Annotated in this window: 241 protein-coding genes, 1 tRNA gene and 1 pseudogene (1 of these 243 running past the window's edge); 131 read left to right on the top strand and 112 right to left on the bottom strand. The window is 61.9% G+C overall.

What is annotated here, in order from left to right; genetic code table 11:
• The 6 genes from V8J82_RS01205 to V8J82_RS01180 all read left to right on the top strand — a co-directional run.
• On the top strand, positions 1-56 hold the 3' portion of the coding sequence (locus V8J82_RS01205) for a GNAT family N-acetyltransferase (RefSeq protein WP_339971275.1). The gene continues 457 nt to the left of window position 1, outside the view; only the last 56 of its 513 coding nucleotides appear in the window; its start codon lies off the left edge, out of view; its stop codon occupies positions 54-56.
• A gap of 156 nt (positions 57-212) precedes the next feature.
• Positions 213-758, top strand: a complete 546-nt coding sequence (locus V8J82_RS01200) for a hypothetical protein (RefSeq protein WP_339971273.1) — start codon at positions 213-215, stop codon at positions 756-758.
• Between the two features lie 92 nt (positions 759-850).
• Positions 851-1,255 (top strand): hypothetical protein, encoded by a 405-nt coding sequence (locus V8J82_RS01195; protein ID WP_339971271.1) that lies wholly within the window; start codon positions 851-853, stop codon positions 1,253-1,255.
• Between the two features lie 216 nt (positions 1,256-1,471).
• The gene (locus V8J82_RS01190; RefSeq protein ID WP_339971269.1) at positions 1,472-2,953 is read left to right on the top strand and encodes a hypothetical protein; all 1,482 of its coding nucleotides are present in this window, start codon (positions 1,472-1,474) and stop codon (positions 2,951-2,953) included.
• A 181-nt stretch (positions 2,954-3,134) separates the two neighbouring features.
• Positions 3,135-3,593: a hypothetical protein gene (locus V8J82_RS01185; RefSeq protein WP_339971267.1), complete on the top strand. Its 459-nt coding sequence runs from the start codon at positions 3,135-3,137 to the stop codon at positions 3,591-3,593.
• A 165-nt stretch (positions 3,594-3,758) separates the two neighbouring features.
• Complete coding sequence (locus V8J82_RS01180; RefSeq protein ID WP_339971265.1) at positions 3,759-4,385, top strand: LysE family translocator; 627 nt, start codon at positions 3,759-3,761, stop codon at positions 4,383-4,385.
• Here V8J82_RS01180 and V8J82_RS01175 read toward each other — a convergent pair.
• The 4 genes from V8J82_RS01175 to rpsF form a co-directional block, all read right to left on the bottom strand.
• Complete coding sequence (locus V8J82_RS01175; RefSeq protein WP_339971263.1) at positions 4,382-5,578, bottom strand: PQQ-dependent sugar dehydrogenase; 1,197 nt, start codon at positions 5,576-5,578, stop codon at positions 4,382-4,384. The genes V8J82_RS01180 and V8J82_RS01175 overlap by 4 nt on opposite strands.
• Before the next feature lie 240 nt (positions 5,579-5,818).
• Positions 5,819-6,451, bottom strand: coding sequence for a 50S ribosomal protein L9 (rplI, locus tag V8J82_RS01170; RefSeq protein ID WP_339971261.1), 633 nt, complete (start codon positions 6,449-6,451; stop codon positions 5,819-5,821).
• A gap of 12 nt (positions 6,452-6,463) precedes the next feature.
• The gene (rpsR, locus tag V8J82_RS01165; RefSeq protein ID WP_339971259.1) at positions 6,464-6,691 is read right to left on the bottom strand and encodes a 30S ribosomal protein S18; all 228 of its coding nucleotides are present in this window, start codon (positions 6,689-6,691) and stop codon (positions 6,464-6,466) included.
• A 26-nt stretch (positions 6,692-6,717) separates the two neighbouring features.
• Positions 6,718-7,071, bottom strand: coding sequence for a 30S ribosomal protein S6 (gene rpsF, locus V8J82_RS01160; protein WP_339971257.1), 354 nt, complete (start codon positions 7,069-7,071; stop codon positions 6,718-6,720).
• A gap of 334 nt (positions 7,072-7,405) precedes the next feature.
• Here rpsF and V8J82_RS01155 point away from each other — a divergent pair, with 334 nt between their 5' ends.
• The 6 genes from V8J82_RS01155 (at position 7,406) to V8J82_RS01130 (ending at position 11,410) form a co-directional block, all read left to right on the top strand.
• A complete protein-coding gene (locus V8J82_RS01155) occupies positions 7,406-7,621 on the top strand; it encodes a hypothetical protein (RefSeq protein ID WP_339971255.1) in 216 nt (71 codons plus the stop codon).
• Between the two features lie 226 nt (positions 7,622-7,847).
• A complete protein-coding gene (locus V8J82_RS01150) occupies positions 7,848-8,801 on the top strand; it encodes a Flp family type IVb pilin (protein ID WP_339971253.1) in 954 nt (317 codons plus the stop codon).
• 155 nt (positions 8,802-8,956) lie between these two features.
• Positions 8,957-9,898 carry an ACP S-malonyltransferase gene (gene fabD / locus V8J82_RS01145; protein ID WP_339971250.1) on the top strand — a complete coding sequence of 314 codons (942 nt, stop codon included), beginning with the start codon at positions 8,957-8,959 and terminating at the stop codon, positions 9,896-9,898.
• A gap of 4 nt (positions 9,899-9,902) precedes the next feature.
• Positions 9,903-10,208 carry a hypothetical protein gene (locus tag V8J82_RS01140; protein ID WP_339971248.1) on the top strand — a complete coding sequence of 102 codons (306 nt, stop codon included), beginning with the start codon at positions 9,903-9,905 and terminating at the stop codon, positions 10,206-10,208.
• Positions 10,209-10,946: a 3-oxoacyl-[acyl-carrier-protein] reductase gene (gene fabG, locus V8J82_RS01135; protein WP_339971246.1), complete on the top strand. Its 738-nt coding sequence runs from the start codon at positions 10,209-10,211 to the stop codon at positions 10,944-10,946.
• Positions 10,947-11,176: 230 nt separating this feature from the next.
• The gene (locus V8J82_RS01130; RefSeq protein ID WP_339971244.1) at positions 11,177-11,410 is read left to right on the top strand and encodes an acyl carrier protein; all 234 of its coding nucleotides are present in this window, start codon (positions 11,177-11,179) and stop codon (positions 11,408-11,410) included.
• Between the two features lie 92 nt (positions 11,411-11,502).
• Here the strand turns inward: V8J82_RS01130 and V8J82_RS01125 are convergent, their stop codons facing one another.
• On the bottom strand, positions 11,503-12,456 hold the full coding sequence (locus V8J82_RS01125) for a hypothetical protein (RefSeq protein ID WP_339971242.1): 954 nt from the start codon (positions 12,454-12,456) through the stop codon (positions 11,503-11,505).
• Positions 12,457-12,627: 171 nt separating this feature from the next.
• Between V8J82_RS01125 and fabF the strand changes: the two genes are divergently transcribed.
• The 23 genes from fabF to V8J82_RS01010 all read left to right on the top strand — a co-directional run bounded on the left by fabF (position 12,628) and on the right by V8J82_RS01010 (position 34,329).
• Positions 12,628-13,884, top strand: a complete 1,257-nt coding sequence (fabF, locus tag V8J82_RS01120; RefSeq protein WP_339971240.1) for a beta-ketoacyl-ACP synthase II — start codon at positions 12,628-12,630, stop codon at positions 13,882-13,884.
• Positions 13,885-13,890: 6 nt separating this feature from the next.
• The gene (gene mltG, locus V8J82_RS01115) at positions 13,891-15,051 is read left to right on the top strand and encodes an endolytic transglycosylase MltG (RefSeq protein WP_339974484.1); all 1,161 of its coding nucleotides are present in this window, start codon (positions 13,891-13,893) and stop codon (positions 15,049-15,051) included.
• Positions 15,052-15,455: 404 nt separating this feature from the next.
• The gene (locus V8J82_RS01110) at positions 15,456-15,782 is read left to right on the top strand and encodes a hypothetical protein (protein WP_339971238.1); all 327 of its coding nucleotides are present in this window, start codon (positions 15,456-15,458) and stop codon (positions 15,780-15,782) included.
• Entirely contained in the window at positions 15,697-17,100 is a 1,404-nt protein-coding gene (locus V8J82_RS01105) for a DNA-packaging protein (RefSeq protein ID WP_339974482.1), read from the top strand. The genes V8J82_RS01110 and V8J82_RS01105 overlap by 86 nt, the downstream gene beginning before the upstream one ends.
• Before the next feature lie 87 nt (positions 17,101-17,187).
• On the top strand, positions 17,188-18,351 hold the full coding sequence (locus tag V8J82_RS01100) for a phage portal protein (protein WP_339971236.1): 1,164 nt from the start codon (positions 17,188-17,190) through the stop codon (positions 18,349-18,351).
• Positions 18,348-18,596: a GTA head formation protein, RCAP_rcc01685 family gene (locus V8J82_RS01095; protein ID WP_339971234.1), complete on the top strand. Its 249-nt coding sequence runs from the start codon at positions 18,348-18,350 to the stop codon at positions 18,594-18,596. Before V8J82_RS01100 ends, V8J82_RS01095 begins: the two co-directional genes overlap by 4 nt.
• Before the next feature lie 9 nt (positions 18,597-18,605).
• Entirely contained in the window at positions 18,606-19,157 is a 552-nt protein-coding gene (locus tag V8J82_RS01090; RefSeq protein WP_339971232.1) for an HK97 family phage prohead protease, read from the top strand.
• 53 nt (positions 19,158-19,210) lie between these two features.
• Complete coding sequence (locus V8J82_RS01085; protein ID WP_339971229.1) at positions 19,211-20,392, top strand: phage major capsid protein; 1,182 nt, start codon at positions 19,211-19,213, stop codon at positions 20,390-20,392.
• Positions 20,393-20,553: 161 nt separating this feature from the next.
• Complete coding sequence (locus V8J82_RS01080; protein ID WP_339971227.1) at positions 20,554-21,144, top strand: head-tail connector protein; 591 nt, start codon at positions 20,554-20,556, stop codon at positions 21,142-21,144.
• On the top strand, positions 21,141-21,467 hold the full coding sequence (locus V8J82_RS01075) for a phage head closure protein (RefSeq protein WP_339971224.1): 327 nt from the start codon (positions 21,141-21,143) through the stop codon (positions 21,465-21,467). The genes V8J82_RS01080 and V8J82_RS01075 overlap by 4 nt, the downstream gene beginning before the upstream one ends.
• A complete protein-coding gene (locus tag V8J82_RS01070; protein ID WP_339971222.1) occupies positions 21,464-21,874 on the top strand; it encodes a DUF3168 domain-containing protein in 411 nt (136 codons plus the stop codon). The genes V8J82_RS01075 and V8J82_RS01070 overlap by 4 nt, the downstream gene beginning before the upstream one ends.
• Positions 21,875-21,915: 41 nt before the next feature.
• Positions 21,916-22,329 (top strand): phage major tail protein, TP901-1 family, encoded by a 414-nt coding sequence (locus V8J82_RS01065; RefSeq protein WP_339971220.1) that lies wholly within the window; start codon positions 21,916-21,918, stop codon positions 22,327-22,329.
• 3 nt (positions 22,330-22,332) lie between these two features.
• Positions 22,333-22,647 carry a gene transfer agent family protein gene (locus V8J82_RS01060; RefSeq protein WP_339971218.1) on the top strand — a complete coding sequence of 105 codons (315 nt, stop codon included), beginning with the start codon at positions 22,333-22,335 and terminating at the stop codon, positions 22,645-22,647.
• On the top strand, positions 22,644-22,859 hold the full coding sequence (locus tag V8J82_RS01055; RefSeq protein WP_339971215.1) for a rcc01693 family protein: 216 nt from the start codon (positions 22,644-22,646) through the stop codon (positions 22,857-22,859). The genes V8J82_RS01060 and V8J82_RS01055 overlap by 4 nt, the downstream gene beginning before the upstream one ends.
• Positions 22,852-23,520: an RcGTA-type gene transfer agent tail tape measure protein gene (locus V8J82_RS01050; RefSeq protein WP_339971213.1), complete on the top strand. Its 669-nt coding sequence runs from the start codon at positions 22,852-22,854 to the stop codon at positions 23,518-23,520. Before V8J82_RS01055 ends, V8J82_RS01050 begins: the two co-directional genes overlap by 8 nt.
• Before the next feature lie 12 nt (positions 23,521-23,532).
• Positions 23,533-24,165, top strand: coding sequence for a phage distal tail protein, Rcc01695 family (locus V8J82_RS01045; protein WP_339971211.1), 633 nt, complete (start codon positions 23,533-23,535; stop codon positions 24,163-24,165).
• A complete protein-coding gene (locus V8J82_RS01040; protein WP_339971209.1) occupies positions 24,162-25,040 on the top strand; it encodes a phage/gene transfer agent baseplate hub protein in 879 nt (292 codons plus the stop codon). Before V8J82_RS01045 ends, V8J82_RS01040 begins: the two co-directional genes overlap by 4 nt.
• Positions 25,037-25,468 (top strand): NlpC/P60 family protein, encoded by a 432-nt coding sequence (locus V8J82_RS01035; protein ID WP_339971207.1) that lies wholly within the window; start codon positions 25,037-25,039, stop codon positions 25,466-25,468. Before V8J82_RS01040 ends, V8J82_RS01035 begins: the two co-directional genes overlap by 4 nt.
• A 3-nt stretch (positions 25,469-25,471) precedes the next feature.
• On the top strand, positions 25,472-29,932 hold the full coding sequence (locus V8J82_RS01030) for a baseplate multidomain protein megatron (RefSeq protein WP_339971205.1): 4,461 nt from the start codon (positions 25,472-25,474) through the stop codon (positions 29,930-29,932).
• Positions 29,925-30,632, top strand: coding sequence for a DUF2793 domain-containing protein (locus V8J82_RS01025; protein ID WP_339971203.1), 708 nt, complete (start codon positions 29,925-29,927; stop codon positions 30,630-30,632). Before V8J82_RS01030 ends, V8J82_RS01025 begins: the two co-directional genes overlap by 8 nt.
• A gap of 108 nt (positions 30,633-30,740) precedes the next feature.
• Positions 30,741-31,559 carry a serine O-acetyltransferase gene (gene cysE / locus V8J82_RS01020; protein ID WP_339971201.1) on the top strand — a complete coding sequence of 273 codons (819 nt, stop codon included), beginning with the start codon at positions 30,741-30,743 and terminating at the stop codon, positions 31,557-31,559.
• Positions 31,560-31,775: 216 nt separating this feature from the next.
• The gene (locus V8J82_RS01015) at positions 31,776-32,993 is read left to right on the top strand and encodes a hypothetical protein (RefSeq protein ID WP_339971199.1); all 1,218 of its coding nucleotides are present in this window, start codon (positions 31,776-31,778) and stop codon (positions 32,991-32,993) included.
• Positions 32,994-33,204: 211 nt separating this feature from the next.
• On the top strand, positions 33,205-34,329 hold the full coding sequence (locus tag V8J82_RS01010; protein WP_339971197.1) for a hypothetical protein: 1,125 nt from the start codon (positions 33,205-33,207) through the stop codon (positions 34,327-34,329).
• A gap of 64 nt (positions 34,330-34,393) precedes the next feature.
• Here the strand turns inward: V8J82_RS01010 and V8J82_RS01005 are convergent, their stop codons facing one another.
• From V8J82_RS01005 to irrA, 3 genes are all read right to left on the bottom strand, one after another.
• The gene (locus V8J82_RS01005) at positions 34,394-35,071 is read right to left on the bottom strand and encodes a PRC-barrel domain-containing protein (RefSeq protein WP_339971194.1); all 678 of its coding nucleotides are present in this window, start codon (positions 35,069-35,071) and stop codon (positions 34,394-34,396) included.
• A 46-nt stretch (positions 35,072-35,117) separates the two neighbouring features.
• Entirely contained in the window at positions 35,118-36,938 is a 1,821-nt protein-coding gene (gene typA, locus V8J82_RS01000) for a translational GTPase TypA (protein ID WP_339971192.1), read from the bottom strand.
• A 368-nt stretch (positions 36,939-37,306) separates the two neighbouring features.
• The gene (gene irrA, locus V8J82_RS00995; RefSeq protein WP_339971190.1) at positions 37,307-37,726 is read right to left on the bottom strand and encodes an iron response transcriptional regulator IrrA; all 420 of its coding nucleotides are present in this window, start codon (positions 37,724-37,726) and stop codon (positions 37,307-37,309) included.
• A 177-nt stretch (positions 37,727-37,903) separates the two neighbouring features.
• Here irrA and fabA point away from each other — a divergent pair, with 177 nt between their 5' ends.
• The gene (gene fabA, locus V8J82_RS00990) at positions 37,904-38,413 is read left to right on the top strand and encodes a bifunctional 3-hydroxydecanoyl-ACP dehydratase/trans-2-decenoyl-ACP isomerase (RefSeq protein WP_339971188.1); all 510 of its coding nucleotides are present in this window, start codon (positions 37,904-37,906) and stop codon (positions 38,411-38,413) included.
• Between the two features lie 95 nt (positions 38,414-38,508).
• Here fabA and V8J82_RS23660 read toward each other — a convergent pair whose 3' ends face one another.
• Complete coding sequence (locus V8J82_RS23660) at positions 38,509-39,045, bottom strand: RES family NAD+ phosphorylase (protein WP_439650025.1); 537 nt, start codon at positions 39,043-39,045, stop codon at positions 38,509-38,511.
• A 169-nt stretch (positions 39,046-39,214) separates the two neighbouring features.
• Here V8J82_RS23660 and V8J82_RS00985 point away from each other — a divergent pair, with 169 nt between their 5' ends.
• The 6 genes from V8J82_RS00985 (at position 39,215) to V8J82_RS00960 (ending at position 44,744) form a co-directional block, all read left to right on the top strand.
• Entirely contained in the window at positions 39,215-39,913 is a 699-nt protein-coding gene (locus tag V8J82_RS00985; protein ID WP_339971186.1) for a M50 family metallopeptidase, read from the top strand.
• Between the two features lie 135 nt (positions 39,914-40,048).
• On the top strand, positions 40,049-41,278 hold the full coding sequence (locus V8J82_RS00980) for a beta-ketoacyl-ACP synthase II (protein ID WP_339971183.1): 1,230 nt from the start codon (positions 40,049-40,051) through the stop codon (positions 41,276-41,278).
• Positions 41,279-41,287: 9 nt separating this feature from the next.
• Positions 41,288-42,076: an enoyl-ACP reductase FabI gene (locus tag V8J82_RS00975; protein WP_339971181.1), complete on the top strand. Its 789-nt coding sequence runs from the start codon at positions 41,288-41,290 to the stop codon at positions 42,074-42,076.
• A gap of 174 nt (positions 42,077-42,250) precedes the next feature.
• Complete coding sequence (locus V8J82_RS00970; protein ID WP_339971179.1) at positions 42,251-42,940, top strand: haloacid dehalogenase type II; 690 nt, start codon at positions 42,251-42,253, stop codon at positions 42,938-42,940.
• Positions 42,940-43,773: an alpha/beta fold hydrolase gene (locus V8J82_RS00965; RefSeq protein ID WP_339971176.1), complete on the top strand. Its 834-nt coding sequence runs from the start codon at positions 42,940-42,942 to the stop codon at positions 43,771-43,773. Before V8J82_RS00970 ends, V8J82_RS00965 begins: the two co-directional genes overlap by 1 nt.
• On the top strand, positions 43,770-44,744 hold the full coding sequence (locus tag V8J82_RS00960; RefSeq protein ID WP_339971174.1) for a threonine ammonia-lyase: 975 nt from the start codon (positions 43,770-43,772) through the stop codon (positions 44,742-44,744). The genes V8J82_RS00965 and V8J82_RS00960 overlap by 4 nt, the downstream gene beginning before the upstream one ends.
• Here the strand turns inward: V8J82_RS00960 and V8J82_RS00955 are convergent.
• The 3 genes from V8J82_RS00955 to pcaD form a co-directional block, all read right to left on the bottom strand.
• Positions 44,741-45,973: a TCR/Tet family MFS transporter gene (locus tag V8J82_RS00955; RefSeq protein ID WP_339971172.1), complete on the bottom strand. Its 1,233-nt coding sequence runs from the start codon at positions 45,971-45,973 to the stop codon at positions 44,741-44,743. The two genes, V8J82_RS00960 and V8J82_RS00955, sit on opposite strands and share 4 nt — an antisense overlap.
• A 117-nt stretch (positions 45,974-46,090) precedes the next feature.
• Positions 46,091-47,410 (bottom strand): lyase family protein, encoded by a 1,320-nt coding sequence (locus tag V8J82_RS00950; RefSeq protein WP_339971170.1) that lies wholly within the window; start codon positions 47,408-47,410, stop codon positions 46,091-46,093.
• Positions 47,407-48,198: a 3-oxoadipate enol-lactonase gene (pcaD, locus tag V8J82_RS00945; RefSeq protein WP_339971168.1), complete on the bottom strand. Its 792-nt coding sequence runs from the start codon at positions 48,196-48,198 to the stop codon at positions 47,407-47,409. Before pcaD ends, V8J82_RS00950 begins: the two co-directional genes overlap by 4 nt.
• Positions 48,199-48,342: 144 nt before the next feature.
• Here pcaD and V8J82_RS00940 point away from each other — a divergent pair, with 144 nt between their 5' ends.
• Together V8J82_RS00940 and V8J82_RS00935 are read left to right on the top strand one after the other, a co-directional pair.
• The gene (locus tag V8J82_RS00940; RefSeq protein ID WP_339971166.1) at positions 48,343-49,428 is read left to right on the top strand and encodes a Zn-dependent alcohol dehydrogenase; all 1,086 of its coding nucleotides are present in this window, start codon (positions 48,343-48,345) and stop codon (positions 49,426-49,428) included.
• Between the two features lie 107 nt (positions 49,429-49,535).
• Positions 49,536-50,756 carry a mandelate racemase/muconate lactonizing enzyme family protein gene (locus V8J82_RS00935; protein ID WP_339971164.1) on the top strand — a complete coding sequence of 407 codons (1,221 nt, stop codon included), beginning with the start codon at positions 49,536-49,538 and terminating at the stop codon, positions 50,754-50,756.
• A gap of 87 nt (positions 50,757-50,843) precedes the next feature.
• Here V8J82_RS00935 and V8J82_RS00930 read toward each other — a convergent pair whose 3' ends face one another.
• The 3 genes from V8J82_RS00930 to V8J82_RS00920 all read right to left on the bottom strand — a co-directional run bounded on the left by V8J82_RS00930 (position 50,844) and on the right by V8J82_RS00920 (position 53,453).
• Positions 50,844-51,611 (bottom strand): FadR/GntR family transcriptional regulator, encoded by a 768-nt coding sequence (locus V8J82_RS00930; protein WP_339971162.1) that lies wholly within the window; start codon positions 51,609-51,611, stop codon positions 50,844-50,846.
• A 203-nt stretch (positions 51,612-51,814) separates the two neighbouring features.
• Positions 51,815-52,483 (bottom strand): YiaD family glycine zipper/OmpA-like lipoprotein, encoded by a 669-nt coding sequence (locus V8J82_RS00925; protein WP_339971160.1) that lies wholly within the window; start codon positions 52,481-52,483, stop codon positions 51,815-51,817.
• A gap of 115 nt (positions 52,484-52,598) precedes the next feature.
• Entirely contained in the window at positions 52,599-53,453 is an 855-nt protein-coding gene (locus V8J82_RS00920) for a methylated-DNA--[protein]-cysteine S-methyltransferase (protein ID WP_339971158.1), read from the bottom strand.
• A gap of 114 nt (positions 53,454-53,567) precedes the next feature.
• Here V8J82_RS00920 and nth point away from each other — a divergent pair, with 114 nt between their 5' ends.
• The 4 genes from nth to V8J82_RS00900 all read left to right on the top strand — a co-directional run bounded on the left by nth (position 53,568) and on the right by V8J82_RS00900 (position 56,984).
• Positions 53,568-54,230 (top strand): endonuclease III, encoded by a 663-nt coding sequence (gene nth, locus V8J82_RS00915; protein ID WP_339971156.1) that lies wholly within the window; start codon positions 53,568-53,570, stop codon positions 54,228-54,230.
• A complete protein-coding gene (locus V8J82_RS00910) occupies positions 54,227-54,631 on the top strand; it encodes a RidA family protein (protein ID WP_339971154.1) in 405 nt (134 codons plus the stop codon). The genes nth and V8J82_RS00910 overlap by 4 nt, the downstream gene beginning before the upstream one ends.
• A gap of 4 nt (positions 54,632-54,635) precedes the next feature.
• Positions 54,636-55,631 (top strand): adenosine kinase, encoded by a 996-nt coding sequence (locus V8J82_RS00905; RefSeq protein WP_339971153.1) that lies wholly within the window; start codon positions 54,636-54,638, stop codon positions 55,629-55,631.
• A 123-nt stretch (positions 55,632-55,754) separates the two neighbouring features.
• Positions 55,755-56,984 (top strand): S8 family peptidase, encoded by a 1,230-nt coding sequence (locus tag V8J82_RS00900; RefSeq protein WP_339971151.1) that lies wholly within the window; start codon positions 55,755-55,757, stop codon positions 56,982-56,984.
• Between the two features lie 159 nt (positions 56,985-57,143).
• On the opposite strand, the gene V8J82_RS00895 is transcribed toward V8J82_RS00900, so the two are convergent.
• Positions 57,144-57,977 carry a phosphate ABC transporter ATP-binding protein gene (locus V8J82_RS00895; protein WP_339971149.1) on the bottom strand — a complete coding sequence of 278 codons (834 nt, stop codon included), beginning with the start codon at positions 57,975-57,977 and terminating at the stop codon, positions 57,144-57,146.
• Positions 57,978-58,186: 209 nt separating this feature from the next.
• Between V8J82_RS00895 and V8J82_RS00890 the strand changes: the two genes are divergently transcribed.
• Complete coding sequence (locus tag V8J82_RS00890) at positions 58,187-58,912, top strand: cyclic nucleotide-binding domain-containing protein (protein WP_339971148.1); 726 nt, start codon at positions 58,187-58,189, stop codon at positions 58,910-58,912.
• An 8-nt stretch (positions 58,913-58,920) separates the two neighbouring features.
• On the opposite strand, the gene V8J82_RS00885 is transcribed toward V8J82_RS00890, so the two are convergent.
• The gene (locus V8J82_RS00885; RefSeq protein WP_339971146.1) at positions 58,921-59,604 is read right to left on the bottom strand and encodes a Crp/Fnr family transcriptional regulator; all 684 of its coding nucleotides are present in this window, start codon (positions 59,602-59,604) and stop codon (positions 58,921-58,923) included.
• Positions 59,605-59,776: 172 nt separating this feature from the next.
• Here V8J82_RS00885 and V8J82_RS00880 point away from each other — a divergent pair, with 172 nt between their 5' ends.
• Positions 59,777-61,972, top strand: a complete 2,196-nt coding sequence (locus V8J82_RS00880) for a CHASE2 domain-containing protein (protein WP_339971144.1) — start codon at positions 59,777-59,779, stop codon at positions 61,970-61,972.
• Between the two features lie 10 nt (positions 61,973-61,982).
• Here the strand turns inward: V8J82_RS00880 and V8J82_RS00875 are convergent, their stop codons facing one another.
• From V8J82_RS00875 to V8J82_RS00865, 3 genes are all read right to left on the bottom strand, one after another.
• Entirely contained in the window at positions 61,983-62,825 is an 843-nt protein-coding gene (locus V8J82_RS00875) for a FecR family protein (protein ID WP_339971142.1), read from the bottom strand.
• A gap of 2 nt (positions 62,826-62,827) precedes the next feature.
• Complete coding sequence (locus V8J82_RS00870; protein WP_339971140.1) at positions 62,828-64,051, bottom strand: tetratricopeptide repeat protein; 1,224 nt, start codon at positions 64,049-64,051, stop codon at positions 62,828-62,830.
• A gap of 134 nt (positions 64,052-64,185) precedes the next feature.
• Complete coding sequence (locus tag V8J82_RS00865) at positions 64,186-65,004, bottom strand: sulfotransferase family protein (protein ID WP_339971138.1); 819 nt, start codon at positions 65,002-65,004, stop codon at positions 64,186-64,188.
• Between the two features lie 137 nt (positions 65,005-65,141).
• Here V8J82_RS00865 and V8J82_RS00860 point away from each other — a divergent pair, with 137 nt between their 5' ends.
• From V8J82_RS00860 to V8J82_RS00845, 4 genes are all read left to right on the top strand, one after another.
• The gene (locus V8J82_RS00860) at positions 65,142-66,719 is read left to right on the top strand and encodes a DUF5928 domain-containing protein (RefSeq protein ID WP_339971136.1); all 1,578 of its coding nucleotides are present in this window, start codon (positions 65,142-65,144) and stop codon (positions 66,717-66,719) included.
• Positions 66,720-66,730: 11 nt separating this feature from the next.
• The gene (locus tag V8J82_RS00855; protein WP_339971134.1) at positions 66,731-67,120 is read left to right on the top strand and encodes an HIT domain-containing protein; all 390 of its coding nucleotides are present in this window, start codon (positions 66,731-66,733) and stop codon (positions 67,118-67,120) included.
• Between the two features lie 211 nt (positions 67,121-67,331).
• Positions 67,332-67,523 carry a zinc-finger domain-containing protein gene (locus V8J82_RS00850; RefSeq protein WP_339971132.1) on the top strand — a complete coding sequence of 64 codons (192 nt, stop codon included), beginning with the start codon at positions 67,332-67,334 and terminating at the stop codon, positions 67,521-67,523.
• Positions 67,520-68,176 carry a TIGR02117 family protein gene (locus V8J82_RS00845; protein ID WP_339971130.1) on the top strand — a complete coding sequence of 219 codons (657 nt, stop codon included), beginning with the start codon at positions 67,520-67,522 and terminating at the stop codon, positions 68,174-68,176. The genes V8J82_RS00850 and V8J82_RS00845 overlap by 4 nt, the downstream gene beginning before the upstream one ends.
• Here V8J82_RS00845 and V8J82_RS00840 read toward each other — a convergent pair.
• The gene (locus V8J82_RS00840; protein WP_339971128.1) at positions 68,173-68,565 is read right to left on the bottom strand and encodes a hypothetical protein; all 393 of its coding nucleotides are present in this window, start codon (positions 68,563-68,565) and stop codon (positions 68,173-68,175) included. The genes V8J82_RS00845 and V8J82_RS00840 overlap by 4 nt on opposite strands.
• Before the next feature lie 237 nt (positions 68,566-68,802).
• On the opposite strand from V8J82_RS00840, the gene polA reads away from it, so the two are divergent.
• Genes polA through V8J82_RS00820 form a run of 4 tightly spaced genes read left to right on the top strand, consistent with a single transcriptional unit; the run spans position 68,803 to position 73,107 of the window.
• A complete protein-coding gene (gene polA / locus V8J82_RS00835) occupies positions 68,803-71,586 on the top strand; it encodes a DNA polymerase I (RefSeq protein WP_339971126.1) in 2,784 nt (927 codons plus the stop codon).
• Positions 71,586-72,209 (top strand): LysE family translocator, encoded by a 624-nt coding sequence (locus V8J82_RS00830; protein WP_339971124.1) that lies wholly within the window; start codon positions 71,586-71,588, stop codon positions 72,207-72,209. Before polA ends, V8J82_RS00830 begins: the two co-directional genes overlap by 1 nt.
• Positions 72,206-72,571 carry an MmcQ/YjbR family DNA-binding protein gene (locus V8J82_RS00825; RefSeq protein WP_339971121.1) on the top strand — a complete coding sequence of 122 codons (366 nt, stop codon included), beginning with the start codon at positions 72,206-72,208 and terminating at the stop codon, positions 72,569-72,571. The genes V8J82_RS00830 and V8J82_RS00825 overlap by 4 nt, the downstream gene beginning before the upstream one ends.
• Complete coding sequence (locus tag V8J82_RS00820; protein WP_339971119.1) at positions 72,568-73,107, top strand: pseudouridine synthase; 540 nt, start codon at positions 72,568-72,570, stop codon at positions 73,105-73,107. The genes V8J82_RS00825 and V8J82_RS00820 overlap by 4 nt, the downstream gene beginning before the upstream one ends.
• A gap of 9 nt (positions 73,108-73,116) precedes the next feature.
• Here V8J82_RS00820 and V8J82_RS00815 read toward each other — a convergent pair whose 3' ends face one another.
• The 11 genes from V8J82_RS00815 to V8J82_RS00765 form a co-directional block, all read right to left on the bottom strand.
• The gene (locus V8J82_RS00815) at positions 73,117-73,410 is read right to left on the bottom strand and encodes a CBU_0592 family membrane protein (protein WP_339971116.1); all 294 of its coding nucleotides are present in this window, start codon (positions 73,408-73,410) and stop codon (positions 73,117-73,119) included.
• A gap of 150 nt (positions 73,411-73,560) precedes the next feature.
• Positions 73,561-74,883, bottom strand: coding sequence for a pyruvate dehydrogenase complex dihydrolipoamide acetyltransferase (locus tag V8J82_RS00810; protein ID WP_339971114.1), 1,323 nt, complete (start codon positions 74,881-74,883; stop codon positions 73,561-73,563).
• A 12-nt stretch (positions 74,884-74,895) separates the two neighbouring features.
• Positions 74,896-76,278 (bottom strand): pyruvate dehydrogenase complex E1 component subunit beta, encoded by a 1,383-nt coding sequence (locus tag V8J82_RS00805; RefSeq protein WP_339971112.1) that lies wholly within the window; start codon positions 76,276-76,278, stop codon positions 74,896-74,898.
• A 21-nt stretch (positions 76,279-76,299) separates the two neighbouring features.
• Positions 76,300-76,668 carry a hypothetical protein gene (locus V8J82_RS00800; RefSeq protein WP_339971110.1) on the bottom strand — a complete coding sequence of 123 codons (369 nt, stop codon included), beginning with the start codon at positions 76,666-76,668 and terminating at the stop codon, positions 76,300-76,302.
• On the bottom strand, positions 76,668-77,696 hold the full coding sequence (gene pdhA / locus V8J82_RS00795) for a pyruvate dehydrogenase (acetyl-transferring) E1 component subunit alpha (protein ID WP_339971108.1): 1,029 nt from the start codon (positions 77,694-77,696) through the stop codon (positions 76,668-76,670). The genes V8J82_RS00800 and pdhA overlap by 1 nt, the downstream gene beginning before the upstream one ends.
• Before the next feature lie 307 nt (positions 77,697-78,003).
• The gene (locus V8J82_RS00790) at positions 78,004-78,249 is read right to left on the bottom strand and encodes an FtsB family cell division protein (RefSeq protein WP_339974480.1); all 246 of its coding nucleotides are present in this window, start codon (positions 78,247-78,249) and stop codon (positions 78,004-78,006) included.
• Between the two features lie 190 nt (positions 78,250-78,439).
• Complete coding sequence (locus V8J82_RS00785; RefSeq protein ID WP_339971105.1) at positions 78,440-79,330, bottom strand: fructose bisphosphate aldolase; 891 nt, start codon at positions 79,328-79,330, stop codon at positions 78,440-78,442.
• 144 nt (positions 79,331-79,474) lie between these two features.
• Positions 79,475-80,656, bottom strand: a complete 1,182-nt coding sequence (locus V8J82_RS00780; RefSeq protein ID WP_339971103.1) for a phosphoglycerate kinase — start codon at positions 80,654-80,656, stop codon at positions 79,475-79,477.
• 140 nt (positions 80,657-80,796) lie between these two features.
• Positions 80,797-81,798, bottom strand: a complete 1,002-nt coding sequence (gene gap, locus V8J82_RS00775; RefSeq protein WP_339971101.1) for a type I glyceraldehyde-3-phosphate dehydrogenase — start codon at positions 81,796-81,798, stop codon at positions 80,797-80,799.
• Between the two features lie 122 nt (positions 81,799-81,920).
• Positions 81,921-82,064, bottom strand: coding sequence for a hypothetical protein (locus tag V8J82_RS00770; protein ID WP_339971099.1), 144 nt, complete (start codon positions 82,062-82,064; stop codon positions 81,921-81,923).
• Positions 82,065-82,106: 42 nt separating this feature from the next.
• The gene (locus V8J82_RS00765) at positions 82,107-82,592 is read right to left on the bottom strand and encodes a cupin domain-containing protein (RefSeq protein ID WP_339971097.1); all 486 of its coding nucleotides are present in this window, start codon (positions 82,590-82,592) and stop codon (positions 82,107-82,109) included.
• Positions 82,593-82,697: 105 nt separating this feature from the next.
• Between V8J82_RS00765 and V8J82_RS00760 the strand changes: the two genes are divergently transcribed.
• Both V8J82_RS00760 and V8J82_RS00755 read left to right on the top strand, forming a co-directional pair.
• A complete protein-coding gene (locus V8J82_RS00760) occupies positions 82,698-83,477 on the top strand; it encodes a HalD/BesD family halogenase (RefSeq protein WP_339971094.1) in 780 nt (259 codons plus the stop codon).
• A gap of 13 nt (positions 83,478-83,490) precedes the next feature.
• A complete protein-coding gene (locus V8J82_RS00755) occupies positions 83,491-83,877 on the top strand; it encodes a GFA family protein (protein ID WP_339971091.1) in 387 nt (128 codons plus the stop codon).
• Between the two features lie 3 nt (positions 83,878-83,880).
• Here V8J82_RS00755 and gap (V8J82_RS00750) read toward each other — a convergent pair whose 3' ends face one another.
• Entirely contained in the window at positions 83,881-84,885 is a 1,005-nt protein-coding gene (gene gap, locus V8J82_RS00750) for a type I glyceraldehyde-3-phosphate dehydrogenase (protein WP_339971089.1), read from the bottom strand.
• 213 nt (positions 84,886-85,098) lie between these two features.
• Between gap (V8J82_RS00750) and V8J82_RS00745 the strand changes: the two genes are divergently transcribed.
• A complete protein-coding gene (locus V8J82_RS00745) occupies positions 85,099-86,073 on the top strand; it encodes a DUF808 domain-containing protein (protein WP_339971087.1) in 975 nt (324 codons plus the stop codon).
• A 372-nt stretch (positions 86,074-86,445) separates the two neighbouring features.
• On the opposite strand, the gene tkt is transcribed toward V8J82_RS00745, so the two are convergent.
• Positions 86,446-88,461 carry a transketolase gene (gene tkt, locus V8J82_RS00740; RefSeq protein WP_339971084.1) on the bottom strand — a complete coding sequence of 672 codons (2,016 nt, stop codon included), beginning with the start codon at positions 88,459-88,461 and terminating at the stop codon, positions 86,446-86,448.
• A gap of 305 nt (positions 88,462-88,766) precedes the next feature.
• Between tkt and V8J82_RS00735 the strand changes: the two genes are divergently transcribed.
• Together V8J82_RS00735 and V8J82_RS00730 are read left to right on the top strand one after the other, a co-directional pair.
• A complete protein-coding gene (locus V8J82_RS00735) occupies positions 88,767-89,555 on the top strand; it encodes a hypothetical protein (RefSeq protein ID WP_339971082.1) in 789 nt (262 codons plus the stop codon).
• Positions 89,548-89,964, top strand: a complete 417-nt coding sequence (locus tag V8J82_RS00730; RefSeq protein ID WP_339971080.1) for a cell division protein ZapA — start codon at positions 89,548-89,550, stop codon at positions 89,962-89,964. The genes V8J82_RS00735 and V8J82_RS00730 overlap by 8 nt, the downstream gene beginning before the upstream one ends.
• On the opposite strand, the gene V8J82_RS00725 is transcribed toward V8J82_RS00730, so the two are convergent.
• Entirely contained in the window at positions 89,961-90,629 is a 669-nt protein-coding gene (locus V8J82_RS00725; RefSeq protein WP_339971078.1) for an SDR family NAD(P)-dependent oxidoreductase, read from the bottom strand. The two genes, V8J82_RS00730 and V8J82_RS00725, sit on opposite strands and share 4 nt — an antisense overlap.
• A gap of 141 nt (positions 90,630-90,770) precedes the next feature.
• On the opposite strand from V8J82_RS00725, the gene V8J82_RS00720 reads away from it, so the two are divergent.
• Positions 90,771-91,358, top strand: coding sequence for a biotin transporter BioY (locus V8J82_RS00720; protein WP_339971075.1), 588 nt, complete (start codon positions 90,771-90,773; stop codon positions 91,356-91,358).
• Positions 91,359-91,487: 129 nt separating this feature from the next.
• On the opposite strand, the gene V8J82_RS00715 is transcribed toward V8J82_RS00720, so the two are convergent.
• The 3 genes from V8J82_RS00715 to purF all read right to left on the bottom strand — a co-directional run bounded on the left by V8J82_RS00715 (position 91,488) and on the right by purF (position 94,141).
• Positions 91,488-91,913: a DUF1284 domain-containing protein gene (locus tag V8J82_RS00715; RefSeq protein WP_339971073.1), complete on the bottom strand. Its 426-nt coding sequence runs from the start codon at positions 91,911-91,913 to the stop codon at positions 91,488-91,490.
• Positions 91,910-92,521, bottom strand: coding sequence for a DUF2199 domain-containing protein (locus V8J82_RS00710; protein WP_339971071.1), 612 nt, complete (start codon positions 92,519-92,521; stop codon positions 91,910-91,912). The genes V8J82_RS00715 and V8J82_RS00710 overlap by 4 nt, the downstream gene beginning before the upstream one ends.
• 141 nt (positions 92,522-92,662) lie before the next feature.
• Complete coding sequence (gene purF / locus V8J82_RS00705; protein WP_339971069.1) at positions 92,663-94,141, bottom strand: amidophosphoribosyltransferase; 1,479 nt, start codon at positions 94,139-94,141, stop codon at positions 92,663-92,665.
• A 166-nt stretch (positions 94,142-94,307) separates the two neighbouring features.
• Between purF and V8J82_RS00700 the strand changes: the two genes are divergently transcribed.
• On the top strand, positions 94,308-94,763 hold the full coding sequence (locus V8J82_RS00700; RefSeq protein WP_339971067.1) for a hypothetical protein: 456 nt from the start codon (positions 94,308-94,310) through the stop codon (positions 94,761-94,763).
• Positions 94,764-94,779: 16 nt separating this feature from the next.
• Here the strand turns inward: V8J82_RS00700 and V8J82_RS00695 are convergent, their stop codons facing one another.
• The 11 genes from V8J82_RS00695 to pyrC form a co-directional block, all read right to left on the bottom strand.
• Positions 94,780-95,337, bottom strand: a complete 558-nt coding sequence (locus V8J82_RS00695) for a CvpA family protein (protein ID WP_339971064.1) — start codon at positions 95,335-95,337, stop codon at positions 94,780-94,782.
• Positions 95,338-95,367: 30 nt separating this feature from the next.
• Positions 95,368-96,735 carry a DNA repair protein RadA gene (radA, locus tag V8J82_RS00690; RefSeq protein WP_339971062.1) on the bottom strand — a complete coding sequence of 456 codons (1,368 nt, stop codon included), beginning with the start codon at positions 96,733-96,735 and terminating at the stop codon, positions 95,368-95,370.
• Between the two features lie 311 nt (positions 96,736-97,046).
• On the bottom strand, positions 97,047-97,499 hold the full coding sequence (locus tag V8J82_RS00685; protein WP_339971060.1) for a paraquat-inducible protein A: 453 nt from the start codon (positions 97,497-97,499) through the stop codon (positions 97,047-97,049).
• A gap of 35 nt (positions 97,500-97,534) precedes the next feature.
• Entirely contained in the window at positions 97,535-97,912 is a 378-nt protein-coding gene (locus tag V8J82_RS00680; RefSeq protein ID WP_339971058.1) for a hypothetical protein, read from the bottom strand.
• Positions 97,909-98,154: a hypothetical protein gene (locus V8J82_RS00675; protein WP_339971056.1), complete on the bottom strand. Its 246-nt coding sequence runs from the start codon at positions 98,152-98,154 to the stop codon at positions 97,909-97,911. Before V8J82_RS00675 ends, V8J82_RS00680 begins: the two co-directional genes overlap by 4 nt.
• Before the next feature lie 48 nt (positions 98,155-98,202).
• Positions 98,203-98,946: an ABC transporter ATP-binding protein gene (locus tag V8J82_RS00670; protein ID WP_339971054.1), complete on the bottom strand. Its 744-nt coding sequence runs from the start codon at positions 98,944-98,946 to the stop codon at positions 98,203-98,205.
• Between the two features lie 114 nt (positions 98,947-99,060).
• A complete protein-coding gene (locus tag V8J82_RS00665) occupies positions 99,061-99,843 on the bottom strand; it encodes an MlaE family ABC transporter permease (protein ID WP_339971052.1) in 783 nt (260 codons plus the stop codon).
• Entirely contained in the window at positions 99,840-100,865 is a 1,026-nt protein-coding gene (gene alr, locus V8J82_RS00660; RefSeq protein ID WP_339971050.1) for an alanine racemase, read from the bottom strand. Before alr ends, V8J82_RS00665 begins: the two co-directional genes overlap by 4 nt.
• Positions 100,866-100,948: 83 nt before the next feature.
• Positions 100,949-102,466 (bottom strand): replicative DNA helicase, encoded by a 1,518-nt coding sequence (locus tag V8J82_RS00655; protein ID WP_339971048.1) that lies wholly within the window; start codon positions 102,464-102,466, stop codon positions 100,949-100,951.
• A gap of 284 nt (positions 102,467-102,750) precedes the next feature.
• Complete coding sequence (locus V8J82_RS00650; RefSeq protein ID WP_339971046.1) at positions 102,751-103,431, bottom strand: orotate phosphoribosyltransferase; 681 nt, start codon at positions 103,429-103,431, stop codon at positions 102,751-102,753.
• A gap of 43 nt (positions 103,432-103,474) precedes the next feature.
• Positions 103,475-104,518, bottom strand: a complete 1,044-nt coding sequence (gene pyrC, locus V8J82_RS00645; protein WP_339971044.1) for a dihydroorotase — start codon at positions 104,516-104,518, stop codon at positions 103,475-103,477.
• Positions 104,519-104,664: 146 nt separating this feature from the next.
• Between pyrC and V8J82_RS00640 the strand changes: the two genes are divergently transcribed.
• The 14 genes from V8J82_RS00640 (at position 104,665) to ureG (ending at position 113,836) form a co-directional block, all read left to right on the top strand.
• Positions 104,665-105,471: an urease accessory protein UreD gene (locus V8J82_RS00640; RefSeq protein ID WP_339971042.1), complete on the top strand. Its 807-nt coding sequence runs from the start codon at positions 104,665-104,667 to the stop codon at positions 105,469-105,471.
• 9 nt (positions 105,472-105,480) lie between these two features.
• Entirely contained in the window at positions 105,481-105,783 is a 303-nt protein-coding gene (locus V8J82_RS00635) for an urease subunit gamma (protein WP_339971040.1), read from the top strand.
• A 15-nt stretch (positions 105,784-105,798) separates the two neighbouring features.
• Positions 105,799-106,062 (top strand): hypothetical protein, encoded by a 264-nt coding sequence (locus tag V8J82_RS00630; protein WP_339971038.1) that lies wholly within the window; start codon positions 105,799-105,801, stop codon positions 106,060-106,062.
• The gene (locus tag V8J82_RS00625) at positions 106,059-106,364 is read left to right on the top strand and encodes an urease subunit beta (RefSeq protein ID WP_339971036.1); all 306 of its coding nucleotides are present in this window, start codon (positions 106,059-106,061) and stop codon (positions 106,362-106,364) included. Before V8J82_RS00630 ends, V8J82_RS00625 begins: the two co-directional genes overlap by 4 nt.
• A 3-nt stretch (positions 106,365-106,367) precedes the next feature.
• Positions 106,368-106,676 (top strand): antifreeze protein, encoded by a 309-nt coding sequence (locus V8J82_RS00620; protein WP_339971034.1) that lies wholly within the window; start codon positions 106,368-106,370, stop codon positions 106,674-106,676.
• Entirely contained in the window at positions 106,673-107,032 is a 360-nt protein-coding gene (locus tag V8J82_RS00615) for a lysozyme inhibitor LprI family protein (RefSeq protein WP_339971032.1), read from the top strand. The genes V8J82_RS00620 and V8J82_RS00615 overlap by 4 nt, the downstream gene beginning before the upstream one ends.
• A 20-nt stretch (positions 107,033-107,052) precedes the next feature.
• Positions 107,053-107,868 carry a cyclase family protein gene (locus V8J82_RS00610; protein ID WP_339971030.1) on the top strand — a complete coding sequence of 272 codons (816 nt, stop codon included), beginning with the start codon at positions 107,053-107,055 and terminating at the stop codon, positions 107,866-107,868.
• Positions 107,869-108,468: 600 nt separating this feature from the next.
• Entirely contained in the window at positions 108,469-110,178 is a 1,710-nt protein-coding gene (ureC, locus tag V8J82_RS00605; RefSeq protein WP_339971028.1) for an urease subunit alpha, read from the top strand.
• Positions 110,127-110,747 carry a hypothetical protein gene (locus tag V8J82_RS00600; RefSeq protein ID WP_339971026.1) on the top strand — a complete coding sequence of 207 codons (621 nt, stop codon included), beginning with the start codon at positions 110,127-110,129 and terminating at the stop codon, positions 110,745-110,747. Before ureC ends, V8J82_RS00600 begins: the two co-directional genes overlap by 52 nt.
• A 122-nt stretch (positions 110,748-110,869) precedes the next feature.
• Positions 110,870-111,490 (top strand): hypothetical protein, encoded by a 621-nt coding sequence (locus tag V8J82_RS00595; protein ID WP_339971024.1) that lies wholly within the window; start codon positions 110,870-110,872, stop codon positions 111,488-111,490.
• A 124-nt stretch (positions 111,491-111,614) separates the two neighbouring features.
• Entirely contained in the window at positions 111,615-111,830 is a 216-nt protein-coding gene (locus tag V8J82_RS00590) for a hypothetical protein (protein ID WP_339971022.1), read from the top strand.
• A gap of 147 nt (positions 111,831-111,977) precedes the next feature.
• Positions 111,978-112,427 (top strand): urease accessory protein UreE, encoded by a 450-nt coding sequence (locus V8J82_RS00585; RefSeq protein WP_339971020.1) that lies wholly within the window; start codon positions 111,978-111,980, stop codon positions 112,425-112,427.
• The gene (locus V8J82_RS00580; RefSeq protein WP_339971018.1) at positions 112,424-113,095 is read left to right on the top strand and encodes an urease accessory protein UreF; all 672 of its coding nucleotides are present in this window, start codon (positions 112,424-112,426) and stop codon (positions 113,093-113,095) included. The genes V8J82_RS00585 and V8J82_RS00580 overlap by 4 nt, the downstream gene beginning before the upstream one ends.
• Before the next feature lie 120 nt (positions 113,096-113,215).
• Positions 113,216-113,836, top strand: coding sequence for an urease accessory protein UreG (gene ureG, locus V8J82_RS00575; protein ID WP_339971016.1), 621 nt, complete (start codon positions 113,216-113,218; stop codon positions 113,834-113,836).
• Here ureG and V8J82_RS00570 read toward each other — a convergent pair.
• Positions 113,802-114,521, bottom strand: a complete 720-nt coding sequence (locus V8J82_RS00570) for a hypothetical protein (protein ID WP_339971014.1) — start codon at positions 114,519-114,521, stop codon at positions 113,802-113,804. The genes ureG and V8J82_RS00570 overlap by 35 nt on opposite strands.
• A gap of 271 nt (positions 114,522-114,792) precedes the next feature.
• On the opposite strand from V8J82_RS00570, the gene V8J82_RS00565 reads away from it, so the two are divergent.
• From V8J82_RS00565 to V8J82_RS00515, 11 genes are all read left to right on the top strand, one after another.
• Positions 114,793-115,686 (top strand): AAA family ATPase, encoded by an 894-nt coding sequence (locus V8J82_RS00565; protein ID WP_339971008.1) that lies wholly within the window; start codon positions 114,793-114,795, stop codon positions 115,684-115,686.
• On the top strand, positions 115,683-116,243 hold the full coding sequence (locus tag V8J82_RS00560; protein ID WP_339971006.1) for a P-loop nucleotide/nucleoside kinase family protein: 561 nt from the start codon (positions 115,683-115,685) through the stop codon (positions 116,241-116,243). Before V8J82_RS00565 ends, V8J82_RS00560 begins: the two co-directional genes overlap by 4 nt.
• A gap of 101 nt (positions 116,244-116,344) precedes the next feature.
• Complete coding sequence (locus tag V8J82_RS00555; RefSeq protein ID WP_339971004.1) at positions 116,345-116,887, top strand: peptidase S1; 543 nt, start codon at positions 116,345-116,347, stop codon at positions 116,885-116,887.
• A gap of 62 nt (positions 116,888-116,949) precedes the next feature.
• Complete coding sequence (locus tag V8J82_RS00550; RefSeq protein ID WP_339971003.1) at positions 116,950-118,215, top strand: vWA domain-containing protein; 1,266 nt, start codon at positions 116,950-116,952, stop codon at positions 118,213-118,215.
• Between the two features lie 93 nt (positions 118,216-118,308).
• Positions 118,309-120,261, top strand: a complete 1,953-nt coding sequence (locus V8J82_RS00545) for an OmpA family protein (RefSeq protein WP_339971002.1) — start codon at positions 118,309-118,311, stop codon at positions 120,259-120,261.
• Positions 120,262-120,376: 115 nt separating this feature from the next.
• Positions 120,377-121,336, top strand: a complete 960-nt coding sequence (locus tag V8J82_RS00540) for an XdhC family protein (protein WP_339971001.1) — start codon at positions 120,377-120,379, stop codon at positions 121,334-121,336.
• Positions 121,333-122,313 carry a molybdopterin-binding protein gene (locus tag V8J82_RS00535; RefSeq protein ID WP_339970999.1) on the top strand — a complete coding sequence of 327 codons (981 nt, stop codon included), beginning with the start codon at positions 121,333-121,335 and terminating at the stop codon, positions 122,311-122,313. Before V8J82_RS00540 ends, V8J82_RS00535 begins: the two co-directional genes overlap by 4 nt.
• Before the next feature lie 167 nt (positions 122,314-122,480).
• Positions 122,481-122,966, top strand: coding sequence for a (2Fe-2S)-binding protein (locus tag V8J82_RS00530; RefSeq protein ID WP_339970997.1), 486 nt, complete (start codon positions 122,481-122,483; stop codon positions 122,964-122,966).
• Between the two features lie 135 nt (positions 122,967-123,101).
• Complete coding sequence (locus V8J82_RS00525; RefSeq protein ID WP_339970995.1) at positions 123,102-125,468, top strand: xanthine dehydrogenase family protein molybdopterin-binding subunit; 2,367 nt, start codon at positions 123,102-123,104, stop codon at positions 125,466-125,468.
• A gap of 93 nt (positions 125,469-125,561) precedes the next feature.
• Positions 125,562-126,353 (top strand): FAD binding domain-containing protein, encoded by a 792-nt coding sequence (locus tag V8J82_RS00520; RefSeq protein WP_339970993.1) that lies wholly within the window; start codon positions 125,562-125,564, stop codon positions 126,351-126,353.
• Positions 126,354-126,418: 65 nt separating this feature from the next.
• A complete protein-coding gene (locus V8J82_RS00515; protein WP_339970991.1) occupies positions 126,419-126,967 on the top strand; it encodes a sugar O-acetyltransferase in 549 nt (182 codons plus the stop codon).
• On the opposite strand, the gene V8J82_RS00510 is transcribed toward V8J82_RS00515, so the two are convergent.
• Both V8J82_RS00510 and infC read right to left on the bottom strand, forming a co-directional pair.
• Entirely contained in the window at positions 126,964-127,230 is a 267-nt protein-coding gene (locus V8J82_RS00510) for a hypothetical protein (RefSeq protein WP_339970989.1), read from the bottom strand. The genes V8J82_RS00515 and V8J82_RS00510 overlap by 4 nt on opposite strands.
• 375 nt (positions 127,231-127,605) lie before the next feature.
• Positions 127,606-128,148 (bottom strand): translation initiation factor IF-3, encoded by a 543-nt coding sequence (gene infC, locus V8J82_RS00505; RefSeq protein WP_439650040.1) that lies wholly within the window; start codon positions 128,146-128,148, stop codon positions 127,606-127,608.
• Positions 128,149-128,313: 165 nt separating this feature from the next.
• Here infC and V8J82_RS00500 point away from each other — a divergent pair, with 165 nt between their 5' ends.
• Positions 128,314-129,210: a translation initiation factor 3 gene (locus V8J82_RS00500; RefSeq protein ID WP_339970988.1), complete on the top strand. Its 897-nt coding sequence runs from the start codon at positions 128,314-128,316 to the stop codon at positions 129,208-129,210.
• Between the two features lie 126 nt (positions 129,211-129,336).
• Here the strand turns inward: V8J82_RS00500 and V8J82_RS00495 are convergent, their stop codons facing one another.
• The 6 genes from V8J82_RS00495 to cysG form a co-directional block, all read right to left on the bottom strand.
• The gene (locus V8J82_RS00495) at positions 129,337-130,194 is read right to left on the bottom strand and encodes a ferredoxin--NADP reductase (RefSeq protein ID WP_339970986.1); all 858 of its coding nucleotides are present in this window, start codon (positions 130,192-130,194) and stop codon (positions 129,337-129,339) included.
• Positions 130,195-130,336: 142 nt separating this feature from the next.
• Complete coding sequence (locus V8J82_RS00490; protein WP_339970984.1) at positions 130,337-130,753, bottom strand: DUF934 domain-containing protein; 417 nt, start codon at positions 130,751-130,753, stop codon at positions 130,337-130,339.
• A gap of 12 nt (positions 130,754-130,765) precedes the next feature.
• On the bottom strand, positions 130,766-131,491 hold the full coding sequence (locus V8J82_RS00485; RefSeq protein ID WP_339970982.1) for a phosphoadenylyl-sulfate reductase: 726 nt from the start codon (positions 131,489-131,491) through the stop codon (positions 130,766-130,768).
• Positions 131,481-133,142, bottom strand: a complete 1,662-nt coding sequence (locus tag V8J82_RS00480) for a nitrite/sulfite reductase (RefSeq protein ID WP_339970981.1) — start codon at positions 133,140-133,142, stop codon at positions 131,481-131,483. Before V8J82_RS00480 ends, V8J82_RS00485 begins: the two co-directional genes overlap by 11 nt.
• Before the next feature lie 86 nt (positions 133,143-133,228).
• Positions 133,229-133,537 (bottom strand): DUF2849 domain-containing protein, encoded by a 309-nt coding sequence (locus tag V8J82_RS00475; protein WP_339970980.1) that lies wholly within the window; start codon positions 133,535-133,537, stop codon positions 133,229-133,231.
• A complete protein-coding gene (cysG, locus tag V8J82_RS00470) occupies positions 133,537-134,958 on the bottom strand; it encodes a siroheme synthase CysG (RefSeq protein WP_339970978.1) in 1,422 nt (473 codons plus the stop codon). The genes V8J82_RS00475 and cysG overlap by 1 nt, the downstream gene beginning before the upstream one ends.
• Before the next feature lie 142 nt (positions 134,959-135,100).
• Here cysG and V8J82_RS00465 point away from each other — a divergent pair, with 142 nt between their 5' ends.
• Positions 135,101-135,574 (top strand): Lrp/AsnC family transcriptional regulator, encoded by a 474-nt coding sequence (locus tag V8J82_RS00465; RefSeq protein WP_339970976.1) that lies wholly within the window; start codon positions 135,101-135,103, stop codon positions 135,572-135,574.
• An 18-nt stretch (positions 135,575-135,592) separates the two neighbouring features.
• Here the strand turns inward: V8J82_RS00465 and V8J82_RS00460 are convergent, their stop codons facing one another.
• Positions 135,593-136,825, bottom strand: coding sequence for a bifunctional alpha/beta hydrolase/OsmC family protein (locus V8J82_RS00460; protein ID WP_339970975.1), 1,233 nt, complete (start codon positions 136,823-136,825; stop codon positions 135,593-135,595).
• Positions 136,826-137,003: 178 nt separating this feature from the next.
• On the opposite strand from V8J82_RS00460, the gene V8J82_RS00455 reads away from it, so the two are divergent.
• Positions 137,004-137,846 (top strand): endonuclease/exonuclease/phosphatase family protein, encoded by an 843-nt coding sequence (locus V8J82_RS00455; RefSeq protein WP_339970974.1) that lies wholly within the window; start codon positions 137,004-137,006, stop codon positions 137,844-137,846.
• Positions 137,847-137,912: 66 nt separating this feature from the next.
• Positions 137,913-138,701: a heme-dependent oxidative N-demethylase family protein gene (locus tag V8J82_RS00450; RefSeq protein ID WP_339970973.1), complete on the top strand. Its 789-nt coding sequence runs from the start codon at positions 137,913-137,915 to the stop codon at positions 138,699-138,701.
• Between the two features lie 103 nt (positions 138,702-138,804).
• Here the strand turns inward: V8J82_RS00450 and V8J82_RS00445 are convergent, their stop codons facing one another.
• From V8J82_RS00445 to V8J82_RS00410, 8 genes are all read right to left on the bottom strand, one after another.
• Positions 138,805-139,878 (bottom strand): 2'-deoxycytidine 5'-triphosphate deaminase, encoded by a 1,074-nt coding sequence (locus tag V8J82_RS00445; protein ID WP_339970972.1) that lies wholly within the window; start codon positions 139,876-139,878, stop codon positions 138,805-138,807.
• 106 nt (positions 139,879-139,984) lie between these two features.
• Positions 139,985-140,061, bottom strand: a tRNA-Pro gene (locus V8J82_RS00440).
• 46 nt (positions 140,062-140,107) lie between these two features.
• Positions 140,108-140,950 (bottom strand): MerR family transcriptional regulator, encoded by an 843-nt coding sequence (locus V8J82_RS00435; RefSeq protein ID WP_339970971.1) that lies wholly within the window; start codon positions 140,948-140,950, stop codon positions 140,108-140,110.
• Between the two features lie 114 nt (positions 140,951-141,064).
• The gene (gene ihfA, locus V8J82_RS00430) at positions 141,065-141,367 is read right to left on the bottom strand and encodes an integration host factor subunit alpha (RefSeq protein ID WP_339970970.1); all 303 of its coding nucleotides are present in this window, start codon (positions 141,365-141,367) and stop codon (positions 141,065-141,067) included.
• Positions 141,368-141,481: 114 nt separating this feature from the next.
• Positions 141,482-142,462 (bottom strand): beta-ketoacyl-ACP synthase III, encoded by a 981-nt coding sequence (locus V8J82_RS00425; protein ID WP_339970969.1) that lies wholly within the window; start codon positions 142,460-142,462, stop codon positions 141,482-141,484.
• Complete coding sequence (plsX, locus tag V8J82_RS00420; protein ID WP_339970968.1) at positions 142,459-143,556, bottom strand: phosphate acyltransferase PlsX; 1,098 nt, start codon at positions 143,554-143,556, stop codon at positions 142,459-142,461. Before plsX ends, V8J82_RS00425 begins: the two co-directional genes overlap by 4 nt.
• A gap of 32 nt (positions 143,557-143,588) precedes the next feature.
• Complete coding sequence (gene rpmF / locus V8J82_RS00415) at positions 143,589-143,795, bottom strand: 50S ribosomal protein L32 (protein WP_339970967.1); 207 nt, start codon at positions 143,793-143,795, stop codon at positions 143,589-143,591.
• A gap of 243 nt (positions 143,796-144,038) precedes the next feature.
• Positions 144,039-144,620, bottom strand: coding sequence for a YceD family protein (locus V8J82_RS00410; RefSeq protein ID WP_339970966.1), 582 nt, complete (start codon positions 144,618-144,620; stop codon positions 144,039-144,041).
• 124 nt (positions 144,621-144,744) lie between these two features.
• Between V8J82_RS00410 and V8J82_RS00405 the strand changes: the two genes are divergently transcribed.
• The 3 genes from V8J82_RS00405 (at position 144,745) to V8J82_RS00395 (ending at position 146,852) form a co-directional block, all read left to right on the top strand.
• Entirely contained in the window at positions 144,745-145,179 is a 435-nt protein-coding gene (locus V8J82_RS00405) for an outer membrane protein assembly factor BamE (protein WP_339970963.1), read from the top strand.
• Positions 145,180-145,292: 113 nt separating this feature from the next.
• Entirely contained in the window at positions 145,293-146,024 is a 732-nt protein-coding gene (locus tag V8J82_RS00400; RefSeq protein WP_339970962.1) for a GNAT family N-acetyltransferase, read from the top strand.
• Between the two features lie 96 nt (positions 146,025-146,120).
• A complete protein-coding gene (locus V8J82_RS00395) occupies positions 146,121-146,852 on the top strand; it encodes a hypothetical protein (protein WP_339970960.1) in 732 nt (243 codons plus the stop codon).
• A gap of 113 nt (positions 146,853-146,965) precedes the next feature.
• Here V8J82_RS00395 and V8J82_RS00390 read toward each other — a convergent pair whose 3' ends face one another.
• Positions 146,966-147,790, bottom strand: a complete 825-nt coding sequence (locus V8J82_RS00390) for a GNAT family N-acetyltransferase (RefSeq protein WP_339970959.1) — start codon at positions 147,788-147,790, stop codon at positions 146,966-146,968.
• A gap of 188 nt (positions 147,791-147,978) precedes the next feature.
• The gene (tyrS, locus tag V8J82_RS00385) at positions 147,979-149,238 is read right to left on the bottom strand and encodes a tyrosine--tRNA ligase (protein ID WP_339970957.1); all 1,260 of its coding nucleotides are present in this window, start codon (positions 149,236-149,238) and stop codon (positions 147,979-147,981) included.
• A 43-nt stretch (positions 149,239-149,281) separates the two neighbouring features.
• On the opposite strand from tyrS, the gene V8J82_RS00380 reads away from it, so the two are divergent.
• Positions 149,282-150,400 carry an anhydro-N-acetylmuramic acid kinase gene (locus V8J82_RS00380; RefSeq protein WP_339970955.1) on the top strand — a complete coding sequence of 373 codons (1,119 nt, stop codon included), beginning with the start codon at positions 149,282-149,284 and terminating at the stop codon, positions 150,398-150,400.
• Between the two features lie 367 nt (positions 150,401-150,767).
• On the opposite strand, the gene V8J82_RS00375 is transcribed toward V8J82_RS00380, so the two are convergent.
• The 6 genes from V8J82_RS00375 to V8J82_RS00350 all read right to left on the bottom strand — a co-directional run bounded on the left by V8J82_RS00375 (position 150,768) and on the right by V8J82_RS00350 (position 157,711).
• Complete coding sequence (locus V8J82_RS00375; RefSeq protein ID WP_339970952.1) at positions 150,768-151,187, bottom strand: cupin domain-containing protein; 420 nt, start codon at positions 151,185-151,187, stop codon at positions 150,768-150,770.
• A gap of 240 nt (positions 151,188-151,427) precedes the next feature.
• Positions 151,428-153,152, bottom strand: coding sequence for a flotillin family protein (locus tag V8J82_RS00370; RefSeq protein WP_339970950.1), 1,725 nt, complete (start codon positions 153,150-153,152; stop codon positions 151,428-151,430).
• Between the two features lie 41 nt (positions 153,153-153,193).
• On the bottom strand, positions 153,194-153,919 hold the full coding sequence (locus tag V8J82_RS00365) for an OB-fold-containig protein (protein WP_339970948.1): 726 nt from the start codon (positions 153,917-153,919) through the stop codon (positions 153,194-153,196).
• A 122-nt stretch (positions 153,920-154,041) separates the two neighbouring features.
• Positions 154,042-155,373, bottom strand: coding sequence for a sensor histidine kinase (locus V8J82_RS00360; protein ID WP_339970946.1), 1,332 nt, complete (start codon positions 155,371-155,373; stop codon positions 154,042-154,044).
• 94 nt (positions 155,374-155,467) lie between these two features.
• Entirely contained in the window at positions 155,468-156,745 is a 1,278-nt protein-coding gene (gene eno / locus V8J82_RS00355) for a phosphopyruvate hydratase (protein WP_339970944.1), read from the bottom strand.
• Positions 156,746-156,850: 105 nt separating this feature from the next.
• Positions 156,851-157,711 carry a DMT family transporter gene (locus V8J82_RS00350; RefSeq protein WP_339970942.1) on the bottom strand — a complete coding sequence of 287 codons (861 nt, stop codon included), beginning with the start codon at positions 157,709-157,711 and terminating at the stop codon, positions 156,851-156,853.
• A 97-nt stretch (positions 157,712-157,808) separates the two neighbouring features.
• On the opposite strand from V8J82_RS00350, the gene V8J82_RS00345 reads away from it, so the two are divergent.
• Positions 157,809-159,062, top strand: a complete 1,254-nt coding sequence (locus V8J82_RS00345; RefSeq protein WP_339970940.1) for a PAS domain-containing protein — start codon at positions 157,809-157,811, stop codon at positions 159,060-159,062.
• A 2-nt stretch (positions 159,063-159,064) separates the two neighbouring features.
• On the opposite strand, the gene V8J82_RS00340 is transcribed toward V8J82_RS00345, so the two are convergent.
• The 5 genes from V8J82_RS00340 to V8J82_RS00320 form a co-directional block, all read right to left on the bottom strand.
• Complete coding sequence (locus V8J82_RS00340) at positions 159,065-159,475, bottom strand: Fur family transcriptional regulator (RefSeq protein WP_339970937.1); 411 nt, start codon at positions 159,473-159,475, stop codon at positions 159,065-159,067.
• Positions 159,476-159,562: 87 nt separating this feature from the next.
• Positions 159,563-160,405 carry a DUF533 domain-containing protein gene (locus tag V8J82_RS00335; RefSeq protein WP_339970935.1) on the bottom strand — a complete coding sequence of 281 codons (843 nt, stop codon included), beginning with the start codon at positions 160,403-160,405 and terminating at the stop codon, positions 159,563-159,565.
• Between the two features lie 96 nt (positions 160,406-160,501).
• Positions 160,502-161,944, bottom strand: coding sequence for a protein adenylyltransferase SelO (locus V8J82_RS00330; protein WP_339970933.1), 1,443 nt, complete (start codon positions 161,942-161,944; stop codon positions 160,502-160,504).
• A 56-nt stretch (positions 161,945-162,000) separates the two neighbouring features.
• Positions 162,001-162,453 (bottom strand): hypothetical protein, encoded by a 453-nt coding sequence (locus V8J82_RS00325; RefSeq protein ID WP_339970931.1) that lies wholly within the window; start codon positions 162,451-162,453, stop codon positions 162,001-162,003.
• Positions 162,440-163,375 (bottom strand): nucleoside hydrolase, encoded by a 936-nt coding sequence (locus V8J82_RS00320; protein WP_339970929.1) that lies wholly within the window; start codon positions 163,373-163,375, stop codon positions 162,440-162,442. Before V8J82_RS00320 ends, V8J82_RS00325 begins: the two co-directional genes overlap by 14 nt.
• A 163-nt stretch (positions 163,376-163,538) precedes the next feature.
• Between V8J82_RS00320 and V8J82_RS00315 the strand changes: the two genes are divergently transcribed.
• The 4 genes from V8J82_RS00315 (at position 163,539) to V8J82_RS00300 (ending at position 166,861) form a co-directional block, all read left to right on the top strand.
• A complete protein-coding gene (locus V8J82_RS00315) occupies positions 163,539-163,991 on the top strand; it encodes a DUF1499 domain-containing protein (protein ID WP_339970927.1) in 453 nt (150 codons plus the stop codon).
• 57 nt (positions 163,992-164,048) lie between these two features.
• Positions 164,049-165,104 carry a peptide chain release factor 1 gene (gene prfA / locus V8J82_RS00310; RefSeq protein ID WP_339970925.1) on the top strand — a complete coding sequence of 352 codons (1,056 nt, stop codon included), beginning with the start codon at positions 164,049-164,051 and terminating at the stop codon, positions 165,102-165,104.
• Positions 165,104-165,952 carry a peptide chain release factor N(5)-glutamine methyltransferase gene (prmC, locus tag V8J82_RS00305; protein WP_339970922.1) on the top strand — a complete coding sequence of 283 codons (849 nt, stop codon included), beginning with the start codon at positions 165,104-165,106 and terminating at the stop codon, positions 165,950-165,952. Before prfA ends, prmC begins: the two co-directional genes overlap by 1 nt.
• Before the next feature lie 261 nt (positions 165,953-166,213).
• Positions 166,214-166,861, top strand: coding sequence for a DUF4167 domain-containing protein (locus V8J82_RS00300; protein WP_339970920.1), 648 nt, complete (start codon positions 166,214-166,216; stop codon positions 166,859-166,861).
• An 87-nt stretch (positions 166,862-166,948) separates the two neighbouring features.
• Here the strand turns inward: V8J82_RS00300 and rsmA are convergent, their stop codons facing one another.
• The 6 genes from rsmA to lptF all read right to left on the bottom strand — a co-directional run bounded on the left by rsmA (position 166,949) and on the right by lptF (position 174,607).
• Positions 166,949-167,782: a 16S rRNA (adenine(1518)-N(6)/adenine(1519)-N(6))-dimethyltransferase RsmA gene (rsmA, locus tag V8J82_RS00295; protein WP_339970918.1), complete on the bottom strand. Its 834-nt coding sequence runs from the start codon at positions 167,780-167,782 to the stop codon at positions 166,949-166,951.
• Between the two features lie 201 nt (positions 167,783-167,983).
• The gene (gene pdxA / locus V8J82_RS00290; RefSeq protein WP_339970916.1) at positions 167,984-168,979 is read right to left on the bottom strand and encodes a 4-hydroxythreonine-4-phosphate dehydrogenase PdxA; all 996 of its coding nucleotides are present in this window, start codon (positions 168,977-168,979) and stop codon (positions 167,984-167,986) included.
• Positions 168,980-168,982: 3 nt separating this feature from the next.
• Positions 168,983-170,209 carry a peptidylprolyl isomerase gene (locus V8J82_RS00285; protein ID WP_339970914.1) on the bottom strand — a complete coding sequence of 409 codons (1,227 nt, stop codon included), beginning with the start codon at positions 170,207-170,209 and terminating at the stop codon, positions 168,983-168,985.
• Between the two features lie 47 nt (positions 170,210-170,256).
• Positions 170,257-172,389, bottom strand: a complete 2,133-nt coding sequence (locus V8J82_RS00280; RefSeq protein WP_339970912.1) for an LPS-assembly protein LptD — start codon at positions 172,387-172,389, stop codon at positions 170,257-170,259.
• 8 nt (positions 172,390-172,397) lie between these two features.
• Positions 172,398-173,492 carry an LPS export ABC transporter permease LptG gene (gene lptG, locus V8J82_RS00275; protein ID WP_339970910.1) on the bottom strand — a complete coding sequence of 365 codons (1,095 nt, stop codon included), beginning with the start codon at positions 173,490-173,492 and terminating at the stop codon, positions 172,398-172,400.
• The gene (lptF, locus tag V8J82_RS00270) at positions 173,489-174,607 is read right to left on the bottom strand and encodes an LPS export ABC transporter permease LptF (RefSeq protein ID WP_339970908.1); all 1,119 of its coding nucleotides are present in this window, start codon (positions 174,605-174,607) and stop codon (positions 173,489-173,491) included. The genes lptG and lptF overlap by 4 nt, the downstream gene beginning before the upstream one ends.
• A gap of 163 nt (positions 174,608-174,770) precedes the next feature.
• On the opposite strand from lptF, the gene V8J82_RS00265 reads away from it, so the two are divergent.
• Positions 174,771-176,237 carry a leucyl aminopeptidase gene (locus V8J82_RS00265; protein WP_339970905.1) on the top strand — a complete coding sequence of 489 codons (1,467 nt, stop codon included), beginning with the start codon at positions 174,771-174,773 and terminating at the stop codon, positions 176,235-176,237.
• 48 nt (positions 176,238-176,285) lie between these two features.
• On the top strand, positions 176,286-176,750 hold the full coding sequence (locus V8J82_RS00260; protein ID WP_339970903.1) for a DNA polymerase III subunit chi: 465 nt from the start codon (positions 176,286-176,288) through the stop codon (positions 176,748-176,750).
• A 114-nt stretch (positions 176,751-176,864) separates the two neighbouring features.
• On the opposite strand, the gene V8J82_RS00255 is transcribed toward V8J82_RS00260, so the two are convergent.
• The 5 genes from V8J82_RS00255 to V8J82_RS00235 form a co-directional block, all read right to left on the bottom strand.
• On the bottom strand, positions 176,865-177,449 hold the full coding sequence (locus V8J82_RS00255; protein ID WP_339970901.1) for a retropepsin-like aspartic protease family protein: 585 nt from the start codon (positions 177,447-177,449) through the stop codon (positions 176,865-176,867).
• 21 nt (positions 177,450-177,470) lie between these two features.
• Positions 177,471-178,082, bottom strand: coding sequence for a MarC family protein (locus V8J82_RS00250; protein WP_339970899.1), 612 nt, complete (start codon positions 178,080-178,082; stop codon positions 177,471-177,473).
• Between the two features lie 3 nt (positions 178,083-178,085).
• Positions 178,086-178,721 (bottom strand): LysE family translocator, encoded by a 636-nt coding sequence (locus tag V8J82_RS00245; protein WP_339970896.1) that lies wholly within the window; start codon positions 178,719-178,721, stop codon positions 178,086-178,088.
• 61 nt (positions 178,722-178,782) lie between these two features.
• Positions 178,783-180,624, bottom strand: coding sequence for an ABC-F family ATP-binding cassette domain-containing protein (locus V8J82_RS00240; RefSeq protein WP_339970894.1), 1,842 nt, complete (start codon positions 180,622-180,624; stop codon positions 178,783-178,785).
• A gap of 32 nt (positions 180,625-180,656) precedes the next feature.
• A complete protein-coding gene (locus V8J82_RS00235) occupies positions 180,657-181,157 on the bottom strand; it encodes a DUF2087 domain-containing protein (RefSeq protein WP_339970892.1) in 501 nt (166 codons plus the stop codon).
• A 272-nt stretch (positions 181,158-181,429) separates the two neighbouring features.
• On the opposite strand from V8J82_RS00235, the gene ndk reads away from it, so the two are divergent.
• Positions 181,430-181,852 (top strand): nucleoside-diphosphate kinase, encoded by a 423-nt coding sequence (ndk, locus tag V8J82_RS00230; protein WP_339970889.1) that lies wholly within the window; start codon positions 181,430-181,432, stop codon positions 181,850-181,852.
• Here ndk and V8J82_RS00225 read toward each other — a convergent pair.
• The 3 genes from V8J82_RS00225 to V8J82_RS00215 form a co-directional block, all read right to left on the bottom strand.
• Entirely contained in the window at positions 181,849-182,274 is a 426-nt protein-coding gene (locus tag V8J82_RS00225) for a DUF4112 domain-containing protein (RefSeq protein WP_339970887.1), read from the bottom strand. The genes ndk and V8J82_RS00225 overlap by 4 nt on opposite strands.
• Positions 182,274-182,444, bottom strand: coding sequence for a YqaE/Pmp3 family membrane protein (locus V8J82_RS00220; protein WP_339970885.1), 171 nt, complete (start codon positions 182,442-182,444; stop codon positions 182,274-182,276). Before V8J82_RS00220 ends, V8J82_RS00225 begins: the two co-directional genes overlap by 1 nt.
• Positions 182,445-182,509: 65 nt before the next feature.
• Positions 182,510-182,869, bottom strand: a complete 360-nt coding sequence (locus tag V8J82_RS00215) for a TfoX/Sxy family protein (RefSeq protein ID WP_339970883.1) — start codon at positions 182,867-182,869, stop codon at positions 182,510-182,512.
• 804 nt (positions 182,870-183,673) lie between these two features.
• Between V8J82_RS00215 and V8J82_RS00210 the strand changes: the two genes are divergently transcribed.
• A complete protein-coding gene (locus V8J82_RS00210) occupies positions 183,674-183,997 on the top strand; it encodes a hypothetical protein (protein ID WP_339970881.1) in 324 nt (107 codons plus the stop codon).
• Between the two features lie 113 nt (positions 183,998-184,110).
• Here the strand turns inward: V8J82_RS00210 and bcoG are convergent, their stop codons facing one another.
• The gene (bcoG, locus tag V8J82_RS00205; RefSeq protein ID WP_339970879.1) at positions 184,111-185,022 is read right to left on the bottom strand and encodes a 3-dehydrocarnitine:acetyl-CoA trimethylamine transferase BcoG; all 912 of its coding nucleotides are present in this window, start codon (positions 185,020-185,022) and stop codon (positions 184,111-184,113) included.
• Between the two features lie 111 nt (positions 185,023-185,133).
• Between bcoG and V8J82_RS00200 the strand changes: the two genes are divergently transcribed.
• Together V8J82_RS00200 and V8J82_RS00195 are read left to right on the top strand one after the other, a co-directional pair.
• The gene (locus V8J82_RS00200) at positions 185,134-186,747 is read left to right on the top strand and encodes a 5-guanidino-2-oxopentanoate decarboxylase (RefSeq protein WP_339970877.1); all 1,614 of its coding nucleotides are present in this window, start codon (positions 185,134-185,136) and stop codon (positions 186,745-186,747) included.
• Between the two features lie 12 nt (positions 186,748-186,759).
• A complete protein-coding gene (locus V8J82_RS00195) occupies positions 186,760-187,680 on the top strand; it encodes an aminotransferase class IV (protein WP_339970875.1) in 921 nt (306 codons plus the stop codon).
• On the opposite strand, the gene V8J82_RS00190 is transcribed toward V8J82_RS00195, so the two are convergent.
• From V8J82_RS00190 to V8J82_RS00155, 8 genes are all read right to left on the bottom strand, one after another.
• Positions 187,677-188,654 (bottom strand): nitroreductase family protein, encoded by a 978-nt coding sequence (locus tag V8J82_RS00190; protein WP_339970872.1) that lies wholly within the window; start codon positions 188,652-188,654, stop codon positions 187,677-187,679. The two genes, V8J82_RS00195 and V8J82_RS00190, sit on opposite strands and share 4 nt — an antisense overlap.
• Positions 188,651-189,763 (bottom strand): GNAT family N-acetyltransferase, encoded by a 1,113-nt coding sequence (locus tag V8J82_RS00185; RefSeq protein ID WP_339970870.1) that lies wholly within the window; start codon positions 189,761-189,763, stop codon positions 188,651-188,653. Before V8J82_RS00185 ends, V8J82_RS00190 begins: the two co-directional genes overlap by 4 nt.
• Complete coding sequence (locus V8J82_RS00180) at positions 189,760-190,950, bottom strand: hypothetical protein (protein WP_339970868.1); 1,191 nt, start codon at positions 190,948-190,950, stop codon at positions 189,760-189,762. The genes V8J82_RS00185 and V8J82_RS00180 overlap by 4 nt, the downstream gene beginning before the upstream one ends.
• Positions 190,943-191,818, bottom strand: a complete 876-nt coding sequence (locus V8J82_RS00175; protein ID WP_339970866.1) for a ThiF family adenylyltransferase — start codon at positions 191,816-191,818, stop codon at positions 190,943-190,945. The genes V8J82_RS00180 and V8J82_RS00175 overlap by 8 nt, the downstream gene beginning before the upstream one ends.
• Positions 191,815-192,753, bottom strand: coding sequence for a hypothetical protein (locus V8J82_RS00170; RefSeq protein ID WP_339970864.1), 939 nt, complete (start codon positions 192,751-192,753; stop codon positions 191,815-191,817). The genes V8J82_RS00175 and V8J82_RS00170 overlap by 4 nt, the downstream gene beginning before the upstream one ends.
• Before the next feature lie 494 nt (positions 192,754-193,247).
• On the bottom strand, positions 193,248-193,661 hold the full coding sequence (locus V8J82_RS00165; RefSeq protein WP_339970862.1) for a DUF6634 family protein: 414 nt from the start codon (positions 193,659-193,661) through the stop codon (positions 193,248-193,250).
• Complete coding sequence (locus V8J82_RS00160) at positions 193,661-194,074, bottom strand: hypothetical protein (RefSeq protein ID WP_339970860.1); 414 nt, start codon at positions 194,072-194,074, stop codon at positions 193,661-193,663. Before V8J82_RS00160 ends, V8J82_RS00165 begins: the two co-directional genes overlap by 1 nt.
• Positions 194,075-194,115: 41 nt before the next feature.
• Positions 194,116-195,849 (bottom strand): AAA family ATPase, encoded by a 1,734-nt coding sequence (locus V8J82_RS00155; protein WP_339970858.1) that lies wholly within the window; start codon positions 195,847-195,849, stop codon positions 194,116-194,118.
• 274 nt (positions 195,850-196,123) lie between these two features.
• Between V8J82_RS00155 and V8J82_RS00150 the strand changes: the two genes are divergently transcribed.
• Positions 196,124-196,672 (top strand): hypothetical protein, encoded by a 549-nt coding sequence (locus tag V8J82_RS00150; protein ID WP_339970856.1) that lies wholly within the window; start codon positions 196,124-196,126, stop codon positions 196,670-196,672.
• Positions 196,673-197,403: 731 nt separating this feature from the next.
• Entirely contained in the window at positions 197,404-197,880 is a 477-nt protein-coding gene (locus tag V8J82_RS00145; protein WP_339970854.1) for a hypothetical protein, read from the top strand.
• Between the two features lie 208 nt (positions 197,881-198,088).
• Here V8J82_RS00145 and V8J82_RS00140 read toward each other — a convergent pair whose 3' ends face one another.
• On the bottom strand, positions 198,089-198,598 hold the full coding sequence (locus V8J82_RS00140) for a YdhR family protein (protein ID WP_339970851.1): 510 nt from the start codon (positions 198,596-198,598) through the stop codon (positions 198,089-198,091).
• A 115-nt stretch (positions 198,599-198,713) separates the two neighbouring features.
• On the opposite strand from V8J82_RS00140, the gene V8J82_RS00135 reads away from it, so the two are divergent.
• The 3 genes from V8J82_RS00135 to V8J82_RS00125 all read left to right on the top strand — a co-directional run bounded on the left by V8J82_RS00135 (position 198,714) and on the right by V8J82_RS00125 (position 200,762).
• Positions 198,714-199,307, top strand: coding sequence for a TetR/AcrR family transcriptional regulator (locus V8J82_RS00135; protein ID WP_339970848.1), 594 nt, complete (start codon positions 198,714-198,716; stop codon positions 199,305-199,307).
• 294 nt (positions 199,308-199,601) lie between these two features.
• The gene (locus V8J82_RS00130) at positions 199,602-199,970 is read left to right on the top strand and encodes an MFS transporter (RefSeq protein ID WP_339970846.1); all 369 of its coding nucleotides are present in this window, start codon (positions 199,602-199,604) and stop codon (positions 199,968-199,970) included.
• Positions 199,971-199,988: 18 nt separating this feature from the next.
• Positions 199,989-200,762: an MFS transporter gene (locus V8J82_RS00125; protein WP_339970844.1), complete on the top strand. Its 774-nt coding sequence runs from the start codon at positions 199,989-199,991 to the stop codon at positions 200,760-200,762.
• A 269-nt stretch (positions 200,763-201,031) separates the two neighbouring features.
• Here V8J82_RS00125 and V8J82_RS00120 read toward each other — a convergent pair whose 3' ends face one another.
• Positions 201,032-201,496 carry a GNAT family N-acetyltransferase gene (locus V8J82_RS00120; RefSeq protein ID WP_339970841.1) on the bottom strand — a complete coding sequence of 155 codons (465 nt, stop codon included), beginning with the start codon at positions 201,494-201,496 and terminating at the stop codon, positions 201,032-201,034.
• A 303-nt stretch (positions 201,497-201,799) separates the two neighbouring features.
• Between V8J82_RS00120 and V8J82_RS00115 the strand changes: the two genes are divergently transcribed.
• Entirely contained in the window at positions 201,800-202,432 is a 633-nt protein-coding gene (locus V8J82_RS00115) for a tyrosine-type recombinase/integrase (protein ID WP_339970839.1), read from the top strand.
• A 200-nt stretch (positions 202,433-202,632) separates the two neighbouring features.
• Here the strand turns inward: V8J82_RS00115 and V8J82_RS00110 are convergent, their stop codons facing one another.
• Both V8J82_RS00110 and V8J82_RS00105 read right to left on the bottom strand, forming a co-directional pair.
• Complete coding sequence (locus tag V8J82_RS00110) at positions 202,633-203,427, bottom strand: M15 family metallopeptidase (RefSeq protein ID WP_339970836.1); 795 nt, start codon at positions 203,425-203,427, stop codon at positions 202,633-202,635.
• 10 nt (positions 203,428-203,437) lie between these two features.
• The gene (locus V8J82_RS00105; RefSeq protein WP_339970834.1) at positions 203,438-203,938 is read right to left on the bottom strand and encodes a MarR family winged helix-turn-helix transcriptional regulator; all 501 of its coding nucleotides are present in this window, start codon (positions 203,936-203,938) and stop codon (positions 203,438-203,440) included.
• An 80-nt stretch (positions 203,939-204,018) separates the two neighbouring features.
• On the opposite strand from V8J82_RS00105, the gene V8J82_RS00100 reads away from it, so the two are divergent.
• Both V8J82_RS00100 and V8J82_RS00095 read left to right on the top strand, forming a co-directional pair.
• On the top strand, positions 204,019-204,963 hold the full coding sequence (locus tag V8J82_RS00100; RefSeq protein WP_339970832.1) for an EamA family transporter: 945 nt from the start codon (positions 204,019-204,021) through the stop codon (positions 204,961-204,963).
• Complete coding sequence (locus tag V8J82_RS00095; protein WP_339970830.1) at positions 204,953-205,426, top strand: GNAT family N-acetyltransferase; 474 nt, start codon at positions 204,953-204,955, stop codon at positions 205,424-205,426. Before V8J82_RS00100 ends, V8J82_RS00095 begins: the two co-directional genes overlap by 11 nt.
• A 279-nt stretch (positions 205,427-205,705) precedes the next feature.
• Here the strand turns inward: V8J82_RS00095 and V8J82_RS00090 are convergent, their stop codons facing one another.
• The 3 genes and pseudogenes from V8J82_RS00090 to V8J82_RS00080 form a co-directional block, all read right to left on the bottom strand.
• Positions 205,706-206,551: an enoyl-CoA hydratase/isomerase family protein gene (locus V8J82_RS00090; protein WP_339970828.1), complete on the bottom strand. Its 846-nt coding sequence runs from the start codon at positions 206,549-206,551 to the stop codon at positions 205,706-205,708.
• A gap of 104 nt (positions 206,552-206,655) precedes the next feature.
• Positions 206,656-207,444: an SDR family NAD(P)-dependent oxidoreductase gene (locus V8J82_RS00085; RefSeq protein ID WP_339970826.1), complete on the bottom strand. Its 789-nt coding sequence runs from the start codon at positions 207,442-207,444 to the stop codon at positions 206,656-206,658.
• Positions 207,445-207,488: 44 nt separating this feature from the next.
• Positions 207,489-208,271 (bottom strand): annotated as a pseudogene (locus V8J82_RS00080) (CmcJ/NvfI family oxidoreductase).
• Positions 208,272-208,367: 96 nt separating this feature from the next.
• On the opposite strand from V8J82_RS00080, the gene V8J82_RS00075 reads away from it, so the two are divergent.
• Positions 208,368-209,279 carry a LysR family transcriptional regulator gene (locus tag V8J82_RS00075; RefSeq protein WP_339970824.1) on the top strand — a complete coding sequence of 304 codons (912 nt, stop codon included), beginning with the start codon at positions 208,368-208,370 and terminating at the stop codon, positions 209,277-209,279.
• 126 nt (positions 209,280-209,405) lie between these two features.
• Positions 209,406-210,308: a phytanoyl-CoA dioxygenase family protein gene (locus tag V8J82_RS00070; protein WP_339970822.1), complete on the top strand. Its 903-nt coding sequence runs from the start codon at positions 209,406-209,408 to the stop codon at positions 210,306-210,308.
• 324 nt (positions 210,309-210,632) lie between these two features.
• Here the strand turns inward: V8J82_RS00070 and V8J82_RS00065 are convergent, their stop codons facing one another.
• On the bottom strand, positions 210,633-210,869 hold the full coding sequence (locus V8J82_RS00065; protein ID WP_339970820.1) for a hypothetical protein: 237 nt from the start codon (positions 210,867-210,869) through the stop codon (positions 210,633-210,635).
• 50 nt (positions 210,870-210,919) lie between these two features.
• On the opposite strand from V8J82_RS00065, the gene V8J82_RS00060 reads away from it, so the two are divergent.
• From V8J82_RS00060 to V8J82_RS00010, 11 genes are all read left to right on the top strand, one after another.
• Positions 210,920-211,498 carry a TetR/AcrR family transcriptional regulator gene (locus V8J82_RS00060; RefSeq protein WP_339970818.1) on the top strand — a complete coding sequence of 193 codons (579 nt, stop codon included), beginning with the start codon at positions 210,920-210,922 and terminating at the stop codon, positions 211,496-211,498.
• 255 nt (positions 211,499-211,753) lie between these two features.
• Positions 211,754-213,877: a type VI secretion system Vgr family protein gene (locus V8J82_RS00055; RefSeq protein ID WP_339970816.1), complete on the top strand. Its 2,124-nt coding sequence runs from the start codon at positions 211,754-211,756 to the stop codon at positions 213,875-213,877.
• A gap of 9 nt (positions 213,878-213,886) precedes the next feature.
• Positions 213,887-214,258: a hypothetical protein gene (locus tag V8J82_RS00050; RefSeq protein ID WP_339970814.1), complete on the top strand. Its 372-nt coding sequence runs from the start codon at positions 213,887-213,889 to the stop codon at positions 214,256-214,258.
• Positions 214,259-214,267: 9 nt separating this feature from the next.
• Positions 214,268-215,788 (top strand): YwqJ-related putative deaminase, encoded by a 1,521-nt coding sequence (locus V8J82_RS00045; protein ID WP_339970812.1) that lies wholly within the window; start codon positions 214,268-214,270, stop codon positions 215,786-215,788.
• 2 nt (positions 215,789-215,790) lie between these two features.
• Entirely contained in the window at positions 215,791-216,306 is a 516-nt protein-coding gene (locus V8J82_RS00040) for a hypothetical protein (protein WP_339970810.1), read from the top strand.
• 24 nt (positions 216,307-216,330) lie between these two features.
• A complete protein-coding gene (locus tag V8J82_RS00035; RefSeq protein WP_339970808.1) occupies positions 216,331-217,053 on the top strand; it encodes an endonuclease V in 723 nt (240 codons plus the stop codon).
• 148 nt (positions 217,054-217,201) lie between these two features.
• The gene (locus V8J82_RS00030) at positions 217,202-217,453 is read left to right on the top strand and encodes a hypothetical protein (protein WP_339970806.1); all 252 of its coding nucleotides are present in this window, start codon (positions 217,202-217,204) and stop codon (positions 217,451-217,453) included.
• A 28-nt stretch (positions 217,454-217,481) separates the two neighbouring features.
• Positions 217,482-218,486 (top strand): DUF2169 family type VI secretion system accessory protein, encoded by a 1,005-nt coding sequence (locus V8J82_RS00025; protein WP_339970804.1) that lies wholly within the window; start codon positions 217,482-217,484, stop codon positions 218,484-218,486.
• Entirely contained in the window at positions 218,483-219,505 is a 1,023-nt protein-coding gene (locus V8J82_RS00020; protein ID WP_339970801.1) for a hypothetical protein, read from the top strand. The genes V8J82_RS00025 and V8J82_RS00020 overlap by 4 nt, the downstream gene beginning before the upstream one ends.
• Before the next feature lie 87 nt (positions 219,506-219,592).
• Positions 219,593-220,531 (top strand): PAAR-like domain-containing protein, encoded by a 939-nt coding sequence (locus V8J82_RS00015; protein ID WP_339970799.1) that lies wholly within the window; start codon positions 219,593-219,595, stop codon positions 220,529-220,531.
• A gap of 11 nt (positions 220,532-220,542) precedes the next feature.
• Positions 220,543-221,559, top strand: a complete 1,017-nt coding sequence (locus V8J82_RS00010) for a type VI immunity family protein (RefSeq protein WP_339970797.1) — start codon at positions 220,543-220,545, stop codon at positions 221,557-221,559.
• A gap of 687 nt (positions 221,560-222,246) precedes the next feature.
• Here V8J82_RS00010 and V8J82_RS23655 read toward each other — a convergent pair.
• Positions 222,247-222,576, bottom strand: coding sequence for a transposase (locus V8J82_RS23655; RefSeq protein WP_439650024.1), 330 nt, complete (start codon positions 222,574-222,576; stop codon positions 222,247-222,249).
• 451 nt (positions 222,577-223,027) lie between these two features.
• Here V8J82_RS23655 and V8J82_RS00005 point away from each other — a divergent pair.
• Positions 223,028-223,346 (top strand): transposase (locus tag V8J82_RS00005; RefSeq protein WP_339970795.1); only part of this gene is annotated, 319 nt, incomplete at its 3' end.

The raw sequence follows: 223,346 nt of genomic DNA, 5'->3' as shown, positions 1-223,346 counted from the left end.
CCCTGGATGGACGACCGCAAGATGACTGGATCATGCGCATCACGTTTTCTCAGTGATGCCAAAACGTTAACGCGATCTGTTATCGAATAACCGACCCCGGAATTTGAATATCAGCGCCAGAAGCCGTCATGGTTTGGGCATCGCCGACACCCCCGGCCTTTTTAATGACGAACACATTTTCTTTACGCCCTTTATTCCAAGGTAGACCCGCCATGTTCAAACACACCCTTCTCGCCGCGCTTGGCCTCTGTGCCGCGCTTGGATCGGCCCAGGCCGATACCATCATTGTCGAGCGGCCAACCGAGCGGCCCAATATCCAGGTCCTTCCGAATATCTACGCCAACCCCGCCTTCGAGCGCATGGTTGAGATGTGCGCGCAACTTGGCGTGGCCTGCGGCACACCCGGTGATGCCGCGATCGGGCCCTTCGGCACATCGCCCCGGGCGCTGGCCGATGCGCAGAAGCGCATGGATCTTTACGCCGAAGAGCTTGAGGCATTTGCCGAGGATTACGCCGATGCGCGCGAGAGTTTCACCGAACGCCATGGCCAGCTTGGCGCGCTGTTTCCGATGATCCGGATTGTGCCGCCCGCGCTTCCCCTGCGCCCGCATTCCTATGCCTTGCCGCACGGCTACGGCGATCTTTACCATTTCGGCCATCGCTTTCCCGGCGGGCCGCGCCTCACCCTGCCGCGCAGCCATGTGCCGCAGAGCTTTGGTTTTCCCCGTGGTCCGCTGATCCCTTGGCCCACGCTGTAACAACCCCGCCCTGGTTTTGTCCCGCTGCACAGGCCGCGGGGCAGGGCCGCTCTTCCTCCTACCCTCCCCATTTTAATCGAGTAGTTTGACCCATGAAAAAGACCCTTCCCCTGATGGCCGCCCTGGCCACATTGCCCCTGATGAGCGCCCCCGTCGCCGCGCAGGATATGTCGCAATTCCTCAACCCATCGGCGATGGCCGCGGATCTGGGCCTGACCCGTGGACATGTCCACGCGCCGCGTAGCTATGCCCTGGCCACTCCCCGCGTTGCTGTCGCGACACCGATCCGTATCGCGCCGGTCACCTCCTTGCGCCCGGTCATACGCCCGGCCTCCATCACCCGGCTGCGCGTTGTCGAAACGCATCCGGAAACCATCGCGTTGCGAGGCGTGGTCGATGAGGTTAGCCGCGCCGCGCCACTTGGCGCCAATACCGCCGTGATCATCACCGATCAGCCCGTCCGCCGCACCCTGTGGCAGCGCCTGTTCGGTGGCTAAATCGCATGTCACGCGGCGCCGGTGTTTCCCGTGCGCCGCGTGAAAAGTGCCTGGGCCTTCCACGCATCAGGCCCTACCCTGCGCAGCATATTCGCGAGGTCAGGGTTTCCGCCGTTGGCAAGCCACAAAAATCCCATAATCTGATCCCATTACATAATGAAAAGGTTGCGACGCATCCCCCTTCGCGCGCGGCCAAAATGGAAGGACCCTTCAATCATGCGTCTGATGACTGCAAGCGCACTGGCTTTGTGTGCCATGGGTGGCGCAGCCTATGCCTGCCCGAACTTTGCCCTGTCCCAGGGTGGCTTGAATTACGATGGCAGCCAGCTGTTCCAACCGATCAACCTCGGCGTCCAGGCGGGTGGGAACTTCACGCTCGATCAATGCGGCTTGGGTGTGTTGGGCTTTGGTCAGTTCCGCGCCGCCCCTGATTTCACGCTGAACCTGTCGAATATGGCCGGGCGCGAGCTTGAACTGTCGGTTGGCTCGTCCTGCGATCCGGCGCTGTTGGTCAATGACGCGACGGGCCAGTGGCATTTCAACGATGACGATATCGGCCTGAACCCCGGTTTGCGTCTTGGCGGTCCGGATGTGCAGGGCCGTGTCGACGTTTGGGTCGGGACATTCTCGGGCAATGGATGCCCGGCCAACCTGTCGGTCCAGACCTTCGGCGGCGGAACCTCCCCGGTGCCGGTGCCGCAGCCGGTTCCCGTTCCGGCCCCGGCCAACGGATGCCCGACTTGGCAGCAACCCGGCCCGGCGCTGACCTTCACCGCAAACCAGTTGCTGGCACCGCTCAGCTACATCGCTCAGGCCACCGGCGGCGTGTCGGTCTCGTCCTGCCCCGGAGTCGACGGGTTCGGCACAGCCAGCCAGGTGCCGCAATTCTCGGTGACGCTGTCGCAGATGCAGGGCCACAACCTGCTGCTGCGTGCCAATGCCGATTGCGACTCGACCCTGTTGGTCAACGGCTCGGACACGACGTGGTATTACAACGATGATGGCCAGGGGAACCTGCAGCCCGAATTGCTGATCACCGATCAATCGGCCCTGAATGGCCGGGTTGATGTCTGGGTGGGGACCTTCGGCGGCAATTCCTGCGCCGGGACCTTTACATTGCAGGCCGTGCCCGTTGTGCAGCCCGCCCCGACGCCGGTGCCCGTCCCCGTGCCGACCCCGGTGCCGACGCCCACACCGGTTCCGGCCCCTGTCGTGACGCCGGCCCCCACGCCCACGCCGACGCCCAACCCCACGCCAGCGCCCGTCGCACCGATCCAAACTGCCGGATGCCCGACAACCGCGTTGCAGGGCACATCGGTCGCCTCAACCGGGGAAGAGCTTTACAGCCCCGACAGCTACACGGCCCTGGCCGGTGGTGTGACGGCATTGGCCAGCTGCTCGGGCATTCCCGGCACGGGCGTGATCAACGCCACACCGGCCTATACGTTCGATCTGTCTGGCATGGAGACCTATGGCCGCCTGGAGGTCGAGGTCGAAAGCGAATGTGACACCACGCTGCTGATCCACGATGCCCAGGGCAACTGGCATTTCGACGACGATAGCGGTGGCAATCGCCAGCCCGAGTTGAACCTGACCGATACCGCCGCGCTGAATGGCCGTGTGGATATCTGGGTCGGTGCGTTCGGCGAAGATACGTCCTGCGAAGCCGAGATTGAGATGGAGACCTGGAACTTCTGAGTCCGGCCCTATCCGGTCGGGCGCGGGTAGGGTATTCCCGCCTTTCACTGCGCCCGAAAATCATGAATTTGGCCCCCATAGCCGCCGCTCCGACGCGGGGGCCAAATCAACCGAAGACTGATACCGAAAAACCCTAACCCCCTTCCAAAAAAGATTAAAAGACGTCCTACGGAGTAACACGATGAAAAAGATCCTTGCCGCTGCCGCTATCCTGACCGCCACTGCCGGTGTCGCGGCCGCATGCCCCGATTATTCCTATCCCGGTGCCCAGCAAGGCCACACGACCGGTGAGGCGCTCTACCTGCCTGACAGCTACAACACCTATGCCGGTGGCCCGTCGAACCTGCGCAATTGCACCGGCCAGGCGGGGTTCTTCACCGTTCAGCCGAACTTCCAATTTCAGATCGACGGTCTGTCGCCGCAATATCGCCGATTGCAGATCCGCGCCGTGTCAAGCTGTGACACCGTGCTGCTGGTCAATGATGCGCACGGCAACTGGTACCACAACGATGACACCAATGGGTTCGACCCCGCGGTGACGCTGGTGAACGCGCCGTCGGGCACCTACGACATCTGGGTTGGTACCTATAACGGCCAGAACTGCTCGGCTCAGTTGCAGATGGAAACCTGGAACAACTGATTTTCGATCAGAGATGATGATGCGGCCCGTCCTCCAGACGGGCCGTTCGCGTTTTAGGGCGTGCGCCGTTAGGCACCTCGCGGCGCTGGAAAGGCCTTGCACGTCGCCGGCGCCCATGCAGGCTACGCTGGCACAGGACCGTCATATTATGCGAGGCCGCCCTTGATGAGCTTAGAGACTTGGATTGCGTTCACCATCGCCAGCGCGATCGTGGTGCTTATCCCCGGACCGAACATCGTTTTGACGGTCACCTATGGGATACGTGACGGATTGCGGTCCGGTTTGGCGACAGTGCCCGGCGTGGTGCTCGGCGCATTTGTGGGGATGGGCGCCTCGTTGGCCGGGGCCGGGGCGATCCTGGCGGCGTCGGTGACCTTGTTCACAGCGCTCAAAATCTGCGGCGCGCTTTACCTTCTATGGCTGGCCTACCGCCTCTGGCATGCGCCGGTCGCGGCGATCCGAACCGATGATACCGCGCCGGACTGGTCGCTTTGGGCGTTGTTTCGGCAATCGACACTGGTCTCCGCGCTCAACCCGAAGGGCCCGGTCTTTTACGTGGCCTTTGTTCCACAATTCGTGGATTCCAGCGCCCCAGCCTTCGGCCAATTCGCGGTTTTGATGGCAACATTTCTGGTGGTGGCCGGTTTGAACGGCGCAGGATGGCTGGTGTTGGCCAGCGCTTTGCGGGGCCACCTTCAAGGGCCGTTTGTGATGCGCGTCATCAACCGGATCGGGGCGGCCTGCCTGGGCGTGGCAGGCTTGTTCGCCCTGCGCGCCAGCCGCGGCGCCTAGTCGGCGCCTTCAGGCGTCAACCGGATCAAGGCGCCTGGATCATCGTCGATCAGAACCAGAATCGCACCATCTTCATCCACGGCCACGTCGCGCACACGGCCTTCGCCTTCGCGCAGGCGCTCCTCTCCGATGACATTGTCGCCCTCCAATTCCAACCGGACCAGCGATTGGCCGGCCAGCGCGCCCAGGAGGATCGAGCCCTCCCAATCGGCGAACATATCCCCTTGGTAGAACACCATGTCGGACGGCGCGATGGAGGGGTCCCAGAAATAGATCGGTTCCACAAAAGCGGGCGCGTGGATCTGCTCGCCGGTCCCCACATCGGTGCCGTTATAGTTCACGCCATAGCTGACCTCGGGCCAGCCGTAATTCGCACCGGGGGTTATGATGTTCAACTCATCGCCGCCCGCGGGCCCGTGTTCCAGCATCCAAATCGCGCCGGTTTCAGGGTGCAGCGCGGCGCCTTGGATGTTGCGATGCCCATAGCTGAGCACGCCAGGCAGGGCGCCCTCGACGGCGGGCGCTTCGGGTGCGCCATCGGCGCCGATCATGATGGTGACCCCGTAGGTTGCGTTGATCGGATCTTGGGCCAATTGCCGGTTTTCGGGGGTGAAACGATCACCTGTGGTCACCAGCACGCGACCATCCTCGAAGGCGATAATCCGGCTGCCGAAATGGGCCGGTATGGCAGAGGCGGGTGTTTGCCGCCAAAGCTCGGTGACCTCGTCCAGCGCCGTGTGATCATCGGACAGGACCGCGCGTGCAAGTGCGGTAGCGGACCCGGCCAGCCCGTCGGGCGCCGCGTAGCTGAGATAAATCACCCGACTTTCGGCGAAATCGGGGGCGAGAGCGATGTCCAAAAGCCCCCCTTGGCGCAAGGCACGAACATTCGGTACGCCCGCGATCTCAGGCCCAACAGTGCCATCGCGAGTGACATGGCGCAGCGTGCCGCCCCGTTCGGTCACGACATACCCAGCGCTGTCGGGCAGGACCGCAACCGACCAGGGCGAGGCCAGAACACCGGTCACCACCTGTTCCGTTAGCGTGACGTCGGAGGCAACCGTGCGCGCCTCGCTTTGGGTCGCGGCGTTGACCAAGGTCAGGGGCAAAGTGCCCGCTGGACTGACCTCTTGCGTCTGCGCGAGGGCCGGTGAGGCGAAAGCAAGAAGAAAGACGGGTAGGGCGCGCTGCATCGAAGCCTCCGATCAGATAGGGTCAGATGGCTTTTATATAGGGGTGGCCGCGCCGGCGCCTGATCAAAAAAAGAAGTGATTGCCGCCTGGGGCTTGGATGATCCGCGGGATCTTGCTGGTTCACGCATCGTACGATGTCTGGGTTGCGCGGTCAGCCTTGGCCATCTCGGTCGCAATAGCGCATTAAAAAAGGCCGCTGTCCCGAAACACAGCGGCCTTTCCAATTCGCAAAGACGTGGCTTACGATTCGTCGTCTTCGGCCTCTGCCGGGGTCTCGTCCTCGGCCGGTGCGGCAGCCTCGTCCAGATCGTCCATCTGCGCCGCGCCGATATCGTCGAACAGCTCCGAGATTTCGAATTCGGCCTGGGCCTCTTCCTCGGCGGCGAGTTCCTGGATCGACTTGCCCGACGCCTGAAGCTCGGCCTCTTCGGTCGAGCGGGCGACGTTCAGCACGATCTCGACCTCGACCTCGGGGTGCAGCACGACCAGCACGCTGTGCAGACCCAGATCCTTGATCGGAGCGGTCAGGGCGACCTGCTTGCGATCAACCGAAAAGCCTTCTTCGGTGGCCACATCGGCGGCGTCACGGGTGGTGACGGAGCCGTAAAGCGAGCCCGCGTCAGAGGCTGAGCGGATGATGATGAATTGCTGGCCCGCCAGCTTTTCGCCAAGCGCTTCGGCTTCTTTCTTGCTTTCCAGATTGCGCGCTTCAAGCTGTGCTTTCTGGTTTTCAAACGTTGCCATATTGGCTTCGTTTGCGCGCAACGCCTTTTTCTGCGGCAGCAGGTAGTTGCGCGCGTAGCCTTCCTTGACGGAGACCACTTCGCCCATCTGACCCAGCTTGGCCACACGTTCCAAAAGGATAACGTCCATGTCGTCGTCTCCTTACTTTACGGCGTAGGGCAGCAGCGCCAGGAAGCGGGCGCGCTTGATCGCACGGGCCAGCTTGCGCTGGTTCTTTGCGCCCACAGCGGTGATACGGGAGGGCACGATTTTGCCCCGCTCAGAGATATAGCGCTGCAGAAGGCGCGTATCTTTATAGTCGATCTTCGGCGCGTTCTCGCCCTCAAACGGGTCGGTCTTGCGGCGGCGGAAGAATGGTTTTGCAGCCATTGGCTCAGTCCTTTCGAATCAACAGATCAGCGGCGCTCGCGGCGGCCTTCGCGCTCGTCGCGCTTTTGCATTTGCACGGACGGCAACTCGGGGTGGCTGTCGACCTTCACGGTCAAAACGCGCATGACGTCGTCATGCAGGCGCATCAGACGCTCCATCTCCTGCACGGCCTCGGAGGGCGCATCGGTGCGGATATAGGCGTAGTGACCCTTGCGGTTCTTGTTGATCTTGTAGGCCATGGTCTTCACACCCCAATATTCGGTGTCGACCACGTTGCCGCCATTGTCGCTGAGGACAGTGCCAAAGTGCTCAATCAAGCCTTCGGCTTGCGTGTTGGACAGGTCCTGACGCGCAATCATCACATGCTCGTAGAGAGGCATGGAAACTCCAGTTCTGGTCACAGGCGCGTTTCAAAGGCCGGGCATTGGCTCTCTCCGCCCCCGGCCACGAGGGAGCACGCCGATCAAAATAGCATCGCGAAGAGATGCGCGCATATATACGGCGCTGAGGTCGCTGTCCACCCTTGCGACAATTGTTGCGAAGAACGGGTGTTCGCCATGGGGTAGCTTCGGAAGCGCCACAATTTGAACACATTGTGGCGTCATCTTTGCGCCATATTTCGGCGAGGCCCGTGCCACAGTTCTGCGCAGGCCCCTCGCAAAGGGTGAAGACAAGCCGATCTGTGGGGGATCGACGACAGATTGGAGACTGCAGATGCAGGTCCGAACGTTTGTTGCAGACGAAGCCGGTGTTGCCACCGTGGATTGGGTGGTCGTGGCCAGCGTGATGGTTGCCTTGGGTGTGGCCGTCAAAGATCAGGTCGATGATGGCCTGTCCGTGCATTCCAGCGAGATTCGCGATGAATTCCAGGGCGGATTGTTCGACTCTGCCTGGGACGCCAACCTTGCCGTACCGATCGAGGCACCATAAGCGGCCAAAGGGCGCCTCTCGCGCCGATTGTTTCCTAAATGAAACGTGCAGCTTCCGCTGCCATGGATTTCCCTTGCAACGGCCACGGCGCGTGCAGGCTTGCGCCGCATTCTAACCACATACCTCCATCACTTCTGCCCCTGGATAATTTTACTCCGCGGGGGGCCAGCGGTGACATTTCGCAACGATCCGAAACCGGATCTATAATGCAGATTGGAGGGCCCCCGTGGACCACCGGTGGTTTATTAAAGAAGAAGACGGCGCAGCCACCGTCGATTGGGTTGTCGTTGCGGCCGTTATGGTCGGCCTCGGCGTCGCGGTATCCGAACAAACCGGAGAATCGCTGACGACGCATTCCGGCAATGTGCGCGATGAGTTGCAAAGCGGAATGTTCGATACCGCCTGGGATGACCATCTGGCGGTGCAACCGGTTCTGGAAGGTGATCCGTGCGACATTGGCGGGTCGGGTCAATCCGATCCCGATTATGACGGCACCTGCTATGGCACATCTTCTTCCGGCAGCACCGGCGGCGGCAATAGCGGCGCCACACCAACGTCCGGCGGTGGCACTTCGACAACCGGCGGCAGCACGGGTGGTGGCGGGACGACGCCTGATCCCACACCGGATCCGACACCTGATCCCGATCCGACGCCTGATCCCACGCCGGACCCGACACCCGATCCCGATCCGACGCCGGACCCGACGCCTGATCCCGATCCAACGCCCGATCCCGATCCCGGCCCACCGGCGCCTGGCGCCGACGGGTGCCCAACCTCGGCGCTGACAGGCCGTCCTGCCTCGGGGACCGGCGGCAGCCTGTGGACGCCGGATCGTTACGCCGTCACGGCTGGTGGCCCGACCAATCTGGCCTCTTGTGGCAGCCACAATATCCCTGGCTTGGGGTACTATACTGCGGCGCCGAGCTACACCTTCACGCTCAGCGATTTGCAGCGCTACAACCGGATCGAGATTGAGACCAAAGGGGATGGCTGTGATACCACATTGCTTGTCCGCGACTCCTACGGGAACTGGTACTTCAACGACGACCGCAGCCAGTACAACCGGAACGCTCGGGTCAACATCACCAACATGACCCATGCTACGGGTCGCGTGGATGTCTGGGTCGGTACTTATGGCAGCGGCCAGTGCGACTCGACCCTGGAAATCGAAAGCTGGTAATCCAGGTCGGCGGAAGAAACCGCCGCTGACATGATCGACAAACAATCCCACCGCAGCGCCAAACGCTGCGGTGGGTTTTGTCTGTCTTGGGCGATTGCGCGTTGCGCGGGCTTGCGATAGCTCCGAGGCATTGATCAATAACAGGAGCGCCCAATATGACCCGCGCCTTCATTTTCCCCGGCCAGGGGGCCCAAACGATCGGAATGGGCCGGGATTTGGCCGAGGCCTATCCCGCGGCACGCGAGGTCTTTGATGAAGTGGATGCGGCCCTAGGCGAGGATCTGTCGGCCCTGATTTTCGAAGGCGATATCGAAGAGCTGACGCTGACACGCAATGCGCAGCCCGCTTTGATGGCGACCTCTATGGCGGCGATGGCGGCGCTGCAGATGGAAGGTGTGGCGGTGAGCGACGCCTCCTACGTGGCGGGCCACTCGCTGGGCGAATATGCGGCGCTTTGCGCGGCGGGCACGCTGAGCCTGGCGGACACTGCGCGTCTGTTGCGTCTGCGCGGAGAGGCGATGCAGGCCGCCGTGCCCGCGGGTGAGGGCGCCATGGCGGCGATCCTCGGGCTTGATTTCGACAAGGTCGCAGAGATTGCCGCCGAGGCCGCCGATGGCGCGGTCTGCGAGGCGGCCAATGACAACGATCCGGCGCAAGTGGTGATCTCGGGTGCGAAAGCGGCGGTCGAACGCGCGACCGTTCTGGCCAAGGAGCGTGGCGCGAAACGCGCGCTGATGCTGCCGGTCTCGGCCCCATTCCATTGCGCATTGATGCAACCGGCGGCGGAGGCGATGGCCGTCGCGCTGGCGGAGGTCGATCTGCAGACTCCGACCGTGCCGCTTGTGGGCAATGTGATCGCCCGCGCCGACAGTGCGCCCGATTTGATCCGTGAAAATCTGGTCGCTCAGGTCACCGGTCGGGTCCGTTGGCGCGAAAGCGTTGCCTGGATGGCGGCGCATGGTGTCACCGAGACGTTTGAAATTGGCGCCGGCAAGGCGCTGTCGGGTATGGTCAAGCGCATCGACCGGTCGGTGGCGACCCATGCGGTGGGCACGCCGGACGACGTGCAACAGGCCGTCGCAGCAATCAAGGGGTAGTCCCGTGGTGGCGCGCATCGAGCTGCGGCGTCTGTCGGATGATCTGGTCTATGTCTTTGATCGCAAGGCTGGCCCGGATCAGAAAACGGGCTTCTGCCGCCGCGATGCGCCGTTCTGGATCACCTGGCGGGACGGCTTCGGCTGGGGCGCCTGGGTCGGGGATGTATTGACGGGCCGTCCCTGGGACATCCACATAGCGCAGCAATCGCGCGCCGCGCCGCCCGAGGGGAAATGGGTGTCGCAGAAAGATACGAAATCCTACACCTATTGGTTGGTGCATATCGACGAGACTTCGGATGGGGAGCGTTAAATGACAGATTTGACAGGCAAAACTGCGCTGGTGACCGGCGCGTCGGGCGGGATCGGCGCGGAAATTGCGCGCGCATTGCATGGGGCGGGGGCCGATGTGGGGCTGTCTGGAACCCGTGTGGAGCCGTTGGAGGCGCTGGCGGCGGAGCTTGGCGAGCGGGCCCATGTCCTGCCCTGTAATCTCAGCGATGCAGCGGCGGTGGATGCCCTGCCGAAACAGGCGATTGCCGCCATGGGCAGCCTGGATATCCTGGTCAACAATGCCGGGATCACCCGCGACAACCTGTTCATGCGCATGTCCGATGAGGAATGGGCGAGCGTGCTTGAGGTCAACCTGACCTCGACCATGCGGCTGTGCCGTGGCGCGCTGCGTGGCATGATGAAGGCGCGTTGGGGCCGGATTATCAATATCAGCTCGGTCGTGGGCGCCACGGGAAATCCGGGGCAGGGCAATTATGCGGCCTCCAAGGCCGGAATGGTCGGCATGTCCAAAAGCCTGGCCTATGAGGTGGCAAGCCGCGGCATCACCGTGAACTGCATCGCGCCCGGCTTTATCGAGACGGCGATGACGGACAAGCTGACCGATGACCAAAAGGGAAAGATCCTGGCGCAAATTCCTGCCGGGCGCATGGGGACCCCTAACGAGATCGCCTCTGCGACCCTATATCTGGCCAGCGCCGAGGCTGGATACATGACCGGCACCACGCTGCATGTGAATGGTGGTATGGCAATGCTGTAACGCCTCGCCGCTATGGTGCCTTACGTAGGGTCAGAAACCCGGGCGGGGGGCATTGCCATGGCGGTGACATGTGCTATAGGCGGCGCAGATTTGCCGGGGGGCGTGGTCCTGCTGGCCGGTTATGTGTCGGTCCTTTGGGGGTGATACAGAGCATTTTGAGCGGCCGAAACGGCACGACGTGAACCTAGGGTGTCCCAGAAACGGGCGCCCGGAAGACATGAGGAAGAATGATGAGCGACATCGAAGAGCGCGTGAAGAAGATCGTCGTCGAGCACCTGAGCGTGGAAGAAGACAAGGTTGTCGAGACCGCGTCTTTTATTGACGACCTGGGCGCCGACTCGCTGGATACAGTTGAGCTGGTGATGGCGTTCGAAGAGGAATTCAGCATCGAAATCCCAGACGACGCCGCCGAGACGATCCAGACATTTGGCGATGCGGTGAAGTTCATCAAAGAAGCCAGCTAAGCGGCTTCTGTTAGAAGATTTGAAATGCGGCGTTCGGGATGATCCGGGCGCCGCTTTCGTTTGCGCTGCGCCCTGTTCGCGGGGCCATTGTGTCAGGCCAGGCTGGGCTGTGGCGCGTCACCCGTTGTGTCATCGGTGATTTTCGTCACTTCCGCCTCGGACAGGGCGGTGTCCAATTGCACGCCAAAGCAGCGATCATTGCTCCACCGCACGGTCCCGCCAAACACGTCGCCGCGGCATCTGATGTCGATATGGCCGCCACGGATTGGCGTGTGGGGCTGACTGATACACATCCCGAAGCGGTTGATATTGAGGACACGGGTGAATTCCATGTCCGAATGCTGCGCACCCGAGGACGCGTCATCCTTGGACGTCATCCGCACTTCGCAATCGGTATCGCACAAGATACGCGGCTCACGGCGCTGTTTGAGCCGGGTCCAGAGGATCTTTCCCACGACGATCAGAGCCAGGACAAGGGCCAGGGCGGCGCCAATCAGGATCGGCTGACCAAGGCTGCTGCGCGGTTGGGGTCTCGGTGTGGGGCTGTTCTGGAGGCTTGAGCCAAGTTCAAGATTGGGTGCTTCGCCGTCACTATCTTCCTCGTCCTCGTCGGCGGCAATCGGGACATCCTCTGAAAGGGCGGGGCAGTTGGGCATCCCGCCCGCTATGCGAAACCGGTTCAGGCCGATATAGACGTCGGTCTCATCCATCAGGGATTGAATGGCGTCGGCATTGTCGTTTGCACCTGCAGTTGCAATGCTGGCCAAGCGGTCAAGCGTGTGCTGAACCCAATCTTCGCGACCAAAGGAATACTCATCGGCCAGCATCGATGCGACACGAGGGGCGTCGACATAGCTCAGATCCAGCGATAACACGCGCCCATGATATTGGCGCGCCGCCATGCTGCGACTGTTGGACAATGCCTCTGCATGGTGGGCGATATGGCCCAAAACCACCAGATCCGGGCATAGTGCCCAGACCGGTGATGCCACCAGACACAGCATCGCACCCGCCAAAGCGGATCGTATACGTTCCCAAACCCACATTGGGCAAATCGCCCTTATTCGTGTCTCACCAGGTTGCAGGCTAGCAGCGGATACTTAAATCTCGGTAAACTGACGTCTGGCAGGTCTTGGCGCACAATGTGGGCGAGGGATTGCGCCTGACGGGGCGTTTCCGGTATTCGGACGCCGATAAAGACGATGAGGGGCAGTGCGATGCGGCGAGTGGTTGTGACAGGTTTGGGATTGGTGACGCCCCTGGCCAGTGGCGTGGATGCGACGTGGCAGCGCCTTCTGGCGGGCCAATCGGGCGCCGGCCCCATCACTCGGTTCGATACAACCGGCTTTGGCACCAGCTACGCCTGCGAATTGCCCATGGGCGACGGCACTGACGGCACATTCAATGCCGATCAGTGGATGGAGCCAAAGGAACAGCGCAAGGTTGATGATTTCATCCTTTATGGGATGGCCGCTGCGGTTCAGGCCGTTGAAGATGCCGGTTGGACTCCGACCGACAGCGAAAGCCTGGAGCGGACCGGCTGCCTGATCGGATCGGGTATCGGTGGCCTGTCGTCTATTGCGGATACCTCAATCGTGCTGAACGAACGCGGCCCGCGACGGGTATCGCCATTCTTCGTGCCGGGCGCATTGATCAACCTGATCTCGGGTCAGGTCTCGATCCGCTACGGGTTCAAGGGGCCCAATCATGCGGTCGTGACGGCATGCTCGACGGGCGCCCATGCCATCGGCGATGCGGCCCGGTTGATTGCCCTGGACGATGCGGATGTGATGGTCGCGGGTGGCGCCGAAAGCCCGATCTGCGCCATCGGGATCGCCGGGTTCAACGCCTGCAAGGCGCTGAGCACGAAACGGTCTGAGGACCCCGAAAAGGCCTCGCGTCCCTGGGATGCCGATAGTGACGGTTTTGTCATGGGCGAAGGGGCTGGGATGGTTGTGCTAGAGGAATATGAGCACGCCAAGGCGCGGGGCGCGACGATTTATGCGGAAATCCTGGGCTATGGTCTGTCGGGTGATGCCCATCACATCACGGCCCCTCCGCCGGACCATGAAGGCGCAGAACGCGCCATGCGTGCGGCGTTGAGGCGCGCGGGATTGGAGCCGAGCGCGGTGGATTACGTGAATGCCCACGGTACCTCGACCATGGCCGACACCATCGAGTTGGGCGCCGTGGAACGCCTGATGGGCGATCACGCGGCCAATCTGCGCATGTCCTCGACCAAATCGATGACGGGCCATCTGCTGGGCGCGGCGGGCGCGATCGAGGCGATTTTCTCGATCCTCGCGATCCGCGACAATGTCGCCCCGCCGACGATCAACCTGGACAATCCCGCCGCTGAGACGGCGATCAACCTCTGTGCGAATGCCAAACAAGAGGGCGAGATCAACATCGCACAGTCGAACTCTTTCGGGTTCGGCGGCACCAATGCCTGCCTCATCATGGGGCGTGTCTAAGTGATGATCTGGCGCCATATCGCGGCGAATGCGTTTTCCTTCCTGATTGTGGCGTTGATCGCGGCGGCGGTGGCTTTGGGTTGGGGACAACAGCAATGGGTCGCGAATGGCCCGCTGGAGGCGGGCGCATTCTTTGAGGTGGAAGAGGGCGAGAGCCTGAATTCGGTCTCTAATCGGCTGGAAGAGCAAGGCGCCGTTCGGTCAGCCTCCATCTTCCGGATCGGCACGCGGGCCTCTGACCGTGCCGGTGATCTGCGCTTTGGCAGCTATGAGATCCCGGCAGGCGCCAGCATGGCCGAGGTTCTTGATATCGTGACGGCGGGCGGTCCGTCCTCGTTCCGGTACCGTGCGACCTATGTGCTGTTGAATTCCGGCAGCGGGCAATTGCGCCTGAGCGAGCGGGTGCCCGGTACGGGCGACGTGGAAGAGATTGTGCGCTTTGCCTATGATGAGGGCATCCCCGAAGAATACGGCACCCTGGTCGAAGCGGGCACGCCGATGATCTACCGCGTGGTGATCCCGGAAGGCCTGACCTCTTGGCAGATCGTTCAAGGCCTCCAGGCTGCGGATTTCCTGGACGGCGAGGTGGCCGATATCCCGGCAGAGGGTATGTTGGCGCCCGCCACGATCGAAGTGAGTCGTGGCGAGTCGCGGGCCGAATTGCTGGCCGAGATGCAGGAGGCGCAGCAACAGATCTTGGCCCAGGTATGGGAGACGCGCGCAGCGGATTTGCCGATCGAGACGCCGGAAGAGGCGTTGATCCTGGCCTCGATCATTGAGAAAGAAACCTCGGTTCCCGATGAGCGCGGGCGCGTGGCCAGCGTCTTTGTGAACCGTTTGAACCAAGGCATGCGTCTTCAGACCGACCCGACCGTAATTTATGGCGTCACCAATGGTCGCGGCGTGCTGGGCCGTGGTCTGCGCCAAAGCGAGCTGCGCGCCGAGACACCCTGGAACACTTATGTCATTTCGGGCCTGCCGCCGACGCCGATTGCCAATCCGGGTCGCGCCGCAATCGAAGCGGCGGTCAACCCCGATACTACGGACTTTATCTTCTTCGTCGCAGACGGGACCGGCGGGCATGCCTTTGCCGTCACTTTGGAGGAGCATAATCGCAACGTGGCGCGCTGGCGTGAGATCGAAGCCGAGCGTGCGAGCGGCAATTGACGGCCAAAGGTTAACAAATCGGCCCACCGCTGCCCGCATCGAGACCCGCGTCGCGGCTTTACGTTTAGATTTGTTGGCCGCACCGTACGGTGCCTCCCAACGATATACATGTTCGAACCCCCTGTTTTTATTGGCCTCCCTGAGGCTCGGTTAACAGGGTGTTACCGGGCGTGCATTAGGTTAACCCTTTGATAATACAATAGTTGTTGACCCATCGAACGGCCCATGGCACCTATTTTGGCATGCTGGAAGATGTGGGTAAGCGGTCCGGGGAAACTCCCTAGGGCCGTTTTTTCTTGGCCGGGTGAGGCTTGTCCGACACACGCGGACTTGCCGGTTGGGAAAGGTTCACACCTGCGTTCTGCTCGTGACTGAGAGGTTTCTTGGGACACGGGGTAACGACTATGACGACCATTCAACACATGGAAGACACTGAAAACCGGGCGGAAACGGCGGTCGAGCGCGCTGAGAAAGCGTTCGAGACGGCGATTGCGGTGCTGGAGGCAAGCTGTGATCAGCTGAAATCCGCGCCGGAGTTTGGGGAAGGTGAGGTGACGAAGGCAGTTCGGCAGATGAATGCCGCCTTCCTCATGACCATGGATATGCAGGAGAAGGCACGTGAAGCTGGAGTCAAACGGTTCGGAAATGGGGGCGGCGGACAGCTCGACCTCGACGCGGCACGATCTGAGATCGGCCTCCGCCTGGCTTGCCTCCGCAAGCCCGGAGCTTGAAAAAGAGTTCCTGGACTCACTGGACGAAAACGCATTGGCGGCCTTGCCTTGGATTTTCGAATTCTGGGCCTTGCCGCATCAATTGCCCCCTGAAGGGGACTGGACCACTTGGGTGGTTCTGGGGGGCCGTGGTGCAGGCAAGACGCGCGCCGGAAGCGAATGGGTGCGGTCGATGGTGGAAGGCGCAACGCCTGAAGCCCGCGGCCGGGCCCGCCGCGTCGCCTTGGTGGGGGAAACCTACGACCAAGCGCTGGCGGTGATGATCAAGGGGGAGAGCGGGTTGATCGCCTGCTCTCCTCCGGACCGCGTGCCAAATTGGATCGCGGGCGAACGGCGTTTGGTCTGGCCAAACGGGGCTGAGGCCAGAGTGTTTTCAGCCAATGATCCCGAAGCATTGCGAGGGCCGCAATTCGATCTGGCCTGGTCCGATGAATTGGCGAAGTGGCCCAATGCACAGAACACATGGGACATGCTGCAATTCGGTCTGCGGCTGGGCGAGCGTCCGCAGCAGATCGTGACGACCACGCCGCGCAATGTCGGAGTTTTGAAAGAGCTTTTGGCGCGGGACGATGTGGCCCATACTCATGCGCCGACGGAAGCCAACTCCGCCTATCTGGCCGCGTCCTTCCTGAAAGAGGTGCGGTCGCGCTACGGCGATACGCGGTTGGGACGCCAGGAATTGGATGGCGTGTTGCTGGATGATGTGGACAGTGCGCTGTGGCAGCGCAGTGAAATTGACGCGTTGCGTTTACCCGCGGTTGAGGCCGTGGATGAGCGCATTCCCCAAGGCGCCAGGGTGATCGTTGCGGTGGATCCGCCGGTGACGGGGCATTCCGGGTCCGATGCGTGCGGGATCGTTGTGGTTGCGGTGATCGAGACCGGCAATCCCGCCGATTGGACCGCCATTGTGATTGAGGATTGCACGGTTCAGGGCGTGTCGCCCAACCAATGGGCCGAGGCTGCCGTGGCCGCTTATCACCGCTATGGCGCATCGCGCATGGTCGGTGAGGTGAACCAGGGTGGATCGTTGGTTACTGGCACTGTTCGTACGGTCGATCCGAATATCAACTTCCGCGAGGTGCGCGCCTCGGTCGGGAAGGTGGCGCGGGCCGAACCGGTCGCGGCGCTTTATGAACAGGGCAAGATCCGCCATCTCGGCGTCCATGCCGAGTTGGAAGACGAGATGTGTAAGATGGCCCGCACGGGGTATGAGGGACAGGGGTCGCCGGACCGGGTGGATGCCCTGGTTTGGGCCCTGACCGAGGGCATTTTGGAACCCACCAAGCACCGTCGCAATCCCGCGATCAGGAGCTTCTAACTGCCATAAACTGGGCGCTGGAGCGCTTATCACCGGGGGCCGTCAAGGCGCCCCGATCTGATCCGTATTGCTTGAGGAGAGACGTATATGGCCTTTGATTTCCTAAAGAAATCCGAGCCCGTCGCCGCGCCCGAGGCGAAGGCCTCGGCCAGTGCCAAATTGGCGGTCTGGGGGTCGTCAGGGCGGGTGGTTTGGAGCCCACGTGACGTGGGCAGCCTGACCAAGAATGGCTTTTTGGGCAACCCGGTCGGCTTTCGCGCGGTTAAGGTGATCGCCGAAGCGGCGGCCGCATTGCCGGTGGTCTGCCAAGATGTCGAGCGCCGCTATGATACACATCCGGTGATGGCGCTGCTGAACCGGCCCAACGCGGCACAGACTCGCGCCGATCTGCTGGAGGCGGCTTTTGCGCAGCTTATGCTGTCGGGCAACACATTCGTGGAGGCCGTGAGCGAGGCGCCGGGCTGGCCGGGAGAATTGCATGTTTTGCGGTCGGACCGGATGACACCGGTGCCCGGCGCGGATGGCTGGCCGAAGGGCTATGATTACACTGTCGGCAGCCGCAAACACCGGTTCCCCGCGGAGTTGGTCTGTCATATCCGCAATTTCCATCCGCAGGATGACCATCTGGGCCTCGCTCCGATCCAAGCCGCCGCGACCGCCATCGACGTCCACAATTCGGCGGCGCGGTGGTCAAAGGCGTTGTTGGACAATGCGGCCAGGCCTTCGGGGGCGATTGTCTATAACGGGATGGAGGGGGCTGGCACGATGAGCCAGGACCAGTTCGACCGATTGCAGATGGAGTTGGAAAGCCACCACCAGGGCGCGCGGAATGCGGGGCGTCCGATGCTGCTGGAAGGGGGGCTCGATTGGAAGCCCATGGGCTTCAGCCCGTCGGATATGGAGTTCCAGAAGACCAAAGAGGCCGCCGCGCGCGATATCGCGTTGGCCTTTGGTGTGCCGCCGATGCTGTTGGGCATTCCCGGCGATGCGACCTATGCCAATTACGCCGAGGCCAATCGGGCGTTCTACCGTTTGACGGTCCTGCCGCTGGCGACGCGGGTCTGGTCAGCCTTGTCGCATTGGCTGAGCGGGTTGGCGGGCGAGGTGATCGATGTCAGCCCCGATCTGGATGGCGTGCCTGCCTTGGCGGCGGAACGCGAAGCCGCCTGGCGCCGGGTCAGCGAGGCGGATTTCCTGACCGAGGCCGAGAAGCGCCGCATGCTGGGGCTTCCGGAACGGCCCGTGGAATGAGTGCGCCGAAGGAGGGCAGCGGGTCGCGCTATCTGTATGCGCCATTCGACGCCGCTAATGCGCGCATCGAGGCCAATGAGCGTGTGCAACAGGAACGCTGGGCCGCGTTGACCTTTCGTCTGCAAGGCATCGAAGGCGCTTTGCAACGGTTGGAGAAACGGCTGTGGCTGGCCGTTTTCGGTGTTGTGTCAGTGATCCTGGCACGAGGCATCAGCCAGTTACTTAACTTGAACATTGGCGGATAGGAGACTGATATGAAACCGCTTTCCGCGAGTGGATTGGAGATGAAGTTCCATGGGTTTGGCGATGAACTCACCTTGGGCGACGACCATGTGATCGAGGGATATGCCTCGCTTTTCGGCGCGACCGACCAGGGTGGCGATGTCGTCGAAAAGGGCGCTTATGCCAAATCCCTAAAAGCGGGGCGACGGGTCAAGATGCTATGGCAGCATGATCCAAACGAGCCGATTGGCATTTGGGACGAGGTGCGAGAGGACAGCCGCGGCCTGTATGTGAAAGGCCGTCTGCTGGATGACGTCGCCCGCGCCCGTGAGGCCGCCGCTTTGACCAAGGCCGGTGCGATCGATGGCTTGTCCATTGGGTATCGCACGGTGAAGGCCAACAAGGACGAGAGGGGCCGTAGGCTTCTGTCGGAGGTGGAGTTGTGGGAGGTGTCGCTGGTGACATTCCCGATGCTCCCCGAAGCGCGTGTCGAATCCCGTGAAGGGAAATCGGACGGGCTCAACGACCTGGCGCAGGTGTTCGAGGACGCCCGCCGCAACTTGGCGGCGCGCAAGGCCCGCTGATCGATGGGCGATCTGGCCCGCAAAGATCCAACCTCAACATCAAAGGTGCTTCTATGACCGAGACCCGAAGCGCGGGGGCGGATGGTTCCCCCATGGCTGAAATCAAGACCGCCATCGGCGGTTTCTTGAGCGAATTCAACCAGTTTCAAGACGACATGAATGTCAAACTCCAAAAGCAGGAAGAGCGTATTGCCATGCTGAATACCAAAACCACCTCGTTTGCCCGTCCGGCGCTGTCCGCAGACATCGACACCGGCGCCCCCCACAAAAAGGCGTTGCAGAGCTATTTGCGGTGCGGCGATGACGACGCGCTGCGTGGCCTTGAGCTGGAAGGCAAAGCGCTGAACACATCCGTCAATGCAGAAGGCGGCTATCTGGTTGATCCGCAGACGTCGGAGATGATCCAGTCGGTGCTGCGGAGCTCGGCCTCGCTGCGGTCGGTGGCCAATGTTGTGACCGTCGAGGCGTCTTCTTTTGATGTGCTGATCGACTCGACCGATACCGGCGCGGGTTGGGCCGATGAAGTGACGCCTACAGCCGACACCGACACACCCCAGATCGAGCGCATTTCGATCGCCCTTCATGAGTTGTCGGCCCTGCCCAAGGCGTCGCAGCGCCTGCTGGATGACAGCGCGTTCGACATCGAAGGCTGGCTGGCCGGTCGGATCGCCGACAAGTTCTCTCGCGCCGAAGCGTCAGCATTTATCGGCGGCACCGGTGCTGGCCAACCGACGGGTCTGCTGTCGCACCCCACGGTGGACAACGGATCGTGGAGCTGGGGCAACCTGGGCTATGTGGCGACCGGAACGGCGGGCGACTTCGACAGCACCAACGCCTCCGATGCCATTGTCGATCTGGTTTACGCGCTTGGTGCGCGGTACCGGGCCAATGCGACCTTCGTCATGAACTCCAAGACCGCGGGTGCAGTTCGGAAGATGAAGGATGCCGATGGTCGCTTCTTGTGGTCGGACGGTCTGGCGGCCGGCGAGCCCGCGCGCCTGATGGGGTATCCGGTCCTGATTGCGGAAGACATGCCTGACATTGCCGAGGATGCGATGGCGATTGCGTTCGGTGATTTCGGGTCGGGCTACACGATTGCCGAGCGTCCGGATCTACGCGTTCTGCGTGATCCGTTCTCGGCCAAACCGCATGTGCTGTTCTATGCCACCAAGCGCGTTGGTGGTGATGTGACCGACTTTGCAGCCATCAAAATGATGAAGTTCGGCACCTCCTAAGTCAGCCACGATCCCGGCGCGATCCTCGGGGGGATGGTGCCGGGTGGGGCGTGTGTGCGGGCCTTTGCGGGTCCAGCTGCGCGTCTCTCCGCATGAGCAGCGCGGAGGTCGGCGCCACGCCCCAACCCTTGTTTCAGATCCAATAACCCGGAGACTTTCCGATGATCATGGTCGAATTGACACCGGTGCCAAGCGCCGTGTTGCCCGTAAGTGATTTGGCTGACCACTTGCGCCTGGCGTCCGGGTTTGCCGATGACGGCAGCCAGAATGCCCGATTGGAGCAATGCCTGCGTGCCGCGATGGCCGCGATTGAGGCCCGGATCGGCAAGGCGCTGTTCCAGCGCAGATTTGCTTTGACGTTGACGCATGGGTGGAAAGCCTTGTCGGGCCATGGCTTGCCGGTTGCGCCGGTTGCGAGCATCGATGGTGTTCGCTTGATCGATGGGCGCGGCGCCGAGACGGTCCTGGACCCATCGAGCTATGGATTGCGCCGCGATACGCATCGTCCCCAGATCATTGCCACGGCGGCGGCCTTGCCAAGCCCGGTGCAGGGCGGATCGATTGAGATCGAAGTGACCGCAGGTTTCAGCGCCGATTGGATCGGAATACCCGCGGATCTGCGCGAGGCGATGTTGAGCCTGGCGAGTGAGTACTATGACCAGGATCAGGGCGGATCTTCTATGATCCCATCCCATATCGCGGCGTTGATTGCGCCCCATCGCCAGATGCGGCTCGGGGGACAGGTGGTATGAAACGCCCCAAGCTCAATCGAAAGCTGCTGCTGGAGGCGCCGCAGCGCGCCAGTGACGGCGCTGGCGGCTTTGTCGAGACCTGGTCGCCATTGGGAACGCTTTGGGGCGAGGTTCTGCCGCGCGGTGCGGGGCGTGAGATCGAAGCCTCTCGGCTCAACCTCAGAATTACGGTGCGCTCCGCTCCACAGGGTGCTCCGTCGCGACCCACATCGGCGATGCGGTTCCGGGATGGCGACCGCGTCTACCGCATCGAAGCAGTAACCGAGGCCGAGGCCTCGGGGCTGTATCTTGTTTGTTTCGCACGAGAGGAGGTTGCCGCATGAGCTATGCCGCCACAGCCGCCCTGCAGGAGGCGGTATTCTCGGCCCTTTCGAATGACTCGAATGTGGTAACGCTATCTGCCGGTGCGATCTACGATGCGATCCCGCCAGGCGATGTTCCGTCCCTCTACATAAGCCTTGGGCCTGAGACCGCCCGCGATGCCTCCGATGTGATGGAGGCCGCAGCTTTGCATGAATTTCTGGTCAAGATCGTCTCCGATGAGGCGGGCTTTCACAGCGCGAAACGGCTGGCAGCGGCGGTATCAGACGTTCTGACCGATGCCAATCTGGCGTTGAGCCGCGGCACCTTGGCCGGTCTTCGGTTTCGCCGCGCACGTGCTCGTAAATCCGGTGATCTGCGTGAAATCGATCTTTGGTTTCGCGCCTTCATCGATTCCAGCGCAGCCTAGCCTGCGCCGCCTGAATATCCCTGACAAAACTGGAGTTTGCCATGACGGCACAGAACGGAAAGGACCTTCTGGTGAAGGTCGATATGGACGGCAATGGCGTCTTTGAAACCTTCGCGGGTCTGCGTGCGACGCGGTTGAGCTTCAACGCGGAAACCGTCGATGTAACCAGTCTGGAAAGCGCCGGGGGCTGGCGCGAATTGCTGCGTGGCGCTGGCGTGAAATCTGCGGCAATCACAGGCTCGGGCATCTTCCGTGATGCCACGACCGATGAGCGCGCCCGGTCGATCTTTTTCCAGGGTGATATGCCCGCGTTCCAGGTCGTGATCCCGGATTTCGGTGTCGTGGAGGGCGCGTTCCAGATAACCTCGATCGAATATGCGGGCACCCATGACGGGGAGGCGACGTATGAGATCAGCATGGCCTCTGCCGGTGCGCTCGATTTCACCGCGGCCTAAATCATGGCGAACCCTTGGACCGGGGAAGTGGCGCTAACCGTCGATGGAACGCGCCACGATGCCAAGCTGACACTGGGCGCACTTGCCGAATTGGAGGCTCATTTCGGGGCGGGATCGCTAACCGAGATGGTCAAACGGTTTGAGGGTGATGGGCTTAAATCGTCGGATGTTCTGGCGCTGATATGTGCGGGACTTCGCGGTGGCGGATGGGGCGGTGACCTGAATGACCTGCTGCATGCCGATATTGAGGGCGGTGTGCTGGAAGCGGCCCGCGTTGCGGCGCGTCTTTTGGTTTTGGCCTTTCAGCCAGCGCCATGAGCGATAGTCCAAAAGGCTTTGATTGGCCCGCCTTGATGCGCGTGGCCTATCAGCAATTGGGCCTAAAACCTGAGGAGTTTTGGCGCCTGACCCCGACAGAATTCATGATGCTGCTTGGTCCCGAAACCGGGGCTGCGCCCATGGGCCGAGATGCGTTCGAAGCACTTTTGGCCCGTTTCCCCGACACATCCCAGGAGGGCGGAGATGACTGAAATTGACAATGATCTGGCGCGTTTCGACGCCGAGGTTTTGGAATTGGAAAACAGCCTTTCTGGCGCCGCATCGATGGCTGCCACGTTCCAGAACGAGTTGAGCCAGATGCAGGGCACGATGCTGTATACGGGGCGTGAGGTGAATGCGATGAGCCGCAGTATCGGCGGTGGGTTGCGGCGTGCCTTCGATGGGGTGGTCTTCGACGGAATGCGCTTGTCCGATGCTTTACGCAACGTCGCAAGTTCGATGGTGGATGCGGCTTACAACAGCGCCATCCGTCCGGTTCAGAACCAACTCGGCGGTGCGCTTGCCAATGGTGTGAACGGCTTGCTCAGCAACTTGCTGCCGTTTGAGCGTGGCGGGGCCTTTAGCCAGGGACGGGTCACGCCCTTTGCGCGTGGTGGTGTCGTGAACGGCCCCACCACATTTCCGATGCGCGGCGGTACGGGTCTGATGGGCGAGGCGGGGCCGGAGGCGATCATGCCGTTGCGGCGCGGGCCCGACGGCAAGTTGGGCGTTGCGGCCGCGGGCGGCGGCGGTGGAGCTGTTCACGTTACAATGAACATCACCTCGCCCGATGTAGCGGGTTTCCGGCGGTCGTCCAGCCAAGTCGCCGCGCAGATGCAGCGGGCCTTGGCGCGCGGCCAGCGCAACCGTTGAGGAGGGTGTGAGATGGGATTTCATGAAGTTCGTTTCCCGACCAACCTGAGCTTTGGTTCGGCGGGCGGCCCAGAGCGGCGCACCGAGGTGGTGACGTTGAGCAACGGGTTCGAAGAACGCAACACGCCCTGGGCGCATTCTCGACGTCGCTATGACGCGGGCGTTGGGATGCGCTCGCTCGACGACATCGCCGTGCTGATCGCCTTTTTCGAGGCTCGGCGCGGGCAGCTCTTCGGGTTTCGCTGGAAGGATTGGTCTGATTGCAAAAGCGGCCTGCCATCGGCGGATCCGGCATTTGATGATCAGCAGATCGGCACGGGTGACGGCAACACGACCGTTTTCCAATTGTCGAAGACCTATGCGTCGGGTTTGAACACCTATTCGCGGTCCATCGTGAAACCTGTCGATGGCAGTGTTCGCATTGGCGTTGCGGGCACCGAACTGTCGGAAACGACAGATTTCACGGTCAACTACGCGACAGGTGAAATCACCTTTGCGGTTGCGCCTGCGGCCGAGCAGATTGTGACCGCTGGATACGAATTTGATGTGCCGGTGCGATTTGACACCGACATCATTCAAACCTCAGCCGCTGGTTTTGAAGCGGGAGAGGTGCCGGACGTGCCCATCATGGAGATCCGGATATGAGCGTCGAGGCGCTCGATGCGCATTTGCAAAGCGGGATCACTGCGCTGTGCCGCTGTTGGCGTGTGACGCGCAAGGATGGTGTGTCGCTGGGTTTCACCGACCATGATCTGGACGTCACTTTTGACGATGTCGTCTTCCGTGCCGGAACTGGTCTGACCGCCTCTGCGCTGAGCCAGACAACGGGTTTGTCGGTTGACAACACCGAGGCAATCGGCGCGCTGACAGATGCGGCAATCAGTGAAGAGGACATCTTTGCCGGTCGCTTTGACGGAGCCGATGTCGAGGCATGGCTTGTTCAATGGGATGCACCCGAAAACCGCGCACTGCAGTTTCGTGGCACGTTCGGCGAGATCATACGGTCGAATGGCGCCTTTACCGCCGAACTGCGTGGCTTGGCTGAGCAGATGAACACGCCACGTGGTCGCGTCTTTCAACGCAATTGCCCCGCTGTTCTGGGGGATGCGCGCTGCAGGTTTGATCTGTCTGCGCCCGGGTTCAGTGCCGAGGTCTCTGTCACATCCAGCGATGGACGCCGCTTCGCATTTGATGATGCGACACAATTCGATGCGCGCTGGTTCGAGCGTGGAAAGCTGAGTGTTTTAAGCGGTGCAGCTGCGGGTCTGAGCGGGGCCATCAAACTGGATCGGCTAAACGGCTCTGTCCGGTTGGTCGAACTGTGGGACAATCTGCGTATAGAGGTCGCCGGGGGCGATATGGTGCGATTGACCGTGGGTTGTGACAAGCGCTTTGCGACTTGCCGAACAAAGTTCAACAACGCCCTGAATTTTGGCGGTTTTCCCGACATCCCCAGTGAGGATTGGCAAATGTCACATCCCACCCGAATGTCGAGCCGGAATGGAGGCTCTTTGCGATGAGCCAGATTGTTGATCTCGCGCGGACCTGGCTGGGCACGCCTTACATCCATCAGGCCTCCTGCAAGGGAGCGGGGTGCGATTGTTTGGGTCTGGTCTTGGGCCTCTGGAGGGAATTGTACGGGGCGCTACCGGCGCCTGTGCCCGCTTACACCCCGGATTGGTCCGAAGTCTCCGGCGAAGAGCGTCTGTGGCAGGCTGCAATCACGCATTTGGTGGAAAAGCCGATTGCCGATGCGGTGCCGGGGGATGTGATCTTGTTCCGTATGCGCTCGGGCGCCGTTGCAAAGCATATCGGCATTCAAACCGTCGCAGGCGCCGCGCCGCGGTTCTTACATGCCTATACCGGCCAAGGCGTCACCGAAGGTGCGCTGACATCTCCTTGGGCGCGCCGGATCGCGGCGCGGTTCGCCTTCCCTGAAAGGACCTGATCCATGGCAACCATTCTACTTTCGGCTGCAGGCGCTGCGGCCGGCGGACTGATTCAGGCCCCTATCCTCGGCATGAGCGGGGCTGTCCTTGGCCGCGCGGTTGGCGCGACTTTGGGGCGTGTCATCGATCAACGGTTGCTGGGCTCAGGCAGCGAGCCGGTTGAGGTTGGCCGCACCGATCGTCTGCGCATCACTGGCGCGGGCGAGGGTGGCCCGATTGCGGAATCCTTCGGACGCACCCGCATGGGTGGTCATGTGATCTGGTCCACGCAGTTTCTGGAGACCAGTACCACAACCGGCGGGGGTCGGGGCGGCGGCAAGGGCGGGCCGCCACAGCCGCAGACGACCACCTATTCCTATAGTATCAGCCTTGCGGTTGCACTGTGCGAGGGAGAAATCTCGCGTGTCGGTCGCATCTGGGCCGATGGCGTGGAGATTGATCGTACCAGTGTCATTTGGCGTCTCTACAAAGGCACGCCAAGTCAAATGCCGGATCCGCTGCTGGAGGCCGTCGAGGGGGCGGGCACGGTTCCCGCCTATCGCGGGATCGCCTATGTGGTGTTCGAAAACCTTGATCTGACGCCTTATGGCAATCGCGTTCCGCAATTTGCTTTCGAAGTTGTGCGGCCAGCACGACCGAGCCAAGAACTCGTCCCGGCGGCTTCTGATCTGTTGAAGGCCGTCGCTTTGATGCCTGGGACAGGTGAATATGCGCTCGCGGTTGAGCCGATCAGTCTGCGCACCGGTCTGGTTGGCGCACAGGCAGCGAATGTCAGCGCGCAAGGTGGCACGGCGGATTTCAATCAATCGCTGGCCCAGTTGCGTGACGGGTTGCCAAACCTGGAATCGGTGTCGCTGATCTATTCGTGGTTTGGCGACGATTTGCGCGCCGGATCTTGCACTGTAAGGCCCAAGGTTGAAGATCGGTCCCGCGATAGCGCGAAGATGCCCTGGCGGTCCGGTGGGATTGGCCGCGCTCAGGCGCAAGAAATCGCCCGTGTCGATGGCAGGCCGGTCTATGGCGGGACGCCGACGGATCAGTCGGTGATCCAAGCCATCCAGGCGATCCATGCGGGCGGCCAGCAAGTCACGTTCTATCCGTTTCTCCTGATGGAGCAGTTGGTCGGAAACGGGCTGCCTGATCCCTATGGCGCGGGCGAGCAGGCCTATTTGCCATGGCGTGGACGGATCACAGGGGATATCGCGCCGACATTGGCCGGTAGCCCCGATGGGACAGCTGCGAACCGGGCGGCGGTTGATGCTTTCTTCGGCTCCGCGATAGCGGCGCATTTTGCGATTTCAGGCGCCACGATCAGCTATAACGGCCCCGCCGAATGGAGCTATTCGCGGTTTATTCTACATTGCGCCGCGCTCTGCGCGGCGGCAGGCGGCGTTGAGGCGTTTTGCATCGGCTCCGAGATGCGCGGCCTGACTCAAATGCGTGACGATATCGGGTTCCCGGCCGTGGATCGCTATATTGCTTTGGCTGCGCAGGTGCGTGCGCTGCTGCCGGGGGCAAAGATCACCTATGCTGCCGATTGGACCGAGTATTTCGGCTACCAACCCCAGGACGGGTCGGGCGATGTGTACTTTCATCTCGACCCGCTTTGGGCGGATCCCAATATCGATGTTATCGCCATCGACAATTACATGCCGTTGAGCGACTGGCGCGAAGGGGGTGATCACCTCGACCATGATCTTGGGCCAATCCACAGCCTGCGCTACCTGAAGTCCGGAATTGAAGGTGGCGAGGGGTACGATTGGTTCTATGCAAGCCCCGCCGATGAGGCGTCGCAGACACGTTCGCCCATCACCGATGGCTGGGGGGATCCGTGGGTTTACCGGTACAAGGATCTTCGGAATTGGTGGCTCAATCCCCATGTCGAGCGCCGGGGTGGCGTGCCGCTCAACGCGATGACGGTGAATGGCGGATCCGGGTTTAGCCCTTACTTTGCAGGCAGCGCGCCCCATTGGATCCAAGGCGATGCCTACCCGGTTGTCGGCCTTGCAGCGGCTGCTAACGCGCTGGATTTCCCGGATGTCGAAAGCGTTGCTGTAAGTGGTGAGGGCGATGTATTGCAGATCGGTGATACTGCGCGCGTGATCTCCGAGCGTGGATGGCGGCCGTTTATAGCCGGGCAAAGAGTGCAAGTAACGATCCGCACGCGTGTGCTTTCAGAACCCAGCGATGGGTTCGACCATCGCCATGATCTGTCGATCGCAACCCATGATGCGACGGGCGCTGCGGGCGCAACTGTGCTGATCGATACCTGGAGCGGTCTGCGCGTGAGCGACGGTTGGGTCGAACGTGTAGTGACCGTTCAACCCGACATTTTGCGGGGGCAAAACGGCGTTGCTGCCGATGCCTCCGGGTGGCGGTTGGCCATTGGTCTGAACGGTGCAACGACCACGTCTGCCGCCGGGGCCGTTCAACAGATCGCGCGGATCGATGTCGACGCGTTGGGGGCGCAAAGCCCCTGGGTGCCGCAATCCAAGCCAATCTGGTTCACCGAATTCGGCTGTGCGGCGATCGATAAGGGTCCCAATCAGCCGAACCGGTTCCTTGATCCGAAATCTGCGGAAAGCGGTATCCCCAAATATTCGAATGGGCGCCGCGATGACCTTGTTCAGGTTCAATATCTGCGTGCCATCTTGGACTATTGGGAAACCCCAGGTGTGAACCCGCAATCCAGCCTCTATGGCGGCCCGATGTTGGATATGTCGCGCGCCCACGCCTGGGCTTGGGATGCGCGGCCTTGGCCTGCTTTTCCGAACGATCAGGCGCGGTGGTCCGATGGGGCCAATTGGACACGCGGCCATTGGTTGACCGGTCGTATCGATGCGCAACCGCTTGAGCTTGTGGTGGCGCAGATCTGCGAGGAGGCCGGCATTCGCGATTATGACGTATCCGCTTTGCAAGGGCTGGTGCGCGGGATTGTGTCGGGCAACACGCAAAGCGCCAGGGCGCGTTTGCAGCCCTTGATGATGGCCCACGGGTTCAGCGCCGTGGAGCGGGATGGGAAAATCGTGTTCCTGCCAAATGTGAGCGCTCCGCAAGCGCTTTTAGACGTGGATACAACCGCTTTGGACGAGGATGGCGAGGGTGGTTTTACCTATGTCCGCGCCCCGAATGCCGAGGCCGTTGGTCGGTTGCGGTTGGGATACACCGATGCCGAGGGCGAATATGCCGGACTGGTCTCGGAAGCGGTCTTTCCGGGTGACGATTCCGATCAGGTTGATGACATTGATCTGCCCATGTCTCTGACCCAAACCGAGGCGCAGGCAACGGCTGAGCGCTGGTTGGCCGAGGGGCGCGTTGCCCAAGATACGCTGCGCTTCGCCCTGCCGCCATCAACTCGCGCCATCGGCGCAGGCGCAATGGTCGAAACGCGCGACGGGCAACAATGGCGTATCGACCGCATCGATGACCGGGGTTTTCGCCAGATTGAAGCGGTGCGGGTTGAACCTTCAGCAATTGAGCCGTCGGATGAAGTGGAATCCATTGCGAACATCACCCCATTCGTGCCGCCGCTGCCCGTCACGCCAGTGTTCATGGATTTGCCGTTGTTGACCGGTGACGAGGTAGAGCACGCGCCGCATCTGGCGGTTGCCGCGGATCCTTGGCCGGGATCCGTGGCCGTCTATGACGCACCCGGCTCTGATGGCTATGCGTTGAATTCGATTGTCGAGAATTCGGCAATCATCGGCTTGCTCGAGATGCCGATGCCCGCGGCCAAGCCCGGCCTGTGGGATCGGTCGGGCCTTATGCAGGTCCGTTTGGAAACGGGTGCTCTGTCATCTGCTGAGCAAGCGCGGGTTTTGTCCGGCGCCAATGCGGCGGCGCTCGGTGCGGGCTCCGGTGGAGATTGGGAGGTGATCCAATTCGCGGAGGCGACATTGGTGGCGCCCGATTTATGGGAGATCGGCCTGCGGTTGCGCGGGCAGCAGGGCACCGATGCCATCATGCCGCCCGAATGGCCCGTGGGAACCTTGTTCGTACTGTTGGATGGCGCGGTCAATCAGGTAAACCTTTCCAGTTCCGCCCGAGGGCTCGAACGCTACTGGCGCGTCGGACCTGCGCAAAGATCTGTCGATGATGACAGCTATACGCAGTTCATCGATACGTTTCAGGGGGTTGGACTGCGCCCTTATCGCCCCGTGCACCTGCGGGCACAAAAGGGGGCGGGCGGGCACTTTGTCTCCTGGATCCGGCGCTCTCGGATCGACGCGGATAGCTGGGACGGCACGGATGTGCCCCTCGGCGAGGCGTCGGAGCAATATCTGTTGCGGGTTTCGGATGCGTCCGCGACACGGCGCGAAGAACTGCTGACCAGCCCCAACTTCATTTATACCGACGCGGCCCGCGCCGCGGACGGCACGCAATCCTCCTACACAATCGAAGTCGCCCAGGTCTCCGAACGGTTCGGGCCAGGGCCATTTGCAAGGATCGAGATCAATGACTGATACCCCCGAATTGGCCCTTCCGCTTTTGGCCCCGGCACAGGCGCAAAAGCATGTCACGGTGAACGAGGCATTGACGCGGTTGGACGGCCTGGTGCAACTGCGCCTGCAATCGGTGAGCGTGGCAAGTCCGCCAGTGGTGATCGACGGGCACGCCTATGGCGTGCCAAGTGGGGCAATTGGCGATTGGGCAGGGCAGGAGGGCCATGTGGCGCTCGCCTCCAATGGCGGCTGGGTCTTTGTTCCAACCAAGCCCGGATGGCACGCGGTTGTGCTGGATGCTGGGGCGCCTGCGATTTTCGACGGCGATGCTTGGAGCGTCGGCGCTGTGACGCTGACCCCCGGCGGTGCCTCGATGGTTCTGCGTTCGGTGGAGGTCGACATTTCGATTACCGCTGGGACCTCCGTGACAACGCCGGTGATTTTTCCCGAGCGTTCCATTGCGTTCGGCATCACGGGACGGGTCATTTCAGAGCTGACGGGCACGCTGACATCCTGGGATGTCGGTGTAGCAGGCGATTTAACGCGTTATGGGTCCGGTCTGGGCATCGCAGCCAATAGCTGGGTCAACGGTCCAGGTGCGCCGCAGGTGAACTGGTCACCAACCGCGTTGGAATTGACAGCCCAGGGCGGTGATTTCGCAGACGGCACCATCCGTCTTATCGGGCATTTTGCCGAACTCTCCTTGCCCGCATCCGTGTGATCACGGGCAAGTGTCAGCTCAGCTGACAGATACACGCTTTCGTTGCATGGACGTTTCCGGTGCCGTCGCTTATCTTTAAGCGATGGCATCTACAGGAGACGGCCCGATATGGCGCGTACGCAATCCCATGTGACGGAACTTGATCCGGTTTGGCGTCGGATTACCGATGAGGCTGCTACTGCAATCGCTGATGAGCCGCTTCTGGGCGGGCTCGTCCATGCTTGCGTCCTCCACCATCCCTCCCTTGAAAAAGCGTTGGCCTACCGCGTTGCGCAAAAGCTTGCTTCATCTGAGATGTCTGAGCAGCTTTTGCGGGAGATCGCCGATGAGGCCTTTGCGTCCGACCCGATGCTGGGTGCGCAGGCGCGCGCCGATATCGTGGCTGTCTATGACCGCGACCCGGCCTGCCATCGCTTCCTGCAGCCCTTGATGTATTTCAAGGGGTTCCAGGCGATCACCGCATATCGTGTCGGCCATTGGCTGTGGCGCGAGGGGCGGCGGGACCTGTCCTATTTCGTCCAGATGCGGGTCTCCGAGGTGTTCGGGGTCGATATTCATCCCGCCGCGAAAGTCGGGCAGGGCATCATGATCGACCACGCCCATTCCATCGTGATCGGCGAAACCGCTGTTGTTGGCGATAATGTCTCCATGCTGCATTCCGTAACGCTTGGCGGGACCGGCAAAGAAGAAGAGGATCGCCACCCTAAGATCGGCAATGGCGTTCTAATCGGTGCCGGTGCCAAAGTGCTGGGCAATATCGAGATTGGCCATTGTTCGCGGATTGCGGCGGGCTCGGTTGTGTTGAACCCTGTTCCTCCCTGCAAGACCGTGGCGGGTGTGCCGGCCAAGATCGTCGGCGAAGCGGGCTGTGATCAGCCGTCTCTGACGATGGATCACCTCTTCGGCGGCTCCGCCTCGGCGCTGTAACCTTCTGAAAACCGAATTCTTTTCCCGATCCCCCCATTTAGGGGGGATTCTGCCTTTTGGCGTACCAGAGCCCTGCGAAGGTCTGGAAACCCTGTCCCCCTAAGCAAGGGGAGTGCGCCCGATTTTGCGGGTTCTCCTTACTCTGCCTCACCTCAACGTGAGGCTAGCCCATGTCTCGTATCTCGAAACGAACATTTCTGATTAGGAAACGATGACATGACCGAATTTCTGCTCAACCAGACCAAATCCTACACTCTCACCGTCTCGAAAGAGAGTGGTGAGATGCGGCTGGAGCTGGCCGATGATCTGAAAGAGAACCTGCGTGAATTGCTGGAAGAGGCCGACACCTCGGCCGAGGCCGCTGCGGGATTTTTCGATATTCTCGGCGATGACGCACCCAAATATCTCGATGCGATGGATGAGCTATTGGGCGCTGGCGGTGGCTTGGCCGAGAGCTTTGCCACCGGCGGTGTCGAGGCGCTGGATGCGCTGCTGGCGGAATTGGCCGCGAGCAGTGACCTGACCAGTGATTTCTACGATCGCCTCGGGCAGAAAGAGGGCTTCGGCGGGTTCGGCTCGTCCTTCGTTGAGATCCCGGGCCGCGATGTCGAAGACATCTTCGGCTATGGCGTCTGGGACGGGGAGAACCCGAATGATTTCGATCCGGCTGGAAAAAACGCCGGATTGATGGAGGGCAATGGCGATGATGACCATGTTGATCGCGTCTTAGGCGCTGGTGCCGAGGGTGCGGTCGTGGTCGGTGGCGGCGCGGCTGTTGTCACCGGTGTCGTAACCAAAGCGCTCGTCCCTACCGTTGTTGCAGGTGTCGTCGGTGGCATAATCGGCGGCATATGGGGCGCAGTGGAGGAGTTTGAGGATATAGCTGACGAAGAGCTGATCCCGGCCGACCCGGATTCGGAATATGCTGGCTTCATTGACTTCACCCCTCCTTGGGTCGAGGACCAGGTGGCCAACGCGCCGACTTATGGTCAGACCCTCACCGATCCGGAAAACGAAACCTATGTCGATGGCCACACCAAAGCGTGGAATCCCGACGCGGAACTGGCCAAGGAAATGCTGATCGACCCTGAGCGGGCCAAAGACGCCATCGATGGCGCGAAGATCCAGGACATGGCCGATGAGATGCTAGACCAGTTGATCATCCCGGTGGATCGTGACGATGATGACCTGCCGTTTCAGTTCCGCGATCTCGGTGGCGAAAAGCCCGATTTGGGCGGCGGCGAGGATTTTGTCGTCGCGAATGGAGCGAATGAAGGTGAGGCCGCTATGGTACAAATCGCGGGCTCCGATACATTCGACTTCCATAGCAATGTCGAGCCCGGCCAGATCGAGGCAGGTAGCGACGCGGAAGATCGTCCGTTGGAGGCCGCCCTCCACCCGGTCGAGACGCAAGTGCCTGTGGATTTGATGTAACCTGTTCCAAGCAGCTTGCTTCGAACGCGGCGATCCTTTGCGGGTCGCCGCTATTTTGCGTTTAGATTATGCATAAAGGGGGAAATATCCCCGGCTGTTCCCCGGTTAACATGCTGAATTTGCGGGTTTTCCTGACTGTGGCTCACATCGGCGTGAGGTTATGTCTTTGTTTCACTGGTGGAAACAAATTCCTTTATTCAGGACACATATTATGACCGATTTTATCCTTAATACGACGCAATCCTATACACTCGTTGCCTCGGCCAAGACCGGGAATGTGAAGCTATTCTTGGACGACGATCTGTCCAAGAAACTGGCGGAATTGGTGACCGCAGACACCTCGCCAGAGGCGTCTATCGGCCATTTGCTGGATCTTCTGGGCGGCGATGGCCCGGCCTATCTGGATGCGATTGGCCAGATCGGTGGCGTGGGCAGCATGTTCGCCGATGCTTTCGCCGCTGGCGGTATGGAGGGCCTGACCAAAGCGTTGCAAAATGCGGGCGCCCAGCGGAATGCAGGCTATGTGACCGAGCACTTTTTCAACACCCCAAACAGCAAGATGTTGCCCGACAATTGGGATGCGGTAACCGGCAATGATCTGGCCGACATGCTGGGTTTTGGCCTGCCTGTGCAGGATGAAAGCGCGGCGGGCAAGGATTCGAGCAGCGATGGAGGTGGCGAAGACATCCACGCGGTCATTGAAGGCATATTGGCCGATCAGGAGGGCGCGATGATTGTTTGGGCGCCTGTTGTTGCGAAAGCCGCCGTTGCCTTGGTGGTCGCGGTTGCCGGCTATGTCGCGGCGAAAGAGGGATATGCCAAGGTCATGGAAGAGGTGGAGGTTGATGACGGGAAGGATATGCCCGTCGATCCGAATGGCGACACCGGCGGTGGGCTGACCCGCGAAGAATTCGAGGAACGCGTGGGGGAAGACGACCCGCTGGGGCTTGACCCCGAAACCACCATGCCCAGCCCTGAGGGCGAAACCTCGGGCGGTAGCGCGCCCAGTGAAGAGGATTTGTATGACCTCGATCACTACACGCAGCCCAACCCCGAAAATGTGGAAAAAGGCGATGTCGATCTGCCCGAAGACGGACTGCTGGGTGATCTTGATCCATGGATCAATCCCGGCAATGAAGATGATCCTGATTTCCAGTTTGTCGACGGATTTGGCGCGCCAAGTGGTGGCGGGCTAGGCGGCAACGGGCATGATTATGTCATGGCCAATGTCAGTGGTGTTGCTGTCCGAGCCCATGTCGAGGTTGCAGTTCAGGATATCAGCGCGGAGCCCGCCATTGAGATGCAGCACAGCCCGGATGACATGATTTTCTTATGATCATAGAGACGTCTTGCAGCAAGGAACCGGCCCTTTCGGGGGCCGGTTTTGCGTCTGATAAGGATTAGGCGCTGCGCGCGACCCAGCTTTGCTCGGGCGCCGGTGGCAGGCTGGGACCGGGCGCGACAACTGTGATCCCCTGCAACAAGTCATCCTCCGTGACATCGGTCACTGCATAGCCTTCGGATTGTACGAAATGGCGCAGCGTGTGGAATGGCACGCGCACGCGTTGCGCCCCCAATCCAAGCGTCACTTCGGTCACGCGACGGGCCTGGGTGTCGATATGCAAATCGATGATCTGAGCAATCGGTCCGGTCGGCCCAAAAACGGGGGCGCCGATCCAATCGCTGACCCGCTCCAATTGCGACGGAACAGATGCGGCGCCATGGGCGAGGTTGCCGAAGAGCTGGGTCAACAGCAACAATGGCGACTGCGTTGTGCCAAAGGGGCCGATGACGATCGGGGGCAGGGCGGTGATATCCACAGGCACCGATGCGACGGTGCGCGCCTCGCGGATTTCTCCCGGTTGGATCCGGGCGTGCCAGGTCGCGTTTTCCGCGTCGAAGGCTTCCATTCGGTCGATCCCGACCGCCATTTCATCGTTGAACAGCCACTTTCCGTCATCGAACAGAACCATCCGTGCGGCGCCATCGGCTGGATCAAACACCAGATCGGTCACGCGGAACTGGCCCGCATTGGAATGCAGGGAAAACTCGGTCAGCTTTGTAAATGGGGCAATCATGGGCCACCTCCTTGCGCAATTAACGCAGGCGGCGGCCCAAAGTTCCTTATTCCGCAGCGCGGGCGTGGCGCTTGCGCTCATGCGGATCGAGATAGCGCTTGCGCAGGCGCACTGCGTTGGGTGTGACTTCGACCAGTTCGTCATCATCGATATAGGCAATCGCCTGTTCCAACGACATCTGCACCGGTGTGGTCAGGCGCACAGCCTCGTCGTTGCCCGAGGCGCGCACATTGGTCAGCTTTTTGCCCTTGAGCGGATTCACCTCCAGATCGTTTTCGCGGCTATGCTCGCCGATGATCATGCCGGTATAGATCGGAGCCTGGGCGCCGATGAACATCTTGCCGCGATCCTCCAGATTCCAGAGCGCATAGGCGACCGAGGTGCCGTTTTCCATGGAGATGAGAACACCCGACCGGCGGCCCGGAATGGCCCCTTTATAGGGCGCCCATTCGTGGAAGACCCGGTTGAGAACACCCGTGCCGCGCGTGTCGGTCAGGAATTCGCCGTGATACCCGATCAGCCCGCGCGACGGTACATGGGCGATGATCCGGGTCTTGCCCACGCCCGCGGGCTTCATCTCGACCAATTCGCCCTTGCGTGCGCCGGTCAGCTTTTCGATGACAGCGCCTGAGTAATCGTCATCGACATCGATGGTGACCTCTTCGACGGGCTCATGGCGGGTGCCGTCGATCTCGCGGAACAGGACCTGTGGGCGCGAGATGCTCAGCTCGAACCCTTCACGGCGCATGTTCTCGATCAGAACGCCCATCTGCAATTCGCCGCGGCCCGCAACCTCAAAAGCCTCGCCGCCGGGCGTGTCGCTGATCTTGATGGCAACGTTTGACTCCGCCTCTTTCATCAGGCGCTCGCGGATCACGCGGGATTGCACCTTTTTGCCGTCCCGGCCCGCCAGGGGGCTGTCATTGATGCCGAAGGTCACGGTAATGGTGGGTGGGTCGATGGGCTGTGCTTCCAGCGGTTCATCGACGGCCAGCGCGCAGATCGTGTCGGCGACGGTGGATTTGCTCATCCCTGCGAGGGACACGATGTCACCGGCCAGCGCCTCCTCGATATCCTGCTGCGCCAGGCCGCGGAACGCTTGGATGCGGGTGACGCGAAATTGCTCGATCCGTTCGCCCAACCGGCTGATCGATTGTACGGTCTGGCCGACCTTGAGGCGCCCGGATTCAACCCGGCCCGTCAGCAGACGGCCCACAAACGGGTCGGCGCCGAGCGTTGTGGCCAGCATCCGGAAATCCTCATCCTGGCGGGCGATCTGTCGGGGCTTCGGCACGTGGTTCACGATCAGGTTGAACAAGGCGTGCAGGTCCTGACGCGGGCCGTCCAGCTCCGCATCCGCCCAGCCATTGCGACCCGAGGCGTACATATGCGGGAAATCCAGCTGATCTTCGTTGGCGTCGAGGTTTGCGAATAGGTCGAACACCTCGTCCAAAGCGCGATCAGGCTCGGCATCTGGCTTGTCGACCTTGTTCAGCACGACGATGGGACGCACGCCCAGGGCAAGCGCCTTGGACGTCACGAATTTCGTCTGCGGCATCGGTCCTTCGGCGGCATCCACCAGCAAGACGACGCCGTCCACCATGCTTAGGATCCGCTCGACCTCGCCGCCGAAATCAGCGTGGCCGGGCGTGTCTACGATATTGATCCGCGTGCCCTTCCACTCGACGCTGGTGGGCTTGGCGAAAATCGTGATGCCGCGTTCGCGCTCCAAATCATTGCTGTCCATCGCGCGTTCGGCGACAGCCTGGTTTTCCCGGAACGCACCCGATTGCTTCAGCAGCTCATCCACAAGGGTGGTCTTGCCGTGGTCAACGTGCGCGATGATCGCGATATTGCGGAGGTCCATTTGGATGTGCCTTTTCCGGGGAAGCGTCTTTGCGGAGCCGTTACCTGTTCAGAATGCCCTTGGCCAGAGGTGCGGGCGGATTTCGCGCGAAATCCGTGACGGAAAAAATATGTTTTCCGGCGCGCCTGGCGGTGCATCAGGTGCCAAATCGATCGACGGTTGCGCGAGGCAAACCCGATGGCCACCGATCTCTGGACCAAGATGCCCGCTGGATAAACACTCGATCTGTTTGGATCATAGCAGAAAGCCCGGCCTGTTGAACCATGCCCGGTGTCGCCATTAACGATCAGAGAACGTCGCAAGGGTCAGACCGGTCAACCCAATACAAAGGATCGTAAGAGCGCCGCTTGTCGGACTTCGTGCTGTCGTCAGTCCGTCTTGCGCAAGCGGATCACCACGTCAACTTTTGCGATTTCATACCCATCGGGCACGTTCGGAAGTGACTTGATTTCCAACTCGGAGGCCGGGGCATCGGTCAGACGGCCATCATTTTCCAGGTAGAAATGCGGGTGATCATCGACATTGGTGTCGAAATAGCTGCGATTGCCATCCACCGTGACCTCTTGCATCAAGCCCGCATCGCAAAAGGCGCGCAACGTGTTGTAGACGGTCGCAAGCGACACCTTGTCGCCGCTGCCAAGCACCAGATCATGCAAACCTTCCGCCGTCACGTGCCGATCCTTGCCATCACCCACCAACAGCGCAGCCAATGTCAGCCGCTGCCGGGTCGGGCGCAGGTCCGCTTGGCCGAGCCAAGTCTTTGAACGTTCGAGGGCTTCGGGGGTCATGATCCCGTGCTTTCTTACTAACACGGTTAGTATATGGCGCTTTGCGAGCGCTTTGCAAATGTCGATCTGTCGCGCGCCCCGCGACTTGGGGCCGCCCTTGCGGCAGGGGAAGCGGCGATGCTAGACCGAGGCCAAGCCGAAAACGGCGCAGACACTTAGTCTCGTATAGGGGGGGGCATGGCGAATTATCCGACGAGCTTTGATCGGGAGGATCTGCTGAAATGCGCGCGGGGCGAGCTGTTTGGCCCCGGGAACGCGCAATTGCCCGAACCGCCGATGCTGATGATGGACCGGATCACCGATATCTCGGGTGACGCGGGCAAGCACGGCAAAGGCCACGTGGTGGCCGAATTCGATATCACGCCCGATCTGTGGTTTTTCGAGTGCCATTTCCCGGGAAACCCGATCATGCCCGGCTGCTTGGGCCTTGATGGCTTGTGGCAATTGACCGGCTTCAACCTCGGCTGGCGCGGCTGGACCGGCCGCGGCTATGCGCTTGGTGTGGGTGAGGTGAAGCTGAAAGGCATGGTGCGGCCCGACCGCAAGCGCCTGACATATTTCGTTGATTTCACCAAGGCCGTCCAAACCCGCCGCCTGACAATGGGTGTCGCTGACGGCATCGTCGAGGCCGATGGCGAGGTGATCTACGAAGTCAAAGACATGAAAGTGGCGCTCAGCGAGAGTTGACAAGACAAGGTCAGAGTTAGCCTTGCAGGTCTCGGTCATCAATCGAGTTGAGCCAACACTCTCAATTTGAGGCGTTGGCCTGGAACAGGCTTGGATCATCGATAGCCAGGCCTAACCGCGAATGGCATAGGCGGTCCGCTCAAGCTGACATTGGGAGCGCCTGGCTCGTTCCAACGAAAGAGTGTCAAATGCCATAGACCTGGTCGTCGCCTGGATGGATCAATGAGACCAACGGCGCCCGACGCCTTCACAACATCAGCGGCTGTCCAAGACGATGGGTCTTCGCCCCGCTGAAGCGCCGAGCGCCATGGGCATTTGGCCAGCTCGTAAAGCTTGGCTGCATCCTTGCTTCTCAGATCAATAAGCTTGCAGCGCGTGATTTTGTACCTTGCGAGCACACGGGGAGGATCATCAGATTTCACATCGCCGCCGATTGCGACATGCGCGCTTTCGGCATCTGGGCTAAGGTAAAGCGCATTTTCTCCGCGACGATTGAAGCGAGCCGGCGGTCTGTCTGGTTGCCCCTTTTGCAAGGCTCGCCCATTTGCATCCGCCAATTCGATCCTGACGAAGTATCCGGAAAGCTCAACAAACTTCCTTGGCTCTGGGAGCAATTTCTCCAATTGTTCCATCGTTGTTTTCGCCAGATTGACACACCCGACATTGTGAATGCTGACATTTGAAGACCGCGCAGTATGTGTCAAAATAGGCGTTAGATCAACGCGCGCACGAATACTGGAATTGCTTGCCCGTACCGCGGTGGCTGCCCTAATTTCTGCATATCGGCGGCATGGAGTGTGTATGGCGGATCTGGCGAGATGGTTTCGCGGACATTGGCAATTGATTGCCCTGACCGTGGCGGTGTTTCTGCTCTGGTCGACGCCAATTGTCCTGCCACTGAAGCTGCTGGTGGTGCTGTTCCATGAACTGTCCCACGGGCTTGTCGCGATCCTGACGGGTGGTGAGATCCTCAGCCTGTCGGTCAATATCCAACAGGGCGGTTTGGCAATCACCCGCGGCGGCAGCCGGTTTCTGATCTTGACGGCGGGATATCTGGGCTCGCTTGGGATCGGGGTGGCGCTGTTGCTGATCGCGCTGCGCACCAAGGCGGATCGGATGGTGCTGGGCGGGTTGGGGGCAATTATCCTGGTGGTGCTTGTGCTGTATGTCCGGGACCCGGTGGCGATGGGCATCTGCCTCGCGACAGCTGCTGCGATGCTGGCTGCGGCGCGCTACCTGTCGCAGCAGGCCTGCGATCTGATGCTGCGGCTGATCGGGCTCAGCTCGATGATCTATGTGCCCTATGACATTTTCGACGACACGCTGCGCCGGGCGAGCCTTAACTCCGACGCGCGCATGCTGGCTGAGGAATTTGGCGGCACGACGATGATGTGGGGCGGGTTGTGGTTGATCCTGAGCCTTGTCGCCATCCAGTGGTGCTTGAGACGCGGATTGGGGCGGGACAGCAACCTGACGATTGGCCCGATCCTGCGCCGCTAGAGGCATTGACACGCGATCGAGTCCCTATTGCGGTGATATCGCAGCAGATCCGCGATTGCCTCCGTTGGGCTAACTGGTTGCGCCGATGGGGGTCGGTCGCCTAGATACCCAATCAAAGGGAAAAGGAGGACGCCCATGCGCCGGGTCGTCGTGACAGGGTTGGGGATCGTGTCCCCCATCGGGAACAACGCCACTGAGGTGACGGACAGCCTCAAGGCTGGCCGCTCGGGGATCGAACATGTGCCTGAGATGGCGGAGCATGGCTTTCGCAGCCAGATCGCGGGCACGCTCAAAATCGATGTCGCCGACCATGTCGACAAGCGCGTGCTGCGTTTCATGGGGCCGGGTGCTGCCTATGCCTATATCGCTATGGGTCAGGCCATTGCCGATGCCGGGCTGGAGGAGTCTGATGTCGTGAACGAGCGCTCGGGTCTGATCGCAGGATCGGGCGGGCCCTCGACCAGCGCGATGTTCGCGGCCCATCAGACGGTGATCGAAAAGGGCGCGCCTAAACGGATCGGGCCCTTTGCCGTGCCGAAATGCATGTCGTCCACGATCAGCGCCAATCTCAGCACGGCCTATAAGATCAAGGGGATCAATTATTCGATCACCTCGGCCTGTTCGACCTCGCTGCACTGCGTCGGCGCAGCGGCCGAGCAGATCATGATGGGCAAGCAAGATGTTATGTTTGCCGGCGGTGCGGAGGAGCTCGACTGGACGCTTTCTTGCCTGTTCGATGCAATGGGCGCGATGAGCTCGAAATACAATGATACGCCCGAGCGCGCCTCCCGCGCGTTTGATGCGGATCGCGACGGGTTCGTGATTGGCGGCGGTGGGGCGATCCTGGTGCTGGAAGAGTTGGAGCGCGCCAAGGCACGGGGCGCGAAGATCTATGCCGAGGTGTCGGGTTTCGCCGCCACATCGGACGGGCACGACATGGTTGCCCCATCGGGCGAGGGCGCGGAGCGGGCGATGTCGCTGGCCATGTCGACCCTGCCCGAGGGCCGGGTTGTCAGTTACATCAATGCCCACGGCACCTCGACCGGCGCGGGCGATTTGCCCGAGGTGGAGGCGGTGCGCCGCGCCTTTGCCGGAAAGACGCAGCCGCCGATATCCTCGACCAAATCGATGACGGGCCATGCGCAGGGGGCTGCGGGGGCGCTGGAGGCTGTCTTCTGCCTGCTGATGCTGGAGCATGATTTCATCACACCCTCGATCAATGTCGAAACGCTCGACCCGGCATTTGAGCCGGGCGAAATCGCAACGGCGCTGGTCGAAACGGCGGGGCTCGACACGGTGATGACGAATTCTTTTGGCTTTGGTGGCACGAATGGCTCGATGCTGCTGAGCCGGTACGACGGGTGAGTTTTCAATATGGCTGATTTGATGAAGGGCAAGCGCGGCCTTGTCATGGGCGTCGCAAATGATCGGTCGATTGCTTGGGGGATCGCAAAAGCGCTGCATGCCGAGGGCGCGGAATTGGCGTTCTCTTACCAAGGCGAAGCCTTTGGCAAACGGGTCGAGCCGCTGGCGGCGTCGCTTGGATCAGAGATGCTGGTGGATGTCGATGTGAACGATGACACCTCGATGGATGCGTGCTTCGCGCAGTTGAAAGAGGCTTGGGGCAGCCTGGATTTCGTCGTCCATGCGATTGCCTATTCCGATAAGACCGAGCTGACGGGTCGGTTTACCAACACGACGCGGGCGAACTTCCAGAATTCTCTGACGATCTCTTGCTATTCCTTCATTGATGTGGCGCGCCGCGCGGCGGAGCTGATGCCCGATGGCGGGTGCCTTCTGACGCTGACCTATCAGGGATCGAACCGGGTGACGCCGTTCTACAATGTGATGGGCGTGGCCAAAGCGGCACTGGAAAGCTCCGTGCGGTATCTGGCCAATGATCTGGGCCCGCAGGGCATCCGGGTGAATGCGATCAGCCCCGGCCCGATGAAGACGCTGGCCGGGGCCGCGATTGGCGGCGCGCGCAAGACCTTCAAGACGACCGAGGCGAATGCCCCGATGCGATCCAACGCCACGTTGGAAGCGGTTGGCGGCACGGCGGTCTATCTGGCATCTGACTACGGCGCGTGCACCACCGGCGAGATCGTCACGGTCGATGGCGGCTTCCATGTGTTGAGCATGCCGCAACCCGAAAACCTCTGATCCAATTGCGCGCCTTGCGGCGCATGCGTTTTGGTTTGAGTTGCCACGCAGGTTGGGGGCGTTGCCCCCGCCGCTGCGCGGCTCCCCCAGGATATTTTCAAAACGGAGAAGGTCAGGCGTTGCGGCGGCTTGACCGCCATGCGACCCTTTTGTTGTGGTCAGAGGGAGGGAATGATGGCGATCCGGGTTTGCATCTTTGATGCCTATGGGACGCTGTTCGATGTCTCAGCCGCCGCGCGGGATTTGGCGGGGGCGCCGGGGCGTTCGGCCTTTGCCGATGTTTGGCAGCAGGTGGCCAGCGATTGGCGGCTGAAGCAGTTGCAATACTCCTGGTTGCGGGCGGTTGGTGGCGATCATGTCGGGTTCTGGCAGGTGACGCAGGACGGTCTGGATTGGGCGCTGGAGCGGGCGGGCCTGGGCGCGGACCTGGATCTGCGGGACGCCTTGCTGGGGCTGTACTGGACTTTGGCGGCGTATCCGGAAGTGCCGGGGATGTTGGCAGCCTTAAAGGCGGGCGGGTTGCAGACCGGGATCTTGTCGAATGGCTCGCCTGATATGTTGCAAGGCGCGGTGGAGAGCGCTGGCATTGGCGATTATCTGGATGCGGTGTTGAGCGTCGAGGATGTTGGCGTCTTCAAGCCCGACGGGCGGGTCTATGATCTGGTCGGGGCGCGGTTCGGCTGCGCGTCGGAAGAGGTGCTGTTCGTCTCGTCAAATGGCTGGGATGCCGCTTATGGGGCGGCCTATGGGTTCGACACGTTGTGGGTGAACCGTGCGGGCGAGCCAATGGATCGCCTGGCCGGGACGCCTGGGCGCGTCGTTGCGGATTTGAGTAACGTGCCGGAAATTGCGGGGGGTGTGTAATGGCGTTTGTCACGGCGGGTGATAGCGTAAAGATTGCCTATGAAGAGCAGGGATCGGGTGTGCCGCTGCTGTGTTTGCCTGGATTGACCCGCAACATGGAAGATTTCGAGCCTGTGCTCGAGGCCTATGCCGGTAAGGTGCGGGTGATCCGGGTGGATTTTCGCGGGCGTGGTGCCTCGGACTTCGCCGATCCCAGCACCTATACCCCGCCGCAGGAGGCGCAGGATGTCGTGGCCCTGTTGGATCATCTGGGGCTTGAAGATGCCGTGATCCTAGGCACCTCGCGCGGCGGCTTGGTGGCGCTGATGCTGGCGGTGATGGCCAAGGCGCGGCTGCGTGGTGTCATTTTCAACGATGTCGGCCCCGAGATCATGGCCGAGGGGCTGGCCAACATTATGGACTACATCGGCAAGCCGCCCAGCTTCCCCTCGCTGGACGCGGCCGCAGCAGCGATGCCGATCCTGTATGATGGCGTGTTTATGGGCGTGGCCGAGGCGCAATGGCGGAATTTCGTGCGCCGGATCTGGCGCGAAGAGGGCGGTGCCTTGCATCTGCGTTACGATCCGCGCCTGCGGGATGCGGTGGCGCCTGCCTTCGCGCCCGATGCGGTGGCCCCCGATCTGTGGCCTTTGTTCGACGCGTTGGAGGGGGTACCCCTGGGCCTGATCCGAGGGCGCCAATCCAACATCCTGTCGTCAGAAACCGCGGCAGAGATGCGACGGCGGCGCCCGGATATGGCCTTTGCCGAACTGGATGATCGCGGCCATGTGCCGTTTCTGGATGAGCCCGGATCCCAGGCGGTGATCGATGCCGTCCTGGAGGCCGCACGGTGATCACCATTGCTGAGATCGAAGCGGCGGCTGATCGGGCGCGGGGCGTCGTGCGGCGCACGCCATTGTTGTCCTCACCGGTCCTGGATGAGATCGCAGGCCGGCCTGTCTTCGTGAAGGCTGAGGCGTTGCAGCATACGGGCTCTTTCAAATTCCGCGGCGCATGGTCGGCACTGAGCGCGATGGATGACACAACGCGGGCGCGGGGTGTTGTGGCCTATTCCTCGGGCAATCATGCCCAAGGCGTGGCGCGGGCGGCGCAGTTAATGGGCGTGCCTGCAGTGATCTTGATGCCTGCCGACGCGCCCGCGCTGAAGATCGAAAACACGCGCGCCATGGGGGCGGAGGTGGTGTTGTATGATCGGGCGGGTGGCGAAAGCCGAGAAGAGCTGGGTGAGACCTTACAGGCCGAGCGCACCTTGACGCTGGTGCGACCCTATGACGATCCTATGGTGATAGCCGGGCAGGGGACTTGCGGCTTGGAGATTGCCGAACAGGCGGCCGCCCTGGGGGTGACGCAAGCGACGGTTCTCACCTGTTGCGGCGGGGGCGGGCTGACCGGAGGGATCGCCACGGCCTTGGCCGCAAAGGCCCCCGGTCTGCATGTGCGCCCGGTCGAGCCGGAGGGCTTTGACGATATGGCGCGCTCCTTGCGTCGGGGTGAGATCGTGCGAAATGACGGCCCCGAAGTCGGGTTATGCGACGCCATCCTGACGCCCGCGCCCGGCAATCTGACCTTTCCGATTGCGCGGGCCTTGTGCGGGCCGGGTCTTGTGGTGTCGGATGCCGAGACGAAAGCCGCGATGCGCCATGCTGCGGCGCGGCTGAAGCTGGTCTTGGAACCGGGCGGCGCAGTGGCGCTGGCGGCGGCTCTGTTCCACGGGGACATGCTTGATCCGGGGCCGGTGATTGCCACCTTGTCGGGCGGAAATGTCGATCCGGATCTGTTCGCCGCGATCCTGACCGCAGGCTAGCGCGCGGGGGCGGGTTTGCCCGCATGCGCCATGAACAAGGCCAGCGCACCGCTCATCAGCAGCGCGGCCACCAAGAACGGTGCGCCCGGCAAGAACAGCGCGGCACCATCGCGTGTGGCCCAGAAGAATGCCTGGGTCATCACCAATGGGCTCAGTACCATCGACAGGGATGAGATCGAGGCCAGCACGCCCTGCAATTCGCCCTGTTGATCGTCGCGGGCGGCATTGCTGAGCACGCCTTGCATCGCGGGTGCCACAATAGCGCCAAGCGCAGAGATGGGGATCAGGGCCCAGACCATCCACGCCTCCGATATCAGCCCATAGCCGATCAGACAGACCGCATTCAAAACCAGGCCGAATTGCACCGCGCGGATTGATCCCAGGCGCGGCAGGATCGCGCGGATCAAGCCGGCCTGGACGACGGCCATGGCCAAGCCGTAGGAGGCCAGCGAAAAGCCAACCATCCTGGAATCCCACCCGAAAGCGGCCTGTGTGTAATAGGCCCAGACGGCGGGATAGACGAAATTGGCGATGTTGTAGATCATCATCACCCCCAAAAGCGGGGCCGCGCCGGGCAGTGCTTCGATCTGTTTCAACCCGCCGATCGGATTGGCGCGGGCCGGATCGAAGCGGCGGCGTTTCCCGGCGGGCAGGCTTTCGGGCAGAACGAAGTAGCCGAAGGTGAAATTCGCGGCAGAGGCGATGGCGGCGGCGACAAACGGCGCGCGCGGATCGATGTCGCCCAAGACACCGCCCAGCAGCGGGCCCAGGATGAACCCCATCCCGAAACCCGCTGAAATCAAACCAAAGTTTTGTGCACGTTTGCCCGGATCCGAGATATCGGCCATATAGGCCAGCGCGGTTGCATGGGTGCCTGCGGCGATCCCCGCGATGATACGCCCGATCACCAAGAGCCAGATCGTCTGGGCGAGGCTCATCACCACGTAATCGACGGCAAGAACGGCCATGGAGATCAGCAGGATGGGGCGGCGCCCGAACCGGTCCGAGAGGCTGCCGAGGGTGGGGGCGCAGAGGAATTGCATGATCGCGTAAGTTGCCGACAGGATTCCACCCCAACGTGCCGCATCGCTGAGATCGGTGCCGCGGATCTCGGCGATCAGGTCGGGCATGACCGGCAGGATAAGCCCGATGCCCATCGCGTCGATGGAGACGGTGGTCAGGATGAACAGGGTGGGCAGGCGCATCGGGGCCTTCACAGGATCGGACATGTGTCAGGCTAGATTGACACATGGCGTCGCGCAAGATGCGTATGTGGTCTTGGGGCGTTGCCCCGTCGCTGCGCGACTCCCCAGGGTATTTTGGGCCAATGGAAGAGGCAGAGCGCTTTAATCGGCAGCGGTGACGCGGGCGGCAGCGGCGAAGGCGCGGGCCTCGGCAGGGGCGGTGCCGCGTATATCGGATGGCGGCAGCGGCACATCCGGGTGCGCTTCGGCGACGAGATCGGTCAGATTCTGGCCGCTACTTCGGGCCTGGGCGGCGAGGCGCTTGATCTCGGCCTGAGCGTCGGAGCGGGATATCTCACTGGCCAATGCGAAGCTGAGCGCTTCGGCCTGGAGCAAGCCGGGCGGCGCAATGATTGGGGCAGCCATCGCTGCTGGGTCGGGTTGGATCCTGGCGGGAAGGTCACGGAGGAGCATACTTGTGCGGCCCGCCGCAGCGGCAAGGGCCGGTAGACAGAGCCATTCGGTGAACCAGGCGGCGCCGTCCCGCGCCTCGCCATGGGGCAGACGGAGCGGGGCCAACAGACCCGGCGCGCTGCGAGCCAGCGCCAGCAAGACGCTGGGCGCGACCGGGTTTTCCTTCTGCGGCATGGTTGACGAGGAGCCGACACCCGACAGCGCCAATTCCGCCGCGCCCGAGCGGGTCAGGCGCAAGAGGTCTTCGCCCATGGGGCCGCCTGCCGCGCAGGTATCGGCGCACCAATCGGCGAGGCTCACAATTCGGTTCCGTTCGGCGTGCCAGGAGTGTCCCGGATCGGCGAGGCCGAGGGCGTCGGCCAGCGCCGCGCGTAAGGCGAAGGGGTCGGGACCTAATTGGCTGGCCGTGCCCGCCGCACCCGACAGTGATACCGCCAGGGCGTGGCGGCGCAGATCGGGGAGCCGGTCCAGCAGGCGCAGCACCGGCCAGCCCCATTTCGCCACCAGGGCGCCGAAGCTGGAGGGCACCGCGACCTGTCCATAGGTTCGCGCGGCTTGCGGCGTGTCGGCATGGGCTTCGGCCAGATCGGCCAGAGCCAACGCGGCTTTGCGCAGGCGCGCCTCGATCAGGCTGAGGATCTGACGCAGGCGTAGGCTTTGGGCGCTGTCCTGGATATCTTGCGACGTCGCGCCCCAATGCAGGTATTGCGCGTGGTCCGGCGCGTTCAGCTCGGCCCGAAACGCGGCGACGAGCCCCGGAACGGTGACACCGTCCCGGCCCGTCGCTTTGGCAAGCCCGCCGGGATCAATCTGCAGCTCCATGGCGGCGCGGTGCAGGAATAGGCCCGAGACTTCGGGGATCACCCCCGCCGCGCCCTGCACCTTGGCCAATGTGCCCATCACAAGCATCATCGCCCGAATGCTGGCGCCGTCGGAGAGAAGCTTGGCCACCTCGGCATCGCCGAACAGGTCGCGGTAAAGTGCGCTGTCGAAGGGCGAGGCGCTCATGGCAGATGTCCGATCTCGCCCAGGAACTCGCCCATATGCGCAGCAAAGCCCGCCGGGTCCTCAACACAAGGCAAATGTCCGCAGCCGCGCATTAAGGCGAAGCGCGAGCCCGGGATCAGATCGGCCAATTCCCGCACCAAATCGGGCGGCGTTGCCCCGTCGCGGTCGCCTGCGATAACCAGGGCATGCAGACGCAAATCAGCCGTGTTCGTATAGAAATCTGTCCCCGCAATGGCTGCGCAGCAGCCGATATAGCCCGGCTCGGGGCAGGTCTCGACCATCCGACGCCAGGGGGCGCAGGCCGGGCTGGCGCGAAAGTCGGGGGAAAACCACCGCTCCATGATCGTGTCTGACATGGCGGCGAGGCCATCGGCCTGGATCGTGGTGATCCGGTCCTCCCACATCGCACGGGTGCCGATCTTGGTGGCGGTGTTCGACAGGATGACGGCGCGCACCAGATCCAGGCGCTTGGCGGCGAGCCCTTGGGCAATCATCCCACCAATCGACAGGCCGACAAAAACCGCGCCGCGCAGGCCAAGCCCATCCATGACCGCCTCCGCCTCCCGGATCAACGCCCCCATGGCATAGGGCGGGGCAGGGCAATCGGACAGGCCGTGGCCGCGTTTGTCGTAGCGGATCAGCCGCAGCCCCGGTGGCAGGGCGGCGACAACGCCATCCCATAGTCTTAAATCCGTGCCGAGCGAATTTGCAAACACCACCGGCGGGCCATCTTTCGGCCCGTCCACCTGCACATGCAGCCTCACGCCATCCACATCAATCACATCCATGCCGCCATTTCCCTCAAAGTGACCCCAGGGCGCAAGCCCATCGCGCAGGGCCAAGGTCGCGGATGGACCGTTGGATGACGGGTTTGGCCCCGCTTGTGCAAGAGTGTTAGGGAATGGTGCCTGGAGCAAACTGACGAGGTCGCCATGACAAAATCCATCCGCGCCGCTGTGTGCCATGAATTCGGTGCCCCGTTGCAAATCGAAACGCTGTCCCTGCGCGCGCCTGGGCCCGGGGAGGTTGAGGTCACTCTGGATGCCGTCGCGATCTGCCATTCCGATATCTCCTACATGGCAGGGGCCTGGGGCGGTGCGCTTCCGGCGGTCTACGGGCACGAGGCCGCGGGCCGCGTGACGGCGCTGGGATCAGGCGTGACAGGTCTGTCCGAGGGGGATCGCGTGATCGTGACACTGGCGAAATCCTGCGGCAGCTGCGCCTCCTGCGCCGATGCGCAGCCGATCTATTGCAATGGAACGGTGGCCGAAGCGCCCGTCTTGACCACGCCCGGGGGCGGAGCGGTGAACAAGGCGATGAATTGCGGCGCCTTTGCCGAGGCGGTGGTGGTCGATGCCAGTCAGACTGCCCCCATCGGCGCCGAGATCCCGTCTGAGGTTGCCTGCCTGCTGGCCTGCGGTGTGCCCACCGGTATCGGGGCCGCGGTGAACACCGCCAAGGTCCGCCCAGGCCAGCGCGTGGTTGTCATCGGTGCGGGCGGCGTTGGGCTGAACGCGATCCAGGGCGCCCGCATCGCTGGCGCGGCGCGCATCGTGGCGATGGATCTTGAGGAGAAGAAACTGGCCGATGCGCGCGAATTTGGCGCCACGGACACGCTGCAGGCCGACACGGAAAAGCCGTGGAAAGCGCTTTACAAGATGCTCGGCGGCCATTTGGCGGACCACGTCTTCGTCTCCGTTGGCGCCATTCCCGCCTATGAAACCGCCCTTCGCCTGCTGGCGCCGCGCGGCACCGCCTATGCGGTCGGCATGCCCCATTCTGGCGAGAAAACACCCTATGAACCGGTGATTTTCGCCGCCACCGGGCAAGGCATCCGCGGTTCGTATTTCGGTGAGATCGTCCTGAAACGCGATATCCCTTGGATGGTGGAGCTTTACGGCCAAGGGCGCCTCAAACTCGATGAATTGGTCTCGAAGCGCTGGCGTTTCGAAGAGATCAACGAAGCCATCGCCGATACCAATACCGGCCAGGCCCGCCGCAACGTGATCGTCTTCTAGCCAAACCCTCACATTTCCCCGACACTGCGATTGCGCTCCTCCCCTCTCTTCCAATGGCTCAAAATACCCCGGGGGTTTGGGGGCTGGCCCCCAAGACCGGATCCGATATGAAACTGGACGCTCTTGAGATCTTTGCCATCGCCCCTCCAGCGCCGGGTTGGGGCGGACGCTATTGGTTAATCGTGCGCGTGACCACGGCCTGCGGGATCACCGGTCTCGGCGAAGTCTATGCCGCGGGCGTTGGCCCCACGGCGATGCGTGTCGTCATTTCGGATGTCTTCGCGCGCCATATGCACGGCGAAAGCCCGGAAAACGTCGAGCTGATGTCCCGCCGCGCGCAGTCCTCCGGCTTTACCCAGCGCCCCGATCCGACGGTGTTCGGCGCGTTTTCAGGCTTGGAAATGGCGTGCTGGGATATATTGGGCAAGGCGCGGGAGCGCCCGGTCTGGGCCTTGCTCGGCGGACGGATGAATGATCGGCTTCGGGCCTATACCTACCTTTACCCGATGCCGCATCACGATATGGATCAGTTCTGGATCGATCCCGAACTCGCGGCAGAGGCCGCTGCGGATTGCGTGGCCCAGGGCTACACGGCGGTGAAGTTCGATCCCGCCGGTCCCTATACGATCCGCGGCGGGCATATGCCCGCCTTGTCCGATATCGACCTGTCGGCCCGGTTCTGCGCCGCGATCAGGGGGGCGGTGGGCATCCGGGCCGATCTTCTCTTTGGCACCCATGGCCAATTTACCCCCGCAGGTGCCATTCGCCTCGCCCAGGCCATCGCGCCCCATGACCCGCTGTGGTTCGAAGAGCCGATCCCGCCGGACAATCTGCCTGGTTTGGCCGAGGTCGCGGCCCATACTCCGATCCCCATTGCGACGGGCGAGCGGCTTTGCACCATCAGCGAATTCGCCCTGGCGCTCCGCTATGGCGCGAGGATCTTGCAGCCCGCTCTGGGCCGCGCAGGTGGGGTTTGGGAGGGGAAGAAAATCGCCATTCTGGCCGAGGCCGCTGGCGCACAGATCGCCCCCCATCTCTATGCCGGGCCGGTGGAATGGGCCGCAAATGTGCATCTGGGTGTCACCTGCGCCAACCTGTTGATGGTCGAAGCCATTGAAACGCCTTTTCATGACGCGTTGGTGACCGGACGACCAAAGGTCGAAAACGGCTTTGTCGCAGCGCCGGACACGCCCGGCCTTGGGATCACCTTGAACGACGACATCGCCCGCGCCCACGCCTATGGCGAAGATCGGCTCCATCTTGAGATGCAGGAGGCGCCTTGCGATTGGCAAAATGGCAACGCGTTCGGGGGTGGCGCCGCCGACTAACTCGAAGCGCTCGGCTTGGCGGGCCCGGGCAACCACGTTCTCCGTCCCATTTTCCATATGGAAAACCGCAAGGCCCTGATGGCGGTGCTAGCGTTCGGTTTCATGGGCGTAGCGGAGGCGGGCGATATCCTCGTTCTTGGCCGCTTTGTTCAGCAGGGTGAGCTCTTCTTCCACGTAATCCAGATGTTCGACCACAGCCGCCTTTGCGGCGGCGGCGTCGCGCGCTTGGATGCCTTCGTTGATCGCCCGGTGATGGTCCAACAGCAAATCCCGCGTGGTGCGGTTCTTGAACATCTGCTGGCGGTTGAAAAACACACCCTCGCGCAGCAGGTCGAAGGTGGAGCGCATCATATGCAACAGGATCACATTATGGCTGGCCTCGATGATGGCCAGGTGAAACTCGGCGTCCAGCTCGGCTTCATCGGCCGGATTGCGTTTGCGGTGGGCCACTTCCATTTTGCCCAGGATGGCGTCGATCACCTTCAGGTCGGTATCCGATCCATGCACCGCTGCTCGTTCGGCGGCGATACTTTCGAGATCGCGGCGGAACGCGATATAGTCGAATACCGCCTCTTCATGGGCGGCAAAGAGCTGGATCAAGGCTGGCGAAAAGGCCGATCCAAGAACGTCAGCCACATAGATCCCGGCCCCCGCACGCGTGGCCAGCAGACCGCGCGATTGCAGTTCTGCCACCGCCTCGCGCAGGCTGGGGCGCGACACGCCCAGCCGTTCGGACAATTCACGCTCCGAGGGTAAGCGTTCGCCGGGGCGTAGGATGCCGCGCAGGATCAGTTGCTCAATCTGTTTGACGACCGATTGGGAGAGGCGCTCGGCCTCGATACGTTGGAAGGGCATGGGGCCTCCGCTTTGAATTGGTCAAATGGTATGACCACGTGCCGGAGGTGTCCAGAGCCGCGTGCAGACCGGATGTCGCGCATATGCCGGGCCGGTCGCCGGCCTTCGGCGAGGGTATTTGGTGCCAATGGAAGAGCGCAACGCAAAACGGCCCACGCAAGGTGCTGCGCGGGCCGTTTGTTTGGGTTTGCGGGGCCTGCGATTTAGCGCGGGCGGATGATCACCTCGACCCGGCGGTTCTGCTGACGGCCTTCCGGTGTCAGGTTGCTTGCGATCGGCTCATCCTCGCCCCGGCCAATTGCGCGGACCCTAAACGGCGCCACACCGGCCTCAAGCAATACGCCCGTGACGGCCTGCGCGCGGCGCGTCGACAGATCCTGGTTGTAGGAGGCCGAGCCGGTATTGTCCGTATGGCCTTCGACGCGCACATCGGTATCGGGATATTGGTTCAGGTTTTGTGCCAGAGCACGCAGATCCGATTGCAATCCGGCCCGAATGGCGGCGGAATCGACATCGAACAGGATGCCTTCGGGCATTGTCACGATCAGCTCAGATCCGGTATTTTCGATGCGGATCCGGTTGTTGCTGAGCGAGCCGCGCAGATCCTGCGCCTGGCGGTCCAGCGCCGCGCCAATCGCGCCACCTGCCGCAGCGCCCACGGCTGCGCCCAGCACCGCGTTGCGCCCGCGATTGTCGTCATCGGCTGTCGCGCCCAAAAAGCCGCCCAAAATACCGCCGACCACGGCCCCGTCGCGGGTGCGGTTGGCGTTCGGGTCGCTGCCGAAGCCGCCGCCGCCGACATTGTTCGAGACGCAGCCGGTCAGGGCCATTGCCGCGGCCGCGGCCAGAAGAATTGGTTTTGCTGAGATCATCGCTCTGCCCTTGTTGATGGTTGGAGCCCGGTTTCTTGGGGTCCATTGGCGGCGAATATACCAGATGTGTGCCGCATCAACAGGGGGAATTCCGCGCCAGGCAGCGCAGCCCACTTCAGGCGGCGCCATCCTCGGTGGCGGCGGCTTCCCAGGCGAGCATCGCGCGTTTGACCGGCAGGCCCCAGTGATAGCCGCCCAGCCCGCCCGATTTGCGCATCGCGCGGTGACAGGGGATCAGCCAGCTGATCGGGTTGCGTCCCACGGCGGTGCCGACGGCCCGCACGGCACGCGGGCGACCAATGGCGCCTGCAATCTCGGAATAGGTCGTGACGTGGCCGGTGGGAATGTTGAGCAGTGCCTCCCACACCTTGATCTGAAAGGGCGCCCCGATCAGCGACAGGGACAAGTCGCCATTGCCACCAAAGGCGGCGTCGGCCATCGGGCGCAGGGCCATGGGGTCTTCGATATATGTGGCGTTGGGCCAACGCCCGCGCAGATCTGCCATGGTCGGCTCAGGCCCGGTTTCCGCGGCAAAGCCGATGCCACAGATGCCCTTGTCGGTGGCCATGATCAACGCCGGACCGAAGGGACTATCGAACCAGCCCCAGCGGATCACCAGGCCTTCGCCGCCCGCCGCATAGGCGCCGGGGCTCATCGCCTCCCATCGCAGGAACAGGTCATGCAGGCGCCCGCCCGAGGTCAGCCCGGTCTCCCCCACCGTATCGAGCACCGTGAACCGCTCGGCCAGCAGACGCCGCGCGTGGTCCAGCGTCAGATATTGCTGATAACGCTTGGGGCTGACGCCAACCCAACTGGAAAAGGTGCGCTGGAAATGCGCCGGGCTCATCCGCAGATGGGCGGAAAGATCCTCAAGCGATTGGTGCGGATCGGCATCGATCAGATCAAGCGCCCGGCGCATCACCTCGTAATGGTAGCTGCCGGTCTGCGCGTTGGTGTCGTGTTGGGTCATTTCATCCTCTCTTTGACCCATAACCTACGCGCCACGACCGACCCGCGCGACCCGGAACCTGCTGATAGTCCCGCGAAGGCTTGCGACCGCGCGCCTGCCTTGCCAAAAGGGCCTATGGCAAAGGCACCCAAAGCGCTCGATTATCAAACGATCTATGAAATCTTCACCCGGTTCCGCGCGGCTGAGGCCGAGCCGAAGGGTGAGTTGCACCATGTCAACGCATACACGCTGGTTGTGGCCGTCGCGCTGAGTGCCCAGGCGACCGATGCGGGGGTGAACAAGGCCACCGCCAAGCTGTTCGAGATCGCCGATACACCGCGAAAGATGCTGGATCTGGGTGAGGAAAAGCTGATCGAGCATATCAAAACCATCGGTCTGTTCCGCAACAAGGCGAAGAACGTCATCAAGCTGAGCCGCATCCTGGTCGAAGATTATGGGGGTGTCGTGCCGTCCTCTCGCGCGGCGCTGCAAAGCTTGCCGGGTGTCGGTCGGAAGACCGCCAATGTGGTGCTGAATATGTGGTGGGGCCAACCCGCCCAGGCTGTCGATACCCATATCTTCCGCGTTGGGAACCGGACATTGATTGCTCCGGGCAAGGATGTGGACGCGGTCGAACGGCAGATCGAAGACAATGTGCCCGCCGAGTTCCAGCTTCACGCCCATCATTGGCTGATCCTGCATGGCCGTTATATCTGCGTCGCCCGCAAACCCAAGTGCGGCGCCTGTCTGATCCGCGATCTGTGCGTCTATGAAGACAAGACCGAGGTGCCGGCGTGAGCCGCAGAAATGTCTCTTCCGGCTCATATCTTGAGCCGCAGATCGGCTTCTCCCGCGCTGTACGGATCGGCGACATCATCGCGGTGGGTGGTACAGCCCCCATATCTGCGGGCGGCGGCACCGATTGTATCGGCGATGTTTATGGCCAGACCAAACGGTGCCTTGAGATCGCGCTAAATGCCCTGTCCGACGCCGGTGCGGGGCCAGAGGACGTCATCCGAACCCGGATCCTCCTGACAGACGTAACCACCTGGCAAGAGGCCGCCCGCGCCCATGCCGAGACCTTCACCGATATCCGGCCCGCCACCACCGTGATGGAGGTGTCGGGCTTTGTTGACCCCGATTGGCTGGTCGAGATCGAACTCGACGCCATCGCCGTGACAGCCGTGAAAAAGGACTGACCCCATGACCCAACCCTACGATCTGGTCGGCATCGGCAATGCCGTCGTCGATGTTATCTCCCATGCCGATGACAGCTTTCTGGACAATATGGGTATCCAGAAGGGCATCATGCAGCTGATCGAACGCGACCGGGCCGAGATCCTTTACGGCGCGATGACGGATCGGGTGCAGACGCCGGGTGGTTCGGTGGCCAATTCGGTGGCGGGCGCAGGCTCTCTTGGGTTGAAGACGGCGTTTCTGTGCAAGGTCAAAGATGACGCGCTGGGCTTGTTTTACCAGGAGGGGATGACCGCCGATGGGATCGGCTTTCCGAACCCGCCGATCTCGGGCGACGATATTGCCCCGACGACCCGCTCGATGATCTTTGTGTCGCCCGATGGCGAGCGCTCGATGAACACCTATCTCGGCGCGGGCGCGGATTTCGATGAGGGCGATGTGGATGCCGATGTGGCGGGCAATACCCGCTACCTGTTTCTGGAGGGCTATCTCTACGACAAGCCCGAGGGCAAGCGCGCCTTCACCGCGGCGGCCAAGGCCTGCCATGAGGGGGGCGGCAAGGCGGGGATTTCATTGAGCGATCCCTTCTGTGTGGATCGGCATCGCGACGATTTCCGCCATCTGATCACCGAGGAGATGGATTTCACGATTGGCAATGAAGATGAATGGCTGTCGCTCTATCAGACCGAGGATCTGGAGGTCGCTTTGGCCCAAGCCGCCGCAGTGTGTGAGACCGTTGTTTGCACGCGCTCGGGTGAGCCTGTGGTGCTGATCCAGGGCGAGACCCGCGTCGAGGTGCCCGTGACCCGCGTCACGCCCGTCGATGCCACCGGGGCGGGGGATCAATTCGCTGCCGGGTTTCTTTACGGCGTTGCCACGGGTCAAACCCTTGAGACAGCTGGACAGATGGGTGTTGCGGCCGCGGCCGAGGTCATCGCCCATGTCGGCCCGCGCCCCAAACGTGCCCTGCGGCAGGTCTTTGCGGAAAAGGGCCTGATCTAGTCCGCGCATTCCTGCGACTCACGTTTTCTGCTACTCTATGATCACGTTCAGCGCCTGTGCCGGACTATTTTCTCCTGCGCGATGGGGCGTTTTTGGACGCATTTTTGATTAGGAGATTACGTGATGGGAAGATTCATTATCCTGCGCGATACCAATGCCCCGTTCCGATCCATGCGGCCTCGGATCAGGTTCGGTCTCGAGGCTTTGGGCGTCACCGACGGACCCATGGGCGCGATGGGCGATGTCCCGCCAAGCCCCACCCTCGAGACGGCAGAGATGTCGGCGGTCGAGGCGCACCGCCTGCAAAACGACCCCTCCGTTGCCGCGATTGCCCGCGATATGCCGACGCGCCTGATCGCGCCGATGAATAAGGGCGCCGATGCCGCGCAAGCCACCGGCCCCACCTGGGGTGTCTCCCGTGTCGGCGCCGATACCAGCCCGTTTGACGGCGCCGGGATCCGGGTTGCCGTTCTAGACACGGGCATCGATGCGGATCACCCGGCATTTGCGGGCGTGACCCTGACCGAGAAGGATTTTTCCGGCGCTGGCAATGGCGATCCGCAAGGCCATGGCACCCATTGCGCTGGCACCGTCTTTGGCCGGGATGTGGATGGCGTGCGGATCGGTGTGGCCCCCGGCGTGACCGATGCGCTGATCGGCAAGGTTCTAGGCGATGATGGCTCGGGCAGTTCGACCATGCTGTTCGACGGCATGAAATGGGCCTTCGACAGTGGCGCCCGCGTCATGTCGATGTCACTTGGCTTCGACTTTCCCGGCCTGAGCCAGCGCTTGGTTGAGGAGGGCTTTCCGGTGGATTTGGCCACCTCGATCTCGCTTGAGGCGTACCGGATGAACCTGCGGGTTTTCGATCGGATGATGGCGATGTTTGACGCCATGGCGGCGTTTTCCGGCGGCGCCGTCGTGGTGGCGGCCAGCGGCAATGAGAGCAAGCGCGATGAGGATCCCGATTACGAAGTGTCGGTGTCCGTACCGGCCGTCGCCGATGGCATCGTGTCGGTTGGCGCGTTGGGCGAGGCCCAGGGCGGGCAACTTTCCGTGGCGCCGTTCTCCAACACGAATCCGTCGCTTTCTGCGCCGGGGGTCGATGTGGTCTCAGCCGCCACGGGCGGTGGTTTGGTTTCGTTTAACGGCACATCGATGGCCACGCCCCATGTGGCGGGTCTTGCGGCCTTGTGGTGGCAGGCCCTGTCACAGGCGCCGGTGCCGCAATCACACCACGCGGTCAAAGCGCGGTTGGTGACATCGGCGCGCACCGATGTGTTCACACCCGGGACCGATATCGCAGATCGGGGTCACGGTCTGGCTCAGGCACCATCGGCGGCGTTGAGTTAAACCCAAGGATGACGCGGGTAGCCCTGCGTCATCTCTCCTTGTGAAGGTATCCCTTGTGCGAGCCATTCGCCAAGGGCGCCCGCCTGAGCCGTCGCCGTAGGCGTAAGGCGAGGTAAAGACCCTGCGCCGCCGGCGCGCCTTCGGATCAGAGACACAAGGTTAGCCGAAATCCCCTGCCATGAACCGGCGCGCCTCGTCGCTCTCCGGCGCGTCGAACATCCGATCGGTGGGTCCGATCTCCAACAACCGGCCCAGATGAAAATACGCCACCCGGTCGGCCACGCGCCGGGCTTGCATCATCGAATGCGTCACAACCACAATCGCCTTGTCGGCCTTCAGCTCCGCCATCAGATCCTCGACCTTCTGCGTGGCAATCGGGTCGATCGAACCCGTGGGCTCGTCCATCAACAAGACATCTGGCTGGGTTGACAGCGCCCGCGCGATGCAGAGCCGCTGTTGCTGCCCGCCCGACAATTCGGTGCCAGCGGTGTCATGCAACCGGTCTTTCACCTCGTCCCACAGATGCGCCTGCCGCAGGCACTGCTCCACATGCGCAGCCATTTCGGCGCGGCTGCGCATCAGCCCGTGGATCCGCGGGCCATAGGCGACGTTGTCCCAGATGGAGCTGGGGAAGGGGTTGGGTTTCTGCGCCACCCAGCCAAAGCGGCGTCGCAGCAGCGGCGGATCCAGATCGGCGGCGTGAATATCCTGCTCCTCCAGCGTCACGTTACCGGTGATCAGAACGCCGCGCGTGTCGTCATGCATCCTGTTGAGCACTTTCAGCATGGTGGATTTGCCGCAGCCGGATGGACCGATAAAGGCCAGGATCTCTCCGGCGAAGAGATCAAAGCTGATATCCTGCAGCGCATGGGCTTCGGGCGCGTACCACAGGTCAAGATGAGTGATCCGCATCAGAGGGTCGGCATTTCTGCCGCTGGGATGGGTGATGGTCGGACGGTCGGATGGGGTCGGCGCTTCAGTCAAATCGAACATGGCAGTTCTCCTTTGGGCGACGGAATACCCGAAGCCTGTCACAGCGCCCCGAAAACGGAAATTGATCCAGATCGAACGGATCGCAAATTTCATGAAAGCTTCACAAATCAATATCGCCGCCAAAAAAGTCTTTGGTGATCGGCAGGCTATGGTTAGCTTCGACAAATGGTCTGAAAAACCGCGGGACCGCAGGCATTTAGGGGATGTTGGTGCTAGAGTTTTTTACGTCGTTCGACAGTGGATCTGGTGCGCTGTGGATTTTACTGTTGGGTCTGGCGCTAAAGCTGATGGGCTTTGCGGTGCGCGATGAATTGATGTTGCGCCTGTTGGTCGGCAGCGGTTTGTTGGCCGATGCCATCTATTACGGGTTCCGCCCAGAGCCGATCGTGCCGTCGATCCTGTCCAACGTTGCGCTTCTGTCGATCAATTTGGTTTTGGTCGTTGCGATTTTGTTCGAGCGGACGACTTGGCGCATGACCCCCGATGATCGCGCTGTTTTCGCGCATTTTCCAACGCTCACGCCGGGGCAATTCCGGCGTCTGCGTCGCTTGATGACCACCGAAGACTGCGCGCCAGGCACGGTCCTGACCCGCGAAGGCGCGCCGGTCACAACGCTGATGCTCACCTTCGCCGACAAGATCGATATCAGTAAATCGGGCCTCAGGTTTCCGATCTCTGGCCCGGTCTTCGTGGGTGAGGTCGCCTTTCTGACGGGCGCGCCATCCAGTGCGGATGTAACTCTACCGGATGGCGGGAGGGTTCTGCGCTTCGATGCGGCGGCGTTGCGGGCGCGTATGGCGCGGGCGCCCGCGCTGAACAATGCGATGGTGGCTCTGTTCGGGCGGGAATTGGCGCGCAAGGTCGCCTATAGCGTTCCGATGGATCGCGCAGCGCCAACGGCGCCCCCGGCCAATGCCCTTCTGCCAGAGGCCTAGCCTCCTGCCTAGCGGCCCGCTGCCGCCCGGTTCAGCGTGTCGAGCTTGCGCTGTGCCTCGATTTGTAGCGCGCGGCTGACAGCCAGCGCAAAATCATGGTCGGCCAGCAACTCGCGCCGCAGCGCGTCGCTTGCCACGGAAAACACGCGCGCCTCTGCGGTGATCTCCACATCTGCCGTCGCCTCCGCGCCGTGGATCACCGAAAGCTCTCCCACCAGGGCACCAGCGCCCAATCGGCCAACGATGGCCCCATGGGCACGCACCTCTGCCGCGCCGCTGGCCAGATATGTGAGCGCGCTGGCCGGGCTGCCCTGACGGGTCAGCACCAGATCGGCGCTCAGCCGTTGCCAGGTGCCCAGGCGCAGGAATTGCCGGGCCTGTTGCGGCGGCAGGCTAGGAAAATGCATTGCAAGCAGCGCTTGTTCCTCCTCAGTGAACTGCGTTTGCCGCCGCAAGATCGCCAGGCGTATCAACCCGATCACCGAAAGCGCGATCCAGGAGATCTGGATCAGGGCCGAGGACAGATTAAACGCCTCGGTCAAGCTGACCAGGACCGCCACCGCGGCGGCCAGGTTCAATCCGGAATAGATCGCCGAACTGCCGCGCAGGGCGCCGAATTGGAGTGCTGCATAGGCAATCAGATACAACCCCACGCCAAGCAGGCCCATCATCGACCAAAATGTCATCTGCATCATGCCGCCTTCATCCCATCCGCGGCATCAGCCTGACCTCGGGCGATGCGCCCTGTCAAATCGGGTCCCGACATCGGAAGGGTTTGCGGCGACACGAAAATTCCGCCACGATCCGCGGCAAGATGGCAGTTGAGCACCCCGATAGACCGGTCCGACCCGCAAAGCGATGCCCATGGCACGTCTGACGCTGTGGCTAAGCCTGGCCGTGGCCGCCCTTATGGTCGGGCTGACGGCCTTTCCGCCGCCAATCCTGGATCGGGCGCGCGACGCGGTGTTCGACGGTTATCAACGCAATGCACCGCGCGCCTATGACCCGCAAACTCCGGTTCATGTCATCGATATCGACGAGGCAGCGCTGGAAGAATACGGCCAATGGCCCTGGCCCCGCAGTTATCTGGCCGAATTGACCGACCGTCTGTTCGAACACGGGGCGGGCGCGGTGGGCTATGATGTCCTATTTCCCGAACCTGACCGCACTTCGCCCGACCGGATCGTTGAAAGCTGGTCGCGCTTTTCCGACGGCATCCGACCCGTTCTGCCGGATCTGGGGATCGAGCCCCATGACAGCCGATTTGCCGCCGCCATCGCCGGGCGCCCGGTGGTCTTGTCCATCGCGGGTGGGCTGGAAGGGGGTGTGCCGGTGCCGATGGCGGGGTTTGCCGTCACGGGCGGTGTTCCCAGCGGTCTGACCCGCTATGCGGCAGCCGTCGGCAATCTGCCCGAACTGACCCAAGCCGCAAGTGGCCTGGGCACGATCAGTCTGGGCCGCAACGAGGATGGCATTACGCGCGCGGTGCCGATGGTTACTGAGATCGGCGGCGTGCTGGTCCCGTCGCTGTCGGCGGAGTTGTTGCGGGTGGCGCAGCGGGCCGGGGGCCACACCCTGAAAACCACCGAAGCGTCGGGCGAGTTTTCCGGCGGTACCGTTGCGGCCACCGCCATGCAGACCGGCAGGTTCAACTTTCCTGTCGAGGCGGACGGCCGGTTTCGCCTGCATTATTCCGGTTTTCAGCCTGCGCGGGTCACCCCGGTCGGGCAGGTGCTGGAGGCCGATGGGATCGACCCAATCCTGCAACAACGCCTGGCCGGGCGGATCATTCTGGTGGGGTCATCCGCGCAAGGCTTGTTCGATATCCGCACCACGCCGCTGGATGGCCAGATCGCTGGCGTGACGCTGCATGCGGAAATCATCGAGCAGATCATCGCAGAGCGGTTCCTGACGCGGCCCGATTGGATGCGGGGCCTGGAAATTGTTCTGGTCGCCTTGGCGGGTCTGCTTCTGACACTAACCAATCGCGCCGAGCGCCCCGCTTTGGGCCTGGCCGCCGCGCTGACCTTTGGGGGCGGGTCGGTTGCGGGTGGCATCCTGGCCTTCAGCAATCTGGGCCTGCTGTTCAATCCCGTGATGCTGGTTCTGACCACGGCCCTGGTTTATCTGCCCGGCACGACGCTGGGATATCTTGCTAAGGAGCGCGCGCGGCGGTCGATCCGCGAACGTTTCGCCCGCTTCCTGCCGCCACCGCTGATCGCCGAGATCGAAAAGAACCCTGCCGCCGCCCTGACCCCGGATGGCGCCGAGCGGGATCTGACCGTGATGTTTGTTGATATGCGCGGCTTTTCGACGGTGACCGAGGGGATGCCGCCCGATCGTGTGGTGACCTTGGTCAACACGTTTCTGTCCGCCGTGGCCGAGACCTTGGTGGATCACGGTGCAACGATCGACAAATTCATGGGCGATGCGGTGATGGCATTCTGGAACGCGCCCATCGAACGGCCCGACCACGCCGCCGCCGCCTTGGGGGCGCTAAATGCGATCAATGAGGCGGCCGAGCAGGCCAATTTCGCCCTGACCAGCCAGAACCTGCCCCGCGTGAATCTCGGGGTAGGGGTGAATACCGGCCCGGCTTCGGTGGGTCTGATGGGCTCGCGTGATCGGCTGAGCTATACCTGCATCGGCGATAGCGTCACGCTGGCCGCCCGGTTGGAAGGGCTGACGCGGATTTACGGGGTGCGCAATTGTGTGGGGCCGATGAGCGTGGCCCATTGTCCGCCCCATCTGCGCGCCGTGACGCTGGATCTGATCGCCGTGAAAGGCTTTGCCCGGGCGGTGGAGGTGTCGACGATCATGCCCGCGTCGACCCCGGGGCTTGGGGATTTTGAGGCAACGCTGAGCGCGGCGCGCGGCGCCTATGTCGCGCGGGATTGGATTGGCGCAGGGCGAGCGTTCGCCGCATTGTCGCGGATCAAAGTGCCGTTTTGTAATTCCGGCTTGCTGGCACAGCTTTATCTCGATCGGATCGCGGGGCACAAAAAAACACCCCCGCCCGAAGGATGGGCAGGGGAATATCAAGCAATGTCAAAGCGCTAAGGCGCGATGTTTATACGCAGTCGTCGCGGACAGAGGAGAAGATGTCGCATCCGATACCGTCTCCGCCGTCTCCGCCATCTCCGTTTCCGGGATCCCGCGGCAGGAACTCGCGATCTCCTTCAATGTCGAAGCCATCGTCAAAGATTTCCGGGTCAAGCTCCTCACCGGTCGACGAAACCGGGCCGCGATCCGCGGGGTTCGGGCCTTCTATGCCGGTGCCTGCCGTCCCGCCACCGCCGCCGCCCTGCGGCGTCCCATCGATCAATTGCAGCAGGCTGGCCAGGTACTCCGGATCGACGCGACCCAGATAGCCATCCTCGCCCAGCACACCACCTTGGCGGCTGGTGCAATTACGGCCTGCTGCGGGCGTAACGATGCAAAGCTGCTCCCCGGCCAGGAAGATGGCAATGGTCTCACCATTCAGATGTACCACCAGGGCCGAGGATCCACGGATGCCGATTGTCGCGGTCGGTGTGCTGACAACCGCCTCTTGATCGCGGCTGAGAGTGCCCCCGATGAAGCGCAGCGCGCCTTCGGTCAGTGACAGGCCAATCTGACCGCCGCCATTGGGGTTGAACACAAATTCGTCCAAGACAATCGTGGTATTGGGGGCGAGCGACAGGGTCGTCTGATCGACAAACAAAAGCTGTCCGCGCCCGGTCGCCGAAGAACTGACACGCTCATCCTGAACCACGCCGGTACCAAGCGCCAGGGTGCGCGCGCCAGCGCCGGGCGGTGTGCCGGTCAGCGTGGGCTCTGACGAGGCCACGGTGCCGATATTCTGCGCGTGAGCGGGCAGGGCGAGCGCAAGCGCCGTGCTGGCGGCCAAGATCCAAGGGGTCACACGGGCCATGATCAAAACTCCCACCCGATTTGCACGGTATAGATGTTCTCTTCAGTCGTGGTGGTTGTACCGGATTGCGTCACATCTTGAATGACCTGCGCGGCGCTGATCTCGACGAACGTGTCTTCGAACATGAAGGCCCGCATCCACAGACCGTAATAATCGGTGTCGGTTTCCGACATGCTGAACGCGCTTGAGGCCTCGGCGGTTTCAAAATCCCCGAACGCACCGACAACCCATCGGTTCGGCACGTCGATCAGGGATTGATCGAAGGCATGCTGGGCGCTGATCCGAAGCCCTTGCAATTCGGTTGTCTCGGGATTGACCTCGTCGGTCTCTTGTTCTTCGACCCTGAGTGAGGCGCGCAGGCGCGTATCGCGGCTGGGCCGGTAAGTGGCGCCCAGTTCGGCTTGCGCGAACGAGAAATCTTCGGCGCCGGCATCGGTGCCATAGGCCATCCCAAAGGACAGGTCGCTATAGATTGTGACATGCTGGCTGAGCGGATTTTGATAGGCTAGGCCCGCTTCGAAGGATTGAAAGCCGGCGCTGTCCACACTGCTGGTGAAGACCTCACCCTGCACATAAGGTTGCAACCGCGCACTGTAGGCAGAGCCGCCCAAGCGGAATTCCGGGCCGACGCGCAGGCGACCCTGGGTGCGGTTGTTGCCGGTGTTCTGGCCGGGGCTGTAGCTGGTGAAGCCGAACTCCGTGACCAACTGGGTGACATTCGCATCGCCCAGATCCAGCCGCCAATCGACGCCGACATTCAGAAAGATGCCCTCTTCATCCGTGTCTTCGGTAACGGCGAACCCCAAGGCGACCCGACCGGATATGGCGTTGTCGCGGGTGCCAACCTCGGCGGCGTCCAGATAGCGGGATACGCGCGCGCTTTGTTCCGGGGTCAGACCTCCACCACGTTGCGCCGCAGTCAGATGATATTCGGCGACGTCATAGGAGCCGAGCGCGAAATAGGCGATCGCCAGTTCCACACGCGCTGCGGTATTGTCGGGTTCAAGATCCACCAGACGCTCCAACGTGGCGGCGGCGGCCTCGAAATCGCGCAGACTGACCGACATCTGGGCATATTGGATCATCAGATCGCGATTGGCGGGATCGGAGAGCATCTGCTGAAACACGGCCTGGCGCTGCGCTTCGGTAGTGCTTGTCTGGGCGGCCAACGGCGTGGCGGTAAGCGCCAGGGCGGCGCTGGATGCCAGAATTACGGCACGAAACATTGAAAAAGCCCTCGCACGACAGGGAAAAAATATCCTTAACGCTACCGTTGAGACCGAAAGCGATCAATGCGGGCAAACCCGTTCTAGGCATGGCAAATCTGGGTTGCGTCATTCGCGCAACGGTCTCTCGGCCATTATTCGCCGAGCTTCGCGTGGACCTCGTCCAGGTCGATTTCGCCAATCGGCATCTTATTGGCGGGGTTTTCAAAATCGTATCGGAACAGTTCGAAATCGGGCTTGTAGATCTCGTAGACCAGATGTTTGGACAGATCGTCGAAGTAGTCTTCGATTGGATAGGCGCGTTTGGGGCCGTGGCCCTCGCTTTCATTGAAGCGCGGCACCTCGGTCAACGCGATCGGGTGGGTGGATTGGGTCGCATCGAGCACACTTTGCATGCCGTCATTGAAGCATTCTGTCCAAAAGATGCGATCATAGCGCCCGCCATTCACGATGAAGGTCGAGATATGGCCTGACATCGAGGACCAGTGGATGTCGGGATCCATCGGCTTGCGCCATTTGATCGTATCGCGCGCAAACAGCAGAAATCGCCGGAACGAGGCGATCTGGTCAAACTCTGCCGTGCCATCCTCGCCACCGACATCCACGCCGTATTTCTGGATCAGCATCGGCACCAGGTTACCGCGATAGCGTCGTCCGTTGCGTTGGATGCCACAGATCTTGTCGAAAAACGATGACAGGATCCGGCTATAGGGATTGCGCACACAGGTGAAGGCGAAGCTTTTGTGTTCAGTCACATTGGCGCTGATCACCGGTTGGCTGGCGTCAAAGGCCCATTTGTGCAGGCCGTGATCGGCATCATGGATATCGCCATCAAAAAACGCCCCATTATCCGAGTAGTACATGATCTGGCCGATGGTCGAACAAGCGCATTTGGGTACGACCCGATAGACCATGCTTTCGCTTGTCGTCATCCATGTTCCGGGAAACCCCATCGCACCTTAACCTTTACAAATTCCATATGTTCACGTGGGTTTAAGACATAAATTGCAAACAAATGGTGTCGCTTCAACGCCATCGGCGATAAATTGACGGCAAAGATAAGGCTCAACCAAGGGCAAATGTATCGGGCATGGCAAAAATCGCCTTTATCCTCCTATGTCACAAGGATCCGGTGGCCATCATCCGCCAAGCGCGCGGTTTGGCGGCGACCGGCGATTATGTCTCGATCCATTTCGATGCGCGGGCAAGTGCGGCGGATTACGCGCAGATCCAGACGGCGCTGGCCGATGATGCGGGCATCACCTTCGCCCGGCGCCGGGTGAAATGCGGCTGGGGGGAATGGTCGCTCTGCCAGGCGACGCTTTATGCTATTGATGCGGCGATGGAGGCGTTTCCAAAGGCCACGCATTTCTACATGGCCTCAGGCGATTGCGCCGCGGTGAAATCGGCGCGGTACGCGCGCAAATTTCTGGATGCCCGCGATGTCGACTACATCGAAAGCTTCGATTTCTTCAAATCCGACTGGATCAAGACGGGCTTTAAGGAAGAGCGTCTGATTTACCGCCATCTGGTCAACGAACGCAGCCACAAAGCGCTGTTTTACGCGTCGGTCGGGGTGCAAAAGCGGCTGGGCCTGACGCGGAAGATCCCCGATGATATCGGCGTGATGATCGGCAGCCAATGGTGGTGCCTGAGGCGGTCCACGATCCAGGCGATCCAGGCGTTTTTGCGGGACCGCCCGGATGTGACGCGGTTCTTCCGCGGCACCTGGATCCCGGATGAGACGTTCTTTCAGACCCTGGTGCGCCATCTGGTGCCCGATGCGCAGATCGAAAGCCGCACGCTGACCTTCAAGATGTTTAGCGATTACGGAATGCCGGTGACCTTCTACAACGATCAATATGATCTGTTGATCAGCCAGGATTATCTGTTTGCCCGCAAGATCAGCCCCGAGGCGACGGAGCTGAAAGACCGTTTGGGCGCGCTCTGGGCCTCCGACAGAGTGGATTTTGCCACTTCGAAAGAGGGGCCGAAATTGCACGCGTTTCTGACCGGGCGCGGACGGATCGGCAAACGCTATGGCACCCGGTTCTGGGAACGCGAAAGCACACTCGGGGCGGATCGCGACCTGTATATGCTGGTCTGCAAGAAATGGCATGTGGCCAAGCGTTTGCTGCATGCGGCGTCGGATCGGTTACAGGTCACCGGCGTGGAATATCTGTTTGATGAGGCGGCCTGCGGCGTGCCGCATCTGGGCGGGATCGAGCGGACGCTGAAAAAGCGCAACCGCCACCGCCGGGCGCTGGTGCGGATGCTGTTCGACTATTACGGGACCGAGCGGCTGATGATCTGCATCGATCCGTCGAATATCGATCTGATGCGTGATTTCATGTCGGACCGCGCGAATGCCCGCATCTTGGAAATCCAATGCCAGTTTGACGATCAGTACCTGGTGGGCCATGCGCAGCGTGTTGGTCTGGCGACCGAGGATACGCCGGGTGAGGTCATCGCGCGCATGTTGCCAACGCTGCGCCATGAGTTTGTGGATGAGGCCACCGCGATCCGCGATCAGGAATTCGATGCCCATTGGCGCCTGCGCGAAGGGCGCGGGGCCGAGGAAAACGCCCTTGTGCTGTCGGATTTCTTCGGGATTGATCCGGCCCAGGGGCAGGCCTTGGCCGAGACCCCGCATCTGTTTGCCGATTGAAGGGGCGCGCCATGGGCTACGCATATGACGATCAGAACATCTTCGCGAAAATCCTACGGGGCGAGATTCCGAACAAAACCATTGCCGAGACGGAGCATACGTTGGCCTTTGCCGATATCTACCCGCAGGCGCCGGTTCATATCCTGGTGATCCCCAAGGGTGCCTATGTGTGTTTCGACCATTTCGCGGCGGAGGCGAGCGATGCCGAGATCGTGGATTTCCACAGGGTTGCGGCCCGGATCTGTGCCGATCTGAACCTGGCGCCGGGCGGGGATGGGGATGGCTATCGGACCTTGTCGAATGCGGGCGCCCATGCGGTCCAAGATGTGCCGCATTATCATATGCATATCCTGGGCGGTCGTCCTTTGGGTCCGATGCTGACGCGTCGCGAGGGCGCGTAACAAGGTGGGTCCGTGGTGCCGCGTCGTTCGGGCCGTGGGCTAGGAGGCGGATCGGTGAAGGGGGCGCTGCACCCGCCTTCTGCTCCCCCGGGATATTTTGGGAACAGAGAAGGGGCCGGATGCGAGATGCCTTGCGGCGCGCAGGCCACTTGCCGGGCGCGGGTGGAGGTGCCATAGAGCGGCTGGATTTTGTGCAAGGACCCGCCCAGCCATGAGCCATGACGCCCCAGAAACCGAAATCGTCTCGACCTATCGGATCGCCTGTGATGGCGGCGAAGGTGCGCTGGGCCATCCGCGCGTCTGGTTGCAGATCGACCCCAAGACCGGCTGGGTCGAATGCGGCTATTGTGACAAGAAGTTCATCCATGAAGATGCGGCGGGGGAGGCGGATACATCCGCGTGACCCGCATCCTGCGGCGGGTGATCTTGGCGCCCGTTCTGCTGATTGTGCTTTATTTGCTGGCGGCGACCTTTGGGGGATTGCTGCCCGGGCGCGCGGCGGATCTTCCTGACGGGTCCGATCATCGCATCGGTCTGCTTTATGGGCCGATCCATGTCGATTTCCTGTTGCCTGCCACCGATGAGACCCGCGCCGCCTTGGATTTTGCCCAGGCCGCAGGCGTGCCGATCGCGGCGCCGGATGTGGGCTATATCGTGGTGGGCTGGGGCGCCCATGACTTCTACACCGGGACCCCGAATTGGAGCGATCTGACCGCAGGCGCGACGTTTCGCGCAGTCACGGGGGACCGCTCGGTTCTGCGGATCGATGTGACCGGACGGGACATTGCGTTCGACCAAGTGCCGCAGATCGCACTGTCGGATGCGCAATATTCGGCCCTATTGGCTGCAATTGCAGCGTCTGCCCAAGGGGAGCCTGTGGTCGCCGAGGGCCATGGGCGCAATGCGGGCTTTGTGACGGCCGAGGGACGGTTTCATATCTTGCGCACCTGTAACACTTGGCTGGGCGCCATGCTGCGTGCGGCGGGGATTGAGGCAGGCGCCTGGACGCCAACCCCCTATTCCGTGCGTCTGTCGCTGTGGCGCGCAGGCCTTTAGCGCAGCTGCAGCGTCTCTTCCCCGCATTGCAGCGTGGCCGCACCAGTTTCGCGCTCCACATATTCTGCGATTTCGGTGCCGGCCCATGCCTCGATCGGGCGCCCGCTTTCGGTCGCGCCGGAGCCAAGCGAAACATCGGTTTCCTCGTCAAGGAACCAGTAGACGACCTGACCGCGTTCATCGTCATCGCAGGTGAAATTGGCCAGACCCTCGGCATTATCCCAATCGCCTTCGCAGCTGGCGCCGTTTGACATCTCACCTTGCAAGAGGCCGGTCTCCCAGCCGGTACTGCGCCCGACAAACAGGGTTTCATTGCCGATACAGGCAACCGCGTGGCTGCAGCTTTCCGCGCTGCCCTCCGCAAATTGACAGGAGGGATCCAGGGCCATCTCCGCGGTAGCGGGGGCCGCAAGGGGTAAGCACACCAACACATATCCAAGAGAACGCATCGCGAAACCTCATCTGTAAAACCACATGAGGAGGCTGTGGCGCGGGTCCTGGCCGGTAAAGCCATCGCCCGCCAATTCCCGAGGATCGGCAGTTTGCCACCGCCGATGCGCAAATCTCGGCTCGCCGCCGCCGATCTGGCGGGCTAGAACAGGTCAAACAGTTTGCAGGGGGCAGATATGGCATTCGAACAAGGGCATCACCTTCACCTCGTGGATGGCTCGGCCTTCATCTTCCGCGCCTATCACGCGCTGCCGCCGCTGACGCGAAAATCCGACGGGCTGCCGATTGGGGCAGTCAGCGGATTTTGCAACCTACTGTGGAAGATGATCAACGACACCAAGGATCCGCCCACCCATGTCGCGGTGGTGTTCGACAAGGGCAGCCACACGTTCCGCAACGACCTTTACGATCAATACAAGGCCAATCGCGATGAGATGCCCGAGGATTTGCGCCCGCAAATCCCGCTGACCCGCGATGCGACGCGGGCCTTCAACCTGGCTTGTGTGGAGCTTGAGGGGTTTGAGGCCGACGATATCATCGCCACGTTCGCCCGCCAGGCCCGCGAAGCCGGGGGGCGCTGCACGATCATTTCCAGCGACAAGGATCTGATGCAACTGGTTGGTGGCGGGGTCGAGATGCTGGATCCGATGAAGAATACGCGCATCGACAGTGACGGTGTGGTCGAGAAATTCGGCGTCGGGCCCGATGGCGTGGTCGATGTGCAGGCGCTGGCCGGCGACAGTGTCGACAACGTGCCCGGTGCACCCGGCATCGGGATCAAGACCGCGGCGCTGCTGATCAACGAATTCGGCGATCTGGATAACCTGTTGGCCCGCGCCGACGAGATCAAGCAGCCCAAGCGCCGTCAGACGCTGATCGACCATGCTGACCAGATCCGCCTGTCGCGGCAATTGGTGTTGCTGGACGATAAGGTGAGCCTTGAAGAAACGCTGGAGGATCTTGAGGTCCGCGCACCGGAGGCTGGCGCGCTCTTGCCGTTTTTGGCCGAGATGGAGTTCCGCACCCTGACCAAGCGCATCGCCGATCAGCTGGGCACTGAGGCGCCGGTGATCGCCGAACCCACGCCCGAGGCGGCGCCGGAAGCGCCCGAGATGCCGCCGATTGATCACACAAAATATGTGACGGTGAGGGATATGGCGGCGCTCACCGCTTGGATCGACCATGCGCGTGCCCGCGGGGCGGTGGCGTTCGACACCGAGACCACCAGCCTGAACGAGATGGCTGCCGAATTGGTCGGCGTGTCGCTCAGCGTGGAACCGGGCAAGGCGTGTTACATCCCGCTGCAGCATCGCGGCGGGGGCGATGATCTGTTTGCCGATAGTTCGCTGGCGGAGGGTCAGATCCAACTAGAGGAGGCGCTGGCGGCGCTCAAGGACTTGCTCGAAGATCCAAGCGTGCTGAAGATCGCCCAGAACGCGAAATACGATGTGAAGGTGCTGGCCCGCTATGGCGTCGATGTGGCGCCCATAGACGACACGATGCTGCTCAGCTACGCGCTCCATGGCGGGTTGCACAATCACGGGATGGATACGCTGTCGGACCGGTATCTGGGCCATACGCCTATTCCGATCAAAGAGCTGATCGGATCCGGCAAATCCGCCATCACCTTCGATCAGGTGCCCATCGACAAGGCCGCGCCTTATGCTGCCGAAGATGCCGATATCACCTTGCGCTTCCATCATCTGTTCAAGCCGAAGCTGCATCGCGAACACGTCACCAAGGTCTATGAACGGTTGGAGCGGCCCATGGTGCCGGTACTGGCCCGGATGGAGCGGTCGGGCATCAAAGTCGACCGCGATGTGCTGAGCCGGATGTCGAACGCGTTTGCCCAGAAGATGGCTGGGCTTGAGGCCGAGATTCATGAGCTTGCCGGGCAGGATTTCAATGTCGGCTCGCCCGCGCAATTGGGCGAGATCCTGTTCGACAAGATGGGTCTGCCGGGCGGCAAGAAGGGCAAAACTGGCAAGTATTCGACCGGTGCGGATATTCTAGAAGATCTGGCGACCGAGCACGATCTGCCTGCCCGTGTGCTGGATTGGCGGCAGCTCTCCAAGCTGAAATCGACCTATACCGACGCGTTGCAAGACCACATCAACCCGGAAACGGGCAGGGTGCACACGTCTTATTCGATTGCGGGGGCAAATACCGGTCGCCTCGCCTCGACCGATCCGAACCTGCAAAACATCCCGATCCGCACCGAAGAAGGCCGCCGCATCCGCGAGGCTTTTGTGGCTGAGCCCGGTAAGGTTCTGGTCGCGCTCGATTATTCGCAGATCGAATTGCGCATTCTGGCCCATATCGCGGGGATCGAGGCGCTGAAAGACGCCTTCAAGGAGGGACAGGATATCCACGCTGCCACCGCGTCGGAGATGTTCAACGTTCCGCTGGACGAGATGACACCGGATGTGCGCCGTCAGGCCAAGGCGATCAATTTCGGTGTGATCTATGGGATCAGCGGCTTTGGCCTCGCCCGCAACCTGCGCATCCCGCGCGGTGAAGCGCAGGGTTTCATCGACCGTTACTTCGAACGCTTCCCCGGCATCCGCACCTATATGGACGACACCAAAAAGTTCGCGAAGGACAATCTGTTCGTGCAAACTTTGTTCGGACGGAAGATCCACACGCCAGAGATTAATGCCAAGGGGCCGGGCGCGGGCTTTGCGGGGCGTGCTGCGATCAACGCGCCCATCCAAGGCACCGCCGCCGACGTGATCCGCCGTGCGATGGTGCGGATGGAGGCCGCGATTGCGGATATCCCCGCCAAAATGCTGCTGCAGGTCCATGACGAATTGCTGTTCGAAGTGGACGAAGACGCCACAGACACGCTGATCACCCGCGCGCGGGACGTCATGGAAGGCGCCGCCGATCCTGCGGTAAAGCTGTCCGTCCCCTTGGTCGTCGATGCGGGGCAGGGTGCCAATTGGGCCGAGGCGCATTGATGGAATATGCATCCACATTCGCCACGCTGACCCTGATCGGTCTGATCGGGTGGGCCACGCCGGGCCCAAATATGGCCGCCGTCGCCAGCGCCGCGGTCAGCCAGGGGCGCGGCGCTGGGATCCTGACGGGGCTTGGGATTTCGGTCGGCGGCCTCCTTTGGGCTGGTCTTGCGGTCACCGGTGTTGGCGTCGTGTTCGAAACGCTGCCCACCCTGTTCTTGATCCTTAAGCTGGCGGGCGCGGCCTATCTGATCTGGCTGGGCCTGCGGATGTTTCGCCGCCATCCGTCGCCGGGCATTGTGCTCAACACGGTTCCCTCTCGCGACTTCTGGTTCGGTATGGGCGTTGTTTTGACAAATCCGAAAGCGGTCCTCTTCCATGGCGCGCTTCTGGCCGCGATCGTTCCCGTCGGCGCGCCGATGTGGTTGCTGGTCGCCATCGTGATTTGGACGCAGACCCAGGCCGCCCTTGCCCATGCCGTGACTGCGCATCTCTTTTCGCGGCAACGCGTGCAAGCGGTGTTCACACGGCTTGGCGCTTGGACCAATCGCCTGTTTGGCGCGGTTTTCGTCGCGCTTGGCGGGGCGGTCATCTGGCAAAGCCTGCGCCGGACGGGCCCATGAGCGGCCCAATCAAAACCTGGCCCGAACTGCGCGACTTTGCCGTGTTGCTGAACCTGCCAAAGGTCGAGGACGCGGTCAGTTGGGGTAATCCGAACCTGAAAGCCCATGGCAAGATGTGGTGCTGGTGGTCCCCCTATATCGATGCGGCGATCTTCAAGGGCTCGATCGAAGAGCGCGAGATGCTGATGGCCGCCGATCCCGAAACCTTCGTGCTACACGATCACTACGCCAATTACGGGTGCATCCTGGTCGCGGCGGGTCGGATCGAGCGGGACTGGGCAGAGGCGCGCTTGCGTCAGACATGGCGCGACATGGCACCGAAACGTTGGCTGAAGGCCTATGATGAAGAGCAGGGCGCGTGACGCTGATCGCCTTCAACAAACCGATGAACGTCTTGAGCCAGTTCACCCCGGAAGGCGGGTGGCCCGCTTTGGATGGGTTTGGCCTGCCCAAAGGTGTCTACGCTGCGGGTCGGTTGGATCGCGACAGTGAGGGGCTTTTGCTGCTGACCGATGATGGGCGGTTGCAGGCGCGGATCTCGTCACCGAAATACAAATCGCCGAAAGTGTATTTCGCCCTTGTCGAAGGTGTGCCCGAAAGCGACGCATTGACGCGCTTGCAGACCGGGATTGCGCTGAAAGACGGGAAAACGGCGCCCTGCAAGGCTGAGCCTGTGCCGGTTCCGGATTGGATCTGGACGCGCGATCCGCCGGTCCGGGTGCGCAAGTCCATCACCGATAGCTGGGTGAAGCTGACCTTGACCGAGGGCAAAAACCGCCAGGTTCGGCGTATGTGTGCGGCGGTGGGCTATCCGGTGATCCGGCTGGTGCGCTATTCCATCGGCCCCCATAGCATCGCGGACCTGGCGCCGGGTGCGTGGCGCCACGTGGGGGTGTGATCCGATGGATCAGGCCGGTGTCTGATCGTCCCATATGCGGCGGTAGCGGATCATGATGCCGCCTAAAGACATCAAGATGTAGAAGCCCTGGATCAGCGCGGCGCTGAGGTTGAAGTCGGCCCAGAGCGAGACCATCACGCAGCTAGATGCGGCCAGCATCATCCCGAAATAGAGCGGTCTGGAACTGTCGAGCTTACCGACGGATAAACAAAAGAAAGCCGTGGCGTAGATCGCAAAACCGATCAATCCAACGGATCGACAAATTGTGATCAGATCCAGATCGCTGAAATAGAAATGTGCCATCATAACCCCCAATTCGATCACTAATGGTGATCTGTGTTCGGAGGTAGCACGGCGGTTGACGTATCGTCAGGTAGGGGAAACCCCACCGCGTTTCACGTCGAATTCACGCGGTGGGAAAGGCGGCGCGCAAACGCCGCCCAGAGCGTGGGATCAGGCCAGCATGACCATCGGATTTTCGAGGTTTTCCTTGATCGCCGCCAAAAGCTGCGCGCCAAGGGCCCCGTCGATGACCCGGTGATCAACGCTGAGTGTGACCGACATCACGGTCGCCACGGCCAGTTCACCATCTTCGCCGACGATTGGCTTTTTCACGCCCGCCCCGACGGCGAGGATCGCGCCATGCGGGGGGTTGATCACGGCGTCGAAGTTTTCAATGCCGAACATGCCAAGATTTGAGATCGCGAAAGAACCACCGACATATTCGTGGGGGGCAAGCTTGCCGTCGCGGGCGCGGCTCGCCAGATCCTTCATCTCAGCCGACAACGCAGACAGGCTTTTGCTGTCGCTGTCCTTCAGGACCGGCGTGAAGAGCCCTCCTTCGACGGCCACGGCGACCGCGACATCCGATGGCTTGAGCTTGATCATCCGATCACCCGCCCAGACGGCATTGGCATCCGGTACCGCTTGCAGGGCCAGAGCGCAGGCTTTGATGACGAAATCATTCACCGACAGCTTCACGCCGCGCGGCTCAAGCTGCTTGTTGAGCTGCGAGCGGAATTTCAGTAGCGCGTCGAGCTGGATGTCTCGGCGCAGATAGAAATGCGGTATGGTTTGCTTGGCCTCGGTGAGGCGCGCAGCCACCGTTTTGCGCATCCCGTTGAGCTTGACCTCTTCGAATTCGCGGCCCTCATACATCTTGAGAACCTGCTCGGCCTGCGGGCCGGTGGGCATCGCCGCGGCTGCCGCGGCCGGAGCCGCTGCCTTGGGCGTTTCTGAAGCTGCGACGGTGGGTTGCGCCGTGGCCTTTTCGACATCCGCCTTCACGATGCGCCCATGGGGGCCGGAGCCTTTGATCTGCGTCAGATCCAGGCCTTTATCCTTGGCAATCCGCCGCGCGAGGGGTGAGGCAAAAATCCGCGAACCGTCCGCGGCGGCTGGCGCCGCCGGGGCAGGGGCGGGAGCGGGCGCTTCGGAGCCCCCTGCGGGAGCCGCCTCAGCCCCCGCATCTGCCGCCGGTGCGCTGGCCTCAGACGATGGAGCCGCGGCAGATGGCGCCGCGGAGAAGTCCTCCCCTTCTTCGCCGATCAGCGCAATGGGCGTGTTCACCTTCACATTCTCGGCGCCCTCCTGCACGAGGATCTTACCGATCACGCCTTCATCGACGGCTTCAAACTCCATCGTGGCCTTGTCGGTTTCAATCTCGGCCAGAAGGTCGCCGGAATTGACCGTGTCGCCTTCTTTTACAAGCCATTTGGCGAGCGTCCCTTCCTCCATAGTGGGGGAGAGCGCAGGCATCAGAATTTCCGTTGGCATCGCTGTATCCCCTTACCGGTAGGTCACTTGTTTCACGGCCTCGATCACCTCATCGGTGGTAATCAGCGCGTGACGTTCCAGATTGGCCGCATAGGGCATCGGCACGTCTTTCCCGGTGCAGTTGATGACCGGCGCGTCGAGATAGTCGAACGCGTTCTGCATCAGATAGGCCGACAGGTGGTTGCCGATGGAGCAGACCGGGAAGCCTTCCTCGATCGTGACGCAGCGATTGGTTTTCATGACCGAGGCGAGCAGCGTATCGTAGTCGAGCGGGCGCAGCGTGCGTAGGTCGATCACCTCGGCGCTGACCCCGTCTTCGGCGAGTTTGTCGGCAGCCTCCAGCGCGTATTGCATGCCGATCCCGAAGCTGACCAGCGTCACATCCGTGCCCTCACGCCAGATCTTCGCCTTGCCGAACGGCACGGTGAAATCATCCAGGTCGGGTACATCGAAGGACCGCCCATAGAGGATCTCGTTTTCCAGGAAGATCACCGGGTTGGGGTCGCGGATGGCGCTTTTCAGCAGCCCTTTCGCATCGGCGGCGGAATAGGGCATCGCCACTTTCAGACCGGGGATCTGGCTGTACCAGGCTGCGTAATCCTGGCTGTGTTGCGCGCCCACGCGGGCGGCGGCGCCGTTGGGGCCGCGGAACACCATGGGGGCGCCCATCTGACCGCCGGACATATAGAGCGTCTTGGCGGCGGAGTTGATGATCTGGTCAATGGCCTGCATGGCGAAGTTGAAGGTCATAAACTCGACGATAGGTTTCAGGCCACCGAAGGCCGCCCCAACCCCGATCCCGGCAAAGCCATGCTCGGTGATCGGCGTATCGATGACGCGCTTGGCGCCAAACTCGTCCAACATGCCTTGGGTGACTTTATAGGCGCCGTTATATTCGGCGACTTCTTCGCCCATGACGAAGACATCTTCGTCGGCGCGCATCTCTTCGGCCATGGCATCGCGCAACGCTTCGCGCACGGTCTGCTTTTTCATCGCCGTGCCCTCGGGCCAATCGGGCGTTTGGTCCGGGGTCGGTGCCGCGGGGGCTGAAGGTGTCGCCGCTGTGGCAGGCGCTGGGTCTGCCTTACCTTCGGAGGACGACAACGCGGCAGGCGCGGGCGCGCTTTCGGCGCTGGTGGACGACATATCTTCCCCCTCTTCGCCAATCACGGCGATGGGTGTGTTCACCTTCACCCCTTCGGTGCCCTCTGTAACAAGGATCTTGCCGATTATGCCTTCATCGACGGCCTCGAATTCCATCGTGGCTTTGTCGGTTTCGATCTCGGCGAGGATATCGCCCGAGTTTACGGTGTCGCCTTCTTTCACCAGCCATTTGGCCAGCGTGCCTTCCTCCATCGTGGGGGAGAGGGCGGGCATAAGTATTTCGATTGCCATTTTCTTGTTCTCCTCAGCCGCTCACAACACGGCGCTGGATATCATGTTTACGAAGACGATTGCGATGCGATGCAAGACAGCGATCCCCAGGCTGCCGCCCCATCCGGGCGCCTCGCCGGATTGCTCTGTACGGATAATGAAGCGCACGACGACCGTCATGATTGCCGTTGAAAGGACGGCTACGATCAAGATCATCAGGCCAATCGCTGAGTCAGCATCGGTAACCGCCAATAATAATACTGGAACCGCAAATTGGCTCAGCAGAACGCCGATTCCCGCGGCGATAAAGCTACTGAGCCAGGTCGCCTCGCTGCCCATGACCATTTTCGTCACGTATCGCAGAATCACGCCCCCTACGAGGACCGAGATGACCAGAAGGACCAAGCTCATCAGGCGGCGCTTCCTTGCGGAACCTCATCGGCATAGATGTCGGTCCATAGCTCTTCAAGCGCGGGCTCGGGGCTGGTTTTTGAGAATTCCGCAGCCTCGTTGACGATCTCTTTGATCTCTTTGTCGATCGCCTTCAGATCTTCTTCCGAGGCATGGTTTCCGGTCAGCAGCATCTGGCGCACATGTTCAATAGCATCGCGCTTTTCGCGCATTTCCTGCACTTCCTCGCGGGTCCGGTACTTCGCCGGATCCGACATGGAATGGCCGCGATAGCGATAGGTCTTAATCTCAAGGATGTACGGGCCTTTGCCTGCGCGGCAATGCGCGACGGCTTTTTCACCGGCGGCTTTCACGGCCAGAACGTCCATCCCGTCAACCTCTTCGCCTTCGATGCCGTAAGCGGCCCCGCGTTCCCAATAGGACGGCGAATGGGTCGAGCGTTTGGTCGATGTGCCCATGGCGTATTGGTTGTTTTCGATCACGAAAATGCAGGGCAGGTTCCAGATTTCGGCCATGTTATAGGCCTCATAGACCTGACCCTGGTTGGCCGCACCGTCTCCGAAATAGGTGAAGGTGACGCGATCATTGCCTTTATACTTATCCGCGAAGGCCAGGCCAGCGCCGATTGGCACCTGCGCGGCGACGATCCCGTGGCCCCCGTAGAAATGCTTCTCTTTCGAGAACATATGCATGGAGCCGCCTTTGCCTTTGGAATATCCGCCTTCGCGGCCCGTCAATTCGGCCATGACCCCTTTGGGATCCATGCCACAGGCCAGCATATGGCCGTGGTCGCGATAGGAGGTGATGCGTTTGTCACCCTCGTCCGCCGCAGCCTCCAGGCCGACGACAACGGCTTCCTGCCCGATATAAAGGTGGCAAAAGCCCCCGATCAGGCCCATTCCGTAAAGCTGACCGGCTTTCTCTTCAAAGCGCCGGATCAACAGCATCTCTCGGTAATAGGTCTTCAATTCATCTGCCGAAACATTCGGCTTTTTTGCGGACCTGGCGGTCGTTTTGCGTGCAGCCATCCTGCGCCACTCCTCCCCCGTTTCGGGAATAGTTTAACGTTGAACGATCTACTATCAGAGATTGTTCCCGGAGTCTTGAGCAAATCCTGACGCAGCGTAACAGACCCGCTATGCGCGTTGCGAAATCCTTACATAAGATGCGGGCGATCGAGGACTTGTGGGCAGCACTATGGTGTTGCGCGCTTCGGAGAAGGAGGGCCGAGCCCGTCGACCGATTGCTGTGGATCAGAGCTTGGAGGATAATGATTGTCCGCACCAAGGCGCGCCTGTGCAACACAGGCAGCGGTCGCGGTTCTGCCTGCGATGTCTAGGGAAGGACGATTTCATCGGGGCGAATATAGCCCAGAACATTGCGAACCCGTTCATCTAGCAGATCCAGATCCAGATAATCGTCGGACAGACGCCGGGTCAGAACCTCCATCCGGTCGGTTTGATATTCCAGCCGTGCCAGTTCCACCGCCAGACGGTCTCGCTCTGCCTCCACTTGGATACGTTGAAACAGGCCGTTATTGCCTTGCACCGCGGTGAAGGTGAAATAGGCGCCCACGATCATGAGGGCGCCGGGCAAAAGAACCCGGGCGAGGGATTGGGTCTGCAATTGGTAGCCTCAAATATGCGGCGCCGCCTCTGGATCGGGCGACTTATAGGCAGACTCGCATATTCAAACGGGCTTGTGAATCCCCCAAAGCGCCAAGGTTTCGCGGAAATCCGCGCGCCTGTGGCGCTTTGGATTCAGGTTGGGGTCAGGTGATCGAGGCGGCGTGGATCGAACTGATCGAGCCATCCAGCGCAGCGTTGAACGCGCTGTCATCCTGTTGCGCCGAAAGCCCCTCGGTCAGCGCGCGGCTGAAGCTGGCGATCATGCCGTGGTTCTTGGCGAGACGGCCATTGGCCTCGGCCCGGTCATAGCCGCCTGACAATGCCACCACACGCATCACGCGGGGATGTGCGATCAGGGGGGCGTAATGGTCCGGCGTTTCAGGCAGGGTCAGCTTCAGCATCACCTGTTTGTCGCCCGGCACTTTGTCGAGTTCCGCGGCGATCACGTCGAGCAGGATCGCCTCGGCCTCGGCCTTGTCGGGGGCGCTGATCGTTACTTCGGGCTCGATGATCGGCACCATGCCATGATCCAGCACCTCAGCACTGATCTGGAATTGCTGCGCCACGTTGGCGGCGATCCCGTCTTTGTCGGCGGCATCCACCACAGAACGCGCCTTGGTGCCGAAAATGCCCTTATCCGAGGCGCGCTTCAGCGTATCGCCAAGGCCCGGGATCGGTTTCATCATCTTCACGCCCTGGGCGGCGTCTTCCAGACCTTTGTCGATTTTCAGGAACGGAACAACATGACGCTCAGACCACAAATACTCGGCAGCCGGTTTGCCCGCGATATCGCGGTCCATCGTCATCTCAAACAGGATGGCACCGATGACCTTGTCCCCGGTGAAGGCGGGTGCGGTTGCGATGCGGGCGCGCATGGCGTGGATCAGATCGAACATCTCGGCGTCGGAGCCATAGGCGCTTTCCTCGACCCCGTAGAGCCGCAGCGCTTTCGGCGTTGAGCCGCCGGATTGGTCCAGGGCGGCGACAAAGCCTTTCCCGTTTTGCATTTGGGCGATCTGTTCAGGCGTGGCCATTGCGGTCTCCGTCAAAGTTTGGGCGTGGTGTAGGCGCCGCGCTGCATTGCGGCAATCATGGTTGCGCTATCAGCGGTTTATGGTCGGCGGAAACACTTTGTCTTTCGCGCCCAGCACAGGCGCCAATCCGCTCGCGCTGGCTAATCAGCGGGTGCTGAGAGCTGCAACGCCGGGCAGGGTTTTGCCTTCCATCCATTCCAGGAAAGCCCCGCCCGCGGTCGAGACATAGGTGAACCGATCCGCTGCCCCGGCCTGGTTCAGGGCTGCGACCGTGTCGCCGCCGCCCGCGACCGAGATCAGATTGCCCGCCGCTGTCGCCTCTGCCGCGGCCTGGGCGGCTGCGTTGGTTGCCGTGTCGAATGGTGGGATCTCGAAGGCCCCGAGCGGGCCGTTCCAGATCAGCGTTTTGGTGCGACCCATCGCTTGGACGATATGGGCGGTGCTGTCGGGACCCGCATCCAGGATCATCGCATCGGCTGGCGTGTCTTCGGCGAGCACCACCTGGCTCTCGGCGCCCGCTTTGAATTCGTGGGACACAACGACATCGCGCGGCAGCAGGATCTCACATCCCTGCGTGGCAGCTTTTGCTGCGATCTCGCGGGCGGTGTTGGCCAGATCGTGTTCGCAAAGCGACTTGCCCACATCCACGCCTTGGGCCGCGAGGAACGTGTTCGCCATGCCGCCGCCGATCACCAACATATCCACCTTTTCGATCAGGTTGGTCAGCAGGTCGAGCTTGGTGGACACTTTCGCGCCCCCGACCACGGCCATGACCGGACGCTCCGGTGAGCCGAGCGCTTTTTCAAGCGCGCCAAGCTCTTCGGCCATCAGGCGCCCGGCGCAATTCGGCAGCAATTTGGCGACCCCCTCGGTCGAGGCATGGGCGCGGTGCGCCGCCGAAAAGGCATCGTTGCAATAGACATCGCCGAGGGACGCCAGAAAGCCCGCCATTTGCGGGTCATTGGTCTCTTCCATCGGGGAAAACCGGGCGTTTTCGATGAGGGCGACGGCGCCTTCGGACAGCGCGTCGAGCGTGGTGCGGTCAGGGCGTTCGATAAACGTCACCTCTTGGCCGAGCGCATCCTGCAGGGCGGGCAAGGTGATACGCAGCGACATTTCAGGCACGACCTTGCCCTTGGGGCGCCCGAAATGCGCCAGCAGGACCGGCGTGCCGCCTTTTGCCTGAATATCTTTGATGGTCGGTACGATCCGGGTGATCCGCGTTGCATCCGTGACCCGGTCGCCATCGACGGGCACGTTGATATCGACCCGTGTTAGGACGATTTTGCCCGCTAGGTCCATGTCATCGAGGGTGTTCCAGCTCATATCGGTCTCCGTCAGGTTTGGACGCCCTGATGCCATAGCTGGCGCGCGCCGCAAAGGTCGGATGCCTCCGGCGGGGGTATTTGGGGCCAATGGAAGGGGGCGGGCGCAATTATGGGCAAATGCGCCCGGTTCTGGTGGCGCTAGAGGAACTTGCCCATCGCGACGGCGGTATCGGCCATGCGGTTGGAGAAGCCCCATTCGTTGTCATACCAGCTGAGCACACGCACCATGCTGCCATCCATGACTTTGGTCTGATCGGTAGCGAAGATCGAGGAATGCGGGTCGTGGTTGAAATCCTGGCTGACCAGTTTTTCGTCGGTGACACCCAGAATACCTTTGAGCGGGCCATGTGCGGCGGTGCGGATGGCGTCGTTGATCGACTCGGCGGTGGTGGAGCTGCTGGCTTCGAAGGTCAAGTCAACGACCGACACGTTGGGGGTCGGCACGCGGATCGCGACGCCGTCAAGCTTGCCGTTGAGATCCGGCAGAACCAGACCGACGGCCTTGGCCGCGCCGGTCGAGGTGGGGATCATCGACATTGCCGCGGCGCGGGCGCGGTAGAGATCCTTGTGCATCGTATCCAGCGTCGGCTGGTCGCCGGTATAGGAGTGGATCGTGGTCATGAAACCCTTCGTGATGCCGACCGTGTCGTTGAGGACCTTGGCAACCGGCGCCAGGCAATTTGTGGTGCAGGACGCGTTGGACACGACGATGTCGTTGGCGCTCAACTGGTCATGGTTCACGCCGTAGACGATAGTCTTGTCGGCATCCTTGCCGGGGGCGGAGATCAGGACCCGGCTCGATCCGTTTTCCAGATGCGCCTGGCAGGCCTCTTTCGAGGTGAAGATCCCTGTGCACTCCAAAACGATATCCACATCGCTCCAGGGCAGGTCGGCGGGGTTGCGGATGGCCGTGACCTGCATCGGGCCGCGGCCCACATCGATGGTGGTGTCGGTTGTGGTGACGGTTGCGGGAAAGCGGCCATGGACGCTGTCATAGCGCAGAAGATGGGCGTTGGTGTCGACCGGGCCCAGATCGTTGATTGCCACGACATCGATATCGGTGCGACCCGATTCAATGATGGCACGCAGCACGTTGCGCCCGATGCGGCCAAATCCATTGATTGCGACTTTGACGGCCATCCTCAGCCTCCTCACTGTGGTGGGGTGCACGCCAGCGTGGCCCCATGGGGTGTTAGCGGTAACAAGCGCTCCTTAGCGCGCTATGCGACGCTTGGGAAGGGGACAAGCGGCGGAGACATGTCTTATCGCCAAAACGCCATCCACCCCAAAAGGTCGCGAAACCGGAGGGCCAGAAACAGGCTTCCTGCCCAATCGAATAGAATAGCATCCACCGCAAAGCAGGCGGCAATCACGGCGGCAATCCAAAGGGCGAGCGTGTTCGTCATAGTCGCGCGCACCGTGCCATGGGGCAAAATGAGGGGGAAGTCCTATTTCTTGGCGCCCGCGATGGGGTGGCTGATCGCGTCGTGATCCACCAGGTCATGTGGCATACCGGTATTGCGATATATGCGTTTCTTCTGGCGCACATAATCGGCCACATCGTGGTCAAGCCGCTGGCCGACCACCAGGACCCGCAGCAACTCGGTGCCTGTATTCACGATCGTATGGGCCAGGCCGCCTTTGCGGTAGCCGATGAAATCCCCCGGACCGATCGCATGATCGTCATCGCCAATGGTCGCAGTGCCGGTGCCGGATAGGATGTAAACCGCTTCATCCTCATGGTGATGAACATGATACTCGGTTGTCTCGTCACCCGGCGCGACTTCTATCAGATGGATGCCGAGGCCTGTCAGCCCTGTCGCATCGCCCAGGGATTTGTTGATGCGTTTGGCGTTGGGATTGACGAAATGCACTTTCGCCAGACCAGCCATCGCGGCGATGTCATTGGCTTTCAGAAGGTAGGTCTCGGTCATCATGGGCTCCGATCTGCGGTTCTCGCAGCTTGTCGAAGCCCCATGGCGCCGTAAAGCCGGAAGTCTGGGCTTTGCGAAGGCGCCGAGGCAGGGCATGTTCGGCGGATGGACATATCCGATATCATCGATCTTAAGCGTTATGCGGTCGCGGAGGCGGCATTCGCGCGCGATTGCGCAACGCGGCTGGCGCGCGACGGTGCTCTGGTTCTGTCCGATTTCATCAGGCCTGACGCGTTGCTCAAGATCCGCCAAGAGGCCGCGGCCGGGGAGGCACAGGCCTATTTCTGTGCCCAAACCCATTCGGTCTATCTGACGCCGCATGACCCAAACCTGCCGGCGCGCCATCCGGCCAACCGCCAGGTGACCTCTTCCAAAGGGTGCATCTGCGATGATGTCATTGCCGCGCAATCTCCGCTGCGGCTGCTTTACGACAGCGCGGTATTTCGGGCCTTTGTGAGGGCCGTCACCGGAGAAGCCGAGCTCTTTGCCTACGCCGATCCGCTATCCTCCATCAACATCCACTATGCGCGGCGCGGCCAAGAGCTGGGTTGGCATTTCGACAATTCGTCTTTCGCGATCACCTTGCTGATCGAAAAACCCCGAGCGGGCGGGCGCTTTGAATATGTGAAAGATCTGCGCGACGCCGACGCGGGTGAGATGAACTATTCCGGCGTTGCGGCTTTGCTTGATGGGACGATCACGCCCGACGTGTTGCGGATGGAGCCCGGCACCCTTGTTCTGTTCCGGGGCCGCAATTCCATCCATCGGGTCACGCCGACCGAAAGCGATGATACGCGGATGCTGGCGGTTCTGGCTTACAATTCCGAACCCGGCATCGCGCTATCGGAAAGCGCGCGGATGACGTTTTACGGGCGGCTCAGATGAACAGGGGGTAGGGATGCTGACGGGACGATGCGAATGTGGAGAAGTGCGGTTTCGGATCGACGGCCCCGCGCGCGACAGCGTCACAATCTGCCATTGCAGCCAATGCCGTCGCAGCAGCGGCCATGTCTGGGCCTCGACCCACGCGCCGTTCGCTGCGTTGCGTTTCGACGCCGAAGCCGGGCTGACATGGTACGCATCCTCGGATTTTGCAAAGCGCGGCTTTTGCCGGTTCTGCGGATCAAGCCTGTTTTATCGCCTGAACGACGAAGACGGGATCGGCATCGCTGCGGGATGTCTTGACGTGCCCACCGGTTTTCGCGTTGGCAAGCACATTTTCGTGAAAGACAAAGGCGATTACTACGAGATCACCGATGATACTCCGCAGCTTGAGCGGTTCTGACCCTCAGTGCAGCAACCGCCCCATGGCGCCCGCGACATCGGCCATCCGTGCCGAGAAGCCCCATTCATTGTCGTACCAGGCCAACACGCGCACGGTGCGGCCGCCGACAACCTTGGTCTGATCGGGGGCGAAGATCGATGATTGCGTGGTGTGGTTGAAGTCGATGGAGACTTTGGGCGCGGGATCATAGGCCAACACGGCGCCCATGTGACCCGCGGCGGCTTCGGCCACAACCTCGTTCACATCCGAAACGCTGACGTCTTTGGCGGCTTCAAAGGTCAAATCGACGGCGGACACGTTGGGCGTTGGCACGCGCAGCGCGGTGCCGTCCAGGCGGCCTTCCATCTCGGGCAGGACTTCGGACAAGGCCTTGGCGGCGCCGGTCGAGGTCGGGATCATCGCCATCGCTGCCGCACGGGCGCGGTACAGATCCTTATGGCGCCGGTCCAATGTCGGCTGATCACCGGTATAGGAATGGATCGTGGTCATGATGCCGCGCTCGATCCCGATGGCGCTGTTGAGCACCTTAACCAAGGGTGCCAGGCAGTTTGTGGTGCAGGATCCGTTGGAGATCATCCGCTCATCGGCCAGCAGATCGCGATGGTTGACGCCGTACACGACGGTGCGGTCGACATTGGTGGCGGGCGCCGAAATCAGCACCTTTTTGGCGCCGCGCTCCAGGTGGATGGCGCTTTTCTCGCCATCGTTGAACTTGCCGGTGCATTCCAGAACGACATCGCAGCCGTCCCAATCCAGCTCCTGCGGCTCGTAGGTGGAAAACACCTTCATCGGGCCGCGTCCCAGATCCATCGTGTCGCCGTCGACCCGGACCTCACCGGGGAAGCGGCCATGGACACTGTCATAACGCAGAAGATGCGCATTCGTCTCGATGGGGCCTGTGGCGTTGATCTTTACCACCTGGACGTCATTGCGGGCTGCCTCGGTGATATGGGCGAGCGTCGCACGGCCGATCCGTCCAAAGCCGTTGATGCCTAATGTAATCGTCATCGTTCCATGCTCCTGTACGCCACCCCTGGGGCAGGGGATAGGCAAAGCCGAGCCACGAGAAAAGCCAAAATGCATGTGATTACCGACTGTTAGCGGAAACGGTAGCGAAAACATGCCTTGGTTGCGCTAACGTGCCTAAGAAAGACGCGTCTGGACGTCGTGACCCCGTGGCCTATGGTGCGAAGACAGACCTGAATGGCGGAGATTTGTGGCATGAGCGGACTTCTGGCCCTGTTGGACGATGTGGCAGCCATCGCCAAAGTGGCGGCAACCTCGATCGATGATGTGATCGGTCAAGCCAGCAAGGCGGGCGCAAAAGCGGCCGGTGCGGTGATCGACGATGCGGCGGTGACGCCGAAATACGTTCATGGGTTCGAAGCCAAGCGCGAATTGCCCATTGTGTGGAAGATCGCGAAAGGCTCGATTTTCAATAAGTTGGTGATCCTGCTGCCCGCCGCTTTGCTGCTGTCGGCCTTTGCGCCCTGGCTGATTCCACCGCTGCTGATGCTGGGCGGGGCCTATCTGTGCTTCGAAGGCGCCGAAAAGGTCCAACATTGGCTATCGCCGAAACATCACGATGTGGAGGAGGCCGCCAGCAAGAAGATGTCGACCGAAGACAGCGCCCATCTGGAGGAACAAAAGGTGCAAGGCGCGATCAAGACGGATTTTATTCTGTCTGCTGAAATCATGACCATCGCCTTGGCGGCTCTGGAAACCGACTCGATCTGGTTCGAGGCGGCGGCGCTAGCCGTGGTCGCGGTGGGGATCACGGCGCTGGTGTATGGCGCGGTGGCTTTGATCGTGAAGGCCGATGATGTCGGCGTTTATCTGGCCGCCAACGGCTCGACCATCGGAACCCGGAAATTCGGGGAAGTGGTCGTGCGCAGCATGCCGGGGTTCCTGAAGGGGCTGACCATTGTCGGGACCGCGGCGATGCTGTGGGTGGGCGGATCCATCATTGTCCATAGCTTGGCAGAGATGGGCTGGCACGGACCCGAAGATGGGATCGAACACGTCGCCCATCTGTTTGCGGGTGAAAACGGCTTCGGCAATTGGCTGGTCAAAGCTGTGATCGATGGGGTGTTGGGCGTGATTTTGGGGATGCTGCTTATCCCCATCGTCTCAAGCATCATCGCCCCGGCTTTGCGCGCCCTTGGCCTGGGCGGCAGCAAAAAAGGCGCACATTAGGGACATCGGGGCAGCCGGGCGCTCCCGCAATCATCTGCGCCCGGCCCGCCTGCGCGGGCCAACCCCATTCGATTTTTGGGCCTGGCGCGCCGTCGCCTTCGGCGCTGTCGGCGCGCCCCACCGCAGGATGGCAGATTGAAGGGCTAGATTATCGACGGTTCAGGGCACCTATATAGCGTAGGTGAGCAAATCCAGCTTTCACGTGCGGGCGGCGGTTCAAAGCGAAGATGCACCATGGCCAGAGGCGCTGACCCGCGCCGCCGTGCGGCCCGAACGGGCAGCGACCGGCGCGCCGGGCCCAAACCCCGGAGGGCGTCAGGCAGAGGGAGATGCGGGAGAATTCGTGGGAGTCATGGGACCCGGCCACCCCGGTCAGAGCATCTCTTTGACTTTTGCGGCCACGCCCTCTGCGGTGATGCCGAAATGCGCGTAGAGCTCATCCGCGGGTGCAGATGCCCCGAAATCATGCATCCCCACAAACGCGCCCTTTTCGCGCTTGCCACGTTCCCCATAAAGCCACCGATCCCAGCCAAAGCGGATCGCGGCCTCCACGGCCACACGGACCGGGCCGCCGGGCAACACGCGTTTGCGGTAGCTTTCGTCTTGCTCTTCGAACAATTCCCAGCACGGCATCGAGACCACCCGCGTGCCGATCCCTTGATCCTGCAGCAGATCGCGTGCCGCCATGGCAATCGCCACTTCCGAGCCCGTCGCCATCAGGATCGCCTGGCGTTTGCCCTCGGCATCGGCCAGCACATAAGCGCCCTGGGCCACCAGGTTCTTGGTCTTGTGTTCTTTACGGACGGTCGGGAGGCCCTGACGGCTGAGCGCCAGAACGCTGGGCGTCTGCGTCGCGGTCAAGGCCAACTCCCACGCTTCTGCCGTTTCCACCGCATCGGCGGGCCGGAACACGTTCATGTTGGGCGTCGCCCGTAGCATCGCCAGATGCTCCACCGGTTGGTGCGTCGGTCCATCTTCGCCAACGCCAATCGAGTCGTGGGTCATCACATAGACCGGCGCGATCTTCATCAACGCCGATAGCCGCATCGCGGGGCGGGCATAATCGGTGAAGGTGAAGAACGTGCCGCCATAAGGCTTCACGCCGCCATGTAGCGCCATGCCGTTCATCGCTGCGGCCATCGCATGTTCGCGGATGCCGTAATGGATGTGGCGGCCCTTGCGATCCTCGGCGCTGAATACGCTCAGATCAGCGGTATTCGTCAGGTTCGATCCGGTCAGATCCGCAGATCCGCCAAGCGTCTCAGGCACCACGCTATTGATGACTTCCAGCGCCATCTGTGAGGCTTTACGGGTCGCCACCTTGGGCTGTTCATCCGATAGCTGCCTTTTCAGCGCCTTGATCGTCGCGCTCAGCTTTTTGGGCATCTCGCCCGCAAAGCTGCGCGCGAATTCGGCCTGTTTGCCCGAGGACAGCGCCGCAAGCCGCGCCTCCCACGCCTTGCGCTCTTCCGCGCCTTTCGACCCCACGCCTTCCCACCAGTTTTTCAGATCGGTGGGGATCGTGAAGGCCGATTGCGTCCAGCCATAGGCGGCCTTGGTGTCGGCAACGACCTGCGGGTCGGTTAGCGCGCCGTGGCCCTTGGCGGTGTCCTGGGCGCTCGATCCAATCGCGATATGGGTCTTGCAGGCGATCATCGCTGGCCCGGGCGAGGCCTTCGCCTCGGTCAGGGTGCGGTCGATGTCTTCGGGATCGTGCCCGTCACAGGAAAACACATCCCAGCCCGACGCTGCGAAGCGCGCCTTTTGATCGGTGATATCGGACATCGACACTTTGCCGTCGATAGTGATGCCATTGTCATCCCACATCACGATCAAGCGGCTCAGCTTTTGCCGCCCGGCCAGCGCCAGCGCCTCTTGGCTGACCCCCTCCATCAAGCAGCCGTCGCCGGCGACGCAATAGGTGTAGTGGTCGATGATCTTCTTGCCCCATTTGGCGCGCAGATGCTCTTCGGCCATGGCAAAGCCCACCGAGTTGGCGATGCCCTGACCCAAGGGACCGGTCGTTGTTTCTACGCCGCTCACATGGCCATATTCCGGATGGCCTGCGGTGATTGAGCCCAATTGGCGGAAATTCTTGATCTGCTCCAGTGTCATGTCTTGGTAGCCGGTCAGATGCAGCAGCGAATAGATCAGCATCGATCCATGGCCCGCCGACAGGATAAACCGGTCGCGGTTGGGCCAATCCGGTGCGCTGGCATCAAAGCTCAGATGTTTGTCGAACAACACCGTCGCCACATCTGCCATCCCCATCGGCATGCCGGAATGCCCGGAATTGGCGGCGGCCACGGCATCAAGCGTCAGCGTGCGGATACAGGCGGCGCGCGCCCAATGGTCGGGGTGGCGGGCGGCAAGGGCGGCGATGTCCATCGGTACGATCCTCTGTGGGATGCGGGCTTTGGCCCAGGTTGTAACGCGTCGGGTGATATCAAAGGCGCGGCCAAGTGCAAGCGCGCCCGGGCAACGGTTCCGCCTATTCCAGCCGATTTCTCGAAGATCGGCGCAGAAAACCTTGCAAATCCGCGGCGTTTCTGGCCCTTTTGGCCCAAGCGCCAGAGGCAGGGTGCGATCGCCGCTGCAAGCCCGTTCGGACAAATGGGCAGCGATGGGCAACAAAAAGAAACCCGCGGTGGAGGACCCGCCCGGGACGGGACGATATCGGGGGCACCGGCAAGATGAGTGACAGCGCCGAGTTCGAAAAGCTATCCATATTGGAGCGCCGTCTGGCGCAAGCGATTGATCGTGTGGCCAGCGGGATAACTGCGCGCGCGGCAGCGGGGCCGGACGCCAGCGCCCTGGCCGAGGCGGAGGCCGCCCGCGCCGAAGCGGAGGACCGGGCGGCGGATCTGTCGGACCGGGTTGCCGCCTTGGAAACCCGTTTGGCCGACACACAGGACAGTTTGGCCGAGGCGCAAGCAACTCCGGCTGGCCCGGATCCAGCGGAATTGCAGAGCAAGATCGACAAGGCCGAGGCGGCCCAGAAAGCGGCCGAAATGGCACGCGATGCCGCCCAGACCGCTCAAAAGACTGCACAGACCGCGCGTGAGATGGCCGAGGCCGACTTGGCGGAAAAGGAGAAGCAGCTCGATGCTTTGAAATCCGCGGCAGCGCCCGCGGCGGCGGTGGATACATCGGTGCTGGATCGCCGGATTGACCGGTTACGCCGGGAACGCGATGATGCGCAGGACCAGCTTGACGAGGTGCTGGCCAGCGGCGCAGCGCCAGATATCCGGATCTTGGATCTGCGCCGGGAATTGCGCGACATGCGGGAGCGCGCCGACGACCTTGCCGCCGAAATCGCGAAACTCACGGAGAAGGCCGATCCGGCTGCGATCGATCAGGCTTTGCGCACGGAATTGGAAGCCTTGCGCGCCTTGCGCGCGTCTGAAGCGGCGGAATTGGCGCGGATCGCCGATGAGTTGCAGATCGGCCTAGAGACACAGGACGGAGCGGCCCATGCCTGAAGTAGATGTCGAAATCGGGGGACGGATTTTCTCGGTCGCCTGCCAAACGGGCGAAGAGCCGTATCTGCGCTCCGCTGCTAAGATGCTCGACACCGAAGCGACGGTGGTGTTGGGCCAGATCGGGCGCATGGCGCCGGATCGGATGCTGCTGATGGCAGGGCTGATGCTGGCCGATAAAACCGCCGCTCTGGAAGACGATCTGCGGGAGTTGAAGGAAAAAGTGTCGACGCAGGAAAAGGCGTTGAAAACCGCGGAGGAACGGCTGGCGGATCGCGCGCGGCGCATCTCAGACCTGCAAGAGGCGGGGCCACGCACCGAAGTGCCCGACAGCATCACCGATGGCCTGGCTGAGCTTGCGGCGCGGGCCGAGGCGTTGGCCGATGAGCTAGAGGCTGAGGCGTCGAATTAACCTTTGAATACGGGCGTCAGCAACCGGGCAGCCTCCGCATGGGGTTCGGCCAATATTGCACGGTCTTCGCCGGGATAGAACCGAGCGCGGACAGCCGTGGGCATCGGCTCCGGGCGCAAAAGATGCACGGCGGGGCCATGGGCGGCAGCCTCGGCCTGCCAATTGGCGAACATCGCGCGTTGTGCGGCCTTCGACATGCCATAGGGGCCGGCAAACTTTTCATCCCAATCGTCGTCGAAATGTATCGCGACGGGCGCGTCCGACGGCGTGATCAGTGGCTCGATCATTGCGATCAGCCGCGCGGTGCCGCGGATGTTGGTGGCGATGGCTTTGTCCAGATCCTCGACCTGCATATGCGGCGCCGGGGTCAGCGCGCTCACTTGGATCGCGGCATGAACCCAGATATCTGCGCGGCCCCAACGGTCGTAGACCGACCGACACAGATGGGCGATGGCCGCGTCATCCGTGATGTCGATCGGGGCCAATGTGGCGCTGCCGCCAGCCTCTTTGATCCGGTCGTCGAGATCTTCGAGCCCGCCGATGGTGCGCGCAACGGCGACCACATGGGCGCCTTGGCCCGCAAGCCACAGCGCCGAGGCGGCGCCGATCCCGCGGGAGGCACCAGTGACAAGGGCGATACGCCCGGAGAGCGGTTTTGTGTCCATTTCCGCGTCATGGCCGCTTTGTTAGCGCTAGGCAAGACCCCGGGCCTCCTTGACAAGCCCGGGGGCGCAGGGGAATACCGGTGTAACGCTGCACGTGCAGCACGAAAACAATGAGAGGGAGCCGATCGCATGGGCCGAGACATGACACTTCTTTCCGCGACGTTGGGCGCCGACGGGCTGCTCCGCAAGGCTTTGCTGGTGATCGGCGGGTCGCTGTTCATCGCTCTGGCCGCGCAGATCAGCGTGCCGATGATCCCGGTGCCGATGACATTGCAGACTTTGGCCATTCTGATGGTCGGGTTCGCCTTTGGATCCCGCTTGGGCGCCGTAACCTTGCTGGCCTACTTGGCCGAAGGGGCTGCGGGGCTGCCGGTTTTTGCCAATGGTATGAACGGCGTGGCCTTCGCCGGTCCGACCGCGGGCTTCCTTCTGGGCTTTGTCCTGATGGCTTGGGCCGCTGGTTGGGCGGCAGAGCGCGGTCTTGCGAAAGGCTTCGTGGGCACGGTCGTTTCGGCGGTTGTGATCTCGGCGCTGCTTTACGTTCCGGGCTTGGCCTGGCCCATGGCCGTCGCCAACACGTTTGGCCTTGAGGCCGGTTGGGCCGGGCAGGGCGTAGGGTTCTACTGGACGCATTTCGTCGCGCCGTTCCTCATCGGTGACGCTGTGAAGGCGGTGATTGCTGCGCTGCTGGTGACAGGCGCCTGGCAGGTTCTGCGCCGCCGCGCCTGAACCAGCCCAAAGCGACACTCTTTGCGCCGTCCCGCCTTGGGGCGGCGTTTTTTTGTTGCCCAACGGGTGAGGCCACCCCCGGCAGCCGTCGCCCACCCTCCCACCCCGACGCCTGCCGGGGGTGGGCGTCTATTCGGTGTTGTCTTGCAACCGCGCGACGGCAGATTTGCAAAGGCCCATCGGCAGCCATTGGCAGCCTGCGCAGATCTCTTCCAGCGTGTCAGGCGTGATGTTGGTGCGCACGCGGTCCAGCGCCTCACCCCAACTCAGTTGGTCGCCGGGCGCCAGGCCAAGCGCCTGGCCATGGGCGTCGTCCAGCGCCTCGATCCGCGCCTGGCTCTCACAACCGGTGCCGCGCCGTCGCGGACATGGGGCACAAATGGCGTCCGCCTCCGAGGTGATTTCAAGCGGCTGGTCCATGCCGCCATCGGCCCGCAGGCGGCCCATCACAATCGCCTCCATATTGGCGGTGAAGCTGTCGGAATAGCCGTGCCCCTCGAAGCCCAAAGAACACAGCACATGGTGCGGACGAAAGCGCAGGGGGGTGTGCCTCATGCGATCAGGTGATCGACCAGATCACCGCATCCCATATCGCGGTAGAGCGCCAGAATTTCAGAGGCGGTTAACCCATCTTGCTGCGCGCGATAGAGCGGGTGTTTCTCGGCCGTGATCCAATAGAGCGGCAGCCGGCCCTGGGAATAGGGCGTCAACACGCCCTCGGTCAAAAGCGGCCCGGTCATGGCGGGCAGCTGTGTATAGAGCCACGAGAACATATCGCCCATCCGATCGGCATCGCCGCGCGCCTGCGCGCTGCGGAACCGTGCGTGATTGCCCACCTTCAGGCTGCACCAGACGCCCAGAAACACCTGGGTTTCGGTCCCTTGGACGGGGATTGGCAGGTAGGCGCGGAGCAGCGTATCGCCGCCGCGACGCGCGTAATTCTCGGTCAATACGTCACGCCCCGCCGTATCGAACGCATCGTCCGGATATGGGGCAGGCGGGTTCGTCCAACCGAACGGGGCGGTAGGCCAGACCGCCCCGGCTGCGGCATTCAGAACCTCACCACAGCAGGTGCAGGCATATCCGGGATCGATGAGGCGATGGGCCAACTCCGCTTCGGTCAGCGGACGCGATTTCTGACGGCGGAACAAGCGACGGATCACAACACACACTCTTTGATGACAGACATCAAGTTTACCACATTCCCCACCCGGTACAGCGCGACGAAATGCGCAGATCCGCCCGGCCACACGCCCCTTGGTTTACATGAGGTTTGGTAAAGATCGATTTAAGCGGGCGCGGGGCTATTCTGCGGGCTCAACCATCTTGAATCCCTTGGCAACCTGGTCTGTCGGCCGCACCGGATACTGGCCCGAGAAACAGGCATCGCAATAAGCGGGGTTCTGCGCATCGCGGCCCTGGGCCTCGCCCACCGCGCGATAGAGACCATCCAATGAGATGAATCGCAGCGACGCCACGCCCAGATGCGCGCGCATCTCTTCCTCGGACATCGTCGCGGCGAGCAGCTTTTCCCGGTCCGGCGTATCGACACCATAGAAACAGGGCCAAGCCGTGGGTGGCGAGGCGATGCGGAAATGCACTTCAGCCGCACCGGCATCGAGGATCATCTCCTTGATCTTCCGGCTGGTGGTGCCGCGCACCACGCTGTCATCGACCAAGATCACCCGTTTGCCGCGAATAAGCGCGCGGTTCACGTTGAGCTTCAGCCGGACCCCCATGTTGCGGATTTGCTCGGTCGGCTCGATAAAGGTCCGGCCCATATATTGGTTGCGGATGATCCCCATCGCGTAGGGAATGCCCGATTCCTGGCTGTAGCCGATGGCCGCAGGCGTCCCTGAGTCGGGCACCGGGCAGACCAGATCGGCCTCCACCGGTGCCTCGCGGGCCAATTCCACACCGATGCCGCGCCGCGTTTCATAGACAGATTGCCCGCCAATGATGCTGTCGGGGCGGCTGAAATAGACATGTTCGAAGATACAGAACCGGGATTTGCGCGGCTCGAACGGTTTGAAGCTTTCGATGCCCTTCTCGGTGATCACGACCATTTCGCCCGGTTCGATTTCCCGCACGAATTCGGCGCCAATGATGTCCAGCGCGCAGGTCTCAGAGGACAGCGCATAGCCGTCGCCGACGCGGCCCAGAACAAGGGGGCGCACACCCAACGCATCGCGTACCCCGATCAGCTTGGTGCGCGTCATCGCAACCACGGAAAACGCGCCCTCCACCCGGCGCAGCGCGTCTTTCATCCGTTCGGGGATGGTCTTTTGATAGCTGCGCGCCATCAGATGGATGATGCATTCACTGTCCGACGAGCTTTGAAAGATCGAGCCGCGCCCAATCAGTTCGCGCCGCAACTCATCCGCGTTCACAATGTTTCCGTTATGGGCAATGGCCGCGCCGCCCATGGCAAATTCGCCGAAGAAGGGCTGCACATCGCGGATCGCTGTGTTGCCTTTGGACCCCGCCGTGGAATAGCGCACATGGCCGATGCCGATGGGGCCGGGCAGCGTTTCCATCACCGCTTGGCTGGTAAACGTGTCGCGCACATAGCCAAACCGCCGCGCTGTGCTGAAACCGTGATCGGCATGGTGGGTGACGATGCCGCCCGCCTCTTGCCCGCGATGTTGCAGGGCATGCAGGCCGAGCGCCACGAAATTGGCCGCATCGGCCACGCCAATCACGCCAAAGACCCCGCATTCCTCACGCAGCTTGTCGTCATCTGCGGGATCGAACGGGTGTCGGGGCAGGGGGCTTTGGTCCATCGGGCGAATCTCCGGGCCGGGGCATTAACCCCCACATAGGGCCCTCGCGACGCGGTGTCACGAAAGGATCATAAAGCCGCGTCACATCGCGGCGGCAAGGATTGGACGACGCCTGCGATTCGGGCTACTTTGTTGCCAAGATAAAAACAAAAATCGGAGCAGTTTCATGCGGTTCGTAATCTTCCTGGCCGGGGCGGCCATGGCGGCGAGCTATGTTGTCACATGGTTTGAGCCACCCTTTGCAGGCCAGCATTTGTCCCCCCATCAGGTCATTGGCGATGATTTGGCGCGGATCGTGCAAGAGGGACCGTGGCAGGCTTGGGTGTTTTTGGGCGGTTTCGCCCTGGCAGCGATCAGTGCGGTTGTGGCGCTTTTGGGCCGTGCCTCCGGCCTGCTCTCCCTGCTGGCCGGGCTGTCGCCAATTGTGCTGATTGTCTATTATTACAGCCGTCTAGAAGAATTTCAGGCCAATATCGGCCTGCCGATTGAGGTCGATTTCAGCGATATGCAGAGCGCTTACGATTTGATCGGGGATATGCTGCGCAGTGGCCTTTATCTCTATTTTGGCGGCGCGTTTATCCTGCTTGTCGCTGGGTTGGCAGTCAGTGCGGGCAACCGATAGCGCCCGCCCAAGCCCTCTATTCCTCGGGTGTGGAACCGATCAGTGTCTCGTAGCGCTCCAGGATCCATCCGGGCACGTCCGATGGGATCTGCGCCTCGATCGAGCCCTGAAGCTCGGCAAACACCGCGGCTGACCGGCTTTCGGAGATCTCTTGGATCGCTTCATCGCCCACCACGCGGTCATAGGCGATCAGCGCGACCACAACCAAAAGCACCCCGCGCGCCACGCCGAACAGAAAGCCCAGCCCCGCATCCAGGCCCCCCAGGGCCGAGCGCTGCACAAAAGTCGAAAAGACCGGCGTGAAGAGCGAGATCACGATCAGCGCCACAATGAATACGATCCCGAACGAGGCCAGGATGCCCAATTCCGGGCTGCCGCCGACGAAGTCGCCCAGATACGGGATCTCACCGATCAGGGGCAGCGCATTGGGCGCAAACATGAACGCCACGAAGGCTGCCGCGATCCAGCCCAGGATCGACATCACCTCGCGCACGAAGCCGCGTGAATAGGCCAGGATCGCCGAAATCACGATCACGCCTGCCACGACGCCGTCGAAAATAGTAAATCCGTCCATGCTCGTCCTCTATGCTACGTCCGCGCGGGTTTATCCTGCGCCGAAGACATCCCCCACAAAACGGGGGAGATCCGCCATCGACTGCACCGTGACGCCCGCATCATCCGCGATCCGGCAGCCCGAGGGCGCAATCGCGCTGGAAAAACCAAGTTTTGAGGCTTCTTTCAACCGGTTTTCCGCCTGACTGACCGGACGTAGTGCGCCGGACAGAGACAATTCGCCGAAAATAACCGTTTCGCGGGGCAAGGCGGCGTCTTCTCGGGCGCTGAGAAGCGCGGCGGCCACCGCCAGATCGGCGGCAGGTTCTGATATTCGCATGCCCCCCGCGATATTGAGGTAGACGTCGAGCCCTTGAAAGGTGATGCCCGCCCGCGCCTCAAGCACGGCAAGGATCATCGACAGGCGCGACCCGTCCCAGCCGACCACAGCCCGGCGCGGTTGCGACAGAGAGGACGGCGCCACAAGCGCCTGAAACTCCACCAAAACGGGCCGTGTGCCTTCGATGCCCGCAAAGACGACCGAGCCGGGGGCCGGTTGCTCGCGGTCGCTCAGAAACAGGGCAGACGGGTTTGGCACCTGGCTCAGGCCCGCACCGGTCATCTCGAACACGCCAATTTCGTCGGCGGGACCAAAGCGGTTTTTGACCGAGCGCAGGATCCGGAATTGGTGCCCGCGTTCCCCTTCGAAATAGAGCACCGTGTCGACCATATGTTCGACCACACGCGGGCCCGCGATCTGGCCTTCCTTCGTGACGTGGCCCACCAAGATCACTGAGGTGCCGCGGCGTTTGGCAAAGGTCGTCAGCTCATGGGCCGAGGCGCGGACCTGGCTGACCGAGCCCGGCGCGCTGTCGACGGTGTCAAGCCACATGGTCTGGATCGAGTCGATGATGGCAAGGTCGGGTTGCTCTGCTTCCAGCGTTGTCAGAATATCGCGTAGGTTGGTTTCCGCGGCCAGCAGAACCGCACTATCGCTGAGGCCCAGGCGCTCGGCGCGCATCCGGACCTGCGCGGTGGCTTCCTCGCCCGAGACATAGACAACCTTCAGCCCCTTGCGCGCGAAAGCGGCGGCGGCTTGCAGGAGCAGCGTGGATTTCCCGATGCCTGGATCGCCCCCCACCAACGTGGCGGAGGCGGGTACGAGACCACCGCCAAGCACGCGGTCCAGCTCCGCGACGCCCGAGGATTGCCGGGGCGGCGGCGCCTCCTTGGTGCGCAGATCGCTCAGGCCGATCTTGCGGCCTTTGGCGGATCCCAACGCCGCTTTGCCCGGACCGGCGCCCAAAGGCGCCTCTTCGGTGATTGTGTTCCACTCGCCGCAGGCATCGCAACGTCCCGACCACTTTTTGTGGACGGCGCCGCAGGCGGAACAGGTGAATTGGGTGACGGGCTTGGCCATGGGCGCGGTGTAATGGGCTTTCTCCGGTCATGCCAGAGGGCGTGCGTCACCGAGGTGTCAGGAGGGTGGCGCGTGGGCAGCGCGGCGCAGTTTGTTTCCGACGGCCAGCATGCGGCATTGCGGTTCTTGATGGTGCGCGTGCCGCGCATGGTTTTGCCTCGGCCCGCGCGCGACGCGCTTGGCCTCAGGTTGGGGGACGCTGTCCCCCATCGCTGCGCTCCCCCCTGGGGTATTGGGAGCCAATCGAAGAGCAGAGGCGTTTTGAGGTTGCAGTGCGTAGGCGCGGATAGGGGGACTGAGAGATGTGTCCCTCAAGTCGGTTTGACATGGCGGGCGGTGGCCAGAGAGATGATCAGAGACGCAAGGACGCAGCCGGTAAAGAGCCACAGGCCCCAGGCGGTTTCCACACGGCCCACGGCGATGCCCTTGGCCAGCGTGACATAGACCGCGATCAGAAAGACATCGGCCATGGCGAATTTGCCCATGATCGACAAAGCCGGCATCAGCCTGGCGGGCGCGCGGCTGAGCTGCACCAGGATCAGGCAGATGGTTTTCGCAATCGGCGCGACCAAGGCGAATAGGGCGACAAGTGCAGCAAGCGCCCATTCACCGCCGCCCCACAAGGTGCCGATCCCGGACAGGATCGAGATCTCGCTCAGGCCGAAGATCGGCAATAATCCCGCCCGCATCAGCGGGGCGATCCAGGAAATCGGAAACAGGACCAGCAGGATCAGGTTCGCGGCGATGAGTGTTTTCTGCGGCATGGCTTCGGAATTGAACTCGGAGTTGGGGCGCCGACTTATGGCGCGCCGCGCCAGACGATGACAAGGGCAGCCAGCAACAGGGCCAGGCCCACGCGCAGAAATTCGGTCCGTAATGCGATCTGTTCGGTGTCGCGCAAATCGTTGAGGGCCATGTGAAGCCCGTAGGCGAGGCCAGCGGGGAAGAGGACGGCGATGAAGACCACCACGCTGGGCAGCCCCACCAGAGCACCGACCAGCACCACCCCGACCAGTAGAATCATCGCGGGCACAAGATGGCCGAGAAGCTCGGTGAAGACGGGAACATGCTGGCGTTGGTCGAGACGGCGCGCGCGAGCAAGCCAGGCGGCACCTGTCAGCGCGGCATAGCACCAGAGCAGCGTCGCGATGGCTTCGATGACAGCGAGAGGGGTCATGTGAGGCCCATGATTGGGAAGGCGAACATGGCGGAGATCATTGTGACAGACGCCAAAGCGGCCCGTTTGATCCGATGTGGATGCTTGCGCGGGCTTTGGTCGGGGATCGGGCGCAGTTTCTTTCTTAGGGCACAGAAACCGACAATGGGGCGCAGGCGTGGCTTGGTCATTTCATCCGTAATCAGCGGCGCCCGTAGCGGGTGGCCGAACTCGTCTGGTGCGGTGAAGGTATAGATGTCCATGGCGGAGATGTGACCCGCACGCCAAGCGGTGACAAGGGGCCGAGAGGGCTAGCGCAGGGTTTCGATCGGGCCCGAGGGGCTGCCGGTGATGAATTGGCGCAGATGCGGGTCTTGGGCCGTGTCGAGATCGGCGATGGGACCTTGCCATTGGATATGGCCGCCATGGAGCATGGCGACGCGGCTGGCGATGGCGCGGACCGAAGACATGTCATGGGTGATGGTGATGGTCGTGGCGCCCATTTCGGTGACGATTTCATGGATCAGGTCGTTGATTACACCCGACATGATCGGATCGAGGCCGGTTGTGGGTTCGTCGAAAAAAATGATTTCGGGCTCGGCGGCGATGGCGCGGGCGAGGCTTGCGCGTTTCTGCATGCCGCCCGAGAGCTCGGATGGGTAGAGGTCGGCGGTGTCGGGGTTGAGCCCCACGCGGCGCAGTTTCTCGACAGCGATCTCGCGCGCCTCGGAGCGGGGCTTCTTGCCAGGCCCCCGCTGCAGCCGAAAGGCGACGTTTTGCCAGATCGGCATGGAGTCAAAGAGCGCGCCGCCCTGAAACAGCATCCCGAATTTGTCGAGAAAACGCGCGTCATTGGGTTGGCCGTCAATGGTGATGGTGCCGCTATCGGGGGTGATCAGGCCGAGGATGCATTTCAGCAGCACCGACTTGCCGGTGCCCGAGCCGCCGATCACCACCAGGCTCTCGCCTTGGGTCACGTCGAGGGTGACACCCTGGAGGACGGGTTTGGGACCGAAGCGTTTGGTCAGATCAGTGAGGGCGATTTTCGAAGTCATCGGGAAGGTTTGTCAAAAGGTGCGCCTGCGGCGCGTCGGGTTTGAGTTTCGGGTGGGGGCGTTGCCCCCGGCCTTGCGGCCTCCCCCAAGGGTATTTTGAGCCATTGGAAGAGGTCAGGCGGAGAAAAAGGCCTCGGTGAGGAGGTAATTGGTGGCGAGGATGAGGATGGAGGCCGAGACGACGGCCTGGGTTGTGGCGCGGCCCACGCCGCGGGCACCGCGGCCGGAGTGCATGCCGTGATAGCAGCCCATCAGCGCGACGATGAAGCCGAAGGCGGCGCCTTTGATCAGGCCGGAGGTCACATCCCAGAGCTGCAGGAAGTCGATTGTGTTGGCGAGGTAGGCGGCCTCGTTGAAGCCGAGCCGCGAGGTGGAGACGAGGTAGCCGCCGAAGATGCCAATGCTGTCGCCGACAGCCACCAGGATCGGTAGCGAGATCGTCGCCGCGATCAGGCGCGGCACGGTCAGGTATTTCACCGGCTCCGTCGAGAGGGTGCGCAGCGCGTCGATTTGTTCCGTGACTTTCATCGTGCCGATCTCAGCTGCGATGGCAGCGGCCACGCGACCGGCCACCATCAGGCCGCCCAGGACGGGGCCAAGTTCGCGTGTGATGCCGATGGCGACGATTTGGGGCACCACGGCCTCGGCATTGAAGCGGGCGCCGCCTGCGTAGATTTGCAGCGCCAGCGCGCCGCCGGTGAACAAAGCCGTCAGACCAACAACCGGCAGGCTGAGCCAGCCAATGGCGATCAGCTGTTGGCCGATCTCGCGCAAGTAGAATGGTGGGGTCACCACGTGGCGCAGGGCGACCAGGGCAAAGAGTGTGACCTGGCCGATTCTGGCCAAAAGGCCCAGGATGGCGCGGCCGATGGCGCCAAAGGGATTGAGCAGGATCATTGAACCTCGCGCCTGTAGCGCGCGCCCAGGGAGGTCAGGATCTCGTAGCCTATCGTGCCTGCAGCCTCGGCCAGTTGGTCGATACTCTGATGCGGGCCGATAATGTCGAGCGCTTCCGGCGGTTCGGTGCAGTCGGTGACATCGACGGTCAGCAGATCCATCGAGACGCGTCCGGCAAGCGGGCATGGTGTATCGCCATGCCAAAGCGTGGCCTTGCCGGAGAGCGCTCGGATCAGGCCATCGGCATATCCCGCCGACAAGGTGGCGATCTTGCGGGGGGTCTTGGCGATATAGGTGGCGGAATAGCCCACGGTGCTCCCCGGCGCGATCTCACGGATTTGGATCACCGGCAGGGACAGGCGGATGACGGGCCGCGCTTGGGTGAAGGGAGAGCCGCCATAAAGGCCGATGCCGGGGCGGGTCAGGTCGAAATGATAGTCGCGGCCCAGCAAGGTACCGCCTGTCGCCGCCAGCGACTTTGGTGTGGCGAGGCCGTCGGTCATGTCCCGGAAGGCTGCAAGCTGGCTCGCGTTTTGGGGATGGCTCGGATCGTCGGCGCAGGCCAGATGCGACATCAGCAGCGTGGCGGCCGCGGCATGGGCGCGCGCCTCGGGCCAATCGGCGGGTTGCAGGCCCAGGCGGCTCATACCGGTATCGAGTTGCAAGCCGTAGGCGTGGCCGGGCAGGGCGGCCTGGTGGTGCACGATCTGCTCGGGGCTGTTGAGCATCGGGGTCAGCGCCGCGTCTTTCAGATGCGCCGTATCGCCGTCCATATGGCCGGAGAAGATGTTGATCTCGGGGCTGGGCCCGAGTGCTGCGCGCAGGGTGACGCCTTCCTCTGCGGTGGCCACGAAAAATTGCTGTGCGCCCGCTTTGGCTAGGGTCTGGGCGGCAAGTTCGACACCCAAACCATAGCCATCCGCCTTGACGACCGCAGCGGTCGCACCTGTGCTGCGGGCCGCAAGCGTCATGTAATTTGCTGCAAGTGCAGCTCTGTCGATATGGAGTGTTCCAGATGCCATATCGGGTTGGTGCGCCTTGCGGCCCGGGCCGTCAAGGGGGGCACGGCCCTCATCGCCGCGCCTGGTCGCCTGAGCCTTGGATGTCAGAAGCCGCGATCGTCGTCACCCTGCCAGGGCTTGGCGAGATTGCCGAAGCGGGTGAAGCGGCCCTCGAAGCTCAGCTCGACCGTTCCAATCGGGCCATGGCGCTGCTTGCCGATGATGACCTCGGCCTTGCCGTGCAGCGCCTCCATATCCTGCTGCCATTTGGTCATGGCTTCCAGGTTTTCTTCGCCCGGTTTCTCGCGTTCCTTATAGTATTCGCCGCGATAGACGAACATCACCACGTCGGCGTCTTGCTCGATCGAGCCGGATTCGCGCAGATCGCTGAGTTGGGGTCGCTTATCCTCGCGGTTTTCCACCTGGCGCGATAGCTGCGACAACGCGATGACGGGGATGTTCAACTCTTTGGCGATGGCCTTCAGGCCCTGCGTGATCTCCGAGATCTCGTTCACGCGGTTGTCGCGGTTGTTGGCCGAGCCGCGCAGCAGTTGCAAATAATCGATGATCAGCAGATCAAGCCCCCGGGGCGAGCGTTTCAACCGCCGGGCGCGGGCCGCGACCTGGCCGATGGGCAGGGCGGGCGTGTCGTCGATGTAAAGCGGGCAGCGCTCCAACTCGCCCGCCGCGCGCAGGTATTTTTGGAATTCCTGCTCGGTCAGATCGCCTTTGCGGATCAATTCCGACGGGATTTCAGCTGCCTCCGACAGGATCCGTTGCGCCAACTGTGCCGACGACATTTCCAGGCTGAAGAAGCCCACCACACCGCCATCGACTGTGCCTTGGGTGCCGTCCTCTTTCTGGCCCTCTTTCCAGGACTTGGCGACGTTAAAGGCAATGTTTGTGGCGAGCGAGGTCTTCCCCATCGACGGGCGCCCGGCCAGGATCAGCAGATCGGATTCGTGCAAGCCGCCCAGCATCCGGTCCATATCGACGAGGCCGGTCGACACGCCCGCCAGCTTGCCCTGGCGGTTATGGGCGGCATTGGCCATCTGGACGGCATCGTGCAGCGCGCCCAGAAAGCTTTGGAACCCTTTCGAGGTGCCGCCGGTCGAGGCCAGTTGAAACAGTTCTTGCTCGGCTTCGACAATCTGTTCGTCCGGGTTCACGGCGTCGCGCATGGCGCGGGCGCGGTCCGACACACGGGCGCCAAGCGCGATCAGCTCTCGCCGCAATGCCAGGTCATGAATCAACTGCGCATAATCCCGTGCCGCAGAGGTCGCGATGGCCGAAAGCTGCAGCTTTACCAGATATTCCGCGCCGCCCAGATCGGCGAGGCCGGTGATATCGCTGGCAAAGCTTTTCAGTGTTGTCGCGTCGGTTTGCAGACCCTTGGCGATGCGCGCCGCGGCCATTTCAAACAGGGCGGCATGGACGGGGTCGTGGAAATGACTGGGAGAGACCAGATCATCGACGCGATCCAGCACGTCGTTTGACGTCAGGATCGCGCCCAGCAATTGTTGTTCGGCTTCGATATTGTGCGGCAGGATTGTGGCGGGATCGCTTGTCGCATCCTCCTGCTGGGCCGGGACCTGTGGCTGAAACGGCGCAAGTTCACTCAACTGCTTTCCCCCGATACGCTTTGTACATTTTTTATCCGGTCCCGAATTGGCAGCAGGGCGCCGGTGATCCCGCGGGTATAGAGGGTGCCCGTGCGGGCGGGTCAAATTGTATAAACCTGTGGAAAACTTCCCATGCCGACCGGCCATCGGCATACTACCACATGTTGTTGACCAATCGCAGATGTCTTCGCCGATATGGTAGTGTCACCTTCCTGTCATTGAAATGTGACGTGGCGAATTGGCCACGGCGCGGCGATTTTTGGCCGGTACAGGGACAGCGTATCCTAGGTCAGGCCGCGGTCAGCCCGCCAGCCATCTGGATCGTGCAGGAATCGCTCGACATCGGCCAAGGTGTCCGCGTCGAAATCACCGCCGCGCCGGGCCTCGGCAATGACATCGGCCCAGGTTGTCAGCCAATGCAATTTCAGCCCGTGCTCAGCCAGACGCGCTTCCGTGTCTGAGAAGATCCCGTAATAGAATATCACGGCGGTATGCCCGCAGTTGGCGCCCGCCTGGCGGATCGCATCGACGAATTTCAGTTTCGAGCCGCCATCGGTGGTCAGATCCTCGACCAGCAGCACCCGTGCGCCTTCCGGCATCTCCCCCTCGATCTGTGCCGCGCGGCCGTAGCCTTTGGGTTTCTTGCGCACGTAAGACATCGGCAGCGCCATGCGCTCGGCGACGAAAGCGGCGAAGGGAATGCCGGCGGTCTCGCCGCCAGCGATATTGTCGAAGGCTTCCAGCCCCGCATCCCGCATCACCTTGCAGGTCAGGAAATCCATCGCCGCCGACCGGATGCGGGGATACGAGATCAGCTTGCGGCAATCGATATAGGTTGGCGCCTGTTTTCCCGAGGCATGGGTAAAGAGCTCATCGGTATTGAAATGCACCGCCCGGATATCGAGCAGCATCCGCGCGGTCATTTGCGCCATCGTGGCATCGTCGGGGTACGTGGAAGGGATCATCGCGGGCCTTTTTTGGGTATTTGGAGCCAGTGGAAAAGGGGTGTCAGTCCAGAATGTGCCAATGAAGCGGATGGCCGGGATCAAAGAGGGTCAGGGGCCCGTCGGGTGTGTGGTACTTGCGGGGGTAGTCGACCGGTTCGGCGCGTTTTTCGAGCGTGAGGGTGGCGTCGTTGGGGGCAAGGCCGTAACGGGCGGGGCCGTTCAGCGACGCGAAGGCTTCGAGTTGGTCGAGCGCTGCCGCCTCTTCGAACACATGGGCGAGGCAGGACATCGTGTTGGGCGCGGAAAACACCCCGGCGCAGCCGCAGGCGGTTTCTTTGGCGCCGTCGAGATGGGGTGCGGAATCCGTGCCCAGGAAAAAGCGCGGATGGCCGGACGTGGCAGCCTTACGCAGCGCCAACTGATGCTCAGCGCGTTTAACGATGGGCAAGCAGTAGTAGTGCGGTCGGATGCCGCCCACCAGCATGTGGTTGCGATTGATCATCAGGTGATGTGTGGTGATTGTGCCCGCGATGTCGCCCGGTGCGTCGCGCACATAATCAATGCCGTGGGCGGTGGTGATATGTTCGAGCGTGACCCTCAGCTCGGGCAGGTCGCGGCGCAGCGGATCAAGCACCGTCTCCAGAAAGACCTGCTCTCGGTCGAAGATGTCGACCTCGTGGGTGGTGACCTCTCCATGGATGCACAGCGGAAGACCGATCTCTGCCATCTTTTCAAGTACTTGTCGAGCGTTGTTAAGGTCGCGCACACCAGAGGCGGAGTTGGTCGTCGCGCCTGCCGGATAGAGCTTCACCGCGGTGATTAAACCGTCCGCGAAGGCGGCGGCAACATCGGCTGGATCTGTACCCTCGGTGAGATAGAGCGTCATCAGGGGCGTGAAATCGGCATTGTCTGGCAGGGCTGCCAGAATGAGGTCGCGATAGGCGGCGGCGTCTTTGGCGGTGACAACCGGCGGCACGAGGTTCGGCATGATAATCGCGCGGGCGAAATGGCGGGCGGTCTCTGGCAGCACGCTCTGCAGCATCGCGCCGTCACGCAGATGCAGGTGCCAATCGTCGGGGCGGCGGATCGTAAGAGTGCGGGTCATGGCCCTTCGGCTACACGCTCATGACCCATGGGACAAGGTCGACCCATCTGTGTAGCGCCCAAAAATTGGGCGGTTCTCGCGATGTGATCCTGTTGACCAAGCTCGCCCCTTGCCTGCCAGCGCGCCACGCGCCTAGGTTGTGGGTAATGTTCGACGCTGCCACCACGACCACGCCGCTTCAGCGGGTGCGGGGGCGGGCTATGGCCCGTCTGTCGGGCGGGCGTCTGCGGGATCTTCACCAAAGCGGCTCGGCCAAGTGTCTGTTACCGCGCGTTTTTGGGCGCGCGCCGGAGGTGGTTTTTCTGAACACGGCTGGCGGGGTTACGGGCGGGGATCACCTGGAATACAGCCTGCGGATCGAGGATGGCGCAGCACTCGGCACGACCCAAACGGCGGAGCGCGCTTACCGTGCCACGGGCGCGCCCGGGCGGGTCGAGACGCGACTGAGCGTTGGGCCTGGTGCCACGCTCCATTGGGTGCCGCAGGAACTGATCCTGTTCGATGGCGCGGCGCTGGACCGGCGATTGAGCGTCGAGATGGCCGAGGATGCCGAGTTGATCCTGCTGGAAACCCTGGTTTTGGGCCGCGCGGCGATGGGCGAACGGGTTCAAAACCTGCGCCTGACCGACCGGCGCGATGTGATGCGCGGCGGCAAGCGCGCGATGATCGAGGCCATCCGGCTGACCGATGCGGATCTGACCTCGGCGTCTCCGGCGGGGTTGAACGGGGCGACGGCGACCGCGTCTTTGACGCTGATCGCGCCGGACGCCGAAGATCGCCTGGCCCGCCTGCGGACTGCCTTGCCGCGGGATATCCGCGCCGCCGCATCGGCCTGGGACGGGCGGCTGACCGCGCGGTTCCTTGCCCCGCGCGCCTATCCGCTGCGCAAAGCGGTGGCGCGCGCCGTTGAATGCATCACCAATGCTCCATTGCCGCGTGTCTGGCAAATCTGAAGGAAGACCATGAATCTGAGCCCCCGTGAAAAGGACAAATTGCTGATCTCCCTCGCCGCTTTGGTGGCCCGCAACCGGCTGTTGCGCGGGGTGAAGCTGAACCACCCCGAGGCCATCGCGCTGATCACCGATTTCGTCGTGGAAGGTGCGCGTGACGGCAAATCCGTTGCCACCCTGATGCAGGAGGGCGCCCATGTCATCACCGCCGATCAATGTATGGAGGGCATCCCCGAGATGATCCACGATGTACAGGTGGAGGCGACCTTTCCCGACGGCACCAAGCTGGTGACCGTGCACCACCCGATCCGCTGACAGGAGACGTGTGATATGATTTGGAGCTTCATTCTGGGCGCTGTAGCGGGGGTGCTGACCCCCACCTTCGAGCCCATGGTCCGCCGCGCAATGGAACAGATAGCGTTGGCCAAAATCCCGATCAGCGAGACGGAATTCGATCTTCTGACGCTGGTTCTGCTCTTGTTGGTCGCAGCGATCCTGACCTTCGGACATTCGTCTATTGCCCTGTTGCTGGGCGCGTTGGTGGGCCTTTTCGGCAAACGCATTGTCGCCAAGGTCCGGGGGGGTGGTGCATGATCCCGGGGGAAGTGATGCCCGCCGAGGGCATGATCGAGCTGAATTCCGGGCGTGCGGCGATCACGCTGGAGGTCGCCAATACCGGGGACAGGCCGGTTCAGGTCGGCAGTCATTATCATTTCGGCGAAGCCAATGCGGCGCTGTCCTTTGACCGGGATGCAGCGCGCGGCATGCGGTTGGACATCGCCGCCGGCACCGCCGTGCGGTTCGAGCCGGGTCAGACCCGCGACGTGCAGTTGGTGCCTTATGGCGGCGACCGCAAGGTCTATGGTTTCAACCAGCAGGTCATGGGGGCGCTCTAGGGCATGCGACAGGTCAATCCGTTCGATTATTGGCGGCTCAGCGCGGATATCATGCGCCTCGGGGTCGAGGCCAACGCGGTCATCTGGATGCGCGTGATGGGTCTGTGGGGCGCCTGGAACGTCACCGAAGCGGAGGCCACGCGGATGGTCACGGAAAAGCCCCAGGCGTTTTTTCAGGCCACCGAACAGGTGCAGAAAGCGATTTGGCGCGGCGCTTCCCCCGAAAAGGTCGCGGCGGCGGCGTTGAAACCCTTGGCACGTAAAACCGGGTCAAATCGGCGTCGCTTGGCCAAGCGGGGGCGCACCAGATGAGGTTGGCTTTCTGGGTCGCGCTGGTGATGGCTGCGCCCGCCTCCGCTCAGCCGTTGGATTGCTCGGATCGCTCCGCGATGGTGCAGATCGAGCTAAATGCCTGTGCCGCCCAGGATTGGGAGCGCTGGGATGCGCTTTTGAACATCGTCTATCAGCGCGTGCTTGCCTCGGGCCGGGTCGAAGAGGAGGGGCTGCGTCAGGCGCAAAGGGCGTGGATCACCTATCGCGATCTGACTTGCGAGATGGAGGCGGGCCAAGCGCTGGGCGGGACAATTGCACCGCTCTACCACGCCAATTGCCTTGCGCGCCTGACCCAGCGCCGCACCGAAGACATCGAGACCTATTTGCTGAACTAACCATCAGGGGGAGAGAAACCATGTGCGATATTTGTGTGATGAATGCGGTGAAGGACCGGATGTTATCGCGGCGGTCGTTCTTCAAGGGCTCGGCGGCGGCTGCGGCTGCGGCAGGCGCGGCGACACTGGGTGGTACGACGAAAGCGATGGCCGAGGGGCATTCCAGCGTTGTGGACATGACCCACACGCTGAGTTCGACCTTCCCGACCTATTTCGGCGAGCCCGGCATTTCCTCGGAGCAGCCGTTCAACTTCGCCGAACACGGCTTCAACCTGTTCAACCTCAGCGTCAATGAACATACCGGCACCCATATCGATGCACCGCTGCATTTCAGCGCCGATGGCACCAGCGTGGATGAGATCCCGGTGGGCGACCTTGTGGCGCCGCTCTGTGTCGTGGATATCGCGGCGCGGGCCGCGGAGGATGCCGATGCGCAGGTCACGCCCGATGATTTGCAGGCCTGGATTGATGCCCATGGTGAGATCCCCGACGGGGCCTGTGTGGCGATGCATTCGGGATGGGCAGCAAAAGCGTCGAGCGATGCATATCGTGGGTTTGACGGTGAGTTGCAGCATTATCCGGGCTTCCATATCGAGGCGACCGAGATGCTGCTGGAGACCGGAGCGCGGTCGATCGCCTCGGATACGCTGTCGCTCGATCACGGGATTTCTGCCGATTTTGCAACGCATTACGCGTGGTTGCCCACGGGCCGGTTCGGGATCGAGAACCTGGCCGGGCTGGATCAGGTGCCAGCCTCCGGCGCCACGATCATCATCGGCGCGCCCAAACACGAAGGCGGCACCGGCGGCCCGGCCCGCATCTTTGCGATGGTTTGAGGCTTGATAGGTCGCGTCCGTCAGTCCGGTGAGAAGGCCAGCGCACGTGCGTTGGCGATTGTCCCAGTTGCGCAAAGGTCCCGGCGCGGAGCAAAGCCGAAGGCGCCGCGCCATCGACCACTGCCCGACAGGCTCTTTCGCGCTCGCGAAAGATGCCGAAAGGGGGCTGCCCCCCGGCGCGGCGATTTGGCTGGTCTTGGCGCTTCGTTCGGGCGGCGTAAGGGGCTGAGTCACAAAGCGCGCAGAAATACCGTCGGATCGACGCACCGCGGCCCGTCGATGGCGCGCGGAACTTTGAGGGTGATTGTTTTGCTGAGTGCGATGTCGGTGGCCGGTTGTTCAGGCTATGCTTTCCAGACGGCCTCTCGCGATGATGCTTATGGCGATATGCGAGGCAGACTATCGGTCTGCGGAGTTGGTTGTGGGTATCGGCTTGGGCCGCCGGGCGAGCGCTGCACCGCCTGGAGCCCCTCCGGTCCCCGCGCTAGTCCGATCGATCTTCAGCTGACTTGCCCGAGCCTTGTCGAACCGATCTGGCTTCACGACGTAGATGTCATTCCTCTCCCCCGTTGATCGCTTTCTGAGAAACAAGGACCGCAAATGCCCACCCAAATCCCCCGCTCTGACTATGCCGCCATGTACGGCCCCACCACGGGCGACCGGGTGCGGCTCGCCGATACCGACCTGATCATCGAGGTCGAGCGTGACCTCACCACCTATGGCGAAGAGGTGAAGTTTGGCGGCGGGAAGGTGATCCGCGACGGGATGGGCCAATCCCAGGTCACCCGCGAGGGCGGCGCGGTGGATACGGTGATCACCAATGCGCTGATCCTGGACCATACGGGCATCTACAAGGCGGATGTCGGCCTGAAAGACGGGCGCATCCACAAGATCGGCAAGGCGGGCAACCCCGACGCGCAGCCGGGCGTCGATATCGTCATCGGACCGGGGACCGAGGCCATTGCGGGCGAGGGGCGTATCCTGACGGCGGGGGGCTTTGACGCGCATATCCACTTCATCTGCCCGCAACAGATCGATGATGCGCTGCATTCGGGCATCACCACGCAGCTCGGCGGCGGCACCGGCCCGGCCCACGGGACCCTCGCCACGACCTGCACGCCGGGCCCGTGGCATATCGGGCGGATGTTGCAGGCGCTCGACGCGTTTCCGATGAATTTCGGCCTGTCCTGCAAAGGCAACGCCTCCCAACCCGACGCCCTGGTCGAGATGATCAATGCGGGCGCCTGCGCGATGAAACTGCATGAGGATTGGGGGACGACCCCGGGCGCCATCGATTGCTGCCTGAGCGTGGCCGATGAGATGGATGTGCAGGTGATGATCCACACCGACACGCTCAATGAATCCGGCTTTGTGGAGAATACGCTCGCCGCCATCGGCGACCGCACGATCCATGCCTTCCACACCGAAGGGGCAGGCGGCGGCCACGCGCCGGATATCATGAAGGTCGTGGGCTATCAGAATATCCTGCCAAGTTCGACCAACCCGACGATGCCTTACACCGTGAACACGCTGGAAGAGCATCTGGATATGCTGATGGTCTGCCACCACCTCGACAAATCGATCCCTGAGGATGTGGCTTTTGCCGAAAGCCGGATCCGTAAGGAAACCATCGCCGCTGAAGACATCCTGCACGATATGGGTGCCTTCTCAGTCATGGCCTCCGACAGCCAGGCGATGGGCCGTGTGGGCGAGGTGATCATCCGCACCTGGCAGACCGCCGACAAAATGAAGAAGCAGCGCGGGCGCCTGGCTGAGGAAACCGGCGACAACGACAATGCCCGCGTCAAACGCTACGTGGCGAAGTATACGATCAACCCCGCCCTCGTGCACGGCATGTCCACTGAGATCGGCAGTATCGAGGAAGGCAAGCGCGCCGATCTGTGCCTCTGGTCGCCCGCCTTCTTTGGGGTGAAACCCGAAATGGTGCTGCTGGGCGGCACAATTGCCTGCGCCCAGATGGGCGACGCCAATGCCTCGATCCCGACGCCGCAGCCGGTCTATTCGCGCCCGATGTTTGGCGCCTATGGGCGGTCGCTGGAACATTCCGCGGTGCTGTTTGTGAGCGGCGCCTCGCAAAGCGCGGGGATCGGGGATCAGCTGGGCCTTGCGAAGTCCACTATTCCGGTGTCGAACATTCGCGGCGTCACCAAGGCGGATATGATCCACAATTCCGCCACGCCCGAGGTCCATGTGGATCCCGAGACCTATGAGGTGCGCGCCGATGGGGAGATCCTGACATGCGAACCCGCCGCCGAACTGCCCATGGCGCAGCGCTACTTTATGTACTAGGCGCAGGTCCGGCTTTGGCCTGTCCGGCGGCGGCGGATCTGGAGGGGCCTGGCATCGGCTTCACCACCTCCGACGGATTGGCCGAGGTGCACCGTAGGATTGATGCGGATCGGATCGAGGTGGGCTACCATTCAGTGGGGCCGCCAGATATCCATCGCAATGTTTTCATTCAAGGCGTCTATCTACACTCGTCTGGAACCTTCGATGCAGATGGCGTTTTGGAGGATGGGTCCAGCGGTTGGATCAAACGGGACCGCGCGATTTCGGATATTCCGATCCCTGCCGCCGGCCAAAGCTGGACGATGAGCCAAGCAGAGGTCCGCCCGGGGCGCGACCTGGAAAACCAACAGATTTCAAGCACGGTTGCGGCGGAGTTCACCTGGGTTCTGGGCGCCTGCAGTTACACGGCTCTGCCGGTCACACTCACGAGCCAAGGGGGCTATCAAACCCTAGCTCAAGAGTTCAATTATCTGCGAGACCTCGGCGCCGGTATATTGGTTGGCCTAAGCGGCGAAACTGTCGCTGGCGGCTTCGAATGCGTTGACATCTCTGTCGTGCGTGCGCGTTAGACATATATTGCCGATAGGATCGCCCGCTGACCTGCCTCCCGCCCGCATGGGCTGGTGATCTGAGGCGACTTGGTCAAGATTGTGCAAACGTTGCCGAAACTCACCAGAGGGAAAGCTCTGATATGCGAACCCGCCTATATTCTACCTATGGTGCAACACTGGTGTCTCTGCTCGGCGCCGGAGCCGCTCTAGCCTGTCCGGTCGCCTCGGATCTTGAGGCGGGCGGGATCCGGTTCACCACAACCGACGGCAGTGCCGAAATCCAGCGCCGCTTGGATGAGCATCGGATCGAGGTGGATTTCGTCATTCCGAATGATCCGATTGTCAGCCGATCGATCACAATTCACGGCACCTATCTGGCCTGGTACGGCACAATTCTTGAAAACGGTGCTCTCGAGCGGGGATCGGCAGGCTGGGTGACGCGCCCGATGGACCTTGCAGAGATCCCAGAACCGGTTGCGGGCGAGGCATGGTCGACAATGCAGACGTTTTTCGACGATGCGGGCGGAAAAGTGGAGGAGCGGCTGATCGCATCGATCGGTGCGCGGACAACCTGGAACCTGGGCGCCTGCAGCTACGAGGCGGTGCCTGTCAGCATCACGATCAGCACAGAGGACGACACCTATACCGAACAGGTGATGTATATCCCCGCTTTGCGGACGGGTGTGTTGACCGGCTATTCGGATTCAAGCGGCTCCGGCAGCTATGATTACGTCGATATTGCCGTGGAGCCGGTACGTTAACCCATTGGAAAGGCGCCTTGCACCCGATGCAAGGCGGGCTTGTCCAATCAGGGCAGGTAGGTTCGTATCTCTGACCTATATTCGGGATATTTGATACCACCTGTTACCCTGATCGGAGGCTTCCATGGCCGTTTTTACAACCAATTCCTATGCACTTGGCCGCGCACAGGTTGCGCAGGGCCTGGTCGACCGGTTCAGCGCCGCATTTGAACGTATTGCCCGCGCCCGTACGGGTCATGTCCGTCCGGGCCTAATGCTGGAATTGAGTGATGAAGAGCTTGCGCGCCAGGGCCTGACCCGTCGCCAGGTGATCGATGCCGCCGCCCGCGCGCTGACCTGACCCCGCAAAAAGCGACAGATCAACCGCCCTCGCGACCGCGCAGAGGGCGGTTTTTTCGTTTTGGGCCTTCGCACCGGTATACTTGCGCATTAGACTGCCACTCGTTGTATTGCCGCGCCACAAACATAAGGGGGGACCGGGCCGCCCATGTCGCAGGAAACCGCATATATCATTCACCGTGCCGGGGATTGGTCTGGCCCAGTGGGCGACCATTTGGCGCTGGATTATGAGGCGCGCTTTGTGCGCCGAAAGCGCTTGGAGACTTCGGGGGGCGGGGCAGTTCTGCTGGATCTGCCGCAGACCGTCTCTTTGGAAAGCGGCGATGCGATCGAGACCCAATCGGGCAAGTTGATCCAGATCAGTGCCGCACCGGAACCCTTGCTGAAAGTGACCGGCGATCTGGTGCGTCTGGCCTGGCATATCGGCAATCGGCACACGCCCTGTCAGGTGGCCGAGGATCACCTGCTGATCCGCGACGATCACGTCTTGTCGGATATGCTGGCGCATCTGGGGGCCGAGGTCTCAAAAGTGACCGCGCCTTTCACACCGGAAGGGGGGGCGTATGGTCACGGTCGCACCCACGGGCACAGCCATTGATCGGCGCGCGCCTGGTGCCTCTGGGTTTGGGGGAGGCCGAGGCGCTGCTACGGGTCAGCCAATGGTTGTCACCGGCGTTTCCGACCTCGTCCTATGCGTATTCCCATGGGTTGGAGGCTGAAATCGCGAAAGGCCATGTGGCGGATGCCGATGGCCTTGAACGCTGGATCTCGGTCGTGCTGCGCGCCGGGGCCGGACGCTCCGATGCGATCCTGGTGGCGGCCGCGATGGATGAGGCGGCGGATCTGGACGATCTTTGCGATATCGCGCGCGCCCTGGCGGGCTCGGCCGAAAGGTGGGAAGAGACGCGCGATCAAGGGGCGGCCTTGGCCCGGACCCTGGGCGAAATCGGCGAAGGCGATGGTGTGAACCGGCCCTATCCCGTGGCCTTCGGCGCCGCCGCCAAATGGCTGGACCTGAAGGTGGATGTGGTGCTGACCCTGTATTTGCAGGCGTTTGCCGCCAGTCTGATCTCTGCCGCCGTGCGCTTCATGCCCCTTGGGCAATCTGTCGGGCAGGGGGTGCATGCCGCGTTGCGCCCCGTGATCACCGATGTTGCCCGCAAGGCCAGCCGCGCCGGTCTGGACGGGTTGGGCCAAGCGGCCTTCGGGGCCGATCTGGCAGCGATGGAACATGAAGGGCTGGAGGTTCGTATTTTTCGGACGTAAGGCGCGATATATCAGACGAAGAGGGGCGCTGCCCCCGGCTGCGCCTCCCCCGGAGTTTTTCTGCCAAGATGAAAGGGGGCGCGGAGCATTGCGACAGGGTTTCGGAAAAGTGGAGTGGTTATGGGATCGGTGAACGGGCCGTTGCGCGTTGGGATCGGGGGGCCTGTCGGGGCCGGGAAGACGACATTGACCGGGGCCTTGGCCAAGGAGATGGCGGCGCGTTATTCGGTCGCGGTGATCACCAATGATATCTACACCGCCGAGGATGCGGAGTTTTTGCTGCGCGCACAGATCTTGCCCGCTGAGCGGATCAAGGGGGTCGAGACCGGCGGTTGCCCCCATACCGCGATCCGCGAAGACGCGTCGATCAATCTGGCCGCGGTGGCGGAGTTTCAAGAGAGGATCCCGGATCTGGATGTGATTTTCATCGAAAGCGGTGGCGACAATCTGGCCGCGACCTTCTCGCCGGAATTGGCGGATCTGACGCTTTACGTGATCGACACCGCGGCGGGGCAGGACATTCCGCGCAAAAAGGGCCCCGGGGTCACGCGGTCGGATTTTCTGATCGTCAACAAGCTGGATCTGGCGCCCCATGTCGGCGTCGATCCCGATCTGTTGTTGTCCGATACCCGGGCCGCGCGCGGTCCCCGACCTTTTGTGCTGGCCAATCTGCGTGACGGCAAGGGGGTGGCCGAGGTGGTGGCGTTTATCGAAGAGGCGGGCGGTCTGTGCCCTGCCTAGCGGCGACGGCGACCGCAAGCTCGATCAGTCCGGCGCGCTGGTCGGGATCGGTCAAGCTGCCATCAAGCACCGCTTGGCTCAGCGGCACCAGCATCCGCGGCGCGGCAATCGCGGCGTCCAGCGCATCGGCGCTGATCGGCACGCGCAGGGTCGGAACCGTTGCTTCGCTTTCGCGCTGATCGTCTAGGGCGCAAATCAATGTGCCGCCGGTGGCCTCCAACTGATCGCGGGCGATCAGGCGCGCTGTGGCGGCGCTGGGGCGCGTGAGGACCAGATGCGCCTGGGGCAGCAGCGCACGCATCCGGATCGCGGCCTGCGCACTGTCGGGGCCGGTGGCCAGGATCAGGATGCTTGGAAAGCTGGCAAAGAAGCGCTCGCGGGCCAGATGGGCCAGAAATGCGCTGACGCCCTGATCGCGGAATCCGGTCGGACCCACCGACATCAGCGAGAGCAGCGACCAAGCGCGGGCCTGCACCAGCCCAAAGCCCAGTGGCAGCCCGTCGATACCGCGGTCCCAGACATGATCAGCGCGGCTGAAGGTCAGCACCAGCGGGTCATCTTCCTGCACGAACAGAGCCATATGCCGGTGGCTCAACCGCTCGAACGCACCGTGATCGGCGCCGATACGCGCCATATGGCGCGCCCAAAGCTGTCGGGCGCGTCGGCCATCATCTCTGTCGCACATGGAAGGGATACTAAGATTGATCGTTACAAACTGCGACCCGCTGGGGCCTGGTGGAGGAGATGCCTGTCATTTGTGGCGCCGCTGCGATGGCTTATCGACATTTCAAAGAGGTTTTGTTGCTAGCAGGTTAACACGTTGATGCCCAGACGGAGACAGTCGGGTTTGACCTGTCTAAAAAGCCAAGTATTGATGGGGGCAGCCGGGGAGGGCGCGCTTTTGCATTTGAAAGAAAACAAGAATTCATACGATCACGGACCGGAGGGGCGCGATCATGAACAGCTTTGAGACGATCCCTTCGGTGCAATCGGCCCTCGCCGCGCAGGGCTATGTCTGCGGCCAGGCCTTGGCGACGGTGGTCTTTCTCAGTTTGCGCCTGGGCCGCCCACTGTTCCTGGAGGGAGAGGCGGGCACCGGCAAGACCGAGATCGCCAAAGCCATTGCCGCGGCGACGGGGCGGCGGTTGATCCGGCTGCAATGCTATGAAGGGCTCGATGCGGCCAGCGCGGTCTATGAATGGAATTTTGCCGCGCAGATGATTGCGATCCGCGCGGCAGAGACCTCGGGCAGCATCGCGGCGAGGGATGTGTTCACCGAGGATTACCTGATCGAGCGGCCGTTGCTGCAGGCCATGCGCCCCGATCCCACCGGTGCGCCAGTGCTGCTGATCGATGAGATCGACCGCACCGATGAACCGTTCGAGGCGTTCCTGCTGGAGGCGCTCAGCGATTTTCAGGTCACGATCCCCGAACTTGGCCCCGTCACCGCGCCGGAACCGCCCATCGTCATTCTGACCTCGAACCGCACGCGCGAGGTACATGACGCGCTGAAGCGGCGCTGCCTCTACCATTGGGTCGATTACCCCGATCTGGAGCGCGAGATGCAGATCCTTGCTGCGCGGGTCCCCGAAGCGGCGGAAACGCTCAGCCGCGAGGTGGTCGCTTTTGTGCAGCGCCTGCGCACCGAGGATCTGTTCAAGCGCCCCGGCGTCGCCGAAACGCTGGATTGGGCAAAATGCCTGTTGGCGTTGGATGTGATCGAGCTTAGCCCCGAGGTGATTGCCGACACGCTGGGCGCGATCCTGAAGTACCAGGATGACATCCAGAAGCTGCAAGGATCCGAGGCGAAGCGCATCCTTGATGATCTGCGCGCCGACGCTTTGTCGTGAAAGCGGCGCCGGTCATTCATATCACAGGCTGGCCGGGATCGGGCAAACGCACCATCGCGATGCATCTGCGCGACCGGATCGGCGCGCGACTGATCGACAATCACCTGATCCTGAACCCGGCCAGCGCCTTGTTTGAAAGGGGCACGCCCGACCGCTCCGCCTTGCGGGAAAGATTGCGGGCGGTGATGTATGAGGCTGCGCTGGGTCTGCCCGCCGATGTCCCGCTAATCCTGACCGATGCGCTGGCGGAAACCGATGCGAAAGGGCCGTTGATCGAACCGACGATCCAACTGGCCAAGGATCGTGGGGCGCAACTGGTCCCGTTTGTGCTGCGGATCGACCCTGAGGAAAACATGCGGCGTCTGACCGATCCGGCCCGCGATGGGACCGGCAAACTGACCGATGCGGCCATGCTGCGCGATCTGCATGCGACCCATAGGTTGCTGCGCTTGCCGGGCGGGTTGGACCTTGATGTGACAGACCTCTCGGCAGGGGCGGCAGCTGAGGTGATCGAGGCGATGATTCACTGCGCACAAGCCTCTGACACAAACGTGTAGTGCCGGAATTCCGCCATCCGTCAGATGCAGGTATGCTTTGACAGAACCCCAGCGCCTGCGGTTAAGATTTGGCATCATTTTGCCCCGGAGGACCCCTTTTCATGAATATCTTCAAACGTCTGATGGCCCGTGTCGGCGTCGTTGCCCTGGCGCTTGCGGCCACGGCCAGTGTCGCCGCCGCTTGCCCGAATTATAACAACCCGACCGTTTTCGGCTCTCACACATTGCAGGCCGGTTTCCTGCCCGATCCCTATATCCGCAACCTGACCGCCGGGGGCCGGGTGAACCTGGCCAATTGCGCGCCTTATCTTGGGCCCGGATACGTGGTGTCGCGCCCCGATTTCCGTCTGCAATATCGCCCCAGCCCCAGCGGCGGGTCATCGCCCACCGGGTCGCTGACCTTTGCCCTGCAATCGACCTCTTCGGTCGACACGGTGCTGATCGTGAACGCGCCCGATGGCACCTGGCATTACAATGACGATACCCGCGGCTGGCCCAGCCGTGCGGTGCCGCTGACCAATGGCTTCGACAGCTCGATCACCTTTTTCAACCCGCTGATCGGCCAGTATGATGTCTGGACCGGCAGCTACAATCCGTCCTCCAATAACCCCGCGCGGTTGATCGTGACGGAATACACGCAGTAAAGCCGATGCTCTGACACGACGCCCCTGGCCTTGACCGCAAGGCTGGGGGCGTTTTTTGTGGCGTGATGGAATATGCGCCCCTCGATCTGCCTGAAAACCCGCAGCTGACCCGCAACATCACGCATTTCGCGCGGGCCTTGCGGGTGGCGGGCTTGCCCGCCGGGCCGGGGCGGGTCACCGATGCGATTGCTGCCGTTGCCGCGGCGGGGTTCAGCGAACGGGCCGAGTTCTACTATACATTGCGCGCCTGTTTCACTGCCCGTCCCGAACATCGCGCAGTGTTCGATCAGGTGTTTCGTCTCTATTGGCGCGATCCCCGCTATCTGGAACACATGATGTCGATGCTGACCCCGGCCGTGCGCGGTGTGGCCGAGGATCGCACGGCCAAGGCCGCCGAAAAACGGGCGGCCGAGGCACTGCTGCACGGCGTCGACCGCGATGTGCCCGATATGGGCGACGCCGACTCCGAGCAGGGAACCGAGATTGAGATCGACGCGACCCTCACGATGAGCCGTGAGGAAAAGCTGAAAACGCTCGATTTCGAACAGATGAGCGTATCCGAGATGGCCGAAGCGAAGCGCATCATTGCCCAGATGACCCTGTCGGTGCCGCCGCTGATGTCGCGTCGAACGCAATCGGCCCCCCAGGGCGCCCGGCCCGATTGGCGCCGCACGATGCGCGGTGCCATGGCGCGTGGCGGCGATGTGGTCGAGTTTGCGCGCAAGGAGCGGCGCACACGCTGGCCGTCCCTGGTGGCGCTCTGTGATATCTCCGGCTCGATGAGCCAATATTCCCGCGCGGTCCTGCATTTCCTCCATGCGGTGTCGAACCAGAAAGGTGCAGGCTGGGCGCAGGTCCATGCCTTCACCTTTGGCACGCAGCTCACGAATATTACCCGCCATATGGGCGCGCGCGATGTGGATGCGGCCCTGGCCGCCGCAGGGGCCGAAGCCCAGGATTGGGAGGGCGGAACGCGGATCGGTGCCTGCCTTGAGGCGTTCAACCGCGATTGGTCGCGCCGCGTGCTGGGGCAGGGGGCCGTCGTGCTGCTGATCACCGACGGGCTCGATCGCGATGAACCCGAGCGTCTGGGGGCTGCGATGGAGCGTCTGGCGCTGTCCTCGCGCCGGGTGATCTGGGTCAATCCGCTACTGCGGTGGGACGGGTTCGCGCCCAGGGCCGCGGGCATCCGCGCCATGCTGCCCCATGTCTCCAGCTTCCGCGCGGGCCACAATATCGCGGCCCTGGCGGGCCTGGCCGAAGCCGTCGCGCGTCCCGACGATCCCGGCGAAAAAGCGCGCCTTATGGCGGCTTTGCGCGCAGCTTAGGCAAGCTATCGCCGCGTCAGCGCACCGCTTTCGGAACCAATTGCGGTGCGACTCGTTCCCGTCCAACTGTGCCGGAAATTGGAGTGAGACATCATGCGCCGTACCCTAGCCACAACCACAGCCCTGGTCGCCAGCCTGGCCCTCGCCGTTCCCCATCCGATCCTGGCACAAGCCACAGAAGGTGCCGTCGCGTGCCCCGAAGGCCTAAGCGCTGAAGACTGCGCTGCGCTTCAGGCCGCGCCCACCGAAGAGGCCCCCGCCGAAGCCGCCCCTGTTGAAGAAGCCCCCGTTGAAGAAGCCCCTGCAGAGGCGGCTCCGGTCGAGGAGGCCCCCGTGGAAGAGGCGCCTGCCGAAGCTGCCCCAGTTGAAGAAGCGCCGACCGAGGCACCGGTAGAGGAAGCCCCTGTGGAAGAGGCCCCGACAGAGGCCGCGCCTGTTGAAGAAGCCCCTGTCGAAGAGGCTCCGGCTGAGGCAGTCCCCGTTGACGAAGCCCCCGTAGAAGAGGCTCCCGTGGAGGAAGCGCCGGTCGAAGAAGCACCTGCTGAGGCAGCCCCCGCAGAGGAAGCGCCGGTCGAGGAGGCTCCGGCTGAGGCCGCGCCGGTGGACGAGGCGCCCGCAGAAGACGCCCCAATCGAGGAAGCGCCTGCCGAAGAAGCTCCCGCTGAGGAGGTCCCCTCGGAAGAAGTTCCAGTAGAAGAAGCTCCGGCTGAAGAGGCCCCCGCAGAAGAGGCTCCGGCGGAAGAGGCGGTCGAAGAAGCGCCTGCTGCAGAGGCGACCGAGGAAGCGCCCGCTGACGCTCCTGCCGAAAACGCCCCTGCCGACGATGCGGCCACCGAAGAATCCTCGGCAGAAACTCCGACCGAGACGCCCGCTGAAGACACCGCCACGGAAGAGCCGGCACCGGAAGAGACACCCGCCGAGGTCGCCGATGAAAGCGTCGCCAATCCTGAAACGCCCGAGGCGCCCTCTGCCGCCGAGACCGAAGCGGCCAGCGGCGATGCCGCTGAAACCCTGGCCGCCAGCGCCGAGGCAGACGAGGCCGCCGCTGTTGAGGAAGTCACCGAAATGGTGACCGAAGAAACGACGCGCCGCTCGGACGAAGACTTCGTCGAAGCCCCGGCCGCCACCGCCGCCGCCGAAGAAGACGATGATCGCGGTCTGACGACACTGGAAGCCGCACTTCTGGGCGCCGTTGGTGGCGCTGTGGTCGGCACGCTTCTGGGCGGCAACCGCGAGGTCGTCAGCCAGGCGCCCGACCGCGTCATTGTCCGTGATCCCAGCGGCAATCTGCAGGTCTTGCGGGATGATGATGCGATCCTGCGCCAGCCCGGATCCGAGGTCACGACACAGCGCTTCCAGGACGGCTCGACCCGCACCATCGTGAACCAGCCCGATGGCAGCCAGGTCGTGACCATCCGCTCACCGGAATTGCGCGTTCTGCGCCGGTCGATCATCGGCACCGATGGCCGCGAATTCATTTTGTTCGATGACACGCAGCGGGTCGAGGCCGTCGACATCACGACCCTGCCGCAGCCGCAACAGGTTCCGCAAACAGCGCTCTCGACCGCCGATGGCGATGCCCTGCGCCAGGCGCTGCTGAACGCCCAGGTGGTCGACCGCGGCTTCTCGCTGGCCCAGGTGCGCGAGATCGAGCGCGTGCGCTACTTGGCCCCTGCCGTCGAGGTGAACAACATCACCTTCGAGACCGGCTCTGCCGCCGTGCGTGAAACCGAGGCCGAGGAATTGCTGGCGCTGGGTGAGTTCATGGTCGCCCAGATCCAGGAAAACCCCGGTGAGGTGTTCCTGATCGAAGGCCATACCGACGCCGTGGGCTCGGCGGCGTCGAACCTGACCCTGTCGGACCGTCGTGCCGAAAGCGTGGCGCGCGCGCTGACCGAATATTTCGGCGTTCCGGCGGCCAATATGGTTCTGCAGGGCTACGGCGAGTCGGATCTTCTGGTGCCGACGCTTGCCGATGAACCGGCCAATCGCCGTGTCGTCGTGCGCCGTGTGACCGAGCTGCTGCAGAGCGCACAGGCCAACTGACAACCGGCGGACCTCTCCCCCGCCGCCGCCCCGGCCCGATACCTCCCATCGGCGCCGGGGCTTTTTCGTTGCGCCCGGGTGTGGGCGCGCTAGGCTCCTGCGTGGGAGGCCGCCTATGGACGATGTGGAGCAGATGCCCGAACGGGCCCTGGATTGGCACCGCGCAGGTCGCGGTGCGGTTCTGGCAACGGTGGTGGAAACCTGGGGCTCGGCCCCACGCCCGGTGGGCGCGCAATTGGTGATCGCAGGCGACGGCGAAATGGCGGGCTCGGTCTCGGGCGGTTGCGTCGAAGGCGCCGTGGTGGTCGAGGCGATGGAGATGGCGCAGGCGACTGAGGGCAAGATGCTGGAATTTGGCGTCTCCGACGATGAAGCCTTTGCGGTCGGGCTGGCCTGTGGCGGGCGCATCCGTGTCTGGGTGGAGCCGGTCAGCGCGATGGGCGAAGACTGTCTGGCCGCGTTGGTTGCGGCGCGTGCGTCGCGCCAATCCATCGCCTATTGCGTCGATACGGACACCGGTGAACGGTTCACTGCCACGCCCCAAACCCGCCCCGACTGGTTTCGCGGTGCCGCAACGGGAATGGAGGGTGACGTGTTCGTCCATTTCCACCTACCGCCCCTGCGCATGATCGTGGTCGGCGCAGTGCATATCGCCCAGGCGCTGCTGCCCATGGCCCGCCTGGCGGGCTATGACGCCACGCTGGTCGATCCCCGACCCGCCTTTGCCGCCGCTGCCCGGTTCCCCGGCGAGACCATCGTCGAAGACTGGCCGGACGAGGCGCTGGCCGCGCTGGGCCTCGACGCGCGCACTTGCGTGGTGACCCTGACCCACGACCCGAAGCTGGACGATCCGGCGATTGAGGCAACCCTGCGCTCGGATGTGTTCTACCTCGGTTGCCTGGGCTCGACCCGCACCCATGCCAAACGGGTGGCCCGGTTGGCTGAGGCGGGGTTTTCCGACGAAGAGATCGCCAAGATCCACGCGCCTGTCGGCCTGAATATCGGTGCCAAGGGACCGGGGGAGATCGCTGTATCGATCATGGGCCAGATCACCCAGGTCCTGCGGCAGATATGAAATTCGGACCACTCCCGACGGGTGAGGCTGAGGGCACGATCCTGGCCCATTGCCTGCGTATCAATGGCCTGCGCCTGCCAAAGGGCCGTTGGTTGAGCGCCGCCGATATCGAGGCCTTGCAGGGCGCGGGGATCGCGTCGGTGAATGTCGCGCAATTGCAGTCTGGCGATCTGCACGAGGATGAGGCCGCGACCCGGATTGCCAGCGCTTTGGCCGGGCCGGGGCTGATCCAGGACGCCGCCGCGACCGGGCGTGTAAACCTGCGTGCCGAAGGCCCGGGAATTGTCGCCGTCGATGCCTCCGCGATCCACCGCGTGAACCGGATCAACCCGGCGATCACCGTGGCCACCGTGCCGGAATGGACGCGGTTGGGCCCGCGCGGCCTGGCGGTGACGGTCAAGATCATCCCGTTTGCCGCCGCCGAGGCCGATGTCGCGGCGGCCTGTGCGGCGGGGCAGGGGGCGGTGGCGCTGAAGGCGCCGGAAATCCCGTCGGCCACGCTGATCGAGACCCAGATCGGCGACGCGCCGATGCCCGATAAGGGCCGCCGCGCGATGAAGGCGCGGCTTGACCGGTTGGATGTGGCGTTAAGCCCGCGCTGCGTCGTGCCGCACCGCATCGACGCCATCGCCGCCGCGATCCGCGCGGCGCCCGGCGCGCTGGTGCTGATCCTGACCGGCTCGGCCACGTCCGACGCACGGGACACAGCGCCCGAAAGCGTGCGGGCGGCGGATGGCGTGATCAGCCATTACGGGATGCCAGTGGATCCGGGAAACTTGCTTTTTATCGGCACCGCCCAGGACCGCCCGGTGATCGGTCTGCCGGGCTGCGCCCGCTCCCCGGCGATGAACGGCGCCGATTGGGTGCTGGAGCGGGTGATCTGCGGCGTGCCCGTTGCACCGGAGGATATCATGGGGATGGGCGTCGGCGGCCTGCTGAAAGAAATTCCGACCCGGCCCCGCCCACGGGACGCGTAAGCGTTACAATCATGACTTATCCTGCACCGCATTGCTGCAAGCGCAAAAAATGCTGCGCCTGCAACATGCTCGAATTGGCATCAATTCCCTGAAATCGCGGCAAAATTTCCTGTTTGTCTTTGAGCCTAATCATGGTTGGATAGTTTCAATAACCAAGGGAGGTATGAATGACCCAGGTATCGATGACGGTGAACGGCAAAGCCGTCTCCGGCGACGTCGAAGGGCGCACGCTGCTCAGTGAGTTCCTGCGGGAAGACCTGCGCATGACCGGCACCCATGTGGGCTGCGACACCAGCCAATGCGGCGCCTGTGTGGTCCATGTGAATGGCGACGCGGTGAAGGCCTGCACCACGCTGGTGCAGGATGTGGACGGCGCAGAGGTCACCACAATCGAAGGTATGGCCAATGCCGATGGCTCGCTCGGCGTGATCCAACAGGCGTTCCAGGACCATCACGGCCTGCAATGCGGCTTCTGCACGCCCGGCATGGTGATGAGCGCGGCGGCCCTGCTGAAGGACAATCCAAAGCCCACCGAGACCGAGATACGGGATTATCTCGAAGGCAATATCTGCCGTTGCACCGGCTACCATAACATCGTGAAGGCGATCATGGCCGCGTCCGGCCAGGATGTGGCGGCGATGGCGGCGGAATGATCCGCCCGGCCCGCGGGGAGGCGGGCCGCTGACGACGCGATTGGACGGCAAACACAATGACGGGGCGGGAGGCCCCGATGCCCAGACCGCTCCCTATGGTGGTGAGCGGCGGGCGATCAAACAGGGAGGACGACCATGCCCAAGGATAGTGGGATTGGCGCAAGCTCAAAACGGCGCGAAGACGTCCGGTTTCTGACCGGGCAGGGGCGCTATACCGACGATATGAACCTGCATGGCCAGGCCTATGTGCATTTCCTGCGCTCGGATGTGGCGCACGGGTTGCTGAACAGCGTTGATACAAGCACCGCGGAGAATATGCCTGGCGTGGTGAAGATCTTCACCGGCGTCGATTTCGAAGGCATTGGCGGCGTGCCCTGCGGCTGGCAGGTGACCGACAAGCATGGCGAGCCGATGCAGGAACCGCCGCATCCGATCCTTGCCCAAGGCAAGGTGCGCTATGTGGGTGATGCGATTGCCGCCGTGGTGGCTGAAACCCAGGCCCAGGCGCGCAATGCCGCCGAGGCGATTGAGCTGGATATCGAAGAACTGCCCGCCGTGGTCGATATGAAGGCCGCCGTGCAAGACGGCGCCACCAAGGTGCATGATGAGCTGACCAGCAACCTTTGCTACGATTGGGGTTTTGTCGAAGAAAACAAGCCCGCCGTCGATGCCGCCTTCGAGGCGGCGGCCCATGTGACAACGCTGGAATTGGTAAACAACCGCCTGTCACCCAACCCGATGGAGCCGCGCGTGGCCGTCGGCGATTACAACCCAGGCACCGATGAAAGCACGCTTTACACCACGTCTCAGAACCCGCACGTCATCCGGCTGTTGATGGGTGCCTTTGTGCTGGGCATACCCGAGCACAAGCTGCGCGTCGTGGCGCCCGATGTGGGCGGCGGGTTCGGCTCGAAGATCTTCCACTATGTCGAAGAGGCGTTCTGCACCTTCGCCGCCAAAGCCTGCAAGCGCCCGGTCAAATGGACCTCCACCCGGTCGGAGGCGTTTATCACCGACGCCCATGGCCGCGATCACGTGACAAAGATCGAACTGGCGCTGGATGCGGACAACAACTTCACCGGCATCCGGACAGAGACTTACGCGAATATGGGCGCCTACCTGTCCACCTTCGCGCCGTCGATCCCCACCTGGCTGCACGGCACGCTGATGGCGGGCAATTACAAGACGCCGAATATCTATGTGAATGTGAAGGCGGTCTTCACCAATACGGTGCCCGTCGACGCCTATCGCGGGGCAGGCCGCCCCGAGGCGACGTTCCAGTTGGAGCGTGTGGTGGATAAGGCCGCGCGGGAATTGGGCGTCGACCCGATTGAGTTGCGCCGTCAAAACTTCATCACCGAATTCCCCTATGCCACGCCCGTGGCGGTGGAATATGACACCGGCGATTACGAAGGCACGATGTCGAAGCTGTTGGAGATGATCGACCGTGACGGGTTTGAAGCCCGCCGCGCGAAGTCAGCCGAAAACGGGAAGCTGCGTGGTTTGGGCGTGAATTGTTATATCGAGGCCTGCGGGATCGCACCCTCGGCGCTTGTGGGGCAACTCGGTGCGCGCGCGGGGCTTTATGAAAGTGCCACGGTACGGGTAAACGCCACGGGCGGTCTTGTCGTCATGACCGGCTCGCATTCGCACGGGCAGGGGCACGAGACGTCTTTTGCCCAGGTCGTCGCCGACATGATCGGCATCGACGAAAACATGGTCGAAGTGGTCCATGGCGATACCGCCAACACACCGATGGGCATGGGCACCTATGGCTCCCGCTCCATCGCGGTGGGCGGCTCGGCCATGGTGCGCGCGACCGAGAAGATCATCGCCAAGGCCAAGAAGATCGCCGCCCATCTGATGGAGGCCGCCGAGGGCGATATCGAGCTCAAGGACGGTCAGTTCAGCGTGGCGGGGACCGACAAATCGGTGGCCTGGGGCGATGTGACCCTCGCCGCTTACGTGCCCCACAATTACCCGCTGGAAGAGATCGAACCGGGACTTGAGGAGACAGCCTTCTACGATCCGAACAATTTCACCTATCCCTCGGGCGCCTATGCCTGCGAGGTCGAGGTTGATCCCGATACCGGCAAGGTCGAGATCAAGTCCTTCGCCGCGGCGGACGATTTCGGTAATGTCATCAACCCGATGATCGTCGAAGGCCAGGTCCATGGCGGGCTGGCACAGGGGATCGGCCAGGCGCTGCTCGAGAACGTCAGCTACGACGAAAACGGGCAGCTCCTATCGGCCAGCTACATGGACTACACCATGCCACGCGCCGATGACGTGCCGAATTTCCAAGTGGATCATTCCAGCCAAACGCCGTGCACTCACAACCCGCTTGGCGTGAAAGGCTGCGGTGAGGCGGGCGCCATTGGATCGCCGCCGTCGGTGGTGAATGCGGTGATCGATGCGCTTCAACGCGCGGGCCATTCCGGTGTGACACATATCGACATGCCCCTGACGCCGTCGCGCGTCTGGGCCGCGATGCAAGGCTGATTGGGGGCAGGGCTGGGGGGATCCTCCCCCCAGACCCCCCTGGGATATTTGAAAAACAGAGAAGGGGCGCCCGCCTCTTTTGGGGAGACAGAAATGTATAACTTCGAGTTCAGCAAGCCTTCGACGATCGCCGATGCGGTTGCGGCTTTGGGGCAAGATGAGGCGCAGGCCCTGGGCGGTGGGCAGACCTTGTTGCCCACCATGAAACAGCGTCTGGCGGCGCCAAGCACCTTGGTCAGCCTGAATGGCATCTCCGAGATGCAGGGCGTGTGCACGAATGATGCAGGCGCGCTCTGTATCGGCGGGGCGACGACCCATGCGGCGGTGGCGCGCGAGGCGGCGTCGTCTTTCCCGGGCCTGGCGGCTTTGGCGGGTCGGATCGGCGATCCGGCGGTGCGCAATCGCGGCACGATCGGCGGGTCGATTGCCAATAACGATCCGTCGGCCTGTTATCCGGCGGCGGCTTTGGGTGCGGGCGCGGTGATCAAGACCAACACGCGCGAGATTGCAGCGGATGACTTTTTCCAGGGCATGTTCGAGACGGCTTTGGAGGAGGGGGAGATCATCACCGAGGTGCAATTCCCGATCCCTGAGGCCTCGAACTACCAGAAATTTGTGCAGCCGGCCTCGCGCTTTGCGCTGGTGGGTGTGTTTGTCTGCAAATTCGCCGATGGGGTCCGGGTCGCGGTGACGGGCGCCTCACAGGAAGGCGTGTTCCGCTGGTCCGAGGCCGAGGCGGCATTGGGCGCCGACTTCTCGAAGGCGGCGGTGGATGCGCTGGATGTGCCGAGCGGGGCGATGATCGCCGATCTGCACGGCACTGCGGAATATCGCGCGCATCTGGTGAAGGTGATGACCGGTCGCGCCGTGGCTGCCGCCGCGTGATATAGTTCGATAGAGTGTGATTGCGCCGGGGCCTAGGCTCCGGCGTTTTTCGTTTGAGAGGGTCCATGGCGACTGAGCGGCAAAAGATGGCGGCCGGGGAGTGGTATACGTGCCTCGATCCGGAACTGGAGCGTCTACGCGATGCGGCGCGGGCCGCGTGCCATGCCCATCGCACGCGTGTACCCGACGGCGACCTGACGCCGGAATTGGCGATGCTGTTTGCGACGACCGGCCCCAATGTGATGATCGAGGCCCCGTTTCACTGCGCCTATGGCGTGAATATCCATTTGGGGGCGCAGGTCTATCTCAACGCCAATTGCGTGATCTTGGACACGGCCTCTGTGCGGATCGGCGATGGGACAATGCTCGGCCCGGGTGTTCAGATGTTTTGTGCCGACCACCATCGCGATCCCGTCTTGCGCCGCGAAGGTCTGGAGAGGGCGCTGCCGATCGAGATTGGCGCGGATGTCTGGGTCGGCGGTGGCGCGTTGATCCTGCCGGGGGTTCAGATCGGCGACGGCGCAATCGTCGGCGCCGGTGCCGTTGTCACACGCGATGTCGCGGCCGGGGCACGGGTGGTGGGCAACCCGGCGCGCGCCCTCGGATCAGTCTAGCTCGAGCTGATCGTGATGGCGGCCCCGGTGCGGTCGCCGTCGGATTGGAGCGGCACCACGATTCCCACTTCGACGCCGATATCGAGGTCGAAGGTCATTGTCGCCCGGCCGTCAAAGCGGGTGACGGGGACAATTTCGGTCACACCTGCCTGCGTTGTGCCGCCGAGCCCCATGGAGACTTGGCCATTGAAATCCAGCCCATCGGCCTGGGCCATAGCGGCCGTTGCAAGGGTGATGGCCGCGGCCGCAAATGTCAGTTTCATAAGACTATCTCCGCATATGTCATGCGCTGAGCCTAGGTTGAGGGACTCCTCGCGTGATATGAAAGATCGCTCTGTGCGGGCTGGTCGGCGAAATTTCGCCCATGCCAATCATCGGCGGGACATCGCCTGCATTCCATCGCTGCAAGCGGCCAGTTTTGGCGCTTCGGCGACCAAAAACGGACATCGCCTCGGGTATCGTCGATGGCGCGAACGCACAGACCAAACCCGCTCTGCAACGGGCGCTTGGACCAACTCCAAATCATGTCTGAATGCGCCCCAACGGCGTGTGATCCCAAGACTGGTCGCGCGCCCTTGGCGTCCAGCAACATGTGGCAAAGGGGTAAGGCCGGCTGAACCGCGCCGGCCCCAGAGGCGTTACTTCGTCGGATTGATCATCATGACCATCTGACGGCCTTCCATCTTGGGCATCGATTCAATCTTACCGATCCCTTCGATCCGGTCGGCAACCTTTTCCAGCAGCTCGCGCCCCAGGTTCTGGTGGGCCATCTCACGACCGCGGAACCGCAGCGTCACCTTGACCTTGTCGCCCTTTTCCAAGAAGCGCAGCGCGTCATTCACCTTACGATCAAAGTCGTGATCGTCGGTGCCCGGACGCATCTTCACCTCTTTGATGTCGATGGTCTTCTGCTTTTTACGGGCCTCGGATTCGCGCTTTTGCTGTTCATATTTGAACTTGCCGAAATCCATGATCTTGCAGACCGGCGGATCCGCATTGGGCGAGATCTCCACCAGATCAAGCTCGACATCGGCGGCCAGATCCATGGCGCGTTCCGGGGTCACCACGCCAAGGTTTTCGCCCTCCGCGCCGATCAGACGGATTTCATGGGCGCGGATACGGTCGTTTACGCGCGGGCCGGTCTCACGTTGCGGCGGCGCGTTATGGGGTCTGCGGGCTATGGCACTTGTCCTTCTATTGCCAAAAATCCAAGGTCTCTAAGGTATCCTTTGCGGCCCGTTTCTTCAAGGCGGATATCTGCCCAAGGCGCGCCTTACGGGGAAAGCGCGCCGGGATGCATCATTGCGTGCTTGCGGGGCGCGGGGTAGAGCCACGCTATATTACACATGACCATCATGGGGGTTCTGAACATGAGCCGAGCGTTAATCATCATTGTGATCCTCGCCGCACTTGGTGTGGGGGGCTATTTCCTGACCCAGGCCGATGCGCCAAGCGTTGAAGAGACGACCGAGGCTGCCACCGGTGCAGCGGAGGACGCCGCCGAGACCGCGGAAGAGGCGGCCAGCGACGCCGCAGAAACAACCGAAGCCGCCGCGGAAGATGCGGTGGATGCGGCGGGTGACGCCGTGGAAGAGGCGACCGAGGCCGCCGAGGGGGTTGCCGAAGAGGTGACAAACACGGTTGGCGGACTGCTCGACGATGCGGCCGAAGCCGTAGAGGGCGCCGTGGAAGAAGTGACCGGTACCGCGGGTGAGGCGGCCGATGCCGCCGCAGAGACAGCCGGTGAAGCTGCCGATGCTGCGACCGAAGCCGCAGATGAGGCCACGGATGCTGCCGCCGGTGCCGCGGATGCTGCCGCCGATGCCGCAGATGACGCCACGGATGCCGCAGCCGCCGCTGCGGATGAGGCCGTGGAAACCACCGAAGCCGCAGAAGGCGCAGCCGATGCGACGACCGACGCCGCTGCCGAGGTGACCGAAGGGGCTGCCGACGCAGCTGAGACCAGTGCTGCGGACACGGCAACCGAAGGCGCCGCCGGGGTAAGCGATGTTGTCACCGAGGGCGCCGACGCCGCCGGTGGTGTGGCCACCGATGCGGATCTGTCCGAGCTGTTCACGGCTGAGGGCTTTGACTATGACCGTGCCGTCGATGCGTTGGAGGCCTCCGACCTGTCGCTGCCGGTGCGCACGGCGGTGCAAACCGCCCTGGAAGGCGCGCGTGACAATCCCGAATTGCTCGACGCCGCGCTGGAACAGGCCCGCACGGCGCTCGGCCTCGAATAAGCCAGCCTTATCCGTTAACGCGAAAGCCCCCGACGCAAGATCGGGGGCTTTTTTATATTTGTCAGTGTGTTGCGGGGTGACGTTAAACGATTAACTCCTCGTTAAACGCACAAACTCCATTGATTCTTAGTCAAGAAATGCCTTCTCGACCACGTAATGGGCAGGCTTGGAATTGGCACCTTCTTCCAGCCCATATTCCTCAAGCATATCCTTCAGCTCCAGGTTGAAGGCGAGGTTTCCGCAGATCATCGCGCGGTCGGTCTCCGGGGTCAGCGGCGGCACATCCAGATCCTCAAACGCCGTGCCGGACCGCATCAGATCGGTGATCCGGCCCATCTTCGGGCTCTCTTCGCGGGTCGTGGTGGGGTAGTATTTGATTTTCTTCCAAAAACCCTCACCGATGACTTCATTCAGCAATTCGTCATGCTGCAACGCCTCGATCAGATCGCGGCCATAGGTCAATTCGCCAACTTCGCGGCAGGTATGGGTGATGATGATCTCGTCGTAATCCTCATAGGTCTGCGGTTCGCGCAGTAGGCTGGCGAAGGGCGCAAACCCGGTGCCGGTGGCGAAAAACCACAGTCGTTTGCCCGGCAGCAGCGCGTCATGCACCAGCGTGCCGACGGGTTTGGGGCGCAGGATGATTTGCTCGCCCGGTTGAATATGCTGCAACCGGCTGGTCAGCGGGCCGTCGGGCACTTTGATCGAGTAGAATTCCAGCTCTTCATCCCAAGAGGGCGAGGCGATGGAATAGGCGCGCAGCAGCGGTTTCTGCTTGCCCGTCTTCGGGTCCGGATCGCCCAGCAGCCCGATCATCACAAATTCACCCGACCGAAACCTCAGGCTCGCAGGCCGGGTGCAGCGGAAGCTGAACAGACGGTCGGTGTAGTGGGTCACATCGGTGACGGTTTGGGCGTCGGGCAGCGTCGGGGTCGCCTTGACGGCGGCGGCTTGAATATCGGTCACGGGTGTTTGCTCGGTCATCTCATCTGTCAGGCGCGATTTACGCCCTCTCCTTAGACATACGCATTGATCTGGGTCAGGGAAAGGCCCGCCGATCCGGGCGGGCTTTCATCAGAAATTCTGATGATTCATTTGTTTCATCGATTTTATTGATAGTAGTGGTTCAGGCCCGCAGACGGCTTTGATAATCATGAGCCTGCCAATTCGCCCGCGCCAGCCATTGCTCCTCGGGCTGGCGGGTGGCCAGCGCGCCGTCGATCTCGACCTCATCGAACCCCGCGCGGCGCGCCATCGCGTATTGATCGGCCAGCACATGGCCTGCCGCGCGCAAGCGCCCGGCATATCCCATCTGCCGCAGGCGTCGGCCCAGGGTAAATCCACGCCCATCGGCAAAGCTGGGGAACGCCACGCGGATGAAGGCCAATTGATCCAGATGCGCCGCCAAAACGGCCACATCGTCATCTGGGGCGACATCCACGGCGGTTGCATTTGCCGGAACGCCTTCGGCGAGCGGCGTCGCTTGGCCATTCCAATCCTCGGGCGCGAACCCACTATCCGTCACAATCGTCACATCAGACATCGTTGCTATCCTTTAGGAGGCCTTGCGGAACGGGCCGCGGACCATTTTTCCATCGACAAAATGAATGCCGCATTCGTCCTTGTCCTGCCCGCGCCAGCGTCCGGCGCGCGGATCTTCATCGTCACCGGCAGGCGTTGTGCAAGGTTGGCAGCCGATGGAGGGGAAGCCTTGGGCCACCATCGGGTGCCGTGGCAATTGGTGCCGCGCGATATAGTCGGTGACCATCGGTTGGGTCCAATTCGCCAATGGGTTGATCTTGATATGCCGCCCGTTTTTCTCAAACAAAGGCAGGGACTTGCGCGCGCCGCCATGGATCTTTTTGCGGCCCGTGATCCAGCCGCCGAAGTCGTGCAGCGCACGTTCCAGCGGTTCGGTCTTGCGCAGGGCGCAGCAGGCATCTGGGTCGAAATGGTGCAAAGTGCCGTCAACGTCACGCTCCAGCAGGACCGCGCGCGTCGGTTTGATGATCCGAATATCGGTCAGCCCCAGATGTTCGGCCACCTCACGCTGATAGGTCAGCGTCGCGGCAAACAACATCTCGGTATCGATAAACAGGACCGGCGTCGCGCGGTCGATCTGACTGATCATATGCAACAGCACGACGCTGTCGGCGCCGAAGCTGCTGACCATCGCCACGGGTCCAATCGATTGATCGTCCAAGGCATGGCGCAGCAGCGTTGGCGCATCGCTTTTGCGGTGGAGCAGCGTGCGGCGTTCGGCGAGTTCCTTAAGCGGCATCGGCTTTCACCTCGGGGTAGAGGGCGGCCTTAAACGGCGCGGCGCCCAGGCGTTTGTAGGTGTCGAGGAAGGTCTCAGACGCATCTTCGCGCACATCCAGATAGGCGCGGACAATGCGCTCGATTGCGTCGGTCACCTCATCATAGGCAAAGCCTGGCCCGGCGCGTTCGCCCACCACGGCGTATGGCCCGCCATCGCCGCCCAGGGTGATCTGATAATTCTCCACCCCCGCGCGGTCGAGGCCCAGGATGCCGATATGGCCGACATGGTGGTGCCCGCAGGCATTGATGCAGCCCGAGATCTTGATCTTCAGGGGGCCGACCTCGTGTTCCAGCTTAAGCTCTTCAAATCGCGTGGCAATTTCCTGCGCCACGGGGATCGAGCGGGCTGTGGCCAGCGCGCAGTAATCCATGCCGGGGCAGGCGATGATATCCGAGATCAGACCGATATTCGCTGTGGCCAGCCCAGCCTCGGCCAGTGCGTCATAGACCGCGTGTAGGTGGCGCTTGGGCAGATGCGGTAGGATCACGTTCTGCTCGTGGCTGATGCGCAATTCGTCATGGGCATAGGTCTGGGCCAGGTCGGCCAGCACGCGCATCTGGTCGCTCGACGCATCGCCGGGGGTTTTGCCGTGGGCTTTCAGCGAGACGGTCAGGATCGTGTAATCGGCATGGCGATGGGCCGCGGTGTTGGTGTCCACGAAGCTGCGGAAGATCGGGTCATCGGCGTAGTGGGCGCTGTAGTCGCCCTGGCCGGACGCGAAATCCGGTGCCGCGAAATTGGCCTGGATCTTTTGCAACAAGGCCATGTCGGCGCCGTTGAAGGCAGCTTTGCGGGGGGCGAATTCTGCGTCAACCAGGCGGCGGATTTCATCGATGCCATTCTCATGGACGGTGATCTTGATCCGCGCTTTGTATTTATTGTCCCGCCGTCCCAACAGGTTATAGACCGCCACGATCGCCTCCAGATAAGGCAGCAGATCGTCCAGCGCGACGAACTCGGCGAGCACCTTGCCGATCATCGGCGTGCGCCCGAGGCCACCGCCGACCAGGACCGTCGCGCCGAGGATGCCGTCGCGCTCGGTCAATCGAAGGCCGATATCGTGGGCCGCTGTGACCGCGCGGTCCTGGTCGGACCCGGTCACGGCGACCTTGAATTTGCGTGGCAGGAACTGGAATTCCGGGTGATCGGTGGACCATTGACGGATCAGTTCGGCCACGGGGCGGGGATCGCCGACCTCCTCGGCGGCGGCGCCCGCGAAATGGTCCGCGGTCACATTACGGATCGTGTTGCCCGAAGTCTGGATCGCATGCATCCCAACCTCTGCCAGCGCATCCAGCATATCGGGCACGTCTTTCAGCTTTGGCCAATTGTATTGGATGTTCTGGCGCGTGGTGAAATGGCCATAGCCCTTGTCCCAGCGGTCGGCGATCATGGCCAACTGGCGCATCTGGGCACTGTTCAGCGTGCCATAGGGGATCGCCACGCGCAGCATATAGGCGTGGAGCTGCAGGTAGAGCCCGTTCATCAGCCGCAGCGGCTTGAACTCATCCTCGGTCAACGACCCGTCGATGCGGCGTTCGACTTGCGCGCGGAACTGCGCGTTGCGCTCGGCGAGGAAGTCGCGGTCAAAACTGGTATAGGCGTACATTTTGCTTGCTCCTGTCGGGCTGGGCGGCATCGATTTTCGCGCGAAAAGCGGGACGAATTTTTCCTTCAAAAATTCGGGCGCGTCGCTCAGGCCTCTTGCTTGCCGTGGGCGTAGTTGGATGGGCCGCGGGTGCGGAAGGCTTCGCGGAAATGGATCGGTTCGGGGCCGTGCTCGCCGGGTTTGGCGTCTGCCAGATAGGGGCCGACCACCTCATGGGCTTGGGCCTGCGCCTCGAGCAGGCGCAGATCGGCGGTGGCCTGATCTTCGATCAGATCGGCCTCATGGTGGTGGCGGGTCCAATCGCCCTGATGGGTCAGGTAGACCACGTCGCCTTCCAGCAGCGCGTTGGCGGTGACGACCTTCGGCGTGAACGCCCGTGTTTTGGGGGACGGCATCAGGCGAGCTCCTCTTGCAATTGGGGCAGGGTCGGGTCGCGCCGAAGGCGCGCAAGCTCGTGGCTGGCGGCGCGCGGGGCGAGGCCGAACATCAGGATCACAGGCCCGTCCGGCGCGGCGTCCTGGAGCGCCTGGGGCAGGGTGGCCAATGTCGCCGCGATCACCCGCGTATCGGCGCGCGAGGCGTTCTCAACCGCTGTGACAGGCGTGTCCGGGGCGGCGCCATGCATCATCAGGCGGCCTTGCAGGAACCGGGCCCCGCGCGCGCCCATATAGATCGCCGCCACTTGGCCCGGTTGCGCCAGGCCGCGCCAATCCTGCTCGGCGAAGCCCTTCACGTCGTGGCCGGTCAGGAACCGCATCGCGCCGTTGCGGCCGCGTTTGGTTAAGCTTTGGCCAATCTGGGCGCTGGCCGCGCTGGCCGCGGTGATGCCGGGCACGATGGCCCAATCCACGCCCGCGGCGTCAAGAGCGTCGATCTCTTCATCCAGGCGCCCATAGATGCCGGGATCGCCCGATTTCAAGCGCACGATATGAGCGCCCGCTTGGGCGTGTTCGACCATCAGCGCGCAGATATCTTCTTGCTTGGTCGAGGGGCCGAAGCCTTTTTTTCCGACATCGATCAGGGTTGCTTCGCGGCGGGCCAGTTCCAGAATTTCGGGGCTGACCAGGCGGTCGTGGATCACCACATCGGCCTTGTCCAAAAGATTGCGGGCCTTGAGCGTCAGCAGTTCTGGATCACCAGGACCGGCGCCGACCAGATCGACACGGCCTGTCGTGGGCGCGCTGTGCAGATGGTCGATCAGCAAATCGCCAAGAGCCAGTTCAGCGCCGGTTTCACCTTCTTTTGCAAGGGCTTCCGGGCCTTTGTTGAAGTAGTACTCCGACCAGAAATCGCGCCGTTTGCGGCCCATGGGCAGGGCGTTGGCGGCGGCGCGGAAGCCTTGGCCGATCCGCGCGAGCAATCCCAGAGAGCTGGGCAATCGTGCTTCGAGATCCGCCTTGATCTTGCGCGCCAGAACCGGCGCCGCGCCTTCGGTGCCGATGGCGACGGTCACGGGATCGCGGTCGACGATGGCGGGGGTGATGAAGGCAGACCCGTCGAGATTATCGACGATATTGACCAGCGCGCCATCGGCATGGGCGAGGGTGGCGATGCGGGCATCTTCGGCGTCGTCTTCGGTCGCCGCATAGGCCAGCGCCGCGCAGAGCGCATCGCCCGGGGCAAAGGCCCGTTCGACCAAGCGCAGCTTACCGGCGGCGGCCCAATCCACGATTTCAGGGGCGGCATCTTCGGCAAAGACCGTCACGCGCGCCTCGGATTTCAGGATCAGCCGCAGTTTGGCCAGCGCAGCCTCGCCACCACCGGCCAGCACAACGCGGCGTCCGCGCAGATCGAGGAAGATTGGAAAATGACGCATAGGTCAGAACCTCAGAAGCATTTCTCCCCATGAGAATAGAATTTTTTCCTGCAAATTGGCAGATCGCGCTTGCTGAAAGGGACGCTTGTTCTGTATTGGGCTGAGGCAAGAACCTCTGTTCGCCAATCCTGAAGAGATCCGAATGTCTGTCCAAATCGACCCGCTCGACCGGAAAATCCTCATCGCGTTGCAACAGGATGCAAGCCGATCCCTGGAGGATATCGCGCGCGAAGTGGGCTCGTCCAAGACCCCGGTCTGGAGCCGGATTCGCAAGATGCGGGAGGCCGGGATTATTGGCCAGCAGACGGTTCTGCTGGATGCGGAAGCTTTGGGGCTAGAGGCTTGTTTTTTTGTGCTTATCCGCACCTCGGAACATGAGGCGGAGTGGCAGAACACGTTCCTGAAAACCCTGCGCGAGCGTCCCGAAGTGATGGAGGCGCACCGGCTTGCGGGCGATATCGATTATATCCTGAAAGTGCGTGTCGCCAATGCGCGGGCCTATGACGAATTCTATCAGGCCCTGATCTCAGAAGTGCGGATCTACAATGTCACCGCACTTCTGAGCATGGAAGAGATCAAATCCACACCGCTTCTGCCGCTCGACAGCGTGCGCTAGACCCCGAACGCCCGCCCGCTAGGCGGGTTCCGCCTGCGCGACCTCGGTCAGTTGGGTGGTGATCTTCGCACCGGCCTCCAACGACCGGTGGACGGGACATTTATCGGCAATCTCCAGCAGGCGATTGCGCTGATCCGCGTCCAGCGGACCCTCCAACGTGATCGACCGGGTGAAATGATCCAACGGTCCGATATCGATCCCGGCATCCTGGGCATGCACCCGATTATGGGTGACATCGACCGAGACATGGGTCAGCGGCCATTTCTTGCGCCGCGCATACATGCGGATCGTCATCGAGGTGCAGGCGCCCAGGCCCGCGGCCAGGAATTGATAGGGGGTCAGCCCGCGATCCGTGCCGCCATAGCTGAGCGGTTCGTCGGCGGCGACATGGTGCTTTGGCCCGGCCATGACATCCTGCAAAAACCCGTCGGGATCAGCCTCGGACACACGGGTCACACCTTCGGGCGCGCCGATGGGTGGGGCCGGGGGCGACAGATCCAGATAACGCGCAACCCAGGAGGCGATGACATCGGCGGCATATTCCGCATCTTCCGCCCGGCTGACCAGATGGTCGGCCTTGTCGAGGGTCACAAAGCTTTTGGGATGTTTGGCCGCGACGAAGATTTGTGTCGCGTTTTCAATGCCCACCACAGCGTCGCGGGGCGCATGCAGAACCAGAAGCGCCTTGTTCAGGCTGGCGATATCCGCAGCCAGGTTCTCGGCGCGCACATCTTCGACAAAGCCCTGGCCGATGCGCACCGGGCGTCCGCCCAGATTGACCTCACCCACGCCTTCGGCGGCAATTGTGTCGAGCGCATTGCCGAAATTGTGGATGACATGTTCGGGATCAAACGGCGCCCCGAGCGTCACAACCGCCTTGGCCGAGCCGATTTGCTCTGCGGCACGCAGAACCGCGGCGCCGCCAAGGGAATGGCCGATCAGCAGGCTGGGGGCCATCCCCCGTTCAGACAGGGTCTGCGCCGCCGAGACCAGATCGGCGACATTGGAGGTGAACGAGGTATTCTCGAACTCGCCGCCGGAATGGCCCAAGCCCGTGAAGTCAAACCGCAAAACGGCGATCCCCTGGGCGGCCAGACGCGCTGCGATCCGGCGTGAGGCGGCGATATCTTTGCCGCAGGTGAAGCAATGGGCCATCAGGGCCGTGGCCAGATGGGGGCCTTCGGGCATGTCGAGGCGGGCGGCGAGGGCATCCCCGGAATGGCCGGGAAAGGTAAAGCGTGTAGTGGGCATGGTCTTTGTCCTTTGGTCGGGATCAGCATGTGGGACAACGCCCCGGCCGCGCAAGTTTTGTGACCTTGTCATCACGGGGGCGTGCACATAGGTGCGATGCCGTGATGACTTTGCGGGGTCGGCGGTGCGTGTATTGAGAGCCTTGGTGCGCCTATGCGCTGCCGTTGGACTTTTCGTGTTGTTGGCCAGCTATTTGGGCGGCCTGCACCCTGCGGGCGATTCGCTGGCGGTCTTCAGATTATGGATCGCCGGTGGTGTGTTGGGTCTTGGGGTGCTGCTTCTTGCACTGCGCCTGAGGCGGTTCGGCTGGGGCGCGATCCTATGTGCCGCTATCGCCGCGGTGCCGATCCTGGCCATGGGCGTCGAGCCGCAGGCGGCGCAGGCCGCAGCACCCTCTGTCGCTGTCTATACCAAGAACACGCTCGGGGGCCGGGGCGACAATGCTGCGATCCTGGCCGATATCCGGGCAAGCGGCGCCGATATCGTTCTGTTGCAGGAATTGAGCGCGACGCGCGGGGGCTTTCTTGCGGGGTTGCGCGCCACCCATCCCTATCAGCACGAATGCCGGTTCTCTGATTGGTCGGGAATGGCCGTGCTGTCGCGATGGCCGCTATCCGCGCCCTATTGCTCGCCGCATCGGTCCTTTGCAGCCGCCCTTGTGGAAGCGCCGGGCGGGACGTTCTGGGCGGTCTCGACCCATCTGGTCTGGCCCTATCCCCATGGCCAGGCGGCGGTTCTGGATCAGGCGATGCCCTTTCTGGAGCAGATCGAAGGGCGCACGGTCGTTGCCGGAGATTTCAACATGGTGCCCTGGGGGCATTCGGTGCGCCGGATTGCGCGGGCGACGGGGACGGACCGCATCGGCGCGCTTTATGAGACGCTGAGCGTGCGGGGCGTGCCGTTAAGCATCGATCATGTCTTCACCGATGGGACCGGAACAGTGGTCCGCCGCCCGCGATTTGGGTCGGACCATTACGGTCTGCTGGCCCGGATTCATTGGGAGGACGCCCCGGCGCGTTGACAGATCGGCGCGGCCGGGGCTGATGTGAGGCGACGACTTCCAAGGGCTGAGGCGCCGTTTTGCGATATGAGTGATATTCTGCAGACCCATCTGCCGAGCGCGCCCTGGATGGCGGAGGCGACGCGGCGTCTGCCGGGGATACAGCCGCTTGTGGCTGGGGAGTGGTTGGCGCGGGATGAGGCCTTTGCCGGGCAGATGGCCCTGCGCGACCGGCTGGTGGCCGAACGGCGCGGCGGCGTGATTGCGGCTGTGCCGGGATCGGAGCGGGCCGTGGCGGAGCTTTATGACGTGGTATTGTCCTGTCTGTCCGGGCGCGACGGATATGCGTGGGGCGAGAGCGCGTGTCAGCGGCCCGACGGGGTGAGTGTGGAGTTGGATCCGGGCGATGCTTTGGGCACGCTGGCGCGTCTGGTGCAGCAGGATCTGTGCCTGTTGGAGAAGCCCACCGGCGCTGAGGAGCATGTGTTGGTGGCGGCGGCCCTGTGTTTTCCGGCCAGTTGGACGCTCGCCGAAAAGATCGGGCGGCCCTTGTCTGAGATTCATGACCCGGTCGCGCCCTATGATGCGGGCATGGCGCACCGCGTCCAGCGGTTGTTTGACAATCTACGGGTGGAACAGCCGCTCTGGCGGCAAAACGCATTGGTCTATGCGGATCCGGCCTTGTATCAGCCGCGCAGGGTCGCGGCGCCACGATCGGAGGGCGGGGGCGGCTATTTGCGGTCTGAGAAGCAGGTGTTGTGGCGCCTGCCGGAAAGCCGGGCGGTGGTGTTTTCGATCCACACCTATGTGGTGGCTTTGCACGATCTGACCGCGGATCAGCGCGCCGGGTTGGCTGAGATCGCGTCGGTTGGTTAGCGGTGCGGCTGCGCCGCGCGCGATGCCGGGCGCATTCGGCGCGTTGGGGGCGCTGCCCCGTCGCGTGCCGCGACTCCCCGGGGTATTTGGGGCCATTGGAAGATCAGGGTTTGAAGTGTTTGGAGAGTTTGAGGCCCTGGCCCTGGTAGTTTGACGCGATGTCCGCGCCATAGAGCGTCTGGGGTGTGTCGGCCATGGATTCGTAGACCAGTCGGCCGACGGTTTGGCCGTGTTCGAGGACAAAGGGCGCCTCGTGGCAGCGGACTTCGAGGACGCCGCGCGCGGGGATGCCATGGCCGAAGCCGGGATCGAAGAAGCCCGCATAATGGACCCGAAACTCGCCCACCATCGCGAGGTAGGGCGCCATTTCCGCGGCGCAATCGGGGGGGATCGTCACGGCCTCGCGGCTGACAAGGATGTAAAAGGCGCCGGGATCGAGGATGATCTGGCCATTGGTGCTGTGGAGCTGTTCCCAATACGCGCCGGTCGGGTGCGTGCCGATCTGGGTCAGGTCGATCACACCGGTATGGGGTTTGGCGCGGTAGCCCACCAGGGTGCCGTCGCTTGGCGCGAGGTCGACGGAAAAGCCGAGGCCGTCATCGATCAGAGGCGGTTGATCGACCAGGGGCGTGCGCGCGTGGCGGGTGCGCAATTCGTCGTCGGTGAGCGTGGCCTGGCCGCGGCGAAAGCGGATCTGGTTGAGGCGCAGGCCCGGTGCGACCTTGACCGAGAAGGAGCGGGGGCAGATCTCCGCATAAAGTGGGCCGGTGTAACCCGCTGGGATCCGGTCGAATTCGACGCCGCCATCGGCGATGACCCGGGTCAGGCAATCGACGCGCCCGGTGGAGCTTTTGGCGTTGCAGATGGCGGTCACGTCATGGGGCAGGGCCAGCGCCTCCATCAGCGGAACGACATAGACACAGCCTTTTTCCAGCACCGCGCCCTGGGTCAGATCCATCTCATGCATGGTGAATTCAGACAGGCGGTCGGAGACGCTGCGCCCATCACCGGCCAGGAACGACGCGCGCACACGGTAGGCGCGGTGGCCCAGGCGCAGATCCAGGCTGGCGGGTTGGATTTGGTCGGCGGGCACCGGGGGCGTCGCCGCAATCGCGCCGGTCTCGATCATGGCGGCGATGGCGTGATCGGGCAAAACGCCTTGGGCGGTCTCAGGCATGTCTTGGATCCTCTGCATCACGCGGGCGGCATGGCCTGGGACCAAAGCCGCTTCGCGCCCCAAGGGCAAGACCCAGCGGTGCAAAAGTGGCGGTAGAGCGGTGAAATGGTCGGGCTAGCAGGACTCGAACCTGCGACCTTCCGTCCCCCAGACGGACGCGCTACCAGGCTGCGCCATAGCCCGACATCCTGCCCTTCTAACCATTTTGCGGGGCGGTGCAAGGGGCGGTTTACCGATGCGTTTGGCCGCGGGTCATGCGCGCGCCGAGCATGCGCAATGCGCCGATTTGGGCGGTCAACTGATCGGGCGGCAGGCGGGTGGGATCGGTGGCCAATTGCGCCAGCTTGGCCAATGCGGCGCTGCTGGATTGGGGCACTGCGGCGGCGGGTGGGTCGAGCGGCAGGGCCGGTTGCGGATCCGCGGCTTGCGGGGCAGATGGGGCGAGTGTTTCGGGCGCAGCCTGTGGGGGTGGCGCGGACGCGGTTGAGGCCGGTGCCGGTTCGGGATCGGGTTCCGGCTGAGGCTCAGGCTGGGTATCCGGCGCCTGGCTGTCCGGTGCGCGTGCAGGAGTCATCGCTGGCGTCGCATCGGATGGCTCGGATGGCGGCGTTGGGGGAGTGGCCGAGGTCTCGGGCGACGTCGTCTGCGGTGCCTCGGTTTTCGGGCGATCTGAGGCGGGCGACACCTGTGGCGTGGCGGGCGCGGCCTCAACCGCTTCATCCGGTTCAGCGGCGGGCTTCAGATCGACCACCTCGGCGCCATCGGCGGCGGCCTGGGCATCTTCGCCCAGAATGCCGTCGATGGGCGGGGACAGCGCCATGACTGCATCAACTCCCTCATCGGAGATCATCTTTTGCACACCGCGAATGGTCAGACCGCGATCATGCAGCAGCACCTTGATGCCGCCGACCAATTCCATATCGACGGGACGGTAATAGCGACGCCCGCCCGCCCGTTTCACCGGTTTGATCTGCGAAAACTTCGATTCCCAGAAGCGCAGCACATGGGCCGCCACGTCGAGCCAATCGGCGACCTCGCGGATCGTGCGGAACGCCTGCGCGGATTTTGCCATAACTCGGGTCCTCTGCTCGCGTCGTCAAACGACGTCTTGTCGGTGCGCCCCGTCGGTCTTTTGTCTTGCGGTCCGCCCGTCTGGCGGGGCGGATCCGGATCGTCTGGGGTCGGATCAGGAACGGTTGCCCTCCGCCACCCGGTCCTTCATCAGATGGGACGGGCGGAATGTTAAGACCCGGCGTGGGCTGATCGGCACCTCTTCGCCGGTTTTGGGATTGCGGCCCACCCGCGCGGTCTTGGACCGGACAGAGAATGTGCCGAAAGACGAGATTTTGACCTGCTCCCCCTCCACCAGGGCATCGGACATCATCTCAAGCACACGCTCGACCAATTGCGCACTTTCATTGCGCGATAGGCCCACTTCGCGGAACACCGCCTCGCTCAGATCCATGCGCGTGAGTGTTTTTGCGGTCATTATGGCCTCCCCAAATTTCTACCGCAGGATGTGTTAGAAGGATTAATGTGTCAATCCAAAGCGTTGCGCGCCGGGCTTCCGATGTCGCTTGAACGGCACAAACGCGGTCTCGCGCTACCAGCGCAGGATCACCGCGCCCCAGGCCAGACCGCCGCCGATCGCCTCGGTCACCAATAGATCGCCGCGGGTGATCCGGCCATCGGCCACACCCACCGACATGGCCAGCGGGATCGACGCCGCGGAGGTGTTGCCGTGATCCTGGACCGTGACGATCACCTTCTCCATCGGCAAGCCGAACTTTTTGACGGTGCCTGTGATGATCCGAATATTGGCCTGATGGGGCACAACCCAATCGACATCCTCGACCCCGACGCCCGCCTTTTCCAAGGCCGTTTCCGCGGTTTTCGTCAGCTTTTCAACGGCATGGCGGAACACTTCGCGGCCCTGCATCTTGAGCACACCGGTCGATTGCGTGGCCGACACCCCGCCATCGACATAAAGCAGATCGCGATGGGTGCCGTCCGAATGCAGATCGGTGGCCAGGATACCGCGATCCTCGGGGGTTCCGGCGCTGTCCTGCCCTTCGAGGATCAGCGCACCGGCGCCGTCGCCGAACAGCACGCAGGTGGTGCGGTCGGTCCAATCCATGATCCGGCTGAACGTCTCGGCCCCGATCACCAGAACACGCCGGGCCTGACCGGCGATGATCAGCGCATTGGCATTGCTGAGCGCGTACACGAATCCCGCGCAGACGGCCTGCACGTCGAAGGCAAAGCCGCCGCCCATGCCCAAACCGGCCTGGACCATCGTCGCCACGGAGGGGAAGGTCAGATCGGGGGTCGAGGTCGCGACGATCACGGCATCGATGTCGTCCGGGGTGAGCCCGGCTTGATCCAGCGCGGCGCGTGCCGCTGCGATGGCCATCTGGCTGGTTGTCTCATCCTCGGCCGCGAAATGGCGTCGTTCGATGCCCGACCGGGCGCGGATCCATTCGTCGGACGTGTCCAGCCCCTCCATCGCCTCGAACTCGGCGTTGGGCACAACGCGCTGGGGCAGATAATGGCCGATGCCGACAGGAACCGCACGGAGCGTCATGGTTGCGGGTCCTTCGTATGGATCACATTGGAGGCGGTTTCCTCGGCCTGCGCAATGCGCGCGGCCAGCCGCTGGTTGAAGCCCGACGTCGCCAGGCGCGCGGCCAGTTTGATCGCCGCCGACACGCCGGTGGGATCGGCGGAACCGTGGGATTTCACCACCGTGCCGTTCAGGCCCAGGAACACACCGCCATTCACGCGGCGCGGGTCGATGCGTTTCGACAGGCGGCGCAGGGACGTATAGGCGAGCAGAGCCGCGATGCGCGAGAACGGGGTCTTGCGAAATGCCTGGCCCAGCAATTCGCGGATCAAACGCGCGGTGCCTTCACCCGTCTTCAGGGCGACATTGCCGGTAAAGCCATCGGTCACGATCACATCGACGCGGTCCGAGGGCAGGTCGGAGCCCTCGACAAAGCCCACAAATTCCAGATCGGCAGGGCCCGCCACGCGCTCGATCAGATCGGCGGCCATCTTCAGCTCGGCACGACCCTTATGCTCTTCTGTGCCGACATTCAGCAAACCGATGCGCGGACGCTCCAGATCCAGCCCGTTGCGGGCATAGCTGGCGCCCATCAGCGCATATTGCAGAAGATCTTCGGCATCGGCGCGGATATCGGCGCCCACATCCAGCATCACGCTGAAGCCCGACGCGTTGCGCGAGGGCCAAAGGCAGGCGATGGCGGGGCGGTTCACGCCGGGGATCTTGCGCAGGCGGATCATGCTGAGCGCCATCAGGGCGCCGGTATTGCCGCAAGACACCGCGACCGTTGCATCGCCGGAGCGCACGGCTTCAATCGCGGACCACATCGAGGTGCCCTTGCCGTTGCGCATCACGTGGGAAGGTTTGGCATCCATAGTCACCACACCCTCGGCATGGCGGATTTCGCATTTCTCGGTCAGGCCACGCTTGCGGGCGATCAGACGCTCAAGCTCTGGCTTGTCGCCATGGATGATGAACCGCAGATCACCATTTTTGGAGGCGGATTTGGCGATACCCGCAACAACGGCAGAGGGGCCCAGATCGCCCCCCATCGCATCGACGGAAACCACGGTGCCTTCGACCGTCTTTCCCGTCAACGCTGCACCGTCATTCATGTAATCAAGCCCGCCCCAACCGACGGCAACCCTTAGGCCGCGTCTTCGTCGAGGTCGATCTCGTCGGCCTGTGCGATGATCTCGCGGTCGTTATACGTGCCGCAGGACGGGCACACATGATGGGGCCGCTTCAGCTCGCCACAGGACGGGCATTCATTTGGATTTGCCCCTTCAAGGGCATCGTGGGCGCGACGCATGTTGCGCTTGGAGCGGGTCACGCGATTCTGTGGGACAGCCATGTCTCAACCTCGGGTCAGGGAACGCGGGAGGCACGTTGCCCGCCCCGTCCGGTAAATTCTTGTCTCGATATGTCCGGCAAAGATCCGGCCATTCCCCTTTAAGATGAACGCGTTGGATAAGCCGCTGCATCCCAGATGCACCGCGGCCCGGACGCGCAATCTTCCGGGGGCGAATGAGGCCGGGAACATACTCCGATTCCACGCCTATGCAAGCCCTTTTCCGGTGCCATTCCCCGGCCCGCATCAATCGTCGTTTTCGGGCTCGTCGGATCGACCGGAGGACAGCTTGTCGCGCAGCGCGGCAAGCCCGGCAAGCGGTTTGGCATCTTCGTCGCGCATCGGCGTGACACCCGGGGCGGCGTAGATCGCTTCACCCAATTCCACACCCTCGGCGCGTGGAAAATCGGGCAGGGCCAGCGACAAAGCCTCGATCAGCAGGGCGGTCAGATCCAGTTTGTCGGGCAAGGGTTCGGTCGTGTCATCCTCGGGCATCTCCATCTCGTCGCCGCTAGGGGCGGGCATCTCGGCCAGATAGTGCCGTGTGACATCGGTATCGATGCGGGTGGTCACCGGTGCCAGCGTGACACCGCAAGGTTGCACCGCGGTGGCGCCCAGGCTCGCGTTCAAGGCCCAATCCTGCTTGCCGATGGGCCGTAGATTGCCCGTCAGCCGCACCTTGCGCAGCGTTGTCGCGCCCAGATCCTGGGCGATCTGCGCCATCTCCTCGGGTGTCGGCACCAGCTCGAACGGGGTGTCTGCGGCCCGGTTCAGCCGCGACAGGGAGAGAACGGATGAGGCCATCACAAGCTCCTGATCATGTGTCATGGACGCCCTCGCTTGCCCAAAGCGCGCCCCTAAGTTAAGGCACTAGGCAGCTTCCCGGCGCCGTGCAAGCGGTTCTGCGGGGGCAAACAGATCCAGACCCGGCCATCACAGCAGAGAAGTCTCCATGCGTCTTGTGTTCCTTGTTTCCGTGGTTCTCACCCTGAGCGCCTGCTCGGCGACCTATACGAACCACGGCTTTGTGCCGCCCGAAGACGAATTGGCCCTGGTCGAATTGGGCGCGAGCCGGGATGAGGTGGCCGAATTGGTCGGACGGCCCGGTGCCAATGGGGTGCTGCGCGACGAGGCGTGGTTTTACACGCAATATCGTGTCCGCAACTTCACCTATAACGCGCCGGAGGTGGTCGAACGCGATATCGTGGCGATCTCGTTCAGCGAAGGGGGGCGGGTGACCAATGTCGAACGCTTCGGGCTGGAAGACGGGCAGGTGGTGCAATTGTCCCGCCGTGTCACCGAAAGCTCGGTGCGGGATCTGGGTTTCTTCCGGTCGATCCTGTCAAACTTCGGTCGCATCAATATCGGCGATACTCTGGGCGGTTGACGCTACGGCATCTTGTGATGACGTCCGCTTGACCGCATGTTTAATCCTGTCGTGTCGCCGTCATGCAGGGATGGTAGGCGCGGCCTGACGGGGCGGATGGCAGGAGCGGGCCAATGCTGACATTGCGCAAGGGGCGGTACGCCGCCCGGATGGCAGAAAGCGACGCGGACCACGCGGCGGCGCAACATCTCAGGGCGCTCAGCTTTCGCGGCGAGGCGCGCAGCGATGCCGATCCCTATGATGCCGAATGTGCTCACGTGTTGGTCGAGGACACACGCGCCGGCACGCTTGTGTGCTGTTTTCGCTTGCTGCACCTGCCCAACGGGCGCGCCATCGACCGCAGCTATTCCGCGCAATTCTATGAGCTGTCGGCCCTGTCCGCCTTTGACGGCCCGATGGTGGAGATGGGGCGGTTCTGCATCCATCCCGATTGGCGCGATCCCGATATTCTGCGCGTGGCTTGGGGCGCGATGACCGCCTATGTCGACCGGGAAGGGGTGGAAATGCTGTTCGGCTGTTCGTCCTTCCATGGCACCGAAGCGCGCGACTATTACGACGCCTTCGCCTTGCTGAGGGACCGGCACCTGGCGCCGAAGCGCTGGCTGCCGCGCGTGAAGGCGCCGTCGGTCTTTCGCTTTGCCAGCCGTTTGCGTCGCAAGCCGGATCTGAAAGCGGCCCAGGCCAAGATGCCGCCGCTTCTGCGGACCTATCTGCTGATGGGCGGCTGGGTCAGCGACCATGCGGTGATCGATGATGATCTGGGCACGCTACACGTGTTCACCGGGCTGGAAATCCGTGCTGTGCCGCCGGGTCGGGCCCGGCTGCTGCGGGCTGTGGCGGGGTAGTGCGCGTGGGGCAGAGCGGGTCGGGAAAACCTGCATGGGTCCGGTTGCAGGTTCGCGCTAATCTTGCCCGCATCGATAAAGAAACCCGAGGACCCCATGACAGGTGACGCGCAAATCAAAAACCCCGTGGCCGAGATGCTATCGCGCAAAGCGGCGCCCGACCTGATCGGCGGCATCCGTCCGCCCCATCTTGGTGCGGGTCCGGTGCATGTGGAATATGGTCAGGGTAAGCCCACGGCGCTCAACCTGACCGGTCCCATCGTGCAATTGGCCATTGCGGGCATTGTGCTGCTGATTGGGGTGATCATCACGATCAATGTGGTGGCGTCGGGGAATTATGACCTCAACAATGTGATGGGGATCATCTTACCGCTCTTCATCGCCATCTTCATCGGGGCGCCAGCCTTGGGTCGGGCACTGAAAGGCACGCTGTACTGGACACGGCGCGCGGCGATCCACCCGGACCGGGTCGAGGTGGTCGACAATTCCTCCGGCACCGAAATCCGGTGGAGCGCGCCAATCTCCGAGTATCGCGATATCTATCACGGGTTCATGTGGCTGACCGCAGGCGACGGCGAGGGCGATGGCCTGGATATCGAGGCGGTGATGCTGCGCCATCCGGACCAATCCAAGACGATCTATGTTTCGGGCACCCGCAAAACCACCATGGGCGGGATGAATTTTATGGATATGGTCCAGGCGGGTCGCGAGGGCCGGAAGGCCGATGTGGAGGCTGCGGTCGGTGACACGCGCAATCCGCAGATCGAGGCGCTTGTCGCGCATCTGGCGCAGGAAACCGGGCTGCGCGTCACGACGGATTTCAAATAATCGAAAGGTGGGCCGGGCGCTTTGTTCAGGTCTATTCTTCGTAAGGCGCCCACCAAACAGAGCCTCGAACGCCTCTGGCAAATGCCTATGACCGGAATGTCTCCGCCGGGTGATCAGGCATGGGCGCGGCGCAGGCGATGTCCGAAGCGATGCCAGCGGGGTGACCAGGCGCTGTCGATCCAGGTCCCGCCCAGGCGGCGCGTCTGCGCGCCGGTGCCGAGTTTGAACCGGGTCAGGCCGGGCGCTTGGGCGGCATCGGCCGATCCAAGGTCGATCTGATCCGTGCCCATGGATTGTAGATCCACCATGGCTCGCCACATCAGCACCGGCCCTGCGGAGACCTTGCGCCCGTCTTCATTGCTCCATCCGATTTGGTAGGTCGCCTTCGCCCCATGGCGCAGGAACACCATCGCAGCGACTTTTTGACCGTGCCGATAGGCGGTGAAGATCTGACCCGCGCCCGGCGCCTGGGCGATCATCGCACAGATCAGCGCGGGGGGCAGCGGGCGATAGCCCAGCTTTCGGGCCTGTCGCGCCTCTGCCGCAAAGATCCAATGGCGCGGATCGGGGGGCAGGGGGCGGCGGCGGATCACCAGCCCCTGGCCCAGCCCGTGGCGCAGCCGGTTGCGCCATTTCCCGCCAAGCCGCGCGGCCATCAGATCTGTTGACGGGTCGAGCGGCAGCTCCGCCACGACACGGGCGGAGGCGAGTTTGACAAACCCGCTCGCCCGCAGCGCATCGGCATCCCCTTCGGTTTCCGCATTGATCACCAGGTGCTGCAAGCCAAGCGCGGATCGCAAGCCCCGTGCGGTGTCGGGCGTCAGGCGCAGATCGGCGCGGGAGATCATGCCGACCGTGCCCAGAACCGGCCAGCAGCGGCGCATCACCAAAGCCTGGGTTTCCCCGATCTGCGCGACTTTTCCGTCGGAACCGAGCAAGTCCAAAGCCCCGCGCCAGAGCGCGCTCTGCTGAAGGCTTCTTTGCGCCAGGGGGCGGGTCGCGGGGGGTGCGGGGAGATCGGATGCAAAATCGAACATAGCGCGAACATGCGCGCGAATCGGTCAATTTTGAGTTAAGCAAGACCACCGCGGCCCCTAAACCCTATGTCAGGGGCCGCGGCGGCTGGTTAGTCGGCCAAAACCACCAGAGCATGGCGCTTTTTCCCGGCGCTCAGCTTGATTGGTTCCGCCAGATCGGCGGCTGTGACCATCAGGCCCGCATCCGACAGCCCCGCATCGTTCAACCGCGCGCCGCCTTCGGAAATCAGGCGCTTGGCCTCTTTGCCAGAGCCCGCCAGACCGGACCGCGTAATCAACTGAACGATGGAAATGCCGTCGCCGATATCCCCCGCGCTGAGCGTCAGGGTCGGCAGATCATCCCCGGTGCCGCCCTTCTCGAACACCTCGCGGGCCGTGGCCTCCGCAGCAGCCGCAGCATCGGCCCCGTGCAGCAGGGTCGTGACTTCGCGGGCCAAGATGATCTTGCCCTCGTTGATTTCAGAACCCTGCAACGCGCCGAGCCGGTCACATTCCGCAACCGGCAGCTCGGTATAGAGTTTCAGGAACCGGCCCACATCGGCATCGGTCGTGTTGCGCCAGAACTGCCAGAACTCATAGGGGCTGAGCATGTCTGCATTCAGCCACACCGCGCCGCCCTGGCTTTTGCCCATCTTGCGCCCGTCCGAGGTGGTCAGAAGCGGCGTGGTCAGGCCGAAGATCTCAGTCTCCAGCACGCGGCGCGTCAGATCGATCCCGTTGACGATATTCCCCCATTGATCGCTGCCGCCCATCTGCAACAGGCAGCCATGGCGGCGGTTCAACTCAAGGAAATCATAGGCCTGCAGGATCATGTAGTTAAATTCCAGGAAGCTGAGGCTCTGTTCCCGGTCGAGGCGCGATTTCACGGACTCAAAGCTGAGCATCCGATTGACCGAAAAGTGCCGCCCGATATCCCGCAGGAAATCGAGGTAGTTCAGGCCATCGAGCCATTCGGCATTGTTCATCATCTGCGCGGCGGGGGTTTTGCCTGCCGTGTCATAATCCAAATAGCGGTCAAAAACCTTCTGCATCCCGGCGATATTCGCATCGATCTGTTCAGGGCCCAGCAAGGGGCGTTCGTCAGACCGGAAAGACGGGTCGCCCACCTTGGTCGTGCCGCCACCCATCAGCGTGATCGGGCGATTGCCGGTCTTTTGCCACCAGCGCAGCAGCATCACGTTCAGCAAATGCCCGACATGCAACGACTGCGCCGTGGCATCATAGCCGATATAGCACGTCACCGGCCCTTGCAGCAGGCGCTCATCCAAGCCTTGCAAATCGGTGCAATCGGCCAGAAAGCCCCGCTCGATGATAATGCGGAGAAAGTCGGATTTGGGCTGGTAGGTCATGGTGCGTCCAGGCAAATGTGAGGCGAGGGAGGGTCTAGCGGCAATGGCAGGCAAGGAAAAGGGGCCGATCTGGGCGGCAGGGACAATGTCGGGCACATCGATGGATGGCGTCGATGTGGCGGTGATCGAAACCGATGGCGTGGAGCTCTGCGGCATCGGCCCGGCCTGGTCGGTGGAGTACAAAGATACGGATCGGGCCGTGTTGCAGCGTGCCTTGGGCGCCTGGCCCGGTGAGGCACCTGTGGCGGCAGCGGCGGATCTGGTTTTGCGGGCCCATGTCGCGGCGATGGTCGAACTGCCGGAGGTGGCCGTGGTCGGATTCCATGGCCAGACGCTGGCCCATGACCCGACCGGGCGCCGCACACATCAGGCAGGCGATGGTGCAGCTTTGGCCGAGGCGCTGGGCCGTCAGGTCGTTTGGGATTTTCGAAGCGCCGATATGGGATTGGGCGGGCAGGGCGCGCCGTTGGCGCCGTTCTATCATTGGGCCTGCGCGCGCTGGATCGGCGCGGCGGGGCCTGTGGCGTTTCTGAACCTCGGCGGTGTGGGCAACATCACTTGGGTCGATCCTGCTGCGCCGTGCCCAGAGGCGCCCGGCGCCTGCCTGGCCTTCGATACTGGCCCGGCCAATGCGCCCATTGACGATATCATGCTGGCCCGTGATTTGGGGCGCTTTGACGACGGGGGAGCGTTGGCCGGGCGCGGGCAGGTGGACGGCGCGGTGCTGCAGCGGATCTTGGAGCGTCCTTATTTCGATGCCCGCCCGCCGAAATCACTCGACCGCGATGCCTTCGCCGATCTGGGGGCGGCCACGCAAGATCTGTCCGACGCCGATGCCGTGGCTACCGCAACCGCCTGCGCGGCAGGGGCCGTGGCGCGGGGCTTGCCGCATTTGCCCGGGCGCCCGACTCACATCCTTGTCACAGGCGGCGGACGGCGCAACGCGACGTTGATGGCGATGCTGGCAGAGGCGACTGGCGTGCCCGCCCGCCCGGTTGAGGAGGTGGGGCTCGACGGGGACGCGTTGGAGGCGCAGGCCTTTGCCTATCTGGCCGTGCGGGTGCTGCGCGGATTGCCGACATCCGCGCCGGGCACCACCGGCGTGGCCGCACCTGTGGGCGGGGGACAAGTCTCGCGGCCGAAAGGCGCGGTGCTGGTTTAGACTACGACTTTCGAGCGCGAGGGATTGCGCTTTGCTGCGCAAATCGCCGGGGGGCGGGCGCCCTCGCCTTCGGCTCGGGCGCCCGCGCTGCATGATCCACATGTTTTGTGCGGGTGAGCCATGTCTGAGGGGGCTCTGCCCCCGGCTTCGCCTCCCCCGGAGTTTTTTGCCAAGATGAAAAAGGGAGCTGGGCTGTAAGTGTTTTGGGGCGGGAGATGAGGGCCGACGATAGATTGTTGTTGGATGGCAGCGCATGTGTCGTCGTCCCAGCGGGTGGAGAGGTCTCGGTGTGACCCAGCGCTGGCAACTCTCCGTCGCGACGAAGCAGAGCCAAGCGTCGCTGGACAGCCACAAGTTGATAGAGGCTCTAGTCAGCCGGGATGTCGAAGCCTGGCTCGGCCAGGGTAAAGCCGTCGAAGGTGAAGCCCGGCGACACGGTGCAGGAGACCAGCGTGAAGGCGCCGGTCGTGCGCGCGGCTTGCCAATAGCCCTCAGGTACAATCAGCTGCGGCGCCCCGATGGTCAGGTCCGGTGTCAGCATATGCGTCACGGCCGGCCCGGCATCGCCCTTAGCCATCCGCAACTCCAACGGCGCGCCGGAATGGTAGAGCCAGATTTCCGTCGCATCGACCTTGTGCCAATGGCTTGCCTCCCCTGTCTTCAAGAGGAAGTAGATGCAGGTCCCGGAGGGGCGCCCCGGACCTGATGACGCCCAGGTTTGCCTATAATGGCCCCCCTCGGGGTGGGGGGTAAGTCCGAGCGTTTCGATGATTTGGTCAGGATCCAACACGGCGCACGTTCCCTCATTCCTGCGTTCTGCAAAGTATGGTCCGCAGACATTGCGGCTGGCCAGTCACAACCGACATCAGCAGCGGAGCGTCGCGGGCGCCCTCGGCGATTTGCGCAGCAAAGCGCAATCCCTGTTGCCCTTGACGTCCCGTGACCAGCTAAAACCGACATCAGACGGCAGAGAGAACGCAAAACGCCGCCCGGGTCTGGGCGGCGTCTGTCACGCTTGGCGCGGGGATCACTCTGCGGCGCGGTCGGGCGTTGCGGGGCTGTCCGCAGCGTTCTCAACACTAGGCGGCGCCTTGGGCGCCTCCAAGCTCGGCGCCGCCGCCCCGTTCTTGCGGTTGGTCATCGCGGAATCCGCCAGACCCGCAACGCCGTTCTCCAGGCTCAGGCCCAATTCATCGCCGAGCGCGCGCAGGGCTGGCATCTGCACCGCCATGCCCATGATCGAATCGAGCGCCTGGTTCACGACCGGCTTGTCGCCATCGCCGCCGCCCGCAGCGCCGCCATTGGCGCCGCCCAAGCCACCGACCTGGTGGATCTTGATCGAGTCGATCTTTTCGACCGGCTTGACCATCTGCTCCATGATGCCGGGGATTGCGTCGATGCGGGCCATGTCGACCTTCATCGCGACGATCTGTTCGGACAGCGCATTTTCGGCCTCGGTGATGGCGCGCGTGCCTTCGGCTTCGGCCAGCATGTCCTTCTTCTTGGCATCCGCCCGGATCGAGATCGCATCGGCTTCGGCCTGAGCCTCTTCGCGGCGGGCCTCGGCGCGGTCGGCGGCGGCGGCTTTCTCGGCCTCGGCTTCCACCCGCACGCGGGTTGCGGCGCGCTCGGCCTCTCGCGTCGCTTCGATCAGGGCGATCTGCTTCACGCGTTCGGCTTCGGCCACCTCGCGGGCGGTCGCAACCGCCTCGGTCGCCTTGGTCGCTTCGGCGCGGGCCAGATCCGCCGAAGCACGCGCGCGGCTTTCTTCCTCGGATTTCTGCTGGATGATGATCTGGCGTTCCTGCTCGGCCACCTCCAGCTCGCGCTCCTTGGTGATCTCGGCATCGCGGATATTGCGCTCGCGTGCGATCTCTGCGGCGCGAACCTGTTCTTCGCGAGCAATCCGGGCGCGTTCCGACTCGCGAACCGAATCTTCGCGACGCAGCGCGATCTCGGCCTCCTGCGCGGCCTTCATCGTTTCGATCTGCTGAACCTGCGCGATGGCCGCCTGTTCCTCATCCTGCTGGATGGCAAGCTTCTGGCGTTCGGCTTCCATGGAGGCGCGCCGCACGGCCACTTCGGCCTCGGCATCGATCTCGGCGCGTTCCTTCTTGGATTTTGCGATCACCTCGGCGAGCTTGCGCATCCCAACCGCGTTAAAGGCGTTGTTTTCATCCAGCGCCTCGAAAGGCGTCTGATCCAGTGCCGTGAGCGAGACCGATTCCAGCGACAGACCGTTCTTCGTCAGATCCTCGGACACGGTGTTTTGCACCTGCTGAACAAAGTCCGAGCGGTTTTCGTGCAATTCATCCATGGTCATCTTGGCTGCCACAGCCCGCAGACCGTCGATCAGTTTACCTTCGATCATCTCGCGCAACTGGTCGACATAGAAGGTGCGGTCGCCAAGTGTCTGGGCGGCGCGGGCAATGCCTTCTTCACTCGGCATAACGGAGACATAGAACTCTACGCCGACATCGACGCGCATCCGGTCCTGGGTGATCAGCGCCTGTTCACCATTCCGACGCACTTCCAGGCGTAGGGTTTTCATGTTCACTGGGCTGATTTCATGGAGCAGTGGGATCACAAATTGCCCGCCATCCATAATGACTTTCTTACCGCCAGCCCCGGTTTTCACCAGCGCCACCTCACGGGTGGTTCGCTTGTATAGCCGGGCCACGATCAGACCGATCAGAACAACAAGGCCAATGACGACCGCGATCATAATACCGAAGGATCCAAGAGCATCCATATGCATTTCCTTTCAAATTGTGCGCGCCGGTGAAGGGGGCTTCAGAGCGCGATGAGACGAAACCCGCCGGTCGGGCGGTGGCGCAGCACCAGAACATCCGCGCCTTGGGGGATCTCCGCGCCGTCCTGCATCGGCTCCGCGCGGAGGTAGTGAATATTGCCATAGCGATCCGTGACGCGGACCTCGGCGGGCATGCCGCGTTTCGCCGTACCTTGCGTGATAGTCCCGCGGCGGCGATTGAGCGTGCGCGTTGATACCGCCTGCGTTTCAGTTTTCGGCAGCACGCGTGCGAACACTGCGCCAAACCGACCCGTGAACCACAGCGCGCCAATGCCGCAGGGCACGATGGCCAGCGAGGCCGGCAAAGGATTGCCGAAAACCTGAACCGCCAAAGCCTGCAAACCCACGCCCGATATGCCAAACGCCGCCAGAAGGGTCGCCAGCCAGATCAGCATCGGCATCTTGCCCAGGCCCAGCCAGCTGGTCGGGCCGGTCGGCGCGGTGCCCGGCGTTTGAACCGCGACATCCTCACCCAATTCCAACTCGAACTCCGTGGCATCCACATCGAGCCCGTCGAAATCGACCTCCAGATCAAAATCCATATCTGGTCCGCCCGGCAGATCGATATCGATCTCCGTATCCGGCCCGTCGCCAATCAGCGATCCGCCGACGGCAAGCAGGGCCAGCTCAAGGGCCAAAAGACCCAAAAGCAGCGCAATGGAAAAGGCAAAGGGCACGTATGGCCCTGACATGAGTGTGTCGAGCATCGCTTTCGCTTTAATTGTATACTGGTGTATACAGCAGATAGGTCCTCACGGACATGTTACAAGGGGTCGGTGCCGGAAATGCCCGGGTTTCATGACCAATTTATGGCATCTGGCGCCCTGTGTCAGGTAGGGGAAGCTGCCACTGGCAAATGCAGCGAAACAACGGTTCCGTCGGGTCCGGAGACCAGATCCAGCGAGCCGCCCGATTGCTCGGAAAAGCCTTTAACCATTGGTAAACCCAGGCCCGATCCCTGGCCCACCGGCTTGGTGGTGAAAAACGGTTCCAATGCGCGGGCTTGGGTCTCTGCATCCATGCCCGGGCCGTCATCGGCGACCGACAGGCACAGATGGTGCAGATTGCCGCCCCGCAGGCGGGTGGCGGCGGGTGCAGTGGCAGGGCCGGGCCACAGCTCGGCGCTCAGCGTAATGGTGCCGCGTCCCGCCATCGCGTCGCGTGCGTTGAGGATCAAGTTCAGCAAAGCCGAGCTGAGCTGATCGGGATCCGCCAGGATGTAGTGCCGACCGGGGGCGACCTGGCGTATCACCGTGATCGACTCCGGCAAAAGACGCCGTGCCATCGCGGCAATCTCGTCGATCACTGCGCCCGCCTCCAGCACCTGTGCTTCCAGGGGCGCGCGGCGCGCAAAGGCGAGCAATTGCGCCACCAGACCCGCCGCGCGCTTGCCCGCCTGCTGCGCCTCACCCACCAGGGCGTGCCGCTCTGCGCTGTCGGGCACCACGTGATACAGCTCCAGGCTGCCTTGAAGAACGGTCAGGATATTGTTGAAATCATGGGCAATTCCACCGGAAAGGCGGCCAATTGCCTCCATCTTCTGCGCCTCGACCCCGCGCTGCGCGGCCTGCCGCAACTCTTGCCGAGTGCGGCGGTTGGTGATCAGTGCCAGCGTGTAATAGCCCCCCACAATCGACCCAAGCATGATCATGATCGCCTGGGCGACAACATCGTCGACCCCAGGCACATAGAATGCCAGCGCCATGGCAAGGCAGGACCAGATCAGGGCGATATCGAAGCAATGCACTGGCCGGGGCGGTTCATCGCGATAGATGACAAAGACCGCCAAGGCGAGGGCACCCAACGTGCCGCAAAAGGCCAGCGTCGGATCGCCGGAAGCGATCAGCGACAGCGGCAGCGACACGTAGATTGCGGTCGAGGTCATATAGGCGCCTATGCCGATCACATAGGTCAAGCGCCGCTCTGGCGTGGCGGATCGCAAGACGTTGAAGGTGATGACTTGCGTCGAGAAGTAGGCCAGCGCCCAGATCGGCCCGTAGATCCAACCCGCATAATACAAGATTCCCACCGCGCAGATCATGATCGCCGCGCTGCGGATGGCAAATTCAATAGGATTGCCGAATTCCGACCACCAGAGGCGCTCCAAGTCAGGCATATCCTCCAACCGGCGGTCGGGGCGTGTCGACGATGAGGCGCGCATGCGTGCGGGGCACCTAACGTTTGTAAGTATGCCTCCATCCTAGCCGTGGGAATGGGCCCCTGTCAGCCCCAAGACCGGACAGGGGCGCCAAGAATTAGCCGCGCAGGATCGATTTACCTGCGTAGACAGCACTGTCTTCCAGCTGTTCTTCAATCCGGATCAGCTGGTTGTACTTGGCCAGCCGGTCCGACCGGGCCAGAGAGCCGGTTTTGATCTGCCCGCAATTCGTCGCGACGGCCAGATCGGCGATGGTGGCGTCTTCGGTCTCGCCCGAGCGGTGCGACATCACGCAGGTATAGCGGGAGCGATGCGCCAACTCGACGGCCTCCAAAGTCTCGGTCAGGGTGCCGATCTGGTTGACCTTCACCAGAAGCGAGTTTGCCGCGCCTTTCTCGATCCCTTCGGCCAGGCGCTCAGGGTTGGTCACGAACAGATCGTCGCCCACCAGTTGCACCTTGCCGCCAAGCGCCTCGGTCAACATGCCCCAACCGGCCCAATCATCCTCGTCACAGCCATCTTCGATGCTGAGGATCGGGTAATCGTTCACCAGCGCCTCAAGATAGCGCACATTCTCTTCGGGGCTGAGCGATTTGTCTTCGCCTGCAAAGACATAGGCGCCGTCCTTAAAGTATTCCGTGGCGGCGCAATCCAGCGCCAGCATGATGTCGTCGCCCGGCGTGTAGCCTGCTTTCTCGATGCTTTTCAGGATGAAATCCAGCGCATCGCGGGTCGAGGACAGGTTGGGCGCGAAGCCGCCCTCATCGCCGATCCCGGTGCTGAGACCCGCGGCCGACAGCTCTTTTTTCAGCGTGTGGAACACTTCCGAGCCCATACGCACGGCCTCCGCAATCGAACTCGCGGCGACGGGCATGATCATGAATTCCTGAATGTCGATCGGGTTGTCGGCATGTTCGCCGCCATTGATGATATTCATCATCGGCACCGGCAGAACCCGCGCCTGGGTGCCGCCCACATAGCGGTAGAGCGGTTGCGCGGTGAAGTCAGCGGCGGCCTTCGCGGTCGCGAGCGACACGCCCAGGATTGCATTTGCGCCCAGCCGAGCCTTGTTGTCGGTGCCGTCCAACTCGCACATGGCCATGTCGATGGCGACTTGCTCGGTCGCGTCGAAGCCCAGCAGCGCTTCGGCAATCTCGCCATTCACGGCGGCGACGGCCTCTTGCACACCTTTGCCCATATAGCGCGCCGCATCGCCATCACGCTTTTCGACGGCCTCATAGGCCCCGGTCGAGGCGCCCGAAGGCACAGCGGCGCGGCCCTGCGTGCCGTCCTCCAGCGTGACGTCGACTTCGACGGTGGGATTGCCGCGACTGTCGAGGATCTCGCGCGCATGGATATCGAGGATCAGGCTCATGATAAGGTCTCTCCGCTGCCAAGTTAGGGGCGCTATAGCACCGGCTTGGCCAGGATCGAACCCCCTTTGCGCTAACAAATGTTAGCGGTAACGTCGCAGCGCAGCCTACGCGGTGCTCCGCCGCTCGCGGAACAGGGTGTAAAGCCCGGTCGCAATCACGATGCCAGCGCCGATCAGGGTCAAGGCATCGGGGCGTTCGTCAAAGACATAGAAGGCCAGGATCAAGGCGAAGATCAGCCGGGTGTAGCGGAATGGCGTCACGGCGGCGATTTCGCCCACGCGCATCGCCGCGGTGATCGCGTAATAGGCGATCAGGATGAAGGTCAGCGCGCCGCCAAGCAACAGCGTCAGGTTCCCGTCGGGCAGAACCGGGGCGCCCTGGAACACCAGCATCGTAACACCCGCCACGCCCGCGGCCACAAAGCCCCAGGCCGTCAGCAACAGCGTTGAAACCTTGCGCGGGATGACACGGGTCGCCAGGTCGCGCCCGGTCAGCCCGATGGCGGCGCCCAGGGCCCACAAGCTGTTGATGTCAAAGCCTTCAAAGCCGGGGCGGACGATCACCAGCACTCCAAAAAGGCCGATCATGATTGCCGCCCATCGCCGCCAGCCCACGCTCTGGCCCATGAACAGCGCGGCCCCCAGCGTCACCAGCAGCGGATTGGCCTGAATGATCGCCGATAGCAGTGACAGGTCGATCAGCGACAGCGCCACGATGAAACAGACAGTGGCGACAACCTCAGAGCCGAGACGGAAGATAAACGGCGCGGTGAACAGGTCAGGATCGACCACCTTTTCACCCTTCAGCGCGGCCCAGGTGCCAAAGATCAGCGCCCCGCCAAGGCCAAAGATTGCAATGACTTGCCCAACCGGAAGCGCCCCTAAGGTGAGTTTGATGAAGGTGTCGGCCAGGGCAAAACCCAGCATGGCCAGGGTCATCCAGCCCATCCCCTTCAAATTGTCCATATTAGCGTCCTTGTCGGTTCGGGGCACGGCGCCGCGGTAAGGCGATGGCAATCATTTGCCCGTAACGCTGGGATCGTATGAGTGACGGGGTTAAGCCATGGCCAAGGCTGATATCGCAGTGATCGATCAACCTGTCGAGGGGTTCGACGCCGACGATCTGTTCTTCTCGCGCACCGATCCGCGCGGCGTCATTCAAAGCTGCAATTCGGTCTTTCTGCGCCTGTCGGGCTATGGGCGATCCGAGGTGATTGGCGCACCACATAAGATTATCCGCCATCCCGATATGCCACGCGCCGTGTTCAGCCTGATGTGGCAAAGGTTGAAAGCGGGCGCGCCCTTTGCCGGCTACGTCAAGAACCGCGCCGAGGACGGGCGGTATTACTGGGTTTTCGCCGTTGCGGTTGAGATGGGCGATAGCCTGGTCTCGGTCCGCCTGAAACCCGGCAGCGCGACCTTGGACAAGGTGGCTGTGATCTACCGGGATCTGCGCAAGCACGAATTGTCGGCGGATATCACACCCAAAGACAGCGCGGCGCGTCTGCAGGCGATGACGGTCGATCTGGGGTTCGCTAGCTATGAGGAATTTGCCGCGGATGCCTTATCGAGCGAAATGCAACATCGCCAAAGCGCGTTGGACCGGGTGCCGGATTCGGGCTTGGCGAGCTATGCGGATATCGCCGCAGCGTTGAAGCGGATGGATGTGGCAATGGCCAATGTGGTCAATCTGCTGCGGTGGATCAAAGGCTCTCCGACCAATCTGGCGATCCAGGGTGGGCGCCTGCAGAAGGGCGCGGAAACGCTCAAGGTCATCGCGCAGAATTATGCGTCGCTGGCCAATGAAATCGAACATGTCATCGGGCAATTGCAATCGGCCATGACAGGGCTGCGCCACACGGCCCAGGCCGGTCGGCTTGGCTATTGCGCACGCGGATTGCTAAGCGAGGCGATCCCGCGTTTCGCCCGGGAACAGGCCGAGCAGGTCGCCGAGCACGGACAGATCGCCGCCGACCCCGCGCAGGAGGATCGGCGCATGACCATCGCCCTGGGCGACTTTGAACAGCAGATGACGGAGAGCCACAAAAAGGTCGTCGCACAGAATCGTCGGTTTTCCGATGTGATGGCCAATCTCAAGCGGGTGGGGTCAGGTCTGGCCATGACCCGCGTGATGTGCCGGATCGAGGCGGCGCAGATCGTTGGCGATGCCGGGGGCATCCATGAGATCGGTGAACAATTGAACCGGTTTCAGATCGATCTGGGCACGGAACTCGATGCGCTGCTGTCGGATTGCAAGCGCATCGATGGTGCGCTGACGGCGCTGGGCCGTCGCGACACGGCCAGCTTGGCGGCCTAGCCCTATTTCTTCAACGGAACCCCGTAAAGCTCCAGGCGATGACCCTTCAGCTTGTAGCCCAGCTTGGCCGCGATCTTTTCCTGGAGCGCTTCGATGTCGGGGTCGACAAACTCGATCACTTCCCCGGAATTCATGTCGATCAGGTGGTCATGGTGGTCGCGCTCGGCATCCTCATACCGGGCGCGGCCATCGCCGAATTCCAGCTTGTCTAGGATGCCGGCCTCTTCGAACAATTTTACCGTCCGGTAGACCGTCGCGATAGAGATCCTCGGATCCACGCCGCTGGCCCTGGAATACAGCTCTTCGACATCGGGATGATCGTCCGACTCAGCCAGAACCTGCGCGATGACGCGGCGCTGTTCCGTCATGCGCAACCCTTTTTGCGCGCAGCGGTCCTCAATCGTGTCGCTCATCCTGGCCCTCTTACCTCGCCCGCGCTCTGATCTAAGGGATTCCCACGCCCGGATAAAGACCGGCCGGGCGCGAGGAGGGCAGAGGCCTTAATGGCGTCCGCCACCGATCACGGTACTGCCGACACCCTTGCCACCACCCGATGCGATGGGGCGCGTATAGGGATCGTCATTGGCCTGCTTTTCCCAGGGCGCATCGGGTTCGGCGCCGTAATGGCCCGACATCCGGCGCTGCACATGGCCACGGGCGCGCTCATCGACGCCCAAGGCGGCGGCAAGATCTTCGGCAAAGCGGCGCTCGGCTGCGCTGTCCACATCGATGGCCGACATCGCCGCCGCAAAGATCTGCGCCCGCAGGCCGGGATGGTCGGGCACGTCACGCGCGAAGTCGTAGGGATCGATTTGCGCGGCCATTTCCGCTTCAACAAATTGCCGCTCGCGCGCGTCCAAATCGCCCAACCGGCCCAACAGAGCCTGCCGTTCGGCACCGTCGATCCGCCCATCGGCCTTGGCGGCCATGATCATCGCGCGGATCATCAGGCCCGCCATCGCCTCTTCATCGGCGGTGGGGACGTCGTCGGGTTCGCGCCCATTGCGCAGAGCTTCGTTCAGCCGCCGCCCAAACGCTGGCGTCTGACCGGACCCGCCGCCCAGCAAACCGCCCAAGAGGCCACCCGCGGCCCCGCGGCCCAGCATCCCGCCCAAGCCGCCTAACGCGCCAGAGCCGCCAAATTCTTCCAACAGGTCACCCAGTCCGCCGCCACGGGTCCGATTGCCGCCCAGAAGGGCGCCCAGATCGGCGCCGCCACGGCCACGCATCTCGTCCAACAGACCGCCACCGCCGCGCTCGCGGGACCGGTCGGACAGCGCTTGCGCGCCTTTTGTCGCTGCAACGCCGACAGCGACGGCGGCCAAGGTTCTCAATAGGCTCATGATGGCTCCTCCCACGGATCATGTTTTGCGCCTGGACCATGCCAGGTCAGTGCCCGTGCCCGAAAGGGGAACAGGACAGACAGCGCCGCAAAACGTTCAAGTGCCGCAGAAGGTCTGCGTCACAACCTCGTCCTCCTCGGGCCCGGCCTGCAGATCGAGGATATCGGCCCGGTCGGTGAACGGATCGCTCAGGGCCTCATTCAGCCGGTGGAACGGGCCGAAATCACCCGCGACAGCCGCCTGGATCGCCTGTTCGACGCTGTGATTGCGGGGGATCAGCGCCGGGTTGACGGCCTGCATCGCGGTGACACGCGCGAGCTCATCGCGGTGTTCTTCGGCTAGCCGCGCCTGCCAGGCCTCAAACCATGGGCCAAAGACCCGTGGCGCGCGGAACTCCGCCTCGGCGAGGGCTGGATTGGGGCCCGACAAGGCGCGGAACACGCGGGTGAAGTCGCCACCACCCTGGGCCATGCGATCCAGCAGATCAAAGGCGAGCGCTGCATCCTCCTCGCGGTCCTCCGCCAGGCCCAGCTTGCGCCGCAGCACGCCGTGCCAAGCGGCATCGAAGCGTTCGGCAAAGCCATTCACCGCCTCGGTAAAGCGTTCGATGGCCGCGTCGCGATCAGGCATCAGCGGCAAAAGCGCGGTTGCCAATTGAGCCAGGTTCCAGGCCGCGATCTGCGGTTGGTTGGCAAAGGCATAGCGCCCGAATTGATCGATGGAGGAGAAGAAGGTTTCGGGATGGTAGACATCCATGAAGGCGCAGGGGCCATAATCAATGGTTTCGCCCGACAGTGTCATATTATCGGTGTTCATCACACCATGGATAAAGCCCACCCCCATCCATCGCGCGACCAGATCCGCTTGCGCGCCGATGACCGCTTCCAGCAAGCCGCTTGGCCCGTCGGCATCGGGATAATGGCGGGCGATTGTGTGATCGGTCAGGGCTTGCAAGGCCTCCACATCCCGGCGAGCGGCGAAGAATTGGAACGTGCCCACGCGGATATGGCTGGCGGCGACGCGGGTCAGGACAGCGCCCGGCATGGCCCGTTCGCGCAGCACGGTTTCGCCCGTGGTGACGGCGGCCAGCGCACGCGTGGTGGGGATGCCAAGGGCGGCCATCGCCTCGGACAGGATGTATTCGCGGATCACCGGGCCGACCCAGGCGCGCCCATCGCCCATGCGCGAATAAGGTGTTTGGCCCGCCCCTTTCAACTGGATGTCGAACCGCGCGCCATCGGGCGCCACGACCTCGCCCAGCATGACCGCGCGGCCGTCGCCCAATTGCGGGGACCAGCCGCCGAATTGGTGCCCGGCATAGACCTGGGCCAGGGGGGTAGCGCCGTCTGGGATGTCATTGCCCGCAAAAAGCCGTGCCTGGTCCTCTGCGCTTTCGGGCAGGGTCAGCCCCAATCGCTCGGCCAGCCCATGATTGACCGCGATCAGGCCAGGGGCGGCCACCTCCGCCGGGTTTTGGCGGGTGTAGAACCGCGTGGGCAGGCGAGCATAGGAATTGTCGAAGGGGAATTGCGCGGTCATGGGTCTTCCTGCGTTGCTGTCCCAGATGTAGTCGCCGGGACAGGGACTTGCCAGGGTCAGCGCGGCGGCAGCGGCACGCGCAGGTCGATCTGCACCGGTTGCGCCATGCCAAGCGTGTCGGGCGTGACCCTGCCTTCGATACGTAGCCGCAGCCAGGCGTCGGACAGATCGCTCTGCGTGATCCGCAGATCGCCGGGCCGCCCATGGTAATCCGCATCCATGCCGAGTTGGTCCAGCGACAGCGTGTCGATCTGCCAAGCGCCGCCCTCGATCTGGCGTAGCGTGACGGTCAAATGCGGTGGCAGCGGAAAGCGCAGATGCAATTGCGCGAATTGGGCTTGGAGACCGCCATCTTCCTGCCAGAGAACCAAGGGCGGGCCGGGCAGGGCGAGGTCGGTGGCCAGGAACAGGATGTGGTCGGGCAGGGTGATCTCGGCGCTGCCGGGCTCCTGCGCGGCGGCGCCATGGGCCAGAATGGCCAGCACGAGGCTCAGGCTAGAGCCGCGCAATCCGGTCCACGAGCAGGGCAAAGAACCCCTCCGCATCCACATCGCCCAGGAACAGCGCATTGGGCGCGCGGTCGGTCACGCCCCACCAATCGGCAACGGTCATACCGCGGGTCAGTTCGGACCGCAGTTCGATCTCGACATTCACGCGGCGGCCCGAAAACAATTCGGGCTTCAGCAGATAGGCGATCACGCAGGGGTCATGGAGCGGCGCGCCTGGGCTGCCATACTTCTCCTTATCGAACCGTTCGAAGAAATCGGTCCAGGCCGCGACCATCGTTCCGGCCTCACTCCCCATATCGCGAAATGCCTGCACGCGCGGCGCCGTCGTCAGGGCCTTATGGGTCACATCCAGCGGATGGAACACGATATCGCAGCCGGATTTCATCACGATATCAGCAGCTTCGGGATCGACGTAAATGTTGAACTCCGCGGCGGGTGTGATGTTGCCCACCTGGAAATAAGCGCCGCCCATCAGCACGACTTGTTGCACCCGTTCCACGATATCGGGCGCGCGTTGGAATGCGGTGGCGATGTTGGTCAGCGGCCCCAAAGGACAGAGCGTCACGCTGCCAGCGGGTTCCTCGCGCAACGTGTCGATGATGAAATCGATGGCATGCCCCGGTTGCAACGGCATTGTCGGATCGGGCAATTGCGGCCCGTCCAGCCCGGTTTTGCCATGCACATGTTCGGCGGTCACCAATTTGTGCCGCAATGGCCTGTCGCAGCCCGCAAAAACCTTGATATCAGGGCGTTTCGCCAATTCGCACACGATGCGCGCATTGCGTGCGGTCAGGTCCAGCGGCACATTGCCCGCCACCGCGGTGACCCCCAGCACCTCAAGCTCAGGCGATGCGAGCGCTAACAGAATGGCCACGGCATCATCCTGTCCGGGGTCGGTATCGATTATGATGCGGCGCGGCATAGAGGTCTCCGGTTCGTTGCAAGCCTGCATCTGACCCAGCGTTGAGGCAAGATGCAAGGTCACGATTCTGGGGCGGTGGACTATCCGCGACGGGCCACCGCGCTGTCGCGCAAATTTGCCCGGCGATCTTGACCTGCCCGGCGCGTCATCGCATGTGAGGGGCATGCGATTTCTACTCTACGCCGTCGTTGCGCTTGCGCTCGTGTTTTTGGCCTTCGCGGTCTATGTCCGGTTCGCTCCGATCGATGCGGAGGGCCAGCATGTGGACCCGGCTGAGGTCGTGCCGCCCGGTACGCCCAATTTCGCGCGGATGGCAGGCCCCAACGGCTCGCAGGTCTCGGCGCAGCCAGATGTTGTCGGCGAGCGCATCGCCGCGCTGGCAGAAGCGGAGGGGGCTGAGATTTTGGCAGGCTCCATCGCAGACCGCCACATCACGTATGTGGTGCGCACGCCCGTCATGCGCTATCCCGATATCGTGACGCTGCGCTGGGTGGCCGAGGCGCCGGGCACGCGGGTCGATATCTATTCACGGTCGATTTACGGCATGAACGATCTGGGCGCCAATACGGTTCGGGTGCAGCAATGGCTGACCGCCTTGCATGGGGACGAATCTTAGCGAGCATTGCGCCGTTTCGCCTTTGCCGCCGCCCCTTGTCGCCACTGAGTTCCCGATATGCTTCCCCAAGACCGCCTTCGTCAGATCACCGACCGGTTCGAATTCCTCGAAGCGCAATTGAATGGCGGGCCAGATGCCTCCGAGATTGCCAAGATCAGCCGTGAATATGCCGAGCTAAAGCCGGTCGTGACCGAGATTGCAGCCTATAATCAGCTGCTTGAGGATCTGACCGAGGCTGAACTCATGCTCGACGATCCCGATATGCGCCCCCTGGCCGAGGAAGAACTGCCGCGCCTGCGCGAGGCGATCCCCGCCGCGGAACAGGCCTTGCAACTGGCGCTGCTGCCCAAAGACGCCGCCGATGCCAAACCCGCCATGATCGAGATCCGGCCCGGCACCGGTGGGGACGAGGCTGCCTTGTTCGCGGGCGATCTGCTGCGGATGTATACGCGCTATTCCGAAAGCCGCGGTTGGCAGTTGGAGATCGTGAATCTTCAGGAAACCGAGCTGGGCGGGATCAAAGAGGTCACCGCCCGGATCGCGGGTGAAAATGTGTTCGCCGCGCTGAAATTCGAATCCGGCGTGCATCGCGTGCAGCGGGTGCCCGAAACCGAAAGCGGTGGGCGGATCCATACTTCGGCGGCGACCGTTGCGGTTCTGCCCGAGGCCGAAGAGGTTGATATCGACATCCCCGCCGCCGATATCCGCATCGATACGATGCGCGCCAGCGGGGCAGGCGGGCAGCATGTCAACACCACCGATTCCGCCGTGCGGATCACCCATTTGCCGTCCGGGATCGTGGTGACGAGTTCCGAGAAATCGCAGCACCGCAATCGCGAGATCGCCATGGGGGTTCTGCGCGCGCGACTTTATGATGCCGAACGGCAGAAGGTGGATCAGGAACGCGCCGCCGACCGCAAGGCGCAGGTGGGCTCCGGCGACCGGTCCGAGCGGATCCGGACGTATAACTTCCCGCAAGGCCGCATGACCGATCACCGCATCAATCTGACGCTCTACAAGCTCGACCAGGTGATGGCCGGGGATCTGACCGAGATCATCGAGGCCCTCACCGCCGAAGATCAGGCCATGCGATTGGCCGAAATGGAGGCATAATGTCCATTACCCGGCCTGCAAATGTGCAAGCACAGCTCAATTGGGGTCGGGATGAATTGGCGCGCGCAGGCATCGACGGTGCCGCCCGAGATGTGCGCTGGATCATGGGCCATGTGCTGAATATCGGCGCCGACCGCGTGCCGCTGCACGGACATGATGAAATGACCCAAGGCCAGATGGCACGTTTTCTCGATGCCGTGGTCGATCGCAGCCAAGGCAAACCCGTCAGCCAGATCATCGGCAAGCGGATGTTTTACGGCCGTTGGTTCGCGGTGACGGGCGATGTGCTGGATCCGCGGCCCGAAACCGAAACGCTGATCGAACACGCGTTGGCCGCGCCGTTCCGCAATGTGCTGGATCTTGGCACCGGCTCGGGCTGTATCCTCGGGACGTTGCTCGCCGAACGGCCCCAGGCCCGCGGCATCGGCACCGACATGTCGCCGGCGGCGATGAATGTGGCCATGGTAAACTTGACGCAATTGAGGGTGGATGACCGTGCGGGCCTGGTGGTTTGCGATTGGTTCAAGGGGATCGTGGGCCATTACGATCTGATCGTGTCGAACCCGCCCTATATCTCGCATGAGGAATATCAGCGCCTGATGCCCGATGTCCGGATGTGGGAGCCGCAAATGGCCCTGACCCCGGGTGGGGACGGCCTGAGTGCATACCGCGAACTGGCCGTGAATGTGCGCAGTCATCTGACCCCCGGCGGGCGGCTATTGCTGGAGATCGGCCCGACCCAATCCGCGCAGGTGTGCGGCATGCTGGATCGGATGGGGCTGGAAAATATCGCCTGCCACAAGGATTTGAACGGAAAAGACCGGGTGATTTTGGCGTGCCGCCCCTGAGCAACCCATCGATTTCTGTGGCGCAGATGCCGTTTTTCCGCTGTTTTCACATCGTTTCGCCAGTTTGGTCTTGTCATGGGACGGCGCGCATGGTTACTCCTTTCGCGTGAGGCCAGCGGACCGATTGGACCAGCGGCACACTTTCCTAGCCAGACAGCGCTATTGCCCTCGATCAAGATGGGTGTCGCGCAGACTGACCCATATTGGCCCGGTCGGATACGACCATGGGCCACCAACCAGGATAACTGGAAAAGACTGCACATGAGATCATCGAAGAACCGCTCGCGGTCCAAGGGGAACCGCAACCGCTCCGTTGGCAATATCGTCAATCGCGTCTTCGACTCCTCGGGCCCCGAGGGCAAAGTCCGCGGCACACCGCAGCAGATTATCGACAAGTACAATCAGCTGACCCGCGACGCGCAGCTCAGCAATGACCGCGTTGCGGCCGAGAACTTCCAACAACATGCCGAGCATTATCTGCGCATGTTGGGCGAGGCACAGCGCGAGATGGAAGCCAAGCGCGAACAGCAGCAACAGCAGAACCAGAATCAAAACCAGAACAATCGCGGCCAACAGGGCGGTAACCCGAAAAACCAGGGCGGTGGCGGCGGCGATCAGCAGCCTCAACCGCAATCCGGGGATCAGGGCCGCCAACCGCAGCAGCCCCAACCCGAGGCCGCACCCGAGGGGCAGCAGCCCGCCCAGGGCGGCTTCGATGCCGTGATCGAAACCGATGGTGGCGAAAGCGGCCTGGTCGAAACACCGGAAAACCCGGCCCCAAAACCCAAGCGGACGCGCAGCCGCCGTCGCAAGGCCGATCCGGCGCCCGACGCCGGCGAGGCCAGCGGTGAGGCCGCTCCGGCCGCGCCAGAGGATGGTGACAAGCCTCCGCAAGAGGCCGCTGAGTAATTCGCCGACAATCTGACTGACATTGCGCGCCGTGATCCACCAAGATCGCGGCGCGTTGCTTTTAGAGTGCGGATGATGTCCCGCGGTCTAAGCCAAGGTGCGCGCCAGGGCGCAGAACCCTTCGATCGGCACCTGTTCAGCCCGCTCCGTGGGTGCAATCCCCGCGGCGCGCAGGTGCTCTTCGATATCGGGCGCCAACCCTTTCAGGGCTGCGCGTAGCATTTTGCGCCGCTGCCCGAAGGCGGCTGCCACCACACGTGACAAGACCGCCGGATCGGCCTCGTATCGCGGTGCGGACAGGGCGGTTAGATGCACAACGGCCGAGCGTACTTTGGGCGGCGGCGTAAACGCCTCAGGCGGCAGGGTCATGGCGATCCGCGCCTCACACCGCCATTGCGCCAGCACCGCCAACCGCCCATAGGCCTTGCCCCCTGGCTGCGCCACGATCCGGTCGGCCACCTCGCGCTGAAACATCAGTGTCAGGCTGTCCCAGGCGGGCGGCCAACTTGGCGGGGTCAGCCACCGCACCAGCAACTCGGTTCCGACGTTATATGGGAGGTTGGCCACGATCTTGCGCGGCGGCGCCAAAACCGCCTGCCAGTCGATCTCCAAGGCATCGGCGTTCATCACCTCCAATCGGCCGGGATAAGCTGCCGCGATCTCGGCCAGCGCCGGCAGGCACCGCGCATCCTTTTCCACCGCCACGACCCGCCGCGCGCCTTCTGCCAGCAGGCCGCGCGTCAATCCGCCAGGGCCGGGGCCCACCTCCAACACATCCGCCTGGCTCAGATCACCAGCCAGCCGGGCGATCTTGGCCGTCAGGTTCAAATCCAACAAAAAATTCTGCCCCAACGCCTTGCGCGCCGATAGGCTATGGGCGGCAATCACCTCCCGCAAAGGCGGCAATGCATCAATGGCCATCCCACTGCCCTCGATCTTTGCTTTCCAAATATCCTCGGTGGGGCGCCGCAGGCGTGGGGGGCAGATAGCCCCCCTCCGGCGCCAGCCACCATGCCGAACCCGAACCACAGCCCCCCGCCCGAGGCACCGCCTCGGGCGCCGGGTCGCGCGCGGGGCGCAGGGGCCCGAAAGGGCCCGAGCACGCGGCGAAAGACCGGGGCGTCATGGGGCGGTTCCCGCCGCCATCCGCGCCGCGGCCATGTCGTGCGCCATCCGCAAGGCGGCAATCAGGCTGGTCGGGTCCGCCGCGCCGCGCCCGGCAATATCGAAAGCCGTCCCGTGATCGGGAGAGGTGCGGATAAAGGGCAGCCCCAGCGTCACATTCACCCCGCCCGCAAAATCCAGCGTCTTGATCGGGATCAGTGCCTGATCGTGATACATCGCAATCGCCGCGTCGTAGCCCGTTCGGGCACCTGCATGGAACATGGTATCGGCTGAATGCGGTCCGCTCACCGCCAGGCCCGCGCCGCGCAGGGCATCAAGCACCGGCGCGATCAATGTCAGCTCCTCATGCCCCATCGCCCCGCCTTCGCCGGCATGGGGGTTCAGCCCGGCCACCGCCAGCCGTGGCGCCGCGATCCCGAAATCCTGCCGCAAGGCCGCGTCAGTGATCTCGATCGTCTCTCGCAACAGCTCCGCATTCAGGGCCTGCGGTACGGCCTCCAGCGCGATGTGGATCGTCACCGGCACCACCCGCAGATCCGGGCAGGCCAGCATCATCACCACGCGGTCCACACCCGCCAGATGCGCCAGAAATTCCGTATGGCCCGGAAAGGCAAAGCCCGCGCCGTCCATCAATGCCTTTTTGTGGATCGGGCCCGTCGTCAGGGCCGCGGCGGCGCCCGATTGTACCAGCGCAACCCCGCGTGTGATCGCGTCGATTACGCCCTGGGCATTGGCCGGATCCGGGCTGCCGGGCCGGACCTCTCCGTCAAAGGCCAGCGGCAAGACCGGCAGGCCCTGCGCCGCGGCCAGGGGCGCCTCATCGGGCGCGTCGACCTCGATCACCGCCACCCCAAGCCCCGCCAGATGCCGTGGATCTCCGATGACGAAAAAGGGCAGGGCGTCGCGCAGGTGATCCCAGGCCTTCGCTGCAATCTCCGGGCCGATACCCGATGGCTCTCCAATGCTCAGCGCAATCGGTGCGGCGCCAGCCATGGCCTAGTTGAGGAACCGAATGGTCGCGTTGGCGCGCAATTCTTCGATATATCCCGCTGCGAGGCTCTCCAGCCGCTGCTGGAACAGGCGCTCACGCACCGCCGCGCGGCCACCTTCCGGATCGGCCAAGACCCGGTCGCACAACATCACGGCAAGCAGCACGGCGCCACCGTTCCGCGTGACCTGGGTCGACATCTCGTGATCGTCGAGATTGCGCAGGGCCAGCGCGATATCCTGCTCGATCTGACCGGGGGCAACGCTTTGGCGCTCGAACCCGCCGGGGATCACACCGTTGAAATCGTTGCAGGTATCCACAGCCGCATCGAGACGCGCCGCCTCGGTCAGGGCGGCCTCGGATTGGCCGCCGGGGATTGCGATGGTGACGTAATCGATCGCGGTGACGGTCGGCGGGGGCGCTGTCACCTCCCGCTCACCGCGGAACTGAAAGATCGCAAAGGCCTGGCCCCCGCCCAAGGGCACCGGTCGGCTGACCTGGCCGGGCGCCATGTCCAAAAACATCTGGCGCAGCCCTTCGGGGATCGACGTGATGGGCCGCCAGCCAGTCACCCCGCCGCGTTCGCGGGTCGGCGCTGCCGAGAACCGGCGCGCCGCCTCTGAGAAGCGCTCGGAATTGCCGCTGACATCGCGGCCCAGACGCGCCAATTCGCTTTCCAGATTGGCCTGGTTCTGTGGCGTGACGGGAATGATGATCTCGGCCAGCAGAATTTCCACACCGCCCCCCAGGCTGGTCCCGATTTCCATCGCGCGGTCGATCTCGGCATCGCTGATGCGCGCCTGATTGGCGAATTGATTGCGCACCACATTGCGCCAGGTGATCCCGGTGGCCACGAAATCGCGGATGGTCTCCGGCGCGACCCCTTCGCTGCCCATCTGACGGATAAATTGCTCGGCCCCCAGATTGGCGCGGGCGGCGAATTCTTCCACGCCGGCCTCAATCGCCTCGGGATCCGCCGCGACGCCCAGACGCAAGCCTTCGGCCTGCTGAAGGCGCTCGTTGATCAGCGCCTCGATGGCGTCGTTGCGCAAGTCGCCCTGGGCGTTGAGCACCTCGATAAACCGGATGCGCTGATCGATCTCGTAATTCGTGACAATGGCATCATCGATGCGGATGGCCGCCGAAAACGGGCTTTGCGCCTGCACCGTACCCAGCCCCACCAGCGTCGCGGCAAAGGCCAGAGAGGCGGCCGAAAACTTTGAGAAAAAGGTCATGCTCGAACTTCCGTCACGTTGTTGCTCAGGGCGGCGTCTTGGGCCTTTTACCCCCGGCAGCTCCGCGCCGTCGAGCGCCCTTCGCGCGACGCGCCGAAACCTGCCAGGGCCACTTCGAAGCCAAACGTTGTCGAAGGCTCTACCGTGGCCGAGTCCGTATAGCTGCGCGAAACGGAAAACTCCATATCCACACATTCATTCGCAAAACCAAGCGACAGGCCCGTGCTGGTCGGCCCGCCATCGGTGAAATCATAGCGCCAATCCACACCGGCATCCCAGCCACTATCGATCTCGTAGCGGGCATCGAAGATCCATTCGGCCAGATCGCGCGGGCGATCCTCGGCCAGGTCGGATTCAAGATAGGTGTAGCTGGTGCCAAGCGTGTGACGCTCACCCGTCCAGAACAGCGAGATTTCCGAAGAGGTGAAATCGAAATTCGTATCGAACAGGGCCCGGTTGATCAGGCTTAGATTTTGGCCAAAACGCAGATGCGTGGCGACCAGGTAATCCGATTGCACGCCATCCAGGCCCGATCCCTCGGTGAACTGATCCTCGTCTTGTGCGCGCAGGACAAGCCCACCCGCCAAAGACCAGTGAAAGCCCGACGGGGCGGAGCGTGTATAGGTCAGGCCGACATTGGCCCGCGCGCCCGTTTCGCGCTGATCCGAGCCGGGGAACCGATCCAGCGAGAACAGATTGGCCTCGTCCAATTCAACAAGGAAGCTGTCTTCATTGGGCACGGGATCGCCATAGGTGTCTGACCAGACCAGTTGTGCCGCCGGCTCGATCAGGTGGCTGACGCCATTGGCCCCCGCCGCCTGTAAAGGATAGCGCATCTCAACCGCGGCATAGGGTGTCAGGCGCGTTTCCTGCCCGTCCAGATCGCCGCCCTGCCGTGTGTTGTAATAGCCGCCATGCATGGCGCCTTCGAATGTGGTGACCAGCCCGCCATACACCTCGGTGCGGCGCCAATCCAGCATCCCGGTAATGCGGGACACATCGCGGCCGTCGGGCCCGTCGATATCGGAAAACCGGTAGAGCGTTGTCGCTTCGAGGTCGGCGGTCAGGATCCCGCCGATCAGATTGGGCGTGAAGCGGCGCGTGATCTCGGCCCGACCCACCCGGGTCGGTAGGGTGTCGTTATCGACACCGTCGCGCAGCGTTTCATAGACAGTCGCCGAGACGCCCACATATTGCTCTCGATCCACACGGCTCAGCCGCACGAAGCTTTCCAGCAAGTCTACGCCAGAGAAATCGTAGGTGCGTAGATATCCGCGATCGCTGACCGCCTGCGCTTGCAGATCGAGCGTAAAGTCGCGCGGCAGGTCGAATGTGCCAACGGAAAAGAAATAGCCGCGTGTATCGTCATCGGTCAGATCATCCCAGGTCAGCGCGCCGTCCAATTGGATATATCCATGGCGAAAAGCCTGCCGGTAGCGGCCTTCAACCGTTTGCCCGCCGGTTCCGATCCAGGGCGTGAGGGTCAGGTCGGCATGGTCGCCCAGACGAATGAAATAAGGTGTCAGCAGATGCGTTCCGGTGACATTGTCCTGTCGGCTATCGGGCACCAGAAATCCGGTTGCCCGTTCCAGGTTGGGGTCGGGCAGGCGCAATTGCGGCAGGTAGAACACCGGAATTCCCAATACGCGCAGATGCGCATTGTTGAAGTAGAGCTGTTGTTCCGCCTCGTCATGGATGATCCGGCGCGCACGGATTTCCCATAGCGGTGTGGGGTTTTCAAAACAGACTTCGCAATAGGATGCCACGGCCTGATAGGCCTGTGTATAGCGCCCTTCGGACCGGTTGATCTCGGTGGCGGCGATCTGCAATTCGCGGTCCAGCACCAGGCGTGCGGATTGCATCACGCCATTTTGCAGATCCGATGACAATTCGCCGAAATCGGCGATGATCACAGTATTGCCGGACGGCTCGGTCAACGTCATCGGGCCCTGAACCACAAGCCTATCCGTTTCGCCATCAAACGAGATCGACTGCGCACGCAGGCGCGTGCCTTCAAAGAAGACTTCGACCGAGCCATCAGCCGTGACCGATGAGGTGCCATCGAAGCGAATGTTGTCGGCGATCAAGGTGGCAGGCGCAATGGCGGGCGCGCTCTGCGCCGCCGCCAGATGTGGTAGGCAGAGTAGGACGGCCAGCGTCGCCGCAAAGATATAAGCCATGCGCCGCATCACCCGTCTTCCGTATGCAAAAGTAGGCCCAAGGCCAAGAGAATTGCGGCAATCGGGGGTGTCCAACCCACAAGTGTTGCCGAAACCTGTCCGGTTTCCCCCAAAACCTCTGCAAAGCGCCGCAGGAACACAACGCCGAAGCCCAGCATGATCGCCGATAGGACCATCACGCCGGTTTTGCCAAACCGCGTATGGCGCATGGTGAAGCCTGCGCCGATCAACACCATCGCCGCCAGCAGAAGGGGCGAGGACAATTGCATCTGAAACCAGGTGCGGTGCTGAAGCGCGGCAAATCCCGCATTGTTGAGCTGCCGGATGAAGCCTGGCAGTTCAAAAATCGGGATCGTCTCGGGGTTGCCGAAACTATCGCGGATCTGCTCAGCCGTCAGGCTGGACGGCAGGGTCAGCGTCGCCAGAAGCTCAGATTCCGCTTCGGGGTTGTGTGCGCCCAGAATGCGCCAGCGTTTCACATCCGTCAGGGTCCAGGCGCCCAATTCAAGGATCGCTTCCGCGGCATCCATCCGCTCGACCATCTGACCATCGGTGTCGAAGGTGAAGAACGACGCGTTGAACAGGTGGGTGCCGTCGGAATTGGTGCCGCCCGCGCGGATCACCGTTTGCTCGCTTTCCACCCCCTGGCGCAACCACAGGCCTTCGTTCGTTACCGACACGGTGCGCGATTCCAATCCCGTCAGACGCGCCAGCGCCAGATCGTATTCCCGCGCCGTCGCCGCCACCAAGGGGTTCAGCACCGCCAGGCTGAGCACCCCCAACAAGAGCGACACCACCACGGGCGAGGCGGCCGAGCGCAGGGCCGACCGACCCGCCGCCCGCACCACAACCAGTTCCGAGGTGCGCGCCAAGCCCAGGAACAGGACCAATGTGGCCAGCATCACAAACAGAGGCAGCAATCCGTTGATGGCGCGCGGCAGGTTCAGCATCGCCAATTGCAGCGCTGCGCCAAAGCCCTGGCCCGAATCCAGGCGCCGCATCTGATCAGCCATGTCGATCGGCACCAGCACGGCGATGAACACGACCAGCACGATGACAAAAGCGCGCAGGAAGCGCCGCGCGATGTAGAGGTGCAGGATCATAGCGGCACCCGCCGCCAGCCCTTGCGGCGCCGCATCGCAAGGCCCAGCATCACCGCAGCGACCAAGGCCGCTATCGCGGGCTGCGCGTAGGATAAGAGCCACAGATCGGCATCGGCGCGCACCTGCGCCTCGGCGGCATTGCGCACGATCTGCATGGGCAGCACCAGCATCACCGCAATCAGGATCTGTTTCCACACGCCAAACCGCGAAAACGATCCCAGCATCAAGGACGCGGCGGCGATGATCGGCACGAAAATCACGAACAGCGATTGCGCCAGGCGGTCATGGCCCTCAAAGACCAGACGGCCATAGCCGATACCCAGCCGCTCGGCCATTTCAGGCGTGGCGCGCAGCAGCAGGCCAGTTGGCAATTCGCGGGCGCTGATCCGGCGCAACCCGCCCTCGGCAATCAGCCCGCCCAAATCATAAGTGAAATCGCTGAATTGCACCGTGGCGAGCCGCCCGGTCTCCAGGTCAAGGGTCTGGGCCGTACCGTCAAACATCACCAAACGCGGCCCCGTCTCGGACCGCACCAACAAAGCGTTTCGGGCGGTATAGGTGACCTGCGCGCCGGGTGTCGTCTGATCCTGCAGGAACAAATCGCTGAACTCGCCCAGATCCGAGATGGCGCGGATATAGACGGTCAGGCCATCGGTCGGGTGAATGAACTCCCCCTCGCGCAGGAACCGGCCGGTCAGGTCGTCGGCGACTTCTTCCTGACGGTCCATGAATTGCGTGCGCGCGGTCGGGGCCAGGATATTGCTCAACAGCGCGATCAAGATCGCCATCAGCACTCCAAAGGCAAAGACGGGCCGCACCAGCCGCAATGCCGACAAGCCCGCAGTTTGCAGTACCACCAGCTCAGACTCGCCGATCAACCGATTGAAGATGTAAAGCGTCGCCACGAAGGCCGAAACCGGCAGGATCAATTGCACGATCCAGGGCAGCGTCAGGGCCGAAAACTCCAAAAACACGCTCAGGTTCTGGCCATCGGCAATCAGGGAATCGAACAGGCGCGCGGCTTGATTCACCCAATAGACCGAAACCAGGACCAGGCTGAAAAAACCAAAAAGCAGGATCAACTGCCGTAAAATATATCGATCAATATGACCCAAGAGGGTCCCCCAACATGCTGTGTCCGGGTGGCAGACCGGACGCCGTATCTGTCATTTACGCCAGTTTGTGTCCAATGCGTAGGGGCATCTGGTCAACATCCGGTTTGCGCCCTAGTCTCGCGACCTGAAAGTCACGCTTTAATCGCCTTTAAGGAGCCGCGCCATGACCTCGCTGACCGCCATCGACTTTACAGAGACCGATCTTGATGCGCTGGCGGGGGCGGCGGGAAAGCTCGCCATTCTGGTGACCGATGACGGCAAGCTCGATCCGGCCGGTCGACGGGTGAACCGTCTGACCAAAGGCGCTGTGGCGCGGCTGGTCGACTCCGACCGCTGGGGCAAGGTGAAGGTGGGCGAAGGATTTACCATGGGCTTCCCCGCGGGGCTTGAGGCCAAGGCGCTGTTGGTGGTCAAGCTCGATCGCCGCCCCTCCGTCGCCGAGGCCCGCAAGGCCGGGGCGTCCTTGGCGAAGTTCAAGGGCAAGGGTGCTCTGACGATCTGCACCGGCGCGACGACGCGCATCGCGGAATTGGCGCTGGGTCTGGTCCTGCGCGCCTACACGTTCGATGCCCATAAGTCTGGCGACAAGACCGAGTTGGAGGGGGCGTTGATCCATTGCGCCAAACCCGATGAGGCCAAGGCCGATCTGGGCGCCGCCATGGCGGTGGCCGAAGGCGTGGTGTTCACCCGCGATCTGGTCAATGAGCCCTCGAACATCCTGACAACGCAGGAATTTGCCGACCGTTTGGAGGCGATGAAGGATCTGGGCCTGGAGGTCGAGGTGCTGGAAGAGGCCGATCTGGAAAAGCTCGGCATGCGCACGCTGCTGGCCGTGGGGCAGGGCAGTGAAAGCCCCTCCAAGGTTGTCGTGATGTCTTGGAATGGCGGTGGCAAGGAAAAGCCGCTGGCTCTGGTCGGCAAGGGGGTGGTCTTCGACACTGGTGGGATCAGCCTGAAGCCTGCGGCAGGCATGGAAAACATGACCATGGATATGGGCGGTGCGGGCGTTGTGTCGGGCGTGATGAAAACGCTGGCGCTGCGCAAGGCCAAGGCCAATGTCGTGGGCCTGGTCGGCCTGGTGGAAAACATGCCCGATGGTCGCGCGCAGCGGCCCGGTGACGTGGTGACCTCGATGAAGGGTGATACGGTGGAGGTGATCAACACCGATGCCGAAGGTCGCCTCGTTCTGTGCGACGTGATGTGGTACGCGCAGGAGCGGTTCGAGCCGACGGGCATGATCGATCTGGCGACACTGACCGGTGCGATCATCATCGGGTTGGGCCATGAAAATGCAGGTGTCTTCTCGAACAATGACGATTTCTGCAAAGCCTTCCTGAAATCGGCAGAGGCCGAGGGTGAGGGCGCCTGGCGGATGCCGTTGGGCGCCGCCTATGACGCGATGCTCAAAAGCCGTGTGGCGGATATGAAAAACGTGGGCGGTCGGGACGCTGGCTCGATCACCGCGGCGCAGTTCCTGCAGCGCTTCGTCAAGGACGAGACGCCCTGGATCCACCTGGATATTGCCGGTGTGGCCTCGGTCAAATCCGACACGACCCTTGCGCCGAAAGGGGCGACGGGCTGGGGTGTGATGGCCTTGGACCGCCTGATCCGCGACGAATATGAGGAATAACCCGCGTCTAAGCCGCTGAAGGCAGTCGCGCAGCGCAGAAAGGCTCCTATGGGAGAGGTCTATTTTTACCATCTGACCCGCGCGCCGCTGGAAGTCACGCTTCGGGTGCTTTTGGAGAAAAGCCTCGGCGCGGGCTGGCGCGTGGCCGTGCGGGGGCGGTCGGACGCGTTGATTGGGCAATTGGACGACCAGCTTTGGCTGCGGCCCGAGGATGGCTTTTTACCCCATGGTCGCGCGGGGCAGGATCACGAGGCGGACCAGCCCATCCTGCTGACCACCGGCGCCGCGCCGAACGGGCCCGATTGCCTCGTGTCGGTCGAAGGCGCCGCGATTGCGCCAGACGAAGTCACCGCGATGACGCGCAGCATGGTCCTGTTCGACGGCCATGATGAGGCCGCTTTGGCCACCGCGCGGGAGCAATGGAAAAGCCTGACCGCCGCAGGGCTCGCCGCGAAATACTGGTCCGAGGAAAGCGGGAAGTGGCAGATGAAGGCTGAAAGCGGCGGTGGCTGATATCCAAAAACCGGAACTCAGATCGCTCTGCATGCCAAAAATCTGATATCAGACCCTGCACGCTGATATTCGGAAACTGGAAGTCTGGGCATTTGGATATGCTGCTCGGTTATATCAGCGCTGAAGCACCAGGCGCCCATTCGCGATCTCAAGCCGCGAAAACCGGTTGAGATAGGACATCCCGAGCAGGCTTTCCGGCATCTCGCCGCGGTTCACCACCGCCCGGATGCCGGTATCCAACGTGTCTTCCAGCGCCAAAGTGTCCAGCCAAACCGGGGCGGTCTGTACCTCACCATTGGCGGTTGCGGCGCGGCCCGAGAAGATCAGGCTGTCGATATCGATGCCTGCCGCCGCCGCATCGCGGGTGGTCAGAACGATATCGGTCGCGCCGGTATCGACCACAAAGCGCGTCGGCGTGCCGTTCACATCCAGCATCAGGTAGAAATGCCCATCGGCGGAGCGGGGAACCTCGATCGTGCCGGCGGCCACAACGGATTGGCGCGGCAGAAGGTCGTTTTGCAGATCCTGCCAGAGAAAGGCCGCGACGATGGCGCCCAGGAAAATAAAGCCCCAAATCGCTGCATATTGGGCCATTTTACCCAGAGATTTGCGATGGGACACAAAGGTATAGCCGCCAATGGCCGCCAATAGCAGGCCCAGATAGGCGGCATTGGCGATGCGGTCGGGATCCTCGAACATGCCTGTGATATAGGGTATGGGCTAGATAACCTGTAGGTCTCGCAGGCCGTCGATCACAAATTGCACCGACAAGGCCGCCAGCAACATGCCCAAAAGCCGCGTGACCACATTGATGCCCGTCGGACCGAGTAAACGTTCCAGCGGTGCCGCCAGCAGGAACAAGGCGAAGACGCAGGCAATCACCAGCACCATCACGCCATGGACCATCGCGATATGCAGGGCGGTGTCGCTTTGCCCGGTCAGCAGGATCATCGAGGCAATCGCGCCGGGCCCTGCAATCAGCGGAATGGCAAGCGGGAAGACCGAAGGATCGGCAGGCGGATGGTCGGTGCGATCCTGGCGCCGCTGAGTGCGCCGCTCGAACAGCATATCAAGCGCGGTCAGGAACAGCAGAATGCCCCCCGCCATGCGGAAAGCGGGCATGGAGATGCCCAGAAATTGCAGCACGGCCTCGCCTGCGAGACCAAACAGCGTCAGCACGCCCAGACCGACCAGGCAGGCGCGAATGGCGACCGAGCGGCGGTGCCGCGCATCCATGCCCTGGGTCAGCGCCACGAAGAGCGGCGCCAGACCGACCGGGTCGATGATCACAAACATTGTGACGAAGGCGGGGATGTAGAGGCTCAGATCCATAGCTTAGCCGCGCAGCCCCTGGCTGCCATCGATCACCAGTTTGGCGCCGAGCGCCCCGAACACGATCCCGAACGCGCCCTCGATCCAGCGCGCCACACGGGTATAGGCGCGTCGGGCCAGTCCGGTGCCGAACAACAGACCATAGCCGCCATAGACCAGAAGCGACGACAGCAAGACGCCAGAAACCGCCACGGCAATCCCGCCGGGGGTCAGGCCCAGCCCGGCGATGTAGACGGTGATCGACACCCAGAGCAGGGAGGCCTTGGGATTGGTGACATTGATCAGCAAGCCATGGCGAAAGGCCTGCGAGGCGCTGCGCCCGGACCCGGTGATCGGCGCCTCCGCGCTGTCATTGCGCCAGGCGCGCCAGATGGCCCGCACGCCCAGCCACAACAGATAGGCCCCGCCCGCAAGGCTGAGCCAATGCAGCAGATGCGGCGCCCGGGTGATCAGCGCGCCGAGCCCCAGCCCAAAGGCCGCCGCCCAAAGCGCGTTGCCAAGACCAATTGCCGCCGCCGTGGCCAGTCCGGCGCGCCGCCCACCCGCCATCGCATTGGCGGACACGGCCATCAGGTTCGGGCCGGGCGCCAATTGCGCGAGGACAACGCCGGAGAACAGGGGGAGGAGGTCAAGGATCATGGGTGGGCTACGTAAAGATTGGTGTTGTGGGGCGGTATTGCGTTTGTGGGTGGGCGAGCGGCTAGGTCGCCTGTGCTTTTTCCAGGGCGGCTTCGGCTTTCATCCAAAGCGTTTCGGCGCGGTCGAGCCCTTCCATGATCTCGGCATATTTCTTTTGCCAAGTCGCTAGTTCTCCGGTGCGGCTGTCTTCGTAAAGCGCCGGGTCAGCAAGCTTTTTGGCTAGCTTCTCGCGCATCTCTTCGATTTTCGCCACCCGCGCTTCAGCTTTCTTGACCTCGGATTTCAGGTCTTTCAGATCCGCTTGGCTGAGCTTCTTGACCGGTTTTTTGGCGGGTTTCGGCGGCTTGGTGTCTTGCCCGAGAAGCGAGGCGCGGTAGGTGTCGAGATCATGCGCGTAAGGCGTGACGCCACCATCTTTCACCAGCCATAGCCGATCCGCCACGAGGCTGAGCAGATGCATATCGTGGGAGACAAGCACGACGGCGCCTGTATAGGCGGTCAGAGCCTCCACCAGGGCCTCGCGGGACTCAATATCGAGATGGTTGGTGGGCTCGTCCAGGATCAGCAGATGTGGCGCATCGAGTGTGGCGAGTAGCAGCGAGAGGCGCGCCTTTTGGCCGCCGGACAGGCGGCGCACCTCAGTATCGGCCTGATCGGCACCCAGTCCGAAGCCCGCCAGCCGGGCGCGCAGGCGCGGCGGCAATTCGCCCGGACGCTCGCGCTGGATGTGCTGCAGCGGCGTCTCATCCAGATGCAATTCGTCCACCTGATGCTGGGCGAAATAGCCGACGCGCAGCTTCGAGGCGCTGGTGATGCGCCCCTCCATCGCATGAAGTTTGTCGGCCAAGAGTTTGGAAAGCGTGGATTTTCCCTGTCCGTTGCGGCCCAAAAGCGCGATGCGGTCATCTTGGTCGAGCCGCAGGTTCAGCCGCTTTAGAACCGGCTTATCGTCATAGCCCACCGCGGTGCCGTCCATCGAGATGATCGGCGGCGACAGCTCTTCGGGTTCGGGGAAGGTGAAGACCGTGCGCGCGGCATCTTCGGGCGCTCGGATCGTCTCCATCCGTTCCAGCATCTTCACCCGGCTTTGGGCCTGTTTCGCCTTGGATGCCTTGGCTTTGAACCGGTCCACGAAGCTTTGCAGATGGGCGCGCTGGGCCTCTTGCTTCTTGGCGGCGGCGGCTTGGACGGCGCGGCGTTCGGCGCGGGTTTTCGCGAATGTGTCGTAGCCGCCGGTGTAAAGCGTCAGGGTCCGGTCATTGAGATGCAGGATATGGCCGACGGCGCGGTTTAACAGGCCGCGATCGTGGGAGATGATCAGCACCGTATGGGGATATTTGGCCAGATAGGCCTCAAGCCAGAGCGCACCTTCCAGGTCCAGGTAATTGGTCGGCTCGTCCAGCAGCAGCAGATCGGGCTGCGCAAACAGCACGCCCGCCAGGGCCACGCGCATCCGCCAGCCGCCGGAATAGGCCGAGCAGGGCTGTTGCTGATCTGCGTGGCTGAAGCCCAGGCCTTTCAGGATCGTGGCCGCACGCGCTTCCGCCCCCCAGGCATCGATGGCGGCGAGGCGTTCCTGCACCTCGGCGATGCGGGCGGGATCGTCCGACGTGTCGGCCAGAAGGGCTGCACGTTCGGTATCGGCCTCAAGCACCGTGTCGATCAGCGAGGTCTCTGAGGACGGGACCTCTTGCGCGACACCGCCAATGCGGGCTCCGGCGGGCAGGGTGATCGAACCCGTATCCAAGGTCAGCTCGCCACGGATCAGGCGGAAGAGCGTCGTCTTGCCCGTGCCGTTGCGCCCCACGATCCCGACCTTGTGGCCGGTGGGAATGGTGACGCTGGCACCCTCCAGCAGGGGACGGCCCGCGACCGAATAGCCGATATCATCGATGCGTAACATGGGCGGGGCCTACCAGAGGGGGGAACGGTCCGCTAGGGGCGATAAAGCATGCGGATCAGGGCCAGCGCGTCGTCGGGCGGGCGCTGTTCGATCCGCCGGTTCACGCGGCCATCTCGGGTGCGCTGGATCAGGCCGTGATCGACCAATGACCGCCGCAACAGCGCGTGATCTCCGAAGCTGTGGTGCTGGTTCAGGATAGCGTTCAATTCCGGTTCTCCCATATCCTGGCGCGGCGGCAGGTGGTGCCACATCGCCCAAAGGCACAGGCCCTGGATTACGGTTTGTTTTGGCCAGCGGATCATCTGGCCGCCATCGAAGCAACGCAATGCACGGCCCAACCGGTCCGAGGGTTTCGGGGCGGGGGGCGTCGCGGCTTTGCGCGTCTGTTGATTGCGGTGGCCTGCCGCTTTGGCGATCAGGTCCAGCATCTTGGCTTGGCCGGGGATCTCAGGCTGGGCCGCCAAAGCGGTGCGCAGGGATTTCGAAAAAGTGGAGAGGTCCGCGATGTAGAGCGGGTCAAGGCTGCGGGTCATGGTGCATCATCCTGTCGGGCATGCCCCCCCTGATGGGGTCCGAGTGTCGCCCTTGTCGAAGGCATGCGAGGAAAAACGCATGGAACCTTTGATTTGCGGCAGGTTTAGCTTGGACACGTGCCCGGCGACGACTGGGTGAACTGCAGACCCATGCGCGCCTGCTACCAAATCGGCGGGCCATCGTAAAGCGCGGGGATCCGGGGGCCTTTCCAAAGCAGATCGGGCATGTTAGCCCGCCCGCGAAATTCCATATGCCCGAACGGAGCACCCCAATGGCGATCCAACGCACCTTTTCGATCATCAAACCCGATGCCACCAAGCGCAACCTGACCGGCGCCATCAACGCCAAGTTCGAGGCCGCGGGCCTGCGCATCGTCGCGCAAAAGCGTATCCACCTGACCAAAGCGCAGGCGGGTGTGTTCTACGAAGTGCACAAAGAGCGCCCGTTCTATGACGAACTGTGCGAATTCATGGCGTCTGAGCCGATTGTCGTGCAGGTGCTAGAAGGCGAGGACGCGATTGCGAAGAACCGCGAAGTGATGGGCGCCACCAACCCCGCCGAGGCCGACGAGGGCACGATCCGCAAGGAATTCGCCCTGTCGATCGGCGAAAACTCGGTCCACGGTTCTGACGCGCCGGAGACTGCCACGGTCGAGATCGCCTATTTCTTTGCCGGGCTTGAGCTGGTCGGTTAGGCGCGCGACAGATGTGATTGCGAAAGGGTCGCGCCATGGCGCGGCCCTTTTTCGTGCGGCAATTGATCGTAGCGCTCCATGTGTCTGCGCAGGAGCGCGACGTTGCGGCGGTTGGCCTTGAACCCCACGTCGAACAGATCGCCAATCAGCGGGATCGAGCCCACCAGCGCGTCGATCCCCACATTGCCCGCCATACGCAGCGTCAGCGGCGTGCTGGCGCCCAATTCGCGGGCTTTCCAGATGATGTAAAACGCAGGCGCGAGGGTCAGTGTATCGCCGAGACCGGGCACCAGACCCAGAATGGAATCGTATCCAAACCGGATTGAGGTGCCTGGCAGCGTGAAGGCGCTGTCGAGCCTATCGGCCAGGTAATTCAGCCGGTCCAAATCCTTTTGCGCCTGCTCTTTGGACGAGCGCGCCATCACACCGACCGCGGCGTGCGGGCGATGATATAGACGGCGTGGACGATACCGGGGATATAGCCCAATAGGGTCAGCAGAATGTTCAGCCAGAAATGCTTGCCGAAGCCGACTTCCATGAAGACGCCGAGGGGCGGCAGGATGATCGCGATGATGATGCGTAGCAGGTCCATGACAGATCCTCCGTCAGATTGATTGATCTGACGAAACAACCGGTGATGCGCGCTTTGGTTCCGCTCTATCTGCGACGCCCGGTGCCGATCGCGTCGAGCAGGCGTTCAAGCTCGGGGTCGTTTCCGGTGGCGGCCTTAGCGGATTTCAATGCATCGAATTGGGCGCGCAAAGCCTCTTTCTCGGCGCCTTTGCAATCATTCCAGGGGCGGCCCTGCAACGCCATATGCAGCACGTAATACATGATGAAATGGGGCCGCACGCCGGCCTGTAGAATGCGCCGATAGGCGGCATCGGCGCCCATCGCACGCAGCTTATCTGCGGTATGGATGCCCGCCCTTGCAAGCATCTCGGCCTGGGCGGGGCCGATATTGCGAATGATGGTTACGGGCGCGGGATCTGCTGCGCCGACTGTATCTGTGCTCATCCGATCTTTGCCTTCGCATCCTGCCGTCAGGACGCAATGCTATCAGATACTCGCCCAATCGGAAAAGCGCACCGGGGCGGGCTTGTCTTTGGTCGGTGTGTTGTCCTTGGGCGGGGTTGGCTTTTCGGTGGGTTTTGGCATCGGACTGCTCCAATCGTTACACGGAAGATCTGTATCAAGCCTGCAAAATCTGCCGAAAGCCGGAGCGGAAATGTGACGTTGCCAGAACAAGTTGTGTGAATGGAGGAGAGTTTGAAACGCTGGTGGCCCGGCCATGTGGAAGAGAGACGGGAGGCAGGCCACCAGCACTTTGTCGCCATATCGCCGGGCGGGCCAGGATGGGAGGAGACGGCCGTGCCCTGCGATAGGTTATTTCTGCACCGCGGCGCGGCGGCGGGAAAGGGGCGGCGCGCGGCATCTGCCTTGGGTTTTTCGTCTGCATAAGATTTGCGCAGCTTCATGTGCGGGGTGAGGGCAAAGGATGCGGTCGCAAAATGCTCCAACGGGGATTCGGTGGGCGCACGCAGAAATGTTTCATAAATGGCCGCCGCCTTTCACGTCGGCTCGATGGGATCACACGGGGGCGTGTGGTGGGTGCGGGCTGTGCGGATATCTGTGCATAGGTGCACCTAAATCCCGTATTTCTCTCGCTCACGTGTATGGAAAGACAGGCCGCCCGGTCTCATATTCCTCTCATCGACGGGCCGCAGGGATCGCCTCACCGCCCGCCACTGACATTCACAGACCCGCCGGGGCCGCACGCAAACACGCAGGCCCCCGCCGCAAGATCAAAGGACTAAGACTATGAAAAAGATCGCACTTATCGCCGCCCTCGCCACCGCAATCGCCGCCCCCGTCGCCGCGCAATCGGCCTCTGATCGCGCCAATGTCGGCCAGGAGGTCGGCCTCGCCGCCGGATATGGCGCGACCGCCCTGCAGGGCAACGGCGTGACCATCGGCACCCGCGGCGGCGCCGCCCTGGAGCGCGCCTTCACCATCGGAAATGCCAGCCAGGACAGCGCCATCGAGGTGCATAACGCCGCCGAAGCCACCCTCGTAAGCGGGACGCCCAGCCACGCCGCGGAGATCTTCGCGCGCCTGGCCGCCGAATCCGAAGGCAACGATTAACCAGACCCCAAGACGCGGGCGGGATCTCTCTCCCCGCCTCTCCCCAAACCCGCCCGCGGCCCAAAGCCCCTCAGAGCATCCCCAGGCTCAGAGGGGCTTTTTGCTGAAAACCGTCAGGCGCTGGGCGCGCGTTTCTCAAGCCCCAGTCTGGCGCGCACCTCGGCCGGGCTCAGAATGCGGGCGCCGAGGCCTTCGATGATGCCGACAGCGCGGTCCACAAGCTGGACATTCGTGGCCAGAACGCCTTTTTCGAGCCACAAATTGTCCTCTAGCCCCACACGCACATGCCCGCCCGCCAAAACCGCGGCGGCCGCATAGGCCATCTGATGACGGCCGAGGGAAAAGGCGCTGAAGGTCCAATCCTCGGGCACCGCATTCACCATGGCCATGAACGTGTTCAGGTCATTTGGCGCGCCCCAGGGCACCCCCATGCAAAGCTGTACCAAGGCCGGTTCGCGGATCAGGCCCTCGGCCACCAATTGCTTGGCGAGCCACAGATGGCCTGTGTCAAACACCTCGATCTCGGGCAGGACGCCAAAGTCACGGATTTGCGCGGCCATGGCGCGCAACATGCCGGGCGTATTGGTCATCACGTAATCGGCCTCGGCGAAATTCATCGTTCCGCAATCCAGCGTGCAGATCTCGGGCCGGCACTCCGCGATATGGGCCAGCCGCGCCTCGGCGCCGATCATGTCGGTGCCGTCTTTCAGGGGCAGGGGTGCGTCGGGCCCGCCAAAGACCAAATCACCGCCCATCCCGGCGGTCAGGTTCAGAACCACATCGGTGTCGGCATCGCGAATCCGGTTCGTCACCTCCCGGTAAAGGTCCAAACGGCGCGACGGAGCACCGGTTTCGGGATCGCGCACATGGCAATGGACAATCGCCGCCCCCGCCTTAGCCGCGTCGATGGCGGCTTTGGCGATCTGCTGGGGCGATCGCGGCACATGGGGTGAGCGGTCTTGCGTGGCGCCCGAGCCCGTGACGGCGCAGGTGATGAAGACCTCGGAACTCATGGACAGGGGCAAGTCGTCCTCCAATCGGTGATGCGCGATCTTACCATCCGCCGCAGCGCGGAGTCCGCCATTTACGACCGGGCAGGGGCGGCGGGCGAACCATCTTGCCGGGGGAGCATCGCTATGTCACGCCTTAGCCAACGGGAGGATGCCATGGCACAAAGTGTGGGTGAAGCGCTGATCACATTGCTCGAACGGCGCGGGGTCGATGTGGTGTTCGGTATTCCGGGTGTCCACACGGTCGAGATGTATCGCGGCCTCGATGCCTCTACGATCCGCCATATCACGCCGCGCCATGAGTTGAGCGCGGGCTTCATGGCGGATGGGTATGCGCGGGCCACAGGGCGGCCCGGCGTGTGTCTGCTGATCACCGGGCCAGGTGTCACCAATGCGATCACCGCCATGGCGCAGGCGCGGGCGGATTCGGTGCCGATGCTGGTGATTTCGGGCGTGAACCGGGCCGAAACCTTTGGCCAGGAGGAAGGGTATCTGCACGAATTGCCCGATCAGGGCGCGCTGATGCGGCAGGTCGCGATCCTGTCCCAGACGCTGTTCGCGCCCGAGGATTTGCCGAAGGTGGTGGATCGGGCCTTTGCCGCGATGTGGGCCGGTCGGCCCGGGCCGGTGCATATTGAGGTGCCGCTGGATGTGATGCACGCGCCGGTCGCCTTGCCCGAGGCGGGCTTGGTTGAGGTGCCGAAACAAGCGGCGGGGGCCGATGCGGTAGCTGGCGCGGCGGAGGTCTTGGCGCAGGCCAAGCGCCCGTTGATCCTTGCGGGCGGTGGCGCGGTTGGGGCGGCGGAGGCGCTGGTGGGTTTGGCCGAGGCGTTGGATGCGCCGGTTGTCAACACCACCAATGGCCGCGGCATTCTGGGGGGGCATCCGCTGCGCGTGCCAGCCAGCCCCAGCAGCGCCCCGATCCGGCAGATGATGGCCGAGGCGGATGTGATCCTGGCCGTCGGTACGCAATTCGGACCGACTGATTACGATATGTATGGTGATGGCGGGATGCCGGACTTGGCCCATGTGATCCGGATCGATTGTGACGCGGTGCAGGTTACGCGGGGGCTGATACCGGATCAGGCGATCATCGCCGATGCGGGCTGCGCGGTTGCGGCGCTGGCCTCGGCCTTGCCCGGCCCGCTTGCGGATCGTGGCGGCGTGGCTCGCGCGGCTGCGGCGCGGCAGGCAGCGTTTGACGCGCTCGATCTCCGCCACCAAAGCTATGTCGGCGTGATGGATACGATCCGCGCGGCGCTGCCCGGAGCGCGGATTGTCGGCGACAGCACGCAGGTGATCTATGCGGGCAATATGTATGCCGATATCGATCAGCCCCGGGGCTGGTTCAACGCCGCGACAGGGTACGGCGCCTTGGGCTATGCCGCACCGGCGGCGATTGGTGCCGCTCTGGGGGATCCGCAGACACCGGTTGTCTGCCTGACCGGCGATGGCGGGCTGCAATTCTCCATCGCCGAACTGGGCAGTGCGGTCGATGAAGGCGTGCCGGTCATCTTTCTGGTTTGGAACAACAACGGCTATCAAGAGATCGAGCAATATATGATCGACAAGGTGATCACGCCGGTCGGCGTAACGCCCTCGGCCCCCGATTTTGTCGCTGTGGCACAGGCTTACGGGATGGCGGGTGAGGCGCTGGATGGCCTCGACGGGCTTTCTGACGCGCTAAGGCGTGCGCAGGCGGCGGGTGGGCCTTACCTGATCGATCTGCGTGTCGACTAGAGGAGCAAAGTGATGGCAACCACCCATGACGCCGAGTTGGACGCACGCAACGAAGAGATCCTGATCTATGTCGACGGTGAGCTATTGCCCAAGGCCGAGGCCAAAGTTTCCGTTTACGATAGCGGCTTCATGCTGGGTGACGGGATGTGGGAGGGGATGCGGCTTTACGATGGGCATTGGGCGTTTTTCGACGACCATATGGATCGCCTGTTTGGCAGCTTGAAGGCGGTCTCGCTCGATATCGGGATCGGCCCCGAGGACATTCGCGCGATCCTGGACAAAACCGCCGCCGCCAATGGCATGACCAGCGATGCCCATTGCCGGTTGATGATCACCCGCGGGCGCAAGGCGAAACCGTTTCAGCACCCACAGCTGAGCCAATTCGGGCCGACCATTGTGGCGATTATCGAGCATTCGAAACCCGTCGACCGCTTGCATTCCAAGGGCATTCGCCTGGCCACCGTGCCGCAGGTGCGCGGCATGCCGATGAGCCAGGACGCCAAATTCAACTCCCATTCCAAGCTGAATTGCGTGATCGCCTGCCTTCAGGCCGAACAGGCGGGCGCCGATGAGGGGCTGATGCTCGACCCCCATGGCTTTGTGAACACGACGAATGCCTGCAATTTCTTCATTGTGCGGCGGGGGGCGGTTTGGACCTCGACCGGTGATTATTGCATGAACGGTGTCACGCGGCAGAAGGTGATTGACCTGTGCCGGGCCGATGGTATTCCGATCTTTGAGAAGAATTACTCGCTCTATGAAGCCTACAGCGCCGATGAGGCGTTTCTGACCGGCACATTCGGGGCCCAAACCCCGGTCGCCGAGATCGACGGCAAACAGATCGGCACAGGCGCGCGGCCGATCATGACGCGGATTCAAAAATTATATAAGAATTTGATCGCTGACGATATTGCCGCGCAAAAGGCGCCCTAGGCGGCGCGGATCAATTCCAGCCCAGGCAGGCGGGCTTTGGGCGCTTGGTTCGCGCCTGGATGGGGCCCGACCCGCAAAACGGTGATCAGCGTGCGGTCATCGCCGAGCTTGGCCATATGCTTCACCTCGGCGCAGGTCTCGGGATTATCGGCCAGGACCGCCATGGGCCAGGCGGCGAAGCCCGCCCCGGTCAGGGCCAGCCACAGATCGTAGAAGGCATTGCCGCTGGTCCAACGATCCTCCTCGATGCCGCGATGAACGACGATCAGGGCCGTCGCGCTGTTGGTCTTTGCCGCCTCAGCGGTCAGCCCGCGCGCCAGGCCTAGCGCGTTGAGCCCTTCGAAGATCGGCGCGCGCAGGGCGATGCGAGCGCCGAAGGCCTCGATCCCACTCAATGCCAGCGCCTCGGCGGAGAGGCCATCACGGTTCCAATTCGGATCATTGCGCGACAGACGCATCCAGGAGAGCAATTCCTCGCGGAATGGGCGTTTTGCCATGAAGCCGAGACTTGCCGCGTCATTTAATTCGGCAATGGCGGCGATCTGGCTGGGATCGGTGAATGCGTAGGCATCGTCACGGTTTTGCAGCGCCTCGGTGAGGGCGCGGATCTGGGCGCCAGTGGCGGGTGCAAAGCCCGCGCGGTAGCACGTGCGGCGCCGCAACAGATCCAGCTCAGGCGCAGGGGCGGCGGGCTCACCTCCGATAGCAAGGCGCAGCGTGTCGGTGTCGGGCTCCACCCCACGCACGCCGAGCCCGCGCCGCCAGAGCGCATATTGCGTGCCGAGCAGGGCCGCCCCACCGCTGAGGCGCGCATCCTTGCTGTCAGGATCGCCGATGTGGAGCAGCCGCGCAGGGTCCAGCGACAGGATGATCCCATCGGCCCCGTCGCGATGCCAAAGAACCGGCTGCGTATTGTGGGCGGAGGGCGCCAAATTGGCCTCGGCGGCGATCTCGGCCAGGATTTCCGGTGTCATGTCAGCGCCTTATGGAACATGTGCAGTCGATGCTGGGTCCGCGCGCCAGCCTTTTCGCGCTGCGCCAGACTGGCCGGGTTCACATCGGCGATCCAGGTATTCCCCACGCTGTGATAGCCCGCTTTTTGCAGCGCCATGATGACGTGGCGCATCACCACCGGGTTCACGCCGCGCCCTTGTAAATCTGGGCGCACGGCGGCGAAGATCAATACCGCGCGGCGGCAGGTCAGCTTGTGGCGCAGGAAATGCCACGGTGTGCTGAGGCCCGGTTTCGACCCGATGCGCCGCAGAAACGGGTTGAGATCCGGCACGCACAGGATCGTGGCGACCGGTTCATTCTTGTACATCAACATTGCGGAAATGCGTTTGTCGATGATCCAGACCATATCCTTGGCTTGGAAGTGGAATTCCTCCGCACTAACCGGCACGAACATCGGATTATCGGCGAAGGCGGCGTTCAGAAGGCCGCGGGCCTGCTCCATCCGTTGCTTCAGATTGCGGCGGGTGATCGGGGCGAAGGTGAAATCCGGATCGTCTAGGATCGTCTGCTGTTTTGGACCGAGCGGGGGCGGCTCGGCCCGCGTCAGATCCAAATCGAACGTGGTCATGGGAAAGGCGCTGGCATAGCCGTTTGCCTCTAGCAGGCGGGGGATATGCGGCGCGTTCCACATCTGATCGGTATAGGGCGGGGCCTCGAATCCGTCCGTCACCACGCCGATTTGCTGCATCGCGGTCAGGTTGAAATTGCCCATGATCTCGGAATAGCCGCGCTTGCGGCTCCAGCCTTCGGCGGCCTGTAGCAGGGCGGTGGCGGTCTCGGGATCATCTGAGCAATCAAAATAGCCGAAATAGCCGCGTTTGAGGTCATGGAGATTGTTCGAGGCGCGGTGATCATGGGCGGTGATGCGACCGATTGGGCGCCCATCGCGGTGGACGGTGAAAATCTCGATCTCGCTTCCACCCTGGGTAAAGAGCGGGTTTTGCGCCGGATCGACGAACCGCGCGAGGTCAGATTTTAGCGGTGACACATAAGGGCTATCTGCGCCGTAAGCGTTGAATGGCGCCTGGAAAAATGCGTCCATATTGCCCGTTTCGATCTGAAGGTTCATGGGGTGGCGTCCCTTTCAGCGATCAGGCGGGCCACGGCGAAAGCGGCGCGGATATTGGCGCTGGACCCGTCGGCCAGGCCGCTTGGAGTGCCGACAGCCAGGGTGAAGGGCGATTTGGCGACCAACGCGACCTCTCGCGTGGCAAACCGGTCCAACAGGGCACGGATCTGGCTTTGCCCAAGTGTATCGTCACCCGGGCTTTTGGGAAGCTCCGCGCGTACCACGGAGCCGGTGGGGCCGATTGCATCGATCACCGCGGTGGCGTCGTAATCCCGCAGATCGTCGCCCGATAGCAGTGCATAGCCTTCGGTCAGGCCAAGTCGCGTGATCGCGTCGCGATAAAGCTTCAGACTCGCGGTTTGCGTGAGCGCTTCGTCCAAGGAGGCGCGCACCCGCGCGCGCTGCAATGCCGCCGAGGACAGTCCCACCACCAGCAACAAGACCAGAGCCATGACAATAGCGGCGACTTGCAAAGTCAGCCCCGGCGGAAAGCCGGTTTGCGCGCCCACGGTCAGGCCCGCCACGCCGGAGATCGCGGCGATCGCCAGCAAAGCTGCGCCGACATAGGCGCCGCTCGCCGCCCGTGCCTCAAGCGTTGAGGCGATCCAGGCCACGACCAGGGCTGCCAAGCCCGACAAGGCGGGAATGAGGCCCCGGCCAAAGAGCTGGTAATCCGTCAAAAGCAGCACCAGGATGATCGGCACCGATAGCGCGATCCGGTCGATCATCGCGTTTTCGGGCGGCGTAAACTCAGACCGGTTGCGCGTCAAAAGCAGGCTCAGGCCCGCCGCGAAGAGCAAAGCCTGATAGACCAAGAATGGGATCAAGAAAGTCGGGCTGCGGGTGAAATCCGGGATCAACGCGCCCAACGCACAGAGCGCGAGACCAATTGCGGCGGCGATCTTCACGGGCCGTGGCGCGTGACGTCGTAACATGCCCTCGGCCAAAAGCAGCGCCGCAAAGGGGATCAGGGCGGCGGCGATGATCGTCAGCGTCCGGGCCGGTCCGAATGCCGTGAGCCAGTCGATCGCGCGCAGCACGTAGAAGAACGCCGTCACAAACAGGATGGTGCGGAACCGCCAAGTGAGCCCGTCGGGGCCGGGCGCAATCTGCGCACGTACCACCAACAGGCCCAAAGCCGCGGAGATCGAGATCGTCAAATCTGCGATCAAAGCAGCGCTAAGCATCGCCCATCATCCGTTTCAATTCCCGCGCCACCAGGGGTTTCAGCAACGCCGCGATGGGCGCGGGCCAGGGCTTTTCGACCTTGGCTGTGTAAGGGTTAAAGAACCACCCGGCCTCATCGGTGACGCTGGGGCGATCCAGGATCAGACCCAGCGCCTCATAGGCCATCAATGTTCCCGTCGAGATCACCATGGGCGCGAAGGACATGCGGCTGCGGCGCCCGGCGGCGACCTCTCCGGCCAGATCCAGATCGATGTAATGGCGGCTGGTGGAGTGCAGCATCACATGGGTGGCTTCGGCCAGAAACGCCTCGGCGCGCTGGCCGTCGCTCAGCGCATTCCAGGCGGTGCCGATGGTCGGATAGCCCAGCCGTTCCTCGGGCATCGGACGGCTCGGGCGCGTGACATAGACCGAGGGCAGGGGCGCGGCATAGGCGTCGATCACAGCGCGACGCTGGGCGGCGGCGGTCCGATAGAGCAGCAGAGAGGCGCCTAGATCGTCGGTGCCGTTGATCACCACATCGGCGCGCTTCACCAGCCGTTCGGCCTCATCGGACCAACGGCCATCCAGCACTTCGATCTCGGCCTGGGGGTTGATCCGCAGGCATTGATCGCGCGTCGCCTCGGCCTTGTCCTGGTCGACGCGGTCCAACGTGCAAAAGACCTGCCTATTGAGGTTCGAGACCTCGAATGCGTCGAGATCCGCCAAGATCAACTGCCCCACACCGGCCCGGATCAGTGACTGGATCGCCGCGCCACCCATGCCACCGGTGCCGCAGACAAAGATGCAGGCGTCGCGCAGACGCGCCTGTTCGGTCTGGGTGACGAAGCCCAGATTGCGGGTGGTGAACTCGGCATAGGTGAAGGTCATCGCGATTGCAGCCGTCCGAAATCCCGGGAGGGGTTAAACCATTGAAGCGCCGGGACAATGGCGCGTTGCAGCACCAGGATCAGGCCGAGCAAGGCCAAACCGGCCAGGGACCTGCGCGGAACACTGCGCGACACGTAGCGTTGCGCCGCCGACAGATCGAGCAGCCCGATCTGCAATACGTCATCGCCCCGTTCATAATCCAGCACCGCTTTGCACCACTCGTTATAACGTGCCTCGCGGTGCTTCGGCGCGATTTCAAAGGATTTCTTCAAATCGTCCGAGCCGCCGGTATAGGCGTTGCGGATGATGAAATCACTGTCATCAAACTCGGCCTCCGCGCCGACACCAAAGACATGGCGATGATGCGCCATGATCTCACGTGCGATCAGGATCTTTCGAAAATCCTGCGGCACGGGCGTCTGAGGGGTGGGGACAACTTCGGAAAACGTCTCGCTGACCATGCCCACAACGGCGGGCACCTGAGTGACGTTCGAGATGTAGCACGGCCTGAGCCCCGCGCGCAGGAACAGCAGCATGCAGGTCAGGCCATAGAGGATCCAGGACAGACCTTTGCTTTGCACATTCGGGTCCACCATCACGAGACCAAGATGGATGACCTCAACGCGTTGATTGCCGGGTTGAGTCTGCAAATGAACCAGCGCATTGAAGCCGATCGGGCGGCGCGTTTGTGGGTCTCGGACCAGGGTGATCGTGCTGGCCGCCATCCGCGCGGGATCACCGGAAAACACGCCATAGGTCAATTCGCCCGCTGCCAAGGTCAGGCTGGCAATGCGCCGCAAATCTGCGCTGAGCGCCTGAAGCCGATCGGGCGCCATCCAAAGGCCCGGGCGCTCGATGACCTCAACCGACACACCGGAGGCCATGAATTCAAGCTCCAGGAAGGGCTGCCGCAGGGCCTTTGCAAATACTCTCACGTTGTTTTGCTCAAATCACTTGTCCCTGCCAATGGGACCAGTCTCTGCCAAGCACGACGCAAGCTCAAGGGCGCTCAGTGATGCCAGGCAACGGCGCCGCGCTGCCGCTTGCTCGAACCGCATGTTTCCCGCACGCGGTCGCGCAACAGATGATGATCTTAGAGCGGTTCCCGTCGTCGCAGGAGGGCTGTGTGGCTCGGTGGTGCGAGCGATGATATGGTTCGGGACTGCGTTTCGCCCAAGCGGAGCGAGGCAACGCCATCAGCACAGATTTGAACGCGCCGCATATGTCAAATGCGCTGACTATATCGCTAGGAAATTGGCTCCGGCGGTAGGGATCGGAGCTATTTTTCACTTGGGAATGCAAGATACTGAAAGCGCTATAATTTATAGGCCAGCCTTGGTGTCCTGAGTTGGTTTTGTGACAGCGGTGTGCCACCGGAGTGATACCTGGGTGCAAGCCTGATGCATAGCTGTTTGCATGGCGGAAAAGACTAATGCGACCGCTTTGCAAGCTCCCGCTCGACGATCGATCGGATGTTGCAAAGGTGAGCCTTCGTGCTGTTCAAAGATAGGGACTGCTGCTGCAAGGCTGCAATACGCGGGTTAGCTTTGACTTGGTTGCTTTTGCGCATCTCACTCGACAGTCGATAACAACGACCCGAGGTCCGGGCTTGGGTACCTTTCGCGTCGATCTGCCAGAGCGGGCTCGTGGTGATCCATCGGTCGCCCAGCCGGGGGTGACCGGAAACCCAGCCGACAAGAAGTGGCAGACCCATTTGGTCGATCGCGATGGCGTATTCTGATAGCAAAGGCGCGGGTGACAGATCGTCTGGAACCGGGTCGGTCAGCCAGTCGTGCATGCGGAGCAGCAGGCCATGGCTCTTGAAGGGGCGCGGGTCCAGCATCAGGAGGCCTCCTTGTTGGGGTCATCGCTGGCATCGGAGGTCAGCAGCTTTAGCAGTGCGTCCCGGTCGAGTTCGCGACGCTCGATGAGCGCCGCGGCGATGCGCTCGACGAGGTGTCTATTGGCTTTAACCACAGAGCGGGCGCGCTCCTCGGCCTGACGCAGCCGTTGCTCGACACGGTTGCGGAGATCGTCCGGCATACGGTGGCGGTCCGCGGCGGCGACCGGTTTGAAAACGAGAGAAGTTCCGAAGCCATACTCTTGCTCAAGGTCGATTGCGAGGGCGGTGGCTCCCCCAAGATCGGAGTGCTCGCTCCCGCCGGATCCCGTCGAGAGATTTCCGAGGAAAGCGACTTCCGCCGCACTTCCACCGAACCTCATGGCTAATTCTTTATCCGCGATGTCCGGCGTCATGATCGGAGGAACGGGCGAGTCGTAGCCTCCACCGACCGCCGCTATGAAACACGATGTCCGGGTTTCAGGCCGAGGACATGGCCGACGACCGCGTGACCGACCTCGTGAATGGCTTTGCGGCGGATGTGCTCGGGGTCGGGTCTGGCCACGCGCTGGTCGATAGACGAGACCACGTGGCAAAGGGCGAGCGGCTGACTGGTCCGTCGCGCGGCGCCTTTGGCGGTTCGCGCGATTGCGGCGACGTCGGCGCCGGACAGGTCGACGAGTCGGGGCGACAAATCGTGAAGGGGGATCGCCACGTTGCCAAGATACCCGGAAAGGATCGCCGCGATGCCATCTTTGTCCGGAAGTCCGACGGCGATCTTGCTGTCGAACCTGCCAGCGCGGATCAGCGCAGGATCAATGACACTGAGGTGGTTAGTGGCGGCCACGACGATGACGCCCGGCGCGTCATTGAGCTTGGTCAGCTGTTCCAAAAGCCCGTTGACGACCGAATGCATGTAGACCGAGAAGTTCTTTGCGGACCCCTGTCGCGCAACGTAGCTGTCGAGCTCATCGACAAAGAAGACCGAGGGTGCATTGGAGATAGCGCGGTTCACATGCGCGCTCATTACCCGGAGATAATCGCCCAGATGTCCGGCCTTCTGCGCCTTGGCATAGGACGTAGAGACAAAGGTCGCGCCAGCGCTCCCGGCTAGCGCTTCCGCGATCATCGTCTTGCCCACGCCCGGCGTGCCGTGGAGGAGGATGCTGGAGGAGACGTCGGACCAGTCGAGCTCAACGGCTTGCCATTGCTTGACATCTTCGACAAGATGCCAAAGCTCTTCGGTGACTTTGGGAAGGCCACAGACATCGTCTAGCGTGCGGCGCGGTGCAGGTGGCTCTGGGACTCGCGCCGCGGCGAGGCGGTCCACGACCGCGAGATTCGTCGATACATGGAAGGCGTGATTGACGATCGGCCATGGCAATGCGTCAATCCCGTTGTTCCCGGACAGCCGAGCCCGGAGTTCAGCCTCCGCGACTTCGCCGGTCGCACTGTGCGTCGCACGAAGAAGAGCGATGACCGTGTCGCGATCGAGGTCCGGCCAGGTAACGTCCGCGACTATGAGCATGCGGCCGCCTTCGGAGAGATCGCTTGGATCTGTCGCAAGAGCGACGACACCAAGGCCCTTCGCAAGCGCCTCGTCCAAGGTCTCTCGGAATTTGTCCCGCGGGTCGGCCTTGGAGAACGCATTCGCAGCCTCGAGGCATATGAGCGCGACGTGGTCGGGATACCTCTTCGTCCCCGGCGTCAGCGCTTCCCAGGCGAATGGCGAGACGAAGCCCATCGCCTCCTCCAGCCGGTCCCGGAGCGTGTTGTCCTCGATGCGGATCAGCGTCACACCGGGCGCGAAAGGCCCGATGTCCGGATCACAGTCCGGGAACCACTGCGCAAGGTGGATCGCACGGAGAAGATCGGTCTGGGGTGGATGCAGAGCCTGCCGAACCGCGGTGCCGTCGATCGCAGCGGCGTAGGGGTCGATGCCGGATTCGATCGCAGCTGCGATGTCATCCGACGTCATGTTGGATGTCGTCGGCACGCCTTGTCCGGAAATCGCGAGCAAGCGCGCAATGTCAGGAAGGCGTGCGGGGCGCGGCGGGTTGTCCGCGCCCCAAGATTTTGAAAGTTCGTCGCAGTGGCCTTCACGATGGCGATCGAGGATCGCCTTCGTCAGGCGTTTGGTAAGGGCCCGTGTCCGGGCATGCAACGAGGACGCGCTGGCGCGCGGGTTCATTGACGATGGAGGCATGGGGTAAGGTTCCGAGTAGGAGGAAGGGTTAGGACTTGGCGGACGTGTCCAGAGACGAGATCGGAGACGGATAGCGTGCGGCGATTTCGTCGAGGAGACGATGGATCGCGGACAATGCCTCCGGTCGGTAGATTTCCGATTTCACGCTAATGGCGTTGCCAAAAACACGTTTGGGAACCACCCAGTCCGGGTATTTGCGTCGCAGAACTTTGTGCGCCGCCTTCTCTTGTGTCCGGGCAAGATAACCGGACGGCATCGGATGAAATCGCAGGACTTCGGTGTGAACGTCTTTGTTGATTTTCAGATCGTAGTGAAGGCGATCTCCAAAGCGCCCACTATAGCCAAGCGTTACCACCGGAAGGCCCGGCAGATCGATCTTGAAGATTTAGATCCCGGACGGCTTCGTAGATCGACTAGGACCACATTCTGGACACGCACAGCCACCGGTACGCATGTTGCCGATGTGGATTTCATGCTCGATGCCATACTTGTGCCGATAGATCCCATAACCTTGGCGGTTCTCGCTAAGTCTCAGGAATCTCCAACCATGGAGTCTCGCTTCGTCATCGTACCGTTTGTGTCGGCACGGTTCGCAATCGACATTAACCTCGCCGCGCCCAACCTTCTGGATATGGTTGCGTTGGATCGTCTTCATGTGACCGCACTTCAGGCGGACGATACGATCATGGCGGCCACCGTTCGGATCTTGAGATATGATCTCGGCGCCGAAGCGCGCGGCGGCGGCGTCATAGGGTTTGCGAATACAAGACCGACAGTCAATTTTCTTGCTATGAAGAACAACACTTGACCGGCGAAGCAGAGGCTCTCCGCATTTTCGGCAGCCGAGGACGAGCGTTTGACGATCCTCGCCGCCGCGGTCCTGAGCGCGCTCATCGAGTTTCGCCGCGCCAGGCGACATGATAGTGACTTTCTCAGCCATGGTGATCTCCTCTTAGATCATGGTGGTTAGCGTGAGAGATGGAGTTGCCGCTCCGTCCCTCACGTGATGTACAATGAATTTATAAACTCATAAAGTCAAGGCCCTGCTGATGGGAAAAATTGGACGACCTTCAAAAGAGACCGAGCAGATGTCGCTGCGCTTGCACGTCGACACCATTGCAGCACTGGACGATCTACGAAAAACGGAACCAGACCTACCGTCGCGACCGGAAATGGTTCGGCGGATAATCGACCTGCATCTGCAAACGTATTCGAAAGATACAGCCAATTACTAATGATCGGGTAACAAAGTGGAGCTGGGATCCTCGAATCTGAGCTCTTGCTTCAGCAATCGTCGAGCAGTGATCCGTCTAAGCGCCATTGGCGATGGTGAGTTTCGCATACGGCCCAAACCTGCCGTTCGGCTAACTTGTTCGATGCTGCAGTGCAGCTCGCCAAAGCGGCCGTTCGCGGCAACCGCGAAATCCGAAGGGGCATCGAGGTCTGGTTTGCGGACATTGCTGCCGTTCGTCTAATGCGCTAGGCGCCTCGAAGAGACACAGAAGCTGAAGTGAGCAGTTAACTCAATTGGAGCCACCATTGGAAATTGCCGGACGGGCTGACGAACCTTGGGATGCGCTGTTTATCTTCCATTTTGTATCGTCGGAAGGGGACCAAGCGGTAGCAGAGAGATTGCAAAACTTGACCGCGCGCGAAGCTGGTGCAGGCCTAAACTTCGGTAAAGAAATATCAGCCGGAAAACGCAATGCACCGTGTATGATTGCTGGGTGCTTTCTTGAACAAAAGGAATGCGCTGCGCTCATTGATGCATGGAACGAGCCCGACGGAAAGATGGACTGGATGTGTTATATTCCTAACCACGGTATCGCGACGGTGAAGGATGGGATTTTGGATTGGTGGGCATTGGTTTGCTTTCAGTGTGCCAATGCGGGGATTTCTGGCTCTCGTGCGCTGCAACGAGGTCCTGCGCCAAATCGTAACCTGCCCGAAGGGTTGGCATTCAAGGACAAGTTGATTGGCTTACTGCCCGAACGCCGGTTCCCATTTCGGATGTAGGTCTGGGCTCCGCGCTGCCATCCGCCGCATGAGCCTCTAGTGTCTTAAGCCAGCCCGAAGTAGACGTTGGTAAAGAATGCCACAGGGCCGGTCACGAGAGGGAAGCGGACCTACGCCATGCTGGGGCCAAAGCCCATTTCTTTGGATCCGGGCGGCACTTGAGTATTACGCGGCAAACCTGCCAGCGGTTCTTTCGCTTTCTTTGCGCCTACATCGCTCGCGTTACGCTGGATGGCCCTGTCAAGACATCAAGAATCTGGATCTCCATATCGGCAAGGCGCGGGTCATTCATCATACCTACGGGCAGGACCTCGTTCAGATACATGTCCACATGCGCACGGGTCTCGAAGAGATAGGTACCGTTGCCATTGCCTGTTTCAGGATCATAGCTCCAAAGCTTCCATGTCAGTCCAGGGACATGGGACAGAAACGGCGCAAAACCGTCCATATCAGAAACAAAGGCTTCAGCGTCGCTGACAACAGTGAAGTTAACCTGAAGCATCACGGGCTGCCCTGTAGCTTCGGAAACCGCGACACCTGATCTCGCATAATAGCCCGCGGCGATCCCTCGCATTGCAAGCGTCGCCCCCCCATTGGCCATACGCTCGACAAACGACTGATCGACCGTCTTTTCAGGCGCTTGCGAGGCAAGTCCGAAAGCGACGGCGGTGACCGTGACTGCGGCGGTGGCGGCGGTGATCCAGATTGCTTTGAGCATTGGTATACTCCTTCAGTTAAGAGGCATATGTAATCGATGATTACTTATGTGATCTGCCGCTTGCCTCGGTCAAGAAAAAATGTAATCAATGATTACTAACTGAATGTAAGCATCTATGAATAAACGAAACAAATCCTATCATCACGGCGACTTGAAGCAGGCGTTGTTAGACGAGGCGTTACGCCATATTCGTGCCGAAGGGATCGAATCCCTTTCATTGCGGGCCTGCTCCAAGGCTGTCCAGGTCTCACCCGGCGCTGCCTTTCGGCACTTCAAAGACAAGCGCGAATTGGCGACGGCCATAGCGGCACATGGATACAGGCTGATGTGCGCCGCGATCCTCGAGTACCAAAGCAAGGCTGAGGATACTGAGATGGCCCAGTTTCGGGCTGTCGGGGAAGGATATGTCGCCTTTGCCTTGAACGAGCCAAACCTCTTCCACCTCATGTTCGCCCCAGGGCAACTTGACAGCAGCGACGAGCATCTAAAGGCGCAGGCCGCAAAGATCCCGATGTTCAGCAGAGAAGGGTCTGGTCCTTTGGGTGTCGGCGATATGCTTGTTTGGGGAGTAGTTCACGGGCTGTCAGAGCTTGCGATTCAAGGGCATTTCAAAGACTCGCTGCCCGGCGACTTCGACGGCAAGATGGAAAAATTGACCCAGGTGATGGCCGCTGTTGGCCCAAGCCTGAGAGCATTGTCACAAAAGTAGTCTGATTGAGCGATCAACGGTCTTGCCCAAAAATCGGACGTTCGTAGTCGGCGTCGTGCCTATATGGTTGGGGCTCTCACGTAGCTTGCGCCGAATAAGCCTCTAATGACCGGAGCCAACCCTCAGCGGTCGCTGGCTCAAGGGTGTCATAAGGCCGATAAGCAGGACAAAGTATGAATTTGTTGCGCTGGCCCCGATGTCTTCTTGCAAGGTGACGCATGCAAGCTGTTGTCGAAGGCCGGCAGGCGCCTCGATTTCCTTGCTAATTCCAAAACCTAGTGAAACTCTCTAAAAATGAGCGCCGCGCAGTCAGAACATCAGCCAATAATGAATACCGACTGGTGGTCGGTGGGTACCGTCACGATTGGCATTACCGTCTTTGCTATCGCACAGGGGCTGACCTATCCGTTGATCTCGCTGCTGTTGGCAGCGAGGGATGTGTCGGACACCACGATTGGCTTGAACGCTGCGGCCTTCATGCTGGGTTTGGGAGTTTCGGTATTGGTTGTGCCAAGACTGACGCGACACTTACGGGCGGGTCAGGTTATCGTTGCTGGTTTGCTCGGCGCTGCGATGTCGCTTGGCGGATTTGCAGCGACGGATAACCTGAGCGCATGGTTCTTGCTACGCTTTGCCTTGGGCTTCTGTGTCAACGCGATCTAGGTCTTTGGAGAGGCATGGTTGAATGCGGCAACGGCCGATGCAGTGCGCGGTCGTGTCTCGGGCGTGTACAGCGCCGGCATGGCTGTAGGCTTTGTGATCGGGCCGCTCGCCATTCCTCTTTTTGGCGTTGAAAGCGGGTTGGCGTTTGCAGCCTGCGCCGTGCTTGTCTCATGTGTTGCCTTCGGACTGGCCATGATATCCAGACGCGCGAAGGTGGAGCCCGAGAAGCCCGAATTATCCGATCTGCCCCGATTTGCCCGTGCCGCGCCTATGTTGGTGTTTCTTGTGGTGGCTTTCGGATTCATTGATGCGTCCGTGCTCTCTCTTTCTCCGGTGCACCTTACTGAAGTCGGTGCGACGGCGGCATTGGCGGCCACTTTTCTTGCGGTCATGCATCTCGGCATGATCGTGGCACAGCCAATCCTCGGTGTTGTTCTGGATTGCGTGGATCGCTGGCATGTCGCTACCGGCTGTCTGGCAGCAACGGGACTGGTATTCCTGGCGATAACCTTTGCTTCAATCGATAGCCCTTCCCTGTGGGGGCTGGCGGTCCTTGGCGGGGCAGCGTTCCTTGGGATTTATACGTCCGCGCTGGCAATCTTAGGTCGGGATCACAAAGGCCCTGCTTTGACCGCTGGCGCAGCGGCGTTTTCGCTGGCCTACGCAATTGGCGGGGTCATAGGCCCGATTGTAACGGGTGCGCTCGTTTCATCCTTTCCAGGAACAACCTTCATTCCGGTTGCCATCATCGGCTTGATTGGCGCCGCAATTGTCCTGACACGTAGGCCATGACTTAAGTGGTTAGCTATGATGTTCTTGCCTCGCTGAGCAACAAGTTCTCAGTTAGCTGCCATGCATACGCCGCGTAGCATTTGTAGTTTTGGGCTCAATGAAGACTTGCGGAAGTGCAGCAGCGCTGGGTTCTGGCTAAACGACCGCCATGCAGGACAAAGCAACCCTCGGCCTTGCGGAAACGAAGGTCTGCCCCGATCCGAGGCGTCAACGGACGGCCGCAACACATCGGCAAACGTCACTGCCGGTGTTTCGTGGAACAAGGTATTTCACGGGCGCACATTAAGCGGCTTTCTCATCAAGACGAATGGTCCTTCCGGGTATGATTGCAATTCCACAAATTCATAGCCAAGAGCCGCGTAAAACTCCCGCGCTGTTAGTGAGGAATGAAGCATCATTTCCGGGATTGCTCTCTGTCGCGCTTCTTCTTCAATTCTTGCAGTCAGCACTTTGCCCAACCCTTGCCCCTGAAACGCAGGGTCCACGAATAATGATCGCAGATAGTGACCTTTCAGCCCCGCCGTTCCAACAAGATTGGCACTCGCGAAACACAAAAGAATCGCCTCATTTTCAATTCTTTCGGTGAGCGGCTCCGGTTCAAAAATCGCGCACAGCATATCAATTGATTTTTGATCATAGTGCTTGGCATTTGAAACGCGGATTGTGCACTGGATCAGCCCGCTGAGCGGAACCACATCGGCAACGGTAGCCTTTCGGAATTTGAGCGACTTCATCACGCCAACCCTAGTCCGGGGCATGCGACATCCACAAGCTGGCAAAGATGGCGAAAAAGCAGACGTCTTTGGACAGTTCATTGTCTTTCACAAAGGGGGCGGATTCATAAACGTCATGGCGTGTCCTGCCGGCTATCGGATCAGATGGCACCATCGCGATTGCAGAGGTTCGTGCGCAGCGCTGCATTTGTCACATTTGGGCTCACCGCTGCCGTCGGAGGCAGCGCAACATGTTGTGATAGAATACTCCGGTCAACGTCGGGTTGGCGTTGTGGGAGGGCATGGCGGATCGGAGGATCAGTCATGGAAACACCAAACCTACCAGCCATTCGCGCTCTCCGCCCAGCTTGGAACAAGGGTCGGATCGTTGGGCAGAAGCGACCTTTGAAGCCAAAACACGTTTGGGCGATCCGCGTGCGTCTCGAACTAGCCGAAAACCACCGCGACCTAGCCCTGTTCAACATGGCAATCGACAGCAAGCTGCGCGGCTGTGACCTGGTGAAGATGAAAGTCGTAGATGTGATGGCGTCTGGCCAGATCAAGGAACGCGCCTCTGTCCTGCAAAGCAAAACTCAGAAACCTGTGCGCTTCAAAATTTCCGAAGGCACACGGGCCTCAGTCGAGAAGTGGATGGAAGACGAGCTCATGGTTGGCTCTGAGTACCTTTGGCCTGGCCGCTTCCACGAACGGCTGCATATCTCGACCCGCCAGTATGCGCGGATCGTACGGGATTGGGTAACTTCGATCGGCCTTGAGGCTAGCGCCTACGGGACCCACTCAATGCGTAGAACCAAGGTGACACAAATCTACAAGAAGACAGGCAATCTGCGCGCCGTTCAGCTCCTGTTGGGGCATACGAAGATGGACAGCACCGTCAGGTATCTCGGCGTCGAGCTGGAGGATGCGCTAGCAATCGCTGAAGCCATTGAAATCTAGCAACTTCGGATCGCCCTCGGGGGCGGCCCAGAGCTGCCGTCGACCAACTGGTCGAGATGCTGCGGTCGCAGCCCGCATTGCCGACTTTCGCTGCAACCGCAAAATCTGGATGGGGTCGAACTCACAATCTGCGGACTTTGCCGCCCTCCTTAGAGCTGACTCCAATGTCGGGTTGGGAGGTTCAGGCGCTTCGAAGCTGACTAAGTCGGAGGCTCGCAATAGCCGTACCAGGCTCGATTCAGTGTGGCGTTTTTGGCTTGTGAATTGAGCACATACATTTGATTCCCAAAATCAAAGTGCCAAAACTCTGAAGGGTAGTTCTCAAATCCAGCTTCCATCATCGCCCAGTATAGCAAGCGGCGGTTAAGCAAAGCAGCGTCATCGGGCCCAATAAGACCACGCTTGAGCGCCTGCTCCAGTTGGTCTGTATGGGCGGCAGCGCTCAGATCATCAAACGCAGCCCCCAAATCCAACTCCTTGCCCGTGTCAAGCGAGCGAAGCATAACATCAACTGAGGCTCCGGACGAATGTGTCGGCCACGTCGTGGCGTCCCCCGGGTCAAATCTTCTCGGGTCCGAGCTATACTGACTGGTCAGAGCTTCCAGCTCGGTGCTAGAAAGCGCCGGGTGGTCCTTCCTCACCTTTTCCAAGGCCCAAGCCCACAGTCCTCTTTGAGTGGCTATTGGACGATATGCATCATAGACCACGAGTTCACATCCAAACGCCGACAGTCTTTGGTTTGCGGAGCGAAGCATCGGCAGCAAGCTGGCACGACACCACATGTGAGAAAGGCTGCCGTCAATCCTTTGACCGTATGGGGCATTGGAACCATCTGAAACATAGTAATATGGCAAGACCGATACGCCGTGCTCGCCAATGTCAATCAGTGCTTCTGATCCGCGAGGGTCTGAGGCATCTATTTCGACAAAATGATAGTTGCGTGCATCTAGATGATCGTCCCGCATTGGGATCGGCGGAAATTCGGGTCTACTCATAGGCGCTTCCTCACATCGGAGCCCGATCCCCGGCTAGGCAGGTAAGGCACTTGTCCAGAATGGCGATCAACTCAGTCCGGTCCATTTCGGACAGCCCTTCGACCAATCGTTTCTGAACAACAACATGATCTGACACGGCGGCGTCAATCTTCGCTATCCCGCTCGCTGTGAGCTTCACATGGACACTGCGCTTATCCTCCGGATTCGGGACGCGCGCCACGAAACCATCTTTTTCAAGCTGGTCGATGCGGTTGGTCATTGTGCCTGACGTCACCATCATCGTTGCAAGAAGTTGGTTAGGGGACAGCGTATGAGGCGGTCCCGACCTCAGAAGCGTGGCCAACACGTCGAAACTCGCCGCGCTCAGCCCGTGTTTTGCAAAGGTCTTGCCCATCTCTTCGCTATAAAGCGCCGACAATCTGACCACCCTGCCAATCACACCCATCGGACCGGTGTCTATGTCTGGCCGCTGTTTGGCCCACTGCGCTCTGATGTCTTCAATATCGAACATGCTGTGACACAGAATTGATTTTTATCTTGACGTCAAGCTAAATGCATTTATCTCTACATCAAGATAAATTGGAACGCCCTATGTCCCGTCCTCATGACCTCGCCCTCGCGGCACTGGCCCCATTAGTGTGGGGAAGCAGTTACATCGTCACTACAGAGTTCTTGCCTAACCTTGATCCGCTGACCGTCTCGGTCCTGCGCGCTCTGCCTGCTGGCCTGCTTCTATTGTGCCTGGTGCGCCAAGTGCCTCATGGCTTATGGGTCTGGAAGATGTTTGTTCTGGGTGCCTTGAATTTCGCGATATTCTGGTCGCTGCTCTTCTTTGCCGCCTATCGTTTGCCCGGGGGCGTCGCAGCCGTGATGGGAGCATTGCAGCCATTTGTGGTCATCTTTGCAGCGCGCTTCTTGCTTGGCTCCCCCATCAAAGTGCTGTCCTTGTTCGCCGTTGCGGCGGGCGCCGCTGGGGTTGCACTCCTCGTCCTGACGCCTGAAGCGAAGCTGGATATGTGGGGCGTTGTTGCCGGGATCGCCGGGTCGGCATCCATGGCCTTTGGCACGGTGTTGAGCCGAAAATGGCAACCGCCAGTCAGCGCACTGACCTTTACGAGCTGGCAATTAACGGCTGGCGGCTTGCTTTTGGTGCCCTTTGCCCTTTTTGCGCCAACGGATTGGTCAACGATCAGCGGAACGAACCTCTTGGGGCTCGCCTATCTGGGACTCATCGGTGCCGCATTGACCTACATTATCTGGTTGCGCGGAATCCGCATCATCCAACCCGCTGCTGTTTCGATATTGGGTCTTCTCAGCCCCATGAGTGCGACTTTGCTCGGCTGGTTCATTCTGGGTGAAACGCTGAGTGGTGCGCAAAATATTGGTATGATTGTTGTCCTTCTGAGTGTGATCGTTGGTCAATACGCGCTGAGATCGATACCAGCATCGAAAGAACCGACAATGGCCGCTTTGCTGCCAATGCGCTGCTGGGATACTGCAGCTCAAGGACGCAAGGGACAACAAGTTGACACATGAGATTACATTTTCCCGGCTGGTTGATGTGCCAGCTTCCGAGATTGCCGAGCACATGTCCGACCCGAGGGTTGCCGAACACATGCCGCTTTTGACGGGTGCGTGGGACACGGAGATGGCAATCAAGTTTGTCAAAATGAAAGAGGAGTACTGGGCGCGGGATGGACTCGGGCATTGGGCGTTTCTGGTCGGCGGCAAATACGTTGGGTGGGGCGGTTTTCAGAAAGAAAGTGATGAGTGGGATTTCGGTCTCGTCTTGCGGCCGGATGCGTTTGGTCTTGGCAGGCGCATTTCAAAGAAGGCCATAGATTTCGCTATCGCTGACGTCCGCATTCCATTTGTGACGTTTCTGCTGCCACCATCTAGGAAGAACGTGGGAGCGCTCGGAAGACTAGGTGCTGAGAACGTTGGCGATGTCGACTACGATGGAGAGAGATTCCTGAAGTTCCGACTGGAAACGAAGTAGTCTAGCATCCGCTTGGCAGACCTTCATGCAGGTCGCAGCATTCGTCAAATTGGGCCCACACCTACCATCTGAGGGATTGCAGCATCCTTAGTCACATGTCGTTGAGGAGCTTCCAGATCGGCCCTTAGCTGCCGTTCGTTAGCTGATCAAGATGCCACGGTGCGGCCCGTCGAACCAGTCATTCGCCGCGACTGCAAAATCTAAGCGCAAACGAAGTCACAGATCGCGGGACGAGGACATCCGGCCTCAAAGGCCGGACGTCCGCTGTTCTGGTCAAACTCAGTTGATATCCTGCACTTCCATGACCAGCTTTTCCCAGTTGCGCTGGTTTTCCATGTCGTGTTCCAGCCCTTGTTCATCAGCAATCTGAAAGCGTTTGACCGCGGGTGTTTTGCTTGTGGCTTGGTAGAGCCAGTATGCTTCGGCCTTCAGCGCGTCTTCGATTGGCTTGTCGATCGACTCATAGACCATCTGTTTACAGGCGTTGATGGACTCTGCGGGGAACTTGGCGATCCGCTGAGCCAAGGTATTGACGTAATCGTCTATTTCATCCGCATCGAGGGCCTTGTTGATTGTGCCCATCGCTTCTGCCTCATCGGCATCGAAGTCACGCGCGCTGAGAGTGATCTCAAGCGCACGGCCAAGGCCGGTTTGACGTGCCATCCGGGAGGCTCCGCCGCCGCAGGGCAGGATGCCCATGCCAACCTCCATCTGCATAAACTTGAACTTGCCGCGCACGGCAAATCGCATGTCGAGGGCGAGCGCGAGTTCATGGCCACCACCGCGTGCGAAGCCTTCGAGCTTGGCAATTGTGGCCTGAGGCACTTTGCTGATGCGTTCGCAGACGGATTGCAGGTCGAGCAGTTGCGCTTCATCGCGGGAGACAGCTTCGGTCGACATATCTTTCAGAAGCTCTGTGTCATAGTGACAGACCCAGACCTCGGGGTTCGCGGATTGGAAGATGACCACTTTGGTATCGCGGTCCCGTTCCAACCGCATCGCAAGGCTGTTGAGGTCAGCCAACATTTCCTGACCTTGGACATTCACTGTCCCAAAATCGAAGGTGACCGTTGCAATCGCATCTCCGGCCTTCACGTCAAAAGTATGGAAGTTTTCATATTTCATCGAACAATCTTTTCTTGTTGCCGGACAACACATGTCGCCGGATGGGTTGAGGTTTCAGGTCTTGGTGGAGTGAGACGCTTGAGTTTATGCAGGCGTCTCTAAGGTCAGCTTAGAGATTTCAAAGCATCCTCGATGCCTTTCATCACCTGCGCTGAATGGGTTGCGTCGGTTGCCGCCGCATGTGGCTTTGCGAACCGGCCGCTGTCATTGTCAAAGTACTTGCCCGATGCGTCCGCGAATGACTCACCAAGCGCCGCCTCACGCAGGATGTTTGCACCAATCGACAGGTCGTTGCCTGCGATGCCATAGCCTTCCTTGACCATCTTCGAGGCCAGCAGAGAACCGGGGTTTACGGCGACAACGACAGGGCCGTCCGAGAGCTCTTTTGCCAATTCGCGCGTCCAGATCGTGATGGCGAGTTTGCTCTGTGCATAGGCGTCGTTGTGGCCAAGCTGCTTGTCTCCGCGCATTGCCGCCAGATCAATTGGCGCCTGCGCCGCAGAAGAGAGGTTCACAATTCGCCCATCCTTGGGGATGATCGGCAGGAAAGCGCGGGTCAGCGCGTAAGGCGCGAAGGTATTGACCATAAAGCGTGCGTCAAAGCCGCCTTCCGTCACGGGGTCTGCAATTTTCAGAACACCGGCATTGTTGATGAGGACGTCGAGCCGATCATGCTTTTCACGCACCTCTGCTGCGAAGGTTTGGATGTCGGCCATGAGGGATAGATCAGCGGCATAGGTCTCGACCTGGCCGCCCACCTTTGTCACAGCCTCTTCCAACTTAGCTGCGCCCCGCCCATGAAGCAGGATTGTGTGTCCTTCTTTCGCAAGGTTTTGCGCGGTCAAAAGCCCGATGCCGTCTGTAGATCCGGTGATGAGGATTGTCTTGGTCATATCTGTCTCTTCTATGTTTCTCAAACCTTTGGGGTCCATTGATGTCAGGCGAAGCGCACTAAAGTGCGGCTTTCGATGCTTTTGCGGATGGTCGTGATGTTCTGGTCTTCAACCATGTCCAACGCAGAATGGCCGATGGATGGCCGTCCGCGGTTATCAAAGATGTTGAAGTAAGCGACCTCATCCGGGGTCATCTTGGACATGTAGATCCAGTGATGATTTGGGTTCGCCGCAAGCCCCATGATCTGCCCCTTTCGGTCGGGATAAATCAGATCGAGCAAGATCCAGTCTACGGGTGAGACGCTCGACGGCAGGATAAATCCCTACGGGGCCGAGTTGATCGGGGCCTCAATTGGCCGCCAGACATTGATGAAGGCATAGTGGCCTGCGCTCCACTCCGCTGCCTTCTCTGGGCCGAGGATGTCGATCAGGCGCTGCGTTGCACCGTCCCGGCTGTAGTCGCTGTGCACATTCCGCGCAGGCTTGCGTACCGCCTCAGGGTCATCAATACGGATCGTGTGGTCAAAGATGACAACCTCCCGTGCAGCAAGTTCAGTCGCCAACAGGTTTGTTAGCTCTCCGTCGTAGTCTGACTGCCAGAAAGCATCGTCTTGCGTGAACGACACGGCTGTTGGCGAAACGGTAAACGCAACCGCGTCGTCACGGAAGGAAGGACCAACCTGCCGTCCGCGCGCGTCGGTCACTTTCACCTCTGTCGGGGCCAGTTCCGGCGCAATCAGGTTGCCGATGATTCCACCCGCATCCAATTCGAACGCTTGACGCTCGGGCTTGTGGACATGGTAATTCACTGTCGCGGTCTGGGTCATCACACTCTCCGTTTTGCCTTGAGCTTTGACCTATACCCCCACCCAGATATATAAATTGGCCATAATTGAATTTAGTATTCCGGAAATCTATAAAATATGGATACCCAAAGCCTCCGCCTCTTTGTGCTTGCGTCTGAAACACTGAACATCAGCGCGGCGGAGCGCACCCTCGGGATGGCACCTGCTGTTGCAAGCGCGCGGCTGGCAAAGCTGGAAACTCTGTTGGGCGCAGAACTCCTGCATCGGTCAACGCGGAAAGTCTCGGTATCGTTAGAGGGACAGGATTTCCTGCCCTACGCCCGCGAGATGATTGCACAGGAAGAAGCTGCCCTTGCCGCATTTGGCAAAGGCAAGGCCGAGGTGAGCGGCACGCTGCGTTTCGCGGCCCCCAGCACGTTTGCACAGCTCTATATTGCGCCACTGCTGCCCGCTTTCATAGATGCCTATCCAGACCTTACCCTCGATCTGCATTTATCAGACTCTCAGTTCGATCTCATCGAAGGCAGCTATGACCTCGCCCTGCGCAATTCAGTTTTGGAAGATAGCAGTCTGACAGCCCGTAAACTGGCGGACGACCGCCGCATTCTTTGCGCTGCTCCCAGCTATCTGGAAAAATACGGCGCTCCAACGACCGCCAATGATCTAACCGCCCATCGTCTGGTTGCGTTCAGAGATCTGGAGCCACGCGCTTTGGTGTCTGCTGATGGCGGCAAGGCAGATTTCGCCCCCCGGAAAGCGGCTCAACGGCTGGTCGTAAATGATGGGCTGACCCAGGTGCGCGTGACGCGCAACGGCGCTGGCATCTCGATCAATTCACTCTGGGCGGTCCATAGCGAATTAACGGCAGGATCGCTGGTTCGGGTGTTGCCCGACTATACACTTGCCGAAAATCCAGCGCTTTGGCTGATCTACCCGAAAAGCAATGTCGTCTCGAGCAAGGTTCGGGTGTTTATGGACTACCTAATTGAACAAATCGGCAAGTCACCTGTTTGGGTAGCCTCCCCGTAGTCGCATCCAATTATATTCCCAAACCGAATACTGTTATCTGATAGGGCTCGTTTATACGGTATCTGAGCAACATTAATTCTGGTGTCGAAAGCGATACGCTTGAACTCAGGAAAGTTGAACACCGCCATGACACAAGATGCACTGCAACGCACACGCGCACTCAAACGCCCGACACGGGACGCAATGCTGCGCAGAGAGCCGGACGTCAGCCGATTTTGGCATGAAAACCAAAACCTCTTTCAAGAGGCATGGAAAGAGTGGGAGCAATCGAACCCAAGCGACTTGGATAACTCGCTCTATAACGACGACCTACGCGCCGCTGTCGAAGGGGCGTGGAAGGACCCAACGACTGAGCGGGCAGTCAAAGACCTTTGGAAAGAGGTCTTCCCCGGCGTCTACAAAACCCAGTTCTTTGATCCTGACCGCCTGGCCACTTTGCGTCGCTACATGGATAGCGTTGCCGATGCTGATATCCCGCTTCGTCCGCCATATGGCATTTCCCTCAACCGTCGCGGCGCAATGCTGGACCCACGCTCAGATGGGCATCTTGGCGCGCCAGCGTTTCAGGCGTTCTACCGAGAGCTTATGGACAGCTACATGCGGCCCATTTCCCGCCTTCTGTTTCCGGATATAATGGGTTTTGACACACAGACCTTTGGGTTCTCGATCCAGTGGCAGGCGGACAAAGACACATCCTTGCGCCCACATTCCGATGCGTCATCGGTCACGTTGAACATCAACCTCAATCTGCCGGATGAGAGTTTTTCCGGTTCAGCCGTCAGCTTCATTGATCCGGCGTCGCGCCGCGTAGAGAAGCTATATTTCAAACCCGGTACAGCCCTGATCCACCACGGCAGCGTACCCCATGCGTCTGAGCCGATCACCGAGGGACAGCGCTCAAACTTCGTGCTGTGGCTCTACGGTCAAAATGGTCAGACCCCGCGTCCTAGCGCTGAAGCGGCTGAGATTGATCCGCGCGCACGCTGGACTGTCCCGACCGAGCCATCAGACGGGTTTGCTCCATTTTGATCATAAAATGTCCGGTTTGGCCGTCTCCAGCTCGGCGATGCAAATCGTCGAGCTGGTTCGTTTGAAGCGATCCTTTCACATGGTATCAAATAAAAAGACGCCATTCGAGCAAGGCGCCGCATCTGTAAGAATGGGCTCAGCGCGCCCCCATCGGAGCAATTGCAGCATTTGAATCCTTGAGCCGCTAGCCTGCGATGAGGACAGCCCGAAGCAGACGTTGGTCCAAGAGTTCCATAAGGCTGGTCGGCGGGACAAAGCTTACTTTCGCTGTGCCGAGCATGAAGGTCCGAGTTTGGTAAAGGTCAATCTCCACAAGACAAAACCTTAGGCACCACGTCGGAAAAAACGCAGAATGGGTCCCTGCTTCCACATGGCGATGCCGCTAAGAACGAGGGCGGGCGTGACCAAGTAGAGGGTCATCGCGGTGAATGCGGCATTCGCGGACCACGGTGAATAAAGATATGTGCCGATAATCAGTCCTCCAACGATGTGAAACCAGCGTAAGGTTGTGCGTAGCGCTGCTGCTGTCATCGGTTTGACCTTTCGTTTTGGAACTGTCATTCAGATAACTATGCAGTGCTAACTTTGCAATGCTTAGTTTGGGAGATATCATGAATTACGCTGCCTATCACCACGGAGACCTGCGAAGCGCTCTGCTAGACGCCGCCGAGGACGATCTATCCCGCGCTCCCGATGCAGTGCCCAGCATCCGGGCACTCGCGGCTCGGCTCGGCGTCAGTGCCACGGCTCCACACGCGCATTTCCGTACAAAATCCGACCTGATGACAGCGCTCGCCGTGCGCGGGTTTCAGCGCCTTGCATTAAAGCTGGAAGAAGCAAGGCATGACACCACCGACCTCACGGCATTGGCGGAAGCGTATATGGCCTTCGCGGCAGAGAATCTGGGTTTATACCGGCTCATGTTCGCCACAGGCACCCGTGTCGAAGACGACGAGAGACTTCGCCAGGTGTCCCGAGCAGCCTACGACATGCTTCGGGATACTTTAAAAGAAGTGTTTCCAGCCGCGGCGGATATCGAGCATAGAGAGCGAACCCTCGCTGCGTGGGGAGTTGTGCACGGCCTCGCATCTCTTGCTGCCGAGGGACGGATATCAGCCGACACATTGGATGATCGCTCTCCGCGCAATCTTGCCCGCCTGGCTGCCGCTCTTGTCGAAGGCAGGCCTTGAGCGGCGATCGGAACATTCATGGCCCCCAACCTCAATCGAGTGGTCACGAATCCGACACAGTGGATCACTGCAAGCTGACCACGGTTACGCCCAGCTGTGTGCCCGGCATCGGCTCTCTTGCCGGTGCTTATCGGCAAGAACATGCCATTGCGGGTGTTTGCGCGCGGATGGTCTCGCCATGGCGTGTGTTGAGTCCCAGTGTGCGATGACACGCTGTATTTTTTATAACCTAGTTTATTCCCTCGGGAGACCCGTATGAACGCGGAAGCTGATTTCATTCAGGCGGAGCGAATTCTTCGGATCGAGACGCCGCTCGGCACCGATCAATTGCTGGCCGAGAGGTTGAGTTTTCGTGAGGTGATATCGGGGTTCTTTGAAGGTCAGGTGGCCGTAAGGTCCAAGACCCCCGATCTTGATCCATCTGATCTCCTTGGCAAAACGGTCGATCTTTCGGTCGAGCTTGGTGGCGGTGATCGGAGGGCCTGGAACGCGCTTGTGATCGGGTTGGATGCCGGGCCGAAAGCGAGCCGTGGCCTGCAGAGTTATGTGCTGCAACTACGCCCCGAAGTCTGGTTGTTGACCCAGCGTTCGGATTGCCGGATTTGGTTGGATCAGACCGCCCTGGAGGTTGCCGAGACTCTTCTCGGCGAACATGGCATCGCCCCGCCCAATGTCACTGGCGTATCCGAGGCGCCGCCGTCGGATCATTACTCGGTTCAATACAATGAGACCGATTGGGCCTATCTGGTGCGCCGCCTGGAAGAAGACGGTTTGTATTATTGGTTCGAGCACGAGGAGGGGGCGCATAAAATGCATATCGCCGACCATCCTTCGGGCTACACGAATGGCGATGATCCCGACCTTCGATTTGCAGCTGGATCAACAGATCGCAACCATATCAACCGGTTCCAAACACGGATGAGCTACACGCCCGGCACCTACGCCTCGCGCGACTGGAATTTCGAGACCCCGGGGCAAGTGCCGGGTGGCGATGCGCCAAGCCTGGTTTCTCTCCCACGCAACGGTGAGTATGAACTCTATGAATATCCCGCAGTGCCGGGCTACGGCACAGGTGCACGTGCCTCGGAAGGGATCGCCGATGACGAGGTGGCCCGGTTAACGCGCCTGCGCATGCAAGCGGTTGAGATGACCCATCGCCAGGTCGAGGGTGAATCCACCGTACGGACGCTCGCTGCAGGACGGCGGTTCACACCCTATGACGTGGCCAATCCTGACAATGTGTTTGGCGAATACGTGACCTTGATCGTAGAACATGAGGTGGTCGATACGTCATATGAGAGCGTCGAGAACCAGCCGGAATATATGAACCGCTTCATCGCTCTGCCCGCTGAGGTGCCCGCGACGCCCGCGCAAACCTCGCCACGCCCCCGCATTGAAGGCGCCCAGGTGGCCATTGTGGCCGGACCAGAGGGTGAAGAAATCCATCCCGACGAATATGGCCGTATCAAGGTCTGGTTCCCGTGGGATCGCCGCGCCGCCAAAGACGGGTCCGACACGTGCTGGATCCGGGTCATGCAGAATTGGGCCGGTACTGGATGGGGGGGCCAAGTGATCCCTCGGATCGGGATGGAGGTCATGGTGTCCTACCTGGAGGGCGATCCAGACCGGCCGGTTGTCACGGGCATTGTGCCGAACGCGCGGCAGCGGGTGCCCTATGATTTGCCGGCCAATAAGACCAAGAGCGTTTTTCGGACGAACACCCATAAGGGTCAAGGCTTCAACGAGCTCAGCTTTGAGGACGAGCGCGGCGAAGAAAAAATCTATATGCATGGCCAGAAGGACCATGAGATCCACATCGAAAACAATCGAGCCAAACGGATCGACAACAACCAATCCGAAAGCGTCGGTCACAACAAAAGCATTGAAGTAGGCAACAACCACCAAGAGACGATTGGCGGCAACATGACCCTGATGGTTGGTCCAAATCGACTACAACGTGCCGTTACAGGCGCATTCAGCGCCTTTACCAATCGACTAGGCGATCTCGCCAATGGCTTGGGGTTGCCGGACCTTCTCAATATGGGCGAGGGCAACCTCGTGATCGGTGTCGGTAAAAACAAGGCCGAAACCGTGATGGTAAGCTCCACAGAGGTCGTCGGTGCAGGTAAGGCGGTGACAGTTGGCGGCGGATATCAAGTGGTGGTTGGGGGTGTTCACAACCAGTCTATCGGTATCGGGGCCTTAGAAGAGGTTGGTCACAACAAGTCAGTTGTGGTCGGCAAGATCTACGAAGTGCGGGTTGGAAAATCCAAACTAGTAATGACCGAGGACGGCGTGATCAATCTGACTGGTGTTCGGATCAGGATTAATGGCGAAGAGTTGGTCGATATCGACGCGCCCGCAGTGGATCTGAACTAGGAGTGCATCATGACAGAGTATGGCAAGGACGAATGGATAGCACGAGCCATCGAACGGCGCGCCGCTCGGGATGAGGAGCGCGCTCGTTTCGTTGCCGAAGCCGGAACACAACCAGTGAGCTCGCTTGACGAGATACAGTTTTCACCTGCGCAGCAGCGTAAGAAGGTGATCAGCCTGATGAAGGTTGCCCGTGATGGTGGCCTTGATGCGAACCACATGGAAGCCATGGTTATGATGGCACGCGCAATCGCAACGACAGGTCTGGGTGCTGGCGGCGGGATGGCCGATGTCGCATGCAACGTACTGTCGCCGCATGATAGTACCAGCGCGAGGTTGCTGGAGTTCTTCACGCTCGATTATGACATGCGCAGCCGTGGGTAAGCGCACGTGATGAACAGCACCTTTCTCACACCCATTTTTGGGTTGCGCGATGGGCGGGTTTTTCAGCAGGCTGGATTGGGTGGGCAGGCCGGTGCCATTGCGGGCAATGGTGGTACGCATTTGGACGCGCGTATACCGCAGATGCTCAGCGATTATAACAGAGCTTACAACGATGAGGTTTATCAGAACCTAATGGCCTATGCCGCGCAACTGCACACCCTTGGTGTGCTGGCCGGTGTTGTGGGCACGGAGGAGGAACAGGCGCAGTATCGCGCTGCCGTGGTCGATGCGGCAGGCAGCTATTTCGAAGGATTGCTTCAGCGAGCACAGCGGCAACACTGGGTTGAGAACTCATCTCCGCTCGACGCCGCCGCAACTCTTATAGGTCTAGTTTATCAAGGCTCCGGTGCACTTGTTGAGTCAATTTCGCCTGAGGATAGTTTCTTCGGACGCGTTGGCGAAAACTGGTCGCGCGCGGGCGATATCCTTGTCTCAACCGATCCGGAGCGTCTGATTTTCGCTTTGAGCAGCGATTTTATTGAATCGATCTGGGATGCTTGTGTTGCGCGCTGGGATCAGTTCTGGGACGATTTTGATCGTGAAGGTCTACTGTCGGCGATGGCGCGACTGGAAGCGGATGCCGATTTTCTGATAGCCGAGTTGGCGATCGATGTCGCTTTGGGCATCGCTACCGGCGGGGCGGCCGTCGCGGTGCGGATCGTTGCGCGCCGTGTCGCAACAACGGCCTCTCGCGTTGTGATCCGCGCCATCGGCGAGGCATCCGACGTGGTTCCTGACGCCCGCCGTTTAACCGAAATCAGAATCGACGACGCCGACATAGACGAAACGATCGTTCGTCAGGTTCTGGACGAAGAAAACCTGCGCACTCGCTCGGAACGTGGTGACCTATCGGACCGCGCTGAAGTCGAGGATCCCGGTTCCGAACGCCCGAGCGGCAGCGGCAATGGTGACGGACACACCCACGGTGCGGCTAGGCGCACTCTGTCACCAGAAATGCGTCGTCGTCTTGGTCAAGAGCAACAAGGGATGGTCGATGAGATGGCGGCGGTGAATTTGGGTAACAGTGGCCGAGGTCCCGTCCTGACAAGTGTTATTGATCCAGATACGGGCGATGTATTTCACGGCATCAACGGTGGTGTGCCTCCCTCTCGGCGTGCGCCGAACAGAATTCCAAATGATCTTCATCCTGTGCTGCGATCGCGCATTGACACATACAATAGCCGTATTGCCGAGAATGACACACGGAACACATTTCCAGATGGTATGCCAGTGAACGGAACACCCGGGCACCATTCGGAGATTTGGGCTTTGAACCAAGCTCTAAATGCGCGCGAACGTGCGGGGTTGCCTGTCACAGACGACACACTGAGTGAGCTCTTTTTGTCGAACAGGCGGATCACCGGGTCGCGTTCTGGCCAGCCTATTGTGCGTTGCCCTGATTGTGGTGCAATCACGGCAGGCGCGAATGATATTTCAGCCGACGTTGTTGGCGTCCCATTTCGAGAATAGCGATGCAGAAGATTTTTACGGTTCGAACTGACGACCTGGCCATGGACGCGGACGTCAATGAATATCGCGTCTACAAAGGCAAGCCCTTCACAGGTATTGAGGAAGACTATGTCAACGGCGTTTTACAGGCGCGCAGCTCGCTCGTCGAAGGCACGGAACACGGATATGTTCACTGGCTCGGAACAGATCGATTTTCCGAGATGCTAGCCTGGCATGCGAGCAATATGCCGGCTGGTATCCGTATTTATTGGAACTTGGACGGGAATTTGGAAAGCGTCGAAAAAGTGTGGGGATCCGAAACGATAGAACGCCTCCATTTCGACGGAGATCGACGCTGGATCGAACCCCTTTTTCCGCTGGCAGAGCAGGCGAAGCTGCGCACAGATCCGGCACTAGGATCTCCATACAACCGACAGGAACCTGTCGATGTTCTCTACGATCAGGCGATGGAGCGGATGGAGTCTGGATCGCTCTTTGATGATCCTGCGCTCTATCGGCCAGCGGATTACTATGATTAGACTTAGTTGGGTGCGACTTCGCCGATGACCGCCACCAAGCAGCTTCCTATACCGACCATGATGCGCCTCCGTGAGCACCTGAACACAGCCGACGTCGGGAACATTGAACCGCTTGCGGACATGCAAGTTCACCTGGCGGAACGTGTCATCTGCGCGCCGGAACCCAACCCACTTCGCTTTGTAACCGGCGTCGACATCGCGTACTCTCAAGACGAAGGGGATCCAGCTCATGTTGCTGCGTTGACGATGGATATTCAGACAAACGAGATCGTCGAATGTATCCATAGCAGCTTCCTGCCAGCCTTTCCCTATACGCCCGGTTTTCTAGCCTATCGAGAGGTTTTGCCAGCCGCTGACCTGATCACGGGGCTAAATATCATTCCTGATGTCGTGCTTTATGATGGCAATGGCACGCTGCACCCAAGACGTTGCGGCGCGGCTTGCTATCTCGGACTGCTGACGGACTTACCCACTGTTGGTGTGTCCAAGAACCCTCCCATGGGCGTGGCGCGCAACTGCATCATGGATAAGGAGAAATACCAACTGATCGACAGCATCGATATCGGCTTGGGTGCGGCCGTGCAAACCGGGGGAAGCACACGCGCGATCTATATCTCGATCGGGCATAAGGCTGAACTTGATTGGGCTGTTGGCTTGGTCCGGCGGCTTTCGAGATTTCGCCTCCCTGAGCCTTTGCGCTTGGCAGATATTGAGACCCGCCGTGTGAGGGACAGACCGACCGGCTAGTGTGCTCCTACCTGTGGCGATTTCTCGCCGTTTTAAGCGGTTTTGGTCATTGATCAACCAGATCACGACGTCGCTTCAGATTTGCGAGTAGACAAACGTCATGGGCCTTGAGACGGTATGGGCTCTGCCACCGCGAACGGAGCCCTGCATGACGCGCCCAATTCCCAGTGCCGAGGTTGAAACGCTGCTATCGCTTGCCGATGGGGACACTTTGCGCAAACTTGCTCTGTTGCTCGACCGAGTGATGGTGAACCAGGCGACAGGCGATTTGACCCTCAAGGCTGGCGCGGCGCAAATCACACTTAGCGAAGACGGCACTGTCCGCGTGACGGGTGCTCGGATTGTGCAGGATGTCGACCGTGACGTCTCAATCCGAGCCGCGTGGATCGACCTGAACTGACAGATCGTTATCGCCGGAACCTGCTAAGATGTGGACCGTCACCAACAAGACGCCTTTTGCGACCCATGGCTATCCCGCCCGCGACGCCGCGGGGGCAGAGCATTGGGCCCTTGCCATTCGCGCGACTTTCGATCTGACCAACGGTGCTCTGCCTCGACTGGCGGAGACGCAAACCCCCATACGCCTTGTCCCGCTTTATGACGACAATGCCGAGGAGATGTTGGAAGAGGCCGATATGATGCCGTTCCGCATGGGATGCGATGTCGTTGTGGCGGGCCACGCTCACCCACCGCGCGGCACGCGACCAGATGCATTCCCTGTGCGTTTGCGTGTGGGAACGATCGACAAGACGCTGATCTGCCATGGACCCCGGCGGCAGGTGGGAAACCGCATTATCCAGGACGGCCCCGCCGCGACAACCCGGCTGAGTTGGCGGAATGCGCTCGGTGGACCTGATATAGCCGGACTGGAGGATCCACTTGACGCCAATCCTTTGGGGATGGGCTATGCCTCGTATCCTTTGCCGGAAGAAACGGCGCTGGAGCTGCCGCTGATTAGCGATGATAGCGGTAGACCGGTCGGTTTCGGCGCCTTGCCGCCGCATGTTATGCCGCGTCGCGGGTTCGCAGGCACATTCGATGAGGATTGGGAACGTCGCCGCGCACCACGATTTCCCGCCGACTTCGATGCCCGCTTCTACAATGCCGCACCGCCCGATCAGGTTGCTGAACTGAAGGGCGGTGAGACGCTGCACCTGGATGGATTGGACCCCGGAGGCGCGGTTTCTTTCCGTTTGCCGCAGGCGATCCTGACGGCACGAACACGGATCGATGCCGATGTGATCGAGCATCGTTTTCGCCTGATTTCCGTCTATCTGGACCTTGATGCGTCGCGCTTGTCGATGATCTGGAATAGCGCCATTCCCTGCGCGGGACGTGATGGCCGGGTAGACGGCTCAGTTGTGCGGTTGCGTCAGATCTCAGGGGTTGAACGCACGAGTGCCGTGATGCGCACCGAAGACCCCGTTGCATGACAGGTATCGTCAATGGCATCGGTCTGGCATCGGCACTTGGGGGTTATGAAGCCGCAACAACAGCCTATCGCGCCAATGCACGGGGGTTCAAACGCGAACGGAGCGTGATCGGAGTGGATGGGATGGGCGTCACGATGGCAGCCGCCATTCCGATGCCTGAAATGCGTGACATTCTGGACCGGTTGGTGACCTTGATCAGCGATGCCGTCGCAGATCTGCCCGTGCCCATGTCCAGCAACATACCCATAACGCTGTGTCTGCCGCCGTGGTTGCGCGAGACCGATCTTACCGAACCGCTGGCCCAACGGCTGGCCCAAGGCGCGCTGCGGCAAACCTCAGAGCTGCGACTGGCATGGGAGGATGACACGCCCTTTGCCTCGGTCCTAACCGCTGCCCTTGCTCAGGAAGAAGAAAGGCTGGTCGCTGTCCTCGATACCTATCTTCTTCCAGAACTATTGGATCTGCTGGCGGCGACAGGGCGTATTCAATCCTCTAGACAACCGCACGGCTTCATACCGGGCGAGGCGGCATTGGTCTTTCGTGTCACGCCTCAGGGAGCCGATATGGCGCCCGCAGGCGTGGGGCATATTGCCGGAGCACGTATCGCCCATGATGAGACTGACCTGACCCGGCCAGAGGGCCTGTTGGGCGAGATCATCGCTGATCTCTGGGCCGAAGCGATAGACGCACGCACCGACCGCCTTTTGCTGGACCTGAATGGCGAGCGTTGGCGGGCCGAGGAAGCGGCCCATTGCCTGGCGCGCCATGCTGACCGCCTGGATGCTGCACTAACCGGGGATCCCGAAACACCCGCACTGAACTTTGGCTATACGGGCATCGCAGCGGCCCCGCTTATGATCGCGCTGGCCCTGACGGACGGCCCGAAACCGCCTGAGCGGACCGAGGAGTGGTCGCTGATCTCCGCCAGTCTTTATGGCGGCACGCGCATGGTGATCCGCACCGTCAGGGGTGTGGCCCAGCCGTCGCAGCCTGTTACCGCGCGGGGCAACCCGCCGTGATCCGCCGACGCCCGCATCCGATGAAGTAATTCAGTTGAACTCCGCCCCCGATCCCCTAGCCTAATCACAGATGACCGGAGCCCGATCATGCAGGAAACCGTCGCCATCAACGGCCTGACGCTGTGCCACAAAAACGCCAGCGGGTTTGTGCAATCGACCCTGCCCGATGTCTGCAAGGCACCCAAACACCCGGCGCCCTTTACAAACGTGGCCTTCGCCAAAGACCTGGCAAAGGGAACCACCACGGTGCATTCGCACGGTGGCGCGATGTGTGGGATCAAAGGCTCGGAATTCTCCACATCCATAGGCGACGAACCTGGCGTTGGGAAAGGCGTGAAATCCGGCACCCAACTAGACCGCGCAACATTTCTCAGTTGGTCCCCCAACGTTTTCATGGAAGGCAAACCTGTCACCCGCCTGACAGACCGCATGTTGCTGAACAACGGCAACACCATCTCAGCCGGGGGATATTATACGGGGCCGGTTACGGGAACATCGCGCGCCACGCTTGACCTTTTGTGCGAGATTGCCTGCCGCTGTCTGAACAATGGCAATCAGAATTGTGTTGATACGGCCGTACAAGCATTGCCCCGAACGCCGGAAACGGGCCTCTATTCCGAGGTAACCTTCACGCCCGCGGGCGTTATGCTGCGCAACCCGGATGGCTCGCCTCAAACGCGATATGGCGTGGCGGGCTCTCGGATCGATATTACTGGTGTTGTCGGCGGTGCGCCCACCGAGTTTGTGGAAATGAAGTTCCCTGGCGACCGGCTCCGCAATCGCCAGCAAGAGCGTTACGGTGCCGCTGCGGCGCGCAACGGCCGTACGCTCACCGTTTTGGAGGTGCCGGGCCATTGCAATAACTGCGAGGGACAACGCCAAGAGGAGCAAAGCTCTGGTCTTGAGGTGAACCCCTGGGCTGTCGGGGCAGTTGGTGGTTTGATCTTGTTGGGAATTTGCATCTATGCGACGGCAGGCGTGTGCGGTCTTGCGGCAGCGGGCGGAGGACTGGCTGCAGCCAGCTAGGGATAGGAAAGATGGGCTTCACTCCACCAGACCACATTATCGAGGGTGCGCGTCAGATCGACAGCGATATCTTGCGCGACCCGATCACAGGAAATCCGGCGGCGCGACCAGTTTTTTCCATTGTCGTTTTCTTTCCAGAAGGTGGCACGCTCGACAGGCAACTGGCTGCGGTGGAGACTCTGGCCGACCTTGCGGCGGAGATGAGCGACGATCTCACGCATATGCAAACTGCGGATGGCAATCCCGAGCCCCTGAACCTTGAACGCTTCGTGTCCGAAAGTCGCACTGCAATCCAGAACAGGTTTGAAAATGGCCGTGAGGACGCGGCTCTCGATCTCGACTTGGGTGTTTTTGGTGAGCCTTTTGCTGTGCCAGCCAATCGGGGGCTTTGTGCTTTCGGCGGCTCAGTCACCGCAGGCGCGCCAATCGTCGACAGTGATGCCGACATGTCACGGCTTGAAGTGACGACATCGCTGTCATGGGATGTCGAGACCGGTTTCGACCGACAAATAGCGCGGACCTTGCGCGCTGCCGAAGCATTAGGCGCAAGTCACGGGTTGGCAGGCTTCGGTCTACAATATGACCGGGTGGCCTGGGGCACTGCTGATCATCATAGTGCAATTCCATTTTTGACCCGCTTCCCTGGATTTCACTGCGGGTTCGACGGGGGATTCACCACCCAAGCAACGATTAACCGGTCGCAGCCGGACCGCTATTTTTCAGTCAATTGGTTAACGATTTTGGGCGATGCAATGATTGACGAGCTTGGGGGAGAGGCTGACCTTCGCAGGAAGTTGGGCGAAGACAATCCTTTTCACACCTACCGGGGAGGCGCAGTTGTTCAGGCAGGCGCACTTCCGCAAACGGGTGACGTAAATAGGGGCATCGCAATGGACGCGTATCGCACCGTCAGTGTCGCTACGGCAACCGTACGCTTCGAAGACTACAACGTTGGTCTTTTTCCGAACGCGGATGCTGGCGAGAGCCTTCGCCAGACGCTTGCCTGGGCGGGACGCTTTGACGATTGAATCCGGGGCGTGCTGTTCTGCAGGACAGGGTTCGGGTTCCGCCAGTTGCCGATCTTGCGTCGTGCTTCCAAACTCAGGCGAGGGTAGTAGCGTCTCATTCGAAAGCCTTCTTGCAACATTCTGACTCAATACAGAATTTACACTTAAAATGTGAGGTCCGCCCGCTACACCTAATGTTGCAATCAAACGCTCTGAAACCCGATTTTTCCTGCCGGTTGTGATTGGAATTTTCCGCTGCGATTTTCCTGGCCGGGTCAAAACCCATCCCAAAAATGTAAGTAATACATCGGAGGCTCGGGCGTGGTGCTTGTTGTGATCGCCACTCATTTTTTCATCGTCTGTTTGATACAGGGGAGTGGATTTGTCGCAACCCACGTGTAGATGCCCCGATCTATGGGAGGGAGATCTCAACATTTGGATAGCTTGATCGGGTGCTTCCACGCGTCCAGACTGTTTGTGCGGCGCATGTGACCGCTGGCCCTTATGGACATGCGCGAACCTAGATTCAAATCAGTTTATCGGGCTTAACGCCGCGAAGGGTTGCGCTGGTTTCCCAACTTGATCTCTTAGATCCACTTTCCTTATTCGATCCGTTCGTCCTCACATACCTGCCGGTATCCGGGTTTTCGGTTTCACAGCAATACCCGGAATTCGGTATTCTTTGCCTTTCGCCAACACAGCCCACAGTCATCGCGCCATCCGATTTGCCAATGCGACCACCACGACCATTCTGGGCCGAGTCTCAAGAATACGGGCGAGCCAGGGTTCGACACAACGTTTTCGTTGTTCAATCGAGTTGATCACCGACATTGCCCCAATGATCAGCAATTGCCGAATGTCCTTTTGGTCTATCTTCGTGACGCGTCCGAGACGTTCCTTACCGCCGGTCGAATGCTGCCCGAGAACAAGACCCGGCCAAACAGCAAAGTCGCGCCCACTACGAAAGCTCTTTGCGGGAGGGCAGAAAGCTCTAACCGCTATCGCAGACATCGGGCCTACACCCGGCATGGTCTGCATCAGTTGAGCGTCGCGAGAGGACCTGGCATGTGCCCTGATTACAATATCGAGCGTAGAGACCTACTCGCTAATCGTTGCAATCTTTCCAGTAGGCGTTCTGCCAAAGACCGAGCCAATTCTGGCAACGCCGCTGCCTTTTCTTCGACCTCACACGCAAATGTATCCGGGTTGTAAATTCTAAACCGAAGTACAATTCCGAATTTCGCAAGATGTGTCCGGATCGCGTTGATCGCCTGGATTCGCAGGCCAACAAACATCTCTCTGGTTCTGAACAGCATGGCCTGAGACTGCCGATCTGGTGTCTTCACCGACACGAACCGCATCAAAGGCCTCAATGCCGCTTCTGAAATGACTTCGGCATTAATAGCATCACTCTTGTGCCATTTAGGGTCAGGACCCATTGATTTTCACTTATTGGCGTGATTCACAGCTGAAAAACTGAGCGGTGAACATGTCTGATCTATTCTGGCTTACGGATGCGCAGATGGCGCGACTTGAGCCCTTCTTCCCGAAAGCCCACGGCAAGCCCCGCGTCGATGATCTGCGTGTCTTGAGCGGGATTATCTTCGTCAATCGCAATGGGTTACGGTGGCGCGACGCCCCGGCCGCCTATGGCCCGCACAAGACGCTCTATAACCGCTGGAAGTGGTGGAGTGATAAGGGTATCTTCGCTCAAATGATGATCGGCCTGGCAGCGGATCACGGCGAACAGAAGACTGTCATGATCGACGCTACATACCTCAAGGCTCACCGAACCGCGACCAGCATGG

The sequence above is a fragment of the Gymnodinialimonas mytili genome (assembly GCF_037544085.1).
Classification (GTDB): Bacteria; Pseudomonadota; Alphaproteobacteria; order Rhodobacterales; family Rhodobacteraceae; genus Gymnodinialimonas; species Gymnodinialimonas mytili.
This window is presented reverse-complemented; position numbering and strand designations above follow the sequence as displayed.

Coding starts and splice junctions, on each gene's coding strand:
- V8J82_RS01200 (WP_339971273.1), top strand. CDS start 213: ATGTTCAAACACACCCTTCTCGCCGCGCTTGGCCTCTGTGCCGCGCTT.
- V8J82_RS01195 (WP_339971271.1), top strand. CDS start 851: ATGAAAAAGACCCTTCCCCTGATGGCCGCCCTGGCCACATTGCCCCTG.
- V8J82_RS01190 (WP_339971269.1), top strand. CDS start 1,472: ATGCGTCTGATGACTGCAAGCGCACTGGCTTTGTGTGCCATGGGTGGC.
- V8J82_RS01185 (WP_339971267.1), top strand. CDS start 3,135: ATGAAAAAGATCCTTGCCGCTGCCGCTATCCTGACCGCCACTGCCGGT.
- V8J82_RS01180 (WP_339971265.1), top strand. CDS start 3,759: ATGAGCTTAGAGACTTGGATTGCGTTCACCATCGCCAGCGCGATCGTG.
- V8J82_RS01175 (WP_339971263.1), bottom strand. CDS start 5,578: ATGCAGCGCGCCCTACCCGTCTTTCTTCTTGCTTTCGCCTCACCGGCC.
- rplI (WP_339971261.1), bottom strand. CDS start 6,451: ATGGACGTTATCCTTTTGGAACGTGTGGCCAAGCTGGGTCAGATGGGC.
- rpsR (WP_339971259.1), bottom strand. CDS start 6,691: ATGGCTGCAAAACCATTCTTCCGCCGCCGCAAGACCGACCCGTTTGAG.
- rpsF (WP_339971257.1), bottom strand. CDS start 7,071: ATGCCTCTCTACGAGCATGTGATGATTGCGCGTCAGGACCTGTCCAAC.
- V8J82_RS01155 (WP_339971255.1), top strand. CDS start 7,406: ATGCAGGTCCGAACGTTTGTTGCAGACGAAGCCGGTGTTGCCACCGTG.
- fabD (WP_339971250.1), top strand. CDS start 8,957: ATGACCCGCGCCTTCATTTTCCCCGGCCAGGGGGCCCAAACGATCGGA.
- fabG (WP_339971246.1), top strand. CDS start 10,209: ATGACAGATTTGACAGGCAAAACTGCGCTGGTGACCGGCGCGTCGGGC.
- V8J82_RS01130 (WP_339971244.1), top strand. CDS start 11,177: ATGAGCGACATCGAAGAGCGCGTGAAGAAGATCGTCGTCGAGCACCTG.
- V8J82_RS01125 (WP_339971242.1), bottom strand. CDS start 12,456: ATGTGGGTTTGGGAACGTATACGATCCGCTTTGGCGGGTGCGATGCTG.
- fabF (WP_339971240.1), top strand. CDS start 12,628: ATGCGGCGAGTGGTTGTGACAGGTTTGGGATTGGTGACGCCCCTGGCC.
- V8J82_RS01110 (WP_339971238.1), top strand. CDS start 15,456: ATGACGACCATTCAACACATGGAAGACACTGAAAACCGGGCGGAAACG.
- V8J82_RS01105 (WP_339974482.1), top strand. CDS start 15,697: ATGGGGGCGGCGGACAGCTCGACCTCGACGCGGCACGATCTGAGATCG.
- V8J82_RS01100 (WP_339971236.1), top strand. CDS start 17,188: ATGGCCTTTGATTTCCTAAAGAAATCCGAGCCCGTCGCCGCGCCCGAG.
- V8J82_RS01095 (WP_339971234.1), top strand. CDS start 18,348: ATGAGTGCGCCGAAGGAGGGCAGCGGGTCGCGCTATCTGTATGCGCCA.
- V8J82_RS01090 (WP_339971232.1), top strand. CDS start 18,606: ATGAAACCGCTTTCCGCGAGTGGATTGGAGATGAAGTTCCATGGGTTT.
- V8J82_RS01085 (WP_339971229.1), top strand. CDS start 19,211: ATGACCGAGACCCGAAGCGCGGGGGCGGATGGTTCCCCCATGGCTGAA.
- V8J82_RS01080 (WP_339971227.1), top strand. CDS start 20,554: ATGATCATGGTCGAATTGACACCGGTGCCAAGCGCCGTGTTGCCCGTA.
- V8J82_RS01075 (WP_339971224.1), top strand. CDS start 21,141: ATGAAACGCCCCAAGCTCAATCGAAAGCTGCTGCTGGAGGCGCCGCAG.
- V8J82_RS01070 (WP_339971222.1), top strand. CDS start 21,464: ATGAGCTATGCCGCCACAGCCGCCCTGCAGGAGGCGGTATTCTCGGCC.
- V8J82_RS01065 (WP_339971220.1), top strand. CDS start 21,916: ATGACGGCACAGAACGGAAAGGACCTTCTGGTGAAGGTCGATATGGAC.
- V8J82_RS01060 (WP_339971218.1), top strand. CDS start 22,333: ATGGCGAACCCTTGGACCGGGGAAGTGGCGCTAACCGTCGATGGAACG.
- V8J82_RS01055 (WP_339971215.1), top strand. CDS start 22,644: ATGAGCGATAGTCCAAAAGGCTTTGATTGGCCCGCCTTGATGCGCGTG.
- V8J82_RS01050 (WP_339971213.1), top strand. CDS start 22,852: ATGACTGAAATTGACAATGATCTGGCGCGTTTCGACGCCGAGGTTTTG.
- V8J82_RS01045 (WP_339971211.1), top strand. CDS start 23,533: ATGGGATTTCATGAAGTTCGTTTCCCGACCAACCTGAGCTTTGGTTCG.
- V8J82_RS01040 (WP_339971209.1), top strand. CDS start 24,162: ATGAGCGTCGAGGCGCTCGATGCGCATTTGCAAAGCGGGATCACTGCG.
- V8J82_RS01035 (WP_339971207.1), top strand. CDS start 25,037: ATGAGCCAGATTGTTGATCTCGCGCGGACCTGGCTGGGCACGCCTTAC.
- V8J82_RS01030 (WP_339971205.1), top strand. CDS start 25,472: ATGGCAACCATTCTACTTTCGGCTGCAGGCGCTGCGGCCGGCGGACTG.
- V8J82_RS01025 (WP_339971203.1), top strand. CDS start 29,925: ATGACTGATACCCCCGAATTGGCCCTTCCGCTTTTGGCCCCGGCACAG.
- cysE (WP_339971201.1), top strand. CDS start 30,741: ATGGCGCGTACGCAATCCCATGTGACGGAACTTGATCCGGTTTGGCGT.
- V8J82_RS01015 (WP_339971199.1), top strand. CDS start 31,776: ATGACCGAATTTCTGCTCAACCAGACCAAATCCTACACTCTCACCGTC.
- V8J82_RS01010 (WP_339971197.1), top strand. CDS start 33,205: ATGACCGATTTTATCCTTAATACGACGCAATCCTATACACTCGTTGCC.
- V8J82_RS01005 (WP_339971194.1), bottom strand. CDS start 35,071: ATGATTGCCCCATTTACAAAGCTGACCGAGTTTTCCCTGCATTCCAAT.
- typA (WP_339971192.1), bottom strand. CDS start 36,938: ATGGACCTCCGCAATATCGCGATCATCGCGCACGTTGACCACGGCAAG.
- irrA (WP_339971190.1), bottom strand. CDS start 37,726: ATGACCCCCGAAGCCCTCGAACGTTCAAAGACTTGGCTCGGCCAAGCG.
- fabA (WP_339971188.1), top strand. CDS start 37,904: ATGGCGAATTATCCGACGAGCTTTGATCGGGAGGATCTGCTGAAATGC.
- V8J82_RS23660 (WP_439650025.1), bottom strand. CDS start 39,045: ATGGAACAATTGGAGAAATTGCTCCCAGAGCCAAGGAAGTTTGTTGAG.
- V8J82_RS00985 (WP_339971186.1), top strand. CDS start 39,215: ATGGCGGATCTGGCGAGATGGTTTCGCGGACATTGGCAATTGATTGCC.
- V8J82_RS00980 (WP_339971183.1), top strand. CDS start 40,049: ATGCGCCGGGTCGTCGTGACAGGGTTGGGGATCGTGTCCCCCATCGGG.
- V8J82_RS00975 (WP_339971181.1), top strand. CDS start 41,288: ATGGCTGATTTGATGAAGGGCAAGCGCGGCCTTGTCATGGGCGTCGCA.
- V8J82_RS00970 (WP_339971179.1), top strand. CDS start 42,251: ATGGCGATCCGGGTTTGCATCTTTGATGCCTATGGGACGCTGTTCGAT.
- V8J82_RS00965 (WP_339971176.1), top strand. CDS start 42,940: ATGGCGTTTGTCACGGCGGGTGATAGCGTAAAGATTGCCTATGAAGAG.
- V8J82_RS00955 (WP_339971172.1), bottom strand. CDS start 45,973: ATGTCCGATCCTGTGAAGGCCCCGATGCGCCTGCCCACCCTGTTCATC.
- V8J82_RS00950 (WP_339971170.1), bottom strand. CDS start 47,410: ATGAGCGCCTCGCCCTTCGACAGCGCACTTTACCGCGACCTGTTCGGC.
- pcaD (WP_339971168.1), bottom strand. CDS start 48,198: ATGGATGTGATTGATGTGGATGGCGTGAGGCTGCATGTGCAGGTGGAC.
- V8J82_RS00940 (WP_339971166.1), top strand. CDS start 48,343: ATGACAAAATCCATCCGCGCCGCTGTGTGCCATGAATTCGGTGCCCCG.
- V8J82_RS00935 (WP_339971164.1), top strand. CDS start 49,536: ATGAAACTGGACGCTCTTGAGATCTTTGCCATCGCCCCTCCAGCGCCG.
- V8J82_RS00930 (WP_339971162.1), bottom strand. CDS start 51,611: ATGCCCTTCCAACGTATCGAGGCCGAGCGCCTCTCCCAATCGGTCGTC.
- V8J82_RS00925 (WP_339971160.1), bottom strand. CDS start 52,483: ATGATCTCAGCAAAACCAATTCTTCTGGCCGCGGCCGCGGCAATGGCC.
- V8J82_RS00920 (WP_339971158.1), bottom strand. CDS start 53,453: ATGACCCAACACGACACCAACGCGCAGACCGGCAGCTACCATTACGAG.
- nth (WP_339971156.1), top strand. CDS start 53,568: ATGGCAAAGGCACCCAAAGCGCTCGATTATCAAACGATCTATGAAATC.
- V8J82_RS00905 (WP_339971153.1), top strand. CDS start 54,636: ATGACCCAACCCTACGATCTGGTCGGCATCGGCAATGCCGTCGTCGAT.
- V8J82_RS00900 (WP_339971151.1), top strand. CDS start 55,755: ATGGGAAGATTCATTATCCTGCGCGATACCAATGCCCCGTTCCGATCC.
- V8J82_RS00895 (WP_339971149.1), bottom strand. CDS start 57,977: ATGTTCGATTTGACTGAAGCGCCGACCCCATCCGACCGTCCGACCATC.
- V8J82_RS00885 (WP_339971146.1), bottom strand. CDS start 59,604: ATGCAGATGACATTTTGGTCGATGATGGGCCTGCTTGGCGTGGGGTTG.
- V8J82_RS00880 (WP_339971144.1), top strand. CDS start 59,777: ATGGCACGTCTGACGCTGTGGCTAAGCCTGGCCGTGGCCGCCCTTATG.
- V8J82_RS00875 (WP_339971142.1), bottom strand. CDS start 62,825: ATGGCCCGTGTGACCCCTTGGATCTTGGCCGCCAGCACGGCGCTTGCG.
- V8J82_RS00870 (WP_339971140.1), bottom strand. CDS start 64,051: ATGTTTCGTGCCGTAATTCTGGCATCCAGCGCCGCCCTGGCGCTTACC.
- V8J82_RS00865 (WP_339971138.1), bottom strand. CDS start 65,004: ATGGGGTTTCCCGGAACATGGATGACGACAAGCGAAAGCATGGTCTAT.
- V8J82_RS00860 (WP_339971136.1), top strand. CDS start 65,142: ATGGCAAAAATCGCCTTTATCCTCCTATGTCACAAGGATCCGGTGGCC.
- V8J82_RS00855 (WP_339971134.1), top strand. CDS start 66,731: ATGGGCTACGCATATGACGATCAGAACATCTTCGCGAAAATCCTACGG.
- V8J82_RS00850 (WP_339971132.1), top strand. CDS start 67,332: ATGAGCCATGACGCCCCAGAAACCGAAATCGTCTCGACCTATCGGATC.
- V8J82_RS00840 (WP_339971128.1), bottom strand. CDS start 68,565: ATGGCCCTGGATCCCTCCTGTCAATTTGCGGAGGGCAGCGCGGAAAGC.
- polA (WP_339971126.1), top strand. CDS start 68,803: ATGGCATTCGAACAAGGGCATCACCTTCACCTCGTGGATGGCTCGGCC.
- V8J82_RS00830 (WP_339971124.1), top strand. CDS start 71,586: ATGGAATATGCATCCACATTCGCCACGCTGACCCTGATCGGTCTGATC.
- V8J82_RS00825 (WP_339971121.1), top strand. CDS start 72,206: ATGAGCGGCCCAATCAAAACCTGGCCCGAACTGCGCGACTTTGCCGTG.
- V8J82_RS00815 (WP_339971116.1), bottom strand. CDS start 73,410: ATGGCACATTTCTATTTCAGCGATCTGGATCTGATCACAATTTGTCGA.
- V8J82_RS00810 (WP_339971114.1), bottom strand. CDS start 74,883: ATGCCAACGGAAATTCTGATGCCTGCGCTCTCCCCCACTATGGAGGAA.
- V8J82_RS00805 (WP_339971112.1), bottom strand. CDS start 76,278: ATGGCAATCGAAATACTTATGCCCGCCCTCTCCCCCACGATGGAGGAA.
- V8J82_RS00800 (WP_339971110.1), bottom strand. CDS start 76,668: ATGAGCTTGGTCCTTCTGGTCATCTCGGTCCTCGTAGGGGGCGTGATT.
- pdhA (WP_339971108.1), bottom strand. CDS start 77,696: ATGGCTGCACGCAAAACGACCGCCAGGTCCGCAAAAAAGCCGAATGTT.
- V8J82_RS00790 (WP_339974480.1), bottom strand. CDS start 78,249: ATGATCGTGGGCGCCTATTTCACCTTCACCGCGGTGCAAGGCAATAAC.
- V8J82_RS00785 (WP_339971105.1), bottom strand. CDS start 79,330: ATGGCCACGCCTGAACAGATCGCCCAAATGCAAAACGGGAAAGGCTTT.
- V8J82_RS00780 (WP_339971103.1), bottom strand. CDS start 80,656: ATGAGCTGGAACACCCTCGATGACATGGACCTAGCGGGCAAAATCGTC.
- gap (WP_339971101.1), bottom strand. CDS start 81,798: ATGGCCGTCAAAGTCGCAATCAATGGATTTGGCCGCATCGGGCGCAAC.
- V8J82_RS00770 (WP_339971099.1), bottom strand. CDS start 82,064: ATGACGAACACGCTCGCCCTTTGGATTGCCGCCGTGATTGCCGCCTGC.
- V8J82_RS00765 (WP_339971097.1), bottom strand. CDS start 82,592: ATGACCGAGACCTACCTTCTGAAAGCCAATGACATCGCCGCGATGGCT.
- V8J82_RS00760 (WP_339971094.1), top strand. CDS start 82,698: ATGGACATATCCGATATCATCGATCTTAAGCGTTATGCGGTCGCGGAG.
- V8J82_RS00755 (WP_339971091.1), top strand. CDS start 83,491: ATGCTGACGGGACGATGCGAATGTGGAGAAGTGCGGTTTCGGATCGAC.
- gap (WP_339971089.1), bottom strand. CDS start 84,885: ATGACGATTACATTAGGCATCAACGGCTTTGGACGGATCGGCCGTGCG.
- V8J82_RS00745 (WP_339971087.1), top strand. CDS start 85,099: ATGAGCGGACTTCTGGCCCTGTTGGACGATGTGGCAGCCATCGCCAAA.
- tkt (WP_339971084.1), bottom strand. CDS start 88,461: ATGGACATCGCCGCCCTTGCCGCCCGCCACCCCGACCATTGGGCGCGC.
- V8J82_RS00735 (WP_339971082.1), top strand. CDS start 88,767: ATGAGTGACAGCGCCGAGTTCGAAAAGCTATCCATATTGGAGCGCCGT.
- V8J82_RS00730 (WP_339971080.1), top strand. CDS start 89,548: ATGCCTGAAGTAGATGTCGAAATCGGGGGACGGATTTTCTCGGTCGCC.
- V8J82_RS00725 (WP_339971078.1), bottom strand. CDS start 90,629: ATGGACACAAAACCGCTCTCCGGGCGTATCGCCCTTGTCACTGGTGCC.
- V8J82_RS00720 (WP_339971075.1), top strand. CDS start 90,771: ATGACACTTCTTTCCGCGACGTTGGGCGCCGACGGGCTGCTCCGCAAG.
- V8J82_RS00715 (WP_339971073.1), bottom strand. CDS start 91,913: ATGAGGCACACCCCCCTGCGCTTTCGTCCGCACCATGTGCTGTGTTCT.
- purF (WP_339971069.1), bottom strand. CDS start 94,141: ATGGACCAAAGCCCCCTGCCCCGACACCCGTTCGATCCCGCAGATGAC.
- V8J82_RS00700 (WP_339971067.1), top strand. CDS start 94,308: ATGCGGTTCGTAATCTTCCTGGCCGGGGCGGCCATGGCGGCGAGCTAT.
- V8J82_RS00695 (WP_339971064.1), bottom strand. CDS start 95,337: ATGGACGGATTTACTATTTTCGACGGCGTCGTGGCAGGCGTGATCGTG.
- radA (WP_339971062.1), bottom strand. CDS start 96,735: ATGGCCAAGCCCGTCACCCAATTCACCTGTTCCGCCTGCGGCGCCGTC.
- V8J82_RS00685 (WP_339971060.1), bottom strand. CDS start 97,499: ATGCCGCAGAAAACACTCATCGCCGCGAACCTGATCCTGCTGGTCCTG.
- V8J82_RS00680 (WP_339971058.1), bottom strand. CDS start 97,912: ATGACCCCTCTCGCTGTCATCGAAGCCATCGCGACGCTGCTCTGGTGC.
- V8J82_RS00675 (WP_339971056.1), bottom strand. CDS start 98,154: ATGGACATCTATACCTTCACCGCACCAGACGAGTTCGGCCACCCGCTA.
- V8J82_RS00670 (WP_339971054.1), bottom strand. CDS start 98,946: ATGACTTCGAAAATCGCCCTCACTGATCTGACCAAACGCTTCGGTCCC.
- V8J82_RS00665 (WP_339971052.1), bottom strand. CDS start 99,843: ATGATCCTGCTCAATCCCTTTGGCGCCATCGGCCGCGCCATCCTGGGC.
- alr (WP_339971050.1), bottom strand. CDS start 100,865: ATGGCATCTGGAACACTCCATATCGACAGAGCTGCACTTGCAGCAAAT.
- V8J82_RS00650 (WP_339971046.1), bottom strand. CDS start 103,431: ATGATCCCTTCCACGTACCCCGACGATGCCACGATGGCGCAAATGACC.
- pyrC (WP_339971044.1), bottom strand. CDS start 104,518: ATGACCCGCACTCTTACGATCCGCCGCCCCGACGATTGGCACCTGCAT.
- V8J82_RS00640 (WP_339971042.1), top strand. CDS start 104,665: ATGTTCGACGCTGCCACCACGACCACGCCGCTTCAGCGGGTGCGGGGG.
- V8J82_RS00635 (WP_339971040.1), top strand. CDS start 105,481: ATGAATCTGAGCCCCCGTGAAAAGGACAAATTGCTGATCTCCCTCGCC.
- V8J82_RS00630 (WP_339971038.1), top strand. CDS start 105,799: ATGATTTGGAGCTTCATTCTGGGCGCTGTAGCGGGGGTGCTGACCCCC.
- V8J82_RS00625 (WP_339971036.1), top strand. CDS start 106,059: ATGATCCCGGGGGAAGTGATGCCCGCCGAGGGCATGATCGAGCTGAAT.
- V8J82_RS00620 (WP_339971034.1), top strand. CDS start 106,368: ATGCGACAGGTCAATCCGTTCGATTATTGGCGGCTCAGCGCGGATATC.
- V8J82_RS00615 (WP_339971032.1), top strand. CDS start 106,673: ATGAGGTTGGCTTTCTGGGTCGCGCTGGTGATGGCTGCGCCCGCCTCC.
- V8J82_RS00610 (WP_339971030.1), top strand. CDS start 107,053: ATGTGCGATATTTGTGTGATGAATGCGGTGAAGGACCGGATGTTATCG.
- ureC (WP_339971028.1), top strand. CDS start 108,469: ATGCCCACCCAAATCCCCCGCTCTGACTATGCCGCCATGTACGGCCCC.
- V8J82_RS00600 (WP_339971026.1), top strand. CDS start 110,127: ATGCGAACCCGCCGCCGAACTGCCCATGGCGCAGCGCTACTTTATGTA.
- V8J82_RS00595 (WP_339971024.1), top strand. CDS start 110,870: ATGCGAACCCGCCTATATTCTACCTATGGTGCAACACTGGTGTCTCTG.
- V8J82_RS00590 (WP_339971022.1), top strand. CDS start 111,615: ATGGCCGTTTTTACAACCAATTCCTATGCACTTGGCCGCGCACAGGTT.
- V8J82_RS00585 (WP_339971020.1), top strand. CDS start 111,978: ATGTCGCAGGAAACCGCATATATCATTCACCGTGCCGGGGATTGGTCT.
- ureG (WP_339971016.1), top strand. CDS start 113,216: ATGGGATCGGTGAACGGGCCGTTGCGCGTTGGGATCGGGGGGCCTGTC.
- V8J82_RS00570 (WP_339971014.1), bottom strand. CDS start 114,521: ATGTGCGACAGAGATGATGGCCGACGCGCCCGACAGCTTTGGGCGCGC.
- V8J82_RS00565 (WP_339971008.1), top strand. CDS start 114,793: ATGAACAGCTTTGAGACGATCCCTTCGGTGCAATCGGCCCTCGCCGCG.
- V8J82_RS00555 (WP_339971004.1), top strand. CDS start 116,345: ATGAATATCTTCAAACGTCTGATGGCCCGTGTCGGCGTCGTTGCCCTG.
- V8J82_RS00545 (WP_339971002.1), top strand. CDS start 118,309: ATGCGCCGTACCCTAGCCACAACCACAGCCCTGGTCGCCAGCCTGGCC.
- V8J82_RS00540 (WP_339971001.1), top strand. CDS start 120,377: ATGGACGATGTGGAGCAGATGCCCGAACGGGCCCTGGATTGGCACCGC.
- V8J82_RS00535 (WP_339970999.1), top strand. CDS start 121,333: ATGAAATTCGGACCACTCCCGACGGGTGAGGCTGAGGGCACGATCCTG.
- V8J82_RS00530 (WP_339970997.1), top strand. CDS start 122,481: ATGACCCAGGTATCGATGACGGTGAACGGCAAAGCCGTCTCCGGCGAC.
- V8J82_RS00525 (WP_339970995.1), top strand. CDS start 123,102: ATGCCCAAGGATAGTGGGATTGGCGCAAGCTCAAAACGGCGCGAAGAC.
- V8J82_RS00520 (WP_339970993.1), top strand. CDS start 125,562: ATGTATAACTTCGAGTTCAGCAAGCCTTCGACGATCGCCGATGCGGTT.
- V8J82_RS00515 (WP_339970991.1), top strand. CDS start 126,419: ATGGCGACTGAGCGGCAAAAGATGGCGGCCGGGGAGTGGTATACGTGC.
- V8J82_RS00510 (WP_339970989.1), bottom strand. CDS start 127,230: ATGAAACTGACATTTGCGGCCGCGGCCATCACCCTTGCAACGGCCGCT.
- V8J82_RS00500 (WP_339970988.1), top strand. CDS start 128,314: ATGACCATCATGGGGGTTCTGAACATGAGCCGAGCGTTAATCATCATT.
- V8J82_RS00495 (WP_339970986.1), bottom strand. CDS start 130,194: ATGACCGAGCAAACACCCGTGACCGATATTCAAGCCGCCGCCGTCAAG.
- V8J82_RS00490 (WP_339970984.1), bottom strand. CDS start 130,753: ATGTCTGATGTGACGATTGTGACGGATAGTGGGTTCGCGCCCGAGGAT.
- V8J82_RS00485 (WP_339970982.1), bottom strand. CDS start 131,491: ATGCCGCTTAAGGAACTCGCCGAACGCCGCACGCTGCTCCACCGCAAA.
- V8J82_RS00480 (WP_339970981.1), bottom strand. CDS start 133,142: ATGTACGCCTATACCAGTTTTGACCGCGACTTCCTCGCCGAGCGCAAC.
- V8J82_RS00475 (WP_339970980.1), bottom strand. CDS start 133,537: ATGCCGTCCCCCAAAACACGGGCGTTCACGCCGAAGGTCGTCACCGCC.
- cysG (WP_339970978.1), bottom strand. CDS start 134,958: ATGCGTCATTTTCCAATCTTCCTCGATCTGCGCGGACGCCGCGTTGTG.
- V8J82_RS00465 (WP_339970976.1), top strand. CDS start 135,101: ATGTCTGTCCAAATCGACCCGCTCGACCGGAAAATCCTCATCGCGTTG.
- V8J82_RS00460 (WP_339970975.1), bottom strand. CDS start 136,825: ATGCCCACTACACGCTTTACCTTTCCCGGCCATTCCGGGGATGCCCTC.
- V8J82_RS00450 (WP_339970973.1), top strand. CDS start 137,913: ATGAGTGATATTCTGCAGACCCATCTGCCGAGCGCGCCCTGGATGGCG.
- V8J82_RS00445 (WP_339970972.1), bottom strand. CDS start 139,878: ATGCCTGAGACCGCCCAAGGCGTTTTGCCCGATCACGCCATCGCCGCC.
- V8J82_RS00435 (WP_339970971.1), bottom strand. CDS start 140,950: ATGGCAAAATCCGCGCAGGCGTTCCGCACGATCCGCGAGGTCGCCGAT.
- ihfA (WP_339970970.1), bottom strand. CDS start 141,367: ATGACCGCAAAAACACTCACGCGCATGGATCTGAGCGAGGCGGTGTTC.
- V8J82_RS00425 (WP_339970969.1), bottom strand. CDS start 142,462: ATGACGCTCCGTGCGGTTCCTGTCGGCATCGGCCATTATCTGCCCCAG.
- plsX (WP_339970968.1), bottom strand. CDS start 143,556: ATGAATGACGGTGCAGCGTTGACGGGAAAGACGGTCGAAGGCACCGTG.
- rpmF (WP_339970967.1), bottom strand. CDS start 143,795: ATGGCTGTCCCACAGAATCGCGTGACCCGCTCCAAGCGCAACATGCGT.
- V8J82_RS00410 (WP_339970966.1), bottom strand. CDS start 144,620: ATGACACATGATCAGGAGCTTGTGATGGCCTCATCCGTTCTCTCCCTG.
- V8J82_RS00405 (WP_339970963.1), top strand. CDS start 144,745: ATGCGTCTTGTGTTCCTTGTTTCCGTGGTTCTCACCCTGAGCGCCTGC.
- V8J82_RS00400 (WP_339970962.1), top strand. CDS start 145,293: ATGCTGACATTGCGCAAGGGGCGGTACGCCGCCCGGATGGCAGAAAGC.
- V8J82_RS00395 (WP_339970960.1), top strand. CDS start 146,121: ATGACAGGTGACGCGCAAATCAAAAACCCCGTGGCCGAGATGCTATCG.
- tyrS (WP_339970957.1), bottom strand. CDS start 149,238: ATGACCTACCAGCCCAAATCCGACTTTCTCCGCATTATCATCGAGCGG.
- V8J82_RS00380 (WP_339970955.1), top strand. CDS start 149,282: ATGGCAGGCAAGGAAAAGGGGCCGATCTGGGCGGCAGGGACAATGTCG.
- V8J82_RS00370 (WP_339970950.1), bottom strand. CDS start 153,152: ATGGATGCTCTTGGATCCTTCGGTATTATGATCGCGGTCGTCATTGGC.
- V8J82_RS00365 (WP_339970948.1), bottom strand. CDS start 153,919: ATGCTCGACACACTCATGTCAGGGCCATACGTGCCCTTTGCCTTTTCC.
- V8J82_RS00360 (WP_339970946.1), bottom strand. CDS start 155,373: ATGCGCGCCTCATCGTCGACACGCCCCGACCGCCGGTTGGAGGATATG.
- eno (WP_339970944.1), bottom strand. CDS start 156,745: ATGAGCCTGATCCTCGATATCCATGCGCGCGAGATCCTCGACAGTCGC.
- V8J82_RS00350 (WP_339970942.1), bottom strand. CDS start 157,711: ATGGACAATTTGAAGGGGATGGGCTGGATGACCCTGGCCATGCTGGGT.
- V8J82_RS00345 (WP_339970940.1), top strand. CDS start 157,809: ATGGCCAAGGCTGATATCGCAGTGATCGATCAACCTGTCGAGGGGTTC.
- V8J82_RS00340 (WP_339970937.1), bottom strand. CDS start 159,475: ATGAGCGACACGATTGAGGACCGCTGCGCGCAAAAAGGGTTGCGCATG.
- V8J82_RS00335 (WP_339970935.1), bottom strand. CDS start 160,405: ATGAGCCTATTGAGAACCTTGGCCGCCGTCGCTGTCGGCGTTGCAGCG.
- V8J82_RS00330 (WP_339970933.1), bottom strand. CDS start 161,944: ATGACCGCGCAATTCCCCTTCGACAATTCCTATGCTCGCCTGCCCACG.
- V8J82_RS00320 (WP_339970929.1), bottom strand. CDS start 163,375: ATGCCGCGCCGCATCATAATCGATACCGACCCCGGACAGGATGATGCC.
- V8J82_RS00315 (WP_339970927.1), top strand. CDS start 163,539: ATGCGATTTCTACTCTACGCCGTCGTTGCGCTTGCGCTCGTGTTTTTG.
- prfA (WP_339970925.1), top strand. CDS start 164,049: ATGCTTCCCCAAGACCGCCTTCGTCAGATCACCGACCGGTTCGAATTC.
- prmC (WP_339970922.1), top strand. CDS start 165,104: ATGTCCATTACCCGGCCTGCAAATGTGCAAGCACAGCTCAATTGGGGT.
- V8J82_RS00300 (WP_339970920.1), top strand. CDS start 166,214: ATGAGATCATCGAAGAACCGCTCGCGGTCCAAGGGGAACCGCAACCGC.
- rsmA (WP_339970918.1), bottom strand. CDS start 167,782: ATGGCCATTGATGCATTGCCGCCTTTGCGGGAGGTGATTGCCGCCCAT.
- pdxA (WP_339970916.1), bottom strand. CDS start 168,979: ATGGCTGGCGCCGCACCGATTGCGCTGAGCATTGGAGAGCCATCGGGT.
- V8J82_RS00285 (WP_339970914.1), bottom strand. CDS start 170,209: ATGACCTTTTTCTCAAAGTTTTCGGCCGCCTCTCTGGCCTTTGCCGCG.
- V8J82_RS00280 (WP_339970912.1), bottom strand. CDS start 172,389: ATGGCTTATATCTTTGCGGCGACGCTGGCCGTCCTACTCTGCCTACCA.
- lptG (WP_339970910.1), bottom strand. CDS start 173,492: ATGATCCTGCACCTCTACATCGCGCGGCGCTTCCTGCGCGCTTTTGTC.
- V8J82_RS00265 (WP_339970905.1), top strand. CDS start 174,771: ATGACCTCGCTGACCGCCATCGACTTTACAGAGACCGATCTTGATGCG.
- V8J82_RS00260 (WP_339970903.1), top strand. CDS start 176,286: ATGGGAGAGGTCTATTTTTACCATCTGACCCGCGCGCCGCTGGAAGTC.
- V8J82_RS00255 (WP_339970901.1), bottom strand. CDS start 177,449: ATGTTCGAGGATCCCGACCGCATCGCCAATGCCGCCTATCTGGGCCTG.
- V8J82_RS00250 (WP_339970899.1), bottom strand. CDS start 178,082: ATGGATCTGAGCCTCTACATCCCCGCCTTCGTCACAATGTTTGTGATC.
- V8J82_RS00245 (WP_339970896.1), bottom strand. CDS start 178,721: ATGATCCTTGACCTCCTCCCCCTGTTCTCCGGCGTTGTCCTCGCGCAA.
- V8J82_RS00240 (WP_339970894.1), bottom strand. CDS start 180,624: ATGTTACGCATCGATGATATCGGCTATTCGGTCGCGGGCCGTCCCCTG.
- V8J82_RS00235 (WP_339970892.1), bottom strand. CDS start 181,157: ATGACCCGCAGCCTTGACCCGCTCTACATCGCGGACCTCTCCACTTTT.
- ndk (WP_339970889.1), top strand. CDS start 181,430: ATGGCGATCCAACGCACCTTTTCGATCATCAAACCCGATGCCACCAAG.
- V8J82_RS00225 (WP_339970887.1), bottom strand. CDS start 182,274: ATGGCGCGCTCGTCCAAAGAGCAGGCGCAAAAGGATTTGGACCGGCTG.
- V8J82_RS00220 (WP_339970885.1), bottom strand. CDS start 182,444: ATGGACCTGCTACGCATCATCATCGCGATCATCCTGCCGCCCCTCGGC.
- V8J82_RS00215 (WP_339970883.1), bottom strand. CDS start 182,869: ATGAGCACAGATACAGTCGGCGCAGCAGATCCCGCGCCCGTAACCATC.
- V8J82_RS00210 (WP_339970881.1), top strand. CDS start 183,674: ATGAAAAAGATCGCACTTATCGCCGCCCTCGCCACCGCAATCGCCGCC.
- V8J82_RS00200 (WP_339970877.1), top strand. CDS start 185,134: ATGTCACGCCTTAGCCAACGGGAGGATGCCATGGCACAAAGTGTGGGT.
- V8J82_RS00195 (WP_339970875.1), top strand. CDS start 186,760: ATGGCAACCACCCATGACGCCGAGTTGGACGCACGCAACGAAGAGATC.
- V8J82_RS00190 (WP_339970872.1), bottom strand. CDS start 188,654: ATGACACCGGAAATCCTGGCCGAGATCGCCGCCGAGGCCAATTTGGCG.
- V8J82_RS00185 (WP_339970870.1), bottom strand. CDS start 189,763: ATGAACCTTCAGATCGAAACGGGCAATATGGACGCATTTTTCCAGGCG.
- V8J82_RS00180 (WP_339970868.1), bottom strand. CDS start 190,950: ATGCTTAGCGCTGCTTTGATCGCAGATTTGACGATCTCGATCTCCGCG.
- V8J82_RS00175 (WP_339970866.1), bottom strand. CDS start 191,818: ATGACCTTCACCTATGCCGAGTTCACCACCCGCAATCTGGGCTTCGTC.
- V8J82_RS00165 (WP_339970862.1), bottom strand. CDS start 193,661: ATGCTGGACCCGCGCCCCTTCAAGAGCCATGGCCTGCTGCTCCGCATG.
- V8J82_RS00160 (WP_339970860.1), bottom strand. CDS start 194,074: ATGACGCCGGACATCGCGGATAAAGAATTAGCCATGAGGTTCGGTGGA.
- V8J82_RS00155 (WP_339970858.1), bottom strand. CDS start 195,849: ATGAACCCGCGCGCCAGCGCGTCCTCGTTGCATGCCCGGACACGGGCC.
- V8J82_RS00150 (WP_339970856.1), top strand. CDS start 196,124: ATGAAATCGCAGGACTTCGGTGTGAACGTCTTTGTTGATTTTCAGATC.
- V8J82_RS00140 (WP_339970851.1), bottom strand. CDS start 198,598: ATGCTCAAAGCAATCTGGATCACCGCCGCCACCGCCGCAGTCACGGTC.
- V8J82_RS00135 (WP_339970848.1), top strand. CDS start 198,714: ATGAATAAACGAAACAAATCCTATCATCACGGCGACTTGAAGCAGGCG.
- V8J82_RS00130 (WP_339970846.1), top strand. CDS start 199,602: ATGAGCGCCGCGCAGTCAGAACATCAGCCAATAATGAATACCGACTGG.
- V8J82_RS00120 (WP_339970841.1), bottom strand. CDS start 201,496: ATGAAGTCGCTCAAATTCCGAAAGGCTACCGTTGCCGATGTGGTTCCG.
- V8J82_RS00115 (WP_339970839.1), top strand. CDS start 201,800: ATGGAAACACCAAACCTACCAGCCATTCGCGCTCTCCGCCCAGCTTGG.
- V8J82_RS00110 (WP_339970836.1), bottom strand. CDS start 203,427: ATGAGTAGACCCGAATTTCCGCCGATCCCAATGCGGGACGATCATCTA.
- V8J82_RS00105 (WP_339970834.1), bottom strand. CDS start 203,938: ATGTTCGATATTGAAGACATCAGAGCGCAGTGGGCCAAACAGCGGCCA.
- V8J82_RS00100 (WP_339970832.1), top strand. CDS start 204,019: ATGTCCCGTCCTCATGACCTCGCCCTCGCGGCACTGGCCCCATTAGTG.
- V8J82_RS00090 (WP_339970828.1), bottom strand. CDS start 206,551: ATGAAATATGAAAACTTCCATACTTTTGACGTGAAGGCCGGAGATGCG.
- V8J82_RS00085 (WP_339970826.1), bottom strand. CDS start 207,444: ATGACCAAGACAATCCTCATCACCGGATCTACAGACGGCATCGGGCTT.
- V8J82_RS00075 (WP_339970824.1), top strand. CDS start 208,368: ATGGATACCCAAAGCCTCCGCCTCTTTGTGCTTGCGTCTGAAACACTG.
- V8J82_RS00070 (WP_339970822.1), top strand. CDS start 209,406: ATGACACAAGATGCACTGCAACGCACACGCGCACTCAAACGCCCGACA.
- V8J82_RS00065 (WP_339970820.1), bottom strand. CDS start 210,869: ATGACAGTTCCAAAACGAAAGGTCAAACCGATGACAGCAGCAGCGCTA.
- V8J82_RS00060 (WP_339970818.1), top strand. CDS start 210,920: ATGAATTACGCTGCCTATCACCACGGAGACCTGCGAAGCGCTCTGCTA.
- V8J82_RS00055 (WP_339970816.1), top strand. CDS start 211,754: ATGAACGCGGAAGCTGATTTCATTCAGGCGGAGCGAATTCTTCGGATC.
- V8J82_RS00050 (WP_339970814.1), top strand. CDS start 213,887: ATGACAGAGTATGGCAAGGACGAATGGATAGCACGAGCCATCGAACGG.
- V8J82_RS00045 (WP_339970812.1), top strand. CDS start 214,268: ATGAACAGCACCTTTCTCACACCCATTTTTGGGTTGCGCGATGGGCGG.
- V8J82_RS00040 (WP_339970810.1), top strand. CDS start 215,791: ATGCAGAAGATTTTTACGGTTCGAACTGACGACCTGGCCATGGACGCG.
- V8J82_RS00035 (WP_339970808.1), top strand. CDS start 216,331: ATGACCGCCACCAAGCAGCTTCCTATACCGACCATGATGCGCCTCCGT.
- V8J82_RS00030 (WP_339970806.1), top strand. CDS start 217,202: ATGACGCGCCCAATTCCCAGTGCCGAGGTTGAAACGCTGCTATCGCTT.
- V8J82_RS00025 (WP_339970804.1), top strand. CDS start 217,482: ATGTGGACCGTCACCAACAAGACGCCTTTTGCGACCCATGGCTATCCC.
- V8J82_RS00020 (WP_339970801.1), top strand. CDS start 218,483: ATGACAGGTATCGTCAATGGCATCGGTCTGGCATCGGCACTTGGGGGT.
- V8J82_RS00015 (WP_339970799.1), top strand. CDS start 219,593: ATGCAGGAAACCGTCGCCATCAACGGCCTGACGCTGTGCCACAAAAAC.
- V8J82_RS00010 (WP_339970797.1), top strand. CDS start 220,543: ATGGGCTTCACTCCACCAGACCACATTATCGAGGGTGCGCGTCAGATC.
- V8J82_RS23655 (WP_439650024.1), bottom strand. CDS start 222,576: ATGCAGACCATGCCGGGTGTAGGCCCGATGTCTGCGATAGCGGTTAGA.